Annotated in this window: 210 protein-coding genes, 2 tRNA genes and 3 pseudogenes (2 of these 215 cut by a window edge); 97 read left to right on the top strand and 118 right to left on the bottom strand. The window is 63.6% G+C overall.

All coding sequences use genetic code 11. From position 1 onward, the window contains the following. From N5P29_RS06880 to N5P29_RS06850, 7 genes are all read left to right on the top strand, one after another. Positions 1-765 carry the 3' portion of an acetoacetate decarboxylase family protein gene (locus tag N5P29_RS06880; protein WP_262277876.1) on the top strand. 207 nt of this gene lie to the left of the window's left edge, so 765 of the gene's 972 nt are visible here — the last part of the coding sequence; its start codon lies off the left edge, out of view; it ends in the stop codon at positions 763-765. Further along, positions 762-1,244 (top strand): hypothetical protein, encoded by a 483-nt coding sequence (locus tag N5P29_RS06875; protein ID WP_262277875.1) that lies wholly within the window; start codon positions 762-764, stop codon positions 1,242-1,244. Before N5P29_RS06880 ends, N5P29_RS06875 begins: the two co-directional genes overlap by 4 nt. Further along, positions 1,241-1,645: a hypothetical protein gene (locus N5P29_RS06870; protein ID WP_262277874.1), complete on the top strand. Its 405-nt coding sequence runs from the start codon at positions 1,241-1,243 to the stop codon at positions 1,643-1,645. The genes N5P29_RS06875 and N5P29_RS06870 overlap by 4 nt, the downstream gene beginning before the upstream one ends. Continuing rightward, positions 1,642-2,985: a patatin-like phospholipase family protein gene (locus tag N5P29_RS06865; RefSeq protein ID WP_262277873.1), complete on the top strand. Its 1,344-nt coding sequence runs from the start codon at positions 1,642-1,644 to the stop codon at positions 2,983-2,985. The genes N5P29_RS06870 and N5P29_RS06865 overlap by 4 nt, the downstream gene beginning before the upstream one ends. A 160-nt stretch (positions 2,986-3,145) precedes the next feature. Beyond that, positions 3,146-4,012, top strand: a complete 867-nt coding sequence (locus N5P29_RS06860; RefSeq protein ID WP_262277872.1) for an FAD-dependent oxidoreductase — start codon at positions 3,146-3,148, stop codon at positions 4,010-4,012. Between the two features lie 137 nt (positions 4,013-4,149). Next, entirely contained in the window at positions 4,150-4,842 is a 693-nt protein-coding gene (deoC, locus tag N5P29_RS06855; protein WP_262277871.1) for a deoxyribose-phosphate aldolase, read from the top strand. A 53-nt stretch (positions 4,843-4,895) separates the two neighbouring features. Next, positions 4,896-5,123, top strand: a complete 228-nt coding sequence (locus N5P29_RS06850; RefSeq protein ID WP_262277870.1) for a hypothetical protein — start codon at positions 4,896-4,898, stop codon at positions 5,121-5,123. 76 nt (positions 5,124-5,199) lie between these two features. Here the strand turns inward: N5P29_RS06850 and N5P29_RS06845 are convergent, their stop codons facing one another. Further along, complete coding sequence (locus N5P29_RS06845) at positions 5,200-5,994, bottom strand: metal-dependent hydrolase (protein ID WP_262277869.1); 795 nt, start codon at positions 5,992-5,994, stop codon at positions 5,200-5,202. Positions 5,995-5,998: 4 nt separating this feature from the next. Beyond that, positions 5,999-9,631: a transcription-repair coupling factor gene (mfd, locus tag N5P29_RS06840; protein WP_262277868.1), complete on the bottom strand. Its 3,633-nt coding sequence runs from the start codon at positions 9,629-9,631 to the stop codon at positions 5,999-6,001. 108 nt (positions 9,632-9,739) lie between these two features. On the opposite strand from mfd, the gene N5P29_RS06835 reads away from it, so the two are divergent. From N5P29_RS06835 to nhaA, 5 genes are all read left to right on the top strand, one after another. After that, complete coding sequence (locus tag N5P29_RS06835) at positions 9,740-11,269, top strand: SDR family oxidoreductase (RefSeq protein ID WP_262277867.1); 1,530 nt, start codon at positions 9,740-9,742, stop codon at positions 11,267-11,269. 47 nt (positions 11,270-11,316) lie between these two features. Then, complete coding sequence (locus N5P29_RS06830) at positions 11,317-11,814, top strand: DUF2505 domain-containing protein (protein ID WP_262277866.1); 498 nt, start codon at positions 11,317-11,319, stop codon at positions 11,812-11,814. Position 11,815: 1 nt separating this feature from the next. Next, complete coding sequence (locus N5P29_RS06825) at positions 11,816-12,037, top strand: SCO4848 family membrane protein (RefSeq protein ID WP_262277865.1); 222 nt, start codon at positions 11,816-11,818, stop codon at positions 12,035-12,037. A 152-nt stretch (positions 12,038-12,189) separates the two neighbouring features. Beyond that, positions 12,190-13,476, top strand: coding sequence for a DDE-type integrase/transposase/recombinase (locus N5P29_RS06820; protein ID WP_262277864.1), 1,287 nt, complete (start codon positions 12,190-12,192; stop codon positions 13,474-13,476). Positions 13,477-13,648: 172 nt separating this feature from the next. Beyond that, entirely contained in the window at positions 13,649-14,938 is a 1,290-nt protein-coding gene (nhaA, locus tag N5P29_RS06815) for a Na+/H+ antiporter NhaA (protein ID WP_262277863.1), read from the top strand. Here nhaA and sufU read toward each other — a convergent pair. The 10 genes from sufU to N5P29_RS06765 all read right to left on the bottom strand — a co-directional run bounded on the left by sufU (position 14,935) and on the right by N5P29_RS06765 (position 29,658). Further along, positions 14,935-15,405 carry a Fe-S cluster assembly sulfur transfer protein SufU gene (gene sufU / locus N5P29_RS06810; RefSeq protein WP_262277862.1) on the bottom strand — a complete coding sequence of 157 codons (471 nt, stop codon included), beginning with the start codon at positions 15,403-15,405 and terminating at the stop codon, positions 14,935-14,937. The two genes, nhaA and sufU, sit on opposite strands and share 4 nt — an antisense overlap. A 37-nt stretch (positions 15,406-15,442) precedes the next feature. Beyond that, on the bottom strand, positions 15,443-16,768 hold the full coding sequence (locus N5P29_RS06805) for an aminotransferase class V-fold PLP-dependent enzyme (protein WP_262277861.1): 1,326 nt from the start codon (positions 16,766-16,768) through the stop codon (positions 15,443-15,445). Positions 16,769-16,848: 80 nt separating this feature from the next. Further along, positions 16,849-19,338: an AAA family ATPase gene (locus N5P29_RS06800; RefSeq protein ID WP_262277860.1), complete on the bottom strand. Its 2,490-nt coding sequence runs from the start codon at positions 19,336-19,338 to the stop codon at positions 16,849-16,851. A 469-nt stretch (positions 19,339-19,807) separates the two neighbouring features. Then, on the bottom strand, positions 19,808-22,465 hold the full coding sequence (locus N5P29_RS06795) for an AAA family ATPase (RefSeq protein ID WP_262277859.1): 2,658 nt from the start codon (positions 22,463-22,465) through the stop codon (positions 19,808-19,810). A 41-nt stretch (positions 22,466-22,506) separates the two neighbouring features. Beyond that, positions 22,507-25,239, bottom strand: coding sequence for a helix-turn-helix transcriptional regulator (locus tag N5P29_RS06790; RefSeq protein WP_262277858.1), 2,733 nt, complete (start codon positions 25,237-25,239; stop codon positions 22,507-22,509). A 142-nt stretch (positions 25,240-25,381) separates the two neighbouring features. Further along, on the bottom strand, positions 25,382-25,966 hold the full coding sequence (pth, locus tag N5P29_RS06785) for an aminoacyl-tRNA hydrolase (protein ID WP_262277857.1): 585 nt from the start codon (positions 25,964-25,966) through the stop codon (positions 25,382-25,384). A 120-nt stretch (positions 25,967-26,086) separates the two neighbouring features. After that, entirely contained in the window at positions 26,087-26,665 is a 579-nt protein-coding gene (locus N5P29_RS06780; protein WP_262277856.1) for a 50S ribosomal protein L25/general stress protein Ctc, read from the bottom strand. A 321-nt stretch (positions 26,666-26,986) separates the two neighbouring features. After that, positions 26,987-27,967 (bottom strand): ribose-phosphate diphosphokinase, encoded by a 981-nt coding sequence (locus N5P29_RS06775; protein ID WP_011774071.1) that lies wholly within the window; start codon positions 27,965-27,967, stop codon positions 26,987-26,989. Next, positions 27,964-29,463: a bifunctional UDP-N-acetylglucosamine diphosphorylase/glucosamine-1-phosphate N-acetyltransferase GlmU gene (gene glmU, locus N5P29_RS06770; protein WP_262277855.1), complete on the bottom strand. Its 1,500-nt coding sequence runs from the start codon at positions 29,461-29,463 to the stop codon at positions 27,964-27,966. The genes N5P29_RS06775 and glmU overlap by 4 nt, the downstream gene beginning before the upstream one ends. A 123-nt stretch (positions 29,464-29,586) precedes the next feature. After that, positions 29,587-29,658, bottom strand: a tRNA-Gln gene (locus N5P29_RS06765). 275 nt (positions 29,659-29,933) lie between these two features. Between N5P29_RS06765 and N5P29_RS06760 the strand changes: the two genes are divergently transcribed. Beyond that, on the top strand, positions 29,934-30,533 hold the full coding sequence (locus N5P29_RS06760; protein ID WP_144662034.1) for a TetR/AcrR family transcriptional regulator: 600 nt from the start codon (positions 29,934-29,936) through the stop codon (positions 30,531-30,533). A gap of 94 nt (positions 30,534-30,627) precedes the next feature. Then, positions 30,628-31,029 (top strand): VOC family protein, encoded by a 402-nt coding sequence (locus N5P29_RS06755; protein ID WP_262277854.1) that lies wholly within the window; start codon positions 30,628-30,630, stop codon positions 31,027-31,029. Between the two features lie 60 nt (positions 31,030-31,089). Here N5P29_RS06755 and N5P29_RS06750 read toward each other — a convergent pair whose 3' ends face one another. The 5 genes from N5P29_RS06750 to N5P29_RS06730 form a co-directional block, all read right to left on the bottom strand. Next, complete coding sequence (locus N5P29_RS06750; protein WP_262277853.1) at positions 31,090-32,925, bottom strand: ABC-F family ATP-binding cassette domain-containing protein; 1,836 nt, start codon at positions 32,923-32,925, stop codon at positions 31,090-31,092. A gap of 54 nt (positions 32,926-32,979) precedes the next feature. Continuing rightward, positions 32,980-33,972 (bottom strand): 4-(cytidine 5'-diphospho)-2-C-methyl-D-erythritol kinase, encoded by a 993-nt coding sequence (locus tag N5P29_RS06745; protein ID WP_262277852.1) that lies wholly within the window; start codon positions 33,970-33,972, stop codon positions 32,980-32,982. Then, on the bottom strand, positions 33,969-34,850 hold the full coding sequence (rsmA, locus tag N5P29_RS06740) for a 16S rRNA (adenine(1518)-N(6)/adenine(1519)-N(6))-dimethyltransferase RsmA (protein WP_262277851.1): 882 nt from the start codon (positions 34,848-34,850) through the stop codon (positions 33,969-33,971). Before rsmA ends, N5P29_RS06745 begins: the two co-directional genes overlap by 4 nt. A 26-nt stretch (positions 34,851-34,876) precedes the next feature. Beyond that, the gene (locus N5P29_RS06735) at positions 34,877-36,037 is read right to left on the bottom strand and encodes a resuscitation-promoting factor (RefSeq protein WP_262277850.1); all 1,161 of its coding nucleotides are present in this window, start codon (positions 36,035-36,037) and stop codon (positions 34,877-34,879) included. Between the two features lie 291 nt (positions 36,038-36,328). Continuing rightward, the gene (locus N5P29_RS06730) at positions 36,329-37,225 is read right to left on the bottom strand and encodes a TatD family hydrolase (protein WP_262277849.1); all 897 of its coding nucleotides are present in this window, start codon (positions 37,223-37,225) and stop codon (positions 36,329-36,331) included. A 164-nt stretch (positions 37,226-37,389) separates the two neighbouring features. Between N5P29_RS06730 and N5P29_RS06725 the strand changes: the two genes are divergently transcribed. Genes N5P29_RS06725 through N5P29_RS06715 form a run of 3 tightly spaced genes read left to right on the top strand, consistent with a single transcriptional unit; the run spans position 37,390 to position 42,460 of the window. Beyond that, the gene (locus tag N5P29_RS06725) at positions 37,390-38,487 is read left to right on the top strand and encodes an AAA family ATPase (RefSeq protein WP_262278525.1); all 1,098 of its coding nucleotides are present in this window, start codon (positions 37,390-37,392) and stop codon (positions 38,485-38,487) included. 11 nt (positions 38,488-38,498) lie between these two features. After that, a complete protein-coding gene (locus tag N5P29_RS06720) occupies positions 38,499-39,965 on the top strand; it encodes a DUF58 domain-containing protein (RefSeq protein WP_262277848.1) in 1,467 nt (488 codons plus the stop codon). After that, positions 39,962-42,460 (top strand): transglutaminase TgpA family protein, encoded by a 2,499-nt coding sequence (locus N5P29_RS06715; protein WP_262277847.1) that lies wholly within the window; start codon positions 39,962-39,964, stop codon positions 42,458-42,460. The genes N5P29_RS06720 and N5P29_RS06715 overlap by 4 nt, the downstream gene beginning before the upstream one ends. A 129-nt stretch (positions 42,461-42,589) precedes the next feature. Here the strand turns inward: N5P29_RS06715 and N5P29_RS06710 are convergent, their stop codons facing one another. Beyond that, positions 42,590-44,071, bottom strand: a complete 1,482-nt coding sequence (locus N5P29_RS06710) for an NAD-dependent succinate-semialdehyde dehydrogenase (protein WP_262277846.1) — start codon at positions 44,069-44,071, stop codon at positions 42,590-42,592. 159 nt (positions 44,072-44,230) lie between these two features. Next, positions 44,231-45,121, bottom strand: a complete 891-nt coding sequence (gene rsmI / locus N5P29_RS06705; protein WP_410007915.1) for a 16S rRNA (cytidine(1402)-2'-O)-methyltransferase — start codon at positions 45,119-45,121, stop codon at positions 44,231-44,233. 250 nt (positions 45,122-45,371) lie between these two features. Here rsmI and N5P29_RS06700 point away from each other — a divergent pair, with 250 nt between their 5' ends. From N5P29_RS06700 to N5P29_RS06690, 3 genes are read left to right on the top strand one after another with little or no spacing between them, the layout of a single operon-like run. After that, positions 45,372-47,039: a dolichyl-phosphate-mannose--protein mannosyltransferase gene (locus tag N5P29_RS06700; protein ID WP_410007914.1), complete on the top strand. Its 1,668-nt coding sequence runs from the start codon at positions 45,372-45,374 to the stop codon at positions 47,037-47,039. Positions 47,040-47,049: 10 nt separating this feature from the next. Further along, complete coding sequence (locus tag N5P29_RS06695) at positions 47,050-48,882, top strand: AMP-dependent synthetase/ligase (RefSeq protein WP_262277844.1); 1,833 nt, start codon at positions 47,050-47,052, stop codon at positions 48,880-48,882. Between the two features lie 6 nt (positions 48,883-48,888). After that, positions 48,889-49,371, top strand: a complete 483-nt coding sequence (locus N5P29_RS06690) for a hypothetical protein (protein ID WP_262277843.1) — start codon at positions 48,889-48,891, stop codon at positions 49,369-49,371. A gap of 3 nt (positions 49,372-49,374) precedes the next feature. On the opposite strand, the gene N5P29_RS06685 is transcribed toward N5P29_RS06690, so the two are convergent. From N5P29_RS06685 to N5P29_RS06670, 4 genes are all read right to left on the bottom strand, one after another. Then, positions 49,375-51,933 (bottom strand): DUF4132 domain-containing protein, encoded by a 2,559-nt coding sequence (locus N5P29_RS06685; RefSeq protein WP_262277842.1) that lies wholly within the window; start codon positions 51,931-51,933, stop codon positions 49,375-49,377. 5 nt (positions 51,934-51,938) lie between these two features. After that, the gene (locus N5P29_RS06680) at positions 51,939-52,298 is read right to left on the bottom strand and encodes a hypothetical protein (RefSeq protein ID WP_262277841.1); all 360 of its coding nucleotides are present in this window, start codon (positions 52,296-52,298) and stop codon (positions 51,939-51,941) included. A 189-nt stretch (positions 52,299-52,487) separates the two neighbouring features. After that, a complete protein-coding gene (locus tag N5P29_RS06675; protein WP_262277840.1) occupies positions 52,488-53,606 on the bottom strand; it encodes a TIGR01906 family membrane protein in 1,119 nt (372 codons plus the stop codon). 137 nt (positions 53,607-53,743) lie between these two features. Further along, a complete protein-coding gene (locus tag N5P29_RS06670; RefSeq protein WP_262277839.1) occupies positions 53,744-54,739 on the bottom strand; it encodes a stage II sporulation protein M in 996 nt (331 codons plus the stop codon). Between the two features lie 126 nt (positions 54,740-54,865). Between N5P29_RS06670 and N5P29_RS06665 the strand changes: the two genes are divergently transcribed. Beyond that, positions 54,866-55,672 (top strand): RDD family protein, encoded by an 807-nt coding sequence (locus N5P29_RS06665; protein ID WP_262277838.1) that lies wholly within the window; start codon positions 54,866-54,868, stop codon positions 55,670-55,672. On the opposite strand, the gene N5P29_RS06660 is transcribed toward N5P29_RS06665, so the two are convergent. The 5 genes from N5P29_RS06660 to N5P29_RS06640 form a co-directional block, all read right to left on the bottom strand. Beyond that, the gene (locus tag N5P29_RS06660) at positions 55,669-56,544 is read right to left on the bottom strand and encodes a pentapeptide repeat-containing protein (RefSeq protein WP_262277837.1); all 876 of its coding nucleotides are present in this window, start codon (positions 56,542-56,544) and stop codon (positions 55,669-55,671) included. The genes N5P29_RS06665 and N5P29_RS06660 overlap by 4 nt on opposite strands. A 204-nt stretch (positions 56,545-56,748) precedes the next feature. Then, positions 56,749-57,981 (bottom strand): L,D-transpeptidase, encoded by a 1,233-nt coding sequence (locus N5P29_RS06655; protein WP_410007901.1) that lies wholly within the window; start codon positions 57,979-57,981, stop codon positions 56,749-56,751. A 105-nt stretch (positions 57,982-58,086) separates the two neighbouring features. After that, the gene (ahcY, locus tag N5P29_RS06650) at positions 58,087-59,565 is read right to left on the bottom strand and encodes an adenosylhomocysteinase (protein WP_262277835.1); all 1,479 of its coding nucleotides are present in this window, start codon (positions 59,563-59,565) and stop codon (positions 58,087-58,089) included. Between the two features lie 71 nt (positions 59,566-59,636). After that, a complete protein-coding gene (locus N5P29_RS06645; RefSeq protein WP_262277834.1) occupies positions 59,637-59,855 on the bottom strand; it encodes a Trm112 family protein in 219 nt (72 codons plus the stop codon). Between the two features lie 158 nt (positions 59,856-60,013). Continuing rightward, positions 60,014-60,391, bottom strand: a complete 378-nt coding sequence (locus tag N5P29_RS06640) for a DUF3499 domain-containing protein (protein ID WP_262278523.1) — start codon at positions 60,389-60,391, stop codon at positions 60,014-60,016. 141 nt (positions 60,392-60,532) lie between these two features. On the opposite strand from N5P29_RS06640, the gene N5P29_RS06635 reads away from it, so the two are divergent. Continuing rightward, positions 60,533-61,051, top strand: coding sequence for a metallopeptidase family protein (locus N5P29_RS06635; protein ID WP_262277833.1), 519 nt, complete (start codon positions 60,533-60,535; stop codon positions 61,049-61,051). A 7-nt stretch (positions 61,052-61,058) separates the two neighbouring features. On the opposite strand, the gene N5P29_RS06630 is transcribed toward N5P29_RS06635, so the two are convergent. From N5P29_RS06630 to N5P29_RS06620, 3 genes are read right to left on the bottom strand one after another with little or no spacing between them, the layout of a single operon-like run. Further along, positions 61,059-62,759 (bottom strand): DUF5719 family protein, encoded by a 1,701-nt coding sequence (locus N5P29_RS06630; RefSeq protein WP_262277832.1) that lies wholly within the window; start codon positions 62,757-62,759, stop codon positions 61,059-61,061. After that, entirely contained in the window at positions 62,752-66,123 is a 3,372-nt protein-coding gene (locus N5P29_RS06625; RefSeq protein WP_262277831.1) for a glycosyltransferase, read from the bottom strand. Before N5P29_RS06625 ends, N5P29_RS06630 begins: the two co-directional genes overlap by 8 nt. Before the next feature lie 11 nt (positions 66,124-66,134). Then, positions 66,135-66,680, bottom strand: coding sequence for a WhiB family transcriptional regulator (locus N5P29_RS06620; RefSeq protein WP_144661921.1), 546 nt, complete (start codon positions 66,678-66,680; stop codon positions 66,135-66,137). 375 nt (positions 66,681-67,055) lie between these two features. On the opposite strand from N5P29_RS06620, the gene N5P29_RS06615 reads away from it, so the two are divergent. Then, complete coding sequence (locus N5P29_RS06615) at positions 67,056-67,751, top strand: TIGR03089 family protein (protein WP_262277830.1); 696 nt, start codon at positions 67,056-67,058, stop codon at positions 67,749-67,751. Between the two features lie 35 nt (positions 67,752-67,786). Here N5P29_RS06615 and N5P29_RS06610 read toward each other — a convergent pair whose 3' ends face one another. Then, positions 67,787-68,353 (bottom strand): GtrA family protein, encoded by a 567-nt coding sequence (locus N5P29_RS06610; protein ID WP_262277829.1) that lies wholly within the window; start codon positions 68,351-68,353, stop codon positions 67,787-67,789. Positions 68,354-68,580: 227 nt separating this feature from the next. Between N5P29_RS06610 and N5P29_RS06605 the strand changes: the two genes are divergently transcribed. The 5 genes from N5P29_RS06605 to N5P29_RS06585 are packed head-to-tail and all read left to right on the top strand — an operon-like array spanning position 68,581 to position 74,170. Beyond that, positions 68,581-69,720 carry a 5-(carboxyamino)imidazole ribonucleotide synthase gene (locus N5P29_RS06605; protein ID WP_262278522.1) on the top strand — a complete coding sequence of 380 codons (1,140 nt, stop codon included), beginning with the start codon at positions 68,581-68,583 and terminating at the stop codon, positions 69,718-69,720. After that, a complete protein-coding gene (gene purE, locus N5P29_RS06600) occupies positions 69,717-70,280 on the top strand; it encodes a 5-(carboxyamino)imidazole ribonucleotide mutase (protein ID WP_262277828.1) in 564 nt (187 codons plus the stop codon). The genes N5P29_RS06605 and purE overlap by 4 nt, the downstream gene beginning before the upstream one ends. 11 nt (positions 70,281-70,291) lie before the next feature. Next, positions 70,292-71,941, top strand: coding sequence for an LCP family protein (locus N5P29_RS06595; RefSeq protein WP_262277827.1), 1,650 nt, complete (start codon positions 70,292-70,294; stop codon positions 71,939-71,941). A 39-nt stretch (positions 71,942-71,980) separates the two neighbouring features. Then, positions 71,981-73,231, top strand: coding sequence for a mannose-6-phosphate isomerase, class I (manA, locus tag N5P29_RS06590; protein ID WP_262277826.1), 1,251 nt, complete (start codon positions 71,981-71,983; stop codon positions 73,229-73,231). Positions 73,232-73,234: 3 nt separating this feature from the next. After that, positions 73,235-74,170, top strand: coding sequence for a lipid II:glycine glycyltransferase FemX (locus tag N5P29_RS06585; protein ID WP_262277825.1), 936 nt, complete (start codon positions 73,235-73,237; stop codon positions 74,168-74,170). 372 nt (positions 74,171-74,542) lie between these two features. Here N5P29_RS06585 and glpX read toward each other — a convergent pair whose 3' ends face one another. Beyond that, positions 74,543-75,565 carry a class II fructose-bisphosphatase gene (glpX, locus tag N5P29_RS06580; protein WP_186313628.1) on the bottom strand — a complete coding sequence of 341 codons (1,023 nt, stop codon included), beginning with the start codon at positions 75,563-75,565 and terminating at the stop codon, positions 74,543-74,545. Between the two features lie 201 nt (positions 75,566-75,766). Here glpX and N5P29_RS06575 point away from each other — a divergent pair, with 201 nt between their 5' ends. The 5 genes from N5P29_RS06575 to N5P29_RS06555 all read left to right on the top strand — a co-directional run bounded on the left by N5P29_RS06575 (position 75,767) and on the right by N5P29_RS06555 (position 81,075). Next, entirely contained in the window at positions 75,767-76,474 is a 708-nt protein-coding gene (locus N5P29_RS06575; RefSeq protein WP_262277824.1) for a DUF4245 domain-containing protein, read from the top strand. 9 nt (positions 76,475-76,483) lie between these two features. Next, entirely contained in the window at positions 76,484-77,098 is a 615-nt protein-coding gene (locus tag N5P29_RS06570; RefSeq protein ID WP_144661913.1) for a carbonic anhydrase, read from the top strand. 86 nt (positions 77,099-77,184) lie between these two features. Continuing rightward, the gene (locus N5P29_RS06565; protein WP_144661912.1) at positions 77,185-78,612 is read left to right on the top strand and encodes a class II fumarate hydratase; all 1,428 of its coding nucleotides are present in this window, start codon (positions 77,185-77,187) and stop codon (positions 78,610-78,612) included. Between the two features lie 184 nt (positions 78,613-78,796). After that, positions 78,797-79,483, top strand: a complete 687-nt coding sequence (locus tag N5P29_RS06560; RefSeq protein WP_262277823.1) for a TetR/AcrR family transcriptional regulator — start codon at positions 78,797-78,799, stop codon at positions 79,481-79,483. After that, positions 79,480-81,075 (top strand): MDR family MFS transporter, encoded by a 1,596-nt coding sequence (locus tag N5P29_RS06555; protein WP_262277822.1) that lies wholly within the window; start codon positions 79,480-79,482, stop codon positions 81,073-81,075. The genes N5P29_RS06560 and N5P29_RS06555 overlap by 4 nt, the downstream gene beginning before the upstream one ends. Before the next feature lie 19 nt (positions 81,076-81,094). Here N5P29_RS06555 and N5P29_RS06550 read toward each other — a convergent pair whose 3' ends face one another. Beyond that, entirely contained in the window at positions 81,095-81,568 is a 474-nt protein-coding gene (locus N5P29_RS06550) for an NUDIX hydrolase (RefSeq protein WP_262277821.1), read from the bottom strand. Between the two features lie 65 nt (positions 81,569-81,633). Next, on the bottom strand, positions 81,634-82,185 hold the full coding sequence (locus N5P29_RS06545; RefSeq protein WP_262277820.1) for a prepilin peptidase: 552 nt from the start codon (positions 82,183-82,185) through the stop codon (positions 81,634-81,636). Between the two features lie 61 nt (positions 82,186-82,246). On the opposite strand from N5P29_RS06545, the gene N5P29_RS06540 reads away from it, so the two are divergent. Then, positions 82,247-83,008 (top strand): hypothetical protein, encoded by a 762-nt coding sequence (locus N5P29_RS06540; RefSeq protein ID WP_262277819.1) that lies wholly within the window; start codon positions 82,247-82,249, stop codon positions 83,006-83,008. 33 nt (positions 83,009-83,041) lie between these two features. Further along, positions 83,042-83,686, top strand: a complete 645-nt coding sequence (locus tag N5P29_RS06535) for a GNAT family N-acetyltransferase (protein WP_262277818.1) — start codon at positions 83,042-83,044, stop codon at positions 83,684-83,686. A 57-nt stretch (positions 83,687-83,743) separates the two neighbouring features. Here the strand turns inward: N5P29_RS06535 and N5P29_RS06530 are convergent, their stop codons facing one another. Next, positions 83,744-85,138, bottom strand: coding sequence for an RNA 5'-3' helicase PhoH2 (locus tag N5P29_RS06530; RefSeq protein WP_262277817.1), 1,395 nt, complete (start codon positions 85,136-85,138; stop codon positions 83,744-83,746). A 237-nt stretch (positions 85,139-85,375) separates the two neighbouring features. Next, the gene (locus tag N5P29_RS06525; protein ID WP_262277816.1) at positions 85,376-86,179 is read right to left on the bottom strand and encodes an isoprenyl transferase; all 804 of its coding nucleotides are present in this window, start codon (positions 86,177-86,179) and stop codon (positions 85,376-85,378) included. 107 nt (positions 86,180-86,286) lie between these two features. On the opposite strand from N5P29_RS06525, the gene trhA reads away from it, so the two are divergent. Further along, positions 86,287-86,928: a PAQR family membrane homeostasis protein TrhA gene (gene trhA / locus N5P29_RS06520; RefSeq protein ID WP_262277815.1), complete on the top strand. Its 642-nt coding sequence runs from the start codon at positions 86,287-86,289 to the stop codon at positions 86,926-86,928. A gap of 37 nt (positions 86,929-86,965) precedes the next feature. Here trhA and N5P29_RS06515 read toward each other — a convergent pair whose 3' ends face one another. Together N5P29_RS06515 and mca are read right to left on the bottom strand one after the other, a co-directional pair. After that, positions 86,966-87,271 carry a hypothetical protein gene (locus N5P29_RS06515; RefSeq protein ID WP_262277814.1) on the bottom strand — a complete coding sequence of 102 codons (306 nt, stop codon included), beginning with the start codon at positions 87,269-87,271 and terminating at the stop codon, positions 86,966-86,968. A gap of 106 nt (positions 87,272-87,377) precedes the next feature. Continuing rightward, positions 87,378-88,283 (bottom strand): mycothiol conjugate amidase Mca, encoded by a 906-nt coding sequence (gene mca / locus N5P29_RS06510; RefSeq protein ID WP_262277813.1) that lies wholly within the window; start codon positions 88,281-88,283, stop codon positions 87,378-87,380. Positions 88,284-88,370: 87 nt separating this feature from the next. Between mca and N5P29_RS06505 the strand changes: the two genes are divergently transcribed. After that, positions 88,371-88,829, top strand: coding sequence for a DUF4307 domain-containing protein (locus tag N5P29_RS06505; protein WP_262277812.1), 459 nt, complete (start codon positions 88,371-88,373; stop codon positions 88,827-88,829). Between the two features lie 152 nt (positions 88,830-88,981). Next, on the top strand, positions 88,982-89,476 hold the full coding sequence (greA, locus tag N5P29_RS06500) for a transcription elongation factor GreA (RefSeq protein ID WP_144661899.1): 495 nt from the start codon (positions 88,982-88,984) through the stop codon (positions 89,474-89,476). Positions 89,477-89,620: 144 nt separating this feature from the next. On the opposite strand, the gene N5P29_RS06495 is transcribed toward greA, so the two are convergent. From N5P29_RS06495 to N5P29_RS06480, 4 genes are read right to left on the bottom strand one after another with little or no spacing between them, the layout of a single operon-like run. Next, positions 89,621-90,244: a rhomboid family intramembrane serine protease gene (locus N5P29_RS06495; protein ID WP_262277811.1), complete on the bottom strand. Its 624-nt coding sequence runs from the start codon at positions 90,242-90,244 to the stop codon at positions 89,621-89,623. Between the two features lie 14 nt (positions 90,245-90,258). After that, entirely contained in the window at positions 90,259-91,497 is a 1,239-nt protein-coding gene (ilvA, locus tag N5P29_RS06490) for a threonine ammonia-lyase (protein ID WP_262277810.1), read from the bottom strand. 3 nt (positions 91,498-91,500) lie between these two features. Continuing rightward, positions 91,501-92,781 (bottom strand): AI-2E family transporter, encoded by a 1,281-nt coding sequence (locus N5P29_RS06485; protein ID WP_262277809.1) that lies wholly within the window; start codon positions 92,779-92,781, stop codon positions 91,501-91,503. Positions 92,782-92,841: 60 nt separating this feature from the next. Beyond that, the gene (locus tag N5P29_RS06480; RefSeq protein ID WP_262277808.1) at positions 92,842-93,792 is read right to left on the bottom strand and encodes an aldose 1-epimerase family protein; all 951 of its coding nucleotides are present in this window, start codon (positions 93,790-93,792) and stop codon (positions 92,842-92,844) included. A gap of 122 nt (positions 93,793-93,914) precedes the next feature. Between N5P29_RS06480 and galT the strand changes: the two genes are divergently transcribed. The 3 genes from galT to N5P29_RS06465 are packed head-to-tail and all read left to right on the top strand — an operon-like array spanning position 93,915 to position 97,512. Then, positions 93,915-95,063, top strand: coding sequence for a galactose-1-phosphate uridylyltransferase (gene galT, locus N5P29_RS06475; RefSeq protein ID WP_262277807.1), 1,149 nt, complete (start codon positions 93,915-93,917; stop codon positions 95,061-95,063). Next, positions 95,060-96,220, top strand: coding sequence for a galactokinase (gene galK / locus N5P29_RS06470; RefSeq protein WP_262277806.1), 1,161 nt, complete (start codon positions 95,060-95,062; stop codon positions 96,218-96,220). The genes galT and galK overlap by 4 nt, the downstream gene beginning before the upstream one ends. Before the next feature lie 53 nt (positions 96,221-96,273). Further along, the gene (locus N5P29_RS06465) at positions 96,274-97,512 is read left to right on the top strand and encodes an acetyl-CoA C-acetyltransferase (protein WP_262277805.1); all 1,239 of its coding nucleotides are present in this window, start codon (positions 96,274-96,276) and stop codon (positions 97,510-97,512) included. A 59-nt stretch (positions 97,513-97,571) separates the two neighbouring features. Here N5P29_RS06465 and N5P29_RS06460 read toward each other — a convergent pair whose 3' ends face one another. Then, a complete protein-coding gene (locus tag N5P29_RS06460; protein WP_262277804.1) occupies positions 97,572-98,480 on the bottom strand; it encodes a Bax inhibitor-1/YccA family protein in 909 nt (302 codons plus the stop codon). A gap of 477 nt (positions 98,481-98,957) precedes the next feature. Between N5P29_RS06460 and N5P29_RS06455 the strand changes: the two genes are divergently transcribed. Genes N5P29_RS06455 through N5P29_RS06440 form a run of 4 tightly spaced genes read left to right on the top strand, consistent with a single transcriptional unit; the run spans position 98,958 to position 103,011 of the window. Then, positions 98,958-100,235: a branched-chain amino acid ABC transporter permease gene (locus N5P29_RS06455; protein ID WP_262277803.1), complete on the top strand. Its 1,278-nt coding sequence runs from the start codon at positions 98,958-98,960 to the stop codon at positions 100,233-100,235. A 9-nt stretch (positions 100,236-100,244) separates the two neighbouring features. After that, positions 100,245-101,213: a branched-chain amino acid ABC transporter permease gene (locus tag N5P29_RS06450; RefSeq protein ID WP_262277802.1), complete on the top strand. Its 969-nt coding sequence runs from the start codon at positions 100,245-100,247 to the stop codon at positions 101,211-101,213. Next, the gene (locus N5P29_RS06445; RefSeq protein ID WP_262277801.1) at positions 101,210-102,244 is read left to right on the top strand and encodes an ABC transporter ATP-binding protein; all 1,035 of its coding nucleotides are present in this window, start codon (positions 101,210-101,212) and stop codon (positions 102,242-102,244) included. Before N5P29_RS06450 ends, N5P29_RS06445 begins: the two co-directional genes overlap by 4 nt. After that, positions 102,241-103,011, top strand: coding sequence for an ABC transporter ATP-binding protein (locus tag N5P29_RS06440; protein ID WP_262277800.1), 771 nt, complete (start codon positions 102,241-102,243; stop codon positions 103,009-103,011). The genes N5P29_RS06445 and N5P29_RS06440 overlap by 4 nt, the downstream gene beginning before the upstream one ends. 385 nt (positions 103,012-103,396) lie before the next feature. On the opposite strand, the gene N5P29_RS06435 is transcribed toward N5P29_RS06440, so the two are convergent. The 24 genes from N5P29_RS06435 to N5P29_RS06320 form a co-directional block, all read right to left on the bottom strand. Next, positions 103,397-104,764: an ABC transporter substrate-binding protein gene (locus N5P29_RS06435; protein ID WP_262277799.1), complete on the bottom strand. Its 1,368-nt coding sequence runs from the start codon at positions 104,762-104,764 to the stop codon at positions 103,397-103,399. A gap of 220 nt (positions 104,765-104,984) precedes the next feature. Then, positions 104,985-105,058: transfer RNA gene (locus N5P29_RS06430), tRNA-Leu, on the bottom strand. Between the two features lie 21 nt (positions 105,059-105,079). Then, the gene (locus N5P29_RS06425; protein ID WP_315973381.1) at positions 105,080-105,658 is read right to left on the bottom strand and encodes a GNAT family N-acetyltransferase; all 579 of its coding nucleotides are present in this window, start codon (positions 105,656-105,658) and stop codon (positions 105,080-105,082) included. A gap of 108 nt (positions 105,659-105,766) precedes the next feature. Continuing rightward, positions 105,767-107,215: an NAD(P)/FAD-dependent oxidoreductase gene (locus tag N5P29_RS06420; RefSeq protein WP_262277798.1), complete on the bottom strand. Its 1,449-nt coding sequence runs from the start codon at positions 107,213-107,215 to the stop codon at positions 105,767-105,769. A 38-nt stretch (positions 107,216-107,253) separates the two neighbouring features. Then, positions 107,254-108,645 carry a S8 family serine peptidase gene (locus N5P29_RS06415; RefSeq protein WP_262277797.1) on the bottom strand — a complete coding sequence of 464 codons (1,392 nt, stop codon included), beginning with the start codon at positions 108,643-108,645 and terminating at the stop codon, positions 107,254-107,256. Further along, the gene (locus tag N5P29_RS06410) at positions 108,642-109,598 is read right to left on the bottom strand and encodes a Ppx/GppA phosphatase family protein (protein ID WP_262277796.1); all 957 of its coding nucleotides are present in this window, start codon (positions 109,596-109,598) and stop codon (positions 108,642-108,644) included. The genes N5P29_RS06415 and N5P29_RS06410 overlap by 4 nt, the downstream gene beginning before the upstream one ends. After that, positions 109,595-110,269: a DUF501 domain-containing protein gene (locus N5P29_RS06405; protein ID WP_262277795.1), complete on the bottom strand. Its 675-nt coding sequence runs from the start codon at positions 110,267-110,269 to the stop codon at positions 109,595-109,597. Before N5P29_RS06405 ends, N5P29_RS06410 begins: the two co-directional genes overlap by 4 nt. Positions 110,270-110,337: 68 nt before the next feature. Beyond that, a complete protein-coding gene (locus N5P29_RS06400; RefSeq protein ID WP_262277794.1) occupies positions 110,338-111,060 on the bottom strand; it encodes an FtsB family cell division protein in 723 nt (240 codons plus the stop codon). A gap of 131 nt (positions 111,061-111,191) precedes the next feature. Beyond that, positions 111,192-112,472, bottom strand: coding sequence for a phosphopyruvate hydratase (gene eno, locus N5P29_RS06395; RefSeq protein WP_142939905.1), 1,281 nt, complete (start codon positions 112,470-112,472; stop codon positions 111,192-111,194). 116 nt (positions 112,473-112,588) lie between these two features. Next, a complete protein-coding gene (locus N5P29_RS06390; protein WP_262277793.1) occupies positions 112,589-113,266 on the bottom strand; it encodes a MazG nucleotide pyrophosphohydrolase domain-containing protein in 678 nt (225 codons plus the stop codon). Next, positions 113,244-114,386: an adenosine deaminase gene (locus N5P29_RS06385; RefSeq protein WP_262277792.1), complete on the bottom strand. Its 1,143-nt coding sequence runs from the start codon at positions 114,384-114,386 to the stop codon at positions 113,244-113,246. The genes N5P29_RS06390 and N5P29_RS06385 overlap by 23 nt, the downstream gene beginning before the upstream one ends. Positions 114,387-114,414: 28 nt before the next feature. Next, the gene (locus N5P29_RS06380) at positions 114,415-115,098 is read right to left on the bottom strand and encodes a DedA family protein (RefSeq protein ID WP_262278521.1); all 684 of its coding nucleotides are present in this window, start codon (positions 115,096-115,098) and stop codon (positions 114,415-114,417) included. 192 nt (positions 115,099-115,290) lie between these two features. Next, positions 115,291-115,941, bottom strand: a complete 651-nt coding sequence (locus tag N5P29_RS06375) for a DedA family protein (RefSeq protein WP_262277791.1) — start codon at positions 115,939-115,941, stop codon at positions 115,291-115,293. An 86-nt stretch (positions 115,942-116,027) separates the two neighbouring features. Continuing rightward, a complete protein-coding gene (locus N5P29_RS06370) occupies positions 116,028-117,338 on the bottom strand; it encodes a thymidine phosphorylase (protein ID WP_262277790.1) in 1,311 nt (436 codons plus the stop codon). After that, on the bottom strand, positions 117,325-117,738 hold the full coding sequence (locus N5P29_RS06365; RefSeq protein WP_262277789.1) for a cytidine deaminase: 414 nt from the start codon (positions 117,736-117,738) through the stop codon (positions 117,325-117,327). The genes N5P29_RS06370 and N5P29_RS06365 overlap by 14 nt, the downstream gene beginning before the upstream one ends. A gap of 2 nt (positions 117,739-117,740) precedes the next feature. Then, on the bottom strand, positions 117,741-119,030 hold the full coding sequence (locus N5P29_RS06360) for an ABC transporter permease (RefSeq protein ID WP_262277788.1): 1,290 nt from the start codon (positions 119,028-119,030) through the stop codon (positions 117,741-117,743). Next, positions 119,027-120,376, bottom strand: coding sequence for an ABC transporter permease (locus tag N5P29_RS06355; protein ID WP_262277787.1), 1,350 nt, complete (start codon positions 120,374-120,376; stop codon positions 119,027-119,029). Before N5P29_RS06355 ends, N5P29_RS06360 begins: the two co-directional genes overlap by 4 nt. Further along, the gene (locus N5P29_RS06350) at positions 120,366-121,886 is read right to left on the bottom strand and encodes an ABC transporter ATP-binding protein (protein WP_262277786.1); all 1,521 of its coding nucleotides are present in this window, start codon (positions 121,884-121,886) and stop codon (positions 120,366-120,368) included. Before N5P29_RS06350 ends, N5P29_RS06355 begins: the two co-directional genes overlap by 11 nt. Before the next feature lie 133 nt (positions 121,887-122,019). After that, the gene (locus tag N5P29_RS06345) at positions 122,020-123,087 is read right to left on the bottom strand and encodes a BMP family lipoprotein (protein WP_262278520.1); all 1,068 of its coding nucleotides are present in this window, start codon (positions 123,085-123,087) and stop codon (positions 122,020-122,022) included. A gap of 287 nt (positions 123,088-123,374) precedes the next feature. Further along, the gene (locus tag N5P29_RS06340) at positions 123,375-124,397 is read right to left on the bottom strand and encodes an NADP-dependent oxidoreductase (protein WP_262277785.1); all 1,023 of its coding nucleotides are present in this window, start codon (positions 124,395-124,397) and stop codon (positions 123,375-123,377) included. After that, the gene (locus N5P29_RS06335; protein WP_262277784.1) at positions 124,394-124,825 is read right to left on the bottom strand and encodes an organic hydroperoxide resistance protein; all 432 of its coding nucleotides are present in this window, start codon (positions 124,823-124,825) and stop codon (positions 124,394-124,396) included. Before N5P29_RS06335 ends, N5P29_RS06340 begins: the two co-directional genes overlap by 4 nt. Before the next feature lie 42 nt (positions 124,826-124,867). Next, on the bottom strand, positions 124,868-125,302 hold the full coding sequence (locus N5P29_RS06330) for a MarR family winged helix-turn-helix transcriptional regulator (protein WP_262277783.1): 435 nt from the start codon (positions 125,300-125,302) through the stop codon (positions 124,868-124,870). Between the two features lie 121 nt (positions 125,303-125,423). After that, complete coding sequence (locus tag N5P29_RS06325; RefSeq protein WP_262277782.1) at positions 125,424-126,629, bottom strand: amidohydrolase; 1,206 nt, start codon at positions 126,627-126,629, stop codon at positions 125,424-125,426. Positions 126,630-126,737: 108 nt separating this feature from the next. After that, a complete protein-coding gene (locus tag N5P29_RS06320; protein ID WP_410007913.1) occupies positions 126,738-127,835 on the bottom strand; it encodes a mannose-1-phosphate guanylyltransferase in 1,098 nt (365 codons plus the stop codon). A 334-nt stretch (positions 127,836-128,169) separates the two neighbouring features. Between N5P29_RS06320 and sdhC the strand changes: the two genes are divergently transcribed. The 5 genes from sdhC to N5P29_RS06295 all read left to right on the top strand — a co-directional run bounded on the left by sdhC (position 128,170) and on the right by N5P29_RS06295 (position 132,543). Then, entirely contained in the window at positions 128,170-128,505 is a 336-nt protein-coding gene (gene sdhC, locus N5P29_RS06315) for a succinate dehydrogenase, cytochrome b556 subunit (protein ID WP_262278519.1), read from the top strand. Positions 128,506-128,508: 3 nt separating this feature from the next. Next, complete coding sequence (locus N5P29_RS06310) at positions 128,509-128,970, top strand: succinate dehydrogenase hydrophobic membrane anchor subunit (protein ID WP_262277780.1); 462 nt, start codon at positions 128,509-128,511, stop codon at positions 128,968-128,970. 100 nt (positions 128,971-129,070) lie between these two features. Beyond that, positions 129,071-130,870: a succinate dehydrogenase flavoprotein subunit gene (gene sdhA / locus N5P29_RS06305; protein ID WP_262277779.1), complete on the top strand. Its 1,800-nt coding sequence runs from the start codon at positions 129,071-129,073 to the stop codon at positions 130,868-130,870. After that, positions 130,870-131,652 (top strand): succinate dehydrogenase iron-sulfur subunit, encoded by a 783-nt coding sequence (locus N5P29_RS06300; RefSeq protein ID WP_144662357.1) that lies wholly within the window; start codon positions 130,870-130,872, stop codon positions 131,650-131,652. The genes sdhA and N5P29_RS06300 overlap by 1 nt, the downstream gene beginning before the upstream one ends. 114 nt (positions 131,653-131,766) lie before the next feature. Further along, positions 131,767-132,543, top strand: coding sequence for an alpha/beta hydrolase (locus N5P29_RS06295; RefSeq protein ID WP_262277778.1), 777 nt, complete (start codon positions 131,767-131,769; stop codon positions 132,541-132,543). An 81-nt stretch (positions 132,544-132,624) separates the two neighbouring features. Here N5P29_RS06295 and N5P29_RS06290 read toward each other — a convergent pair whose 3' ends face one another. Next, positions 132,625-133,926 (bottom strand): ABC transporter substrate-binding protein, encoded by a 1,302-nt coding sequence (locus tag N5P29_RS06290; RefSeq protein WP_262277777.1) that lies wholly within the window; start codon positions 133,924-133,926, stop codon positions 132,625-132,627. A gap of 67 nt (positions 133,927-133,993) precedes the next feature. Here N5P29_RS06290 and N5P29_RS06285 point away from each other — a divergent pair. Together N5P29_RS06285 and N5P29_RS06280 are read left to right on the top strand one after the other, a co-directional pair. Continuing rightward, positions 133,994-134,797 (top strand): annotated as a pseudogene (locus tag N5P29_RS06285) (glycoside hydrolase family 43 protein); the annotation flags it as partial. Positions 134,798-134,950: 153 nt separating this feature from the next. Then, positions 134,951-137,131 carry a hypothetical protein gene (locus N5P29_RS06280; RefSeq protein WP_262278518.1) on the top strand — a complete coding sequence of 727 codons (2,181 nt, stop codon included), beginning with the start codon at positions 134,951-134,953 and terminating at the stop codon, positions 137,129-137,131. Between the two features lie 77 nt (positions 137,132-137,208). Here N5P29_RS06280 and N5P29_RS06275 read toward each other — a convergent pair whose 3' ends face one another. From N5P29_RS06275 to N5P29_RS06235, 9 genes are all read right to left on the bottom strand, one after another. Next, on the bottom strand, positions 137,209-137,361 hold the full coding sequence (locus N5P29_RS06275; protein ID WP_262277776.1) for a hypothetical protein: 153 nt from the start codon (positions 137,359-137,361) through the stop codon (positions 137,209-137,211). 33 nt (positions 137,362-137,394) lie between these two features. Then, complete coding sequence (locus N5P29_RS06270) at positions 137,395-138,480, bottom strand: YihY/virulence factor BrkB family protein (RefSeq protein ID WP_262277775.1); 1,086 nt, start codon at positions 138,478-138,480, stop codon at positions 137,395-137,397. Beyond that, positions 138,407-139,084 (bottom strand): 2'-5' RNA ligase family protein, encoded by a 678-nt coding sequence (locus tag N5P29_RS06265; RefSeq protein ID WP_262277774.1) that lies wholly within the window; start codon positions 139,082-139,084, stop codon positions 138,407-138,409. The genes N5P29_RS06270 and N5P29_RS06265 overlap by 74 nt, the downstream gene beginning before the upstream one ends. A gap of 4 nt (positions 139,085-139,088) precedes the next feature. Continuing rightward, complete coding sequence (gene trpS, locus N5P29_RS06260) at positions 139,089-140,180, bottom strand: tryptophan--tRNA ligase (RefSeq protein ID WP_262277773.1); 1,092 nt, start codon at positions 140,178-140,180, stop codon at positions 139,089-139,091. Between the two features lie 11 nt (positions 140,181-140,191). After that, on the bottom strand, positions 140,192-141,034 hold the full coding sequence (locus tag N5P29_RS06255; protein WP_262277772.1) for an exodeoxyribonuclease III: 843 nt from the start codon (positions 141,032-141,034) through the stop codon (positions 140,192-140,194). Positions 141,035-141,044: 10 nt separating this feature from the next. Beyond that, on the bottom strand, positions 141,045-141,611 hold the full coding sequence (locus tag N5P29_RS06250) for a hypothetical protein (RefSeq protein ID WP_262277771.1): 567 nt from the start codon (positions 141,609-141,611) through the stop codon (positions 141,045-141,047). A 125-nt stretch (positions 141,612-141,736) separates the two neighbouring features. After that, positions 141,737-142,570, bottom strand: coding sequence for an ABC transporter permease (locus tag N5P29_RS06245; RefSeq protein ID WP_262277770.1), 834 nt, complete (start codon positions 142,568-142,570; stop codon positions 141,737-141,739). Then, complete coding sequence (locus N5P29_RS06240; RefSeq protein WP_262277769.1) at positions 142,567-143,421, bottom strand: ABC transporter permease; 855 nt, start codon at positions 143,419-143,421, stop codon at positions 142,567-142,569. Before N5P29_RS06240 ends, N5P29_RS06245 begins: the two co-directional genes overlap by 4 nt. Beyond that, positions 143,414-144,343, bottom strand: coding sequence for an ABC transporter ATP-binding protein (locus N5P29_RS06235; protein ID WP_262278517.1), 930 nt, complete (start codon positions 144,341-144,343; stop codon positions 143,414-143,416). Before N5P29_RS06235 ends, N5P29_RS06240 begins: the two co-directional genes overlap by 8 nt. Before the next feature lie 238 nt (positions 144,344-144,581). Between N5P29_RS06235 and aqpZ the strand changes: the two genes are divergently transcribed. Then, positions 144,582-145,361 carry an aquaporin Z gene (gene aqpZ / locus N5P29_RS06230; RefSeq protein ID WP_262277768.1) on the top strand — a complete coding sequence of 260 codons (780 nt, stop codon included), beginning with the start codon at positions 144,582-144,584 and terminating at the stop codon, positions 145,359-145,361. 10 nt (positions 145,362-145,371) lie between these two features. On the opposite strand, the gene N5P29_RS06225 is transcribed toward aqpZ, so the two are convergent. From N5P29_RS06225 to glyA, 5 genes are all read right to left on the bottom strand, one after another. Next, a complete protein-coding gene (locus tag N5P29_RS06225) occupies positions 145,372-145,692 on the bottom strand; it encodes an SHOCT domain-containing protein (protein WP_262277767.1) in 321 nt (106 codons plus the stop codon). A 139-nt stretch (positions 145,693-145,831) separates the two neighbouring features. Further along, on the bottom strand, positions 145,832-146,497 hold the full coding sequence (locus tag N5P29_RS06220; RefSeq protein ID WP_262277766.1) for a response regulator transcription factor: 666 nt from the start codon (positions 146,495-146,497) through the stop codon (positions 145,832-145,834). Continuing rightward, the gene (locus tag N5P29_RS06215) at positions 146,494-147,687 is read right to left on the bottom strand and encodes a sensor histidine kinase (protein ID WP_262277765.1); all 1,194 of its coding nucleotides are present in this window, start codon (positions 147,685-147,687) and stop codon (positions 146,494-146,496) included. The genes N5P29_RS06220 and N5P29_RS06215 overlap by 4 nt, the downstream gene beginning before the upstream one ends. A 99-nt stretch (positions 147,688-147,786) precedes the next feature. Next, positions 147,787-148,680, bottom strand: coding sequence for a bifunctional methylenetetrahydrofolate dehydrogenase/methenyltetrahydrofolate cyclohydrolase (locus tag N5P29_RS06210; RefSeq protein WP_262277764.1), 894 nt, complete (start codon positions 148,678-148,680; stop codon positions 147,787-147,789). Between the two features lie 131 nt (positions 148,681-148,811). Then, on the bottom strand, positions 148,812-150,107 hold the full coding sequence (gene glyA, locus N5P29_RS06205) for a serine hydroxymethyltransferase (RefSeq protein WP_262277763.1): 1,296 nt from the start codon (positions 150,105-150,107) through the stop codon (positions 148,812-148,814). Positions 150,108-150,344: 237 nt separating this feature from the next. On the opposite strand from glyA, the gene purU reads away from it, so the two are divergent. Together purU and N5P29_RS06195 are read left to right on the top strand one after the other, a co-directional pair. Next, positions 150,345-151,196, top strand: coding sequence for a formyltetrahydrofolate deformylase (purU, locus tag N5P29_RS06200; RefSeq protein WP_262277762.1), 852 nt, complete (start codon positions 150,345-150,347; stop codon positions 151,194-151,196). An 89-nt stretch (positions 151,197-151,285) separates the two neighbouring features. Beyond that, positions 151,286-151,807: a gamma carbonic anhydrase family protein gene (locus N5P29_RS06195; RefSeq protein WP_262277761.1), complete on the top strand. Its 522-nt coding sequence runs from the start codon at positions 151,286-151,288 to the stop codon at positions 151,805-151,807. Positions 151,808-151,878: 71 nt separating this feature from the next. Here the strand turns inward: N5P29_RS06195 and N5P29_RS06190 are convergent, their stop codons facing one another. Both N5P29_RS06190 and N5P29_RS06185 read right to left on the bottom strand, forming a co-directional pair. Continuing rightward, on the bottom strand, positions 151,879-153,585 hold the full coding sequence (locus N5P29_RS06190; RefSeq protein ID WP_262277760.1) for a flavin monoamine oxidase family protein: 1,707 nt from the start codon (positions 153,583-153,585) through the stop codon (positions 151,879-151,881). Next, complete coding sequence (locus N5P29_RS06185; RefSeq protein ID WP_410007898.1) at positions 153,582-155,096, bottom strand: amino acid permease; 1,515 nt, start codon at positions 155,094-155,096, stop codon at positions 153,582-153,584. Before N5P29_RS06185 ends, N5P29_RS06190 begins: the two co-directional genes overlap by 4 nt. 110 nt (positions 155,097-155,206) lie before the next feature. On the opposite strand from N5P29_RS06185, the gene alr reads away from it, so the two are divergent. The 3 genes from alr (at position 155,207) to N5P29_RS06170 (ending at position 158,463) form a co-directional block, all read left to right on the top strand. Further along, positions 155,207-156,439, top strand: a complete 1,233-nt coding sequence (alr, locus tag N5P29_RS06180) for an alanine racemase (protein ID WP_262277759.1) — start codon at positions 155,207-155,209, stop codon at positions 156,437-156,439. Then, complete coding sequence (locus N5P29_RS06175; protein WP_262277758.1) at positions 156,429-158,036, top strand: PucR family transcriptional regulator; 1,608 nt, start codon at positions 156,429-156,431, stop codon at positions 158,034-158,036. The genes alr and N5P29_RS06175 overlap by 11 nt, the downstream gene beginning before the upstream one ends. A 94-nt stretch (positions 158,037-158,130) precedes the next feature. Further along, entirely contained in the window at positions 158,131-158,463 is a 333-nt protein-coding gene (locus tag N5P29_RS06170) for a hypothetical protein (RefSeq protein WP_262277757.1), read from the top strand. Here N5P29_RS06170 and N5P29_RS06165 read toward each other — a convergent pair. Next, positions 158,460-159,305: a carbon-nitrogen hydrolase family protein gene (locus tag N5P29_RS06165; protein ID WP_262277756.1), complete on the bottom strand. Its 846-nt coding sequence runs from the start codon at positions 159,303-159,305 to the stop codon at positions 158,460-158,462. The genes N5P29_RS06170 and N5P29_RS06165 overlap by 4 nt on opposite strands. Positions 159,306-159,609: 304 nt before the next feature. On the opposite strand from N5P29_RS06165, the gene N5P29_RS06160 reads away from it, so the two are divergent. The 6 genes from N5P29_RS06160 to N5P29_RS06135 all read left to right on the top strand — a co-directional run bounded on the left by N5P29_RS06160 (position 159,610) and on the right by N5P29_RS06135 (position 167,299). After that, a complete protein-coding gene (locus N5P29_RS06160; protein WP_144662380.1) occupies positions 159,610-160,800 on the top strand; it encodes an ROK family transcriptional regulator in 1,191 nt (396 codons plus the stop codon). Positions 160,801-160,930: 130 nt separating this feature from the next. Beyond that, positions 160,931-162,487 (top strand): multiple monosaccharide ABC transporter ATP-binding protein, encoded by a 1,557-nt coding sequence (gene mmsA, locus N5P29_RS06155; protein ID WP_262277755.1) that lies wholly within the window; start codon positions 160,931-160,933, stop codon positions 162,485-162,487. Between the two features lie 45 nt (positions 162,488-162,532). Then, entirely contained in the window at positions 162,533-163,804 is a 1,272-nt protein-coding gene (gene mmsB, locus N5P29_RS06150; protein ID WP_262277754.1) for a multiple monosaccharide ABC transporter permease, read from the top strand. Between the two features lie 70 nt (positions 163,805-163,874). Next, positions 163,875-164,975: a substrate-binding domain-containing protein gene (locus N5P29_RS06145; protein WP_262277753.1), complete on the top strand. Its 1,101-nt coding sequence runs from the start codon at positions 163,875-163,877 to the stop codon at positions 164,973-164,975. A gap of 180 nt (positions 164,976-165,155) precedes the next feature. Next, positions 165,156-166,604 (top strand): ABC transporter permease, encoded by a 1,449-nt coding sequence (locus N5P29_RS06140; RefSeq protein WP_262277752.1) that lies wholly within the window; start codon positions 165,156-165,158, stop codon positions 166,602-166,604. Positions 166,605-166,606: 2 nt separating this feature from the next. Then, on the top strand, positions 166,607-167,299 hold the full coding sequence (locus tag N5P29_RS06135; RefSeq protein ID WP_262277751.1) for an ABC transporter ATP-binding protein: 693 nt from the start codon (positions 166,607-166,609) through the stop codon (positions 167,297-167,299). On the opposite strand, the gene N5P29_RS06130 is transcribed toward N5P29_RS06135, so the two are convergent. From N5P29_RS06130 to N5P29_RS06120, 3 genes are read right to left on the bottom strand one after another with little or no spacing between them, the layout of a single operon-like run. Continuing rightward, entirely contained in the window at positions 167,277-168,458 is a 1,182-nt protein-coding gene (locus tag N5P29_RS06130) for an ABC transporter permease (protein ID WP_262277750.1), read from the bottom strand. The two genes, N5P29_RS06135 and N5P29_RS06130, sit on opposite strands and share 23 nt — an antisense overlap. Then, a complete protein-coding gene (locus N5P29_RS06125; RefSeq protein WP_262277749.1) occupies positions 168,455-169,219 on the bottom strand; it encodes an ABC transporter ATP-binding protein in 765 nt (254 codons plus the stop codon). The genes N5P29_RS06130 and N5P29_RS06125 overlap by 4 nt, the downstream gene beginning before the upstream one ends. 2 nt (positions 169,220-169,221) lie before the next feature. Continuing rightward, positions 169,222-170,322: an efflux RND transporter periplasmic adaptor subunit gene (locus N5P29_RS06120; RefSeq protein ID WP_262277748.1), complete on the bottom strand. Its 1,101-nt coding sequence runs from the start codon at positions 170,320-170,322 to the stop codon at positions 169,222-169,224. Positions 170,323-170,735: 413 nt separating this feature from the next. Here N5P29_RS06120 and N5P29_RS06115 point away from each other — a divergent pair, with 413 nt between their 5' ends. Together N5P29_RS06115 and N5P29_RS06110 are read left to right on the top strand one after the other, a co-directional pair. Continuing rightward, on the top strand, positions 170,736-171,242 hold the full coding sequence (locus N5P29_RS06115) for a hypothetical protein (protein ID WP_262277747.1): 507 nt from the start codon (positions 170,736-170,738) through the stop codon (positions 171,240-171,242). Positions 171,243-171,255: 13 nt separating this feature from the next. Then, entirely contained in the window at positions 171,256-172,326 is a 1,071-nt protein-coding gene (locus N5P29_RS06110; protein ID WP_262277746.1) for a Gfo/Idh/MocA family protein, read from the top strand. A 21-nt stretch (positions 172,327-172,347) separates the two neighbouring features. On the opposite strand, the gene N5P29_RS06105 is transcribed toward N5P29_RS06110, so the two are convergent. After that, on the bottom strand, positions 172,348-172,782 hold the full coding sequence (locus N5P29_RS06105) for a DoxX family protein (protein WP_262277745.1): 435 nt from the start codon (positions 172,780-172,782) through the stop codon (positions 172,348-172,350). 132 nt (positions 172,783-172,914) lie between these two features. Between N5P29_RS06105 and N5P29_RS06100 the strand changes: the two genes are divergently transcribed. From N5P29_RS06100 to N5P29_RS06085, 4 genes are all read left to right on the top strand, one after another. After that, positions 172,915-173,202, top strand: a complete 288-nt coding sequence (locus N5P29_RS06100; RefSeq protein ID WP_262277744.1) for a PhnD/SsuA/transferrin family substrate-binding protein — start codon at positions 172,915-172,917, stop codon at positions 173,200-173,202. Further along, entirely contained in the window at positions 173,202-173,957 is a 756-nt protein-coding gene (locus N5P29_RS06095) for a phosphonate ABC transporter ATP-binding protein (RefSeq protein WP_262277743.1), read from the top strand. Before N5P29_RS06100 ends, N5P29_RS06095 begins: the two co-directional genes overlap by 1 nt. Further along, positions 173,954-174,808 (top strand): phosphonate ABC transporter, permease protein PhnE, encoded by an 855-nt coding sequence (gene phnE / locus N5P29_RS06090; RefSeq protein ID WP_262277742.1) that lies wholly within the window; start codon positions 173,954-173,956, stop codon positions 174,806-174,808. Before N5P29_RS06095 ends, phnE begins: the two co-directional genes overlap by 4 nt. Before the next feature lie 140 nt (positions 174,809-174,948). Beyond that, complete coding sequence (locus tag N5P29_RS06085) at positions 174,949-176,058, top strand: FAD-dependent oxidoreductase (RefSeq protein WP_262278515.1); 1,110 nt, start codon at positions 174,949-174,951, stop codon at positions 176,056-176,058. A 123-nt stretch (positions 176,059-176,181) separates the two neighbouring features. Here the strand turns inward: N5P29_RS06085 and N5P29_RS06080 are convergent, their stop codons facing one another. Then, positions 176,182-178,401: an NADP-dependent isocitrate dehydrogenase gene (locus N5P29_RS06080; protein WP_262277741.1), complete on the bottom strand. Its 2,220-nt coding sequence runs from the start codon at positions 178,399-178,401 to the stop codon at positions 176,182-176,184. Positions 178,402-178,719: 318 nt separating this feature from the next. Between N5P29_RS06080 and N5P29_RS06075 the strand changes: the two genes are divergently transcribed. Continuing rightward, positions 178,720-179,721: a trypsin-like serine peptidase gene (locus N5P29_RS06075; RefSeq protein WP_262277740.1), complete on the top strand. Its 1,002-nt coding sequence runs from the start codon at positions 178,720-178,722 to the stop codon at positions 179,719-179,721. A 108-nt stretch (positions 179,722-179,829) separates the two neighbouring features. Here N5P29_RS06075 and purH read toward each other — a convergent pair whose 3' ends face one another. After that, positions 179,830-181,500, bottom strand: a complete 1,671-nt coding sequence (gene purH / locus N5P29_RS06070; RefSeq protein WP_262277739.1) for a bifunctional phosphoribosylaminoimidazolecarboxamide formyltransferase/IMP cyclohydrolase — start codon at positions 181,498-181,500, stop codon at positions 179,830-179,832. 219 nt (positions 181,501-181,719) lie between these two features. Beyond that, complete coding sequence (locus N5P29_RS06065) at positions 181,720-182,649, bottom strand: endonuclease domain-containing protein (RefSeq protein ID WP_262277738.1); 930 nt, start codon at positions 182,647-182,649, stop codon at positions 181,720-181,722. A gap of 236 nt (positions 182,650-182,885) precedes the next feature. On the opposite strand from N5P29_RS06065, the gene N5P29_RS06060 reads away from it, so the two are divergent. The 3 genes from N5P29_RS06060 to N5P29_RS06050 are packed head-to-tail and all read left to right on the top strand — an operon-like array spanning position 182,886 to position 186,148. Further along, a complete protein-coding gene (locus tag N5P29_RS06060; protein ID WP_262277737.1) occupies positions 182,886-183,830 on the top strand; it encodes an N-acetylglucosamine kinase in 945 nt (314 codons plus the stop codon). Next, the gene (gene murQ / locus N5P29_RS06055; RefSeq protein WP_262277736.1) at positions 183,805-184,755 is read left to right on the top strand and encodes an N-acetylmuramic acid 6-phosphate etherase; all 951 of its coding nucleotides are present in this window, start codon (positions 183,805-183,807) and stop codon (positions 184,753-184,755) included. Before N5P29_RS06060 ends, murQ begins: the two co-directional genes overlap by 26 nt. 40 nt (positions 184,756-184,795) lie before the next feature. After that, a complete protein-coding gene (locus N5P29_RS06050; protein ID WP_262277735.1) occupies positions 184,796-186,148 on the top strand; it encodes an MFS transporter in 1,353 nt (450 codons plus the stop codon). Positions 186,149-186,205: 57 nt separating this feature from the next. On the opposite strand, the gene N5P29_RS06045 is transcribed toward N5P29_RS06050, so the two are convergent. Continuing rightward, positions 186,206-187,141, bottom strand: a complete 936-nt coding sequence (locus N5P29_RS06045; RefSeq protein ID WP_262277734.1) for a putative endonuclease domain-containing protein — start codon at positions 187,139-187,141, stop codon at positions 186,206-186,208. 120 nt (positions 187,142-187,261) lie between these two features. Beyond that, positions 187,262-187,837 (bottom strand): phosphoribosylglycinamide formyltransferase, encoded by a 576-nt coding sequence (gene purN / locus N5P29_RS06040; RefSeq protein WP_262277733.1) that lies wholly within the window; start codon positions 187,835-187,837, stop codon positions 187,262-187,264. Positions 187,838-187,848: 11 nt separating this feature from the next. Between purN and N5P29_RS06035 the strand changes: the two genes are divergently transcribed. Next, positions 187,849-188,298 carry a hypothetical protein gene (locus tag N5P29_RS06035; protein WP_262277732.1) on the top strand — a complete coding sequence of 150 codons (450 nt, stop codon included), beginning with the start codon at positions 187,849-187,851 and terminating at the stop codon, positions 188,296-188,298. Positions 188,299-188,322: 24 nt separating this feature from the next. Here the strand turns inward: N5P29_RS06035 and N5P29_RS06030 are convergent, their stop codons facing one another. The 4 genes from N5P29_RS06030 to N5P29_RS06015 form a co-directional block, all read right to left on the bottom strand. Next, complete coding sequence (locus tag N5P29_RS06030) at positions 188,323-189,654, bottom strand: cell division protein PerM (RefSeq protein ID WP_262278514.1); 1,332 nt, start codon at positions 189,652-189,654, stop codon at positions 188,323-188,325. Between the two features lie 298 nt (positions 189,655-189,952). Continuing rightward, positions 189,953-190,327 (bottom strand): hypothetical protein, encoded by a 375-nt coding sequence (locus N5P29_RS06025; protein WP_262277731.1) that lies wholly within the window; start codon positions 190,325-190,327, stop codon positions 189,953-189,955. Beyond that, on the bottom strand, positions 190,324-190,719 hold the full coding sequence (locus N5P29_RS06020) for a J domain-containing protein (protein WP_262277730.1): 396 nt from the start codon (positions 190,717-190,719) through the stop codon (positions 190,324-190,326). Before N5P29_RS06020 ends, N5P29_RS06025 begins: the two co-directional genes overlap by 4 nt. 226 nt (positions 190,720-190,945) lie before the next feature. Beyond that, on the bottom strand, positions 190,946-191,368 hold the full coding sequence (locus tag N5P29_RS06015) for an Hsp20/alpha crystallin family protein (RefSeq protein WP_262277729.1): 423 nt from the start codon (positions 191,366-191,368) through the stop codon (positions 190,946-190,948). 142 nt (positions 191,369-191,510) lie between these two features. On the opposite strand from N5P29_RS06015, the gene N5P29_RS06010 reads away from it, so the two are divergent. Further along, positions 191,511-191,942, top strand: coding sequence for a MerR family transcriptional regulator (locus N5P29_RS06010; protein WP_262277728.1), 432 nt, complete (start codon positions 191,511-191,513; stop codon positions 191,940-191,942). Between the two features lie 81 nt (positions 191,943-192,023). On the opposite strand, the gene N5P29_RS06005 is transcribed toward N5P29_RS06010, so the two are convergent. Further along, entirely contained in the window at positions 192,024-192,662 is a 639-nt protein-coding gene (locus tag N5P29_RS06005) for an excalibur calcium-binding domain-containing protein (protein WP_262277727.1), read from the bottom strand. Positions 192,663-192,893: 231 nt separating this feature from the next. Between N5P29_RS06005 and N5P29_RS06000 the strand changes: the two genes are divergently transcribed. Next, positions 192,894-194,063: a glycosyltransferase family 4 protein gene (locus N5P29_RS06000; protein ID WP_262277726.1), complete on the top strand. Its 1,170-nt coding sequence runs from the start codon at positions 192,894-192,896 to the stop codon at positions 194,061-194,063. Next, positions 194,060-195,433 (top strand): UDP-glucose dehydrogenase family protein, encoded by a 1,374-nt coding sequence (locus N5P29_RS05995; RefSeq protein WP_262277725.1) that lies wholly within the window; start codon positions 194,060-194,062, stop codon positions 195,431-195,433. The genes N5P29_RS06000 and N5P29_RS05995 overlap by 4 nt, the downstream gene beginning before the upstream one ends. Before the next feature lie 4 nt (positions 195,434-195,437). Here N5P29_RS05995 and N5P29_RS05990 read toward each other — a convergent pair whose 3' ends face one another. Further along, positions 195,438-196,124: a nucleoside/nucleotide kinase family protein gene (locus N5P29_RS05990; RefSeq protein WP_262277724.1), complete on the bottom strand. Its 687-nt coding sequence runs from the start codon at positions 196,122-196,124 to the stop codon at positions 195,438-195,440. A gap of 271 nt (positions 196,125-196,395) precedes the next feature. On the opposite strand from N5P29_RS05990, the gene N5P29_RS05985 reads away from it, so the two are divergent. Together N5P29_RS05985 and N5P29_RS05980 are read left to right on the top strand one after the other, a co-directional pair. Continuing rightward, positions 196,396-196,983, top strand: coding sequence for a hypothetical protein (locus N5P29_RS05985; protein WP_315973379.1), 588 nt, complete (start codon positions 196,396-196,398; stop codon positions 196,981-196,983). 60 nt (positions 196,984-197,043) lie between these two features. Beyond that, positions 197,044-197,484 (top strand): hypothetical protein, encoded by a 441-nt coding sequence (locus tag N5P29_RS05980; protein ID WP_262277722.1) that lies wholly within the window; start codon positions 197,044-197,046, stop codon positions 197,482-197,484. 238 nt (positions 197,485-197,722) lie between these two features. Here the strand turns inward: N5P29_RS05980 and N5P29_RS05975 are convergent, their stop codons facing one another. The 4 genes from N5P29_RS05975 to N5P29_RS05960 all read right to left on the bottom strand — a co-directional run bounded on the left by N5P29_RS05975 (position 197,723) and on the right by N5P29_RS05960 (position 202,964). After that, positions 197,723-198,985 carry an APC family permease gene (locus N5P29_RS05975; RefSeq protein ID WP_262277721.1) on the bottom strand — a complete coding sequence of 421 codons (1,263 nt, stop codon included), beginning with the start codon at positions 198,983-198,985 and terminating at the stop codon, positions 197,723-197,725. Between the two features lie 74 nt (positions 198,986-199,059). Continuing rightward, on the bottom strand, positions 199,060-201,618 hold the full coding sequence (locus N5P29_RS05970) for a LuxR family transcriptional regulator (protein ID WP_262277720.1): 2,559 nt from the start codon (positions 201,616-201,618) through the stop codon (positions 199,060-199,062). A gap of 389 nt (positions 201,619-202,007) precedes the next feature. Next, a complete protein-coding gene (locus N5P29_RS05965; protein ID WP_011773907.1) occupies positions 202,008-202,211 on the bottom strand; it encodes a transcription antiterminator/RNA stability regulator CspE in 204 nt (67 codons plus the stop codon). A gap of 243 nt (positions 202,212-202,454) precedes the next feature. Next, positions 202,455-202,964: a hypothetical protein gene (locus tag N5P29_RS05960; RefSeq protein ID WP_262277719.1), complete on the bottom strand. Its 510-nt coding sequence runs from the start codon at positions 202,962-202,964 to the stop codon at positions 202,455-202,457. Between the two features lie 204 nt (positions 202,965-203,168). On the opposite strand from N5P29_RS05960, the gene N5P29_RS05955 reads away from it, so the two are divergent. Both N5P29_RS05955 and N5P29_RS05950 read left to right on the top strand, forming a co-directional pair. Beyond that, a complete protein-coding gene (locus N5P29_RS05955) occupies positions 203,169-203,492 on the top strand; it encodes a hypothetical protein (protein ID WP_262277718.1) in 324 nt (107 codons plus the stop codon). 50 nt (positions 203,493-203,542) lie between these two features. Next, positions 203,543-204,780: pseudogene (locus tag N5P29_RS05950) on the top strand (flavin-containing monooxygenase). Positions 204,781-204,785: 5 nt separating this feature from the next. Here the strand turns inward: N5P29_RS05950 and N5P29_RS05945 are convergent. From N5P29_RS05945 to N5P29_RS05930, 3 genes are all read right to left on the bottom strand, one after another. Continuing rightward, positions 204,786-205,406, bottom strand: coding sequence for a dihydrofolate reductase family protein (locus N5P29_RS05945; protein ID WP_262277717.1), 621 nt, complete (start codon positions 205,404-205,406; stop codon positions 204,786-204,788). Positions 205,407-206,204: 798 nt separating this feature from the next. Then, positions 206,205-206,405, bottom strand: a complete 201-nt coding sequence (locus N5P29_RS05935) for a hypothetical protein (protein WP_262277715.1) — start codon at positions 206,403-206,405, stop codon at positions 206,205-206,207. Positions 206,406-206,472: 67 nt separating this feature from the next. Next, positions 206,473-207,864 carry an APC family permease gene (locus N5P29_RS05930; RefSeq protein WP_262277714.1) on the bottom strand — a complete coding sequence of 464 codons (1,392 nt, stop codon included), beginning with the start codon at positions 207,862-207,864 and terminating at the stop codon, positions 206,473-206,475. A 203-nt stretch (positions 207,865-208,067) separates the two neighbouring features. Here N5P29_RS05930 and N5P29_RS05925 point away from each other — a divergent pair, with 203 nt between their 5' ends. Both N5P29_RS05925 and N5P29_RS05920 read left to right on the top strand, forming a co-directional pair. Beyond that, a complete protein-coding gene (locus N5P29_RS05925; protein WP_262277713.1) occupies positions 208,068-208,217 on the top strand; it encodes a hypothetical protein in 150 nt (49 codons plus the stop codon). A gap of 210 nt (positions 208,218-208,427) precedes the next feature. Continuing rightward, a complete protein-coding gene (locus N5P29_RS05920) occupies positions 208,428-209,630 on the top strand; it encodes a YDG/SRA domain-containing protein (protein WP_262277712.1) in 1,203 nt (400 codons plus the stop codon). Positions 209,631-210,095: 465 nt separating this feature from the next. On the opposite strand, the gene N5P29_RS05915 is transcribed toward N5P29_RS05920, so the two are convergent. The 3 genes from N5P29_RS05915 to N5P29_RS05905 all read right to left on the bottom strand — a co-directional run bounded on the left by N5P29_RS05915 (position 210,096) and on the right by N5P29_RS05905 (position 214,277). After that, positions 210,096-211,217 (bottom strand): TM2 domain-containing protein, encoded by a 1,122-nt coding sequence (locus tag N5P29_RS05915; protein WP_262277711.1) that lies wholly within the window; start codon positions 211,215-211,217, stop codon positions 210,096-210,098. A 798-nt stretch (positions 211,218-212,015) separates the two neighbouring features. Then, the gene (locus N5P29_RS05910) at positions 212,016-213,167 is read right to left on the bottom strand and encodes a serine hydrolase domain-containing protein (protein WP_262277710.1); all 1,152 of its coding nucleotides are present in this window, start codon (positions 213,165-213,167) and stop codon (positions 212,016-212,018) included. A 210-nt stretch (positions 213,168-213,377) separates the two neighbouring features. Beyond that, positions 213,378-214,277: an EamA family transporter gene (locus N5P29_RS05905; protein ID WP_262277709.1), complete on the bottom strand. Its 900-nt coding sequence runs from the start codon at positions 214,275-214,277 to the stop codon at positions 213,378-213,380. A gap of 87 nt (positions 214,278-214,364) precedes the next feature. Between N5P29_RS05905 and N5P29_RS05900 the strand changes: the two genes are divergently transcribed. The 11 genes and pseudogenes from N5P29_RS05900 (at position 214,365) to N5P29_RS05850 (ending at position 223,008) form a co-directional block, all read left to right on the top strand. After that, positions 214,365-214,868 carry a MarR family winged helix-turn-helix transcriptional regulator gene (locus N5P29_RS05900; protein WP_262277708.1) on the top strand — a complete coding sequence of 168 codons (504 nt, stop codon included), beginning with the start codon at positions 214,365-214,367 and terminating at the stop codon, positions 214,866-214,868. A 31-nt stretch (positions 214,869-214,899) separates the two neighbouring features. Next, positions 214,900-215,088 (top strand): hypothetical protein, encoded by a 189-nt coding sequence (locus tag N5P29_RS05895; RefSeq protein WP_262277707.1) that lies wholly within the window; start codon positions 214,900-214,902, stop codon positions 215,086-215,088. Positions 215,089-215,603: 515 nt separating this feature from the next. Then, a complete protein-coding gene (locus tag N5P29_RS05890) occupies positions 215,604-216,611 on the top strand; it encodes a DUF2599 domain-containing protein (protein WP_262277706.1) in 1,008 nt (335 codons plus the stop codon). Positions 216,612-217,121: 510 nt separating this feature from the next. Continuing rightward, positions 217,122-217,352: pseudogene (locus N5P29_RS05885) on the top strand (helix-turn-helix domain-containing protein); the annotation flags it as partial. A 269-nt stretch (positions 217,353-217,621) separates the two neighbouring features. Then, positions 217,622-219,136: a purine-cytosine permease family protein gene (locus N5P29_RS05880; RefSeq protein ID WP_262277705.1), complete on the top strand. Its 1,515-nt coding sequence runs from the start codon at positions 217,622-217,624 to the stop codon at positions 219,134-219,136. Continuing rightward, a complete protein-coding gene (locus tag N5P29_RS05875) occupies positions 219,129-219,734 on the top strand; it encodes a TetR/AcrR family transcriptional regulator (protein ID WP_262277704.1) in 606 nt (201 codons plus the stop codon). Before N5P29_RS05880 ends, N5P29_RS05875 begins: the two co-directional genes overlap by 8 nt. An 84-nt stretch (positions 219,735-219,818) precedes the next feature. Next, on the top strand, positions 219,819-220,808 hold the full coding sequence (locus tag N5P29_RS05870; protein WP_262277703.1) for a nitrilase-related carbon-nitrogen hydrolase: 990 nt from the start codon (positions 219,819-219,821) through the stop codon (positions 220,806-220,808). Beyond that, a complete protein-coding gene (locus N5P29_RS05865; protein ID WP_262277702.1) occupies positions 220,805-221,824 on the top strand; it encodes an agmatine deiminase family protein in 1,020 nt (339 codons plus the stop codon). Before N5P29_RS05870 ends, N5P29_RS05865 begins: the two co-directional genes overlap by 4 nt. A 104-nt stretch (positions 221,825-221,928) precedes the next feature. Beyond that, positions 221,929-222,261 (top strand): ArsR/SmtB family transcription factor, encoded by a 333-nt coding sequence (locus N5P29_RS05860; protein WP_262277701.1) that lies wholly within the window; start codon positions 221,929-221,931, stop codon positions 222,259-222,261. After that, positions 222,254-222,661 carry an SRPBCC family protein gene (locus N5P29_RS05855; RefSeq protein WP_262277700.1) on the top strand — a complete coding sequence of 136 codons (408 nt, stop codon included), beginning with the start codon at positions 222,254-222,256 and terminating at the stop codon, positions 222,659-222,661. Before N5P29_RS05860 ends, N5P29_RS05855 begins: the two co-directional genes overlap by 8 nt. 107 nt (positions 222,662-222,768) lie before the next feature. Continuing rightward, positions 222,769-223,008, top strand: a complete 240-nt coding sequence (locus tag N5P29_RS05850) for a PLD nuclease N-terminal domain-containing protein (protein WP_262277699.1) — start codon at positions 222,769-222,771, stop codon at positions 223,006-223,008. Between the two features lie 89 nt (positions 223,009-223,097). Here N5P29_RS05850 and N5P29_RS05845 read toward each other — a convergent pair whose 3' ends face one another. The 5 genes from N5P29_RS05845 to pnuC all read right to left on the bottom strand — a co-directional run bounded on the left by N5P29_RS05845 (position 223,098) and on the right by pnuC (position 226,451). Next, positions 223,098-223,403, bottom strand: a complete 306-nt coding sequence (locus tag N5P29_RS05845) for a winged helix-turn-helix domain-containing protein (protein WP_262277698.1) — start codon at positions 223,401-223,403, stop codon at positions 223,098-223,100. Beyond that, on the bottom strand, positions 223,400-223,843 hold the full coding sequence (locus tag N5P29_RS05840) for a hypothetical protein (protein ID WP_262277697.1): 444 nt from the start codon (positions 223,841-223,843) through the stop codon (positions 223,400-223,402). The genes N5P29_RS05845 and N5P29_RS05840 overlap by 4 nt, the downstream gene beginning before the upstream one ends. A gap of 96 nt (positions 223,844-223,939) precedes the next feature. Further along, the gene (locus tag N5P29_RS05835; RefSeq protein WP_262278513.1) at positions 223,940-224,593 is read right to left on the bottom strand and encodes an NUDIX hydrolase; all 654 of its coding nucleotides are present in this window, start codon (positions 224,591-224,593) and stop codon (positions 223,940-223,942) included. A gap of 68 nt (positions 224,594-224,661) precedes the next feature. Beyond that, positions 224,662-225,777 (bottom strand): AAA family ATPase, encoded by a 1,116-nt coding sequence (locus tag N5P29_RS05830; protein WP_262277696.1) that lies wholly within the window; start codon positions 225,775-225,777, stop codon positions 224,662-224,664. Further along, complete coding sequence (gene pnuC, locus N5P29_RS05825; RefSeq protein WP_262277695.1) at positions 225,774-226,451, bottom strand: nicotinamide riboside transporter PnuC; 678 nt, start codon at positions 226,449-226,451, stop codon at positions 225,774-225,776. The genes N5P29_RS05830 and pnuC overlap by 4 nt, the downstream gene beginning before the upstream one ends. A 204-nt stretch (positions 226,452-226,655) precedes the next feature. On the opposite strand from pnuC, the gene N5P29_RS05820 reads away from it, so the two are divergent. Next, positions 226,656-227,843, top strand: a complete 1,188-nt coding sequence (locus N5P29_RS05820) for a TerC family protein (protein ID WP_262277694.1) — start codon at positions 226,656-226,658, stop codon at positions 227,841-227,843. 56 nt (positions 227,844-227,899) lie between these two features. On the opposite strand, the gene N5P29_RS05815 is transcribed toward N5P29_RS05820, so the two are convergent. Both N5P29_RS05815 and N5P29_RS05810 read right to left on the bottom strand, forming a co-directional pair. After that, positions 227,900-229,264, bottom strand: a complete 1,365-nt coding sequence (locus N5P29_RS05815) for an MFS transporter (protein ID WP_262277693.1) — start codon at positions 229,262-229,264, stop codon at positions 227,900-227,902. A 74-nt stretch (positions 229,265-229,338) separates the two neighbouring features. Further along, positions 229,339-230,076, bottom strand: coding sequence for an ANTAR domain-containing response regulator (locus N5P29_RS05810; RefSeq protein WP_262277692.1), 738 nt, complete (start codon positions 230,074-230,076; stop codon positions 229,339-229,341). Positions 230,077-230,356: 280 nt separating this feature from the next. On the opposite strand from N5P29_RS05810, the gene N5P29_RS05805 reads away from it, so the two are divergent. Further along, positions 230,357-230,686: the 5' portion of a hypothetical protein gene (locus tag N5P29_RS05805; RefSeq protein ID WP_262277691.1), read on the top strand. Its footprint extends 87 nt past the window's final position; 330 of the gene's 417 nt are visible here — the first part of the coding sequence; the start codon lies at positions 230,357-230,359; its stop codon lies beyond the right edge, outside the window.

Genomic DNA, 230,686 nt, shown 5'->3' with positions numbered 1-230,686 from the left:
CTGCGGCCGTTCAGCCTGGGCGGCAAGGGCCTGCTGGTGGTAACCGTGGTCAACTACAAGTCCACCGACATCGGCAAGTACATCGAATACTCGCTGGCCATTGCCATCACCCACGGCAGCAGGCCGGCCCCGCCCCTCCTGCCGCTGCTGTTCCAGAAAACCTTCAAGCTGGGACAGTTCGTGGTGGACCTGCCCGTCAGCACGGAAATCTCCGTCAAAGGCGGCAAGGGAATCTGGGGCATGCCCAAATACCAGGCCAACCTGGACTTCGTGGTCACCGACTCCACCGTGTCCGCACAGTATGACCAGGACGGCCAACTGGGCTGCTACATCGAGATCGATCGTCCCGAGCCCCTGGGACTGCCACTGAAACTGGCAGCATCCAACTACTGTGCGTTCCGCAACATGTTGTGGAAATCCGACATCTACTTCGAGGCCACAGGAGACATCGCCTTCGGGGCACAAGCCAAGGCGCGCCTCATCCTTGGTGACGCGCCCGGCGTCGAGCCTTTGAAAAAACTGCAGGTGGAGAACAAACCGGTCTTCACCGCCTGGCTGCCGCAGGCCCACGGCGTCCTGGATGACCACTACGAAGCATGGTTCCTCACTGCCCCCACCCAGCTGGAGGCAGTAGCGCTTCGCGGTGGCGACATGCTGGACAGTGTCACCGACCTCGGGCAAGGGCAGGAATGGTTGGCTCCCCCGGACCGGAGCCGGGTGCCCGGGGCCGTTCCGGCCTTGGAACCAGGGGCAGACACGCCATGAACGGGCTCCTCCTGCTCAATGCCCTCGATTTCCTCTTCGGCGCCACGATGTACGTCGGCACCATGTGGGTCCTCAAGTTCTTCCTCTACCCCACCTGGCGTTCACTGGCCCGGGACAACGTGGACATGCACTTCGGCATCCCCACCCGGGCCGCCACCAGGTTCTTCACCATCGTGGTGCCCATCATGTTCATCTCCGGAGGCATCCTGGTGTGGTCCGAATGGGGTACCGTCCGGGTCATCTTCGCCATTATCTGCCTGGTGGGCATCATTACGCTCACCGTCGTGGGACAGGGACTCATCATCCCCATCAACGTGAGGATCCGGGGCGGCGACTTCGCCGACGACACCGAACTCCGGTCCCTGCTCCAACGGTGGATGCTGCTCAACGACATCCGCTTCTATGTCTCCACCCTGACCTGGGCGTCGATGGTGTGGCTCCTTGTTGACCGCGGCCGCCTGCTGGAGTCCTTCACATGACTTATCCCCTCCGTGCGGTCCTCACAGCCATCGCCGGCATCACTGTCCTCAGTGGTGCGGTCCAAGTGCCCTTCGGCGGTCCCATCCTCCGCTTGTTGGGCGCAGAAGACACCGCCACCAGCCGCCAACTCTTCGGAACAGTGGGCATGTTCATGGTGATCGTGGGCGGACTCCTCCTCCACAGTCTGCTCAGCGGCACACCCTCCCCTGTAGTAGTCCTCTGGTCCGCGCTCCAGAAGGCCGGAGCTTTCGGGGCGGTGGGCATCGGGGTACTGAACGGAGTCTTCGCCCCCATCGCGCTGGGGGTCGCCTTCTTCGACCTCGCGACGGCGGTACTCCTGTTCATCTACTGGCGCAGGATCCGTGTCCCGGCAGTTGCCCCGGGGCTGGCCGGGCGATGAAACGCTCCCTGGTCCTGGCCGGCGGCGGAATGCGCGTCGCCTGGCAGGCCGGCGTGGTCAAAGCGCTCGCCGAGGAAGGAATTGAATTCCAGCACATCGACGGCACCTCCGGCGGCATCCTTACCGCCGGGATGATGCTCTCCGGCGTTTCCCCGGAGGAGATGTGCAGCCGGTGGTCCGCCGTGGATGTCAAGGACTTCAGTTCCGCCCTGCCCTTCGGTGACTACGTCAAAGGACCCTGGGCCCTCCCCGCCCTGGGTGACGCAGACGGCATCCTCGACAGGATCTTCCCCGCTCTGGGCATCGACACGGAAACGATCCGCACCCGCGCCACGGGACCGGGCGCCGTCGAAGGTTCCTTCAACGTGGTGGAGTTCACCTCGAAGCAGTGCCATGCCATCGACGCTGCCAGCATCGACGCCGAACTCATGGCGGCTGGAATGTCCTTGCCCATCTTCCTCAAGCCACTGCATCGCGACGGGAAAATCTGGACCGATGCCGTATGGGTCAGGGACGCGAACGTGGGAGAGGCTTTACGTCGGGGTGCAGGGGAAGTCTGGCTGATCTGGTGCATCGGCAATTCCCCGTACTGGGGCGACGGGCCGCTGGAGCAGTACGTGCACATGATCGAGATGAGTGCCATGGGTGCCCTCCTGGCCGACTTTGACGCTGCGGCCGCCGCGGGCCGTGAGTTCGTGCTGCATGTGATCCGGCCTGAGCATCCCTTGCCGCTGGATCCCGAGTTCTACCTGGGGCGGATCGACGCCGACACGTTGATCGGCATGGGCTATCGCGATGCCCGGGCGTACCTCGATGCCAGGTCCCCCGACGGCCTTGCAAAAGATGCCCGCTGCACCGCGATGACCGAACCTGCGCCGGGTGTCCGTTTCAACGACGTCTTGCATGGCGAACTGGACGGCCAACCGCTGAGGTTCCGGGCCGCCGTCGTCATGCCTTCGCAGCCCGCGGACACACCACCGCAGCTGAGCGGCTACCTGGACCACCCGCAATCCGGCCGTAGCTTCCTGGCCGACGGCCGGGTTGAAGTGAGCGGTGACGACATCACGTACCGCGCCAGGGTCCGGGTGGACGGCCGGTGGCAGGACATTGCCGTCACCCGGAACCTCCACGACGACCCCGGCCCCGATGCCTGGTCGGACATCCGCAATGCCCGGCTTGACCTGGGCGGACGTGTGGTGGAGCTCGCCATGGGTCTGGGAGATGTAGCGGGTCTGCTTGCTTCCGTGGAACCCGTCGGCGCCCATGGAGTGACTGAGCGCGCACAAGCCGTGGCCCGCTTCACCAGCAACGGATTCCGGGAGCTTTTGCGGCGGTACTGAGACCCTGCGCACAGGGATGTGACGCACGTTATTACCGGCCGGTAAACAGCACGCTACGAACGCGCCAAAGATGGCAACAGCGGTGAAACACCCGCGAAAAACCGGCCGCCTACGCTGATGATCAACAGCACCAAACAGGTCATCAGCGAAAGGGCCCACCATGTCCTCCACTTCCCTTCACATCGTCATCGCCGGAGCCGGCCCAGCAGCCCAGGCACTGGTACGGCGGCTGGCGGGCAGGACCGACAACCGTCAACAACCCTTCGCCGGGACCATCACCGTGCTCAGCAACCGCGATGACTGCCCGGACGCCCTCCTGGAACTGGCAGAACTGCCCCAGGTTTCCGTACGCTTCGGCCAGGCCGCGAGTTTCATCGACGCCGACTCCAAAGTGGTCACCACCGTGGACGGCATGGAGTTCACCTACGACCAATTGGTCATCGCCACAGGATCGGCCCCGGCCCTCCCACCGGCGGATGGTGCCGACTCGGTGCTGAGCTACTCCACCATCGACGACGCCGCCTTCATCGGGGAAGCCGTCAAGGACGTCACCCGCTCCGTCGGCCGCCGTCCCCTGGGGATTCTCGTCGGCAATGGTCCAGCAGCGGGCCAGGCCGAAGCAGTGCTGCGGGCACGCGGCATCCGTCCCGTCCGGACCACCCTCCGCCCCACGGCAGTGGTCGCCGCCGATTCGGCGGGTTCCGGGCAGGCACAGTCCGCCGCGGGCATCGTCTTCGAGGACGGCAGCAGCATGAAGGGTGACCTCGTGGTGCTGGCAGAGGAACGCACCGCACGCAACGACCTCGCTGAAAGTGCCGGGCTCGAAATAGCGTTCGACGGCGGAATCGCCGTGGGGCGCGACCTCGCCACCTCGGTCCCTGGCATATGGGCGATCGGCGATGCCGCGTCCTGCGACGGCCTGCGCCTGGGCCTGCTCCTCTCCGCCGAGTCCTCGGCAATGCTGTGCGCCTCGGGCATGCTCCTGGGCTCGGCGGGAAGCGGGATCCAGACCGCAATGGCTGCCTGATTGCCGTCTGCCCTGGCCAGCCTGAGCACCCCGGGAAGGCCAGGGCAGACCCGCAGCGGTGTGGCAAGATGGTCCTTTGACGGGCAGTGACAACCCTGCGGCCACCGGGCCGGCCACGCCCTGCACGGAAGGATCCCATGAGCAACGAAGCCGTCGCCCCTGCAAACATTGCGTCCTACATCGACCACACACTTTTGAAGCCGGAGGCCAGCGAGGCCGACATCCTCAAGGTGTGCGCGGAGGCCGTTGAGTACAAGTTCAAGTCCGTTTGCGTGAACCCTGTGTGGGTCAAGACCGTCGCCAAAGCACTCCGGGGTTCGGGAGTGCTGACGTGTTCGGTGATCGGCTTCCCGCTTGGGGCAACGCCGACCGACGTCAAGAGCTTCGAGGCCCGCGGCGCCGTGCTCGACGGCGCCAACGAGATCGACATGGTGATCAATATGGCCTCGGCCCGTGCCAATGACAAGGGCGCTTTGGTTGATGACATCCGCGCCGTGGCAGAAACCGTGCACGCCGGCGAAGCCATCCTGAAAGTCATCATTGAGACCTCCATGCTCACGGACGAACAAAAAGTCATCGCCTGCGAAGCAGCCGTTGAGGCCGGCGCAGACTTCGTCAAGACCTCCACCGGATTCAACGGTGGCGGTGCCACTGTCGAAGATGTTGCCTTGATGCGCAAGACCGTAGGCCCGGAGCTCGGCGTCAAAGCCTCCGGCGGCGTGCGGTCCCTGGCCGACGCACAGGCTATGATTGCTGCTGGTGCAACACGTATCGGAGCGAGTTCCGGAATTGCCATCGTCAAGGGTGAACAGGGTTCATCTGCCTACTGAGGCTTCCGCAACTGCCAGAGATTTTTGAGCCCTGCGGGGCCGAGGAGGAATGAATGTCCAAGAACGCCACAAGTGCCCCCATTGAAAAAGAGAACAATCTCGGCACGAGCATTGTCCTGTTCCTGGTCATGATCGTGCTCTTCCTGGGCGCCATCTACTCGCTCTCGTTCCTGAGTCTTGACAACCCGTGGCCGATGGCCGTGTGCCTGGGCCTCTTCGCCCTGGCCTTCTGGATCCCCCAGACCATCCTCGGCCGCTCGGACTCCGCCGGCGAAAACTAAAGCCTGAAAGCAACGCGGGGTCACTTACGGCCCATAATCCCCTCGGGATGGGCCGTAAGTGACCCCGCGTTGCTCTTTAAAGCGCCAACGCCGCCAGGAACGCCGGCCAGTGCAGTTGAGCCAGCGTCCAGGCCGCGGCCCCCATGCCCACCATCGCGTAGCCACTGACCGGAATCAGCACCAGCCATTCGCGTCGGGATCCGGCACGGCCCAGCAGTGGCAGGGAAAAGGCCCCGTTCGCCCGCCAGATCCCACTCACCAGCGACTTCCGCAGGAACTTCGGCGGTTTGATGACGATCGGCCACAACAAGGGCACGCCGCCCACTGTGATCATGTCCCCCACGATATGAACCACCACGCCCGTGAGCATGGACAACGGAAGCCACCCCCACTGGTCCGGGGCGAACCAGGTCACCAAGCCGGCCATGGCCAGGGCAAAGAGCCAGTTGGTGATCCACCCCGACTTTGGGAACAGATTCAGCGCCTTGGCAGCCAGGTTGATCATGAACATACACAGCAGGCCCGCGCCAATGGAGAGCTTGCCCACCGGTGTCATCATCTGGAACTGCGCTGCCATCGCGGCAAGCACCACGAACGCCGAGGCCCCCAGCAGCGAATGAGTACCCTGCCGGTGTCCGCCGCTGGCCTTTTCAATCCCCACGGCGATCACATTGGACAGGGGCGGCAGCGAGTTCGCGATGGTGCTGTGCCGGTGGTCCCAGTCGCACACGAGCGCAGTTCCCGCCGTCGCCATCGCTCCGATGAGGATGCCGGTGGCATCCAAGGGGTACCAGCCCAGGGCGTACGGGCCGGTCGAGGCAATAGCTATCCACGCCGCGGCTCCCGACGCGGCGTGGTGTCCTCCCATCATTCGCTTAGCCTGCCTTTACAGGCACATCGGCGAAAATCGCTTCAATGACGTTGTTGGCCCATTGCAGGATTTCGGCATCCTGGAGATCGCGTCCGCCGATCCTGGCGGTCTTGGGCTTGGGAATCAGCACGGCGTCCAGGGCAGGCTTGACCTGCGAGCCCGGGTACATGCGGTTCAGGCGCATGGTTTTGGATTCGGGCAGTTGCGCCGGCGAGAAGCGGATGAAGTTGCCTTGGAGCGCGACGTCGGACAGGCCGGCTTCGCGGGCACCGACCCGGAAGCGGGCCACGGCAATGAGGTTCTGGGCAGGGAGCGGCGGCTCACCGTAGCGGTCCACGAGTTCTGCGAGGACTTCGTCGATCGCCTCGTAGGTGATGGCGGCGGCGAGCTTGCGGTAGGCCTCCAGGCGCAGCCTCTCCCCCGGCACGTAGTCGTGCGGAAGATGGGCGTTGACGGGCAGCTCGATCTTCATCTCGGCAGCCTTCTCCTCCGCCTCACCGCGGTACTCGGCCACAGCCTCGCCCACCAGCCGGATGTAAAGGTCGAAGCCGACGCCTTGGATATGGCCTGACTGCTCTCCGCCCAGCAGGTTGCCCGCGCCACGGATTTCAAGGTCCTTCATGGCCAGCTGCATGCCCGCACCGAGCTCATTGTGCGCTGCCACTGCCTTGAGGCGCTCCAAAGCCACCTCGCCCAGGGGCTTTTCCGAGGGGTAAAGGAAGTAGGCGTAGGCACGTTCGCGGCCACGGCCAACACGGCCACGGAGCTGGTGCAACTGCGAGAGGCCGTACTTGTCTGCTCCGTCCACGATCAAAGTGTTGGCATTGGAAATGTCCAGGCCGGTCTCAATGATGGTGGTGCAGACCAGGACGTCGAAGCGCTTCTCCCAGAAGTCCACAATGATCTTCTCCAGGCGGCTCTCGGACATCTGCCCGTGCGCCACCTCCACCCGCGCTTCAGGGACAAGCTCCCGGATCTGGGCAGCGATGCGCTCGATCGAGGACACGCGGTTGTGGACGAAGAACACCTGGCCCTCGCGCATGAGCTCGCGGCGGATCGCTGCCGAGGTCTGCTTGTTGGTGAAGGGGCCCACGTACGTCAGCACAGGGTGTCGTTCTTCAGGTGGTGTGGCCAGCGTTGAGGTTTCCCGGATGCCGGTGAGCGACATTTCCAGGGTTCGCGGGATCGGCGTGGCGCTCATGGCCAGGACGTCGACGTTGGTGCGCATCTTCTTGAGCGCTTCCTTGTGTTCGACGCCGAAGCGCTGTTCCTCGTCCACAATGACCAGGCCAAGGTCCTTGAACTCAAAGTCCTTGGACAATAGCCGGTGCGTTCCGATCACGACGTCCACGGCGCCACTCTTGACGCCTTCGGCAGTCTCCTTGGCCTCCTTGGACGTCTGGAAACGGGACAGCGGCTTCACGCGCAGCGGGAACCCGGAGAAACGTTCGGTGAAGGTTTCGTAGTGCTGCTGGGCCAACAGCGTGGTGGGCACAAGAACGGCTACCTGCTTGCCATCCTGGACTGCCTTGAACGCAGCCCGGACAGCGATCTCGGTCTTGCCGTAGCCCACATCGCCGGAGACCAGCCGGTCCATGGGGATCTCGCGTTCCATGTCGGCTTTGACCTCGTTGATGGTGGTCAGCTGATCGGGCGTCTCCACGTACGGGAAGGCTTCCTCCAGCTCGCGCTGCCAGGGGGTGTCCGGGGCGAAGGCGTGCCCGCGGGATGCCATGCGGGCCGAGTACAGACGGATCAACTCGCCGGCGATTTCCTTGACGGCTTTGCGGGCCTTGGACTTGGTGCTGGCCCAGTCCGCGCCGCCCATCTTACTCAAAGCGGGTGTGTCCCCACCGACGTAGCGGGTCACTTGGTCCAACTGGTCCGTGGGCACGAAGAGACGGTCTCCCGGGGCGCCGCGCTTGGACGGTGCATACTCGAGCACCAGGTACTCGCGCAGTCCGGCATCGGACGACGACGTCCCGGTCACCTTGCGCTGGATGAGCTCCACGAACCTGCCGATGCCGTGCTGCTCGTGAACCACGAAGTCCCCGGCGTGCAGCTGCAACGGATCAACGGCGTTGCGCCGCTTGGAGGGCATACGCCGCATGTCCTTCGTGGAACTGGCCGAGGCCCGTCCCAGGAGGTCCGCCTCCGTCAACAGCCCCAGTTTGAGTCCGTCCAGGACAAAGCCACGGCCGACGGCGGCAGTGGTCACCTCGATGATGCCCGGTTGGGGTTCCTCATCCAGGGACTCAACGCGGGAACACGGAATCTCTGCGTCGTGGAACAGCTCGGCCAGCCGCTGGGCGGGACCGGGGCCATCGGTCACCACTACCACGCGCCAATGATCGCGGACGCGGGAGCCGATGAACTCGAGCATTTCAGCGACGTCGCCCTGGTAGCCGCGGGGTTCGCGGGCACGCATGTTGAGGACGTCAATGTCCAGGACAAGGTCCTCGTCCGAGGCAAGGGAGGTGATGGACCACCACGAAACGCCGTGTTCCAGCGCAGCGGAGCGGGTATCCGTCAGCGAGCGGAAACTGGCGGCATGCAGGTCTGTTGAAGCCTGGGACGACAGATCCAGTGGCGCCGCACCGCCGTCAGACGCTGTTGACCAGGCCGCTTCCAGAAACTCTTCATTGGTGGCCGCGAGGTCGTGCGCACGGGTGCGTACCTTCTCGGGCTCGATGACAACCGAGAGCGATCCGGCAGGGAGCTGGTCCACGAACGGGACCATGGCATCAACCAGCACGGGGGCCAGGGATTCCATGCCCTCAACAGCGATGCCACCGGCGATCTTCTCCAGCATGTCTGCTGCGGCGGGCATGTCGGCCTTCAGCTTGGCGGCGCGGGACATCACGGAGGGGGTGATGAGGATTTCCCGGCACGGAGGGGCGTGCAGTTCCGTGGGGTGGTGGATCCCTGGAGCGGTCAGGGAACGCTGGTCGGCTACGGCGAACCAGCGCATCTGATCCACCTCGTCGCCAAAGAACTCCACACGGATGGGGTGGTCCTCGGTGGGCGGGAAGACGTCAAGGATGCCACCGCGGACGGCGAATTCACCACGATGGGTCACCATGTCCACGCGGGCGTAGGCGGCATCGGACAGGGCGCGCACGACCTCGCTGAAGGACCGCTCCTGCCCCACCTGCAACGTCACCGGCACCAGATCGCCCAAGCCGTCCACAATGGGCTGGACCACGGCGCGAACGGGAGCCACCACAACGCGCAACGGGGCCGCCGTCGAGGTTTCCGGGTGGGTCAGGCGGCGCAGCACGGAAAGCCGCCGGCCCACGGTGTCGGAGCGCGGCGAAAGCCGTTCGTGCGGGAGGGTTTCCCAGCTCGGGAAAGCATCAACGGAGTCCGCGGGGAGATAGGAGCACAGGGCGGCTGTGAGGTCCTCGGCTTCCCTGCCCGTCGCGGTGACAGCGAGGACCACCGGCGCGCCGCCACCATCGGCAGCGGCATCGGCCAGGGCATCTGCCATTTCGGCGATCAGGACGGCCCGCATGCCGGTCGGGGCGCTGATCTGGTAGTCGGTGTTCCGGTCGCTGAAGGGCCGCTGCGCCTCTGTACGAACGCGCGCAAAAGTCTTGTCCTCCGCCAGTGCGCGGCGCAGACCGTTGAGGCTCATGGCAGAAACTCCTAGGGTGGGTCCAAGGGCAGGCAACACAAATGCCCGGAAATTCAGAAGAATGCCGGGTCATTCCAGCCTACCTCCACCCCAGCCCCAGGAGTTCCTTTGCAGCCTTCGCAAGCTTCGCATTCCAACACCCCGCACGACACCAAGACGGTGCTGGTGACCGGCGCCACAGGTTATATCGGTGGCCGGCTGGTCCCGCGCCTCCTTGAAGCCGGTCATCGCGTGAAAGTCCTGGTCCGTACGCCCCAAAAGATCGCCGACGTGCCGTGGCATGACGACGTCGAGATCATTGAAAACAGCCTGTCCGACGCCGACGGCCTCACCGAGGCGCTCCAGGGCGTGGACGTCCTGTACTACCTGGTTCATTCCATGGCCTCAGGCAGTGGCTTCGAATCCAAGGAAGAAGCCATGGCCCGCTTGGTCGCCAAGGCAGCGACGGAGGCCGGCGTCGACAGGATCGTCTACCTCGGCGGACTGCACCCGGAGAACACGCAACTTTCCACGCACATGCGCTCCCGCGAGACCGTGGGCAAGGTGTTCCTGGAGTCGGCAGTGGACTCGATTGTGTTCCAGGCCGGAGTGGTGATCGGTTCGGGCTCAGCGTCCTTCGAGATGATCCGGCACCTGGCGGACACGCTCCCGGTCATGCCCGCGCCGAGCTGGGTTAATAACCGGATCGAAGCCATCGCGGTAAGGGACGTGCTGCATTATCTGGTGGCTGCTGCAACCCTTCCCGCAGGCCTCAACAGGAGCTTCGACATCGGTTCCCGGGACGTCCTTAAGTACAAGGAGATGATGAACGAATACGCGCTCGAACGCGGGCTCCCCCGACGGCTGGTCATCGCTCTTCCCGTCCCCGCACCCAAGCTGGCTGGCTTGTGGGTCGCTCTGGTCACGCCCATCCCGTTGTCCATGTCCCTGCCGCTGGTTCAGTCACTGCAGCATGACGCCGTGTCGCGGGAGCACGACGTCGACCGTTACATCAAGCAGCCCGACGGCGGCCTGACCCCCTACCGCCGCGCCGTCGCCCTGGCGCTGGGCAAGGAACGGGACGGCCAGGTGGAGACGACCTGGGCCAATGCGGGCATCGACGCCGATCCCCTGCCCAGTGACCCCGACTGGGCCGGCTACAAAGTGTTCCTGGACGAGAGGACCTTCCACAGCGAAGCCAAGCCGGAACACGTGTGGGCCATCATCGAGGGCATCGGCGGCAAGAACGGCTGGTACTCGATGCCCTTGGCCTGGAAGGTGCGCGGTTGGCTGGACAAGCTGCAGGGCGGAGCGGGACTCTTGCGGGGCCGCCGCCACCCGAAGACGCTGAACACGGGCGAGGTTGTGGACTGGTGGCGGGTCGAAGCCATCGACCGAGGCCACTTGCTGCGGCTGCGGGCCGAAATGCGCGCTCCCGGCGGCGCCTGGCTGGAGTTGGCTGTGGAGCCCGACGGCGACGGGAGCCTCTATAAGCAACGCGCCATTTTCTTCCCGCGAGGCTTGGCTGGCCGGCTCTACTGGTTGGGCGTGTACCCGTTCCACGGGTTCATCTTTCCCTCGATGGCCCGCAACATCTCAGCGGCTGCAACAGAGCTCCAGGACGAAGCGCGTTCCAGTGAGTCCGCCCGGACCCCGTAGGATGTTGGGAGCTAAAAAGCTTCACCACCACCATCCACGGAGGACCCATGGCCCTGAGTGCATCCACCACCCTGCCCCACAGCGTTGACCGCGTAGCGGCCGTCTTTGTCGACGAGGATTTCCTGCGCCACACGAGCGAATACGTGGGCGGCTCATTGGAATCGTTCGCCGTCGACGGCGATACCGCCGGTGCCTTCACCACCACCACGGTCCGCACGCTGCCCACCACCCGCCTGCCGGAGATCGCCCGCAAGTTCGTTGGCGAAACCCTGAAGGTAACGCAGACCGAGGAGTGGGAAGCCCCCTCTGCCGACGGTTCACGCGCCAGCAAGATCGCCCTGAAGATCGCCGGCGCCCCGCTGGATGTCACCGCCGTCCAGCGCCTCGTCGCTGAGGGCGGCAGCACCCGCATCGAGCTCGAAGGCAACGTGACGTCTTCGGTTCCGTTCCTGGGCGGAAAGATCGCGGACGCTGCCGAGCCCATGGTGGGCAAGGCCCTGGGCATCCAGTCGCAGCAGGCCCAGGCCTGGCTCGAAAGCCACTAGCATGCAGATTCCCGCGATCCTTGCGGTCATCCTGATCGGGGCCGGCATCTGGTCGCTGGCCGTGTGGCCGCAGTTCCTCAAGCGCGTCATGAAGGACCCCCGGGCCCGCGACGCCGCAGGCAGGGCCACCAAGTTCCTGACGGTCCACGTCGTTCTGGTTACCATCTCCATGGTGCTGGGACTCGCGACGGCGGTCATTGGAATCGCGGGCCTCGTCGCCTGAGTTTCACCCAACTGCGGGACAGTAAACGCATTAATGAGCCCTCATTGGAGCTGTGGAGTCTCATGACTTAATGGACAGTTCTGTCTCATGACTTCGTAGACACTCTGTCTCAGGACATCGTGGACATTTGTCGGGCGGGTTTGCTGCTGTCCATGAGTAAATCCCAGCCCGACATCAAGATCCGGCATGCTGTGGCAACGTGGTCCGAGGATTCGCCCAGGGGCGCGGTTACAGCGTTCTGCAGGAAGCACAATGTCTCCCGGGCCTGGTTTTACCGGGTCCGGGCGGCCGCTTCGGAGGTCGGGCCAGTGAAAGCGCTGGAGAAGAAACCCACGGTCCCGAAGACCATGCCCACTGTCACGGAGCCGGCCATGATCGAGCTGCTGCTCGATACTCGAGCAGACCTCCAGGACAGGGGCCTCGATCACGGCCCGCTCTCCGTCATCGCCAAGCTCTCCAGGATGGGTCTGAAGCCGCCGTCGCGAGCCACCGTGGCCAGGATCTTTGTCCGGGCCGGAATGGTCGTGCCCGAGCCTCGGAAGAAGCCACGGAGCGCGTACAAACGCTTCGTCTATCCGCAACCGAACGCGTGCTGGCAGATCGACTCGACCGAGTGGCAGCTCGCCGGCGGTAAGAAAGTGGCGATCTTCCAACTCATAGATGACCATTCGCGTCTGGCCCTGGCGTCCTTGGTCGCGACCGGGGAAACCAGTGCTGCCGCTATCGCCGTCGTCACGCAGGCGATCGACCGCCACGGAACGCCACAGAGATTCCTCTCTGACAACGGCACGGCACTGAATCCCACCCGTCGCGGGCGCTCCGGGGCTCTGGTGGAGTTCCTCAAAGCCCTGGGTGTCGAACCGATCACGGGCAAACCCTACAAACCCACCACCCAAGGCAAGAACGAACGCTTCCATCAGACCTTGCACCGATACCTGCACCGGCAGCCACCGGCGTCCACCATGACCGCACTTCAGGCCCAAGTGGACGCCTTCGACCTGTATTACAACAACGAACGCGAACATCAGGGCCTGCCAGCAGGAATGACACCAATCGAAGCATGGAACGCCACACCCAAAACACCCCCACCGCTCACCCCTGCACCCGTTTCACCCTGCCGGGAACGGCAGAGCGCGCAACGAACAGTGAACCGAAACGGATCCGTGACGATCCTCGGAACCCATTTCAAGCTAGGCAAAGAACACATCGGCACCATCGTGCACGTCCTCTACGACGACGCCGACATCATGTTCTTCGGAGCACAAGGCACCGAGATCATCACTCACCCCCGGCCACCGCAAGGAACCCGGTACGTCGGCAACGGTAAACCCTCGGGAGTCGCCGCCGACCCCCGAGGCGCCCGCAAGAAAAGAACCACCTACCCACAACTCAAACCCCGGAACCCCACACACCAGGACGAACTGTCTACACAGTCATGAGACACCAACTGTCTACGAAGTCCTGAGACATGAAGTGTCTACAAGGTCCTGAGACATGACAAGCCCTCATTGGAGCGTTTACTGTCCCCTAGTTGGGTAGGATGGACAGTGGTGTGCCGGGAAGTCTGGTCGGCGGAGTCTTAGTGATACCCCGAACCAGGCAAGGAACCCCATGGCCCAGCACTCACCACCCGTCTTCTCCCGCTCCAGCTACCCCGAGTACCGCCGGATCCTCTCGATCCTCCGCACCGAAACCGTTGGCGGCGCGCTCCTTCTGGCAGCCACAGTCGTTGCCCTCATCTGGGCCAACTCCCCCGCGGCAGCCGGCTACTTCGCCCTCCGCGACCTCAAGCTCGGTTACGAACCCTGGCACCTTGAGCTCAGCCTCGGCCACTGGGCATCCGACGGCCTGCTCGCAGTCTTCTTCTTCCTGGCCGGCCTGGAACTCAAGCGCGAATTCGTGGCCGGGGAGCTCCGCAAACCTGCCCGGGCAGTAGTCCCGGTGGCGGCCGCGATCGGCGGAGTCGCAGTCCCGGCGCTGATCTTCGTCCTGTTCAACCTCGGATCACCTGAAACCCTCAAGGGTTGGGCCATCCCCACGGCCACGGACATTGCCTTCGCCCTGGCAGTACTGGCGGTCATCAACACGCACCTGCCCGCTGCACTCCGGACGTTCCTGCTCACACTCGCCGTGGTGGATGACCTCATCGCGATCGGCATCATCGCCTTTTTCTATTCCACCGGACTCCAGCCGATCATGTTGCTGGCCGCCGCCGTACCGCTCGCCCTGTTCACGTTCCTGGTGCAAAAGCGGATCCGCAGCTGGTATCTCCTGGTGCCGCTGGCCTTGGCAACCTGGGGGTTCGTCCACGCCTCCGGCATCCACGCCACGGTGGCGGGCGTCCTGCTCGGTTTTGCCGTGCCGGTCTTCGCGAGCGGGAAGAAAGGCGAACCGGCCGAGGGTTTGGCCGAGCACTTCGAACACCGGCTCCGCCCCTTCTCAGCGGGGTTCGCTGTGCCTGTCTTCGCGTTCTTCTCAGCCGGCGTGGCCTTGGGCGGCCTGCAAGGAATGGGCGCGGCGCTCACGGACCCCGTGGCCCTGGGCATTGTTGCAGCCCTTGTGGTGGGCAAGGCTGTCGGTGTCTTCGGAACGACGTTCCTGGTCACCAAGACCACCCGCGCGAGCCTGGATTCGAGCATCGCCTGGATCGACCTTTTCGGCCTCGCCCTCCTGGCAGGCATCGGTTTCACGGTATCGCTGCTGATTGGCGAGCTGAGCTTCGGCGCCGGCTCGGCCCACAACGACCACGCCAAAGTGGCCATCCTGGCAGGTTCCCTGATTTCGGCGCTGCTGGCCGCCGTCGTACTTAGGGCCCGCAACCGGCGGTACCGGCAGGTGCAGTCCGATGAAGAACGGGACGACGACGGCGACGGCGTGCCTGACGTCTTCTCGCGCGCCTAGGCCTGGGGTACTTGGCTTGTGGTCGCCTGGTTGAGTGCGTCCTCAGCGGCGACCCAGGAGATCATGGCGCACTTGACGCGGGCCGCGTAACGGGCAACCCCCTCAAAGGCAGCGGCATCGCCCAGGATCTCCGGATCAGCCTGTACCTTCCCGCGTGAACGCAGGACCTCGCGGAAGTTCTCGATCACGGAGTGCAGTTCCGTAACGGACATGCCCTCCCCCAGCTCGCTCAGCACGGAAGCCGAAGCCATGGAGATGGAACAGCCCGCACCATCCCAGCTGATTTGTTTCACGGTCCCGTCGGCGACGGCCAACCGCAGGGTTACCTCGTCCCCGCAGACCGGGTTCAACTGGTGCGATTGGCCGGTAGCGGCTCCTGACGGTGCCTCAGTTCCGGCGAGGCCGCTGCCGTGCCGCTGCTTGGAGTGGTCAAGGATGATCTGCTGGTACAGCTGGTCAAGACTCATGGTGCCGACGCCCGTTTCTTCAAAAAAGTCGTTGTGGTCAGGCCTGGAAGTAGGCCCGTACTCCGGAGACGGCATCGAGGAAGGCATCGACGTCGTCCGTGGTGTTGTAAAGGTAGGTGCTCGCCCGGGTGGTGGCCGTCAGGCCGAGGCGGCGGTGGAGCGGCTGGGCGCAGTGGTGGCCGACCCGGACCGCGATGCCGCGGTCGTCAAGGAACTGCCCGACGTCGTGCGCGTGGACACCGGCGACGTCGAACGCTGCCAAGCCGATCCGCTCAGCACCTGACGCCGGACCAACAACACGGATGCCCTCAATGCTTTCAAGGCCCTTGACCAGGCGCTGGCCCAACGTCGCTTCCCAGGCGTGGATGCGGTCGATTCCGGTTTCGGACAAGTAGTTCACGGCGGTTGCGAGCGCCACGGCCTGGGAGATGCGCTGTGTTCCGGCCTCGAAGCGCTGGGGCGCGGGCAGGTACTCGGCGCGTTCCATGGTGACTGTGGTGATCATGGAACCACCGGTCAGGAACGGCGGCAGGACATCAAGAAGCTCCTGCTTGCCGTAGAGCACGCCGACGCCGGTAGGGGCAAGCATCTTGTGGCCGGAGAACACCGCAAAGTCGACATCGAGTTTCTTCACGTCAACGGCCATGTGGGGAACCGACTGGCAGGCATCCAGCACCACCAGCGCGCCTACGCGGCGTGCCATGGCGACGAGTTCGGCCACGGGATTGATGGTGCCCAGGACGTTCGAAGCCTGCGTGAAGGCTACAAGCCGGGTCCGGCTCCCAATGATCTCCGCTGCGGCATCGAGGCGCAGGGCACCGTCGTCGGTGATGGGGATGTACTTCAGCGTGGCACCGGTGCGGAACGCGAGCTCCTGCCACGGAATGAGGTTGGCGTGGTGTTCCATTTCGGTGACCACGATCTCGTCGCCGGGCCCGATGGCCAGGTCCTTCAAGCCGGAGTTGCCGCGGCCCTGCGCTGCCCACAAGGCTGCGTTGGACATGGCGTAGCTGATGAGGTTCAGGCCCTCGGTGGCGTTGGAGGTCCACACGGTTTCTTCATACCGGGCGCCGATGAAGTCCGCCACGGTCTGCCGGGCGTCCTCGAACGCCTCGGTCGCTTCGACGGCCAGGTGGTGCGCTCCGCGGTGCACGGCAGCGTTGCGTTGTTCGTAGAATTCCTGCTCGGCTTCGATGACGCTGAGCGGATTTTGCGAGGTGGCGCCGGAGTCGAGGTAGATCAGGGGCTTTCCGTTGACCAGCTGATCCAGCACCGGGAAGTCGTTCCGGATCCGCAACACCTCCGCGTTGTCCATGGCATGCACGGACTGTTGCAACGAGACGGGAGTTGATACGGCAGTCAAGGGGCGCTCCTTGGAAAATCCTTCAGGGACTCCCCATTATCCCACGCAGGGCACGATCGGGCGGTGTGCCGTTCAGCACGTCAGGCTCCTGGCCGCCCAGGGAGCCATCCCAGCGGCTGCACAGTCCCGCCGTCCAGGACGCTGCGAAGCCGCTCAGCCAGGGCGTCCGACCTGCGGGCGGCCGCTGTGCGAGAGCGGGCCCGGTACCCCAAGGCTGCCTTGGCGTAGCAAAGGGCGGCGTGGGCGAACTGCCGGTCGGCGGACAGCGAGCGCCCCGCCGCTTCCAATGCCCTCGGCGAAGCCTCCAGCAAGGCCCCGGCAAAAACCCGCAGGGCCGCCCCACCAGCACCCTCGACGGCGGTAGTTGCCGCTGCCAGGCGGCTCAGCACGGCATCGTCCACGACGGCGGTGCTGCTTGCGTTGAGCGCCAGGAGGGAGAGAGCCTCGGCTTCGAGCAACACCTTGCCCTGGCCATGGAACTGCCCCGCCAGCGCCGGTAGATGCGTCGCTGTGCCTGAGGCAACGTCCCGTGCTGCGGCGATGTAGAGGGTACTGAGCCAAGGCAGCAGGCCGTCGGTAGTCGGGTCGGCGGAAGCCCTGTTACCTTGGCGGATACTTCGTTTGGCCCTGGCCAAAGCCGCTCCAGGGTTGCCGCACACCGCTTCGCAGTAGGCCAGCAGGGCTTGGGCCACGGAGCGCACCGGCGGCAGGCCGGCGTCGGACAGTTCCGCCAGTACCGCCTCCAGGGTGACGCGCGCGGCCTCTGCGAAGCCTTGATTGAGCTGGACATAAGCCCGCGCTACTTCCGCGCACTCGGCCACGTGCCTCGGTACGTCGTAGGACGGATAGTCCAGGAGCGGACCCATGGCGTTCCAGCCAAGGTTGTAGCGCAAGCAGATTACGTGCCTGAGAAGCACACCGGCGCGGAACGTCTCCATGGACGGATCGTTGCCCACGGCGTCCATGGCCTGGGTGGAGCTCACCAGCGCCTGGGACGCCGCACCGGACAGGAGCAGCCGTTCGGCATCGCGTACATGCCGCGCGATCCGCGCGGCGGGGTCGTCCGCGCCGTCCCCTGCAGGCGCATCACCACGCACCGCACCCAGCAGCTCCAATGCCATCAGCCGATGACCGGCGTCGAGCTTCACCGCGTCTGTTCCTGCCACCGCCAAGCGCCGGAGGACCGGCGTGGCTTCGGCAATCCGGCCTTCGGCAATCAAAGCCCTCGCCCTGATCATTCCGGCTTGTTCCACGTGGTCCTGCCCCTTGACCGCAGCTGCCGCTTTGAGCACCAGTTCAGCGGAGGAGGGGCGGTCCGCGACCGGCGCGGCGGCCAGGAGAAGCTCATCGGCGAGGTCGAGCCCGCAGTCCAGGGTCCAGGTCATCCACCGCAGCATGCTCGGCGCTGTCTCGCGGGTGAGGCCGGGTTCCCCGATTTGTTGGTGGAGGGCAAGGCTACGGGACCGTGGCACAGCCAGCCTGGTAGCTTCACCCCACAACCATGAGCCCATGCGGACCATTGGACGCCAGCCAGGCATCAGCTTGATGTGACGCTCCGCCAGCAGGTTCTCCACGGCCTTCTGTCCGCAGTGGCGTTCCAGGGTCTCGAAGGCCACGGGCGCTGCCAGGGCGACCAGCTCCAGGGCGAGCCGCTCCTCGGCAGGGCGGACTTCGTTGTCGCCCTGGACGTGCTCCACAACGCGCGGCCAGTGGCAGTGCGCGCGCGTGTCAATCGTCCAATAGCCGTCCCGGCGCACCAGGAGCCCGGCGCTCCGTGCGTCCTCCACGGCGAGGCACAGGACAGCCACATTGAAACCACTCATCGCCGCAAGCAGGCTGCTGGCCCGTTGCTGGACATTCCCGTCTAGAAGGCCCACGCACACCGCATGCGCTTCCCTGAGAGTGAACGGCGGCAGGAGGTACTGCTCCATGAAGCCGTCTTCCCAAAGTTGATAGAGGTCCTGGGGCAATGGGCGACGGCTGTCAGCGGTGGCTACGAGTTTGGCACCGAATCCGGGAATGAGCTGCAGCAGAACCCCCAAGGACGCGGGGTCGACGTAGTGGATGTCGTCCACCAGGAGAACCAGCTGGGGTTTGGAGGATAGCTCGTGCCGTTTGCCGCGGCGGCGCAAGGCCGGCGCCACGTAGTGGTAGCTGGCCGGCCCCAGCGTGTTGGTGAGGGCACGAAGGACGTCGAGTCCGGGCAACGGGCCGTCACTTATCGCCGCAGCGGGGCCGGGTGCCGATAAGTAGCTGGTCGCCGCAGTGGCGCTCATTCCGGTTCCCGGCACTGTGGCGCCGGGAACCCCCTGGGCCAAGACCCCGTACTGGGTGGCATCAAGGCTGCCGGCGAAGGTGCGGACATCCATGGTTTGGGGGAGACCGGCCTTGAGCGAGAGCAGCAAGTGGCTTTTCCCGGACCCCCTTTCCCCTGCAACGACGATGCCGCTGGTGGAGGGGGAACGTACCGTGGAAAGAACCAGCTCCAACAATCGGGCCCTGTCGGGAAGCTGCGGGGATCCCAGCCTGGCTGTGACGGTATCTTCGACCAGCCAAGGGTCCGGCAGCATGCACACTCCAATTGCAGCAGTCCCATGTCCGGGAAGTTTGTGTTTGCGCGATTCGCGGTTTCCCTGGCCTAGAAGCCGGCGGCGGCTGGGGGGAGAGTCTCGGTCTCAGAAGACTCTGTCGCCGCCGGCTTCGTTCAGGGCCGGACCACCTTCCGGTGGCCGGGGCATCGGCTGAAGAGACCACCGATGCGATTGATGCGACTTTTGGAATCCCGGTGATGCTTGGGGCTGAACCGTTCTTCCAAGATCAATATTGCCGGGGGCGCAAAAGGCAAACACCAGTAATCGGTACTCGATTACTTGGAGGCTTTTTACCGCCCGATACTGTGTTGTACTCAGTACCCGCAGGAGGCACTACTTGGTTCCGACACGAAACACATAGCAATTACTCCAGTGATTGGTTAAATCCGGTTGGATTCAGGCGCAAGGATGCCAGAGGGCGTTTCGGGGTACTCAAACCGGCACAGCGTCAGCGACGGACAGCGGCGCCAAGATCTTCACGACGACGGATACCCAGCTTCGCGTAGCTGCGGTACAAATGCCCCTCGACGGTTCGGACCGAAACCATCAGCTTCTCCGCTATTTGGCGGTCGGTGAGGCCCGAAACAGCCAGCGCGACGATGTCTTGCTCTCGGCGGGTCAATGGTACCGAGTGGTCGGAGTCAGTGTGCGGATCGCGGACCACGGAGTCGCCCATGCTCGCTTCGCTCACGTCCCGCATGACGGCCGCCTGGCGGGCTTCGGGGCGTTTGCCTTCCGCGTCGAAAGTCGCAGCCGCTTTGTCGAACGCAGCCGCTGCCGGGCCCGGCATCCCTGCCGCCGACATCAAGTTTCCCGCGTTCACGAAGCCTTGTCCGGCGCCGCTGAGTTGGGCTGCGGCCAACGAATGCCATCCAGCCGCCCAGGCCCCTGTCATCAGGGAGGCGGTTTCTTCGATGGACTCGGTGGCCCTGGCGTCGCCGAGCTCCGTCCTCAAGACGAGGTTTTGCAGGAGCAAGCCCGGCAACGCGTGCAGGCCCCCGGCTTCAGGCAGCTCCCGCAGTTTCTGCAGTCCGGATCCCTTGCTGAGCAGCTCATTGCCGGCCAGTGCGAAAAGCCCGGCGAGGGCCTCAACGTAACTGTTGCCCCTGCCGGGGACCTCTTCGCTTGCCAATCGCTGCGCGAGCTGTGTGTTGCCGGATTTGGCTGCCGCATAGAGCGCCAAGGCGTGCCCGAGGCTCCTGAGCAGCTGGGGGTCCTTCACCCGGAGGGCCTCCACTGCCGGAGTCAGCATTGCCATGGCCTGGTCCGTGCGGCCCTGACGCAACAGGGCCAGGGCCTTTAGTGTCTGGATGTCTCCACCGAAGGTGATCAGCCCCATGGTCGAGCTGGCGGCGTACCGGTCAAGGGCGGCATCGGCTGCACCCCAGTCCCCTGCTTCCAGGGCCGCCAGGGCATAGCGGACCAGGACAAAGTCGGCGAAGTACAGCAGATTCCCGCCATGTTCGTCCAGCAGGACCAGGGCTTCGCGGCCTGCTTCAAGCGCCTGCCCCGGTTGACCTTCAACAGTGAGGAGCTCGCACTGCATGGCCAGCAGGAAGATCCGGTTCATGGCACTGTCGGGTTCATCCGTCCCCAGCTCTTCAGCAAAGGAATCCAGGCCATCGCGCAGTTCGCTGTAGCGGCCCTCATGGGCCAGCGCGGCCAACTCCAACGTCCAGGCGTGCCGTTTGACCTGCATGGCCGCGGCGTCAGAGGGCCCAGACCCATCGGTCAGCGATTTGGCTGCCGTCCGGGCACCGGAGGCGATATCCGATGCCGAATCGCCTCGCGCCGAGCGGGCGGCCGCCCATAGAAGGCCCGCACCTGTCGGTCCCAGCGGATCGGCATCAAGGAACCCGTTGCCCTCCTCCAGCAGGCGCACGGCACTGTTGTAGTCGCCGTCGTTATAGCTGACCATCGCCATCACCGCGCGGGCGCGCGGGCGCAGCGCCTCGGAGCGGACCTTGCCCGCCGCTGCAAGCGCCAACGGGTTCTGGAGGAGCTTGACGGCCAGGAACGCCGCCCGCAGCAGCAGTTGGTCATCGACGTCGGCACCGCAGTCCAGCGCCCAGCTCACCGTCCGGAGCAGACCCTCAGCGGTGGTGGATTCGGAGGCAAGGTGCTGGACCATCCGTTGCCGGATCTGGAGGCTGCGGGCGGGTGAGACGATCTGGCGCAGCGCCTCACTGTACATGGGATGCCACATTTTCAGCGGACTGCCGGCACCGTTCGTGGGGACGACCAACCTGTTGTCCATCAAGGAACGAACGGTGTCCCTGCCCACCTCCGCGTCCAGCAAAGCGGCAGGGACGGGTTCGGACAAAGCTATGACAAACATCGCCTCCCGCTCGGCCTCGCTGGTCCGCAGGACCCTGTTTCTGACAACTTCGGCCAGGTTTTCACCGCTTCCGGAAGGCTCACCTGTCAGGAGCCAGACCCCGTTGCGCCGTACCAGGATCCCGTCGGTCCGTGAGTCGTCAAGCAGGCAACGCAGCAGGAGCGGGTTGCCTTCGGAGAGGGCGTGCAGCACGTCTGCCGCACTTGGCATGACGGTCCCACCCAACGTCTTTTCCACCAGTTCGGTAGATGTGCCCTTGTCCAGGGGATGAAGCTCCAGACGCTCGGCAAGACCGTCGTACCAGAGTTGAAGCAACGCTGACGGCAGACCGGGCCTGGGCCTGCTGGTGGCCACCAGGCGCGCCCACCCGGCGGTGACCAGTTCGGCAAGGATCTGGGTGCTGCCTTCGTCGAGGTCGTGCGCGTCATCGACCACGAGCAAGAGGCGCGCACCTTCGCCGCCGCGCCGCTTCTCGAACTGCGACCAGAATTCGCGGAGGATCGCTACCGGAGATGTGGCCTGCTCCACGGGTAAATCCAGCAAGTAGGGTGCCAGGACTCCAAAGGGCACGGCAGAGAGTGCAGGGCTCCCGTGGATCCGCATCACCACCATTTCCGAGGCCAGGCCGGCTGCAAGCTCGTCAGCAAAGGCAGTCTTGCCAATGCCGGCGTCCGCCACAACAAGTACGGCCCCGGCGCCTTCCTGACGCAATATCTCCAAGGCCAGTTCAAGATCGGTGTCCCGGCCTACAAGGTACTCAGCCTGCATGGGCAGCCTGCACGCAGAATGTGGATGCCGCCCGCCCTAACTCATAGGAGCCCATTAAGCTCGCCCCGAGACGACACACCGAGCTTGGTGAACACTTGGTACAAATGGCCTTCTACAGTCCGCACAGACACCCCAATATCCATCGCGATTTCGCGGTTGCTGACACCCTTTCCCGCGAGTTTAGCAATCTGGCGCTCCCGCTCGGTCAATACCGGCGCGTCGGAGCGCGGCTGGATGGGAAGCGCGGACACGGAATGCTCCAGGCGTTCCAACCTCAGCTGGGCCGTCCGGGCTGTCGTGGTCTCGCCGGCATCCCGGGCAAAGTCCAAAGCCATGGCCACGCAACGCGCCTCCACCACAAGCAGATCAAGGGACGCGGCGGCATCGGCGGCTTCCAACAAGCTGCGGGAACTCTTGTTCAAGGAGCCACGCGCGAGGTCCCCGGAGATCTTGGCCAGCGGTCCCTGGCGGCGGCCGGCAATGTCCTCAAGCAGCCGGTACTCCTCATCAGTGCCTTCCACGGTGGCCCCGAAAAGGCAGATACCCGCCGTCGTGAAGCGCTGCTCCTCGATGTCGTCGTGCACGCGCTCAAGCAACCGCTCCTTCACATCGGGGTCACCCATCCACCTGCCTGCCATCTCGGCGCAGAACACCGCCACCGATTCGGAGAAGTACATTCCCGTTCCCCTGCAGGTCCTGTACAGGTCCAGGTAGCGGCCGGCCTCGACGAAATTGCCAAGCTGGGCGTACGCGAAGGCGGTGGCGGCGTAGGCCACTTTGTTCATGTTCATGGCGGGCCGGAGCTCCAACTGGGCAACGGCGGAGCGCAGGGGTTCGATGGCACTGGCGGGCTTGCCTGCGTAGGCATACGCCAGGCCGACGCCGAGCTCAGTGAGCGCACCCCGGTACTGGAGGCGGGAGGGCCTTGAAGGGGTACGCCTCATCAACTCAATGCACTTGCGCCACTGGCCCGACAACAAAAGAACCAGGAACGCATGCCGCGCGAAAGCTTCCTCCAACTGCGCCGGCCTGTCCGAATCCGCCAAATGCCGCGAGACGCTGCGGGCAAGCTGCTGGGCCTCCATCTCGCGGCCCAGGATGCAGCGGGCCTCAATCAGGAAGAAGGATGAGCGGAGCCAATGCTCACGGTCCTCCGCGAAATCCTTGGCCAGCTCCTTTTCGAGGTCCTCAACCATGGACGCGTACTCGCCCATGAAGGTCTTGTACTCGTAGTTGCACAACTGCAGCCGGTTCCGGGCCTTGGTCATCGTTGTCGAAGGATAGCCGGAGGCCATGGTCTCCAGCCTCTCGAAGGCCTCGGCAAGGACGCCGGGGACCAAGGCTGACCGGCCGTCGATCCAGGTCATGGCCTGGCATTGGGCGGCCGTGACCTCCGCGAACTCCAGCGGATCCAGTCCGGCGATGTGTTCCTCGGATATCTCGTCCAACGCCTGGGCGGCATGCAGCGGCAGGTCAAGCATGAGGTAGGCAGCGGCTTTGAGCCGCTGCCCGCGCACCCATTCGGCGTCCCCGGGGTTCAACGAGACGGTGCATTGGATGGCGAAGTTGGGATCATAGTCGTCGAAGGCAGCCAGTCCGGCGGCAAGAGCCAACGCCGGCGACGGCTGCGGCTCATCCTGGCAGGCGTGCATCCAGGCGGCGTAGCTCAACAGGTCCTGCGGTGCCAGACTGCTGGGTTCAGGCTCTTCGGAACCGTGCAGCATGACCCGGAGTTCCTTCATGCGGCGCGTACTGAGCCAACTGCGGACCACTTCGCCTACATAGGAGTCCCGGAGGCGCACCCAATGCTCTGCCTCCCGCTCCACCGTGAGCAGGCCGGATTCCTCCATCTCCACCAGGACCTGTGTCCCGAAGATGGCTGCGAGTTTTACCAACGTGGCGCGCTGCGCGCATGCCAGGACTTCCACCACCGTCCTGCTGGCCTGCGGTTCGCGCGCCAGTCTGGACCGGACGAAGTCCTCCACCACCGTGGCGCCCTCGAGGGTGATCCGGTCACGGAGGGTCCACACGGAGTCGTTAAGGACCAGGTTGCCCCTGTGGCGCTGCTCCTCCAGGAGCGCATGCAACAGCATGGGGTTTCCCCCAACGGCCGCATGCAGCGAACCCGCCAGGGTTGTTGAGACATAGTGGCCCAGGACTGAGCCCAGCACCTGCTTGGTCTGTTCCTCGCTGAGCGTGTTCAGGTGTACCTCGCCCAGTTCACCGTCCAGGACCATCCGGTGGAAATCTGCCGGAAGATCACTGGCGCGCTGGACTGTAGCCACCACCTTGGCGGTACCCGTGGCCATCAGGTTAAGCAGAACGCCGGTGCTCATGGGATCCATGCCTCCAGCGTTGTCCAGGATGAAGACGGTTTCCCGCCCAGCAGCTTCGGCCCTGATCAGGCTGGTTACGGCATGGAGGATGCCAGTGGGAGAACCGACAGCCTCCGAGGGCAAACGGGCCAACAGGAAACCGAGGCACCCGTAAGGGGTTTGGCCATTCGCTACCGTGTTGCGGAGCTGCAGGCTGTGGACCTTGGGCCCGAGGGACGACACCACGGCCCGTGCCATGCCGGATTTGCCGATCCCCCGCTCACCCGTGAGGATCACTCCATAAGACTCCGGCGAGTCAAGACATTTGACGGCCTTGGACAGATCATGGCTCCGCGCCAGCAGTGACCAGGTCTGGCGGTCACTTGGTCCGCCCACGAGATCGGGAGCCGCAGCCCTCGCTGCGCCTCCACCGCTCCTGTTTAGCAACTCCGCCGACATCTGCATCCTTAGCTAACACAATCGCGATAGTCCCCCACCGCTCATCTGCGTACCATGCACACTACCTTCGGGCGCCGACAGTGTGTAGGCCTAAAGCTGCCCCAAGCCGTCAGTCTTTGATCAGGCTTTACTCAAGGTTTGCTCAAGCTTTTGCGGGGTGGTGCTTCTGTTGGGCCGCGAGCAGGCCTTCGCCAATCAGCAATTCGACGGCGTCTGCGGCTTCGTCCAGGAGGAATGGAAGTTCCTTCTTCTCTGCTGTGGCGAAGTCCCGCAACACAAAATCAGCGGTATCCATTCGTCCCGGGGGCCTTCCCACGCCTACCCGGACCCGCAAATAGTCCTTGGTTGCCAACGCTTTGGAGATGTCGCGGAGGCCGTTGTGGCCACCCTCTCCACCACCGATTTTTAGCTTGACTGTGTTAAAAGGGATGTCGATCTCATCATGGACGGCAATCACATGATCGGCGGCAATGTCGAAGAACTTGCACAGCCCTGCCACGGGACCGCCGGAGACGTTCATGTAGGTCATCGGTTTGGCGAGCACCACGCGCGGGCCACCAAGACCGAGGCGGCCTTCCACTACCTGGGCACGCGTCCTGTGGGCCTTGAATTTCCCACCCATGCGGGAGGCCAGTTCATCCAGCACCATCTGGCCCACATTGTGCCTGTTGTTGCTGTACTCACTGCCAGGGTTGCCGAGGCCGACAATCAGCCAGGTGTCAGTCATGCTCTCATCCTAGGAAACGTTGTGCGACGCAGCGCCGACAGGGGCGCCATGGAAAAGGAAAGTGGCCGGACCCCACGGGACCCGGCCACTTCAAAGGCATCAGCCTCAAGCAGTCAGTGACTACTCTGCAGCTGCTTCCCCGGACTCCTCGGCTTCTTCAGCTGCGGCTTCCTCGGCAACGCGGACAACCAGGGTCTCGGCGTCGGCGAGCAGGGTGGAACCCTTCGGCAGGACGAGGTCCGAAGCGTGGACGTTCTCGCCGGCCTTGCGGCCTTCAATGTCAACCTCGACGGCGGTGGGAACGTGGGTTGCCTCGGCCTCCAGGGAGATGGTGGTGGCTTCGAGGGACGCGACAGCACCCGGAGCAACTTCGCCGGTCACGTGGATGGCAACGTCAACGGTGACCTTCTCGCCGGCCTTGACGGTCTGGAGGTCAACGTGCTCGATGATCTGCTTTACGGGATCGCGCTGGATGTCCTTGACCAGCGTCAGGTGCTGCTCGCCGTCGACGTCGATTGCCAGGAGGGCGTTCGAAACGCGGACAGCCAGCGTGGTGGCCTTGGCGGGCAGGTTGACGTGCAGCGGCTCTGCGCCGTGGCCGTAGATGACAGCCGGGATCTGGCCGGCCATGCGTGCACGGCGGGCGTAGCCCTTGCCGAATTCGGTGCGCAGTTCTGCGGTGAGCTTCTGCTCAGACATGTGTACTCCTTGATTACTGTGGCGCCCAGTGGGTAACCGGGCTGGTCTATCAGCAAGGGCGGAGGTCTGGAGACCTTCGACGCCCGGCTGAGGACGGCCGCGTTGCAGCCATTCCGCCTGTGTTGAAGGAGATGCAGACCCAGTCGATAACGGAGACCCGCAACCCTGTCCACGAAACGCGGACCGGATGTGCTCTCCCTCGCCAAGGTATCCCCAAGAGTCTAGCAGCGCTGCCTGTATTCGGCGAAAACGAGTGCAAAAACGGGCCACCCACGCGCCCGAAGGCGGCGGATGGCCCGTTTCAACTCAGCTCAGATGGAGTCAGGCCTTGCCGTCGAACAGGCTGGTGACCGAACCGTCGTCGAACACTTCGCGGATGGCGCGCGCAATCAAAGGCGCGATCGACAACACGGTGAGCGACGGGAAGCGCTTCTCCGCCGGGATCGGCAGGGTGTTGGTGACAACGACTTCGCGGGCGCCGGAGTCAGCGAGGCGCTGCGCTGCGGGGTCGGAGAAGACAGCGTGGGTGCAGGCGATGATGACGTCCTTGGCACCGGCGTTTTTCAGGACCTGAACCGCGCCGGAGATGGTTCCACCGGTGTCGATCATGTCGTCGATCAGCACGCAGGTACGGCCTTCGACCTGGCCCACAACGGTCTTGGAGACCGCCTGGTTAGGCACCGTGAGGTCGCGGCTTTTGTGCACGAACGCGAGCGGGGCGCCACCCAGGCGTTCGGCCCACTGCTCGGCAACGCGGACACGTCCGGTATCAGGGGAAACCACCGTGATGTTGTCTGCTTCAACCTTGGTGCGGATGTAGTCAGCCAGCAGCGGGATGGCCATCAGGTGGTCGACGGGACCGTCGAAGAAGCCCTGGATCTGCGAGGTGTGCAGGTCGACGGACATGATGCGGTCGGCGCCAGCGGTCTTGTAGAGGTCGGCAACCAGGCGGGCGGAGATGGGCTCTCGGCCGCGGCCCTTCTTGTCCTGGCGGGAGTACGGGTAGAACGGGGAAACGACCGTGATCCTCTTGGCAGAGGCGCGCTTGAGGGAATCGATCATGATCAACTGCTCCATGAGCCAGTTGTTCAGCGGTGCCGGGTGGGCCTGGATGACGAAGGCATCAGTGCCTCGCACGCTCTCGGCCGAACGGACGTAGATCTCACCGTTGGCGAAGTCGTAGGCGTCGATGGGCAGGAGCTCGGTCTCCAGCTCCTTCGCGATTTCCTGCGCCAGCTCCGGATGCGCCCTTCCGGCGGCGAGAATCAGTTTCTTCTCGCCGTGTGCGGTAATTTCGCTCATGCCTGATTGCCTTCTTCTGTGGTTGCCGGGGATTGTGGGGACGTGGAGGTGGAGGTCAGCCCTTGCGCTGCCTCGGCCAGCTTGGCGGAGCCGCTGCCCGGACGGTTGGCGATGACCCAACCTTCGGCGTTGCGCTGGGCCGCGAGGCTGACGGCAAGGGCTCCGGCGGGAACGTCCTTGCGGATTACCGCCCCGGCGCCGCTGTAGGCGCCGTCGCCGACGGTGACGGGCGCCACGAAGACCGTGTTCGAACCTGTGCGGACGCCCGAGCCGATCACCGTGCGGTGCTTCTTCTCGCCGTCGTAATTTGCAGTGATGTTGCCGCAACCGATGTTGGTGTCTTCGCCGATTTCGGCGTCACCGGCGTAGCCCAGGTGGGAAAGCTTCGAGCCCCGGCCGATGGTCACATTCTTGGTCTCGTAGAACGCGCCGATCTTGCCCGTCTCCCCCAGGACCGTGCCAGGGCGGAGATAGGTGAACGGACCTACGGTCGCCTTCGCACCGATCGTTGAACCGGATCCGTGGGTGCGGATCACCTTCGCGCCTTCGCCGACGTTTACGTCGGTGAGGGTCGTGTCAGGTCCGACGACGGCGTCGCGCGCCACCGTGGTGGAGCCGTGCAGTTGCGTATTCGGCAGGAGGCGGACGTCCTCATCGAGGGTGACGGTGGAATCGATCCAGGTGGTGGCGGGATCCACCACAGTCACGCCGGCGCGCATCCAGGCCTCAATGATGCGGCGGTTGTGCTCGGCGCCCAGCGCCGAAAGCTGGATGCGGTCGTTGGCGCCCTCAACCTGCCAGCGGTCTTCTGTCACAACGGCGGCAACCCGGCCTCCGGCATCGCGGGCCAATCCGAGGACATCGGTGAGGTACATCTCGCCCTGCGCGTTGTCGGTAGTAACGCTTCCGAGTGCCTTGCGCAGGACAGCGGCGTCGAAGGCGTAGATACCGGAATTGACTTCGCGGATGCTGCGCTCGGCCTCGCTTGCGTCCTTGTGTTCGCGGATGCCGGTCACAGTGCCGTCTTCGGCGCGGAGGATACGGCCGTAGCCGGTGGCATCGTCGAGGACCGCGGTCAGGACTGTGACGGCGTTGGCTTCGGACTCGTGGGTCGCGACCAGTTCTGCCAGCAACTCACCGGTCAGGAGGGGAACATCGCCGTACGTGACCACGACTGTGCCGGTCAGGGTGGCTTCGGCGTCGAGCGCGTTAAGAGCCACTTCCACCGCGCGTCCGGTGCCGGGGATCTCGTCCTGGTCGACGATCAGGGCTTCGGGGTCCATTGCCGAAACATGCTCGGCCACCCGGTCGCGCTCGTGGCGCACAACCAGCGCGAGCTTTGCGGGGTTGATGGCGCGGGCTGCGAGCAGAGCGTGGCCAACCATTGAACGGCCGCCGATTTCGTGGAGGATCTTGGGAGTGCGCGACTTCATGCGCGTTCCGGCGCCTGCGGCCAAGACGATCACCGCTGCGGGACCGTTGGTTTCGGGGCTCACGTACTGGCTCTCCTTGCTCTGTATGTCCCGGGTAACCCGGCTTCGGATTGCTGCCATCCATCAATGGACCCAGGCACCGTTAGAGCCGTCACAGGTACAGAGAAGGAGCGCGTTTTCCGACCGTTCCGCCCATAGGATTCGAACCTATACTCCACGGCTCCAAAGGCCGGGGTGCTGCCGTTACACCAGAGCGGACCGTGCATGGCTCTCCTTCGGACCAGCGGCCCGGAGGATCTCCCGGGGCACCGGGTTCCACACACAAGAAACTAGTTTGCCATGACCATTGCGTGCTTCGCGACTTGGCTCCCCGGCGAACGCTTCGCGACGCACCATCGCAAGCTGCCTTCACCCGCTCGACATGGCATCTGCGGCATGATGGTCAGGTGAGCAAGCGCACTGAACTTTCCCGGCCCGAGGGCACGTCCGCCCCATTGGACCACGCTTCCAACGGCCAGCCGGCACGGGTCAGAATGACCGGCCAGCAGCGAAAGTCACAGTTGATCGGCATCGGACGGGCACTGTTCTCAGCACGCGGCCTTGATGGCACCACCATCGAGGAAATCGCGGCATCGGCCGGTGTATCCAAGCCGGTGATCTATGAACACTTCGGCTCCAAGGAAGGCCTGTACCGGCAGGTCGTGGAGACCGAGTTCCGGATCCTGCTGGACTCCATCACCGAGGCCCTCAGCACCGAAGCCAAGCCCCGCGTTCTGGTGGAGCGCGCGGCCCTGGCCCTGCTTGGCTACATCGAGGACCGCACTGACGGCTTCCGGATCCTCATGCGTGACGCCCCGCCTTCGCAGCCCGAAGGCGCGTTCTCCACCCTGCTTTCCCACGTCACCGCCCGCGTGGAGCACCTGCTCTCGGACGAGTTCGCGCGGCGCGGTTTCAGCGCGGCCGACGGTGCCATGTACGCCCAGATGCTGGTCGGAATGGTTGCCATGACCGGCCAGTGGTGGCTCGACAGCCGCGAGCCCGACAAGCGCGCTGTAGCTGCACACTTGGTCAACCTAGCCTGGAACGGACTGACCGGCCTGCAGAAGGAACCGGAGCTGCGTTCGGAGGGCTGACCCTCACTCACAACCCAGACCCTTCACCCCAACCCTCACTCACAACCCACACCCTGGAGCGGGTGCGGTCCAAGGGCATGAGTAGGATGTGCGCATGACAGCACCCCAGCTCTACCTCAGCTTTCCTGGCACGGCGCGCGAGGCCCTCAGCTTTTACGCGGACGTCTTTGGAGGCGAACTATCGTTGCACTCCTACGCGGATTTCGGGCGCGACGACGGGCCTTCGGATGCCGTCGCACACGGCGTTCTCGACGGCGTCGTGGCGTTGATGGGTTCCGACGCCGCCAACGGGGAAAAGTCGGTCCATATGGAAGGGGCCATGCTCTCCCTCCTCGGCGCCGCGGAACCTCCGCTCCTGCACGAGTGGTTCGACAAGCTCGCCGACGGCGGCCGGATCGTTGACCTGTTGGCGCCCAAACCGTGGGGCGCATCGGACGGACAGGTCATCGACCGATACGGCCTGCATTGGCTGATCGGCTACGAACGCGGGGCGTAAACCCGGGGGACGTGAGCGAGCATCCACACCAACCCCGGGGGATGTGAGCGAGCGTTGGGACTACTCGCCCAGGACCTCTGCGGCCTCAAGCCACTCCAGTTCGAGACCCTCTTTCTCGTCGAGCAACTCACGAAGCTTGACGTTGAGCTCACCCAGGGCGTCGAAATCACCGGACTCGGACTTCGCTGCCATCTGCGCGTGGAGCTTCTCCTCCTGCTGCGCCAGCTTCCCGAGTTGCCGGTCGATCCTGTTGAGGTCCTTCCGGGCTTCGCGCTTCTCTGCTTCGCTGGCCCCGGATTGCGCCGCGGCGCCGCTGCTTGCGGATCCGCTGGCTGCCGTCGGAGCCGTGGAGCCGCCGAGGACTTGTCCGGAGGCCAGTGCTGCCTCGCGCAGCTCAAGATACTGATCCACGCCGCCCGGGAGTCCGCGGAGCTTCCCGTCGCCCAACAACGCCATCTGGTTGTCGGTAACCCGCTCCAGGAGGTACCGGTCGTGGCTGACCACAACCAGGGTCCCGGGCCAGCCGTCCAGGACATCCTCGACGGCGGCAAGGGTGTCGGTGTCGAGGTCGTTGGTCGGCTCGTCGAGCATGAGGACATTCGGCTCCCCCACCAGCAGGCGAAGCAGCTGGAGCCGTCGTCGTTCGCCACCGGAGAGGTCCGGGACCGGCGTCCACTGCTTCTCCTTGGTGAAACCGAGTTGCTCAACCAGCTGGCCGGCCGTGAATTCCTTGCCGCCAACACTGAAGGACCGTTTCTCGCGCTCAATCACTTCGATGACCCGAAGGTCCGAAACTTCGTCGAGCTCCTTCACGTCCTGCGTCAGGACAGCAGTAACCACCGTCTTGCCGCGCTTGACCTTGCCCGACGTCGGTTGGATCTCCCCGTTGAGCAGTTTGAGCAGGGTAGACTTGCCTGCGCCGTTGACGCCAACCAGTCCGAGGCGCTCCCCCGGCGCCAGGCGCAGGGTGATGTTGTCGAAGAGCTTTTGCCTCGACTCACCGCCCTGGAAATCCAGGGTCACATTTTCAAGGTCCAGAACGTCCTTGCCCAAACGTGCGGTCGCCATCTTGCTCAGGGCCACCGAATCCCGCGGCTCGGGTACGTCCGCAATGAGGTCGTTGGCAGCTTCGATACGGAATTTCGGCTTTGCCGTTCGGGCGGGCGCGCCGCGCCGCAGCCAGGCAAGTTCCTTCTTGACGAGCTGCTGGCGCTTGTTTTCGACGACGGCGGCCATGCGGTCACGCTCGGCACGGGCCAGGACGTAGGCGGCGTAACCGCCGTCGAACATGTCCACCATGGCGTCGTGGACTTCCCAGGTGTAGTTGCAGACTTCATCAAGGAACCAGCGGTCGTGGGTGACCACCAGGAAGGCGCCTTGGTTGGCCCGCCAGCGCGACTTGAGGTGGCGCGCCAGCCAGGCCACGCCTTCGACGTCGAGGTGGTTGGTGGGCTCGTCCAGCATGATGACGTCGTGGTCTTCGATGAGGAGCTTCGCCAGGGCCACCCGCCGCTTTTGCCCGCCCGACAACGAGTGCACGTTGGCGTGCCAGTCGACATCGCCCACCAGTCCGCCCATGACCTCGCGGATCTTGGGATTGGCGGCCCATTCGTGGTCCGCGCGGTCCCCGACGATGGCGGCACCGACGGTGAGGTCGCCGTCGAGTACGTCCGCCTGGTCGAGGTAGCCCACGGTGACGTCACCGCGTTTGGTGACCCGGCCTGAATCCGGGGTTGAGCGCATGGCAAGCAGCCGCATGAGGGTGGATTTTCCGTCGCCGTTGCGGCCCACCATGCCGATCCGGTCGCCATCCTCCAAACCGAGGGTGACGCCGTCGAGGACAGTGCGGGTCGCGAACGAAACGGTGAGGTTTTCGCCGCCGAGCAGGTGGGCCAATGGGTACTACTTTCTACTGCTGGAATGCGGAGGTACAGGGTAACAACAGGGGTATTAGAGGAGCGTATCGGAGATGATCCGCGCCCCGGGAACGGGTCCGTGGACCGCGACGGCGGTGTGGCCGCGATGGGTCAGCTCCTCGGCGAGGACGCTGGCTGAGACGGAGTCCCGCGCGAGCAGCGCGATCGTGGGCCCTGAGCCTGAGACCATGCCGGCCAGGGCACCGCGTGCTTCGCCCAAACCGATAGTGTCCCTAAGTTGTGGGGCCAGGGTGATCGAAGCCCTTTGGAGGTCATTGATGAGGACGCGGCTGAGGGTCTCGGGATCCCCGTTGCGCAGGGCCTGGAGGATCGTCGGATCCACGTCCACCGGCTCGGGAATATCCACGCCTTCGGAGTCCCGGAGCCCGTCCAGGGTGCGGAACACGTCCGGGGTGGACAATCCGTAGTCAGCGAACACCAGTACCCAGTCCATCTGCGCCTTAGCCAGGGCGGGCGAGAGTTTGTCGCCGACGCCAAGTCCGACGGCGGTGCCTCCCAGGAGCGAGAACGGCACGTCCGCTCCCAGCTCGGCCGCCAGGTGCGCGAGTTCCTCGCGCGAGAGCCCGCTGTCCCACAACGCGTCGCACGCGAGCAGTGTTGCAGCAGCATCGGCCGAACCGCCACCCATGCCGCCGGCGACAGGAACCCGTTTGGTGATCTCCAGGTGCACGCCCGTGGGTTTTTCGGAGACCTCGGCCATGATCGCCGCAGCTTTGTACGCGAGGTTCCGTTCGTCCAGCGGGATGTCCACACCGTCCAGGTCCAGCGTGCTGTCCGGGCTGATGCTGACGGTGATTCCCGGCGTTTCGGTGCTGGTGGCAGCTACTTCCTCGTACAAGGAAACTGCCAGGTAGACACTGGCCACGGAGTGGTAGCCGTCGGCCCGCAGCGGTCCAACGCTCAAGGACACGTTGACCTTGCCGGGGGCTTTGACGCGCACCGTCCGGGCATGGAACCGGTCCCCCGCGAAGGGCAGGATGCCGGGCTTTCGGGTTCCCGGATTCATGCGCCCACGGGGTGGCGGGCTTCGGCGATCCTGACATAGGCGGAGATGTCCAGGACCTCGCCGCGTGCAGTGGGGTCGACGCCGGCAGCCACAAGGCAACGTTCAGCCTCGGCGGCACTTCCTGCCCACCCCGCCAGGGCCGCACGCAGGGTCTTCCTGCGCTGGGCGAAGGCGGCATCAATGACCGCAAAGACCTGTTCGCGGGTGGCGTGCGTTGCGGGCGGTTCGTGCCGGGTGAAGGCGACGAGTCCGGAATGGATTTTCGGTGCCGGCCAGAACACGTTCATACCGATGACACCGGCCTTGCGCATGTGCCCGTACCAAGCCGCCTTGACCGACGGAACGCCGTAGATCTTGGACCCCGGGGTGGCCGCGAGCCTGTCTGCGACCTCATCCTGGACCATGACAAGTCCATGCTGGAGGCTTGTGAAATGCTGCAGGAGATGCAGGACCACGGGCACGGCCACGTTGTACGGAAGGTTTGCCACCAACGCTGTGGGCGCAACCGGAAGTTCGGTTACCTTCATGGCGTCGGAGAGCACCAGGTGGAAGTTGTCCTGGGCTTCGGGCCGCCAGGCGCGGACCGTCTCGGGCAGCTTTTCAGCCAGAACGGGGTCGATCTCCACCGCCACAACAGTCTTTGCGGCATCCAGGAGTCCCAGTGTCAGGGAACCCAGCCCGGGTCCTACCTCAAGGACCGTCTCGCCGGCGTCAATGCCCGCCGCCGAGACGATCCTCCGGATGGTGTTGCCATCGATCACAAAGTTCTGCCCCAGTGTTTTGGTGGGGCGTACACCGATTTCTTCGGCGAGCCGTCGGATGTCTGTGGCGCCCAGCAAAGGCGCGACGGCGGCGGGTTCGGAATTCGGTTCAGTCACCTAGGTATCGTATCGCCTGTCCGGGGTCACGCTGCGTGGGCGCAGCCCCAGTCGCTGAGTCCGTTCTTGGCGTACAGGCGGTTGGCGATTTCGATCTGCTGGGCCTTGGTGGCGAGGTTGGCCGTGGGAGCATAGGCGCCACCGCCGTTGGCAAGCCAGGTGGGACCGGAGAACTGGAGACCACCGTAGTAGCCGTTGCCGGTGTTGATGGCCCAGTTTCCGCCGGACTCGCACTGGGCGATCCTGTCCCACATGGCTTCGTTGGGGGCACCGGTGGGTCCGCTGGCCACGGGGGCTGCAGCAGCAGCGGCTGCCGGAGCTGCGGCGGGACGGGCCTTGGTGCCGACGGCGATCTTTTCGGCGACGGGCGGGGTGGCTACGTTGCTGGAGACCAGCGTGCGGGACGCTTCGCGGCCATCGACGAGAACCAGCTTGAACGTCTTTACCAGGGAACCGGCGACGCCTGCCTGCGTTACCTTTTCTTCGCCCTTGAAAAGATCGGCGCTTTCAGTTTTGACGCTGTCGAAGGGCACTTCTTCAGTGGCCTCTGCGGTCTTGCTGGTGTCTACTCGGGAAACCTTGATCACCATGTCCTGGATGACCGGGGCGTTACCCGGCTGGGACAGGCGGTCGTTGGCGCCGACGGTGATGCCGGCGTCCTTCAACACGCTGGCGACGTCGGCCGCCGTCGTGGTGGTGCTGGTGCTCTTGCCGTCAGCTACCACGCTGATGGTCTTGGGGGTCGAGATCGAGACGAAGGACCCCGTGACTTCCAGGGCGGCTTCCTTCGGCTGGGAGACCTGCGAGGAACTTGCCACGCCCAGTTCACTGACCAGTCCGGCGACGTCGGAGGCGGTGGTGTTGACCGTCTTGCGGGCACCGTCCAACTCGATGGACACGGCTTTTGCGAGGTTGATGTTCACCACGGAGCCATTGTCTACCCGTGCGTCCAGTGCCGGCGACACGCGGTCTGCGTCCTTCAACTCGACCTTGGCTGCCCTGACTACTTCGTCAACAGTGCCGCCGAAGGTCTGGATGGAGCTCACTTTTCCGTCAACGTTGAGGGTGACTGTCTTGTTGTTGCCGACGAAGGCAACCACACCGACCACCAGCGCTGTAACTACCAGCAACTGGGCACCGACTTTAAGGAAGCTGAACTTGCCATCCGTAGTGAAGAACTTGATCACGATTGCCCATAACTCTCAGACCATCCGGGCACGGGGAAAAGCACAGAAATAATGCCAGCCGCAAAACCGAGGGGCCAGGCAAAACTGCCTGGTCCCGCTCTTGCTGCCGGCATCTGCGCCGCCAAAACCATTCAACTGATGGGCCCGGAATCAACCGGGCCAGTTGTCCGAAGGCCTTCCCCGACCCCGGCTACTTGTTTAACACAGTAACCGATCTGTTATAAACGGGCCAAGACTTCTGCATACCCGGTATCCACAAGCGGGTCGCTTCTGCAGGACAAAAAGGCCCGATCAGGCCCAGGAACCGTAGGCTTCCAGCGTGTTTTCGGCCAAGCGCGAACAGAGCTCCGCCAAGTCATTTTCTGTCACTTCCGCCATGGAGCGGACGGTGTAAGGAACCATGTAGCTCGCGTTGGGGCGTCCTCGATATGGGTGTGGGGTGAGGAACGGGGAGTCGGTCTCCACCAGGATCCGGCTCGGTTCGGCGATGGCCAAAGCTGAGCGCAGGTTTCCGGCATTCTTGAACGTCATGGTACCCGCGAACGACATGTACCAGCCGTTGTCGTTGCAGATCCGGGCCAGTTCCTCATCACCGGAGAAGCAGTGGAACACCACACGTTCCGGGGCTCCTTCTTCCCGGAGTACCTGGACCACGTCGTCGTGGGCATCGCGGTCGTGGATCTGCAAGGTCAGCCCCAGCCGCTTGGCGATGTCGATGTGTCGCCGGAATGAGTAGCGCTGATGGGTCAGCCCTTCCCCGTGGGTGCGGAAAAAATCCAGGCCCGTCTCACCGATCGCGCGGACCCGGGGGTGGGCTGCGAGGTCCTCGATCTCCGAGAGCGCCGACTCCAACTCACCACGGCCCGCGTACACGGGCGCATCGTTGGGGTGGATTGCCACAGCCCCCAGCAGGCGGGGGTCCGCCTCGACGGCCTGGACGGTGAAACGCGAGGACTCCAGGTCGCAACCAACCTGGACGGCTCCTTGCACGCCCACGGCCTCGGCCGAGTCCATCGCGTCCCGGACCGACACCTCAAGCAGACCCTGCCTGAAGTCCAAGTGCGTGTGGTTGTCCATCACCGGCACCGGCAAGGGCTCCGGGGCGGGCGGGTACTCCCGCCGGGGATCCGGCTTTTCTTCGGCGTCCTGTGACGCACGGTACGGGACGGGAGCAAGGGAATCGCACATGCTCCCACCTTAATCGGACTGCGGTCCCCCTGTTGCGCCCGATAAATTCCAGTTGGCACATAAATTCCGGAAGCACTATGTCAGGGACGGCCAAAGTCTGGGTAGTCTGGAACGGACAAGCGGCCAGCACCGGCGGTGCCGCGGCCAAGGCTGAAGGGCAATCCATGGAGTCCAAGCGACAAGTCACCGTTGAATCTTCGCCCCTCCAGGACGGGGCGTACAGTTCGCTGCCCCGGGACAGCCGGGAAGGCGCAGGATTGAACGGGCACCGGCCGCAGGTCATGGATAAGGACAGGTTCCACGATGCCAGCGAGCGCATCCTGGGTTCGATCAACAAAGTCATTGACGGAAAAGCCGATGCAGCCAAGCTGGCGCTGACGGTCCTGCTGGCGCAGGGCCATTTGTTGCTGGAGGATGTGCCGGGGGTCGGGAAGACCCTGCTGGCCAAGACGCTGGCCCGGACTGTGGACTGCACGGTGTCCCGCATCCAGTTCACCCCCGACCTTCTGCCTTCGGATGTCACGGGCGTTTCGATCTACAACCAGTCATCCAGGCAGTTTGAATTCCGTCCGGGAGCCGTATTTGCGAACATCGTCATCGGCGATGAAATCAACCGCGCGTCGGCCAAAACCCAGTCTGCCCTGCTGGAATGCATGGAAGAGCACCAGGTGACTGTAGATGGCCATTCCTATCAGCTGGGCTCCCCGTTCATGGTGGTGGCCACTCAGAATCCGATCGAGATGGAGGGCACCTACCCGCTGCCTGAGGCCCAGCGCGACCGCTTCATGGCCAGGATCTCGATGGGCTATCCGGACAAGGACGCTGAAATCGAGATGCTCGAGACCCATCAGGCTGCCTCTCCCCTGGTCAAGGTGACACCGGTGGTCACGGCCGGTGATGTCGCCGCCATGATTGCTACGGTCCAGCAGGTCCACGTGTCCACCGCCATCAAGGAATACACGGTGGCCATCGGGAGGGCCACCCGCGACAGCGCCCGCCTTCGTCTCGGCGCCAGTCCCCGGTCGCTCCTGCAACTGTTGCGTGCTGCAAAGGCCACAGCTGCCTTGGATGGCCGCGATTTTGTCCTTCCGGATGACGTGGTGGATGTTGCGGAGTCCGTGCTCGCCCACCGGATCATCCTGGACCGGAAGGCGGCCAGTTCCGGCGACACTCCCCAAACCGTCCTGCGCGGAATCCTGGCATCCCTTCCGGTTGCCCAGGAACCGCCGGGCGCGTGGCGCAGGGACCGCCACGCCGTTTAGGAGGCATCGCGATGGCACTCATGGACCGGCTTCCCAAGCACCTGTTCACTACGCGGGGCTGGGGCCTTTTGGCCGCGGGCGCGATTTCCCTGGGCTCCGCCTATGTCATGGGCCGGCGTGATTTGCTCTCCCTGGCTGTCCTGCTGCTCCTGCTCCCCTTGGTTGCCCTTGCCGGTGTCCGGGTGCTTAAACCCAAGTTCCAGGTGTACCGGGAGTTCAATCCCTCCACTGTGGAAACCTCCAGCACCACCACTGTCCGCCTTGCGGTTGCGCGGACGAACTATTCCACCGGGCACGTCATCATGGAGGAGCAGTTACCGCCCCGTTTTGGCGAGCCTCCCGCTTTCCGTTTCCCGGCCCGCTCCGCTTCGGGCGGTACCAGCCGCTACGAATACCATCTTCGCTCGGGTAAACGCGGACAGTTCCGGATCGGTCCGGTGACCGCCGAGTTCAGCGATCCGTTCGGCCTTTCCTTAAGGCGCCATGCCATCGACGACGGCGACCTCCTCACCGTGACGCCGGCCGCCGTCGAACTTCCGGTCACCGGCCTGGCCGGTGCCCGCGGCAACGACGGCGTGACGGCGACGCGCATCCGCGCCAACCCCAGCGATGACGACATCATGACCCGTGAATACCGTCACGGGGACCCCATGCGCCGGGTGCACTGGGCGGCCACGGCACGTCACGGACAGCTCATGGTCCGCCAGGAGGAGTCCGTGACCACTCCCGAGGCCACCCTCATCCTGGATCAGCGCTTTTCAGCGTTCGCCACTGGCGCGGGGTCTGTCTTCGGTGCCCATGATGAAGACTCGGACCTGGTGACGAGCCCTGATTTTGAATGGATCGTGACGGCGGCAATGTCCGTGGCTGCGCATCTGTCGGAGAGGAACTATTCCTTGCGGGTCCTTGATGCCTTCGGCGCTCCGGCTTTCCTTCGTTCCCGCTCAGCGCCGGATCCGGACGCTGAGGAGTTCTCCGGTGCAGGTGGCCTGCAGGCCATTGCGGAGGGCTTGGCGGCCATTGAGCTCAGCGGTCCCAGGCACGCCCGCGCGGAGCATCACCGGGCTGACCACTCCGGTTCCGATCACCGCAGGGCCGGTCACCTCGAAGCCCGGACGGGCCAGGCGTTCACCGAGGCTCCGGACTCGGTCTTCGATGACCGACTCATGGACAAGCTGGCGGCACACCGTTTGCGTGGACCGCTCCTGGCCTTGCTGGGCACCCTGTCGCCCGCAGAGGCCAGGGCGCTGGCTCCCGCAGCAGCGTACGGAGCCAACGCCTTCGCCCTGGTCATCGGCGACCCGTCGCGAAGCAATGAGGACACCCTGGAGATCCTGCGGCGCGCCGGCTGGAGGGTCGCCCCCGTGACAGCCAAGTCCCAGTTGGCCTCCGCCTGGTCCGCGTTCGATGAAGGCGGGATCGTCGCGGCCGCCGGTGCTGCCATGGACGTCCGGCGTGGAGCGGCGGTGCCGCGATGACAACAACATCCCACCGCGGCAGCCCGCCGTCCAGTCCTGCCGGCGGAATGCCTGGCCGTGACCGAGCTGCCGCACCCCGGCCGCGCCGCGCCGGCCCCGGTGCCTACCCCTGGATCATGGCCGGTTCCATCGCCATGGCAGTCCTGGGTGCCTCTCTGTCGCTCAATGGCGTCTTCAGGGGCTGGGCCTGGTTCATGCCGTTGATCACCACGGTGGTGGTGGTCTCCGTGACCCTGGCGGCCCTCCGGTCCCTCCGCGCGCAGCCGTTGCTGGCCACTCTCGGGTCCTTTGTATCGTTGGCGGCCATTCTCAGCTTCACGTTCTGCCGCCAGGAGAGCCTGGCCGGTTTCATCCCCACGCCGGCAACTTTCACCGCCGTCGGGCGCCATATCAAGCGGGCCGCGGAGACCGTAGTCTCCGAGAGTGCGCCGGTCGCGCCAAACGCCGGGATCGTTTTCGTCATGTGCGCCTGCCTTGGACTGCTGGTCATCCTCATCGACGCGTTGGCGGTGCCTCTTTCGATGCCAGCCGCCAGCGGCATCGGGATCCTGGCCATCATGGTGGTTCCGGCAACCATCAAACCCCAAAGCGTGGGGATTGCCGGGTTCCTCGGCGCAGCGGTGGGCTATCTGCTGATTCTCGGATGCAGCCACTGGTTCGCCCCTGATGCCCGCCTGCAGTCGGGAACGGGCCGGGGCCCCGGACAATTCAGGCGCTCGTTGGTCACCGGTGGGCTGGCGCTTGCCCTGACGATGGTGGTGCCCCTTGCCATCCCCGGATTCGAAACGGGCACCTTCCCCCAGGGTTCGCGGCTGAGTCCCTGGGGCACCGCCAACGGGCTCAACCCGATGATCACCTTGGGCAACAGCCTTCGAAGCCCGACAGGATCCGGCCGGATCACCTACGCAACAAGCGCCACGACGCCTCTGTATCTGAGGTCCGTCACGATCGACAACTTCGACGGCGAAACCTGGGCACCCAATGACCGTATGGCCGAGCGCCGTCCCGGGGCGGACAGGATTGAGACCGGTTACGCGGTCCAGGGCCAGGTGGTCAACGCCGTGACGTCGGTCAATGCCGGCCTGTTCACCAGTCCCTACCTCCCCGCCCCCTTCGCCCCGGCCTCGGTTAACGGCCTCAACGGACGGTGGACCTGGGATCCGAACACGCTGAGCATCATGAGCACCGAGACCACAACGCGCGCCCAACGCTACGTGGTCTTCTCCGCCGCGCCGAAGGTCACCGCGGCAGCCCTGTCCCAAGCCACGTCGCCGCCGCGGTCCATCTCCGAGGACTTCCTCAGGATCCCCGCCAACCTGCCCGACATCGTGCGGCAAACAGCGGATTCGGTCACGACGCCGGCAGGAAACAACAATTACGCCAAAGCGCTGGCCATACAGAAGTACCTGCGGTCGGGCGCGTTCACCTATTCCTTGCAGGCCCCAGTACAAAATGGCTACGACGGAAACGGCCTCTCTGTCCTGGCCGATTTCCTGGCGGTCAAGAGCGGCTATTGCGTCCACTTCTCCTCAGCCATGGCGGTCATGGCACGGGCAGAAGGCATTCCAAGCCGCATCGCAGTTGGCTACGCGCCCGGACGCTTGACCGGTGAATCTGTTGCTTTGGTGGGGCAGGGCTCGTTCCCCGAGTACGAGGTTGACGCCCGGGACGCACACGCCTGGCCGGAACTCTATTTCGAAGGCCTCGGCTGGGTCCCGTTTGAACCTACCCCGTCCCGTGGCGTTGTCCCTGAATACGCCGCGGAAAGCTCCGTCCCCGGCAACCTCAGCACCAATACCGACGAGAAGGAACCCCTGACCACCCCCGCCCCGGTGGCTACGGCCCCGCTCCCCGTCCCCGAGGCTGGGGCGCCGGCAGCCGGCCCGCGCAACGTCAACCCACTCCCTGTGATCGGTGCCGTCACGGCCGGTGTGGTGCTCCTGCTCGGCTTCCTGGGCTCCCCCAGGCTCAGCAGGACCGTTCTCAGGCGTCGGCGGCTGAACAGCAAACCCCGGGATTACACAGGTGAACTGCCGCCAGGGTACAAGGACCCCGGACCGGACTTGGCGTGGGCCGAGCTGCAGGACCTTGCCACCGACTACGGCATATCCTCGACGCCCAGCGAGACACCACGGCACTTCTCCGCGAGGCTCCGTTCCAGTGCGGCCCTGGGAGAGTCGGGAGGACTCGACGACGCCGCGCACACGGCAGTCGCGTCCCTTACCGCGGACTTCGAACGGCTGCGCTATGGCCGGCTAACGGTGGCGGCCCCGCCTGCGTCGCCCCGCATCGCCGTCGTACGTGAGTCGTTACGGAACAATGCCCGCTGGTTGGTGCGCTTCCGCGCGGACTGGCTGCCGCCGTCGATGATGCGCCGCTGGCGGCGGTCGCTTGGCGCGCCGTTCCGGGCATTGCGCAGCTTGGGCAAAGCCGTGTGGTGGGTGGCCGTCCGCGGATGGCGCTCTGTACGTGGGGTCCTTCCCCAGCGTCGCTGAGGCCGTGGTACCCGCGACGCCCATCAGCGCCAACGGCAAAGGGCACGGCCTGGAACTTGTGGTTCCGGGCCGTGCCCTTTGGTGTCAACCGTTCTTGTTGCGAGAGCGGCGGACGGGATCCTGCGCAGCCTAGTCGGCGTACGGGTCCGCGATACCTACGTACTGGGTGTAGAGGTACTCTTCGATGCCTTCGGAGCCGCCTTCGCGGCCGAGGCCCGACTGCTTGACGCCACCGAACGGGGCAGCAGCGTTGGAGATGACACCCGCGTTCAGGCCCAGCATGCCGGTCTCCAGCTTCTCGCTGATGCGAAGGCCGCGGTTCAGGTCCTTGGTGAACACGTAGGCCACCAGGCCGTACTCGGTGTTGTTGGCCAGACGGACGGCGTCCTCTTCGGAAGAGAAGGTGATGATCGGGGCTACCGGTCCAAAGATCTCTTCCTTGAGGATGCGGGCGTCCTCGGCAACGTTCTTCAGCACGGTGGGCTTGTAGAAGTAACCGGGACCGTCGACGGCGGCACCACCGGTGACTGCCTCGGCGCCACCTTCGACGGCCTCGCTGACCAGGGCGTGAACGCCGTCGCGCGCCTTGCCGTCGATCAACGGGCCGACCTTGGACTCGGGCTCGGTGCCGCGGGCGGTGGTGAGCGAACCGATCTTGGCGGCAAACTTCTCGGCGAAAGCGTCTGCAATGGACTCGTGCACAATGAAGCGGTTGGCAGCCGTGCAGGCCTCGCCCATGTTGCGCATCTTGGCTGCGAGGGCGCCCTCAACGGCCTTGTCCAGGTCGGCGTCTTCGAAAACAACGAACGGTGCGTTGCCGCCCAGTTCCATGGATGTACGCAGGACCTTGTCCGCAGCTTCACGGATGAGGGCCTGGCCCACCGGGGTGGAGCCGGTGAAGGAGATCTTGCGGAGGCGGTCGTCCTTGATCAACGGGCCCGTAACAGCGCCGGCCGTCGAGGTCTGGATAACGTTCAGGACACCGGCGGGAAGACCGGCTTCCTGCATGACCTGTGCGAAGAGCAGGCTGGTCAGCGGGGTGAGGTTGGCAGGCTTGAGGACCATGGTGCAACCGGCGGCGACAGCCGGAGCAACCTTGCGGGTTGCCATGGCCAGCGGGAAGTTCCAGGGGGTGATCAGCAGGCAAGGGCCAACCGGCTTCTTCTGAACGAGCAGGCGGTTCTTGCCGTCAGGGGCTGCGGAGTAGCGGCCGGACACGCGCACAGCTTCTTCGGAGAACCAGCGAAGGAACTCAGCACCGTAGGTCACTTCGCCGCGGGCTTCGGCCAGCGGCTTGCCCATCTCCAGGGTCATGAGAAGCGCGAAGTCCTCGGCACGTTCAGTGACGAGCTCGAAGGCGCGGCGCAGGATTTCACCGCGTTCGCGCGGGGCCGTACGGGCCCAGTCGGCCTGTGCAGCAGCGGCGGCGTCGAGGGCGGCGGCACCGTCCTCCGCACCGGCGTCGGAGATGCTGAGCAGGACCTTGCCCGTGGCGGGGTCCTCAACATCAAAGGTTTTACCCGAACCAGCCGGGCGCCACTGACCGTTGATCAGCAGGCCGGTGGGAACGGAAGCCAGCAGTTCGCTTTCGCGTTCAACCGTGACAGTCATGGCGACTCCTTCGTCTTGGGTGCTTTGGAGATATGCACCACGGGGGTTCCTTGCCGGAAGTGGCTTGAATTACTGCCACGGTACTGCCCCGCCGGAAGGAGTGTCTACGCCTTCACGCACTGCCATACGGATGCCATTTTGTGCAGCTGCACAGCTTTGTCAGCGGGCTGCGAGCACCGCTGAGTACAGCTCCCGCTTGCTCACCCGCGCGTCCTCGGCCACGGCTGCCACAGCTTCCTTCAGGCGGATGCCCTGCGCCACCAGTTCATTCACGGCCCCAACGTGGTCCTCGGGTTTGCCGGGCTCCTGTTCAGGCGCACCAGCCACCACCACGGCGATCTCACCACGGACCTCATTGTTTTCTGCCCACTCCAGAAGCTCACGCAGCGTGCCGCGGATGACTTCCTCGTAGGTCTTGGTGAGCTCCCGGCATACGGCCACGCGGCGGTCGGGGCCGAAGCGCTCGTGCAGTGCACGCAGCATGACTTCAAGCCTGTGTGGAGCTTCGAAGAAGACCATGGTGCGGCGTTCATCTGCCAGAGCGGCCAGGCGGGAATTCCGGTCTCCGGACTTCCGCGGCAGGAAGCCTTCAAAGCAGAAACGGTCGGTCGGCAGGCCCGAGAGGGCAAGCGCGGTCAGGACAGCGGACGGCCCGGGGACCGCGGTGACGGTCAAACCGGCTTCCACAGCCCCCTCCACCAGACGAAAACCCGGGTCCGAGACGGCCGGCATGCCGGCGTCGCTGACCATGAGAATGGTCTTTCCGGCGCGCACGTGCTCCAGCAGCTCAGCGGTCTTGGTGGCTTCATTGTGTTCGTGGTAGCTGATGACCCGACCGGAAACCTCCACCCCAAGGGCCTGAACCAGGCGGTGCAGGCGGCGGGTATCCTCCGCCGCGATGATGTCCGAGGTTCCCAGCAGCTCGATCAGCCTGGTGGACGCGTCACCGACGTTGCCTATGGGCGTCGCAGCCAGCACGATCCGGCCAACTCCCGGGGTTGTTCCGCCGGGAACCGCATGCTCCCCCGGCTCAAGGGATTCATCGTCCAACGGGGTTTCAACGGGGGTGCTTCGCTCTTCGTCCACCTGCCAAGCCTACTGCCCACGCCGGGCGGAACGGCAGTTCAGCTTGGCGCCAAGAATCGACAGGTAGCATGGGCGGGTGAACCAGTCACCCGTTTCTGAAACCGCTTCCGGTGGCTCTGCATCGTCGGACCTGCCAGACGATGCGAGCCAACGCCCATCGAGGAACACCGACTTAAAGCCGGTAAGGAAACTGATTGCTTGGCAGCCTCCCGGAATACTACACCACAGCCCGAGGAAGTCCGCAGCTGGTCGCGGACTCGAAGGGCACGGTTGGATTGAACGGCCTTCTGAGGCATTCAGCGTCGAAGCGTTGAAGCAGCGCCTCCTCGGCGGTATCCAGAGCTGGCGCGATTACCCGGCATCGTTGAGGCTGTGGTTCTGGCTGATTCCCACGATCAGCGCGGTCCTTGCTGGCATCCTCCGGTTTTTCCGGCTTGACGTCCCGCACAGCCTGGTTTTCGACGAAACGTACTACGTCAAGGATGCATACTCCTATCTGGTAAGCGGCTATGAGCGTAGCTGGCCGGCCAATGCCAACGACTCCTTCAACGCCGGCAACCCCGACATCCTGCTGAACACCCCCGAGTACGTTGTCCACCCCCCGGTCGGGAAGTGGATGATCGCCTTCGGTATGTGGCTTTTCGGCGCCGACAACCCTTTCGGCTGGCGGTTTGGAGCAGCCCTCACCGGCACGCTCACGGTCTTCCTGGTTTCGCTCATTGCACTGAAGCTGTTCCGCTCCCACACTCTTGGGGCCGTTGCGGGTCTGCTGCTCGCCGTTGACGGGCACCATCTGGTCCTTTCACGCACCTCGCTGCTTGATATCTTCCTCGCATTCTGGCTCTTCGCCGCTTTTGGCGCCCTTCTGATGGACCGCGACGACGGCCGCCGTCGCCTGGCTTCCCGGCTCGCCGCGCAAGCGGCTGCTTCGCCCGGCGGCCGCCCGCTGGGAAGCCAACTGGTGGCCGGTCCCTGGTTGGGAATGCGGTGGTGGCGCCTTGTGGCCGGTATCTGCCTCGGGCTCGCCGTGGGCACTAAATGGTCGGCGTTGTTCTTCGTCGCGGCATTTGGCATCATGACCGTTCTGTGGGATCTGAACGCCCGCAGGATCGCAGGCATCAAGAACTGGTTCAGTGCCGGTGTCATCAAAGACGGCATCCCGGCTTTCTTCACTCTTATTCCGGTCGCTGTGGTCACCTATACCGCAACCTGGACAGGCTGGTTCCTTTCGAAGGACGCCTATTACCGTCAGTGGGCCGTCACCAACCCGGCGCCCGGATGGGACTGGTTGCCCGATTCAGTGCGATCCCTGGCCCACTATCACCTGGAGGCGTACAAGTTCCACCAGGGGCTCAGCGCGGAGCATCCCTACCAATCCAGTCCATGGACCTGGCTGGTCATGGGCCGCCCCACGTCGTTCTATTACCAGTCGCCCAAGCAAGGAACCGCGGGCTGCCTCGTGGAGACATGTTCCTCGGCGATCCTCCCGGTGGGAAATCCCGTGGTCTGGTGGGGCGGAACCATCGCCCTGGTCATTCTGCTGTTCTGGTGGGCGGGACGCCGCGATTGGCGCGCGGGAGCAATCCTCGCAGGGGTCGCCGCCGGATATCTGCCGTGGTTCATGTACCCCGAACGCACCATGTTCATCTTCTATGCGGTCTCGTTCGAACCGTTCCTGGTGCTTGCCCTGACCTACGTTCTGGGCTTGGTGCTCGGACGCAGCACCGATCCGCCGTGGCGCAGACGCTCCGGACTGTATGTGGTGGCCGGTGTCGTGGTCCTGGCTGTCCTCGCTACGGCGTTCTTCTACCCCGTGCTGACAGCGGAGGTCATCAGCTACCAGGAATGGCGTATGAGAATGTGGATGCCATCGTGGATCTAGGAGGAAAGCAGTGAGGGAAGCAAGCACGGAGCTCCTGGTCGAGGCCGACGAGGACAGCAATGTGACGGATCTCCTTCTGGAGCGGTGCGCCAAGGATCCGTTCGGCATCCTGTACGCACACAACACAGCCAATGGCTGGCTCAACGTTTCAGCTGCACGGTTCCTTGCCGACGTCACCGCGTTGGCCAAGGGCCTCATCGCCGGTGGACTCAACCCGGGTGACCCTGTGGCGGTCTTGTCCCATTCGAGCTTCGAATGGACACTGGTCGACTTCGCAATATGGATGGCCGGCGGCGTTACGGTGCCGATCTACGAGACCTCGTCCGCAAGCCAGATCGAGTGGATCCTCGCCGACTCCGGGGCCCGCCGGGTCTTCGTGGAGGACGCCGCAAAAGCCCAACTGGTTCATTCCGTAGTGGATAAGTCCAGGCTCCTCGGCGACGATCCGATTGCCATCATCCGGATGGAGCACGACGGCGACGCTCCCAACCTCACCAGCGCGTCCGCCGTCGGGATCGGTGTCATGGATGCAGAACTGGAGCGTCAGCGCAGCGCAGCAAAGCTGGCCGATGTCGCCTCCATCGTCTACACCTCCGGAACCACTGGCAAGCCCAAGGGTTGCGAAATCACGCACGGAAATTTTGTGCTGGTGGCCCGCAACGTTATTCCGTTCCTGCCGGAGCTTTTGATGCAGCCGGGAGCCAGGACGTTGATGTTCCTGCCGCTGGCCCACGTCCTGGCCCGGGCAGTCCAGGTGGTTTGCCTCACTGCCGGCATCACCCTGGGCCACAGCGCCGGAGCCAACGGGCTGATGGCAGACCTCGGATCCTTCAAGCCAACGTTCCTGCTGGCCGTCCCGAGGATTTTCGAAAAGGTTTATGCAGGCGCCAGCCATAGGGCCGCGATGTCCGGTAAAGGTGCCCTTTTCGCGGCGGCCTCCGCAACCGCCGTCGAATATTCGACGGCGGTCGACCTCGCCTCGCGCGGGAAGGGCCAGGGCCCGGGTTGGTTGCTGAGGACCAAGCGCAGCGCCTTCAACAAGCTCCTCTATCCCAAGGTAAGGGAGATTTTCGGCGGCAACGTAGGCTACACCGTCTCGGGCGCCAGCCCACTGAGCCTGCGGGACAACCACTTCTTCCACGGCGCCGGTGTCCCCATTTTGGAGGGCTATGGCCTCACTGAAACCACTGCGCCCTGTACCGTCAACACGCCCAGCATGTCGCGCATCGGCACCGTGGGTATCCCCTTGCCGGGTACCACCATTCGCGTTGCCGAGGATGGTGAGGTGCTGGTCAAAGGCATCGGCGTGTTCAAGGGTTACCACGGCAATGACGAAGCCACTGAGGCCGCCTTCATGGACGGCTTTTTCCGTACCGGAGATCTGGGTGAGCTCGACTCTGACGGCTTCCTGACCATCACCGGCCGCAAGAAGGATCTCCTCGTGACGGCCGGCGGCAAGAACGTGGCCCCCGCTCCTTTGGAAGAGAAGCTGCGCGAACACCCGCTGGTGGGCCAGGCAGTGGCGGTGGGAGACGGACGCCCCTTCGTGGCCGCCTTGATCAGCCTGGACCCCGAAGGCCTCGCGGATTGGTGCACCGAGAACAAATACAGTGCCCTCAGCCTTGAAGAAGCAGCCCACGACGAGCGTGTGAGGGCGGCCGTGCAGTCTGCTGTGGACGAAGCGAACAAGCTCGTATCGGAGGCTGAGTCCATCAAAAAGTTCGCCTTCATCACGGCTGAGCTAAGCGTCGAGTCCGGACACCTCACACCGTCCCTGAAGCTCAAGCGCGCGGCAGTGGTGGCGGACTTCGGACCGAGCGTGGAGAAGCTCTACGCGAAGTAGGAGCGCATGTCAGATCGATCAGTAATGCCGGCCCCGCTGCTTTACTACTCCCGGGTGCGGGCAACACTGTTGCCCCGCTACATCGGGCTGGCGATCATGGCCTTCGGCGTGCTCTTCATAGCTCTCGCATTGGCTCAGCGCCGGATCGACTTCCTGTTGGTCCCCTTGGTGATGCTGCCGACCGGGGCATTTGTCGGCTTCATGACGGTCGCGGTGAGAGCCGATCAACAAAATGTGGTCATAGACTATTGCGGCATTTTCAAACGCAAACTGCCCCGGGACCAAATCGCCATGGTCACCACCGACAACGCCGCCGGCATCAACGGCTACGGGCTTCGGTACATGGGACCCGGCATGGTGGGATACCTGGTCGGCGGCCCCGAGATCGGCATCACGATGAAAAACGGCAAGACCGTCATCGCCAGCACAGACCGCCCCGAACTACTCATCAGCATCCTTAGGGCCCGGACTGCCCGTGAAACTGGCTGAGGCTCATCGGCTGCCCTGGATCTGGCTAAGGATGGAGGGATCCTTGATCTTGTGGTCATTACTGAGCATGAAGGCTTTGGACAAAATCGTAGCCAGCCGTCCCGCCTTTTCCTCGAAGGGAAGGAAGATGCGTCCTGCTCGTGAACCGGGCGCTTGAACAATGCAAAGGTAGGAGTCGTCCGGTTCCATCAGGATGTTTCCTGACCCGAGGTGGATCTTATAGCTACGAAGCGTGCCTCGGACGAGGAGATGGCGATCAGTCAACTCACAATTCTCTGCAAGGATTGTGCGGGGAAGGATGTTGGCAAGGTATTCGCGTCGCGTCTGGGCGGATTCCGTGAGAGGCGCTGTATGTGAAGCGCTCCAGTAAATCTGGACAGAGCTGTTGGGGTGGTCCGCCCATTCCAGGTCCGGCCCGATTGCGGCCACTGCGGTAACCAAATCAACACCACGCATTGCTTCGCTGAAAACGGCCCGTGGCACCTCACCGAGTTCAACTGGCTCCCAGGTATCCCGGGCTACGTTCCGTTCGAACCATACCCTGTTGGTTGTGCACAGAGATGCCAGGTCGTCCTGGACTTCGAGGAGTTCGATGCTGAAACCCGCCCTGAGCCGCTCGTCAAGGAACTCTACGTAGAGTTGGCTGTCTTGGCCGCCGTCCCAAGAGCCCAACTGCGTGCCGTGCCAACCACGGTCTTTCAGGAGCGCCTGCGCCCTGGGATAGTCAAGGATATGAGCCGCGAACCGGTTGGAATACAGCTTGGTCTCCCGCTCGGCGTCCGTGAGCAGATACAGCTCGCGGTACACCTGCCTGAAGGGTTGCCTGAGCTGGTGCTCCATCTGGTGCAGGCGCCAAGCCCGCACTTCCTCCGCACCGCGCTCCCAAGGCTTCCACAACACGACGACGGCGTCGCTGGTGATTTCACGGACTTCACCGTCCATTCCCGCCAGTTCCCAGCCCGCATCCCCCTCAATACGCCTAGGGTAACCGGAAAATCCTCCTTCGTTGGATGCCAGGGTCCACAGCAGCTGCCGCGCGATGGTTCCGACCACTGGGTGTTCCAAGTACCGGGTCCGGAAGTCGGCCCCGGTCCACGCCCTGTCTGAAGCCATTAGGCCCTCCAGCCGCCGACGCTGGCTGCCGAGGCTCCTTTTTGCTTCGCTCACGGCTAGTTTTACTTCAGCAAGCACCGGCGTGTTATTGAACTCAGACGGCATTGACACGCGTCTGGCGTCCACATCGACCCAAACCAGCTCCACAGCCGCGGCACCGGTTGAGTTCGTCAGGGCAACCCTTGCCGTGTAGCTGCCCGCGGCAAATTCCTTGATGCCCTGGGCATCGAACCCGAGATCCGGAACAGCCGTTTCCAGGAGTTCGGAGGGGGCGATGCCCCGTTCAGAGGAGAGCTGGTCGATGACGCTGACAAGGCGCTTATGCAGATTCTTGTTCTTAACAACATCGCGGATCCTTGCCAGGGCACCAACCACTTCAGTGGTGGCGTCCGGGTGGCTCCTGGCGATCTCCAACAGCGCCTCAACACCCGCGTTGGCTCCTGTTGTTGAACGGCAGACTCCGTTCTTGCCATTGTGTCCGGCTCCGAGGTAGGCGCTGGCATCACGGATGAGGCTTATCTGTTCCGGGGCATCCGGTTGGAAAGCCAGCAGCCACAAAGAAGCGCGAACCACCGATCCCGAGTATGGGGTGAGACAGGAGAACTCACCGAAGTCCGATGTCGGGTTTCGCTCCGCTGTAATGCCAAGCAGTCGCTGAGCGGCCAACAGCGCCACAGGCTGCTCGGCCACGTACTTCGCTGCCGCGCGCTTCCACTTGGCAGTGGGCTTGGGACCGGTCAGTTCGCTCATGAAAAGTAGCAGGCGTGCGGACTGGTACTCGGGCAAAACGGCTTGGAGCGTCTCGCCGACCCGCGGCCCAAAGTCGTCGTGATCGGTTACGTACTGCAGCGGTATGCGGCCGGTCCCGGGGTCGTCATCGAGCAGCAATTCATTGAACTTCCGCACTTCGGGGTGCAGGCCCGGCCCATCCCGGAAATCCATGAGAAGGATGGCTTCCACTCGGCGGGTCGCAGCGGGAATGCTCCTGCGTTCAGAGGAATCAAGTGCCATCACCGGCTCGTGAAATGCCTGCCGCCACGACGGAAAAATGTATTGCGAGTAGGGCACGTGGGAGAGCATCCAGTCGAGTTCTTCGAAATCCCACTCCAACGGAGCCAGCGCCGACAACGCGTAAAGCCCCTGCTCTACCAGTGGCGGCATTCGAACCCGTCCACCGGGGTTATCGGGCTGCTCATGGCGCCACTCGACGATTCCATACTTGCGCTCGTGTATGTATTTGAAGGTCAGGGCGAACGCTCCCTTCCGCCCCTCGGGGTCGAGTTCCTCGAGATGACGGGCAAACTGCTGACGGTAACCGTTAAGGGCTTCCCCGCCAGCAGCCCATTCGGAATGCGCAGGCTCGAAAAATTCCAACAGCCGGTGCCGTTGCTCATCGGCAAGCCGGGCCAGCTTCTGCGGGAACGCCTTGGGTGGTGCTGTTTCAGTCATTCCGCTCATCCCCCGACCAGTGGTACAAGCTTGATGAAAGTTGCTTCCGTAGCTTTGCTGACGTCTATCTGGTCCGTAAGGCTGCAAAGCTGTCGATCGTCCACCAGCACGAAGAAGGCGTTCCGTTCGAAGCCCTTTACCGCGGCACCGGCCTGCTTCTCCCAGCTTTCGGGGCCAGGTCCTTTGACAGTCCTTTGGGTCCCTTGGGCATTGAACTCGCGTTCGGTGGCGGACACGGCCACCACAGTGGTGCGGCTACCGGCAAGGGCATTGTGGCGGGCGACCTCCTCGCGCACACGCCAGCGGATCAATTCCTCTACCGTGATGACATCAGGCAACCCGGACAGTTCTTGCGCGGCTGACACCCCGGTTCCAGGCAGTTGTTCATCGCATACCCTCAACACGGCCATATGGTCCTCCCCTATCGACTGGACGTTTCCCGCAGCATATACGGCGAGGCCGACATTCAGGGTCGCAAGTCGAACTGGCAATAAAAAACGGACACGGAGCCGAAATGCTTCCGGCTTCGTGTCCGTTCCCGGACAGGCGTAGGGTCAGCCGCGATCCCCCGCAACAGCGGGGTCGGAAGCCCCGTCGCTTGCCTCGTCCTGATCCTCGGCGTCGCGTTCTGCCTCGCGGGGCACCAGGCCACGTCGCCGCTTGGTCGGCCATGTGAAGATGAAGGTCAGTGTCGCCGCGATGAACACCAAGGCACCGATGACGATGCCCGCATCAACCCAGAACTGTCCCGGGAAGAGCCTGATGAGGGTGTCCTCCAAGGAGAAAGTCCATGTGCCGTTGGCGAAGAAGATCCGGTGGAATTCGGTGAAGAACTGCTGCCAGCTCAGAACCGCCAGGACGGCGAGGCCGATGATGATGACCAGGGTGACGATGGAGCCGGCGAACAGCCCGCGACGGATTCCGCCGTTGCTCCGTTTCCGCAAGTAGATGATGGCAATGATGCTGAGGATGATGAGCAGGAGCCCGGCGCCGAAGGAGGACAGAATCACCGTTTTGACGTCCGCCATATGCGCCACTTCGCTGTCCTTGAAGAGCTTGGCGCCGTCCTGGTTGACCAGGCCACCGAGGTACCGGGGACCGGCCCAGTTGCTGAGGTAGTCCACGGCGTACGAGCCGTAGGTCATGCGGTCATCAGTGTTGAAGCCGTAGCCATCGCCGGGGAAACCCGGACGGTTGTACTCCACCCACAGGAACAGGGGGCTGGTCACTGCCCTCACGGCCAGCACCAGCAGGATGACGGGGTAGAAAACCGCCAACAGTACCTGGAAGACGCGGGGACCAACCGGCTTCACCTTGGCGGCTTGCTCGCGTTCAGCATTGCGCCGAGCCACTTCGTCTTCCGGCGGACGGACCTGAAGGGCCGACGTCGGCAACGGTTCAGAATAGTGCGAGGGCTGCTTGCCCGAGGATGCATCCGCGAGCGTGTCAGCGAACAGCGGCGGCTCGGCAGGGGCGTCGGCTGCTTCTGCTGCCTTGCGGTCAGCGCGGCTCTCCGGCTGCCCGGCGCCGGCTGCGGCGGTAGACGTCGTCGCAGCGGCCGCCGGGGAGGCACCACTGGACGTCTTTGGCTTCATCCAGTCGAAGGCCGGCTCATCGGGGTCCTCGTGGACGTCCGTGTCCGGTTCTTGTGGTTTTGGGCTCTTGTCGCTCACAGGGTTCACTTCCGTAGGCATCCACCGGCGAATGCGTGCTGCCGGCTCTCTTGTCTGCATTCGAGCCTACCGCCCGGGTTTGCGCCGACACGAGGAACCAAGCCGCCTAACGCCAGATTGAAACGCAACTGTAAGGTCTATGCGGCGATGCTTCGGTAGCCGCCGTCGTTGGCGTCCAGGTCACCGGTCTCCCCCGCCCGTACAGCCCGGGCGCCAAGAAGCAACGTATAGGTCCAGTATCCGGCCAGGACCATGGAACCGATAGTGATTTTGGCCCAGACAGGCAACTGGCTGGGCGTCACGAAACCTTCCACAATGCCGGAAACCAAGAGAACCAGGACCAAACCCAGGGCAATCGTGATCAAAGACCGTCCCTCATCGGCCACAGCCTGCATCCGCGTCCTGGGGCCGGGGCGGACCATGGCCCAGAATATTCTGAGCCCGGCTGCGCATGCGATGAACACAGCCGTAAGTTCCATGAGCCCGTGAGGGAGGATGTAGCTGAAGAACACGTCCGTTTTCCCGGATGCAATGAAAACTCCACCGGCGATACCCACGGCCTGTGCATTCATGAAAAGAATGTAGGGCACCCAGAAGCCGGTGATCCCGAAGGCTACGGCCTGGGCTGAAATCCACGCGTTGTTGGTCCACACGGCCCCCGCGAAGGATGCCGCCGGGTTCTCGGAGTAGTAGTCGATGAAGTCTTCCTCGACGTACCTGCGCACTCTCTCATCGCTGCCAAAAGCCGCCCTCAGGGCATCCGGCGAAGTGCCGATCCAGAAAGCGTAGGCTGCTCCAACAACTATGAAAGCCAGTCCGCACCACAGGGTTAGCCAGCGGATGCGGTAGAAAGCGGCCGGGAGGGAGATGACGAAGAAGCGGGCCAGGTCCTCCATGAAATTCGAGCGCGCACCCGTGAACCTGGTGCGGGCTTGGGCAAGGGCTGCTGACAACGACGACGACAAACCGGTTTCGGGAGCCACCGAACGGATCAGGGACAGGTGCCCGGAAACCGTTTGGTACAAGCGCAGGAGCTCATCCGCTTCCCCTCCCGTCAGCCGGCGCTTATGCGCCAGGAAGTGAAGCCGCGACCATTTGTCCCCATGTACGGCCGAGAAGGCATCGATGTCCACGGCACCACCCTAGCGCCTGGAGCCAGGGTCCATGCCTCAGAGCAGCGTCATTTCGCCCGGCACGCCGCTAGACTCGTTGTGCAGGCGCCACTGGGCGCTGCAAGTTCGGGAAGCGTGGGGGCTGGCTTGAGTTCGATCATCACAGGCGAGGCAGTGGTCCTGGAACTGCGTTCAGCATCTTTTGCAGCCCGCGGACTGGGTCTTCTCCTCGATGTCATCTCCCAGGTCCTCCTCGCGATACTGCTGATCATCCTCGTCCTGTCGGCGTCCTCTGACCTTGACGATTCCGCTATCCAGGCGCTGGTCTTGTGCAGCATCGTCTTCTCGGCAGTGGTGGTGCCGGTCACTGTGGAAACCCTCACCCGTGGACGCTCCTTGGGAAAGCTCGCCACGGGGCTGCGGATCGTGCGCGACGACGGCGGATCCATCCGCTTCCGGCACGCCCTGATCCGTGGGCTGCTTGGTTTCCTGGAGATCTACATGACCTTCGGTGGCCTGGCCATTGGGGTGGCATTGTTCAACGAGAAGTCCAAGCGGCTGGGCGACATCGTTGCCGGGACGTATTCACTCCGCCTGCGCGTACCCTCGAAGCCCCGGATCATGCCCGTCGCAGCGCCATACCTGCAAGGATGGGTTGCCATGGCCGACATCGGCCGGGTACCTGACTCCACCGCCCGCCGAGCCGGAACGTTCGTCCAGCAGGCGTACCTCATGGCACCGGCATCACGACTGTCCATGGCAACATCCCTGGCAACGGAACTGGCACGCTACGTTGCACCGCCTCCGCCACAGGGCACCATCCCCGAGGACTACATTGGTGCAGTCCTCGGAGAGCGGCGAAACCGGGAACTTGCGCGCCTCCGTCAGGCCGAGCAGAGGAACGCTGTGGTGGGCGCACGGTTGCGCAAGCTCCCGTTCACCTACGAACCCTAATTCGGCGCAGAGTCAGGGTTCGGCCCAGAGTCACTGTCCGGCACAGAATCGCCCCAGTGATCCGGCCTGTGGAGCCGGGGAGGCAGAAGCGTCCGTGAGTTGCCTTCAGCTGCGTTGATCTGCGGCTGCGTCAGGTAGAGCGCTGCGGAAAGGTCAGCGCCCGACAACTCCGCTCCGCGAAGATCCGCCCCCAGCAAGTCCGCTGCCGACAGGTCACTGCCGGTCAGCTTGGCCCCTATCAGGTAGGAACCGCGCAGGTCCACACCGCAAAGGCTGAGGTTCGCCAGCCGGGCGCCCATCAGGTCGGCACCTGGCTGCAGGCCGCCGTCGGGCACGTGCCGTTCGTCCGCTCCGTAGGAAGCGCGCAGCTCCTCGCTGACCTCCATGAGGAGGTTCCGCACCTGCCCATGGAGGGTTTCGACGTCGGCCTCCAGGACCGTGGTGGCGTCACCACGGGCGGTGTCCGCCACGTGCTGGGCAAGGCTGGCTGCCGCCGTGGCGAGATCGGGATCGAAGGTCCGCTGCCGGGCTTCGTCCAGGTACCAGAGCATTTCGTGGAGCTGCTTGACGATTTTGAACACGGCAAACATTCCGGGCGCGGAAGCGGGGCGTTCCCGCCAACTGGTCCCGCCGAAGGTGTGCTGGGAAACCAGCTGCCCGGCGCCGAAACAATCAAAAACCGTGCAGCCCGTGAACCCACGGGGCCGCAGCCGCTGATGGATGGTGCAGGAGAAGTCCACACCCAGGCTTGGGCACGGCGAAGCGGCAGGCTTGTCGATGGCGAAATCCGCAGAGCGGGTGAATCCCAGCGCAGTGCAGCACAGCGCGAAGCAGTTGCCGCAGTCGGGGCGAAGGTTTGGTTCAGTGGTCATGTGGTGCTCCAGGTGATGAAGTGGGTCCGATGGAAGGAGCTGGGGAACCCGTCAGCGGGTTCCCCTAAGGGACGCCTGTCATCACGATGGAGGGCAGCACAAAACCGGAGGCCAACAGCTGGTCGGCACGGAAAATCCGGGTCAAAGAGAAGTCCGGGTCAAAGAGCGCAAGAAATAATCACTGCGCCGATCCTAACAGCTGGATTACCGCTGGGCGTAGCTGGCCCAGGGAATGTTCCAGTCGCCGAAACCTTCCAGGGGTTCAACAGCCGGTGCTCCGGTGTTCAGGATTTGCACAACGTCGCCAGTCTTCATGTTGTTGAAGAACCACGCCGCGTCATCCGGCAGCAAACCTACGCAGCCGTGTGAGACGTTCACCCGGCCGATTGCTCCCCACGCTGCCTCCAGCGCCTGGTGGACGTAGACTCCGGACCACGTCAGGCGGTTGGCATAGTCCACCACCATCGGCGGGTAGTAGCCCTTGTCTCCGGGCTTGAGGCCGATGCTGCCGGCGTTGAAGTTGGATTTGCGTTCCTGCTCGAGGATGACCGCGTAGCCGGTGGGCGACAACCAGTCCTCACCGCCGAGGGACACGGGTGCCGTGTGGACCAGTTGACCGTCGGAGTAAACGTTCATGGTCTTGGTGGTGTCGTCCACCACTGCTATCCGCTGCGGCCCGGTGGTGAAAGTGGACACGACGTCCCCGTTGCCGATCATGTTGTTGCCGAAATCGACACCCAGCAGCTTCATATCCACGGTCACCGTGGTACCGGAGGCCCAGAATGCCTCCGGGCGGATGCGCACCTTCTTGTCCGAGTACCAATGCCACGCCACGGGTTGGCCGGAGGAGACAGTGATGGCCACACGCTTCTCCATGGCAGCTTTGTCCACAATGGGCTCACTGAAGTTGATTTCGATGGGCTGGCCGGACCCCGCCGTGGTGCCATTCCGGGGGTAGATGGACGCGTCTGCCTCATACGCGGCCGACACCGTGGTGAAGGTCTGTGACTTGGTGGTTTCCTTCCCGGCGGTGTCCACCACCGTGTAGGAATAGTTGTACTTGGTCTTGAACTTCAGCACTTCCTGGGTGGTCCAGGTGGTGCCATCCGGGCTGATCTTGCCAACCACCGGCGCACCGCCGTCAACAGGAGTCAACACGACATTTTTGACCTTGCCGTTGACTGCCTTGAGCTGGGGGCCCACCACCGGGTTCCACTCCACCGCGCCGTCCAGCGGGGTGATCCCTACCTCGACGGGTTTGGCCTCCACGGTCGGGGTGGGAGACGGGGCGGTGGCGGTGTCCTGCGAGGATCCGGGCAGCAGTCCAGGCACGGTGGCCACGCCAATTCCGCCCACGGCAATGGCCGCGCAGATCCCAATGATGGCAAGGACCTTGCCTGTTTTCCGTTTGGCGACTTCCGTCATGTTTCCCGTCATCCTGTCCCCCGGCAAGCCATACTGAATACCCAATTCTAGTCGAAAGGCCGGTCACGCTGATCGCGTGACCGGCCTTTCTCCATCGATTGTGGATTACCGGAGCCCTTAGTAGCGGTAGTGCTCCGGCTTGTAGGGGCCGGCTACATCGAGGTCCAGGTACTCGGCCTGTTCTTTGCTCAGTTCGGTCAATTCAACACCGAGGGCGTCCAGGTGAAGGCGTGCAACCTTCTCATCCAGGATCTTGGGCAGAACGTAAACCTGCTTCCCGTACTCCCGCTCTCCGGCAGGCTGGTCCTTCTTGGTCCAGAGCTCGATCTGCGCGATCGTCTGGTTCGCGAACGAGTTGCTCATGACGAAAGACGGGTGGCCCGTGGCGTTGCCAAGGTTCAGCAGGCGGCCCTCGGAGAGGACGATGATGGAGCGCTCGTTGTCCGTCCCGGAGTCAAAGACCCACTCGTGGACCTGCGGCTTGATCTCAACCTTCTTGACTCCTTCGACCTTGGCCAGGCCGGCGATGTCGATCTCGTTGTCGAAGTGGCCGATGTTGCCCACGATCGCCTTGTTCTTCATGCCGAGCATGTGTTCGGCCAGGATGACGTCCTTGTTGCCCGTGGTGGTGATGAAGATGTCACCTTGTGCCAGCACGGTCTCCAGCTTGGCAACCTGGTAGCCGTCCATGGCGGCCTGGAGAGCACAGATGGGGTCGATCTCGGTAACGATGACGCGCGAACCCTGGCCACGCAGCGCTTCCGCCGCACCCTTGCCGACGTCGCCATAGCCACAGACGACGGCGACCTTGCCGCCCATGAGGACATCGGTGGCCCTGTTGATGCCATCCGGAAGGGAGTGGCGGATGCCGTACTTGTTGTCGAACTTGCTCTTGGTGACGGAGTCGTTGACGTTGATCGCCGGGAAGAGGAGCTTGCCCTGCTCAGCCAACTGGTACAGGCGGTGGACACCGGTGGTGGTTTCTTCGGTGACGCCCTGGATGCGGCCCGCGATGCGGGTCCACTTCTGCGGGTCCGCCGTCAAGGTGCGGCGCAGGAGGTCGAGGATGATCGCATATTCCTCGGGGTCCTCTTCCGTTGCCGCCGGGACAGCGCCCGCCGCCTCGAACTCCACGCCCTTGTGCAGCAGCAGCGTGGCGTCGCCGCCGTCGTCGAGAATCATGTTGGGGCCCAACTCCGGGTCGGTGTCGGCGCCCGGCCAGGTGAGAATCTGCTCGGCAGTCCACCAGTATTCTTCCAGGGTTTCACCCTTCCAGGCGAAGACCGGAACACCCTGGGGGTCCTCCGGCGTTCCCTTACCAACCACGATCGCGGCGGCGGCTTCGTCCTGGGTGGAGAAGATGTTGCACGAAGCCCAACGGACTTCGGCGCCAAGTGCGGTGAGGGTCTCGATGAGCACGGCGGTCTGGACCGTCATGTGCAGCGAACCGGCGATCCGCGCGCCCTTGAGCGGCTGGGAAGCACCGAACTCGGCGCGAAGCGACATCAGGCCGGGCATCTCGTGCTCGGCAAGCCGGATCTGGTGGCGGCCTGCCTCGGCGAGCGAGATATCAGCCACTTTGTAGTCGAAAGTCATGGAAGTCCTTAGGTGCCGTGCGGGTGTGAAAACGTGGGTTCTGAAGCGATGCCCGGTAAGAAAACGGGCTGCTAGGCCTTGGACTCGTGCTGGCCCGGGCCGGCCGCGCCGGAAGCAGCCAGAAGTTCCGGAGGCAGCAAAAGCGGAATCCCGTCCTCGATCGAGTAGCGGAGCTTGACCCCGTCCGCGGCTTCAGCTGTCGAAACCAGCTCCTCGCCCTCCTGGACCAGCGGTGAACCCGTCACGGGGCAACGCAGGATGGACAACAGTTCAGGACTGACCTTTGGCATGAATGATGCTCCCTGGGTGGCGCCGGCCTGGCGCCGCTGGCGGATTTATCTGCAGCTTCCAGACTACCGCGCGGGACCGCAGGCTTTGGATCACGGCGACGGTTTGGGTCACGACGGCGGTACAGGCCGCCGTCGTCCGCTCCAAGGGCGGTGGAGCCTTAGGACGGCTCGCGGAGAATGCGGAGGTGGCCCCGCCGTGTGCCCTCGGCACTGGCCGGGGCTTCGATGTGGGGGTGGCTTTGGCGGGCAGGGGTCTCCGGGGCCGCGGATGCTGCCTCGCGGACAGCGTTCGCCAGCGCCAGGAGATCGTCCGGGCCAGGTTGCGGGGGCGTCGTGGGCATCGCCAAACGCAGCACTTCCCAGCCGCGTGGGACGGTGAGGCTGTCGGCGTGCTGTGTGCAGAGGTCGTACGCGTGCGGCTCCGCATACGTGGCAAGCGGCCCGAGGACAGCTGTTGAGTCCGCGTACACGTACGTCAAAGTGGCCACCGCGGACTGGCGGCAGGCTGATCTCGAACACTGACGAATAGCACCCACAACATCCCAGATTAGCGCCACTTGGTTCCTGTGGCGCGCATTGAGGCCCCGTGGCTGCCAATGATCGCGTGGTTTCGGCGACTTCGGCGCGGTGCGGACAATGATGTCGCGCTGGCCGTTACCCGGGACTAAAGTCGATATATGCAGTCACAGCCACATGTTCCCGGATTTACCGTCCGGTGGACTGACGCCGATGGCGATCAGACAGAGGGACACGCCGGACCGGGCGTGCGGGGATTCCGGCAGCGCCGGCGCAACCGCCATGGCAGGGGGCTGCGCGGTGAGCTGATGCTTCCCAACCTTCCAGGTTTCCGCACGCGTTCCGAGCGGTTCGACGACATGGTGCTCGACTCCGCCGAACGTCTCCAGGACATGTGGGGCAAACAGCTGGACGGTGTCCTTTTCGCCGTCGATGAGATCCCGCCAAATTTGGAACAACTGGTCGCCTCTGGCAACCCGGCTCCCATGGGTGCCTATACTCCCGGTGGTCGCGGCGAACCGCCCATGATCACGGTCTTCCGCCGGGTGGTGGAGCAAGGCACCACCACCCGTGACGAACTGCAGGACCTGGTCCACGACGTCGTGGTGGAATACACGGCGGAAATGCTGGGGGTACCGCCGGAGACGCTGGACCCCGTGTACCGTCGCCGCTACCAGTAACCGCCGGTTAGTAGCCCACCGTGACGGGAACCTTCTCGAGTCCGGCCGCAGCATCCTGGATCGCCACCACGGACACGTCATTCCGGCCCTGTTTTCCAAGGAGCATCGCGCCGTAGACGGGATCGCCGGCGGCGGAAACCACGTAGCCCGCAATCACCGTGTCCCCTGACTTTGCCGGGAGCTCGATCACCGATGTGGTGCCACCGGCAAGGTCCAGGTCAACGGCCTTGCCTACCTTGCCGTCGGCCGTGACAGGAGCGTAGTTGACCGTGGCGCGACCCTCGGGCACTCCAAAGCTCAGGGAGCGTACCCCATCACGTGGAACGGCCACCAGGTGCTGGCTACCCAGCCGCGCCGATGCCGGTGACCACGCAAAATCCGTGGCGTCTTCAGCCTTCGCGCCACGGGTAACCCTGGTCGATGCCACAAACGAAACGTCTGAGCTGGCACGGACTGTGTAACTGCCGGCCGGAACGCCATCAAGATTCATCGTGGCTACGGAACCACCCTTGACCGTGACCACTCCCCCGTTGGGAAGCTTCCGCTCGCCATTGGCGCCGTACAGGCTGACCTGCACCACTGCGTCCGTTGAACCGGGAACAGCGATCTGGAGGGCCGGCACTGCGTCTGAGAACCCGGGCTTTGCGGAGAGGGCTTTGATCCCATCGGCGTCCTGGATGTCGACGCCGGACATCACCTGGACGTTCGAAGGCCCGTCGCCCGGGGAAAGGTACTCGACTCCCCCGGGAGCGAGCCCACGCAGCACACTTTGCTGAATGATTCCCGCCACCGGACCGCCCGTGCTGCGTACGTGGACAGCCAGCTGCGATTCTCCGGGGGCCAGCCCTGCAAGGTTCAAGGACCGGGTGGTTCCGGGAGCTACCAGCAGTCCCCTGGCGCCCGGGGCCTGGATCTGGCCTTCGTAGCCGAAGAGGTCAAGGTTCACCGTGGCCGGGGTTTCCGAGGGGTTACTCAGGTTGAGCACCGCGGTGCGGCCAACGGATGTGTTCGCCCCCTGCAACCACGAATCATTGCTCGGCGGCTGGCACTGCGCAGACGCCAGGCCACGGAGGTCGCCGTCCGTGGCCGAATAGCTGAGGTTGGCGGCCATGGACGCCTGCTCGTTTCCAAGGGGCGCTGCTTCCACCACAGATGGCGAGGTCACGGGACTGATGGACGCCACGCCCGCTGCAAGAACCGGTGGCCCCGCCGTCGGCGTAGGTGTGCTCGTGGGAGTCTTGGCGATCTCTGCCACTGCCCCGCCACCCAGGGCGGTGACCTTGCTGCCCGGAACAGTTCCAGCGGGGTTGCTCAGGACCACAGCATTGAGGGCACTTGAGGCCGTGGTCGAGACGGGACTGAAATCGGCGTCCGTACCGACCACCGTCCCGCTGACCAGCCGCGCCGGTTCGGGGCAGACTCCGAGGGCCCGGCCGGCCGGAACGTCAGCCTGACGGATGTCGGTGCCGGTACCGCCGGAAGGGCCGGGAACCATGGACGTGGCAGCCACAGCGCCTCCGCCGGCAGCCAGGATGACCACAGCCGAGAGCACCCCGGTAACCATGCCCGAGTTGGACCGCCGCGGACCCTTAGCGCGGGAGGACTTTTCGCTGCGGGAGGGCTTCTCGCTGCGGGAGGAGTCCTCGGCCGGATTCGCCTCAGCCGCCGGTTTGGCTTCGTCGGCCTTGTTTTTCTGGTCCTCAGACACTGCTGTACTCCTTACGGAGGGATACTTCGTCCCTCGACATGCCCGTGCGGGAACGGCGGGCCGGCATGGGAATCGCCAGCAGGACTGTCAATGCGATGACCACCACCTGCAGGATCCCCAGCCACACAGCCCACGGGTTCGCGTAGCGGATTTCCAGCTCGCCGCCACCGGCCGGCAGGTCAAATGCCTGCGACCACCCGGACGTTGTCGCCGTCAACGGCTTGCCGTCCAACACAGCCGACCAGCCGGGATCAGCGCGTTCGGCCAGGACCACTTTCCTGCCGTCATCTCCGGCTGGAACGCTGGCCTTTGCCGAAACGTCGTCAGAAGGCAGCGTCCCCACTGTGGCGCCTTGGCCATTGACGATGCGGACACGATGCGCCGCATCAGCTGCACTGGCAGCTGCTTGGCCGCGGGGGGCGACCCGCCACAGCCAGCCCGCATCCGTTTGACCCACGGCAACCAGCCCCGGGACGGCGTCGATCCTGCTCGCGGTCAGTTGGTCGGCGTTGTCCGCGGCCTTGAGCACTACGAAACCCGCAGCGAGTTGTTCGAGATCGGGACGGGGATCCACGCCCGTGCTGGCCACAATCGTAGCCACGGCCCTCCGCAAGGATGCGGTAGCTGCGTCATCGCTCGTAAGTTCCTCACGACCCGGTGCACCAATGATGGTCCTGGCCGAAGCGATCGTGGACAGGCTGTCCAGCGTTGTTCCGGCTCCGCGCATGAGTGAGGACGTGAATGCGCCTTGCTCTCCGCTGGTGATCACCAGGGTTCGCGTACGTTCTGGCCCTTGGCCACGATCGACGGCGGTAGCGGGCAGCGTGCCGGACTCCGTGGGCCACACTTGGCGGTGGGCGCCCAGGGACGAAGCCGACTGCGGGGTTTTGGAAGCCGGGGAGCCCGTGGAGGTCGAAGGTTGGAGGACGTTCTGCGCAGCCCAGGCTCCCATTCCCGCCAAAGGCCCGGCAACAAGCAGGATCACCACGACGGCCGAAGCAGCGCGTCGCAGCGGAAGCTTCCGGCGGGCAGCATCAGAGGTTCTGCGGCTCGCAGTGAAGATCTTCTCAGCGCCAAGCAAGGCAGCACCGAGCAACAGCATCCCGGAGGCAGACACGGACGGGCCGGTGAAGGGCCCAACGATGACGTTGTTGTTGACGCCCGTGGCCACGTGCCCGACGAGCCAGCCGCTTCCCAAGGTGGCCAGGGCAGCCAACCAGAAAACCCGCGCCAGGGCTGTGCGCTTACCGGGCAGGAACAACGCCGCCACGGCGAGCAGCACCACGGGCACACCAATGAGCAATGCCAGGATCAACGCCCATGGCACAGGGCCGGAACCGAACAGCGAAAGTCCCGTCAGGCCGCCGTCGATCTTGAATGCCGCCGGCTGGCCGAGCAACTGCTGCCACAACGGGGCCGCATCAAAACCGAGGGGAAGCCCGGGATCGGCCAGCAGGGAGCGGGGCCTGTCGAGTACGGAAAGGCCGTAGGGAAGGAACAACGCAAGAGTGGGCAGCAACGACCACCACATGGTTTTGCCGCGCTTCCCCAGGACCACGGCAGCCAGGATGACTGCGACGACGACAGGGCCCAGCAACGATGGTGCCGAAGCCGTGACAACAGCCATAGCCAAACCTGCGGCCGCTGCTGCCGTCCACGAGGGTGTCCCGTTAATGCCGGGTTTGCTGCGGACCGGAGCGGGCTTGGGACCGGACATTGCGTGTGCCTGGGCTGCCGCTGAATGCGGTGCCTTCGATTGTCCGATGGCCGAACCCGAGGCCCGCACCAACGCGAGCAGCAGCAGCGGCATCATCAGGTGGGCCACCAAAGCGCCGATGCGGCCTTCATTGATGGAAATCAGGAGGGTCGGAGCGCCTGCCCACACCAGGGCTGCGACGGTCCGGAACCTGCGTTTGGTGGTCAATGCGCCCGATGCAAACCAGGCGCCAACTGCGGACAACGGCATCGCGAGGATCAGGAGCCACGCCATGGCCGCGTTACCGTCCCCGCCGCCCAGGAGGGACAGGATCCACAAGACGTAGCCGAACGGATCACCATGGCCCGGCAGGCCGGCACCAAGGGAAATCCACCAGGTGGATGCATTGGCCCAGATCTCCGCCGGGGATTGCGAGAGCGGCAGGAGCCCACCCCCGGTAACAGGACCGGAACGAAGGAGCCCCAGCAAACCAACGACAGCTGCAGCGAGGGCGATGCATGCTGCGGCAACAGCGCCAGTCCCTACCCAGCCCCGCTCGTTCGTGGCCAGTGCTGTGAAGTCATCTGCGGCATCTCCGCTGGGCTCGGGAGCCAGGAGGTCGCTGGAGGGCTGGGAGTCCTCGCCGGGGCGAATGGCTTCAAGCAGGGATCGCCGGTGGGCCCGGACCTCACGCGTCGGAGTCTGGAGGCCGCGCACTACGGAACGATGGACCCTCCGCGTCCTTGCAGCGACCCGGCGCCCCCGGGCAATCGCAACAGGACGGACCAACGCTGCAATGGTGGCCGTGAACTGCGAGAAGCCGTACCCCGGCTCCTTCACCAGGATGCTCAGGACCAGCCGGACGACAGCTCCGAAGAAGGCACCAACAGCCTGGAAAGGCAGCTTCCACCAAGGCGTGTGCTTGAGCCGAAGGTGGATCTGGGCTTTTCGGGCTGCCGAAGACGTGCCCAGGCCCTGGGGGCGGTGCTCCACATGGAACATCCGGGCAGAGGGCACGACAACCACGCGGTTGCCGGCCAGCCAATTCCGCCAGCAGAAATCGACGTCGTCGCCGCTGCCGGGCAGCGCGGGATCGAAGCCGTCCAACTGCTCCCAGACATCCCGGCGGATCAGCATTCCGGCCGAGTTGACGGCGAACGTGTCCGACCGGGCGTCGTACTGCCCTTGGTCCACTTCATCGGCATCGATCAGGGTGAGGCGCTCGGCCCAGCGGCTCGTTGAAAGCCCAACATCCACGAGGTGGCGTTCGTTGGCCCAACCCAGCTGCTTGCAACCGGCAACGGTCACCGACGGCGCGCGCTCCACGGCGTGGAGCAGCTCTGCCAGCGCATCCGGAGCCGGGGCGGCGTCATCGTGCAGGAGCCAGATCCACTCCACCGCCTGGCCGTCGCCGGACCTGGTTCCTGCAGGGGCAAGCTCCTGCAGGCCCGACCGGACAGCGGCGCCGAAGCCGGACTTCGCTTGGTGGAAGGTGGAGACATTGCCTTCGCCGAAGGCAGCACGGAGCAGGCCCAGGGAGTTATCCGTGGACCCCGTATCAATGCCAATGGCGGCATCTGCCGAACGCGTCTGGTCCGACAATGCCGCCAATGTCCTGGGCAGGTAGTTACCGCCGTCGTGGGAAACTACGACGGCGGTAACGTGCACTTCCTTGAGAATTAGACCGCTCGCTTCCTTAGCCGACGGCGCTCCCGCTCGGAAAGCCCGCCCCAAATACCGAACCGCTCGTCATTGGCCAGAGCGTATTCCAAGCACTGTGAGCGCACGTTGCAGGCTCCACAGACTTTTTTGGCATCCCTGGTGGATCCACCCTTCTCGGGGAAGAACGCTTCGGGATCGGTCTGCGCACACAGCGCGTCCGTCTGCCAGCCAAGCTCGCCTTCGTCGTCGAATTCCCCCTGGCCGGGGAGACCGATCCAGACGGGCTGCCCGGGCGTCTCAAGCGGACGGCGCAGCTCCATGGGAGGATCGTCGAGGTCATCTTCCGGGCCAGACGGCAGGTCACCGATCAACGCCTCATGTGCGGCGAGGAGGGCCGTCGCCTGGTCCTCCAAAGACTGCTGCACATTCTGGTTGTAACGGTCTGCCGCTTCCGGATCCGCAGGGTCCACGTACCAGTCACCCGGCACTTCCCGCGAACGGTATTTCACCGACGCATGTTCTGCGACGACTGCATCTTCCTGGATACGCAACGCTTGCCCCATGGCGTCCCTCCTGAGTTTGCAGCTGCTGCTTGGATGTATTTCCGACCCCCGGTGGTGTTCGGGATGTCTGTGCAGCGGCGTTGATTACTAATTACACGCGTGTAACTACAGTCAGTCAAGCCGCGACGGGATAATAATCAAGAAGCTGTGGAAAAGTGGGATGCGCCACGCCCAAGATCCTGCGCCTTGCCCCAATCGAAACCAGCGGGAAACGGGACCGCTGAATCGCTTGTGTGAACATTCGTTGAATTTCCGCGGAATCGGCAAAGGCACGACGGACACCACCAGCGACTGGACAAACCCGCCTGTAGCGCAAATCACATCCGACGCCTTGTTGCCGGTAGTGGCGCGGAACCGCCGTGGCAGGATTGACCCATGAGCATTCCGGCAGTGAACTTGATGACCACCCTCCGGTCCGGGCACTCAACATCGCCCCGACTCACCTGGTACGGCCCCGACTCCGAGCGGGTGGAACTGTCCGGGCGCGTTTTGGACAACTGGGTGGCAAAAACAAGCAACCTGCTCCAGGACGAACTCGACGCCGAACCCGGCATGGCCATCCGCCTGGACCTGCCGGCCCACTGGAAGTCTTTTGTATGGGCTCTCGCCGCCTGGCAGCTGGGAATGGAGGTCGTGCTGGACGACACCTCCGCGGACCTTCTGGTCACCGACAAGCCCGACGACGGCGCCGGGGCCGGCTTCGATGCCGTGGTCGCCGTTCCGCTCGCGGCACTTGCGATGCGCTGGCCCGGTGAGCTGCCATCCGGCGTCGTGGATTATGCGGCGGAAGTCCGCTCCCATGGCGATGTCTTCATGGCCCATAACGAACCCGGGGCTGACAGCTCCGCCGTGCGGGGTTCTGCCGGGCACCGGCATTCGGAACTCCTGGAGGGATTCGCTGCCACGCAGCAGCCGTCAGTCCGCCTCCTGGTGCGCACCAAGGACGGACTGGAATCATGCCTCGCCTCGGCTTTGGGTGCCTGGAAAGAGGATGGTTCCGTAGTGCTTGTCCATGACGATGTGGAGGTCACCGACCACCTTCTGGACAACGAGCGTGTCAGCCGCCCGTAAGTTCGTCCGCGTGTGGCCTCAGGAACACGGACCCGTCAGGGATTCTTGATGGTGGGGAGCTCGCCCGTTGCCGGGTTGCCCGCTCCCGCTTCCGCGCCGGCTTTGGCCTTGGGGTGGATATCCAGAAGTTCGTGGTCGTGCGAAAATTCCGGTTCCTGATCCAGTTCCTTGTTGAAGACCAGGAAGCGGTAGGCAAAGAACCGGACTACCGTGGCCACAAGAATGCCCACTACACCGGCCGCAAAAAGCAGGTTCTTGTCCGTGATGTTCAACCAGTAGTTGGCAATGAACGTGAAGCCCGTCGAGATTCCGATGCCGATGCCATTGATAATGACGAACATCACGAACTCGCGCACGACGTTGTCCTGCCTGCGATGCCGGAAAGTCCAGAACCTGTTGGCGATCCACGAGAAGATTGTTGCCACCACGGCACCAACAAAACGCGCTTTGGACGGGCTGTCCGTCATCGGGCCGTGCATCAGGTAGTACGTGAGGCCGTTGTCGATAACGAACGCAACACCACCAACAGCGCCGAACTTGGCCACTTCGCGCCAGAAGAGCGAAGCAAGTCCGCGGATGCGATCTGCAAGTGTGGTGATCATGACCCTCCATGGCCGTTGAAAGTGGGCCGATGGGCCTTGACCATTTTAGCGCCGATTTCCACGTACTGCCCGGGAGTACGCTGTGAGAACGCCAATAGAGGGTAAAGAACCGGGGATAAAAGCGCCCAAATGAGCCACAGAATCAGTGATCCTGCCGCTGGTTCGGTAGGCTGAACCTTGTGACTTTTCCAGTAATTGGCGTTGTTGGCGGCGGCCAACTCGCACGAATGATGGCTCCGCCCGCTACCGCATTGGGCTTCGAACTGCGCGTTTTGGCCGAAGGCGAGGACGTTTCGGCGGTTGCCGCCGTGGCTACCGCCCCCATTGGCGACTACAAGGACCTGAACGCTCTCCTGGAGTTTTCCAAAGGCCTGGACGTTCTGACGTTCGATCACGAACACGTCCCCACGGGGCACCTGCGAGCCCTGCTGGATGCCGGCGTGAACGTTCAGCCCGGTCCCGATGCCTTGGTCAACGCCCAGGACAAGCTCGTGATGCGGGCCGCCATCGACCGGCTGGGCCTGCCCAACCCGGAATGGTCTGCCGTGCACACCGTGGACGAGCTCGTTGCCTTCGGGGACAGGATCGGCTGGCCAGTAGTGCTGAAAACGCCACGCGGCGGCTACGACGGCAAGGGCGTCAGGATTGTCGACTCCGCCGCCGAGGCCTTGGAGACCGAGGACTGGTTCCAGGCCATGAGTCCCCTGCTGGCCGAAGCGAAGGTGGACTTCAGCCGCGAGCTCTCCGCCCTGGTGGCTCGCACTCCCAGCGGTGAGTCCCGCGCCTGGCCCGTGGTGCACACCATCCAGGTTGACGGCGTCTGCGACGAAGTCATTGCCCCGGCCCAGAATATTGCCGTGGAAGTCGCTGCCGCTGCCGAGGAAGCCGCGCTCCGCATCGCCAACGAGCTTGGAGTCACGGGCGTGATGGCCGCGGAGTTGTTCGAAACTCCGGGCGTCGGCGCTGGATTCCTGATCAACGAGCTGGCCATGCGTCCGCACAACACCGGCCACTGGACCCAGGACGGATCCATCACCAGCCAGTTCGAACAGCACTTGCGTGCAGTTCTCGACCTGCCGCTGGGGGCTACCGATGCACTGGCTCCTGTAGTTGTCATGAAGAACTTCCTCGGCGGAGAAAACCAGGATCTCTTCAATGCCTTCCCCTTGGCTTTGGCGTACGAACCGGCCGCCAAGGTGCACTCCTACGGCAAATCCGTTCGCCCGGGCCGCAAGATCGGTCACGTCAACCTCGTCGGCAGCTCCGTGGCCGACGTCGACTCCGTACGTGAGCGCGCAACCACAGTGGCCAACATCATCCGTGACGGCCGTACGCCGCAACAGACCCCCCTCGAGGAGACCGTATGACGACCACACCGCAGGCCCCGCTGGTAGGACTCGTCATGGGCTCGGACTCCGACTGGCCCGTCATGGAGGCAGCGGCGGACGCCCTGGCCGAGTTCGGCATTCCTTTCGAAGCCGACGTGGTCTCCGCCCACCGCATGCCCACCGAAATGATCAGCTACGGCCAGACCGCCCACGAGCGCGGCCTTCGCGTCATCATTGCCGGTGCCGGCGGCGCTGCCCACCTCCCGGGCATGCTGGCATCAGTAACGCCGCTTCCCGTTATCGGTGTTCCCGTTCCGCTCAAGACACTGGACGGGATGGACTCCCTGCTGTCGATCGTGCAGATGCCGGCCGGCGTTCCGGTAGCCACCGTGTCCATCGCCGGTGCCCGCAACGCAGGGCTCCTGGCCGTACGCATGCTCGCATCCGGCACCGACGAACTGGCCGAAAAGCTCCGGGGCGAGCTGCTCACCTTCGCCCAGGAACTGAACGATGTAGCCAGCAAGAAGGGCGAGAACCTTCGCCGCAAAGTAGAAGAAGTCTTCTCCCCGGCCAACGCTTCAGCCCGGAGCACCCGCTAGGAAGGCAGCGGATGACTACCATGCACAAGTCCCCGAATCAGCCCGGTTCCGCCCTGACTGATCCAGTCCGCTACCCATCCGGCGCCAGCGCACCGGTGCGGACCAAACGCGCCTTCGTGCTGGTCCTCCTCACCCTCTTTGTTCCCGGCAGCGCCCAGATCGTCGCAGGCGACCGCAAGCTCGGCCGGCTGGCCCTGCGCGTGACGCTCACGGTATGGGCGCTGGCGCTGGTGACCATCGTCATTGCGGTGGCCAACCGGACACTGCTGTTGAGCATCGTGACCCACCCGGTCGGGTCGCTGTTCATCATTGTGGTCCTGGTGGCTCTCGCCCTGGGATGGGCGTACCTGTTCCTCAACACCCTCCGGATCATCAGGCCAACGCTCCTGGCTCCCGGGATGCGTCCCATCATCGCGGTCGTGGTGGCAGTTTCCACCATCCTCGCAAGCGGATCGCTGGGATACATCGCCTACGTCCTGAACGTGAGCCGCAACGCGATCGGCAGCATCTTCGAAGCCGGCCCTGCGATCGACCCCGTGGACGGCAGGTACAACTTCCTGATGATGGGCGGCGACGCCGGAGATGACCGTACCGGGCGACGTCCGGACAGCCTGTCCGTCATCAGCGTCGACGCGAAAACCGGCGAGAGCGCCATCATCTCCGTCCCCCGCAACCTCCAGAACGCGCAGTTCAGCGAGGGCTCCCCCATGCGGAAGATCTACCCGGACGGCTACAACTGCGGCGACGAATGCCTCATCAATGCCGTCAACACCGAGGTCACCAACAAGTACAAGGAACTTTACCCGGGCGTCCAGGACCCCGGCGCACAAGCCACCCTGGAGGCTGTCTCCGGCACGCTGGGCATCACAGTCCAGGCGTACGTCCTGGTGGACATGGACGGCTTCGCCAAACTTATCGATGCCATGGGCGGCATCCGCATCAAGGCCGGCGGCTGGGTACCGATCAGCGGCCCGGTCACTGACGAGGCCAACGGCATCCACGGCATGCCGGACGGCTGGATTCCGGCCGGGGACCAGCACCTGGATGGCTTTCACGCCCTTTGGTACGGACGTTCCCGGGAATTCGTGGACGACTACGCCCGGATTGCGCGGCAGCAGTGCGTGCAGCAGGCCATGCTCAAGCAGTTGGACCCTGCCACCCTCCTGACCAAGTTCGAGGACATCGCCAATGCCGGAACCAAGGTGGTTGATTCCAATATTTCGTCCAACCAGCTGGGCAGCTTCGTGGATCTCGCACTGAAGTCCAAGAACCAGCCGGTCAAACGCCTCACCATCGGCCCACCGGATTTCGACGCTTCCTTCTCCACGGTTCCCGACTTCGACGTGATCCACTCCAAAGTCCAGGAAGTGCTGGCATCCTCGAGCAACAGCCCCAAGGCCAGTGACGCCGTCGTGCCTTCCGGCGGGCGCGGTGCTGCCGCGGGAGCCTCAGCTGCCGGCCCGGTAGTAGCCGCCGGAGCTGTCAGCCCCCTGGCACCTGCAAGCCAGGTGCCGTCGCCGTCGGCCGACTTCACTCCCGTGACCACCACCCCGGACGGCACACCGATCACCATCGAATTGTTGAACGGCCTCAAGGCCCAAGGCGATGAACAAGGCATCCGCGACCTCGTGGCCACCAACGGCCAGTGCGCACCCCTGTAAGTTCCACCCACGTTCAGCGCAACGATAAGGACTTTCTTCGTGTACCAGATTGAGAATGTTTTGCGGCCCTACGCGTGGGGTTCGACGACGGCGATCGCCGAACTGCTCGGACGGCCGGCCTCAGGCGGTCCCGAGGCCGAAATGTGGATCGGAGCCCATCCGGACTCCCCCTCCACAGCCATTCACCCCAACGGCGTCACCCAGCCCCTGGATGCCCTGATCGCCTCCGATCCCCAGCGCACCCTGGGCTCGGAAAGCCTCGCAGAGTTCGGCCCCCGCCTGCCGTTCCTCACCAAGCTCCTGGCAGCAGAACAACCGCTGTCCCTGCAGGTCCACCCCAGCCTGGAGCAGGCACGGGAAGGATTTGCGCGCGAGAATGCCGCCGGAATCGCCCCTGACGCCGCGGATCGCAACTACCGGGATGACAACCACAAGCCGGAGATGATTTTTGCCCTCACGCCGTTCAAGGCGCTGTGCGGCTTCCGCGCCCCGGCAGATTCCCGCGCCATCTTCGAGCACCTGGCCCACGTCCTGGACTCCGCCGCTGTCGACGTTCCGCAGGTGATCACCGACGTCGCCTCCGACCTCGCGCAAACCGATCCAACGGCGGCACTGAAGGCCGCCTTCAGCCGCCTGATCCAAGGTGGCAGCGAGGTCTCCGATGCCATCGACGAGGTTGTCGCCGTCCTGGCAGCAGGAGCGCCCCTGGAGCCCCACCGCCAGGCACTGACGGCGATGCTCGACATCAACGAAGCCTTCCCCGGCGACCCTGGCGTGCTCATTTCCCTGCTCCTGAACCACCTGTCCCTGGAGCCCGGAGAGGTTGTCTACCTCCCGGCGGGCAACGTCCATGCCTACCTGCACGGGCTGGGCGTCGAAGTCATGGCGTCCTCGGACAACGTCCTTCGCGGCGGCCTCACGCCCAAGCATGTGGACGTTCCGGAGCTCCTGAAGACCGTCCGCTTCGAAGCCCTCGGCGTTCCGCGCGTGGAAGCCAGCGGGACGGAATTCGGACAGGAACTGTACCGTCCGCCCTTCAAGGAGTTCCAGCTGCAGCGCATCGAACTCGCCCCCGATGCCGCACCGGTGCCGTTGGCCCAGACCGGACCGGCCGTCGTCGTGGTTGTGTCCGGTTCCGTGCTGCTCGACTCGCCCAAGAGCGATCTCCAGCTTGGTCGCGGCTCCGCCGCTTTCATCCCCGACATCGAGGCTCCCGTCAACGTCCACCCTGTCCAAGGTGCCACCGGGACCAGCATCGCCTTTGCCGTGACCACGGGCTTGGGGAACTAAGGCATGGAATTCTTTCTTCAAACGCCCGCGTGGGCGGCAGTCCAGCGTTCCCTGGGGCGCCGCGTGCACGAACAATCAGGCCCGGGCTGGAGCTTCCTCGCCATCGAGGAAAAGAACCCGGCCGGCAAAGTCATCTACGCCCCTTACGGGCCGGTGGCAGATTCGGTTGAGGCCTTCGACGCCGCCACGGCAGCCCTGGTGGCTTTGGCAAAGGCAGAGCACGCAGTGTTCGTCCGCATGGAACCCGCTGCGGCAGGTTTCACGGCGGCCGACGCCGGTCCTCTCCTTCGCGCCCGCGGCCTGCGGCCCGCGCCGGTCAACCAGCAGCCGGAGCTCAGCTGGGTGGTGGACCTGGAAGGGGATTTCAAGGATGTGCTTGCCGGCATGAAGCCGACCAACCGCAACCTGTACCGGAATATCCACAAAAAGGGCGTGACGTTCCGGGCTTCCCAGGACCCGTCGGACATCTCGATCCTGCTGCACTTCCTGCACCTGACCGCCGCACGGAATGGCTTCAAGCCGCAAAGCGACGAGTACCTGACCCAGGTGGCGGCGTCGTTGTTGCCTTCAGGTGCCGGAACCCTGTTCATCGCCGAGTTGGAGGGTGAGCCCATCGCGGCCGCCTTCGCCTACGATTCGGCAGACACCCGGGTCTACGCCCACGCCGCCCTGGATGACACGCACCGAAAGCTCAGTGCCGGCATCCCGCTCCTGGTCACGCTCATGGCCGACGCCAAGGAGAAGGGCCTCAAGCACGTGGACCTCTGGGGTGTGGCACCCGAGGACCAGCCCGACCACAAGTGGGCCGGCTTCACGGCCTTCAAGAAGTCCTTTGGTGGCCGCGAAGTCTCGTACCCCGGCACCTGGGACCTCCCTGTCAACAAACTCCGTTACGGCGCCTACCAGCTTGCCCGGAAGGTCCGCGACAAGCTCCGCTAGGGGCGGCGGTATTGGTGGAGTGGCGTGCCTCTGCGACCCACTTTGGGCCCGCCCGGAAGGGGACACGCCGGTGGTTACGGCGTGTCCGGCGGCCCACGGCGGCAAAACAGGTAGCGACGGCACACGCATCGGCACGCTCCGGAAAGCCCGACGTCGGGCACTCACCCATGTGCCGCGTGTCCGGCTGCCCACGTCGGCAAAGTAGGTTGTGGCGGCACGCCCATAAACCTCTCCCCACCCAAAAATGCGCGAAGCCGAAGCCGGGCGGGCACAAAGAAGGACGGCGGGTATCGCGAAAGCGGCATCAGATCGACGAGGTACGAGGAGATAGCCGCCGAGCGATGCCCGCCGTCCTTCAGTTGCCAGGTGAGGTTAGGCCTTGCGCGCGTACGTCTCCCACTTGGATGCGTGGTGCTCAGCATCAACGAAGCGCACTGTGCCCGACTTCGAACGCATCACGATGGACTGCGTCAGGACACGGTCCTTCTGGTAGCGGACGCCGCGCAGGAGGTCGCCGTCGGTAATGCCGGTGGCTGCGAAGTAGCAGTTGTCCGAGGTAACGAGGTCGTTGGTGGACAGGACACGGTCGAGGTCGTGTCCGGCGTCGATCGCCTTCTGCTTCTCTTCGTCCGACGTCGGCCAAAGGCGGCCCTGGATAACGCCGCCGAGGGACTTGATGGCGCACGCTGCAACGATGCCTTCAGGCGTGCCGCCGATGCCCATGAGGGCGTCGACGCCGGTGCCCGAGCGTGCAGCTGCGATGGCGCCTGCGACGTCGCCGTCCATGATGAACTTGGTGCGTGCCCCGGCTTCGCGGATCTCTTCGACCAGCGGACGGTGGCGGTCACGGTCAAGGATCATGACGTTGAGCTGGTTGACCTTGACGCCCTTGGCTTTGGCGATCAGGTGCAGGTTCTGCTTGACGGGCAGGCGAAGGTCCACCATGTCGGCAGCTTCGGGACCCGTGACGAGCTTCTCCATGTAGAAGACAGCCGAGGGGTCGAACATTGAGCCGCGCTCGGCAACTGCAAGCACTGCCAGGGCGTTGTTGATGCCCAGCGCGGTGAGGCGGGTTCCATCGATGGGGTCGACTGCAACGTCACACTCGGGACCAGTGCCGTCGCCAACCTGTTCGCCGTTGAACAGCATGGGGGCTTCGTCCTTTTCGCCTTCACCAATCACCACGACGCCGTTGAAGTGGACGGTGTGAAGGAACGAACGCATGGCGTCGACGGCGGCGCCGTCGGCTTTGTTCTTGTCGCCGAAGCCTACCCAGTGGCCACCGGCAATAGCCGCGGCTTCGGTGACTCGGACGAGTTCAAGCGCAAGGTTGCGGTCGGGTTCGTCGATGCCGACGGCGAGCGACGGCGAAATCGTGGAATACTGCTGGGTCATTGGTGCAGGAGACACTTGAACCTCTTCTTCGAGTGACGATTCACGGGACCGGACAAGGTTGCACAAAGGCAACCCGGGGTTCCTCTACCAACGATCATAGTCGCCACGTCCACTGAGGGTGGTTGAATGACCACCGGCCGCAATACCGGTGGTGAGGTTGCCCGATGTGTGTTCCCTGCCCCAATAAGGGATCATTGAGGGGTGAGTGAAACGCAGGACAAGTCCGCTGCCGTTAACCAACCTGAAGCCGCGGCGGCCGACCCCATCAATGCCCAGGAAGCCCCCTTCAAGCCCGTGATTGCGGCGAAAGCTGCCAAACGGGCCAACGCCTCCGTCATTGGCATGGTCATCGCCCTTCTGGTCTGCGTACTGGCTTTCCTGCCCATCGTATTGATGAATCCCGCACCCAAGGGTGAGGGCTTCAGGCCCGCCATTGACGTGGCTTCCATCGCCAAAAACGCCGAAGGTGTGGCGGGATTCACACCCGTGACGCCGGATACGGGCGACACATTCCGCCCGAATTACGCCCGCTGGGAGTCGGGAAGCGGAACGGGCGTCCCCACCTGGGAGGTTGGTTTCCTCACTCCAAAGGAAGCCTTCATCGGCCTCACCCAGACCAATAAAGCCAATCCCACCTGGACCCTGCAACAGACCGGCAACCTCCCGGTGACCGGTACCCGCAATGCCGGTGGGCAGGATTGGGAACTGCGCGACTCCGGCAAGGAAAAGCGCAGCATGGTCCTTGAGTACAAGGGCACCACCATCATCCTGAGCGGCACGGCAAGCCTTGAGGAATTCGCGACGCTGGCCGCCGCCGTCGTGAAGTCCGCAGACCAGGCGACGGCGACCGTGTCACCATCGGCTCAAAGCAGCGCAACAGTTTCACAGCCCGCAACGCCTGCACCGTAAAGTAATAAGGTGCCTACTAAACTGACTCCAGCCCTGGCCTGGCAACGCCTCCGCGAGGGCAATGAACGATTTGTTTCCGGCGAATCCCGGCATCCGAACCAGGATGCTTCCCGCCGCTCGTCCCTGCTTGAGGGCCAGAACCCCTTTGCCGTGATCTTCGGCTGTGCGGATTCACGGCTTGCGGCAGAGATCATCTTCGACCTCGGCCTGGGTGATGCCTTCGTGGTGCGCACGGCCGGTCAGGTGATCGATGACGCCGTCCTGGGTTCGCTCGAGTACAGCATCAGCGAACTCAAGGTTCCCCTGATCGCCATCCTCGGCCACGACAGCTGCGGCGCCGTGACAGCCACGAAGGGCGCAGTGGAAACCGGTGAAATGCCCCCGGGCTTCATCCGCGACCTCGTTGAGCGCATCACCCCCTCGGTCCTCACCGCCAAGCGCAACGGCCAGGAGGACGTCAACGACATGGTGGTGGAGCACGTCAAGCAGACCGCTGAACGGCTCGCGGACAGCTCACGTGTGATTTCCGACGCCATTGAGGATGGGCGCGTGGCCGTCATCGGCCTCTCCTACAAACTCGGCGAGGGCCAAGCTGCCCTTGTTTCCGCGATCGGCGAGCTCTAGGAAGACGTGCCCCGGCCACCTGGCCGGGGCACGTAGCACTCCCCTGCGGGTTTTTGTGAGGCGTCCAATCGCCATAAGCTAGCCCCATGACTTCCACCACTGAGTTCCGTATTGAACATGACACGATGGGCGAAGTTCGCGTCCCCGTGAACGCCCTGTACCGCGCCCAGACGCAGCGTGCTGTGGAGAACTTCCCCATCTCCGGCAAGACGCTTGAGCGCACCCACATTGAAGCCCTTGCCCGGGTGAAGAAGGCAGCCGCATTGGCGAACGCTGAGCTGGGGGTGCTCGATGGCGAGCTCGCCGAGGCCATCGCCGCAGCAGCCGATGAGGTTGCAACCGGCAAGTACGACGGCGACTTCCCGATTGACGTCTTCCAGACCGGCTCGGGCACGTCCTCCAACATGAACACCAACGAGGTCATCGCCGAGTTGGCCTCCCGCGCCCTCTCCGCTGCCGGCAGCGACAAGGTGGTCCACCCCAACGACCACGTCAACGCTTCGCAGTCCTCCAACGACGTCTTCCCGACGTCCGTCCACGTTGCCGCCACCTCGGCCCTGATCAACGACCTGATCCCGGCCCTTGAGTACCTGGCAGCTTCCCTGGACCGCAAGGCCGTGGAGTTCAAGGACGTCGTCAAGTCCGGCCGTACGCACCTCATGGATGCCACGCCGGTCACCCTTGGCCAGGAATTCGGCGGCTACGCAGCACAGGTGCGCTACGGCATTGAGCGCATCAACGCAGCCCTCCCCCGCGTTGCCGAAGTTCCCCTTGGTGGCACCGCCGTCGGAACCGGCATCAACACCCCGGCCGGCTTCCCGGAGCGCGTCATCGAACTCCTCGCAGCCGACACTGGCCTGCCGCTGACCGAAGCCCGCGACCACTTCGAGGCCCAGGCCAACCGCGACGGCCTCATCGAAGGGTCCAGCCAGCTGCGCAACATCGCGATCTCCTTCATGAAGATCAACAACGACCTCCGCTGGATGGGTTCTGGCCCCAACACCGGCCTCGGCGAAATCGCCATCCCCGACCTGCAGCCGGGGTCCTCGATCATGCCCGGCAAGGTCAACCCGGTCATCTGCGAAGCGTCCATCATGGTCTGCGCACAGGTTATCGGCAACGACACCGCCATCGCCTGGTCCGGCACCAACGGCGCCTTCGAGCTCAACGTCGGCATTCCCGTCATGGCCGCCAACCTGCTCGAGTCCATCCGCCTGCTGGCCAACACCAGCCGCGTCATGGCCGACAAGATGATTGACGGCATCACCGCCAACGTGGAGCGCGCCCGCTTCCTGGCCGAGGCTTCTCCGTCCATCGTGACGCCGCTGAACAAGTACATCGGCTACGAAAACGCTGCCAAGATCGCCAAGATCGCCGTCAAGGAAGGCCTGACCATCCGCCAGGCCACCGAGAAGCTCGGCTTCGTCGGTGAAGGCGAAGGCAAGGTTTCCGAGGCTGACCTCGACAAGGCCCTCGACGTCACCACCATGACGTCCCCGGCCCACAAGGCCTAACTGCCGGAGCAAGACCCAAAGCACGACGACGGCCGGCACCTTTCCCACGGAAGGTGCCGGCCGTCGTCGTGCCCGGAGTTTTTGTACACCTAACGCCCTTAAGAAGCCTCTTTAGGGTCATTAGGTGTACAAAAACTCCAGAAGGATTTTGCACTTTGAGGTCTAGGGTGCAAAACTTTACTTTGTGAGCAATAGTGCAAATATCGACGGCGGCCTCCGCGAGCGCAAGCGGGCCGCGACGCGGACGGCGATCACCGCCGTCGCGCGTTCCTTTACGGCCGCCCGTGGCCTGAACGGTTTCACCGTCGAGGAAGTCTGCGAAGAAGCAGGGATCTCGCGCCGGACCTTCTTCAACTACTTCCACACCAAGGAAGACGCCGTGATCGGTTCGTTCTCGGATGAACTTCCCGAGGACGTGCTGGAGGCGTTCAACGAGAACCCGTCCCGCACACCCGGCAGCATCTCGGGCACCCTCCTGGCAGCACTGCACGTCCTTACGGTGACCTTGATGGAGCGTTCGTCCATCAGCCGCACGGAAGTCCGGCAGTTCATTGCCGCCGTTACGGCCGAACCTCAACTCCTCGCACGGCTCACAGTCGAAGGGGAGGCCCGGGAACGGCAATTCGCCGCACTGGTGGCCGCCCGCGAAGGCCTGGATCCCGAACACCCCGAGGTCATGACAGCAACAGTGCTGTTCGGTGCGGTTTCCAAGAAGACGGCCCAGCAGTTCTTCTCAGAGGACAACACGCGCAGTTACCGCGGGATCCTCGAACAAAACCTCAATGCCGCGCGGAAACTCTTTGCCCAGCCGCTGGCCACGAACCACCAACTGGGCAACAACCCCCTTGAAACCCCGAAGGACCCCGCATGAGTACACTCCCGAAGGCAGCAGAACCACTGCTGCTGACCCAGAAACGTATCTGGATCATCTTCTCGGCGCTGATCGCAGGCATGCTCCTGTCCAGCCTCGACCAAACAATCGTCTCCACGGCGATGCCCACCATCGTGGGCAAACTCGGCGGCGTGGAACACCAGGCCTGGATCACCACGGCCTACCTCCTGGCCACCACCATCGTGATGCCGATCTACGGGAAGTTCGGTGACATCCTCGGGCGCCGCAACCTGTTCCTGGTTGCCATCGCGCTGTTTACGCTCGCGTCCGTGGGCTGTGCTTTCGCCACTGATTTCTGGGGCTTCGTGATTTTCCGTGCCATCCAGGGCCTGGGCGGCGGTGGCCTCATGATCCTCTCGCAAGCCATCATCGCTGACATCGTTCCGGCGAAGGAGCGCGGCAAGTACATGGGCCCCCTGGGCGCCATCTTCGGTCTCTCGGCCGTAGCCGGTCCCCTGCTGGGTGGCTTCTTCGTTGACCACCTCACCTGGGAATGGGCGTTCTACATCAACATCCCCATTGGCATCGCTGCATTCATCACGGCGTGGTTCACCCTGACCCTGCCGAACAAGAAGGCCGAAAAGAAGATCGACATTCTGGGCGTCATCTTCCTCTCCGCAGCCACCACCTGCCTGATCTTCTTCACGGACTTCGGCGGCAAGAAGGACGAAGGCTGGGATTCTCCCCTGACGTGGGCCTTTGGCGCAGGCATGGTCCTCGCCGCTTTCGCCTTCGTCATGGCTGAGCGCCGTGCCGAGGACCCCATCATTCCGCTGAGCCTGTTCAAGAACCCCATTTTCATCAACGCCACAGCCATCGGCTTCACGCTGGGCCTGGGCATGTTCGCAGCCATCGCGTTCGTTCCCACGTTCCTGCAGATGTCCTCCGGGACCTCCGCCGCCGAATCAGGCCTCCTGATGCTCCCGATGATGGTAGGCCTTATGGGCACCTCGATCTTCTCCGGTATCCGGATCTCCAAGACGGGCAAGTACAAGCTGTACCCGATCATGGGCGCTGCCCTGACCATCCTGGCCATGCTCTGGCTGACCACATTGACCGCCGAGACGCCGATCTGGATGATCTGCGTGCAGCTGTTCATCTTTGGTGCCGGGCTGGGCCTGATCATGCAGGTGATCGTGTTGGTGGTGCAGAATTCCGTACCGGCTGACCAGATCGGCACGGCAACGAGCACCAACAACTACTTCCGCGAAGTAGGTGCCTCCCTGGGCGTCGCTGTCTTTGGCTCCATCTTCACCAACCGCCTGGCCGAATCGCTCACCAAAGCCTTCACGGGCGCAGGGGCATCGGCCGAGCAAGCATCCCAGTCCACCAGCACCCTGGACCCGCAGGCACTGGCACAACTGCCGGAGCAGTTGCGGGACGCGATCGTGAACGCCTATGCCGACTCCCTAGCGCCGGTGTTCTGGTACTTGGTTCCATTCATCGCCATTGCACTGATCCTGGCGATCACGTTGAAGCAGATTCCACTCTCCGATACTGCGGGCATGGTGGCCCGTGGCGAAGCCATCGGCGGTGCCGAAGCCGAAGAGCTCGAAGCGGCCCGCCGCTAGGCAGGTTGCTGAGCCCGCGCTACTCAGTCTGGTACGCCACGGGGCCCTCGGGCTCCGTGGCAAGCCGGATGGCTTCAAGGTTCCCGGCGCTCATGTCGGGAAGTTCGTCCAGAGCAAACCATCCCACCGCAAGGGACTCGTCGTCGTTGACCCTGGCGTCTCCGGAGACATACCTGCAGCGGAAGATGATGTCCAGGAAGTCGCAGACGTCACCATTGGGGAAGGTCACCGGACCAACAACGCCGACGCCGACGATCCGCTCTGTCTCTGCCACCACCGCTGTTTCCTCGAAGATTTCGCGCACCAGCCCCGGTGCCGGATGCTCCCCCGGCTCCAGCATTCCCGTAATGAGGGCCCAGTGCCCGTTGTCGGCCCGTTGGCCCAGCAGCACCCTGCCTTCGTCGTCTAAGACCACACCCCGGACGGCCGGGAGCCACAGAGGGTCATGCCCAATCTTCTCCCGCAGTTTCAACACGAAATCCGGTGCACCCATGGGTCAGCGTTCCTCACAAGAATTCTCGATCCTGCCGCTGTTGCAGCCTTGCTGACAGGCTAGTCTCATGCGGGCAGCAGCACCATTGCGGCGGCCGCACCGGCGAGCATGAAGGGGCCGAACGGGATCGCCGAGCGAAGTGTCCCCCGACGCGTAGCCAGGACTACCAGGCTCCACAGCCCGCCCAGGAGGAACGCCGCAAAGGTGCCCGCGAAGACATGGCTCCAACCGAGGTAACCAAGGTAAAGCCCCAGCACTCCGGCCAGCTTCACATCCCCAAAGCCCATCCCGGGCGGATGGATGAACCGCAGGACAAAGTAGAAAAACCACAGAACCGCGCCGCCGGCCAGTGCTGCCAGGCCCGGCACTCCGAACAGTGCCGCCGTGGCCGGGTGCCCCACTCCCGCATCCGGGACGGCTTTCGACACAGCAGCGGCCAGCAACAACACTCCCGCCACGCCGTAGGACGGGAGCACGATCCGGTTCGGCAGCAGGTGGCTTCGGATGTCTATGACGGTGAGCCTGACCGCCATCACCACGAAATATAGGCACGCAGCCGCCAACAGCCAGAACGCCAAAGGGCTGTCTGACCAGAGTTCGGATAGTCGCCGGATCACCCTCGGATGCTACCCCGATTTGCCCGTCCAGCCCGCTTGAACGTCTGGGTAAACTGTGGATATGGGGCGCTACAGTGCAGATGTACAGGGCTTTGACTTGTCCTCCACATTCCGGAATCTATGCCGCTCTTCGCCATGGAAATGGACAACCCTGCGGTTTGAGTACCTTGAGCGGCCTGGAACCGGAGCCGACATTGTCAGAGCCTGGCTTCGTCGCCCCGGAGCCCTCCGCCTCGAGACATGCGATGGGCAGTTGCTGCACAGCACCACCGGTATCAACGACTCCCGGGATGACATGTACGTCAGCGCCACACGCCGCTCCTGGCTGCTTCCCGCGCACCTGGTGACCCCTGTTTACGACGACGCCGGGCTGGTCCGACGTCGTCCCGAGGCTCTCTACGGAGAACCTTCCTTCGGTAACGGTCGCCTCGCCGCAGCATTGGATCCCGTTGAGCTGGCAGGAAATTCTCCCGTTCCCCTCGAGTTCCCCGACACCAACCGCGTCTTTTTCGAAGAGCCCCGCACAGTGGATCACGAAGGCCGTCCGGCCTTGGAAACCATCGTGACTCCAAGCAGGACCCATGTACCGTCAGATCCCGCCCAACCCCTGGTTCACCCCGGAAGGACATTGATCAGGATCGACGCCGGAACGGGGGTATGCGTTGCCAGCCAAAGCCTGGACGGCGATACGTCCGGTGTGGGCCATTGGCTGAAGATCCTGGGGGTGGACGAGTACATGCTGGACGACCTGTTCCTGGCCGAGTCGATGAACCTGACGGATGTCCGCCGCCACATTCCCTGGGACATAGGGCCGGCCGCCTGAGGGCTCTCCGGCTTTTCGGGTTAGGCTACGGCGATGACATCGCTGGCAGACATATGGCCCCCGTTCGGACTCACCCTCACCACCCCGCGGTTGACTGTCCGTCCGATTCTCGACGACGACATCCCCGCCGCCGTGGACGCGGCCAGGTCCGGCATCCACGAACCCGGCAAGAGCCCCTTCAGCATGCCTTGGGCCGAGATGCCGGCGGACGAGCTGGCCCCCAACATGGCCCAGTGGTACTGGCGCTGCCGCGGCAACTTCACAAAGGACGATTGGACCCTCCTCCTCGCGGTCTGGAACGATGACGAATTCCTGGGCGTCCAGGACCTTGGGGCCAAGAACTTCAAGACCCTCAGGACCGTCAGTACCGGCTCCTGGCTCAAGCAGTCCGCGCAGGGCCAGGGCTTCGGCAAGGAGATGCGTGCCGCCGTCGTGAGCTTTGCGTTCGACTATCTGGACGCCGAAGTGGCCGAATCCGACGCAGCCGTCTGGAACGGGAAATCGCTGGGTGTCTCCACAAGCCTTGGCTATGAACCCAACGGCGTCTTCCGCGATGGCTGGGGCGACAAGGTGGAGGAAGTCCAAAGGGTCCGTCTCACCCCTGCCACCTTCAAACGCCCCGACTGGACCCTCCAGGTACAGGGCCACGAAGGACTGAAAGCCTACCTGGGGCTTTGACGCCGAAGGGCCGTGGTCCGGCGAACCGGACCACGGCCACGAGCGGGCAACAACAGCTTAGATTTCCGCCCCTTCCAGAAGCTCCGTCACGAGGGCCGCGATCGGCGACCGTTCGGAGCGGGTCAGCGTGATGTGACCGAAGAGCGGATGTCCCTTGAGGGTCTCCACCACTGCAGCCACGCCATCGTGCCGCCCCACCCGGAGGTTGTCGCGCTGGGCGACATCGTGGGTGAGGACGATCTTGGAGTTCTGGCCGATGCGGCTCATCACTGTGAGGAGGACGTTCTTCTCCAGCGACTGTGCCTCATCCACGATGACGAAAGCGTCATGCAGCGAACGCCCGCGGATGTGGGTCAACGGAAGGACCTCAAGCATGCCGCGGTCCATGACTTCTTCCACGACTTCCTGGCTGACCAGGGCGCCGAGGGTGTCGAACACGGCCTGCGCCCACGGGTTCATCTTTTCCGACTCGGATCCCGGCAGGTACCCCAGTTCCTGGCCGCCCACAGCGTAGAGCGGCCGGAAGACCACCACCTTGCGGTGCTCCCGGCGTTCCAGCACAGCTTCCAGGCCCGCACAGAGGGCAAGGGCAGACTTTCCGGTGCCTGCCCGTCCGCCGATGGACACGATGCCCACCGAAGGATCCATCAGCATGTCGATGGCCAGCCGTTGCTCGGCTGAGCGGCCGTGGAGACCGAAGACGTCCCGATCGCCCTTGACCAGACGGACCTGCTTGTCCGCCCCAACGCGGCCCAAAGCGGAGCCCCGGTTGGAGAGAAGGACCAGCCCGGTGTTGACGGGAAGTTCGGCCGCCGCCGGTATGAAGACCGGCTCGTGCCCGTAGAGCGTGGTGATTTCGTCGTCGTTGGCTTCAATCTCAGCCATGCCGGTCCACCCGGAGTCCTTGACGAGTTCATTGCGGTACTCGTCTGCTTGCAGACCCATGGCCGAGGCCTTGACCCGCATAGGGAGGTCCTTGGACACCACTGTGACGTTGTGGCCCTCGTTGGCCAGGTTCTTGGCCACAGCCAGGATCCTGCTGTCGTTGTCGCCCCCGCGGAAACCGGCAGGGAGGACGTCCGGGGAGATGTGGTTCATCTCGACCCTGAGGAGTCCGCCGTCTTTGCCCAGCGGAATGGCCCGGTCCAGTCCCCCATGTTCGATCCGGAGGTCGTCCAGGAGACGCAAGGCTTTCCGGGCGAAATAGCCCAATTCGGGATCGTGGCGTTTTCCTTCGAGCTCGCTGATTACCACGATGGGAACGATGACCTCGTGCTCGGCGAACCGCAACAATGCGTGGGGATCGGAAAGCAGGACGGAGGTATCGATCACATAGCTGCGGCCCGTGGCGGACGTTGCCGCCCGCGCTTTTTGTGGGACCCGCTTGGCGCGAGAGGTAGCTGCACTTTCCCCGTCGGAAACCATTGCGGGCAGTTGCTCAGAAATAGCCACATCGACTCCAGCCCCGGGCGGTCGCCCGGCCTAATGGTGAAGCGGCTCGGCCGGAAGGCCGGGCGTGGCCTCCCATGTAACTGGTGCGATGTTCCGCTCCATATACTGGCCTCCCCGATCAGCGGGCGGTTTTGCCTGCTGATGGGATTAACGTAATCCCCGACACATTCATTTCCGCAATCCGTTCCCGGCAAGTCGCGTGTCGGGCTCGTTAATTTTCGGTGAACCGGCGCGTGATCAGGTTCCGAAGCGGCGTTGCCGGCCCGCGTAATCCCTCAGGGCCCGCAGGAAATCGACCTTGCGGAAAGCGGGCCACAGCGCTTCGCAAAAATAGAACTCGCTGTAGGCGCTTTGCCACATCAGGAAGCCGGAGAGCCGCTGCTCACCTGACGTGCGGATGACGAGGTCCGGGTCCGGCTGGCCGCGGGTGTAAAGGAAGCGGGAGATATCGTCCACCGAAAGTTCATCTGCGACTTCTGCCATGGTCCGCCCCTTTGAGGCGGCGTCGTGCAGAAGTTCCCTGACGGCGTCGACGATTTCGCGGCGGCCACCATAGCCGACGGCGACGTTGACGTGGATCTTTTCATGCACCGGCGTCCGGGACGTGAGTTTATTCAGCCGCTCGGCGAGGTAGTCCGGCAGCAGTTCCGGCGCGCCCATGGCATGAACGGACACGTCCTCGTCCTCGTCCAGGCGGTCCATGGTGTTGGCGATGATGCCCATGAGCAGGTCCAGCTCTTCACCGGACCGGTTCATGTTGTCGGTGGAGAGCATGTAGAGCGTGACGACCTTGACGCCCAATTCCTGGCACCAGCCCAGGAACTCATGGATTTTGTCGGCCCCGGCCTGGTGGCCCTGGCTGGTCGGGGCATTGAACTGGCGCGCCCAACGGCGGTTGCCGTCCACCATCACGCCGATGTGGCGTGGGATCTGGTCCTGCTGAAGGGAACGCAGGAGTTTGCGCTCATAGAAGCCATAGAGGAAACCGGGCAGCTCCACCGGACACTCACCTGACTTCCTTGCTTGTACGACGACGCACATCCAAGGCTACCTTCCCAACGTGGTGAGCCGCTGCAGCAGGCAGTCAAAAACCGCTCCGCCCTTGTTACCCCCAAGTAACCTACCGGAACGTAGGTTATCCTTGAAGCATGGCCGAGCTCCTCGAAACCAAGCCCCTCTGGCGCGGGTGGATCCACACGGTTGCCGCCCCGTTCGCCCTTGCAGCAGGGATCGTCCTGGTGACAGTTGCCCCGACCCCGGACCGCAAAATCACCTCAGCCATCTACGCGCTGACCGGCTTCCTGCTGTTCGGCGTTTCCGCCGTGTACCACCGTGGAAACTGGTCCCCCAAGGTCCGCGTGCTGCTCAAGCGCCTGGACCACACCAACATCATGCTGGTGATCGCCGGCAGCTATACACCGCTGGCCTGGTCATTGCTGGCACGCCCTGAAGCCATCACGCTGCTCTGGCTGGTGTGGTCCGGAGCGATCGTCGGCGTACTGTTCCGCGTGCTGTGGACCCACGCCCCGCGCTGGCTCTACGTGCCGGTGTACATCGCCCTCGGGTGCGGCGCATTGTTCTACCTGCCGCAGTTCTTCGCCGCGAACGCTGCCGCCGCGATCCTGATTTGTGTCGGCGGTGCCCTGTACATTGCCGGCGCCGTGTTCTACGCCCTCAAAAGGCCGAACTTCAGCGTGCAGCATTTTGGCTTCCACGAGCTGTTCCACGCGTTTACGGTCTTCGCCTTCGCGGCACACTTCATCGCCATCATGATGGCGGTACTGAGCTAGTCACGGGCACCCGGCCCAGGACTGTCCCGCGCCGCCTTCAGCGAGCCTGGCCGCCGTCGTCGTTCCCGTCGGCGGGGCCGCGTCCTCCAGCCGGGTTACCGTCCTCGGAAGATCCACCGGCCTCGGCCGCCAGGCGGGCTTCCTCCACCTGTGCGCGGTAGCGGACGCGCCGGATCCTGCGGACCATGTCCACGATCAGGAACGTCGTGAGGATCACGATGAAGGCCGTGAGGACAAAGCCCCAAGTGCCCGGCGTCACCTGATCCTCGGACAGGCCAGGCCGCAGCGTGCCCGTGGGATCGGGCGACGGAGAGACGGTCAGGGCGAGAATCAAGTGGTGCACGGTCAAACCTTCTATGGGAACTGGTGCGGGCCGGCCGGCGAAGCGCGACCGGGATGCTGGTGGGTCATCCGGCAATTTCTACGAACGATAGAAACTACCGATGCTCCTATCTTATCCCTGCGAACAGGTCCTTTTCCGGCAGTTCGGAGCTCACCCGGGACTTGATCAGGGTGTAGTCCTCCCACGGCCAGACGGTCCGCTGCAGCTCCGGGGAAACGGCGAAGAAGAAGCCCAAGGGGTCGATCTGGGTCCGGTGCGCGCGCAGGGCGTCGTCCCGGACCTCGAAGAAGTCGCCGCAGTCAATCTGGGTAGTGGTCTCATGACCACCTGTGGGCGGTGTGTGCCCCTCGGCGTCGGCCTCCAACCACGCCGCCAACCGCTCAGCGTAAGGAGACTGCAGGCCTGCCTCTTCGAGGGCGAAGTGCAGGGCACGGAAACGTGCAGGGCTGAAGGCGCGGTCGTAATAGAGCTTGTGAGGTGTCCATGCCTCGCCCATGCCCGGATACCGTTCAGGATCGCCTGCCGCCTCGAACGCTTCAACGGCCACCTTGTGGGCCATGATGTGGTCCGGGTGCGGGTATCCGCCGTTTTCGTCATAGCTGAGGATGACGTGGGGCTTGAATTGACGGACCAGGCGCACCAGCGGCGCCGTAGCCCGCTCAAGCGGCTGCAGCGCGAAGCATCCCGGCGGAAGCGGCGGAAGGGGATCGCCCTCGGGCAGTCCGGAGTCCACGAAACCGAGCCAGCGCTGCTGGATGCCCAGGACGGCCGCCGCGTTGGCCATCTCCAGGCGGCGCGCGCCTGCCATGTCACGCTTGGGATGCGGGGCATCCTCCATCGCGGGGTTCTGGATGTCTCCGCGTGATCCATCCGTGCACGTGGCGACCATGACTTCCACGCCGGCCGAAGCGTACATCGCCATGGTTGCTGCACCCTTGCTGGACTCGTCGTCCGGATGGGCGTGAACGGCGAGCAGCCGCAGCTGCTGGTCGGAACTGCTGGACGCACTCACGTGACGGCTCCTCTTTCATGGATCTGGTCTCAGGGTGTGGCTCGTGGGGCGGCAGGGAGCCACACGGTTCGGCACTAAACTGGATGGGTGACTTCAGAGGACCCTTCGGCCACCCACGTACCGGCAAGCACCAGCCTAGCCAATCGCTACGGCGGTCAAAAGCGCGCCATGACACGCAAAACCATGCGGAACATCGTCATTGCCGCATTGGTGGTTGCCATCGGGCTGGCCGCCTATGTCGCGACCGGGTCCGCGCAGGCTCCAGTTACGTTCAAGGACATTGGCTACAGCACGGTGGATGACACCCAGGCCGAAGTGGACTACCAAGTCACCAAATCCCCCGGCGCCACCGCAAAGTGTGCCATCAAGGCCTTGGACTCCAAGTTCGCCGTGGTGGGCTGGGAAGTGGTGGAAATCGGCGCAAACCAGCCCGAGAACACCCCGGATGGCGGGCGGACCACCATCCAGCGGACAACCCTGCGGACCGAGTCGCCCGCTGTCTCCGGCGTCGTGGACAACTGCTGGATTGTGGACAGCGGGAAATAACAACTGTGTGACCCACGGCTCAACGGGTTTGGGTTCGTCCAGAGGATTTACTACAATGGATGAAACCTTCACCCCGTTAAGTTGGTTACTGAGTTGTACGAGTGGCCAGCGAGGCGGGGTCTTTTGCATTGTCAGATCCAGAGGAGAAATCCGTGTCTACCACCAACAGCGCCACTGCGGCTTGGCTTACCCAGGAAGCTTTCGACCGCTTGAAGGCTGAGCTGGACCACCTTTCCGGCGCTGGCCGGGCGGAAATCGTCCAGAAGATCGAAGCTGCCCGCCAGGAAGGCGACCTCAAGGAAAACGGCGGTTACCACGCAGCCAAGGAAGAGCAGGGCAAGATCGAAGCCCGCATCCGCCAGCTGACCGTCCTCCTTCGCGACGCCCACGTAGGCGAGGCGCCGGCAGACGACGGAATCGTCGAACCCGGCATGCTGGTTGTTGCCCGCATTGCCGGCGACGAAGAGACCTTCCTGCTGGGCTCCCGTGAAATTGCCGGAGACTCCGATCTGGACGTCTTCAGCGAGAAGTCGCCCCTCGGTGCAGCCATCATCGGCCACAAGGAAGGCGACAGCCTCAGCTACGTCGCTCCTAACGGCAAGGAAATCGCGGTGGAAATCGTCTCCGCCAAGCCGTACTCCGGCTAACGCTTACACAGCGCCATAAAACGACGACGCCGGCCCCCTCCTTCGCGGAGGGGGCCGGCGTTTTACGTTGCCCGGCTACCCAACTGGGGGACAGCAAACGTCGCTATGAGGGCTCAGTGGAGCATCTGCTGTCCCCTGGTTGGGTCAGCGGGCGGGGATGGCGGTTGCCGGCTTGGGGCGGAGCAGTATCGCAGCAATGATGCCGCCCACCGCTCCGCCGAGATGCGCCTGCCAGGAAATGTAGCCCATCACCGTAGGCAGAACGCCGAACAGGATGCTGCCGTAGGCCATGAACAGCACCACGGAGAGCAGGATCTGCCACCAGCTCCTGTTGAAGAAGCCCCGGACCAGCAGGAACGCGAAGAAACCAAACACCAGGCCGGAGGCTCCCACGGTTACCCCTCCCCCGCCGATGAGCCACACGGTCAGTCCGGAGCCCAGCCAACTGAAAGCCAGAGCCGTGATGAAGACACGGATCCCGGACAGGAACACCAGGAAGCCGAAAATGATCAACGGCAACGTGTTGGAATTCAGGTGGTTGAAGTTAGCGTGCAGCAACGGAAAGGTCAGGATATCCAGGAAGCCATCCATGGAACGGGGTCGCAGCCCGAAGGTTGCATTAAGGGCATGCCGCATCAGCGTGTTCAGGATTTCGATGACATAGAGCAGGATCACGAAACCGCCCATGAAGAGCAGCCCGCCCTTCGCCCGCCCCGCCAGCGACTCCTCGGCGTCGGCCTTTGATCCCTCAGGTGTTCCCAGCACCATGGGCGCCCCTCCCGTCAGTGCACCACGATCGGCTGGAAGCCCTCAGCCCGCAGCGCGCCGAGGACCTGCTCACCGTGCTCGTGGCCCTTCGTTTCCAGGTTGATGGTGATGGAGACATCGCCCATGCTGATGGAACCGCCCAGGCGCGTGTGGTCCAGACCGGTGACGTTGGCGTCGTTCTCGGCGATGATGCGGGCGATGGTGGCCAGCGAGCCGGGCCGGTCATCGAGCATCATGCGTACCGTCATGAACCGGCCTGCGGCCGACAAACCGCGCTGGATGACTTTGAGCATCAGCATAGGATCGATGTTGCCGCCGGAAAGCACGACGGCGGTGTTCCCCGGGTTTTCGATCTTGCCGTCCATGAGGGCGGCTACTCCGACGGCACCGGCGGGTTCAACTACCATCTTGGCCCGTTCCAGCAGGAAGATCAGGGCGCGGGCCAACGAGTCTTCGCTGACGGTCACGACGTCGTCCACGAGTTCGCGGATGATGCTGAACGGCAACTGGCCCGGCCGTCCGACGGCGATACCGTCGGCCATGGTGGAAACCTTCTTGAGCGGCACCAATGCATCGGCAGCCAGTGAGGGCGGGTACGCTGCGGCATTTTCTGCCTGTACGCCAATAACCCTGATCTCGCGGCCCAGTTCCTTGGCACGGGCCTTGATGGCTACTGCGACACCGGCCAGCAGCCCACCACCGCCGACGCCCATGAGGATGGTGTCGACGTTGGGGACCTGGTCCAGGATCTCCAGTCCGATAGTGCCTTGGCCGGCTACGACGTCAACGTTGTCGAAGGGGTGCACAAAGACAGCCCCGGTTTCGTTGGCGTAGCGCTGCGCTTCGGCAAGGGCCTCATCCACGTTATGGCCGTGGAGGATGACCTCAGCTCCGTGGCTGCGCGTTGCGGCCAGCTTCGGGAGGGCTACGCCCAAGGGCATGTAGATCCTGGCGTTGATGCCCAGGCTCTTGGCAGCCACTGCCACACCCTGGGCGTGGTTTCCTGCCGAGGCCGCTACGACGCCGCGCTTCTTTTCTTCGGCTGTCAGCCGTGCCATGCGCACATAGGCGCCACGGACCTTGAAGGAGCCGGCGCGCTGCAGGTTCTCACACTTGAAGAAGACGTTCCCGCCAACAAGGTGGCCCAGCGCCCGGGACGACTCCACCGGAGTCTTGGTAATAATGCCCCCGAGCAGCTCCTGCGCCTTGAGGACATCGTCCAGAGTGACGGGCAGGGTATCGAGGGTATTCACTGACTATTCTCCTTTATTGGTGTCGGCCACAGTTCGCTCAACAGAGCTGCTGCCTGAGGCCTTGGTCTTGCCGGTACCGTCCTTTGCAGGGCGGGATTCGGGCCGGGGAAGGTGCACATCCTTGAAGTTGGCGTCATTGTCCTTGCCAGCGTGGCCTGCTGCCGTTTGGAGTTCGACGCCGCCCAACCCTTCATCATGTTCCCACGTCCGGCCTGCAATGTAGCGAACGGCCGTGTTTACTACGGCGAGCAGCGGAACAGCGAACAGGGCACCCGGGATGCCTGCCAGATAGGAGCCGGCCGCCACCGTGAGGATCACAGCAACCGGGTGGAGGGCCACGGCCTTGCCCATGACCAGCGGCTGCAGGATGTGGCTTTCAAGCTGCTGGACCAGCAGGACGATGGCCAGCATAATGAGGGCGTTGATGGGCCCGTTGGCGACGAGGGCCAGCAGGACGGCGATGGCACCGGTGACCAGCGCACCCACCACGGGGATGAACGAGCCGATGAAAACGAGGACCGCCAGCGGCAAAGCCAAGGGGACCTGGATGATCGCCGCACCCACGCCGATCCCGACTGCATCCACGAAAGCGACGAACATCTGGATCCGGACGTAACTGACCATGGAGGTCCAGCCCCGCCGGCCGGCGCCGTCTGTGGCACGCCGGGCAGCCTTGGGCAGCAAGCGCACCAGGAAGGCCCAGATCCGGCTTCCTTCCAGCAGGAAGAAGATCAGGATGAACAACGCCAGCACAAGGCCCGCAGCGAAGTGGCCGGCGGTGCTGCCGAAGGACAGGGCGCCACTGAGGATGCTGCTGCTGTTGTTCTGGAGAGCGTTGGCGCCGTCGGCGATGTATTTGTCGATCTGGTCCGCCGTCAGGTGCAGGGGTCCGTCCGCGAGCCAGGCCTGGACTTGCTGGACTCCTGTGAGGGCTTCCTGCCAGAGCTCGCCGAAGCCGGAGACAAGCTGCCTGCCGACCAGGGCCAGGGCGCCGGCAATCACGCCGATGAAGCCAAGTACTGTGATGGCAACCGCGGCCCCATTGGGTACCTTGCGGTTGCGCAGCCAGGCCACCACCGGGTAGAGCAGTCCTGCCAGCAGGGCAGCGACCATCACCGGAATAATGAGGAAACTGACTTTGCCCAGCAGCCACACAAGGGCACCGATCATGAGCAGAATCAGTCCTGCACGCCAGGACCAGGCGGCAGCGATGCGCACCCCGTACGGGATGTCCTCGGCGATTTGGCGGTCAGAACGGGGCTTGGCGTCCGGCGTAGGCGTCATGAAACCATAATTCCGCAGCCCGCGCCGTATGGGAAACCGACCCGCAGGCGGGGCCTGGGGCTAGAGGGACGCGGCGATGCCCCAGTTCATGGTGAAAGTACCGCCGGGCGCCAACCACCGGAGGCCGTCCCCGCTGTTGAATGCGTTCGCGGGCCCTGTCATGGGTTCGATCGCCACCGCCTTTGATCGTCCAGGGAACGTGTCCGTGATGAATACGTGTACGTACTGGCAGTTCCCGTCCTGCTCCAGGCTGACACTGCGGCCGTCAGGACCGGCAAGCGTATGGCGGGCCACGCCGCCGTCGAACGCCAGATCCGTTAGCGCGACGTCTACGAGCGCCGGACCTACCGCGGTACCGGACGAGAAGTCGAAGGGGCCATCCGCCGGGGCAGTGCTGCGAGGGATCAACCGCTCATCGGCCACCAGCCGGGTGCGCGCCTTGACCGTGAGGACCAGGTCTTCCGGGGCGGTGTCGCCGAGCCTGAGGTAAGGGTGGGCACCCAGGACGAAGGGCGCAGGGCTCTGCGACTGGTTGACCAGCGTCTGCGAAACGCGGAGGTCCAGGGCGTCGTCGAGTTCGTAGCGCACCCTGTGCTGGACCAGGAACGGATACCCGTGCTGCGGAAAGACCGTGGCCTCAAGGGTTACGGAGAACTCGGATTCGTCCACAAGCACATAGCCGGTATTGCGCAGCAGGCCGTGGCTGGCGTTGTTCCGGGAAACCTCGGTGATATCCAGCTGCTGCTTCTTGCCATCGAGGTACCAAATCCCGTCTTCAACGCGGTTGGCCCAAGGTGCAAGGGTGATGCCGGTGGCGCCGGGAGAAATTTCGTCGTCGCCGTATGTCTCCGTCAGCTGGACGCCGCCGCGTGAGTACAGCCGAAGTCCGGCAGCGAGTTCAGTGACCACGGCGACGGCGTCCCCGCGGCGCAGTTCGAACTGCCGGCCAGTGGCGAATCGGCGCGGCTCGGGTTGGTGGGCACTGTCGGCTGGCAACGAGGAGGCAGGCATGGCATTACGGTACTGCATTCTCCGATCGCCGCAGCAACGGGATCCGGCACCAGCCTTCAATCCGAAATGTTAGCTTTTGTTAGAAACTATGCGTTATTGGTCACTTATGGAATGATGGATCCATGAGTCGCATCACCACCACCCGCCTTGCGGACAGCCGCGAGCTGATCTACTTCGACGATCCCGGAACCCCGGAGAGGACGCTGGACTCGCTGGTGGACCACCGTGTGCTTCCGGGCCGCGGTGAGCCGGGCGAGGTCAGGTACGACGCCCTGTCCGGAGACTGGGTGGCCATCGCCGCCCACCGGCAAAGCCGAACGCACCTCCCCCCGGCTGATCAGTGCCCCATCTGCCCCACCACACCCGCGAACCCTTCCGAGATTCCGGCCGCGGACTACGACGTCGTGGTATTTGAGAACCGTTTCCCCTCGCTGGGGCCGGCTTTGGGCGACATTCCCGCAGCGCCCGCGCCCGGACAGAACGGCCACGGCATCACCGGCAAGGCTTTTGGCCGCTGCGAGGTAGTTGCCTTCACGCCGCAGCACACGGGCTCCTTCGCGGAGCTGGGCGAAACCCGCGCACGCACCGTGATCGAAGCGTGGGCCCAGCGGACCGGTGCGCTGAGCGCGCTGCCCGGCATCAAACAAGTATTCCCCTTTGAAAACCGCGGCGCCGACATCGGCGTTACGTTGCACCACCCGCACGGCCAGATTTACGCCTACCCCTACGTGACACCGCGCGCGGCCCAGCTCGGCGCCGTGGCCAGGAAGTATTACGACGACGTCGACGCGAAAGAAACGCTCGCGGCATCGCTGCTCAGGGCCGAACGCAACGACGGCAGCCGCATGGTGCTCGAGGCCGAGCACTTCAGCGCCTATGTCCCTTTCGCTGCCCGCTGGCCACTGGAAATCCACTTGGTCCCCCACCGCAGCGTGCCTGACCTCGCTGCCCTGACAGGGGAGGAACGCGACGAGCTCTCGCATGTCTACCTGGACCTGCTGAAGCGGCTCGACTCCCTCTACCCCACGCCCACGCCCTATATCTCCGCGTGGCACCAGGCGCCCCTGGACCCCGTTCTCCGGCCCGCGGGCCAGCTGCACCTGCAGTTGACCTCGCCCCGGCGCGCAGTGGATAAGCTCAAGTACCTTGCAGGATCTGAGGCAGCCATGGGCGCCTTCATCAACGACACCACACCGGAAGCTGTGGCGGAGCTGCTGCGCAGCGTTGCCGCACCGTCCACGGACAACACCATGGAAGGCAGCCGAGCATGACCACCACCGCGAACGTCACTGCCCTCAGTGACCGCTTCCGGGAAACCTTTGGCGCAGCGCCCGACGGCGTGTGGCAGGCACCGGGACGGGTCAACCTGATCGGCGAACACACGGATTACAACGAGGGCTTCGTGCTCCCCTTCGCCATCGACAGGACAGCGAGGGTGGCATTGCGCGTCCGCAACGATTCCACTGTGCGCATGTTGTCCACTTTCGGCGGGCACGGCATGGTGGAGGCCGATTTGGAGGGCCTGGAACCCGGCTCGGGCGACGGCTGGTCCCGCTATCCGCTGGGAGTAGCGTGGGCCCTGCAGGAACGTGGCATCACCGTCCCCGGCTTCGACCTCCTGCTGGACTCCGACGTCCCCCTGGGCGCGGGGTTATCGTCCTCCCACGCAATCGAGTGCGCTGTCATCTCAGCCCTCAACGAGCTCACCGGCGCGGACTTTGGGGCCGAGGACCTCGTCCTGGCCACCCAGCAAGCGGAAAACATCTTCGTGGGTGCGCCTACGGGAATCATGGATCAATCGGCCTCGTTGCGCGGCGCCAAGGGACACGCTGTCTTCCTCGATTGCCGGGACCAGCATGTTGAACTGGTCCCTTTCGACGCCGAGGCCTCGGATTTGGTCCTGCTGGTCATCGACACCAAAGTCTCCCACTCACATGCCGACGGCGGTTACGCCTCCAGGCGCGCGTCCTGTGAGTTGGGTGCCGAGATCCTTGGCGTCAAAGCACTGCGCGACGTCGGCGTCGAGCGCCTGGAGGAAGCTTCCGGGCTGCTGGATGAGACCACACTGAAACGGGTCCGCCACGTTGTGACGGAAAACGATCGCGTGCTCCAGACAGTGGAAGTCCTCGGGGCGCAGGGCCCGGCAAGCATCGGGCCGCTGCTGGATGCCAGCCACGTTTCCATGCGGGACGACTTCGAGATCTCCTGCCCGGAGCTTGATCTCGCAGTGGATACCGCCAAGGCAAACGGCAGTATCGGCGCACGGATGACCGGCGGCGGATTCGGTGGCTCGGCCATTGCACTGACTCCGGTGGGCCTGGAGCAGCAGGTGAGGGACGCCGTCGTGCGTTCCTTCGCGGAGGCGGGCTTCACCGCACCGGACATCTTCACCGTGACCCCTGCCGCCGGTGCGCTTCGGCTTTCCTGAGCGGAATGTTTTACGCCCGGCCCGGGAAAGGACACCGGGCGTAAGCTGGGGCCATGACTGAGGCCGTCATTGTTTCCACTGCCAGAAGCCCCATAGGCCGCGCCTTCAAAGGCTCCCTCAAGGACGAGCGCCCCGACGACCTCGCCACGGCCATGGTGGAGGCCGCCCTGGCCAGGATCCCGGGCTTCGACCCCGGAGCCGAGGACGGGCGGGGATTGGACGACATCCTCCTTGGTTGCGCCGAACCAAGCGGCGAGGCAGGATCCAACATGGCCCGCGTGGTGGCGGTCCTGGCCGGGCTGGACAGGGTGCCCGGGGCGACCATCAACCGCTTCTGTGCGTCGAGCCTCCAGACCCTGAGGATGGCCTTCCACGCCATCAAGTCCGGAGAAGCGCACGCGATCGTCTCTGCAGGGGTGGAGAGCGTCTCCCGTTACCGGAACTGGGTGGGCGCGGGCGAAACCGACACCGCCAACCACAACCCCGCCTTCGAGGCCGCTGCCCAGCGCACTGCCTCCCGGGCTGCCTCCAACATTCCGTGGACCGATCCACGGCTTGGCGGCCGTTTGCCGGACATCTACATCTCCATGGGCCAGACGGCGGAGAACGTCGCCACCAGCCACGGCATCAGCCGCGCCGAGCAGGACCAGTGGGGCGTGCTGAGCCAGAACCGGGCCGAGGCAGACATCGCGTCCGGTTTCTACGCACGCGATATCACTCCCTACACCCGCAAGGACGGGGTGGTGGTGGACCGCGACGATTCACCCAGGGCGGGGGTGACCCTGGAAGCGGTGTCCGCGCTGCAGCCCGTCTTCCGCCCAGGGGGTACCGTCACCGCCGGCAATGCCTGTCCCCTCAACGATGGCGCAGCCGCCGTAGTGGTCATGAGCGACACCCGGGCCCGCGAGCTCGGCCTGGAACCCTTGGCGCGCGTGGTCTCGACTGGAGTCAGTGCACTCTCTCCTGAGCTAATGGGCATGGGCTCGGTGGAATCCACCCGTCGCGCCCTCGCCCTGGCCGGACTGACCATGGACGACATCGACCTCGTGGAGCTCAACGAGGCCTTTGCCGTTCAGGTAATCGCCAGCGCCCGCGAACTGGGAATCGATCCCGACAAGCTCAACGTCCACGGCGGAGCCATCGCACTGGGGCACCCCTTTGGCATGACCGGTGCACGGATGACCAGCACCCTGCTCAACGGCTTGGCGGAGCGCGACGGGACCTTGGGATTGGCTACGCTCTGCGTCGGCGGCGGCCAGGGCATGGCGGTGGTATTTGAACGCCTGAGGTAGTTCCACAAAAAATGCCCCCGAATCGCTTCGGGGGCATTCTTCGTTTGGATCGTTGGTGACTAGTCGTCGCCCCGCAAAATCGCCAGCAGGCGGATGATTTCCACGTACAGCCACACCAGGGTCACCGTGAGGCCGAATGCGGCAACCCAGGAGTAACGCTCCGGGGCGCCTGCACGCACGCCTTCTTCGATGCTGGTGAAGTCCATGATCAGCGAGAAAGCCGCGAGGCCGATGGCCAGGATGCCGATGAAGACACCCAGCGGGATCCCTGCGATCGTGATGCTGGTACGGAGGCCGAAGGGTTCCTGGACGGCGCCGGTCCACATCATGACGAGGTTGATCAATGCGAAGACGGCGTAGCCGATGGTTGCGATCATAAAGAACCGCATGAGCTTGGGCGTTGCCCGCACCTTGCCGCTCTTGAACAGCACCAGCGTGACGCCGAAGACGGCAAGTGTACCGATGACGGCCTGCAGGCCGACGCCGGGGTACATGCCATCGAGAATGCGGGTCAGGCCGCCGAGGAAGAGGCCTTCCAGTCCCGCATACGCCAGGATCAGTGCCGGCGACGGCTGCTTCTTGAACGTGTTGACCAGCGCCAGGACGAAGCCGCCCAGTGCGCCGACAATCATCAGCAGGCTGGACAGGCCCGGCGCAACAAGGAGCGTCACGCCGGCGCCGACCACGACCGCCACCAGGCAGGCGACGGTTTTCATGATGACGTCGTCGTAAGTCATCCGGCCGGTGTCAGCGGGGCCTGCCGCCGGCTGGTTGTACATCTGCTGCAGTTGCTCGTTGGTCATGCTCTGCTGCTGGGCAGACCATGCGGCCTGGCCGTCCATGACCTGACCGGGGGCACGGCCAGCGGGGTTGAATTGCTGGCCGTACGGATTGTGCGGTACAGGCGGGGCCTGCTTTGCTCCACGGAAATTCTTTCCGTTGAAGACTGGGTTGCCGCCAAGTGCCATTACGGGTGTCCTCCTGAGAAAGGGCTAAGTGATAATTCACGGTACCAATTACCACGCTCGCGCGGCAGGGAAAGTTCCCTTGTTCACCGAGACGAAACTCAACCGTGACCCCTGCGCGGAATTCGCTGGGTACCGGGCTGCCCGTCGGGAAACTTTAGGCACACTGGCGTACAACAAATGTTTCGTTAAGGGTTCCTACATTAATAGTTGCCTATAGCTTCACAGTTGTTATCTGATCGCGATCTTTGCACCCCCGAACTGGGCATTCATTCATCTCCGCGAGCGGTAACATAGGCCACACATGGGTGACTTGGATCACAATTGAGGCAGCTAGGCAAGTACTGTTCACAAGCCCCATGACCCGTTCGCACCGGCTGCAATGGCGCAGCCGGGACCACCCCCACTGTGGAGGTTTCCATTTTGAGAAGCACACTGCGCGACCCGTCCATCAGACGGTCCAAGGGACTGCAGAGAGCAATGGGGGCGCTGTTTGCATCCCTCCTTGCTGTACTGCTGATCGCCGCTCCCGCGGCGGAGGCAACCACCCCCTCGCCTTCGCCATCCGCCACCAATTTCCAGAACAGCATCAGCGGCTTCCTCCGCGACGATGCCCGCGCCCCGATATCCGGCGTCAAGATCAAGGCCTCCGGCAACGGATTCGAAGGTGAAGCCACCTCCGGATCCAACGGCGCATGGAGCATCGGGGTCCCTGTCCAAGGCACCTACAAGGTGGAGCTTGATACTTCAACGCTGCCTGAAGGCATCAAGCTCGCTGACGGCCAGGAGAATCCGCGGAACGTGACGTTCAGCCAGACGTCCAACCTGTCAGTCATCTTCGCCTTCGGCAAAGGCATTGTGGTCCAACAACAGGACTTCGGGCAGAACCTCCTGAACCGCCTGGTTGCGGGTTTGAGCTTCGGCCTCCTCCTCGCCCTGGCTGCCGTGGGACTCTCCCTGATCTTCGGAACCACAGGCCTGACCAACTTCGCCCACGGTGAGATGGTCACCCTGGGCGCCGTACTCGTTTTCATGTTCAACGGTTTCGGATTCCCCTTCTGGCTGGCAATCCTGCTGGCCCTGGTCGGTGGCGGTCTCTTCGGATACGTCCAGGACGCCGGACTCTGGCGGCCCCTGCGGCGGCGCGGCTCCGGCCTGGTCCCCATGATGATCGTCAGCATCGGCCTTGCCTTGGCCATCCGGTACGTCATCCAGTTCTTCTTCGGCGGCGCAACACAACAGCTGCCCGGTGCCCAGAGCGCAGAGATCCAGATCGGCCCTGTCTCGATCTCGCCCAACAACCTGTGGTCACTGATCATCAGCGCCGTGGTGATCGCCCTGATCGGCTTCATCCTGCTGAAGACCCGCCTGGGCAAGGCAACCCGCGCGGTGGCCGACAACCCTGCTCTGGCTGCAGCCTCGGGTATCGACGTCGACTCGGTCATCCGCATCGTGTGGATTGTCGGCGGCGTCCTGGCTTCGCTCGGCGGCATCCTCTGGGCCTACTACCGCCCCGGCGTGACCTTCGACATGGGCTCCCAGATCCTGTTGCTGATCTTCGCCGGCGTGACGCTTGGTGGCTTGGGCACGGTGTTCGGTGCCCTGATCGGTTCGATCGTCGTAGGCATCTTCGTGGAACTGACGACAGTTTTCGGCCTTCCTGCCGACCTCAAGTACGTTGGCGCCCTCTTCATCATGATCGTTGTCCTTTTGTTCCGACCGCAGGGTATCCTCGGCCGGCGTGAGCGTGTGGGTTAGGAGCGGGCCATGGACTTCGGATTCATTCTTTCCAGCGCCCTTGGCGAACTTTTCAGTCCGACGACGGCGGCCTACGCGCTTGCCGCTTTGGGCCTTGCCGTTCACTTCGGCTACTCGGGCCTCCTGAACTTCGGCCAGGCAGGCTTCATGGCGGTGGGGGCCTACGGCTTCGCCATCTCCACCCTGACATTCAAGGCACCGTTCTTCATTGGTTTGCTGATCGCGATCCTTTGCTCGGTGATTTTCGCCTTCATCCTGGGTATTCCGACCCTCCGGCTGCGTGCCGATTACCTCGCCATCGTGACCATCGCTGCGGCAGAGATCGTCCGGTACGTTGTCACCACCAACCAGCTGACCAGCGTCACCGGTTCGGCAAACGGCCTGGCAGCTTTCGAGGGTGACTTCTACGCCATGAACCCCTTCCCCGAGGGCTCGTACATGGGCATGAACAACAGGGACTTCTTTATCCGCGTTGTCGGTTGGGCCCTGGTGGTCGTGTGCTGCCTGCTGGTCTGGCTTCTGATGCGCAGCCCGTGGGGACGTGTGCTCAAGGGCATCCGGGAGGACGAAAACGCCGTGCGCTCCCTCGGCAAGAACGTGTACTCCTACAAGATGCAGGCACTTGTCATCGGTGGTGTCCTCGGTGCCTTGGCCGGCATGATCTTCACGCTCCCCCGCGGCGCCGTCCAGCCGTCCAACTACGGCACGGAACTGACGTTCTTCCTCTGGACCTGCCTCCTGCTCGGCGGCATGGCCACGGTACTGGGGCCGGTCATCGGGGCAATGATCTTCTGGGTCGTGCTCTCGCTGACCCAGAGCCTGCTCTATGGCCTCATCGAATCGGGAGTCATCACCTGGCTGACCACAGTCCAGGCCGGCCAGCTGCGCTACATCCTGGTGGGCGTGGCCCTGATGCTCCTGATGATCTTCCGCCCGCAGGGCGTGTTCGGCAATAAGAAGGAGCTTGCTTTCGCATGAGTGAGACCAACGAACGTAATACCGAAAATATCGACTACATGACTGATATGCGCCCCATCGCCGTCGGGGAAAACACCCCTGGCTGCAAGAAGCGCGATCCGATCGTGGTGGCAGAAGATGTGACGCGTTCCTTTGGCGGCATCAACGCCGTCGACGTCGAATATCTTGAAATCCCCCGCCATAAGATCACTGCGCTGATCGGGCCCAACGGTGCAGGCAAGACCACTCTGTTCAACCTGCTGACGGGATTCGATACCCCCAACACCGGAAAGTGGCAGTTCGAAGGGAACAGCCTGGCTGGCGTGTCCTCCTACAAAGTGGCACGCATGGGCATGGTCCGGACTTTCCAGCTGACCAAGGTGATGGGCAAGCTGACGGTCATGGAAAACATGCGGCTCGGCGCTGCCAACCAGCCTGGCGAACGGCTCTCCAAGGCCCTGTTCAAAGGCATCTGGGGCGGCCGCGAAAAAGAGATCACCGACCAAGCAAACATCCTGCTGGAGAAATTCAAGCTCGACGCCAAGAAGGACGACTACGCAGCGTCTCTCTCGGGTGGCCAGCGGAAGCTCCTGGAGATGGCACGGTCCTTGATGGTCAAACCCAAGCTCGTCATGCTCGATGAGCCGATGGCAGGCGTCAACCCTGCCCTGACGCAGTCGCTGCTGGACCACATCAAGAACCTCAAGGCCGAAGGCATGACCGTGCTGTTCGTTGAGCACGACATGAACATGGTCCGCCACATCGCTGACTGGGTGGTGGTCATGGCCGAAGGCAAGGTTGTCGCCGAAGGACCTCCCGGCGAAGTCATGAAGAACCCTGCCGTCATCGACGCCTACCTTGGCGCCCACCACGATGTCGACCTCGGCGATGCCGAAGGCATCAAGGAACTCGAGGCAGAACTTGAGGCGGACGACGAGTCGGTCGTCGGAACCGAGGATGCCGGCATCCTGTCGGACATCCCCGAATCCACGACGATCGCTCCCACCACCGAACCCACTACCGCCGACCACAGGAAAGAGGAGGGCAAATGAGCAGCACCAGTGCAATGCCGGTTCCGGCCTCCGCCCCCACAGACGAGGCCGTGGTCAAAGTCACCAACCTCGTCGCAGGGTACATCCCTGGCGTCAACATCCTGAACGGCTGCAGCATCGAAGCCCGCAAGGGCGAGCTCATCGGCATCATTGGGCCCAACGGCGCCGGCAAGTCGACACTGCTCAAAGCCATGTTCGGCCTGGTCAAGGTCCACTCGGGCACCGTTGTGGTGCGCGGACAGGACCTCACAGGGCTGAAGGCGAACAAGCTGGTCACCCAGGGTGTGGGCTTCGTGCCGCAAACCAACAACGTGTTCGCCACGTTGACCATCGAAGAGAACCTTCAAATGGGGATGTTCCAGCGGCCCAAGGTGTTCGCCGAACGCTTTGATTTCGTTGCCAGCCTGTTCCCGGAACTGGCCAAGCGGCGTGCGCAACGGGCAGGTTCCCTCTCCGGTGGCGAACGCCAGATGGTGGCCATGGGCAGGGCACTCATGATGGATCCAGCGGTGCTGCTCCTGGACGAGCCCTCCGCCGGCCTCTCCCCCGTCAAGCAGGACGAGACGTTCCTCCGGGTCCACGAAATCAACCGCGCCGGTGTTTCGGTGATCATGGTGGAACAAAACGCACGCCGTTGCCTCCAGATCTGCGACCGCGGCTATGTCCTTGACCAGGGCAAGGACGCGTACACGGGCACTGGCCGCGAACTGATGAAGGACCCCAAGGTCATCCAGCTCTACCTCGGCACATTGGCCGACGAGGTCTAGCAACCGCACCAGCCGAAGGGCGGGTCCGGGTCAGGTTCCTGATCCCGGGCCCGCCCTTTTGCATGTCAGGGCTCCCCCGGGCCGCCACGACCCACTTTGAGCGCACCCACCCACTGACACGCCGCGAAACCCCGCGCGCCGGGCAATGTGGTGGGCCCAAAGTGGGTCGCAGCCGCACCTCCCGCACCACCAACAAAACCGACGACGGCGGCACTCCCCCAAGCACCGCCGTCGAACCTCCCGCCCACTCCACAAGCAACGCGGGGTCACTTATGGCCCATGTTTAGCCTTCGAAGGGGCCATAAGTGACCCCGCGTTGCCTTAAACGGAACAGGTCCCCTTCCGGTGGAAGGGGACCTGTTCGGCCTAGTGGAGAGCGGGCGGCTTAGAGCTTGCCGAACTCTTCACGGACGGGCTTGTAAGTGTTGTCGTCCTGGTATTCGTAGATACCGATGTAGGCCTCGGTGGGGTCACCGGCGTCGGAGAACGTGACAGGACCGGACTGGCCGTCGTAGTCGATGTCCTTGCCCTGGCGGAGGAGCGTCACGCAAGCGGCGTAGCTGTTGCACTTCTCGCCACCTTCAGAGACTTCCTTCAGCTTGGCTGCGATGTCCGTGCCCTTGGTGCTCTTGGCGGCCTCGGCTGCCAGCGCAATCAGGTTCACGGCGTCGTAGGACTCACCCGCGTAGCTGTAGTCCTTCAGGGCCGGGTCGATGGCCAGGAGCTTCTTCTTGAAGTCGTCCTTGGCGAAGGTACCCGGGATGGTTCCCTGGGCCCCCTTCAGCGTGCCCTTCTGGAAGTCCTTGCTGTAGTCGGAGGTGTTGCCGTCCACCATGAACAGCTGCGTGGGCTTGATGCCCTTGCCGGTGATCAGCGGGACGATGCTCTTGGCCTGGTCAAAGGTGATCAGTGCGATGGCGTCCGGCTTGGCGGCCAGGACCTTGTCCACCTGGCTGCTGAACTGGGAGTCACCCTCGTTGAACAGTTCCTCGGCTACGACCTTGCCACCGGCTGCTTCGAAGGCTTCCTTCACGTTCTTCTGGAGGCCGGTTCCGTAAGCGTCGTTCAATACGATCATGCCAACGGTCTGGGCGCCACAGGTAGCCATGTAGTTGCCGAGCACCTTGCCCTGCAGGACATCGGACGGTGCAGTACGCCAGTACAGTCCCTTGTCGTCCCAGGTGGTGAAGTCAGGCGACGTGTTCGCGGGCGAGAACTGGATGACGCCGGCACCGGTGATCTGGTTGATGACCGTCTTGGAAACACCCGAGGACGCTGCACCGATGATGGCGCTGACGCCCTGTCCGAGCAGTGCCGTGGTGGACTGCGTGGCGATGTCGGTCTTGGTGTCACCGGAGTCGCGGTGGACCACGGACACAGGAGCGCCCAGGACACCGCCGGCGTCGTTGACTTCCTTGATGCCGAGGTTCACGCCGGCAATTTCCGGTGGGCCAAGGAACGCCAGCGACCCCGTTGTCGGCAGGAGCGATCCAATCTTCAGCGGCGTGGACGTCGTGGTGGTCGAAGGAGGTACAGGTCCAGAGTTGGTGGCGGCCTGGCTGTTGCCGGCACCCGCCCCCGCGCTGGGAGCCGGGCAGGAAATCCCCGCCGCGGCTGCGGAACTGGAGCCGGAGCCTGAGCCGGTCTGGCTCGGCGTAGAGGACCCACCACAAGCTGTGGCGAGAAGAGCCACCCCAATGCCAAGCGCTGTTAGCTTGGCGGCCCGGGGCGCCGCTTGGGAAAGATCAAACATTCGTTGTCTCCTCGATCGAAAGGTGCGAACTGCCTTTGATGCGATTACTCAGGTGTTCCTGATTAGGACTCAAACTAGTGCAATTGATCCGGGAACATAAGTGATTCAGGTCACATCCCTATAACACTCGTTGCCTGTGGGGAATCTACGAGCCTGCTGGGAAGATTCTCCGAGAAGAAAACGAAAAAAGGAAGGGGAGCAGACGCTCCCCTTCCCGCAGTGCCCCAGGTGGGACTCGAACCCACAACACGCAGATTTTAAGTCTGATGCCTCTGCCAATTGGGCTACTGGGGCGCCCGGACCATGGTATCCCAGCTACAGCCTTCCGAAGGGCGCCGCGAAGCGGAAGGTGCCGCGGACGCCGTCGTGCCAGCCTGGAAGTGCCAGTACCTGGAAGTGGTCACCCCAGCCGGCTTCCGGCGGCCGAACGCCCAAGGAGACGGCCGGAACGTACCCAAAGCGCGGGTAATAGCCAGGGCTGCCCAGCAAGGCGATGCCCGGCTCGCCGGCGGCCGCGGCGCGCTCAGCGGTTTCCTGCAAGAGCGCCGACCCGATCCCCCGCCGCTGCACTGCGGGAGCCACACCGATCGGACCGAGCCCAAGGAAGGGCTCATCCCCCACCCAGCCGCGGGTACTGATGACGTGGCCCACGATGCCCCCGTCGATCTCCGCCACAATGCTGAGCTCGGGGATGTATTCCCCGCACTCGAACAGCTCCCGCAGCAAGCCAACCTCAACCGGGGTGCCTTCCACCGCTTGGCCGGTGACCGGCGAGATGGAGAAGGCCTGTGCTGTCAGCTCAAGGATTTCCGCCCGGTCCTGGTGTTGCTCGCTCCGGAGCACGATTCCCCTGCCCGGCTGCAGCAGGGCGTCAATGTCGGTTTCGCCAGCCATGGCTACAGTCTAGGGGCCGTCGGAACCCGCTGCGGCGTCGTCGTCATTCGCGGTTAAACGCCGACGGCGGCCACTCCCCTTATGGGAGCAGCCGCCGTCGGGCGTGAACTACTTGGCGTCAGCGGTGACCGGAGTCTTGGCCTCGGCGGGCTTCTCGGCGGCCGGTGCCGGTGCAGCGGCCGGCTTGGGAGCCGGGGTTGCTGCGGCAACGAAAGCACCGCGCGGGTTATCGAGGTCGATCAGCTGCGTGGTGTCGCGGCCGGCGAAGAAGGACAGGATCCATCCGAACACTACGCGGAACTTGCGCTCAACCGTGGGCATCGCCATGCCGTGGTAACCACGGTGTGCGAGCCAGGCGAGGCCGCCCTTGAGGCCGATACGGCCCAGCAGGTTGATGTTGGCAACGCCCTTCCATTCGCCGAAGCCGGCAACAGCACCGAGGTTCTTGTGCTTGTAGTCGTGCAGCGGCTTGTCCCAGCGGGAAGCCCAGAGGTTCTTGGCGAGCTTCTTGGCCTGGCGAAGTGCGTGCTGGGCGTTCGGGACGCAGGTGCCATCCGGCAGGCCCTTGCCCGTGAGGTCCGGAACAGCGGCGATGTCGCCGGCGGCCCAGGCGTTCTCGATGATGCCCTCGTCGCCTGCGATGCGCAGGTCCGGGAGGACGCGGACACGGCCGCGCGGCTCCAGCGGGAAGTCGGTGGAGCGGATCATCGGGTTGGCCTGCACACCGGCAGCCCAAACGAGGGTGTCGGCTTCAACTTCACCGGCGGAGGTCTTGTCCGGCAGGTTGATCAGCTTGAGGTTGTCCTCGGCACTGTCCAGGGAGGTGTTGAGGAGGACTTCGATACCGCGGCTGCGGAGGTGCTCCACAACCCACTCGGCCTGCGAAGCAGTGACCTCGGGCATGATGCGGCCCATGGCTTCGACCAGGATGAAGCGGACTTCCTCCTGGCGGATGCGCGGGTTGTTACGGACCGCAGCGCGGGCGAGGTCTTCCATTTCGGTGAGGCACTCGATGCCGGCAAAGCCGCCACCAACCACCACGAAGGTCAGTGCCTTGGCGCGCTCTGCGGGGTCGGTCATGGTGGAAGCGGCTTCGATGCGCTCCAGGACCTTGTTGCGCAGTGCAACGGCTTCCTCGATGGTCTTCAGGCCGATGCCCTTGTCCGCGAGGCCCTTGATGGGGAAGGTACGGGTGATGGCACCAGCTGCGATGACGACGTCGAAGTACGGAATCTCGAACGGCTCGCCACCATCGGAGGGAGCCACCACTGCAGTGCGGTTGGCGTGGTCGATGCCAGTGACGCGGCCCTGGATGAGCTCAGTCTGCTTCAGGTGCTGGCGGTGGGAGACGACGGCGTGGCGTGCCTCGATGTTGCCACCGGCCACCTCAGGGAGGAACGGCTGGTAAGTCATGTAGGGCAGCGGATCGACGACGGTGACGATGCCACCTGCATTCGCGATCTTCTTCTGCAGTTTGAGTGCTACGTACAGGCCGACGTAGCCGCCGCCGACGACGAGAACCCGGGGACGGTCGATGAGCTCTGGGGTGGTTGCCATGAGTCCAGAGTACAACACTTTGTGAAAATCTTCACTAACTACGTTTTGGAGGGCGGATCCACAACTTCCAGCGTTCCCGTCTCTGCCTCTTCGGGGACGGCGGGAGGATTCCTCGAAACCCGCCGCAGCTGGATGGCGGCCCCGGTCACCAAGGCGATGAAAAGGGCACCGAATCCAAGCACGACGGCGGCCGGCAAGGCCTCGTCGACTGTCGCCGGCGTCTTCGCTGCCGGGACTGTGGGATCGGCCAACGTTGGCGGGGCGCTGGTCGGACTGGCCACCGGAGCCCGCGAGGGTTCACTGAGGACCCCGCGGCGGTGAACACGGATCCAGTCTGCGATGGAGCCCAAGGGGTTGCTGCTGGTGGCGGGGACATCGCCTTTGAGGGCGGCCTCGGCGTCGAGGATCCCGTAGCCGTAAATCGGGTCCTTACCAGGAGCTCCCGCGTCCTTGGCTGTACTGACAATCCTGTTGATGACCTGGCTGGCACTCATCTCCGGCCACTTGGACCGGATGAGGGCCGCCACGCCGGACACTATCGGCGCGGCCCCGGACGTTCCTGCCCACTCGGCGTAGCCGCCTCCCGGGATACCTCCAACGAGGTTCTCGGCCGGAGCTGCAACCCCGATGCTGATGCCCTGGGACGATGAATCGATGCTTGCACGGCCTTCGCCGTCCAGGCCGGCCACGGTGAGGACGCCGGGGATGGTTGCCGGGGCGCCAACCTGGATATTGCCACCTACCCTGTTCCCGGCAGCGGCAACAATCACCACGTCCTTCTGCTCTGCATAGAGGAAAGCTGCATCCCAGCTCTGCGGCCAGTCCGGCGAAGTACTGCCGAGGGAAATGTTGATGACCTTCGCGCCGTTGTCAACGGCCCAGCGAACGGCATCGGGAATCTGTTCCTGGTCGGTCTTGCCGCCAGGGTTGGGCGAGCCAAGCCAGGTGGAGACCGAGAGGATCTCCGCCTCCGGCGCCACGCCAACGATTCCGTCCGGTCCTCCTGCCGGAGGCGTGGTGGGCACAGGGGCCGGAGTGGCCGAGGCAGAAGCCGACGGCGGCGGCGTCGGGGTCGTGTGGCCGCGGCCGGCCAACATGGTGGCCACCAGTGTTCCGTGCTCGGTCTTGGCTCCAATGCTCTTCTGCCCGTTGGGCGCCCCGGCTCCGGAGACATCAGTCCCGCCAACTACGGCGCCTTTGAGGTCGGGGTGGTTTCCATCGACGCCACTGTCGATGACCGCCACCTTGACCCCTGCGCCCTTTGAGACCTGCCAGGCGTTGGCGACACCGGAATCTTTGATCCAGAACTCTTTGTCCCGCCAGGCATCCGCAGCAGCGGCTGGCGCCGTCACAAGGGCGCCAAGCAGCGCGCCGCCAGCCATCACGGCGGCAAGCAACGCGGAGATGGTGCGCCGTTGTGGCACCGTCATACGGCGTCCCGGATGCTGAGCGCGATGCCGTCCAGGATGTCGTGCTCACTGGACACGGCTGTCCGGATGCTGCCATCGCTGACTTCGGCCAGGCGCGCCAGGATACGACGCCACACCAAAGCACCTGCGCCTATGACGTCCACACGGCCGGGGTGCATGTAGGGAAGGGCAGAACGTTCTGCCCGCGTCATCTCAAGCAGGTTGGTGCACGCATCGCTGATGGTGGCCAGGTCCAGGGAAGCACCGTGGATCCGCTCGGGCTGATAGGCGCTCAGGCCCAACGCGTGGGCAGTGATGGTGGTGATGGAACCCGCCACGCCGACAACCGCCGTCGCGCGCGCCAGCGGGACAGTTTCCGCGGCGAGGTCAAGGGCGGCATCGACGTCGGCCTCTGCCGCGGCGACCTGCGCGGCAGTTGGCGGATCATTGCGAAGGTGGCGCTCCGTGAGCCGCACGCAGCCGATGTCCACCGAACGCGCCGCGATGACTCCTGCCGAATCGCCCAGGACAAACTCGGTGCTCCCGCCGCCAAGATCCACCACCAGGACGGCCTTCTCCCCCATCGCGGGCAGTGCGCTGCTGGCCCCGGCGAAGGACAGCGCGGCTTCCTCGTCGCCGCTGATGACTTCGGGCTCCACACCCAGAAGGTCGCGGATGCCGTCCACGAAGACCTGGCGGTTGCGGGCATCACGGGTTGCGGAGGTGGCTGCGAAACGGACCCGCTCCGCGCCATGCTCTTTGATCAGTGCTGCATAGTCACCGGCGGCCGCGAACGTCCGTTCCAAGGCCTCCGGAGCCAGCTCGCCTGTGGCGTCCACGCCCTGGCCAAGCCGAACCACGCGCATTTCACGCACGACGTCGATAAGCGGCCCGGGTGCCCCGCTCTCCGTCGCGTCGGCGATGAGCAGGCGGATGGAGTTGGTGCCGCAATCGATGGCGGCCACACGGCTCATACTGTTCCCTCGTCGGCCGCGGATTTGGACTTCCGCACCGGCGCGGGACGGCCCACGATGTCCGGAAGGCCTTGCGGTCCATGGCGGCTCAAGTCCCTCGAGGGTGCCTCACCAGCGGTATCCCAGGCTCCGTCGCAATAGCAGCGGTCCTTGGTCCACCACTCGGCAATGGCCTCCAGCGCTTCGTCTCCGAGCGGGTTCACGCCGGGACCGGCTGCCAGCGAGTGGCCCACCAGGACATGCAGGCACTTCACGCGGGTGGGCATGCCACCGGCGGAGATCCCATCAATTTCAGGAACAGCACCCGTGCCGGAACGGTCCGCGATCTCATTGCGGGCCTGCAGGTAGGCCTCGTGGGCACCCTTGTAGGCGCCAGCCAGTTCATCGTCGCCGGCCAGGCGATCGTTCATCTCATTCATGAGCCCGCCCGCTTCAAGCCGCGACACCGCGGAGGTGATAACGGGGTGGGTCAGGTAGAAGGTGGTGGGGAACGGAGTACCGTTGCTGAGCCGGGGCGCGGTTGCCGCCACCAACGGGTTGCCGCAGACACAGCGTGCGGGGATCTCCACGACGTCGCGGACGGGCCTGCCGAGCTGGCGGCTGAGGACCTCGAGATCGTGTGCTGATGGCTGGCGGGATTCCTGCGGCACGGCTGCCGTGTTCTCTTCCACTTGCGCTGCCAACCTTCCTGCCCTTTTTGCCGTGTCCCATGCGGACACGACGGCGGTGGGCGCCGCGTCTAGTCAGTTGCCGATCGTCTGATGGACTCCCAGAGAGCATCCACCCACGGCAGATTCTCCGGGTTTGCAGTCGATCCGGAGCCGGTGCGGCCACCTGGCGTGCCGGCGGCATCTTCCCCGCCAAACACCCAGTAACCTGTTTCACCCGGCATAACCATGTTAATGCGGTCGCGGGCCTGCTGTTTCACATAGTTGGGATCCTGCCACCGGGAGATCTGCTTGTTCAGCTCCGTCTGCTCGGCTTTCCGGCTTGCAATCTCGGCTTCCAGTGCCGAGATTTCGGAGCGCTTCTCCAGGAAAATCTTCACTGTGGGCGCCAGGAGGACCGTGATGGCGATCATCACCACGGCCAAGGCCAGCATCCTGCCGGAAAAGGCCTTCGCAGGTACGGGATCAAGGTGTTCGGATCCTCGGTCCGCCCTGTCCTTGGAGGGCGCCTTGCCTGTTCGCTTCTGCGCATTACCCTTGCTGCCGCTCTTTGGCTTTGCGGAAGCGGGGGCCGACTTGGCCGCAGGTGCCTTGGTGCCTGTCGCCGTCGTCGACGATTTAGTGGTCGTTGACGATTTATCAGTGGTGCGTGCCGCACCCAAGGTGATGACATCGGCGTCGTCCGAAGCCTGGGCGGCGGGACGGCCGGAAGCGGAAGCACCGGCTGGGCGTGCTGCGCCTGCCGGGCGGCCAAGGGCGTCGGCCCTGGGTACTTTTGGTCGACGGGTGGCCATGACACTCCTGTAATGCCCGGCGCTTGCCTGGCGGGGTTGCAGCGCTTGCTTTCGAACCTGGCCAGCCTTAAACAGAACCGGTGGCCATGGTCTTTCCACCATAGCCACCGGTCAGCTGTTTTCGCTGAAGGCTAGCCCTTGAAACGCGGGAACGCGCTGCGGCCGGCGTAGCGTGCGGCGTCGTCGAGTTCTTCTTCGATGCGCAGCAGCTGGTTGTACTTGGCAACGCGCTCGGAGCGGGCCGGGGCACCGGTCTTGATCTGACCGGCGTTGGTGGCAACGGCGATGTCGGCAATCGTGGTGTCCTCGGTTTCGCCGGAGCGGTGCGAGGTGATGGTGGTGTAGCCCGAACGCTGGGCCAGGGAAACGGCGTCCAGGGTTTCGGTCAGGGAGCCGATCTGGTTGACCTTGACCAGCAGGGAGTTTGCCGTTGCGGCGTCGATGCCCTGCTGCAGGCGGACCGGGTTGGTGACGAAGAGGTCATCGCCCACCAGCTGGACCTTGTCACCGATGGTGTCGGTGAGGGTCTTCCAGCCTTCCCAGTCGTTCTCGTCCAGCGGGTCCTCGATGGAAACCAGCGGGTAGTCGGCGACGAGTTCGGCGTAGTAGGCGCTCATCTCGGTGGCCGAAAGTGCCTTGCCTTCGAACTGGTAAGCGCCGTCCTTGTAGAACTCGGAGGAGGCAACGTCCAGTGCAAGGGCAATGTCCGTGCCCGGGGTGTAGCCGGCGTTCTTGATGGCCTCGGTGATGAGGTCCAGGGCAGCGCGGTTGGACGGCAGGTTGGGGGCGAAGCCACCTTCGTCGCCGAGGCCCGTGGACAGGCCCTTTTCCTGGAGGACGGCCTTGAGGTTGTGGTAGACCTCAACGCCCCAGCGCAGGCCCTCGGAGAAGGTCTCGGCGCCGATCGGGGCGATCATGAATTCCTGGATGTCGACATCGGAGTCGGCGTGCGAGCCACCGTTGAGGATGTTCATCAGCGGAACAGGCAGGACGTGGGCGTTCGGGCCGCCCAGGTACTTGTAGAGCGGCAGGTCGGCCGAAGCTGCGGCAGCGTTGGCCACGGCCAGGGAGACACCCAGGATGGCGTTGGCGCCCAGCTTGCCCTTGTTCGGGGTGCCGTCGAGGTCGATCATGGCCTGGTCGATGCTGCGCTGGTCAGTGGCGTCGAAGCCAATGAGTGCCGGGGAGATCTCGTCGATGACGGCGTCGACGGCCTTCTGGACACCCTTGCCGAGGTAACGGCCCTTGTCGCCGTCGCGGAGTTCGACAGCTTCGTGCTCGCCGGTGGAAGCACCGGAGGGAACTGCTGCGCGGCCGATCTGGCCGTCGGAGAGCAGAACCTCAACTTCTACGGTCGGGTTTCCGCGGGAATCAAGGATCTCGCGTGCGTGGATGGCATCGATAAGCGCCATGGATGTGCTCCTTATGGGCAAATTACAGGAATGAGGAGGGAAATTCTCAACGTCCTCGTCGCTACTAGCGTAGTCCAGAGTGGCTCAGGTTACGGAACGAATTCCAACCTTTCACGTCATGAAGGCCGGCCTGTGCTGTTCTGAAACGATCGAACAGCGGCCCGGAGGGCGCGCTCGGCGTCGAATCCCTTCTCCCGGGCTCCGGCGACGATCCCCAGCAGCAACCCACCGAGCGCCTCTTCCGAGTCCGGGATTCCAGGAATTACGACGGCGGCCGTGGCACCTTGGGTGCCGAGGCCAGCCCGCTCCGCCCGGTCCAGGGACTTCTGCGCCGCCGCCAACGCCGGGAGGTGCGGAGGTATGCCCTCGAAAGGATCCTCGCGTTCGGGCTTCTCGGCCCGTTTGGCTGCGTCCCACTTGACGATGATTTCCTCGACGCTTGCCGGGAAAGTCTCCTGCAGGGAACCGTCAGCTTTGAAGACGTGCCCGTTGCGCCGGACCATCTTCGCGTTGATGCCCCGTGCCACTGCTTCGAAGTCGAAACTGCCGCGCTCCTCGGCGAGCCGGGCATGAAGCACTACCTGAAGCAGCACATCACCCAGCTCGCCGCGGAGCTCATCGTCAACAGCGCCGGCCTCGATCGAGTCCACCACTTCATAGGCTTCCTCGATCAGATACTCAACCAGCGACTCGTGCGTGAGCGCGCCCATCCAGGGGCAGTGCTCACGCAGGGCCGCAATAGTCCCCAGCAGCGCGTCGAGGCCGGACTTGTTAGCCGAGGTTGGCGTAGGCATCGTTGATGTACTCAACCAAAGCTTCACGCTCGTCCAGCGGCAGGAAGGCTGCCTCGGCTGCGTTGAGGGTCAGTTCCAACAGGTCATCAAGGTCGTAGTCGAAGGTCTCCACCAGAAGTTCGAACTCATCCGTGAGGGTGACCCCGCTCATCAGGCGGTTATCGGTGTTGATGGTCACGTTGAAGCCCAGCTGGAAGAGCATGTCCACAGGGTGGCTTTCAATGCCCTCGCCGAAACCGGAAACGGCGCCGGTCTGCAGGTTCGAGGACGGGCAGATCTCCAGGGCGATTCCGCGGTCACGGACCCAGCCGGCAATGTTGCCGATGGTCACCAGGCCAACGGTGTCCTCGCCGTCGTCGTCCGCGTGGTCCTCAAACTCGACCGAAATGTCCTCGGCAATCCGAACGCCGTGACCCAGGCGCAGGGCCCTGCCGTCAACCAGCGCGGACTGGATGCTCTCCAGGCCTGCGGCTTCGCCTGCATGGACCGTGGCCGGGAAGTTGTTCTCGGCGAGATAGGTGAAGGCGTCCTTGAAGCGGGAGGGCAGGAAGCCGTCCTCGGCGCCGGCGATATCGAAGCCAACGGCGCCGTTGGTCCGGTGGCGGACCGCGAGTTCGGCGATTTCCTGGCCCCGGTCAGCGTGGCGCATGGCGGTGATGAGCTGGCCCACCTGGATCTGCTGGCCGCGCTCCTCGGCGGCGTCTACGCCGGCTTCCAGGCCTGCCTGGACGGCCTCCACCACGTCATCGAGGGTCAGGCCCTTCTGGAGGTGCTGCTCCGGCGCCCAACGGACTTCGCCGTACACGACGCCGTCTTCGGCAAGGTCCTCAACAAATTCCTTGGCAACACGGAAGAGGCCTTCCTTGGTCTGCATCACCGCGATGGTGTGGTCGAACGTTTCAAGGTAACGGACCAGCGAACCGGAATCAGCGGAGTCGCGGAACCACTGGCCCAAGGCTACGGGGTCGGTGGAGGGCAGCGTGTGGCCAACAGCCTCGGCCAGTTCAATGATGGTGGCCGGGCGGAGGCCTCCATCCAGGTGGTCATGAAGGGAGACCTTGGGCAGGCTCTTCAGATCGAAGTCGAGGGCAGGGGCAGCGTCAAGTATGGGCTCAGTCACGTACTAAGACTAGGGGGACGGCGGGACCTTAGCCAGCGGGCTTGGAACGGTCGACGCCGACCACGGCCTTGTGGGAGTTTTCCACCGAAGGTGCCTCGGCGGCTGCGGCGGCTTCCCTGGAGTGGTCCCTTTTCTCCAGGTATTTGTGCCACCAGCGCAGTGTGTGGTCCACGATGATGCCCAGCACCACGGCGAAGGCGACGGCGATACCAACACCCAGGAGCGGGTTGTGGTGCACCCATTGACCGGCAAGCAGGCCGATGCCGATGGAGTAGGCCACCCAGGTGACGCAGGCGAAGGCATCCAGCCAGAAGAAGGTCCGGTGCCGGAATCCGGTCTGCCCGGCGACGTAGTTCACGGCTACGCGACCCCAGGGAATGTAGCGGGCCGTAAAGATGAGCACAGCACCGCGCTTGTCGAGCTCGTACTGGGCCCAAGCGAACATTTTTTGGACCTTGGGGCGGCGCATCCACTTCCAGCGGGTCAGGCCGATCTTGCGGCCGAGCATGTACGCCATGTTGTCGCCGGCCATGGCTCCCACCAGCGCGGTGGCGCCCAGGATCCAAAGATTCGGCTCTCCGCTGTGAAGGGACAGCGCCGAGAGCCCAACAATGGCCGTTTCGCTGGGGAGGATGGTGGCAAATCCGTCAATGAAGAAGAAGACAAGAAGTACGGGATATATCCAGGGCTGCCCGGCTGCATGCTCGAGCATTTGGTTCAAAAACTCCACGCGGCGGTAGCTCCTAGATGAATATGACTTGACAGTGTGATCGAAGTCGCTCTTAGTGTCCCATGGCCGGGACGTCGTTCGCTACGCCCCAGCCGTGGAATCACACGCTTAACGCTATCGGCCGGGCCTTGCCTGGTCGTCAACCGGCGGACTGATCTTGGGAGGCTGTCCACGTCATACCGTGGGTGGAGGCGGGGCATCCTGTTCGGGGATGTTCTTGCCGTCCAAGGGCGCGGCACCGCGGACCTTGCTGATGATGCGGTCAATGATGACGCCAAGGATCACTGCCACCACAATCGCGATGACAGCCCCCAGCAGATGGTTGTGCTCGAACCAGACGCCAAAGAAGTAGCCCAGGACCACGGAGTAGCTGGCCCACAGAATCGCCGAAAGCGCAGTCAGAGCCACAAAGCGGCGATGGTTGAAGTGCGTGGCCCCGGCTGTCAGGTTGACGGCCACCCTGCCGATGGGAATGAACCTGGCCACCATGATGAGGGAGGCCGCGCGGCGGCGCAGCTCCTTGCCTGCCCAGCGGAAGGCACCCTGCATCCGTTGCCTGCGCATCCAGCGCCATCGCTGCGTTCCGATCCGGCTGCCGATGATGTAGGCGATGTTGTCCCCGGCGAAAGCCCCAAGGGCGGCCATGAAGGCGAGCAGCCAGATATTCGGCACTCCGCTGCTGCCGGATACCGCGCTGAGGCCCACCACCACGGACTCGCTGGGAATGGGGGGAAAGAAACCGTCAATCAGGCAGCACGCCAACACCAGGAACAGCACCCACGGCTGTCCCGCCGCGGCCAGGATGAAATCGTTGATGCCCTGCACGGTTTCCTTAAGGTAGGCGGCTCCCCCACAGGCGCCGGATGACAAATGTTCCGGGCCATCCGTTGGATGACCCGGAACAACAAAGCCTAGGCGATTCGGCTGATAATCAGCTGACTGCCCGGGCGCGACCCCTCAGGGGCGATGACCACCGCGTCGCGGAGTGCTTCCTTGGCCCGGTCGAACTTTTCCGGGGTGTCCGTAAGGAGCGTCATCAGCGGCTCCCCTGCCCGCACCAAAGCACCCGGCTTGGCATGCATGCGGACGCCCGCCCCGGCCTGGACCTTGTCCTCCTTGCGGGCCCGGCCGGCTCCAAGACGCCAGGCGGCGACACCTACGGACAGCGCGTCCAGTTCGACCAGGACACCGTCCGCCGGAGCATAAACCACCTCGGACTCCCTGGCCACCGGCAACGCCGCCCGGGGATCGCCGCCTTGGGCCTCGATCATCCGGTTCCAGACGTCCATCGCGCGGCCGTCCTTGAGCGCGTCCGCCGGATCGGCGTCGTGGATACCGGCACCGGCCAGCATCTCCTCGGCAAGGCGGACGGTCAGTTCGACGACGTCTTCCGGACCGCCGCCGGCGAGGACCTCCACCGACTCCTCCACTTCGATCGCGTTGCCTGCGGTGAGTCCCAACGGCGTAGACATGTCGGTGAGCAAGGCCACGGTGTGTACTCCTGCGTCCTTGCCCAAGGCCACCATCGTCTCGGCAAGCTCGCGGGCCTTCGCTTCGTCCTTCATGAAGGCGCCGGAGCCCACTTTGACATCCAGCACCAACGAGCCCGTGCCTTCTGCGATCTTCTTGCTCATGATCGAGGACGCGATCAGCGGAATGGCCTCCACTGTCCCGGTGACATCCCGCAAGGCGTAGAGCTTCTTGTCCGCGGGAGCCAGTCCCGATCCGGCAGCACAGATCACAGCGCCTACGTCCTGGAGCTGGGCCATGATCTCGTCGTTGCTGAGGTTGGCCCGCCACCCGGGAATCGCTTCGAGCTTGTCCAGGGTTCCGCCTGTGTGGCCAAGGCCCCGGCCGGACAACTGCGGCACAGCGACGCCGAAAACGGCCACCAGCGGTGCCAGCGGCAGGGTGATCTTGTCCCCTACCCCACCGGTGGAGTGCTTGTCGCTGGTAGCCTTCCGGCCGCCGTCGGGCGTTGTCAGGGACGAGAAGTCCATCCGCTCGCCCGAGGCGATCATCGCCGAGGTCCAGCGCGAGATCTCCTGGCGGTCCATGCCGTTGAGCAGGATGGCCATATTCAAGGCCGCCATCTGTTCCTCTGCGATGACACCGCGCGTGTAGGCGTCGATGGTCCAGTCGATCTGTTCGGGGGTGAGCGTGCCCTTGTCACGTTTGATCGTGATGATCTGGACAGCGTCGAAAGCTTCAGTGCTGGTCAAGGGTCTCCTCCAGGTGTTCAGGACCAAAGGCGTCAGGAAGCACCTGGTCCATGGTTTTGATTCCTTGGGTGGTCATGAGCTGCATTCCGGGTGCCCGGAATTCGTAGAGCAACTGGCGGCAGCGCCCGCAGGGCATGAGGACATTGCCCTGGCCGTCCACGCAATAGAACGCGGCGATCCTGCCTCCGCCGCTCATGTGGAGCTGGCCCACCAAAGCGCATTCGGCGCAGAGAGTCAGTCCGTAGCTGGCATTCTCCACATTGCAGCCGCTGACGATCCTGCCGTCCTCGGTGAGGGCCGCAGCCCCCACCGGGAACTTCGAATAGGGAGCATAAGCATTGGCCATGGCTTGGACGGCTGCGGCTTCCAGGGCCTGCCAGTCGACCTCGTTCGCTGACATTGTCAACCCTTCACGTACGGTATGCCGCTTGCGGCCGGTGGCCGCGACTTACCCACCAGACCGGCGACGGCGAAGATGGTCACCAGGTAAGGCAGCATGGCCATGAACTGGCTGGGTACAGGCGTTCCGATGATGCCCAGGATTGACTGCAGGTTGTAGGCAAAACCGAAGAGCAGCGACGCCAGGAACGCTCCGATCGGATTCCATCGACCGAAGATCAGGGCCGCCAGCGCAATGAAGCCGCGGCCGCCGGAGATGTCCTTGGTGAAGGAGTCAATGGTGACCAGGGTGAACACCGCGCCGCCGATACCGGCAATTGCACCGCCCAGGGTGACGTTCCAGAAACGCGTTGCATTGACGTTGATGCCCAGGGTGTCAGCAGCCTGCGGGTGCTCGCCGACAGCGCGGACACGCAGGCCCCAGCGGGTCTTGAACAGGCCGAACCACACCACGGCCACGGCGATGTACATGAGGTAGCCGGCGATGGACTGCTCGAACAGGATGGGCCCAATGATGGGGATGTCCGAAAGCAGCGGGATGGGCAGGATGTCCAGGCGGCCGGGAGTGTTGAACTGTTCCTTGTTTGGGACCATGAGGGTGCCGTACAGGAAGCCCGTCAGCCCGGAGACCAGGACGTTGAGGACGACACCGACGATGATCTGGTTCACGAGGTACTTGATGCTGAACACCGCGAGGACCATGGAGACGACCGCACCGGCAGCGGCCGCAGCGAGCAGGCCGATGTACGGGCTTCCGGTCATGGTGGCCACGAGGGCTGCCGTGAACGCGCCGCCCAGAAGCTGGCCTTCGATGGCGATGTTGACCACGCCGACGCGCTCACACAGCACACCCGAAAGCGAGCCGAAGACCAAGGGAACCGCGAGGGTCACCGAGCCGGCCACCAAGCCGGCCAGCGAAATGGACGGCTGACGGGCGCCGGCCACGATCCACACCAGCAAGGCGAAAACGAACACCACCGCGAATGCAATGGGAAGCCACTTCGGTGACCTCTCCCCCTGCGTCCACAGGTAGATCGAGTAGGCGGCCATGGCCAGCAACAGGATTCCGAGCACGATGCCGCCCGCTTGGCCGGGAATCATCAGCGCCGGGACGGCGACGGCGTCGCCGGTGTCGCTGATCTTCATCTCCGCGGTCTTGTCGGAGCCGAGGAAACCGAAGAAGACCAGTGCAATGAGAGCCAGGACGCCCAGTGAAACGGGTACTTTCAGCGAGGGTCGGAACGCCGGAAGGGCCGTGGACCCCGACCTGGGGGCAGTGGTTGTCGCGCTCATTTGGCACCTCCGGTGGCATTGGCAAGGGCAGCTTCCGGGGCCGCCTTCGGTGTCTTGTCCTTCTTCTTTTTCTTGCCTTCCAACCGGAAGATCGACCGGATCAGTGGCGGAGCAGCGATGAACAGGACGATCAGGGACTGGACCACCAGCACGATGTCGATGGGTGTTCCGGTTTGGATCTGCATCTGCACGGCACCGGCGCGGAAGGCACCGAACAACAGTCCCGCGAAGAACGTTCCCCACGGCGTGCTGCGGCCGAGCAAGGCAACAGTGATGGAGTCGAAGCCGATCTGTGCAGCAACACCGCCGGTCAGCACCTTTTCGGTGCCGGCGACCTGCGCGACGCCACCGAAGGCGGCGAGGGCACCGGCCAGTGCCATCACGAGGATGGTGGCCCGGGGTACCTTGACGCCGGCCGTACGGGCAGCGACCGGGTTGGCGCCAACGGCACGGAATTCAAAGCCGATGGTGGACCGGTTCAACATCCACCACACGCCGTAGGTCAGCGCGATGGCTACCAGGAAGCCCAGGTGGAGCCGGGACCCAGGAATGAATACCGGGTAGGTGGCGGATTCGTCCAGTCGCGGCGAGATGGGGCTGTTGTCCCCGGGCCGCCGGAATGCCGCGGTGTTCAGGAGGAAGTCCAGCAGGAACAGGGCCACGTAGTTCAGCATGATGGTCACGATGACTTCGTGCGCGCCGGTCCGGGCTTTGAGGATACCGACGATCGCGCCCCAAGCGGCGCCGCCGAGGACACCCATGACGATCACCAGGAGCAGGTGCAGGCCGAACGGCAGGTGCCAGGTGAAACCCACGTAAGCGGCAAGGGTGGCGCTGATGATGATCTGGCCCTGCGCGCCGATGTTGAAAAGGCCCGCACGGAAGGCCAGGGCAACGCCCAGGCCGGCACAGATCAGGGGCGTGGCAACGGTCATCGTCTCAAGGAGGGGCTTGAAGCCCTGCCGGGGGCTGAAGACCGAGCCCTGGAAGAGAGCCACGTAGCTGTCCGTCATGGCAGACCACAGTGCGGTCAGGAAGTCGCTCGGACGGGCGAAGAGGTAGCCCGCGGTCTTGGCAACCTGGGCATCGGTGCTGGCAATCAGCAGGCCGCCGAGGAACAGCGCCACAATGACGGCCAAAACCGACACGAAGCCATTGCCCATGACGATGCGCCGCATCAGGTTGCCCTGGTGGTGTCCCGGATCCCCGCTCTGGGAAGAAACCGGGACAATGGACGGCTCAAGGGTTCCTCCGGCCGTATCCAGGGCGACGTCTGCTGCCCGTACTTCGGCAGTGGACTCTTCAGGGGTTTGGTCCTTGGTGGACCCGTCGCTGCTAGTGGTCATCGGAGCCTCCTTCCGGGCCGACGCCGGCCATCATCAAGCCGAGCGTGTCACGGGGTGTTCCCGCCGGGACGATTCCCACGAGTTTGCCCTTGTAGAGCACGGCGATCCTGTCTGCGAGTTCGATGACTTCATCAAGCTCGGTGGAAACGATCATCACCGGCGTTCCGACATCCCGCTCGGCCACAATGCGCTTGTGCAGGAACTCGATGGAGCCTACGTCCACGCCGCGGGTCGGCTGGCTTGCGATGAACAACCGGAGCGGCCGGGAGAGTTCCCGGGCCATGACCACCTTTTGCTGGTTGCCGCCGGACAGTGTTCCCGCAGCCGAACCGGCCGAGGGTGTCCGGATGTCGAATTCCTCGATCTTGGCTTTGGCATGTTCGGCCACTTTGGCGGGCTTCATGCTGATGCCGCTGGCAAAAGGAGCCTGGTCGTAGAGGTCAAGAACCAGGTTCTCGGCCACCGAGAAAGGCCCCACCAAGCCGTCAACAGTCCGGTCTTCGGGAACAAAGCCGACGCCCGAACGCAGGACGTCCTTGACGGGCAGGCCCAGGAGTTGCTTCCCGTCCAGGACCACCGAGCCTGTCACGTGTTCCTGGACTCCGAGGATGGCTTCGGTCAGTTCGGTTTGGCCGTTGCCCTGGACCCCTGCGATCGCCAGGATCTCTCCCTGCGCGATGTCGAAGCTGATCCCGTCCACCACATTGGTGCCGTTGGCGGCGCGGACCGTGAGGTTTTCGACGACGAACGTGGTTTCCTTGGGCTGGGCGGCGGCCTTGTTCAGGCTCAGGCTGACCGGGCGGCCCACCATCATGGAGGCGAGCTCAGTGGGAGACGCCGTGGGAGGGGCGTCGCCCACCACTTTGCCGCGGCGGACCACTGTGATCACGTCGGAGACGGCTTTAACTTCGCGCAGTTTGTGCGAGATGAAGACGATGGACGTCCCACCGGCCTTGAGCTGGCGCATGATGTCCAGCAATTCGTCGGTTTCCTGCGGGGTGAGCACGGCTGTGGGCTCGTCCAGGATGAGGACCTTGGCTTCACGGACCAGGGCCTTGATGATTTCCACGCGCTGTTGGACGCCCACCGGGAGGTCTTCCACCAGGGCATCGGGATCGACGTCGAAGCCGTACTTGTCGGAAATTTCCCGAATCTTTTTCCGGGTCTCATCGATGCTGAGGACGCCGCCGAACGACGTCGGTTCGGCACCGAGCGCTACGTTTTCGGCCACCGTGAAAACAGGGACCAGCATGAAGTGCTGGTGCACCATGCCGATACCGGCCGCCATGGCGTCACCGGGGCCACGGAAGTTTACCGGCTTGTCGTCCACCAGGATCTGGCCGGCGGTGGGCTCATACAGCCCGTAAAGCACATTCATGAGCGTTGATTTGCCGGCGCCGTTTTCGCCCAGGAGGCAATGGATCTGGCCGGATTCGACCACGAGGTCGATGTCTTGGTTGGCATAGAAGGTCCCGAACGCTTTCGAGATCCCCTTCAATTCGAGTTTCACAACTCCCACCGTTCTTTGAGTCCGAGGGACGGCTGAACAGCTCCAAAGCCACGAGCTTTGGGATCAGCCTAGTCAGGGCAAAAACGCGCCGCCAGTACCGGGGCACGGTACTGGCGGCGCGTCCAGGAATTGCTTACTTCTTGGGGCTTGCCTTCGATTCGACAACCAGCTTGCCGGAGACAATGTCCGCCTTGATGGCGTCGAGTTCGGACTTGGTTTCGGAAGAAACAGCGGAATCGAGGTCGTGGAACGGGGCGATGGCCACGCCGTCGTTGGCGAGTGTGCCAACGTACGCTTCGTTGCTGAACTTGCCGTCCTTGTCGTCCTTCACCACGGTTTCAACGGCCTCGCCCATCTGCTTCACCACGGAGGTCAGCATGAGGTCCTTGTACTCGGGAGCGGTCAGGTAGCCGTCGGAGTCAACCCAGATGAGCTTGACGTCCTTGCCGGCAGCCTTGGCTTCCTTGAGGGCTGCGCCTGCACCCTTGCCGACCGGACCTGCCACGGGCATGACGATGTCCGCGCCCTGGTCCAGGAGGTTGATGGTGACCTGCTTGCCGGTGTCCTGCTTCTCGAAGTCACCGGTGAAGGAGCCGTCCTGGGTGTTCTTGTCCCAGCCAACAACCTGGACGTTCTTGCCCTTGGCCTTGTTGTAGGCCTGGACGCCGTCGTAGAAGCCGTCCATGAAGATCGTCACGGTCGGGATCTTGATGCCGCCGAAGGTGCCCACCTTGCCGGTCTTGGACGTTGCTGCTGCGGCGTAGCCCGCGAGGTAGGCAGCCTGGGCGGTGTCGTAGACGACGGGCTTGACGTTGGCGACAGGGGTGTCGTACGCGAAGTCGATGATGGCGAAGTGCTTGTCGGTGTTCTTCTCGGCGGCAGCCTTGGTGGCATCGCCCAGGAGGAAGCCCACAGTGATGGTCAGGTTGCAGCCGGCGGAAACCATGCCGTTGAGGTTGGTTTCGAAGTCGCTGTTGGCCTTGGACTCGGCCGACTTGGTCTGGATGCCAAGGTCCTTCTCAGTCTTCTTCAGGCCTTCATACGAGGACTGGTTGAACGACTGGTCGTCGAATCCGCCGGAGTCGGAAACGATGCATCCGAGGAAATCGCTCTTGGTAGCGGCGCCGGATCCGGCGTCGGGGGCCTGGCCACAGCCGGTCAGCAGGAGCGCTGCTGCGCCGACGGTTGCAACACCGGCCATTGAACCGCGCTTCAGGGTGGCACGCAGTGGTTTCTTCAATTTTCCTCCAGGAAGAAAGTGATTGGCGCTACGACGGATGGTCAATGAGTGTCCGTTTCCAAAAACTTCGGGGCAGAAATTCTGTTTTCACTGAGGCTTCGCAGCACTGCGCCGAGGCGCACTAATATGAACAACCCTAGTGGCCTGGAACACACCCGAGTAGCACAAAGCCGCCCTCCCGGACAGATTGTTGACTTTTTGTTACCAAGCAGTAGCCGGGTGCGCAAGTCACACCCGGCTACCGTCACCTACAGCCGGACGAGCATCTTTCCGGTGTTGGCACCGTCCAGCAGATCAATGAAGGCCTGCGGGGCGTTTTCCAGTCCGTCAACGATCGTCTCGTCGTAGCTGATGGTGCCGTCGGCAAGCCAACCGGCCATCTTTTGGGCAAACTCGGCGGTGTGCTGGCGCTGGCCGCCGACGAGGAAGCCGCGAAGGGTCAGCTGCTTGCCGATCGCGACGGCCAGGTTACGGGGCGCGGCCGGCGGTTCGGTGGAGTTGTACTGGGCGATGGCGCCACACATCGCCACCCGGCCACCGACGGTGAGGGTGGCCAGCGCGGCCTCAAGGTGTTCCCCGCCGACGTTGTCGAAGTACACGTCGATGCCGCGCTCCCCCGCAGCTTCCTGGAGCTGGTCGAGGACTGGACCGTCGTTGTAGTTGAACGCGGCATCAAAGCCGAGTTCCAGAAGCCGGTCGACTTTCTCCGCCGAACCCGCGCTGCCGATGACTTTGGAGGCACCCATGGCCCTGGCGATCTGGCCCACCATGGAACCGACCGCGCCGGCCGCACCGGAGACGAAGACGACGTCGCCTTCCTTGAACTCGGCCACCTTCAGCAGGCCGGCGTAGGCGGTCAGGCCGGTCATGCCCAGCGCACCAAGGAAAGCAGAGGTCGGGGCAAGCCCGCCCGGCACAGGCGTGGTCGCCGCGGCGTCCACCACCGCGTGTTCACGCCAGCCCAGTTGATGCACGACGACGTCACCCACCTTGTGCGCGTCAGAACGGGACGCGATCACCTCACCTACGGCGCCGCCGTCGAGCGCTGCATCCAGGCGGAACGGCGCCGAGTACGACTTGACGTCGTTCATGCGGCCGCGCATGTAGGGATCCACGGACATGAACTGGTTCTTCACCAGAATCTGGCCTTCAGCGAGCTCGGGCAGCGCGGCCTGCGCCAAGCGGAAGTTCTCCGGGGCGGGACGGCCTACCGGACGTGAAGCGAGCTGGATCTCGCGGGTTTCCACCGGCGTGCTGGCGGCGGCGCTCATGCTGCGAACTCCACGAGCTTGAGGTCCACGGCCATGTTGCCGCGGGTGGCGTTGGAGTAGGGGCAGATCTGGTGCGCCTTGGCCATCAAGGCTTCGGCGGTTTCGCGGTCCAGGGCAGGCAGGGCGATCTCCAGCTCAGCGGCAAGGCCGTAGCCTTCGCTGTCGGTCAATGCACCGAAGTGGATCTTGGCGGCTACAGCGGAGTCGCTGACATCCGCGCGTTCCTTCCGGCCGACAAGCCTCAGTGCGGAGTGGAAGCACGCAGCGTAACCGGCGGCGAAAAGCTGCTCGGGGTTGGTTCCCTGGCCGTTGCCACCCAGTTCCACGGGGCTGGCCAGGGCCACATCCAGTTTGCCGTCCTTGGTGCGGGCGTTGCCGTCGCGGCCTTCACCGGAGGCAAGTGCCTCGGCTGTGTAGAGAGTCTTCAAGGTGTTTCCGTTTCTCTTCGGGAATTCGATGGCGGGAAAATTTCAGAGTGAGCTGTTCAGCGCTGCCGTGAGCTTGCCGAGGGTCGCGTGCAGCTGCTGGATCTCGGCGGCGTCGAGACCTGCGGCGTCGGCCAGGCGCTGCGGCACTGCCTGGGCCCTGGCGCTGAGGGCCGTTCCGGCGTCGGTCAGCACGACGTCCACGCGACGTTCGTCGTCGGCGGAGCGCTTCCGCTCGACGAGCCCCAGGCCTTCGAGGCGCTTGAGCAGGGGTGACAACGTACCGGAATCGAGGCCCAGTTCAGCGCCAAGCTCACGGACACTTCGCGGCTCCTGCTCCCACAACACCAGCATCACCAGGTACTGCGGGTAAGTCAGCCCAAGGTCGTCCAGCACGGGGCGGTAGACCGCCGTCGCGGCCTTGGATGCTGAGTACAGCGCGAAGCAGACCTGGTGGCGGAGGCGGGGTGCATCACTCATGAATAAAACGATAGTGCACAATTCAATTGTGCACAACTCATTCCAGCGCATCCTACCCAACTGAGGGACAGCACATGCTCCACTGAGCACTCACTAGAGCATGTGCTGTCCCTCAGTTGGGTTACTGTTCGAGATCCCGGATTGTACGGAGGGCGGCACCCGTGAGGACCCGGATGGCGTACCCCAGAGCACGCTCGTCCACGATGAAGTCTCCGCGGTGCAGGTCATATTCTTCGCCGCCCGGAGTGTGGGTGCCCAGGCGCATCATGGCACCGGGGAGATCCGCCAGGAACCACGCGAAATCCTCCCCGCCCATGGACTGGGGAGTCAGGACTACTGCGTTCTCCCCCAGCTCAGCCCGGGCGGATGCCTCGATGAGCGCGGTCTCGTGCTCCGAGTTCACTACCGGGGGGACGCCACGGGTGTGCTCCAGGTGCACGTCCACCCCGTATGGTGCGGCGACCTGCTTCACGACGTCGTCCAGCAGCTCCCCCGCACCATGCCAGGCGTCACGGTCCAGGCAGCGCATGGTGCCGGCCATGTATCCCGAACCCGGAATGGCATTCGGTGCCGAACCTGCCGAAATCTGGCCCCACACCACGGAAACGCCACTGCGGACATCCACCCTGCGGGAAAGCACTGCAGGTACATTGACGGCGATCTGCGCCAGCGCGAAGACCAGGTCCTCGGTCAGATGAGGACGGGACGTGTGCCCACCGCGTCCGGAAAGTTCGATCTTGATGGTGTCGGAGGCAGAGGTAATGGCGCCGATGCGGGTACCGATCTGGCCGACGTTGATGCGCGGATCGCAGTGCAGGGCAAGGATGCGCGGAACACCCTCCAACACACCCTGTTCGATGCAGGACAATGCTCCGCCCGGCATGGTTTCCTCAGCGGGCTGGAAAATGATCCGGACAGTCCCGCCCAGCGGATTGTTCTTATGCATCCGCTGGAGCACCAAGGCGATGCCCAGCATGGTGGTGGTGTGGATGTCGTGGCCGCAGGCGTGGGTGACACCATGGTTCTTGGAGGCGAACGGCAGTCCGCTTTCCTCGATGATCGGCAAGGCGTCAATATCACCACGAAGGGCTGTCGCGATGGGGCCCTCCCCCACGTCAACCGTCAAGCCGGTGCCTTCGAGCCGGCGCGGATTCAGCCCGGCCGCTTCGAGCCGTTCCACGAGCTTGTCCGTGGTCCGGAACTCCTTGAAGGACAGCTCCGGATGCGCATGGAGGTCGCGCCGGAATTCGATGAGTCCTGGCAACAGTTCATCAACCCAGGGGCCAACGACAGGAGTGGGCTCAGTTTCAGTCGTGTAATTGCGCACGTCACAACTCTAGCCATCCACGGCACTGGAAGAACGAAAGCCACCTCTTGGTTACGCCGCGTTCAGACGCAGGACAACCAAAGAGGTGGCTCACGGTATAAGACGGCGCTACAGGACGTCCGTGTCGCCGCTGGCCTTCAGGGCGTCAACAGTGCCCTTCACCAATTGGGCGTGCTCCTTGGTGGTGACCAGCAGCGCATCCGGGGTATCGACGATCACGACGTCCTTGATACCGATGAGGGCAATGACGCGCTTGGTATCGGAAACCACCACGCCGCTGGCATTCTCCGCGAACACGCGTGCGCCCTCGCCGAGAACCGTCACTTCATCGACGTCGCCGGCGTTGTTCAGGCGACCGATCGCGGCAAAGTCACCGACGTCGTCCCAGCGGAAGGTGCCAGGCACGACGGCGACATCGCCGGCTGCCGCTGCGGGCTCGGCGACGGCGTAGTCAATGGCAATCTTGGGCAGGGTGGGCCAAACCCGGGCCGTTACTTCGGCACGCTGCGGAGTGTCCCATGCCGCGGCAATCTCCTGGAGACCTGCGAAGAGCTCGGGCTGGTTGGCTTCGAGGTGCCTGAGCATCAGCGCCACGGGAGCGACGAACATGCCGGCGTTCCACACGTAATCGCCTGCCTCGACGTACTTGTCGGCAACTTCCTGGCTGGGCTTCTCAACGAACTCCGCAACGGCCAGGGCATTCGGTGCACCGTCAATGTTGAGCGCGGCGCCGGAGCGGATGTAGCCGAAACCCGTGGATGGGTGCGTGGGCTTGATGCCGATGGTGACGATCTTGCCCTTGGCTGCGGTGTAGATCGCTTCCCGGACCGTCTCCTGGAAGAGGTCGTCGGGGCTGATCACCTGATCTGCGGCGAAGGAGCCCATGATGGTGTCAGGATCGCGGCGGTAAAGGATGGCCGCAGCGAGGCCGATGGCGGCGCCGGAATCCTTGGGCTCACTCTCAAGGACGAGCTCGTCGTCGCCCACTTCGGGGAGCTGGCGGCAGACTGCCGCGCGGTGGGCCTCGCCGGTTACTACTAGCACGCGTTCGCCGGCCAGCGGCTCCAAGCGGTCGTAGGTAGCCCTCAACAAGGTGCTGCCCGACCCGGTGAGGTCGTGCAGGAACTTAGGCGCGGCGGCACGCGAGAGTGGCCACAGCCGGGTCCCCACACCGCCCGCCGGAATGACCGCATGGAAGCGGTTCATGGGCGATTCCGGGTATTTCGCGTCTTCTGTACTCACCGCAACACTTTATCCGACGCAACCGGGAAGCTCCGCAGAACGCCACGGATGTGGCGTTCGTCTCAGACGGTACCCAAAATCGCCTGAATCCGGGCAGGAAACATGGAATTAACAAGCAGAGAAGCCGGGCCTAAATTGAATATGCTGTGAGCGAAGCCTAGATTTAGGCGTGAGCTACGAGTGCTCTCGCAGCAGGCGTTCCCCCCGCATGGATCCCATGCCAGCGCCGCTGTGTTGCAGGAAGGTTTAATCAGTGCCGACAAAACCAGCTGGCACCTTGTACCGCGGCCGTGAAGGCATGTGGTCCTGGGTTGGACACCGTATTACCGGTGTAGTGATCTTTTTCTTCTTGTTGGTCCATGTGCTGGACACCTCATTGGTGCGCGTGTCCCCTGAGGCCTACACGGCCGTCATTGGTGCTTACAAGAACCCCCTCATGGCCCTGGGTGAAACGGGCCTGGTCGCTGCGATCATCTACCACGCCTTCAACGGCCTGCGTGTGATCGCGATCGACTTCTGGAAGAAGGGCGCGAAGTACCAGCGCCAGATGCTGTGGGTCGTGCTTGCACTGTGGCTGGTCACGTTCGCCGGCTTCGCTATCCGCCACCTTTCCCTCGCGCTGGGAGGCCACTAAGCCATGACAACCATCGAATCCCCCCGCACCGGGAAGATCGCCCCGAAGTACAACCGCAATGGCTCCAGCCGCGGCAACTTCGAGATGATCGCCTGGCTCTTCATGCGCCTGTCCGGCATCGTGCTGGTGGTGCTGATCTTCGGCCACCTCTTCGTGAACCTCCTGGTGGGCGAAGGCATCCATGCCATCGACTTCGGTTTTGTCGCCGGCAAGTGGGCCGATCCCTTCTGGCAGTTCTGGGACCTGGCCATGCTGTGGCTTGCCATGCTGCACGGCACCAACGGCGTCCGCACCATCATCAACGACTACGCCGAGAAGGATTCCACGCGCTTCTGGCTCAAGATGGTCCTCTACGCGGCAACGCTGGTCATCATCATCCTCGGCACCCTGGTGATCTTCACGTTCAACCCGTGCCCCGTCGTCGACGGCGTCCAGCTTCCCGGCGGATTCTGCCCGGCACCGTAGCGGCCCGTGCCGCATCGGCGTGGCCGGCTTGCCGGTCCGCCTGAAGTAGCGGAGCAGCCTCCGCCGACCATCTGAATTTTTGAAAGAGAGAGCATCTGGTATGCAGGTCCATAAGTACGACGTCGTCATTGTCGGTGCAGGTGGCGCCGGCATGCGCGCCGCGATCGAGTCCGGTCAGCGCGCACGCACAGCGGTACTGACCAAGCTCTACCCCACCCGCTCGCACACCGGTGCGGCCCAGGGTGGCATGTGTGCAGCACTGGCCAACGTCGAGGAAGACAACTGGGAATGGCACACCTTTGACACCATCAAGGGTGGCGACTACCTGGTTGACCAGGACGCAGCCGAGGTCATGGCGAAGGAAGCCATCGACGCCGTGCTTGACCTGGAAAAGATGGGTCTGCCGTTCAACCGCACCCCCGAGGGCCGGATCGACCAGCGACGCTTCGGTGGCCACACCCGTGACCACGGCAAGGCTCCTGTCCGCCGCGCCTGCTATGCAGCAGACCGTACGGGTCACATGATCCTCCAGACCCTGTACCAAAACTGCGTCAAGCACAACGTTGAGTTCTACAACGAGTACTACGTCCTTGACCTGCTGATCGTCGAGGAAGACGCAGTACGCGAGGACGGTACGCCGTACAAGCAGAAGCGTGTTGCCGGCGTCGTCTCCTACGACCTCGCTTCGGGCGAACTGCACGTCTTCCAGGCCAAGTCCGTCGTCTTCGCCTCCGGCGGCGCCGGCAAGGTCTTCAAGACCACCTCCAACGCCCACACCCTGACCGGTGACGGCATGGGCATCGCCTTCCGCCGCGGCATCCCCCTTGAGGACATGGAGTTCTTCCAATTCCACCCGACAGGCCTCGCCGGCCTGGGCATCCTCCTTACCGAGGGTGCGCGTGGTGAAGGTGCCATCCTGCGTAACTCCGAGGGTGAGCGCTTCATGGAGCGCTACGCCCCCACCATCAAGGACCTCGCACCCCGTGACATCGTGGCCCGCGCCATGGCGAACGAAGTGCGTGAGGGACGCGGTTGTGGCCCGAACAAGGACTACGTCCTTCTGGACCTCACCCACCTTGAGCCTGCACACATCGAGGCCAAGCTTCCGGACATCACGGAGTTCGCCCGCACCTATCTTGGCGTGGAACCGTTCACCGATCCCGTCCCGGTGTTCCCGACCGCTCACTACGCCATGGGCGGCATCCCCACCAACATCACCACCGAAGTGCTCCAGGACAACGACACGATCGTTCCCGGACTGTACGCAGCCGGTGAAGTTGCCTGCGTGTCCGTGCACGGATCGAACCGCCTGGGCACCAACTCGCTCCTGGACATCAACGTCTTCGGCAAGCGTGCCGGCATCGCTGCTGCTGAGTACTCCAAGACCGCCGACTTCGTCGAGCTGCCCGAGGACCCCGAGGCAATGACCCGCGGCATCCTTGATGGTCTGCTCAGCGGCAACGGCACCGAGCGCGTCGCGCAGATCCGCAAGGAACTGCAGGACACCATGGATGCCAACATGCAGGTGTTCCGCACCAAGGAGTCCCTGGAGCAGGTTCTCCGCGACATTGCATCCTTTGAAGAGCGGTACAAGCACGTTACCGTCCAGGACAAGGGCAAGCGCTTCAACCTGGACCTCCTGGAAGCTGTGGAGCTGGGCTTCCTGCTGGACATGGCCAAGGTCATGACCGTCGGTGCGCTGCACCGTGAAGAGTCCCGCGGTGGCCACTATCGCGAGGACTTCCCGGACCGCGACGACGAGAAGTTCATGAAGCACTCCATGGCTTACCTGGACAACTCCGTCACTGCCGCCTCCTCGGCGGAATCCGTTGCGGGCATCCGTCTGGAGACGAAGCCCGTGATCTTCACCCGTTACGAGCCGATGGAGCGTAAGTACTAATGACGACCGAAATGGCAGAGCCCGCATCCAAGATCGAGCTCCCGGCGAGTGTTGCCGGCGACGGTGAAATTCCCACGTTCCACATCACGCTCCGCGTGCGCCGCTATGATCCCGAGATCTCGGAAGAAGCCCGCTGGGACGACTACAAGCTGACCATGTACGGCACGGACCGTGTTCTGGACGCCCTGCACAAGGTCAAGTGGGAGATCGACGGCACGGTTTCGTTCCGCCGCTCCTGCGCCCACGGTGTTTGTGGCTCCGATGCCATGCGCATCAACGGCCGCAACCGCCTCGCCTGCAAGACGCTGCTGAAGGACCTGGATACGTCCAAGCCCATCACCGTCGAGCCGATCAAGGGCCTCCCCGTGGAGAAGGACCTGATCGTGGACATGGAACCGTTCTTCCAGTCCTTCCGCGAAGTGATGCCGTTCCTGATCAACAAGGGCCACGAGCCCACCAAGGAACGCCTGCAGTCCGTCGAGGACCGTGAGCGCTTTGACGACACCACCAAGTGCATCCTGTGCGCAGCCTGCACCTCGTCCTGCCCGGTCTTCTGGACCGACGGCCAGTACTTCGGCCCGGCAGCAATCGTCAACGCACACCGCTTCATTTTCGATTCCCGTGATGACGCCGGCGACATGCGCCTTGAGATCCTCAACGACAAGGAAGGCGTGTGGCGCTGCCGCACCACCTTCAACTGCTCGGAAGCATGCCCCCGTGGCATCCAGGTGACCAAGGCAATCGCCGAGGTCAAGCAAGCCATCCTGGCCCGCAAGATCTAGTCAGCCGTTCCCTCAAGAACAGCACGACGACGGCGCCGCTCACCTGCGCAGGTGAGGGGCGCCGTCGTCGTTAATCAACTGCCGCAACCCACATCGCAACGCAAGGAGACCAGCGTGTCACGCTCTGAGAAGATCAGCTTCACAGGAAGCACCGGCGATACGCTGGCCGGAATTGTGGACGTACCCGAAGGTCCCGTGCGGGGCTGGGGCGTCTACTCTCACGGACTGACGCTGGGCAAGGACAGCCCTGCGGCGTCGCGTATTTGCAAAGGACTGGCTGAGCAGGGTGTTGGCATGCTCCGGTTCGACAACCTGGGCCTCGGCGGGTCCGAAGGCGAATGGTCTGCCGGGTCCTTCAGCGTCAAGGTGGCCGACACGATCCTGGCGGCAGACTTCATGCGGCTCACAGGCCGGGAGATCTCTTTGCTGGTAGGACACTCATTCGGCGGGGCGGCTGTGCTGGCCGCTGCCCGTGACATTCCGGGGCTGAACGCCGTGGTGACTGTTGGCGCGCCGTATGAGCCCAAGCATGTAGAGCACATGTTCGACGCCGAAATCGAGTCCATCCTGCGTGACGGAAGTGCCGTGGTGGACCTGGGCGGACGTCCCATGGAGATCCGCCGGCACTTCGTGGAGGACGTGGAGCGGGCTGACCTGCGCGACTGCATCCGGACGCTCCACAAGCCCCTCATGGTGATGCACTCCCCCACCGACAACACCGTGGGCATCGACAACGCGAGTGAAATCTTCCGCACTGCCCGGCATCCCCGGAGCTTTATCTCCCTTGAAGGCAGCGAGCATCTCCTCACGGGGAAGGGCCAGGCGGCGCGAGTGGCGCGCATCATCGGTGCCTGGGCCGACCCGTATCTGGAGATCCGCAACGCCACCTGACGGCCCTGCGCACCCAAGTAAGGGACAGCAAACGTTCCACTGAGGCCTCAGTAGAGCATGTGCTGTCCCCTAGTTGGGTAGTTACTTGCCGATGGCGGCCTTGCTTTCGCTGAGCCACTGCTCGGCAGCCTTCTCCGGGGTCAGCCGCTTGAACAGGACATCGGTGTTGATGCGGGCCGTGATCTCGGAAACGGCAGTGGAGCCGGTAGGTCCGATGTACGTTGGGGCGAAGTCCATCTTGCCGATCTGGTCAATGTAGGCGGCCTCAACCTTGCCCTGGGGCGTCAGGAGGTCCTGCACAGCCGTGCGCATGCCGGGATTGCTGGGCACGCCACGGTCGCTCTGGATGATCTTGGCCGCGGCCTCGTTGTTCACCAGGAAACTCACCAGTTTGGCGGCGGCATCAGTGTGCTTGCTGCGAGCGGAAATGGTGTAGAACTGTGAGGACTGGAGCCAGATGCCTGGAGTGGGCGTCTCACCGGGGAGCTTGAGCAATTTCAGGTCAGCCCCCGATGCCTTGCTGAGCGCAGAGAGGGAGTTGCTCCAGGTAAGCATCATGCCGGCTTGGCCCATGCCCATGAGCGTCTGCTCCGTGCCGGCATTGAGCTTCTCGACAGTCTCGGAGGCGCTGGGGGCCGCACCGGATTCGCTGAGCTTCAACGAGAAGTCGAAGTAGTCCTGCACAGTGTCCTTGTCCAGACCCAGCTGGCCGTCCTGGGTGTACAGCGACTTGCCGCGCTGGCGGGCGAAGGCATCCAGGGAGTCATGGGTTAGAACCGTCGCCGTGCCGTAGGTCCCCTTGGGGCTCTTCGCCGTGATGTCCGCGGCCACCTTGGCGAAGTCATCCCACGACCACTTGCTGTCATCCGGCAGGGCAACTCCTGCCGTCTGGAAGACAGCGGGGTTCACCACGATCGCCAGAGCGTTGGCTCCGGTGGAGACACCATATTGTTTGCCCTTCACCTGGCCGTTTTCCACGGCACCCTGATCCAGCTTTGACAGGTCCAGGGAGCCCTGCACCTTGGAGAGGTCCAGAAGTGCGCCGCGGTTGGCGTACTCGGCAGGGTAGGCGCCACCCATGGTGATGACATCCGGGGCATCGTTGGCGGCCACTTGGGTGGCCAGTTTGTCGAAGTAGCCACCGATGTCGCCGTACTCGGGCTTGACCTTGATGTTGGGGTTGGCGGCTTCGAACTCCTTGATGGCTTTGTTGGTCAGCTCGGCACGCGAGGCGTTTCCCCACCATGAGAAGCGGATTTCCACTGGCCCGTCTTCAGCTTGGTTGGAGGAAGGACTGGAACATGCGGCGGTGAGCCCAAGCATGCCTACGGCAGTAAGGAATGCCAGGGATTTGCGAATATTTCGGAGAGATTTACGCGTCATTGGGTAAGCTTCTTTCAGCCTCGAGAAAACGGTTCCTGAAACGTATCAAAAGGGTGTATATTCGTCAATGGTTCAGATTATGAACTATTCATTCCGCGAGGAGTCCGCCGTGCCCCAACGCTTGGAACAGATCCACATCCGGGACCCCTATGTCCTGACGCTGCCCGCCTCCGAGGAGTACTTGCTCTTTGGCAGTACTGACGAAAACATCTGGTCCGGTCCGGCCACGGGCTTCGACTGCTACAGGAGCAATGACCTCCTGGCATGGGAGGGGCCGTTCCCGGCGTTCCGTCCCGCTCCCGGTTTCTGGAGCAAGGAACAATACTGGGCGCCCGAAGTCCACCAGTACCGCGGCCGCTATTACATGTTCGCGACCTTCACCGCCCCCGGCCACTCCCGTGGAACCCAGATACTCTCTGCCGTGGAGCCCGAAGGTCCGTATGAGCCCTGGAGCGACGGCCCTGTCACTCCCTCCGAATGGGAGTGCCTTGACGGAACGCTGCACGTCGACCAGGACGGGGCGCCGTGGCTGGTGTTCTGCCACGAGTGGAAGCAGATCGACGACGGCGCGGTGGTTGCCCAACGACTCAGCCACGATCTCCGGCGCGCAGAAGGCGAACCACATGTCCTGTTCACGGCTTCCGAGGCCCCCTGGTCCCGCCCCTTGAACAGACCGTCCCACAGCGGGGCACCCCTACACGTCACCGATGGCCCGTTCCTGCACAGGCTCTCCAGCGGCAAGCTGATCATGCTCTGGTCCAGCTTCGGTGAGGAGGGCTACGCCATGGGTATTGCCCGCAGCCAGTCGGGGACCGTACTGGGGCCATGGACTCAGGAACCCGAGGCATTGTGGAGCAAGGACGGTGGGCACGGCATGATCGCCCGGAAGCTCGACGGTAGCCTGTTCCTCACCTTGCACCAGCCCAATAAAAGTCCTGACGAGCGCGCTGCGTTCTTCCCCCTGCGCGAACTCGAGGACACGGTGGTACTATCGCCTGCTTCCGGACCCATTGGCCGGCGTCACATCGACCGGGAGGCCCTCGTCAGCCGGCACAACGTGCGCCAGCACTCGTTGGATCCGCGAAGCCCGGTATCCGTGGGCAACGGTGAATTTGCCTTCACGATGGACCTCACGGGCCTGCAGACTTTCCCCGGACTCTACCCCGTAGGAGCCCGCGACGAACTCCCGCCCGGAACACTCCTGGGGACGCAGGCGCAGTGGGCCTGGCATTCGGTTCCGCCCGCCGAGCCCTACACACTGGACGACTCCACCGTGCTCTACGATTCCCCTCGTGGTCCCGTCCCGTACGTGGACATGGTGGGCGAGATCGTTAACGACCGCGAGACGGATACCTCCGCCGCCGAGACGTGGCTGAGGGCCAACCCGCATCGACTGGACCTCGGCCGGATCGGTTTCCGGCTGATCGAGGACGGTCAGGAATGCCCCCTGACACCGTCAGATGTCACGGCAACTGAACAGACCCTGGACCTATGGACCGGCACGGTGACCAGCCGCTTCATGCTGGCAGGTCACCCCGTCAAGGTCACGACGGCGTGCCATCCCGACGTCGACGAACTCGGCTTGCGTGTGGAATCGCCGGCGTTGGGGCACGGACTGCTGATCGGCATCGACTTTCCGTACGGGTCCGAAGCCTGGCATGACGCCGCCGACTGGACCAAGCCCGAGGCCCACTCCACGAAGCTGGACCTGCCGGCCCAAGCCCCCACCACGAACGCCACACAATGGGTTGTGCACCGCGAACTGGATGACTCCCGGTATGACGTCGTTGTCACTGGGAACGGCTTGGACCTTGAGCAGGCGGGCGAGCACTCCGTGCGGATCACCGCCAAGCGGGACGTCCTGGACCTCTCCATCGAATTTGTTTCAGCCGGCGACGATGATTGCATCCCGCGTGGCAGCAAAGAAAGCCAAGCAACCACTGTGGCGAGCCAGCAGGCGAAGCCAGGGGCCGGCGTCGTGCGTTCACCGGAACTGGAGGCCGGCAGCGGCGTCGCGGCAGCCTCGGCAGCCTGGTGGCCCCGGTTCTGGTACTCCGGGGGCGCGATCGAGCTTGACGCGAGCAGTGATCCCCGGGCCAAAGAGCTGGAACGCAGGATTGTCTTGTCGCAATACCTTACAGCGATCAACTGTTCGGGCTCGCTGCCGCCTCAGGAGACGGGGCTGGTGTGCAACTCCTGGCGTGGCCGCTTCCACCTGGAAATGCACTGGTGGCACGCGGCCCATTTCGCGCAATGGAACCGGGTGGAGCTCCTGCTACCGTCCCTGCGCTGGTACTCAACGATCTTGGACGCGGCGCGGCAGACCGCCAGGCAGCAAGGTTTTGAGGGTGTGCGCTGGCCCAAACAGGTGGGACCGGACGGTCGGGAGAGCCCGAGCACCATCGGCACCTTCCTCATCTGGCAACAACCGCATCCCATTTACCTGGCCGAGCTGGTGTACCGGGCCCATCCCACGCGCGAGGTGCTGGAGGAGTTCGCGGAGATCGTGTTCGAGTCGGCGGCTTTCATGGCCAGTTTCGCCCATCCCACGCCGAGGGGGTTCGAGTTGGGGCCGCCCCTGATTCCGGCGCAGGAGAGTTATGGCCCCATCAGGTCCACGGTCACGAACCCCACGTTTGAGCTGGCGTACTGGCAATGGGCACTCCAAACAGCGGCCACTTGGCGGGAACGGCTGGGACTGGAGCCTATGCCTGCCTGGTCCGATGTAGCCGAGGGGATGGTCCCACCGCGGGTGGTGGACGGCGTGTATGCCGCCATCGATGTGGAGCCCTTCACCATCCGCACGGACCACCCGTCCATGCTGTGCGCACTGGGAGTCCTCCCGGAGACCGCGCTGATCGACCCGGACGTCATGCGCGCTACGTTGAAGGACGTCCTGGCGGACTGGGACTGGGGCAGCACCTGGGGTTGGGATTACCCCGTCATGGCCATGACCGCCGCACGCCTGGGCGACCCCGAGGCCGCTGTGGACGCGCTCCTGCTGGAAGCCGGAAAGAACACGGTGCTTCCCAACGGTCACAACCGCCAAACCGACTCTTTGCCGCTGTACCTGCCTGGCAACGGTGGGCTCCTTGCCGCGGCGGCCCTGATGGCTGCGGGCTGGGACAACGGACCGGATCGTCACGCCCCGGGATTTCCCGCCGACTGGACGGTGGCGTGGGAAGGACTGGTGCGGTCCCCCTAGTTTCCAAGCAACGCGGGGTCACTCATGGCCCATCCAAGGGTGGATCATGGGCCATAAGTGACCCCGCGTTGCACTTGTTAACGGCGGCGCGGGCCAACTGCTGCGCCCACGAGTGCGCCGAGACCGACCCCCAAGAGGATCCCCAAAAAGGGTGAGTTGAAGATCAACTGCCCTACGATCAGCCCCACGGCAGCACCCAGGAGGCAGGAAATCCACAGCTGATTGTTCATTCTGCCTCCAGTTGATCAGGTACGCGGCACTACTCAGGTACGCGGCACTACACGACGCGAACCGAGGACCTTCTTCCGCGGGTTCTCCCCCGATTCCATATCCGCCTCACGAACAGCCGACCACGATGCCGAGACCAAGTACACCTGGCTCACCAGGTTGAACCAGATGAGCAGGCCTATGATGATGGCGAACGACGCCAGAACGGGGTTGTTGCCGGAACGGGCAAGAAGTTCAGTACTGAAAAACTGCAGAACGGTGGTTCCTACACCTGCCAGCACTACTCCTTCAAGGAACGCGCGCCGGGTCAACGAAAGGCCACCGGCGACGCGGAACAGCACTGCCGCCGTCGCGCAGTTCAGCAAAAGCGGAACCGCAATTTTGATGACCGCGGCGATCGGGGCGGCAACGTTCTCGTCAAGGTGAAGCAACTGGAAGAACCAATCCGCCGCTGTTCCAAAGACCAGGGAGGCACCGGCACTGACCACGAGGATGACGCCGAGGAGCAACAGGGTGCCGGCGTCGATGAGCTTCTGGACAATGGCGTTGCGCACCAAGGGGCCCTCGTTCATGACGCCCCGCAAGCCTTCCCTGACGCTCGCGATCCAGCCGAGGGAGGTGAAGATGGTGACGGCAGCAGCGATGACCGCAGTCCAGCCCAAGCCTGAGGGATTGAGCAGCGATTGCGGATCCACCAGGCCTTCGCCGCCATTGACCTGCAGCAGTCCGGGCGCTGCGGAGGCAACGCTTCGAATGACCGCGTCCTCCAGAACCGGGTTCCCGCCCAGGACGATGCCGGCAATGGCGAAGCCCGTGGTGAGAAGACCTGTTACGGAGAAGAACATGTTGAAGCCGATGCCGGCACTCAACAGGGGCCCATGCTGGCGCGTGTAGTGCTGGAACGAGCGCATGGCCCGGTTGGTGTTCAGCCGCGCCATGAAAAGCGCGAAGAAAGCACCGGCCTTCTTCAGCGGCCCTTCCCCGGCGCGCTTGGCATGACCCCAATCCTGCCGCTTCCGGAGCAGCTCGAGCTTGAGTTTCGCCAGTTCAGTTGGCAGTGGAGGAGCGTCTGCCTCCGCGGCCTGGATCCGCTTGCTGTTCTTCGTCAGTATCGCCGCCAAAGTCGAGCTCTTCCCGTAGCTGCCAAATTCCGTTGGTGTCGTGCTCGTAAAGTCCCATGCTAACCACAGGGAAGGTGGCTCGGTAATCTCTGAGGACCGTTTCGGCCTCATCAAGATTTTCCTGGGCGACGTCGTGCGCCACGGTCACGTGCGGATGGTAGGGAAAAGGAAGTGTCCGTTCGAGGGGACCGCTCTGGAGTTTCTCGTGCAATTGCACGCATTCCTCAAAGCCCTCTTCGACATTTACGAACACCACGGGCGAGACGGGCCGAAAGGATCCCGTGCCGGAGATCGTGATGTGGAAAGGCTCCTGGTTGCGGGCTACTTCCCTCACGTGTTCACGGGTAGCCGCCCAGTCCTGGGTGGGAGTGGTGGTGATCAACGTGATATGGGCAGGAATGACCTCAGCCATGGGGTCCCCGAAGGAAGCCCGCCATTCCTGGAGCTCACGGGCTATCTCCGGCGGGAAGCCGAGGATAACTCCCACGCACATGGCGTCACCGGCGCCGCAATCAGCGCCGGCGACAGCAGGCTGGCGGGAGTCGTCAGGACCCACACCGTTGCGGGTGTCGGTCTTGACGTTGAGCTGGCCAGCGGCGCACATGGACTTAGAGGGCTCCCTGGTTACCGAGGTCCCCGCGGTAGGGCAGGAACCCAACCTTGGAGTAGACGTCAGCGAGTGTGGCAGAGGCGATTTCCCGTGCCTTGTCCGCGCCGTGTGCCAGGAGACGGTCCAATTCCGCGGGATCGGCCAGGAGTTCGTTGGCACGCTCACGGATGGGTGCCAGATGCCCGGAGACGAGCTCGGCCAGGTCCACCTTCAGGTGTCCGTACATCCTGCCCTGGTAATCGGCCACGATCTTCTCCACCGGAGTACCACTGATGGCCGAGTAGATGGTCAGCAGGTTGGACACGCCTGGCTTGTTCTCACGGTCGTAGCGGATCTCGGTTTCGGTGTCCGTGACGGCTGACTTGATGCGCTTGGCCACGGTCTTGGGGTCGTCCAGCAGGTTGATGAGACCGGCCGGTGATTCCGCGGACTTGGACATCTTGGCTGTGGGGTTCTGGAGGTCGTAGATCTTGGCCGATTCCTTCTGGATAAAGGCCTCAGGTACCTGGAAGGTCTCCCCGAACCGGCTGTTGAAGCGGTTGGCCAGGTCCCGGCTCAGCTCCACATGCTGCCGCTGGTCCTCGCCCACCGGTACACCGTGCGGCTGGTAAAGGAGAATGTCCGCGGCCTGCAGAATCGGGTAAGTGAACAGGCCAACACTGGCATGGTCCGACCCCTGCTTCTGGGCCTTGTCCTTGAACTGGGTCATGCGGGCGGCCTCGCCCATGCCGGTGATGCAGTTCAGAACCCACGCCAACTGGGCATGCTCCGGCACCTGGGACTGGACGAACAAGGTGCACTTTTCCACGTCAACGCCGCCGGCGATGTACTGGGCAGCAGTGATCCGGGTGCGACGGGCGAGTTCCGCGGGATCCTGCGGAACAGTGATGGCGTGCAGGTCGGGGATGAAGAAGACCGCGTCGTACTCGTCCTGCATACGGACCCAGTTGACCAAGGCGCCGAGGTAGTTGCCCAGGTGCAGCGAATCAGCGGAGGGCTGCATGCCCGAGAGCACCCTGTGCTTGGCGCCAACTGCCAGTTTGGTGGACGTGCCGGCAGCCGTGGCGGTTTCAGTGGTGGAGCTTGTCATGGAGGAATACCTTAGGGAACTTGGAGCCGGTAGTCGACTACCAGCGGTGCGTGGTCGGAGAAGCGGGTGTCCCACGAAGGCGCCCGGTCGACCACAGCGGAGAAAGCAGCTGCAGCGAGGTCCGGGGTGGCCAGGTGGTAGTCGATGCGCCAGCCTGTGTCAGTGTCAAAGGCCTTACCGCGCTGGGACCACCAGGTGTAGGGGCCGGCGACATTTCCTGCCAGGCCCCTGTGGACATCCCTCCATCCGATTTCTTCGCCGAGGAAGCGGTCAAAATAGGCCCGCTCCTCAGGGAGGGAGCCGGCACGCTTGACGTTGCCCTTCCAGTTCTTGATATCGAGTTCCGTGTGCCCGACGTTGAGGTCGCCAACCACCAAAGCGTGGTCGCTGTGCTTGGCGAGCTCCGGAAGCCGGGTGATCATGGCATCGAGGAAGCGGAACTTGTCATCCTGCTTCGGCGTGCCGACTTCGCCGGAGTGCACATAGGCGCTGACCACCGAAAGCGTGGAGGAATCCCCCGCCGCGTTCTTGACGTTGAAGTCGGCTTCAACCCAGCGTCCTGAGGTATCGAAGTAGGAATCACCGATCCCCACGCGGGTTGCCGTGGGTTCCTCACGGGAAGCAATGGCAACGCCTGCGCGGCCCTTTGCTTCAGCTTCGGTGTGGAGGATGTGCCAGCCTTCGCCGATCAGCTTCCGGACGATATCGTCAGGAGCGCGGACTTCCTGCAGGCAGAGAATGTCGACCTCGCGCGGCTCCAGCCATTCCGCCATGCCGTTCTTATAGGCAGCCCTGAGGCCATTGACGTTGACTGATGCGATGCGAAGGAAGTCCTTCTTCAATGCCGTACTCACCCGCTCTACTCTAGTCGATGATGGTGCCGGCAACGGGCTCGTCGGAGCCGCCGGAAGACTTGATCATATCCCTGGCGTTGGTGGCCGTAATCGCGATGGTTTCCAGTGCGCGGTTGATGGTGTCCTCGTTCGCAGCAGCACCCTTGGCCCGCTCCTCATCGACCACCCGGACCTGGACCTGGACGATCTTGAAGGAGTGGTCCAGCTTGAGGTCCCGGACTTCGTCCGCCTGGCTCCGTTCTGCGACCACGCGGGTGCCGCCGTTGTCAGCAATGTTCGACGACGGCGCGCGGCCGGCTGCTGCGTTGAACGCATTTTGCGCTTCGGTCAGCTTTGCCCCTGCCCGCTGGGCTGCCCGCCGGATACTCAGGACCACGAAGGTGGCCAGGGCAAGCCAACCGAAGGCCACCACAGCCACGACCCAACCGACGACGTCGTTCTGGTTGGCCGCGAAGATGACAGCTACCAGGAAGGCGATGATGACGACAGTCATCCCCAGGCCGCCAATGCGGAAGCCCTTGAACATGCCTTTGCCGGCGGGAGACGTGGACGGGTGCGGGTCACCGAGAGATTGCATATCCCCATTCTCTCAAACGCACAATGGTGCCCCGGACGCTTCCACGGACGGCGAACACGCGAGTTTTTGTACAGCTAATGCCCTTAAGAGGCCCTGATAAGAGCGTTATCTGTACAAAAACTCCATCATTTGAGGAAGAGTCGGCGCAGCCTTCCTGTGGTGAGCATGATTCCCAACGCGATCATCACCAGGTAATAGCCCACGTGGATGGCGGTCGCGGGCGTGAAGACACCCACACTGATCTGCCGCAGAAGCTCCACTCCGTGCCACAGGGGCATGGCCTGGATGAACCACTGGATCGGCTGCGGGTACACGCTCAGCGGGTAGAAAGTGGCACTGAACAGGAACATGGGCAGCAGGAAGAAGTTGATCCAGTCCATCTGCTGGAAAGTCTTCATGAAGCTGGTGATGCCCATGCCGAAGCTCGCGAAACCAAACGCGATCAGCACCGACGCCGGGATCACCAGAATGGCCCACCAACTGGTGAGCAGCCCCATCACTCCCATGACCGCCGTGAAGCCTGTGGCGTACAGCAGTCCGCGCAGCAGCGCCAGGAAGATCTCCCCGATGGCTACGTCCAGCGGGCCCAGCGAGGTGTAGAGCATCCCTTGGTACAGCTTGGCGAAGTTCATCTTGAAGAAGACGTTCCATGTGGAGTCGTAAATGGCCCCATTCATGGCCGAAACCGCCAAGAGCGCGGGGGCAATGTAGGCGGCGTAGCTGATTTCCGCGCCTCCCGGACCTTGGACGGTGCCCACGATCGAGCCCATTCCCACGCCCATGGCCAGCAGGAAGAGCACCGGCTCGAAGAACCCGGACACCAGCACCAACCAGGTGCTCGATTTTGCCGCCATCAGGCCGCGCCCCACCACGGCCCTGGCGTTGCGGGAGTACAGGGAACCAAACTTCCGTTCCCGGGCAAGATCGGTGGCGCTGTGCCCGCCTGTCAGGACGCTCATGAACCCATCCTTTTGACGAATTGGCGGCGGACCAGCACCCAGCCCACTACTGCGGCCGCCACCAGGAATACCGCATGCGTGATGGTCAGCAACGGGTTCTCGTCCAGCCCGTAGGTAAACACCCTGCCCAGCTCGGTGCCATGCCAGACCGGAGAGATCCACCCGATCCAGCGCACAGCCAACGGCAAAGTGTCCAGCGGAAAGAACGTCCCCGAGAACAGGAACAGCGGCATCACAATGAAGCGCTGCACCAAGGCGAATTGCCCTTTGTCCTGGGTGATGCTCGCGGCGTAGGCCATCAGCGGCAACCCAAAGGACAGTGCAGCCACAGTAGCCACCAGCGCAGAGACCCAGCCCCAAGGGCTCGGTGACGCACCAAACATGGCCACCACCGCGAAGTAGACCAACGATTGCAGCAGGAACCTCAGTGTGCTGGCCATGATGTGCCCGCTGGCGATCTGCCGCGGGGTCAATGGCGAGGCATGCGGCCCGTAAAACACCCGGCGCCACTTGAACCCGTCCGTAATGGGGTAGGAGAACTCTCCCGACGCCGTCATCACCGCTGCGGAGACCAGCAGCGCCGGCGCCACGAACTCCAGGTAACTCACCCCGCCGAAGGCAGCCACACTGTTGGCGTCCACCAAACTGGCCAGGCCAACTCCCATGGCGAACAGATACGCCACGGGCTGCCCCACGCTGTACAGGATCACGGACCAGCCGTAATTGCGCATGACCCGGAGGACTTGCTCGGCGTAGAAGAAGGAACCCCAACGGCGCGCCCTGGCCGCCGAGACGGCAGGTGGGTGGGCCCGCAACGGGGGCACCGCCGTCGTGCTTGGTTTGTCAGTCAACGAGGCTCCTGCCCGTCAGCCGGAGGAACACGTCCTCCAGCGAGGACCGGCGCACCAGCGAGGTCAGCGGCCGCAGCCCCCGGGCGGTGACCTGCTCCAGTGCGGCCTCGCCATCGTGCGCGTAGATCAGCACGCGGTCGGGGAGCGTCTCGAGACGCTCGCCGATGCCTTGAAGTTCGACGCCGATGGTCGCGTTCCGCTCGGAACCGAACCTGAGCTCAAGTACTTCGCGCGACGAATGCTCGCGGATCAATGCAGCCGGCGAGCCTTCGGCCATGATCCGGCCCTTGTCCACCACGATGAGCCGGTCGCAAAGCTGCTCGGCCTCGTCCATGTAGTGCGTAGTGAGGATGAGCGTGACCCCGCTTTCCTTGAGCCTGAACAGCCGGTCCCAGAGAATGTGGCGCGCTTGCGGGTCCAGGCCGGTGGTGGGCTCGTCCAGGAGCAGGATGCGGGGTTCATTGATGAGCGAGCGGGCGATGGTGAGCCGTCGCTTCATGCCGCCGGAGAGCGCATCAACCTTTGAGGTGGCTTTGTCCGTCAGCTGGGCGAATTCCAGGAGTTCATCGGCCTTGGGCCGCAGGTAGCTCAGGGGCAGCCCGAAGTACCGGCCATAGACAATGAGGTTCTCGCGGACCTTGAGCTCTTCGTCCAGGTTGTCCTGCTGTGGAACGACGCCCAGATGCGCGCGGACCTCGGGGCCATGCGTCTCGGGGTCCAGGCCCATGATGTTCAGCGAGCCGGACGTGCGTTGGGAGACGCCGCCGATCATTTTCATGGTGGTCGATTTCCCGGCGCCGTTGGGCCCCAGCAGGCCGAAAGACTCCCCCGCCGGGACGTCGAAGGAGATGTTGTCGACAGCGGTGAGCTCACCGTAGGTCTTGGTGAGGTTGCGTGCGCTGATGACTGAAGGTGAGTTCATGTCGAAGCTGGCTTGTGGTGATTCCGGCGAGGCAGAGCGGATTGCTTCATTGTGCACCCTCAGCAGACTAGTAGCGCCGGAGAAGATGTGAAAGATCTATTCCGCAAATTTATTGAATTTAGTCGTCCCCGCGAGCGCCGCGTGTTCCGGAAAAGATGGGCTGAACCGCGTCACGAACCTGCGTTCCGGCAGACCGTCCATATATGGAGCGAATCGCCTCCGCGATGAAAGGACGAGAATGGCCAGCCGAAATACCCGAACCACCCCGCGTCCCACGGATCGTGACACTGGCCCGACGTTGACTTCCAAGCTGGGAGCCGAGGCCCTTGGTACTTTCGTCCTGGTCTTTGGTGGCGTGGGCACCGCCCTGTTCGCAGCGAACTTCCCGGATACAGCGAACGCGTTGGGCGTGGGGTTTCTCGGCGTATCACTGGCGTTCGGTCTGACCGTCGTTGCAGGCGCCTACGCGTTTGGCCACGTCTCCGGTGGACATTTCAACCCGGCTGTCACCATCGGGCTGGCCGTTGCCGGGCGGTTTCCCGCCAAGGACATCGCAGCATATATCGTGGCCCAGGTTGTGGGCGGCGCGGCAGCCTCCAGCGTGCTGGCTGCCATCGCGGCAGGGGGTCCCAACGGCTTCTTCACTTCCGCCCGGGCCAGCGGCTTCGCCTCCAATGGTTTCGGTGATCACTCCCCCGGAGGCTTTGGCCTCGTCTCGGCCCTGGTCATCGAGTTTGTGCTGACGGCGGTCTTCGTCCTGGTCATCCTCGGCGTCACGAACCGGCGTGCTGCGCCAGGGTTCGCTGCACTTGCCATTGGCCTCAGCCTCACGCTGATCCATCTGGTCAGCATCCCCGTGACCAACACTTCAGTGAACCCGGCCCGTTCCATCGCAACGGCCCTCTACGGCGATGGCTGGGCGCTCGGGCAGCTTTGGGTCTTCATAGTCGCTCCCATCGCCGGCGCCGTCGCAGCAGCGGCGCTCTACCGTCGTGTCTTTGAAGGGACAACGAACTGATTCCGGACCTTCAGGACGACGGCTGCGAGCGCAGTACCTCCAGGCGCTGCCGGAACTCGGTTTCGTCAATCTCCCCGCGGGCGTACCGTTCCCGGAGCACGCCTTCGGCGCCCTGCGTTGCCGCCCACTGATGGTTGCGCCGCCAGGTTCTGCGGGCGGTGAAGATGACCAGGCCGATCACGATGATCCAAAACAACGGAAACAACAGGAAGAACGGCCACGCGACACCGTCTCCCCAAGGACCATGGGCGGCGACGACGGCCGGGAGCTGGGCAAGGGAGCTTCCCAGTGTGGTGGTTTCCCCAACGGTGGACGTCAGTGCTGTGAACATGTCAGTGATCCAAACTCTCTGCGCCGGATGCGGCGTGAACCGTCTTTCGGCTCTGGTTCCAGTCTGTCCAGCAGCGGACCGAAAGGCGTCCGACGTCGGGAGTCACCTTGCGGTACCCGCCTACTCCGGAGGGAGTGGGTCAGCTGCTCCAGCCTGGCTTCACCAGCCCGGACTCGTACGCCAGCACCACCAGTTGGGAGCGGTCCCTGACCATCAGCTTGGTCATGATGCGGGATACGTGGGTTTTGGCGGTCAGGGGCGTGATGAAAAGCCGTTCCGCGATCTCCGCGTTGTTCAGCCCCTCCCCTACCAGCGCCAGCACTTCCCTTTCGCGGTCAGTGACCTGGTCCAGCGGGACGACCTTCCCTGCGGCGCGGCTCTGTGAGGCGAGCTGTGCCATGATGCGCCGGGTCACGGAAGGCGAGAGCAGGGCGTCGCCGTCGTGGACCACCCGGACTGCCCGGATGAGTTCCGCCGGTTCGGTGTCCTTGACCAGGAACCCTGCCGCGCCCGCTCGGACGGCCTCGGCAATGTACTCGTCCAGTTCGAAGGTGGTGAGGATGATGACCCGCGTTCCCACCAGGGCGGGGTCGCCGAGGATCCTCCGGGTGGCGGTCAGGCCGTCTTCGTCAGGCATCCGGATGTCCATGAGGATGACGTCGGGCCTGTCCCGGTTCGCGAGGCGGACGGCATCGCGCCCGGTGCCCGATTCCCCCACAACCTCCATGTCCGGTTCGGCGTCCAGGAGCGCACGAAAGCCTGCCCTGATGAGGGTTTGGTCGTCGGCCAGGAGGATGCGGATCATGGGCGGGTCCCTTCGGTCTGTAGCGGCAGGCTCGCTTCGATGCGCAGGCCGGGATGCAGTTCAATCAAAGTCAGCGATCCCCCCAACGCGGCCACCCTCTCCCGCATCCCCGTGAGCCCGTTGCCGGGTAGCGCGCCACCCATGCCACCGCCGTCGTCCCCAATGGTCACCGTAAGCGCACCGGCAGCTTGGGCGAGACGCACGACGGCGGATCGGGCACCTGAGTGCCGCCCGACGTTGGTGAGGGCTTCCTGGACGATCCGGTACGCAGCTTCCTGCTGTGCGGGACCTACGAGCCGGGGTTCGGAGTTGTCATCCAGGGCGACCACCAGACCGCCGACCTCCGCGTTTTTCACGAGTTCCGGGATGCGGGCCAGAGTGGGCCGGGCAGCTGGTGCGAGTGGGATGTCTTCACGCAATACGCCCAGGAGCTGGCGGACTTCGGTGAGTGATTCCTTGCTGGCGGCCTTGATGGCTTCGAGGGCGGGCCTGAGCTTTTCGGGATCGTCGGCGCCAACATGCAAGGCCACCGACGCCTGCACGTTGATCATTGAGAGGGAGTGCGCCACGACGTCGTGGATGTCCCGGGCCAGGGTGAGCCTGTACTCGTCACGTTCGGCTTTCTGTGCGTCCAGACGCCGGCGCCGGTATTCGGCGAACCGTTCGCTACGGCGTCGTATCCCCTGCCCGATCAGCACCAGGATCGCTGCCCATGCCACACCGGCTGAGGCGCGCACCGGCCAGCTTTCGTCCCCTGCCAGGAAGGCCACTGCGATGACAGCGGCAGCGGCGATCCCCGCCCCGGTCCAGGCTTGCCAGCGAAGGCCCGCAGCCGCCGTCATGATGATGGCCAGCGCCAAGGACAGGACGATGGGCCCCCAGGCGTAACCCAGTGCCAGATAGGCACCGGTAGCGAGAAGCGCGACCGGGAGCATCGCCCGGGGCTCACGCTTCCGGAAGGCCAGCCCGGCCGGACCGGCGAGCAGCAGCAGGACCGCGAACGCGTCCAAGGGCCGAGGCGCGGCCTGATGGCCGGCCGAGAAAAGCGTTCCCACAATCTGGATCACAGCCACAGTGATAACGATGAAGCTTGTGGGCGGACCCGCGAAGCGGCGGCCTTGGAAGCGGCCTGGGCCGGGGAATTGCTGTGGCCCCGGACGCCGCCTGGGCTCAGGGGAAAGGGGCTGCATACACAGAGCCTAGCTTCGGTGGTGCTTTTAGTCGTCGGATTAACGGAGCAGGGCGCCTACTCCGTGGGGAGTAGGCGCCCTGCCGGGGTTTGGCGAAAGCTACGCGAGGCCGGCCTGGCGCTCGGCGCTCTCCACGACGTTGGCGAGCAGCATCGCGCGGGTCATCGGACCCACGCCGCCCGGGTTCGGGGACAGCCAGGCGGCGACGTCGGCAGCAGCCGGGTCAACGTCTCCGGTGACCACAGCCTTGCCGTTGCCGTCGTCAACGCGGCTGACGCCGACGTCGAGCACAATGGCACCCGGCTTGAGGTCCCCGGCCTTGATCATGTGCGGCACGCCGGCAGCGGCGATAACGACGTCGGCCTGCTTCAGTTCCGCGGGCAGGTCCACGGTTCCGGTGTGGGCCAGGATGACCGTGGCGTTGACTTCCTTGCGGGTCAGCAGCAACCCGATCGGGCGGCCGATGGTGACGCCACGGCCGACCACGAGGACGCGCTTGCCCTTGAGGTCGATGTTGTGGCGGCGAAGCAGCTCTACGCAGCCCTTGGGCGTGCAGGGCAGCGGGGACTTCATTTCGCCGTTCACGTTGGCCACCAGGCGGCCAAGGTTCATGGGATGCAGGCCATCGGCGTCCTTGTCAGGGTCCATGGCCTCGAGAATGACGTCCTGGTCGATGTGCTTGGGCAGCGGGAGCTGGACGATGTAGCCGGTGCACTCCGGGTTCTCGTTGAGTTCCTGGACAACTTTGAGCAGGTCTTCCTGGGTGATGTCCTCAGGCAGGTCACGGCGGATGGACTGGATGCCGACCTCGGCGCAGTCCTTGTGCTTGCCGCCGACGTACCAGGTGCTGCCGGGGTCTGAACCCACCAGGATGGTACCCAGGCCCGGGACGATGCCTTTGCCGGCCAGGACGGAAACGCGTTCGGTCAGTTCTGCCTTGATGGCTGCGGCGGTGGCCTTGCCGTCAAGGATCTGTGCGGTGGACTGTGTCATTCCATCTGCTCTTTCTGGTGGGTGACCTGTTGGCTCATGCCAACGGGATCCACCGCCGTAGGTGTGGCGGCGGATCCCGTCGGCACCGGTTCAGTGACCGGGTAGTGCTTATTCAGCCCTGGGAAGGCTGTTTACCACTGCTCGTGCTGCGGGTACAGCGGGAAATCGGCGGCCAGCTTGTCGACGCGGGCCTGGAGGCTTTCGACGTCGGTGGCGGAGCCGGACTTCAGTGCGGTGGCGATGATCTCGGCAACCTCGGTGAACTCGGTGGCGCCGAACCCGCGGGTAGCCAGGGCAGGCGTACCGATACGCAGGCCGGAGGTGACCATCGGCGGGCGGGGATCGAACGGAACAGCATTGCGGTTCACGGTGATGCCCACCGAGTGCAGGAGGTCTTCGGCCTGCTGGCCGTCCAGCTGCGAGTTGCGCAGGTCAACCAGGACCAAGTGGACATCGGTGCCGCCGGTGAGGACCGAGACGCCGGCGTCGGCGACGTCGGACTGGTTCAGGCGGTCGGCGATGATCTTGGCACCTTCAAGGACGCGCTGCTGGCGCTCCTTGAACTCTTCGCTGCCGGCGATCTTGAAGGCAACAGCCTTGGCCGCGATGACGTGCATGAGCGGGCCGCCCTGCTGGCCCGGGAAGACGTTGGAATTGATCTTCTTGCCGTACTGCTCCTTGGCCAGGATGACGCCGGAACGCGGGCCTGCGAGGGTCTTGTGCACGGTGGAGGTGACGACGTCGGAGTGCGGCACCGGGCTCGGGTGCAGGCCTGCTGCGACCAGGCCGGCGAAGTGGGCCATGTCAGTCCAGAGCAGGGCGCCAACCTCGTCCGCGATGGAGCGGAAGGCGGCGAAGTCGAGGTGGCGGGGGTACGCGGACCAGCCGGCGATGATGACCTGCGGCTTCTCGGCGATGGCCTGCTCGCGGAGCTTGTCCATGTCGATACGGAAGTTGTCTTCTTCGACCTGGTAGGCAGCCACGTTGTAGAGCTTGCCGGAGAAGTTCAGCTTCATGCCGTGGGTCAGGTGGCCACCGTGGGCCAGGGACAGACCGAGGATCTTGTCGCCCGGGGTGATCATGGCGGACAGTGCTGCGGCATTTGCCTGTGCACCGGAGTGCGGCTGGACGTTGGCGTACTCGGCGCCGAACAGTTCCTTGACGCGGTCGATGGCAAGCTGCTCAGCGACGTCGACGTATTCACAACCGCCGTAGTAGCGCTTGCCCGGGTAACCCTCTGCGTACTTGTTGGTCAGGACGGAGCCCTGGGCTTCCATCACGGCGCGGGGGGCGAAGTTTTCGGAGGCAATCATTTCCAGGGTGCCGCGCTGGCGGCCGAGCTCCTGGTCGAGGACTGCGGCGATCTCGGGGTCGAGTTCGGCGAGCGACTGGTTGCTGACAGTCGCTGAAGTAGTGGTGTTAGTCACGGAGATCTCCTGGCTAGGCAACGGGTGGTGCTACAGGTCAGGCTACCGGCAGCAGCATTCCCGCGTCCCCTTGATGACAGGAGGCATCGGTCACGTGCGTGCGACGGTAAGACATGACCCTCGGCCCAGGCGTACGATCCGTGGTCTTCGTAATTGCCGCTCCCTGGTGGTAGTCCACCCAACGCCAGTTGCGACCCGTTAACAGTACAACAAGGCAGCACCGGTAGGCTTGTCCGTGTGACTGACTCCACCGCTTTTGTTGTGACCCTTTCCTGCCCCGACCGCCCCGGCATCGTCCACGCTGTTGCCGGCGCCCTCCTTGGCGCGGGGTGCAACATCGCCGATTCGCAACAGTACGGAAGCCCCACTACAGGCAACTTCTTCATGCGCGTGGAGGCAACGACGTCGAGCACCCAGGCGGAGCTGACGGCGGCGCTGCGGCCTGTCGCCGAAACCTTCGGCATGACCTGGCAGATCAACCCCGTGGGCGAAAAGGTGCGCACGATCATCCTGTGTTCCAAGGATGCCCACTGCCTCAACGATCTGCTGTTCCAGCAGCGCGCCGGTACCCTGCCCATCGACGTTCCGGCCATTGTGTCCAACCACCGCGATCTGGAGCCCTTGGCCGAGTTCTACGGCATCCCGTTCCACCACATCCCTGTCACTCCTGAGACCAAGCCGCAGGCCGAGGCTGAACTCCTGAAACTCATTGCCGAGCATGATGTTGAGCTCACCGTATTGGCCCGCTACATGCAGGTTCTCTCCAACGATCTCTGCACGGAGTTGAACGGCAAGGCCATCAACATCCATCACTCGTTCCTCCCCTCCTTCAAGGGGGCCAAGCCGTACCACCAGGCGCACGCCCGGGGCGTGAAGATCATCGGTGCCACTGCACACTATGTGACAGCGGACCTGGACGAGGGCCCGATCATCGAGCAGGAAGTCATCCGGGTGGACCACGCCCGCACGGCTGCCCAGTTCGTCCAGATGGGCCGCGACGTGGAGGGCCGCACCCTGGCACAGGCTGTCCAGTGGCACGCCGAACACCGGGTGCTCCTGGATGGCACCCGTACCGTGGTGTTCAACTAACCCCTGCACCCAACTAGGTAACAGCAAACGTCCCACTGACCCTTCACAGCGACGTTTGCTGTTACTTGGTTGGGAATATGCTGGGGCACATGGCTCCCTCTTACACGTTCGCCGGGGACACCCCGGCCATCCATGAAACCGCCTTCGTGGCGCCTACGGCATCAATCATTGGAAAGGCCACACTGGCCCAGGACTCCAGCGCCTTTTACGGCGTCTCCGTCCGGGCCGACACCGCCGCCATCAAGGTTGGTGCGGGATCCAATCTCCAGGACAACGTAGTCCTGCACGCGGATCCTGGCTTCCCCTGCACCGTTGGTGAGCGCGTCTCCGTGGGGCACAGCGCAGTAGTCCATGGTTGCACTGTGGAGGACGACTGCCTGATCGGCATGAGCGCAACCATTCTCAACGGCGCAGTGATCGGAACGGGCTCGCTCATCGCTGCAGGAGCCGTGGTCCTGGAGGGCACGGTCATCCCCCCGCGATCGCTTGTAGCCGGTGTACCGGCAAAGGTCCGGCGTGAGCTCACGGACGAGGAATTTGAGGGCGTGAAGCACAACGCCGCCCACTATAAGGAACTGGCCGCCGCGCACCGGGAGATGCACGCCTCTTAAATGCCGACTGCGAGGCCCGCTCTTCGCACTACCCAAGGGATTTAGTGCGCAAAGCGGGCCTCGCAACTGGATTAGTCCAGCGAGATCGGGCCGAGCTCGTCCAGAAGGTCACCCGGACCGGGGTTCCCCGCAGCCGAGGATCCACCCAGGTGGTTCACCACGCCCCACACCGCGTTCAGGCCCGTGGTCACAGCGCCCTCGGCCCATCCTGCAGTGAAGGACACGTCGTCGCCGGCCAGGAAAATGCCCCGCTGGTCCTGGGGCAGCTTGTCCTGCTTGAAGTGCGTGAACAGCCGCTGCTGGTAACGGTAATGCCCGGGCAGGTTCGCCTTGAAGGCACCCATGAAGTTCGGATCCGCTTCCCAGGAGACTGTGATGGGCTGGCCCACAATGTGGCTGGCGATGTCCACACCCGGGTAGATCTGCTCCAGCGAGTGCAGCATCAGCTTCACCCGCTCCTCCGCGGTGAGCGCGAGCCACTTCAGGGCATCGTCGTTCCAGGTGTACGACAGGAGGATGACAGCGGGCTTGTCGGGGCCGTCGTCGAGCAAGTATGTTGCCCGGTTGAGGCGGTCGGTGAGCGTCATGGACAGCACTTCGCGCCCGGTCTCCGGGTCGATGTCCTTCCAGAACGGGCGGTCAACCATCACGAAGGTCTTGGACGACTGCATGTAGTGCGAGCGCTCGATCGCGGTCCACATCTCGGCTGGGAAGAGCGCTTCCTCGGTGTGGATGCGGGTGGACAGCAGCCAGGACTGGCAGGTGGTCACCACGGCCTGGTAGCTGGCTTCGCGTCCCCAGTTTTCCCGCACCACGAGGTCCCCGTTGGCGGCACGGCGGATGTTGTCCACGGCTCCGCGCGGCGAACCGAAGTGCAACGACGCCAGCGAGGTGCCTTCCGGCCAGTGCTTGAGGCCCGACGGCGCGTGGTTCCACAGTGCCTCAGGGAGCCTTTGCGCTCCACCGACGATGGAGCGGTGCTGGTCGTCGGCGTCGGTGTACACGACGCGCAGGATCTCGAGGATGGAGTTGGGGAAGTCCGTGTCCCAGCCACCCGTGCCGAAACCTACCTGGCCGAAAGCCTCGCGGTGGGCGAACCCGGCTTCCTTGAAGGACTTGCTGGCGGCGATGAAGCCATAGAAGGTCTGCTCGTCCAGCTCGGGAAGGATCGCGTTCCACAGTTCCTTGATGCGCTTGGTGTCGCGGGCTTTGATGGCTTCCTGCATCTGGGTGAAGGCGGCACCGTCGTTGATTGCGGCTTTCCAGGCGTCGGCGACCTCGCGGAAGAACTCTGGCAACTCATCGGCAGTTGTGGCGTAGTGCTTCTTGCCGGCGAGTTCGATCACGGTGCTGGACGTTGCCGGCGCCATGGGGTTGGGGAAATCGTTGGTGTCCAGGCCCAGCAGGTCCACGTAGTGGTAGAACGCCTTGCCGGACACCGGGAAGCGCATGCCGCCGAGATCGGCCACGACGCCGGGAGCAGAGGGGAAACTGGCCGTGCGGAGGCGGCCGCCGATCTGGTCGGCTTCGTAAATGACCGGCTTGAGGCCGAGCTTCATGAGTTCGTAGGCAGCTACGAGTCCGGAGAGCCCGGCACCGATGACGGCCACTTCCGTGCCGTACTTCTCCTCCGGGATGGCCCCGAGTCCGGCCGGGTTGGCCAGGTAGTGGTCGTAGCTGAAGGGGAAGTCCGGGTTCAGCATGGTGATGGGGGCTTCCGTGGAGCCCTTCGCGGGAGCGGCCGCGTCTGCGAGTGGGAGTTCGGTAGCGATGGTCATGGCTTTGCTGCTTTCACAGGTTCCGGGCCCATGGCCCTGGTTGTCAGTTCACGGTAGTCCTGCTCGCTGAGCGCGGCTACCTTGGAGTTCCGGCGTCCATAGCCGAAGTAGATGGCGATGCCCACCACCATCCAGACACCGAAGGTGATCCAGGTGTCGGCACCAAGGTTGAGCATCAGGTAGGCACACATAAGGGCGCCCAGGATCGGCGTGATCGGATACAGCGGGACGCGGAAGCTGCGCTCAAGGTCCGGGCGGTTCCGCCGAAGATAGATCACCGCGATGTTTACCAACGCGAAGGCAAACAGGGTGCCGATGCTGGTGGCGTCCGCGAGCGCACCCAGCGGCACCAAGCCGGCGGTGAGGGCGACGGCGGTACCAATGATGAGCGTTCCGGCCACCGGGGTGCCGGTTCGGTGGGATACGCGGCCGAAGATTTTGGGCACCATGCCATCGCGGGACATGGACATCATGATGCGGGTTTGCCCGTAGAGAACCGTCAAGACAATGCTGGCGATCGCCAGCACAGCTCCGACGGAGAAGACCAGGGCGATCCAGGGCTGGCCCGTGATCTCATGCAGGATCTGCACCAGGGCCGCTTCGGTACCGTCGAACCATCCCCAAGGACGGGCACCGATTGCCGCCACTGAGACCAGGACGTAGATGCTGGTGACGATCACCATGGAGAGCATGATGGCCCGGGGCAGGTCGCGCTTGGGGTTCTTGGCCTCTTCACCGGCGGTGGAGGCGGCGTCGAATCCGATGTAGGAGAAGAACACGCTTGAGGCGGCGGCCGAAACACCGGCGGCCCCCATGGGCAGGAGAGGCTCGAAGTTGCCTGCGTTGAACGCCGTGAAGGCCACTGCGCAGAAGAAGACCAGGATGCCAACCTTGATGATGACGATCGCGGTATTGATCCATGCGCTCTCACGGGCTCCCCGGACCAGGAGGATCATGGCGAAGACCACGATCACCACAGCAGGTACGTTGACCAGGCCCCCGTCCCCCGGCGGCTGTGACAACGCGTCGGGAAGGAATTGCCCGAACGCAGCCAGGGTCTCGTTGACGTATTGTCCGGCCCCGACAGCAACGGCTGCTACGGAGACCGCGTATTCGAGGACGAGGCACCATCCACAGATCCACGCCATTCCTTCGCCCATGGTGGCGTAGGAGTAGGAGTAACTGGAGCCGGCTACGGGGACAAGCCCGGCCATTTCGGCGTAGGAGACAGCGGACAGGAGCGCCGCCAGCCCGGCAATGACAAAGGAGATCCAGATCGCCGGACCCGCCAGTGGAACGGATTCGCCGAGGATGACGAGGATGCCGGTGCCCAGGGTGGCGCCGACGCTGATCATGGTCAGTTGCAGCACGCCGAAGCTGCGGACCAGCGGCGTGCCGCCTTCGCCGCTGCCGGACTCGCTGACCATTTGCCCAATGGGCTTACGACGCAACAGCTGGGCTCCCAGGCCCAGCTTGGCAGCACTCACCGCCGCAGTGTTTTCGGTGTTCACAGGCACAGTCACCCTTGACGTCCCTTCCAAGTAGTTTCGATTTCCCCTCCACAAGACTGGCATGTGAGCCACCTCTCACCACGGTGCAAAATGACCTATAGTGTTCAACCATGAGACGTAATGCACACTATCAAGAGCCCGCCACGGCGGTCCTCTCCGGGCAGGTCACCGTTGATCTGTCTGCTATTTCAGACAATGTCAAAGCCCTGAAAAAGCGCACTGAAGCGCCGTTTTTCATGGCCGTCGTCAAGGGCAACGCCTACGGGCATGGCTTGGTGGAAGTTGCCCGTACGGCGGCAGAAGCCGGGGCCGACTGGCTGGGGACCGCCCAGCTCACGGAAGCAATCGCCCTCCGCAAGGCGGGGATCACCCTGCCCATACTTTCCTGGCTCTATCTGGCATCCCAGACAAGCGCCACCATTCTTGAAGCACTGGAAAACGACATCGACGTCTCCCTCGGCAGCGTCGGCCAACTGGAGGTACTGGCAGGCATCGCGTCCCGCCTGGGCCGTCCCGCCGTCGTGCATCTCGAACTGGACAGCGGCCTGAGCCGCGGCGGCGCACGCAAGGAAGACTGGCCGGAGCTCGTGGCGCAGGCACGGCAAGCGGAGCTCGACGGCACCCTGCGCGTCCGGGGCCTTTGGACCCACTTGGCCTGGGCCGATGTCCCCGCCCACCCGGGCAACGCGGCCGCTGTGGCTGAGTTCGAGGACGCCGTCCGTGAGGCCCGTGAGGCCGGGCTGACCCCGGAACTCAGGCACGTTTCGAGCTCCGCGAACATCCTGGACCGGCCTGAATTCCACTTCGACATGGTCCGCGCCGGGCTGGCAATCTATGGCCTCGCTCCCGCTGACCACCTGGACCCCGCCGATTTCGGGCTGCGCCCAGCACTGAGCGTCACGGCACCGCTGGTGATGGTCAAAAAAGTCCCCGCAGGCACAGGCGTGAGTTACGAACACCAGGCCATCACCTACGAACCCCGGTACCTCGGACTCATCCCGTTGGGCTACGCCGACGGCATTCCCAAGGGCATCAGCGGCCGTTCCGTAGTGAACATCGCCGGCCGCAGTGTCCCCGTGATCGGCAAAGTCTGCATGGACCAGTTCATGGTGGATCTCGGACCGGACGCCTCCGGCATTGCCGTCGGTGACACCGCTGTGCTTTTCGGCGATCCCTCCACAGGGGCCGCGAGCGCCGACGACTGGGGCGCCGCCATCGGCAGCCACGGCGACGAAATCATCAACCGGATAGCGCCACGCCTCCCCCGCGCCTATTCCACCAGTGCTTACGAATGCCCCGACTACCAGGAGCCGGCTTCCGCCGGGCAGGGCAATGTCGCCTGAGCCCGCCACCGCCCGCCTCAGTTTCGTCACGCTCGAACAGTTCGTTGAGCAGCTGCCGCCGGAGTTGACCATGCTTCACGACGGCGGCAGCGGCGCGTCGTTGCTGAGGTGGGTGGAACCCAGTGAGCTGGAAGACCCCACGCCCTACCTGCCGGAGGGCGAGTTCCTCCTCACCGCCGGGCTGCCTTTCCTTGGGAAGGGTGGCTCGGCGGCGAAGGTGGACGCCTACGTCCGGCGCCTGGTGGCTGCGAAAGTTGCCGCTCTCGGCTTCGGTATCAGGCCCTATTTCGACGCCGTTCCCGCCGCGCTGATCGAAGCGTGCCGCACGCACAACCTCACCTTGTTCGAGGTCCCGGAATCGGTGCCTTTCGCGGCCATCGGGCTGGAATTCTCGCAGCTGCTGGAATCGGACAACGCCCGCGTTTTCCGGCAGCTCGCCGAAACCAACCGTCAGCTCATGCGCGCGGTCCTCTCCCCCAGGCCCGAACACGAACTGCTGGCCGCCCTCGTCCAACGCGTGCCGGTGTGGGCACTGCTGGTGGGGGCTGACGGGCGGGTCCGGGCGCGTGGGCACAACGCCGGCGGCAGCACCGGCGTCGAACACTCCTTGCTGGCACCGATGCTCGAGCGGTTGCTGTCCGGCAGCGGTCCACGCGTGGAGATGGACGGGTTCGAACAACCGGGTTCAGCGCTGGTGTTCGGGCACCCGCTCCGCAGCACCAAAGACGCCAACCTCGGTGCGTTGATCCTGGGTTCGGACGCTCCCCTCTCTCCTGCGCAGAACAATGTGGTCCAGGCCGCCGTGGGGTTGTTGGAATTGTTGGTCCGGCAGCGGACCAGCGGCTCCCTTGCCCCCAGCCAGCTGGCCACGGCGATGTTGCTGCATCCCGAGTCGCTGGTGTCCGGCGGAACGAAACACGTCAATGGCCTGAAGGATCTGCTGGCCCAGAGCCTGTCGTCCACCCGGTCCGCCCAGATGCGCGTGATTCAGGGGATCCGCGTGGAGGGGGCGGCGGACGATGGCCCCGTGCGCGAGGTCCTGCAGTGGCGCCGGCTGTTCGATACCAAGCTTGTGGAGATCACCGAGTACGGCTTCGCGGCCATCACCCGCCTGAAGGTGGACGATTCCCTGTTAGCCGATGTCGAAAAGCTCGGCTGGCGCCTGGTGATCGGCGAGCCCACGGAACTTCATGGCCTCTCGGCGGCCTACCAGCGTGCAAGCTCACTGCGAAGCCGCGTGGCCTCCACTGGTGTCAGCACCCGGGTGGATGAAGTGACCTGGTCCGTCACCGGATTGTTGGGCCGCGAGGCAGGGACCATGCTCGCCGAGCGTCTGCTGGCACCGTTGCTGGCCCTGGAACCGGACCGGAGGGATCCGCTCTTATGCGTCCTGCGGGGTTGGCTGAGCGAAAACGGCAGCTGGGACGGCTCCGCGAAGCTCCTTGGCCTGCACCGCAACAGCGTCCGGCGGCAGATCGGCGTTCTGGGCGAACTCCTGGACATGGACCTCAACCAGGCGCAGGTCCGGGCCGAGCTGTGGATCGCGCTGCAGTACGTGGACGAGTTGGTCGGGACTGATCCTGTGGGCACCACCTAGATGAAGCCCAATCCGTCTGTGCAAGCCGCTTCCACCACTCATCTTTCCCGTTTTCGCCACCTAATTTGGCTGCATGGCGTCTAGGGAGAGCCTCGTGAATCGTACGCTTCAGGAACACCACCCGCGTACGACCCACAAGGAGCAACAAGTGTCCAAGCTGCCCACAGTCACCCCCAAACTACGGGTGTGGATCGCCGCCGCGTTCGGAGTGGCCCTGCTCCTTTGGTTCGCAACGGGCGCGCTCTCCGGCCATGGAATCGTCAAAGCAGCTCATCTTGACCTGCAGAACACCGCTGACGGGGGTTTCCGGTTCGGACTCGACATCGCAAACGGTGCCATCCTCGGCCTGTTGCTGACCATCGGGTTCATCGTCTCCCTGGCCAACCTCATCCGCGTCCACCGCAAGCGGATCCAGAGCGGAGCCTAGCGGTCCCATTCGTTGTACAGTTCCGGCCTGCGCTCGCGCAGGTACGGGACTTCCTCACGGGCGGCCTTGACCATTTCCGTGCCGACCTCGGCGAACAGCAATGCTGCACCCTCCCCCGCGGCAGCCAGCAAGGAACCGTCAGGAGCGGCCACCACGCTGCCACCCAGGAAGTTGTACACGTCCTCATGCCCTGAGTGGTTGGCGTAGGCCACATTCAGCTGGCTCTCCAGGGCGCGGGCGCGGATCAGCACCTGCGGCACGTTGTCGAACCCTGCCGACAGCGCTGTCGGAACAAGCAGGAGTTCGGCGCCGCGGGTGGCTGCGGCACGCACCGCTTCAGGGAACTCGACGTCGTAGCAGATCAGCATCGACGTGCGGATTCCGTTGAAATCCACGACGGCGGGAGGTTCTTCAGCGCCGACGAACGCCTTGTGCTCTTCGGGACCGAAGAGGTGGACCTTGGCATAATTGAGGACCTCGTTGCCGCCGGCGTCCAGCAAAGTAGCCGTGATGTGCCATGCGTCGTCAGCCTGAGGCGGCTGCGCGGCGTCGTCGTCCTGCTCCTGAATCTGCGCCTGCGCCAGCGCCGGGAGACTGTAGACCAAGCCGATCCTGTGGGTGCGGGCAATGGTGGCGAGGCGTTCCCGGATCGACGGGAGTGTTGCGGCGTCCAACTCCGCGTGCAGGCGCAATGGCGCATATCCGACAGGGAACAGCTCCGGAGTGAGGAGCAGGCCGGCCCCCGCGTTGGAGGCACGCTTGGCTGCGTCCTCAATAGTGCGCAGATTGGCGTCCACGTCCAAAACGGAAGCGTTCGCCTGCAGGATTGCGAGCAGCATCATTACCACCTTGTTTCGCCTGATCCCCGCCGTTCACGCGCAGGGACATCTTCTTGCCTCAAGCCTAGGCCCGGCTTTGACGCGTGCCGCGGGGCAATTGGACCCGCAGGCCCCGTACGTGGGACTCATTGCACGCCTTCCCTTCTTGCGCGGCCCGCTCTGCGTCGTAAAAGTTGGCGATAGGGCGCATTAGGGGCCTCGGAAGGGGTACATAGCGGGCACGTTTGCGTTGGAGTATCTCGGTGAAGGTTGACTCGCTGTGTTCACTTCTTGACTACAACATGTTTTCTGGGGCAATCTTCTTGTCATGCCCGCTACGCAGCGCTCAACGAAGAGCCACCCAAGAAAACCCGGCTCGCAGTCCGCGCTCCGCCACCTTAATCAGCAACGCATCATCGAGTGCTTGCTGAGCGGGCCCTCGACGCAGGCAGAGCTGTCGCGGCAGACCGGGCTCTCCACCGCCACGATCTCCAACATCGTCAAAATCATGCAGGACGCCGGCCTTGTCTCCACTGAGCCGACCACAAGTTCCGGCCGCCGGGCAACCAACGTCAGGCTGAACAGCAACGGGGCGGTCGCCGTCGGAATCGACTTCGGGCGCCGCCACCTCCGGGTGGTCCTGGCATCGCTGGGCTATCACGTCATTGCCGAGGATTACATCGAATTGCCGCTGGGTCACCAGGCAGAGGAAGGCATCGCCGCCGCAGTCCGGCTGCTCGAAAAACTGCTCCGTGAAAACGGCATCGACCGCACGGCGGTAGTAGGCGCGGGCGCCGGCATTCCCGGCCCCATCGACCGGAGATCGGGCACCGTGGCACAGGGCGCCATCCTGCCCGAGTGGGTAGGCATCGACATCCTCCACCGCTTGGAAGAGGCCCTCAACTGCCCCGTCTTTGTTGATAACGACGCCAATCTGGGCGCCTTGTCCGAAGTGACCTGGGGTCCGCACAGCGGGGTCTCCAACCTGATGTTCCTCAAGATCGGTTCGGGTATCGGCGCCGGGCTTATCCTCAACGGATTCCCGTACTACGGCAACGTGGGCATCACGGGAGAAATCGGGCACGCGACCATCCACGAACACGGCCTGGTGTGCCGCTGCGGCAACAGGGGTTGCCTCGAAACGATAGCGTCCACCACCACCATGATCGAGTTGCTAGGGCGTGGTCAGGACACCTTGTTGACGCCGCTGGATATCGTCCGCAATTGCCTCGCCGGAGACTCGGCGACCCAACGCGTTGTCGACGACGCCGGCCTGGCAGTCGGGCGGGCACTGGGCAATGTCTCGAACCTGATCAACCCCGAAGTGATCGTCGTTGGAGGCCCGCTGGCGGGGCTCGGGGACCTCCTGCTGGACCCCATCCGCAGGGGCCTTGTGCGCCACGCCGTGCCGGTCGTCGGCGAGACGACACACCTGGCGATGTCGTCCCTCGGAGCCCGCGCGGAAGCCCTCGGAGCGGCCGCGCTGGTGTTCCAGCACGCCGGTATTACCGGTAGGTAACGAAATCGTTAGCTGGATCATGCGTTCAAGTCTTGACGACAAGATAGGTGATCCAGTTTACTTTTTCATCAGACAGCTCCGCCGTTTGCGGGGCCGACAACGAAGTCATGCATTGGAGGCGTAAGGGCTGATGACATCCCTCGACACGCAAGGCGAGCCCATCCTGTTGGAGATGCGCTCCATCACCAAGGAATTCCCTGGAGTGAAAGCCTTGTCGAATGTAAGCCTGCGCGTTATGGCCGGCGAGATCCACGCGATTTGTGGCGAGAACGGTGCAGGCAAATCCACGCTGATGAAGGTCCTGTCCGGGGTTTACCCCTACGGCAGCTACACCGGCGACATCGTGTACCAGGCCGAGACGCAGCAGTTCAAGGACATCCGGGCCAGTGAAGCAGCCGGCATCGTGATCATCCACCAGGAGCTGGCGCTGATCCCGGAACTTTCCATCATGGAAAACATCTTCCTGGGCAACGAACCCACAAAGTGGGGCGTCATTGACTGGGCAGAGGCCCGCAAGCGTTCCCTCGAACTCCTGGCACGCGTAGGCCTGCGGGAAGACCCGGATACCCCCATCAAGGAAATCGGCGTCGGAAAGCAGCAGCTGGTGGAAATTGCCAAGGCGCTGAACAAGTCCGTGAAGCTGCTGATCCTGGACGAGCCCACGGCGGCCCTGAACGAATCGGACTCCCAGCACCTGCTGGACCTGATCCTCGGCCTCAAGGGCCGCGGCATCACCTCCATCATCATTTCCCACAAGCTCAACGAGATCGAGCAGATCGCGGACGAGATCACCATCATCCGCGACGGCAAGTCGATTGAAACCCTGAACGTCAAGCGCGACGGCGTGGACGAAGACCGCATCATCAAGGGCATGGTCGGCCGGACGCTCGAGTCCCGCTTCCCGGACCACGAACCGAAGATCGGCGAGGTCTTCTTCGAGGTCAAGGACTGGACCGTGGGCCACCCGCAGATCCAGGACCGCCTCATCTGCAAGGGCTCCAACTTCTTTGTGCGCCGCGGCGAAATCGTTGGTTTCGCGGGCCTCATGGGCGCCGGCCGCACGGAACTGGCACGCTCGGTGTTCGGCCACTCCTACGGCCGTTTCATCAAGGGCCAGATCTACAAGGACGGCAAGCCGATCCAGATCCGCAGCGTCCGCGCCGCCATCGACGCCGGACTCGGCTACGTGACCGAAGACCGGAAATCGCTCGGGCTGAACCTGCTGGATGACATCAAGACGACCACCGTCGCTGCCAACCTTCGCGCCATCAGCAACTACTCCGTAGTGGATGACCGCAAGGAGTTCAGCGTCGCGGAGGAATACCGGAAGTCGCTCCGGACCAAGACCCCATCGGTTGAGGAAGGCGTAGCCAAACTCTCCGGCGGCAACCAGCAGAAGGTGGTCCTGGCCAAGTGGATGTTCACCGACCCGGACCTGCTGATCCTGGATGAACCCACACGTGGCATTGACGTCGGCGCCAAGTATGAGATCTACGGCATCATCCAGAGGCTGGCGAACCAAGGCAAGGGAGTGATTGTCATTTCCTCGGAGCTTCCAGAACTCCTGGGCCTGTCCGACCGCATCTACACCATCTTCGAAGGCGCCATCACCGGTGTCCTCGACAAGAACGAAGCAAGCCAGGAAAGCCTCATGAAGCTGATGACTTCCTCCCGCAAAGCAGCTTGACCCTTTGGCCCAGCCCCGCCCCTTCCTGACACAAGGACCAAAACAATGAACGCGCTCAAGAAGCTATTTGGTGGCAATACCCGCCAGTTCGGCATGATCTTCGCCCTGGTGGCACTTATCGTCTTCTTCCAGATCTTCACGGACGGCCGCACGTTGACCCCCGGCAACGTGATCAACCTCTTCAACGGCAACTCCTACATCCTCATCCTGGCCATCGGCATGGTCCTGGTGATCATCGCCGGCCACATCGACCTGTCCGTGGGTTCCGTCGCAGCATTCGTGGGCGTTTTCGTGGCCCTTGCAATGCGGGACTGGGGACTCCCCTGGTGGGCCGGCGTGATTTTCGGCCTGCTCTTGGGTGCTGTGATCGGCGCCTGGCAAGGGTTCTGGGTGGCCTACGTGGGCATCCCCGCGTTCATCGTGACACTGGCGGGCATGCTCCTGTTCCGCGGTTTCAACCAGTTCGTCGGCAAGTCCAACACCATCCCCGTTTCCAAGGACTTCCAGTTCCTCGGCTCCGGTTACCTGCCTGAAATCGGACCAAACACCGGATTCAACAACCTCACGTTGCTCCTTGGCATCGTTGCCGCCGCGTTCGTCATCATCATGTCCCTCCGTGCCCGCGCTGCCAACAAAGCCCTCGGCGCCGACGTTCCCGAACTCTGGGTCGAGGTCACCAAGCTGGTCCTGATCTGCGGCGCCATCCTTTACGCCACGTACCTGTTTGCCACCGGCCGCCCCGGTACCTCCTTCCCCATTCCGGGCCTGATCCTGGCTGTCCTGGTTCTCATCTACGGTTTCATCGCAGACAAGACCGTCCTGGGCCGCCACGTTTACGCCGTGGGTGGCAACCGCCACGCGGCCGAGCTGTCCGGTGTCCAGTCCAAGAAGGTCAACTTCATGGTCATGATGAACATGTCCGTCCTGGCGGGCCTGGCCGGCATGATCTTCGTTGGCCGTTCCACGGCGTCGGGCCCGTTCGACGGCGTCGGCTGGGAACTGGACGCCATCGCAGCCGTCTTCATCGGTGGCGCAGCCGTCACCGGTGGTGTTGGTACCGTGATCGGCTCGATCGTCGGTGGCCTGGTCATGGCCGTCCTCAACAACGGACTCCAGCTGCTGGGCGTTGGCGCCGACCTTACCCAGATCATCAAGGGCCTGGTGCTGCTGGCAGCCGTCGCCTTCGATGTCTACAACAAGTCCCAGGGCAAGCGTTCCATCACCGGTCTGTTGCTGAAGAACTTCCAGCGCAACAACAACGAGCTCAAGCCGGACGAAGTCACCTCCACCAAAGAGGTCATTTCCAAGGAAGCCTGAGCTTTCCGCCACAAACTTCTCCACGCAGAAGACTCGCTCCACCCCACCCACACAGAAAGTGAACCAAGATATGCGAATGTTTGGTAAAGCAGGAAAGGCAGCAGCAGTCGCTGCCATCGCGGCACTGGCGCTGACGGCCTGCGGCCGCACGGACAGCGGCTCAAGCAGCAGCAGCACAGGAGGCGGGGAAGCGTTCCCCAAGGACTCGCTGATCGGCGTCGCCCTTCCGCAGAAGACCAGTGAAAACTGGGTCCTGGCGGAGAAGTTGTTCAACGATGGCCTCACCGGAGCCGGCTTCAAGGCCGACGTCCAGTTCGCCAACGGCGGCGTGTCCGAGCAGCAGAACCAGATCAGCGCGATGGTCACCAAGGGTGCCAAGGTCATCATTGTGGGAGCCATCGACGGCGCCCAGCTGGGTACGCAGCTCCAGCAGGCCAAGGACTCGGGCGCGACAGTCATCGCCTACGACCGTCTTCTCCTGAACACGGACAACGTGGACTACTACGTGGCCTACGACAACTTCAAGGTTGGTGTCCTCCAGGGCCAGGCCCTGCTGGACGGAATGAAGGCCAAGAAGGCGTCCGGCCCGTACAACGTCGAGCTCTTTGCCGGCTCCCCTGACGATGCCAATGCCAAGGTCTTCTTCAACGGCGCCATGAGCGTCCTGAAGCCGAAGATCGACGACGGTACCCTCAAGGTTGTCTCCGGCCAGACCTCGTTCGAGCAGGCTGTAACGCAGGGCTGGAAGCCTGAAAACGCCCAGAAGCGTATGGACTCACTGCTTTCGGGCAGCTACGGCACCGCGGCCCTGGACGGCGTCCTGTCCCCGAACGACACCCTGGCTCGTGCAATCCTGACCTCCGTCCGGAGTGCAGGCAAGCCGCTCCCCGTCGTCACCGGCCAGGACTCCGAGGTTGAGTCCGTCAAGTCGATCATGGCTGGCGAGCAGTACTCCACCATCAACAAGGACACCCGCAAGCTCGTTGAGCACGCCATCACCATGGTGAAGGACCTCCAGGCAGGCAAGCAGCTGGAGATCAACGACAAGGACTCCTACAACAACGGCGTGAAGACCGTTCCGGCCTTCCTCCTCCCGCCGCAGATCGTGACCAAGGAGAACGTCAAGACGGCATACGTCGACGATCCGGTACTTGGCCCGATCACCAAGTAACACCTCTCTACGGGAAGCCCCGGTCCGCCAACAGGCGGGCCGGGGCTTTTGCTGTCTTCGGGCAACCTTTCACAGCCCACGCATAGCTTCGGCTGGTGTGCCGCACAGCAGCGCTGAGCAATGTTGGAGCTGCAGCCCGCGACCAGTGGGCCCACAAACCTGCAGGTCAAAAGGAGAAACGTGAGCGTCCTTGCCCGAAGCGTAGGCAATGCCTTCCGCAACAAAATCAGAACAGCGGCGGTGGTTGCCGTCCTCGCTGTAGCGATCGGCCTCGCCTTGGCCATGCTCGTGGCCAACCAGGCCGTGGGTGCAAAGGTGCAGGAGCTCAACGCTTCGGTTGGCACCACCTTGACCGTGAACCCCGCTGGCGGGCAGGGCTTCGAAGGCGGCGGCGAACCGCTCACGACGGCGCAAGCCCAGACGGCTGCGTCCGTCGCCAATGTCACTTCGGTAGTTGGAACGAAGGCGCTGCGCCTGCAAACCACCACCACCGGCTCAACGGGCACCTCCAGCCAGCAAGCCGGACAGGGGGGCGGCTTCGGTCCCGGCGGCCAGCAGGCATCGGTCAGCACCAGCCTCACAGCTGCCATCGACGCCGGTACCTTGGGCAACCGGAACAACGCCAGCGGATCCACAGGAAACACCGGAAACACAGCACAGCCCGCGCGTGCCCTTCCCATCACGGCCACCGGCATCGGAGCGGAGGTGGACAGTACCGGCAAGGCCTTGAACATCACCAGCGGCAGTGGGCTGGGCGACTACACCGCGGCCTCCGACAAGGCCCTGGTGGGTACGTCTTTGGCCGAAAAGAACGGCCTGAGCGCAGGGTCCACTTTCACGATCAAGGATAAGAGTTACACGGTCGCGGGCATCTTCGACGCCGGAACCGCGTTCGGCAACAACGCCGTCTACGTGACACTCCCCGAAGCCCAGACGCTGGCCGCCACGCCGGATGAACTCTCCACGATGATCGTCACGGTCAACAGCATGGAGAACGTGGACAGCACCAAGACCGCGGTCCAGAATGCCCTCGGCGCGGACAAGGCAGATGTCACGCAAGGACAGCGGAACCTGGAAACCGCCGTGAGCTCCCTGGACAGTGTCAAGAACATCTCACTGGTCGCTTTCATCGCGGCCCTCGCTACGGCCGGAATCATCATCCTGCTGATCATGGTCATGCTGGTCCGCGAGCGTCGTCGTGAAATCGGCGTACTCAAAGCCATCGGCGCCCCCAACCGCACCATCGGCCTGCAGTTTGTGCTCGAATCCCTGGTTCTCGTTGCCATGGGCAGCGTGGTGGGCGCGGTCATCGCGTCCTTCGCCAGCGGCGGCATCGCTTCGGCGTTGATCAGTTCGAATACCAGCACGACGGCGGCACCCACCCAGCGGGCGGGCGGCCTCGCCGGTGCCGTGCCCAATGGCGCGGTCCCAGGGGGCGGCGGTTTCGGTGGACGGGGCGGCGCGTTCGGCGGCGCTTCCCAACTGCTCACCTCCGTTACCGCCAGTGTCTCCCCCGGCGTCCTTGCGGCGGGCATCGCAGCCGTGTTCGCCGTCGCCATTATCGGTGCCTTGGTTCCGGCACTGCTGACCGCCCGTATCCGCCCCATCGAAGTACTCCGAGGAGAATAGCCGTGATTGAAGTCAAGGACCTGGTCCGTCAGTTCAAGTCCGGTGACCGGACCATCAAGCCGGTCAACGGTGTGAGCGTCGAACTGGAAAGAGGCTCGCTGGCATCGATCGTGGGCAAGAGCGGCAGCGGCAAGAGCACACTGTTGTCCCTCCTGGGTGCGCTGGACAAGCCCACCTCAGGGGACGTCGTCGTCAATGGCGTCAGCCTTGCAGGGCTGCCCGACAGCAAACTGACGGAGTACCGGCGTCGGGACATCGGGTTCGTGTTCCAACAGTTCAACTTGATCCCCAACCTCAGTGCCCTGGACAACGTGATGCTTCCCATGGAGTTCGCCGGGATCCGCAAGGCGTCCAGGCTGAAGCGCGCCAAGGAGTTGCTGGAACAGGTGCAGCTGGATCCGGAGAAACACTCGCGCCGGACCAACCGGCTCTCCGGCGGAGAGCAGCAGCGTGTGGCGATCGCGCGGGCGCTGGCGAACGAACCCAAACTGATCCTGGCGGACGAGCCGACCGGCAACCTTGATGAGCAGACCGGTGAGCACATCATCGAACTTCTAAGCTCGCTGAGCCGTGACCATAACACCACCATCCTGGTGGTCACGCACGATCGCAGCCTCGCGCAGAAAACGGAACGCTGCTTCCGCCTTCAACAGGGCAGGCTGACCGAGGAGGTCAGAAGCGGATCGCGTCGATGACCTTGACGCGCACCGCCACGAGCGCGGGAATGGCTCCGGCGAGTGCGCCCACAAGGACCGCCGCTCCAAAGCCCAATAGCGCGGCATCGATGGGGAACGGCGGGTACTCCGTCAGGCCTGGGGCCACCTTCGATTGAATCCATGGGTTCTTCACCACGGCGATCGCCGCCATGACGCCCACGAGCCCTGCTACCGCGGTGGCCACCACGGACTCCATCATGACCCCCACGAAGATTCGGCCCGAAGTGGCGCCAAAGCTGCGGCGGATGCCGATCTCGCGAACCCGGTAACGCACTGTGACCATGGAGATGTTGAGCATTCCCACGGCTCCCAAAAGAAGCACCAGCCCGGCTACGCCGCCGACGATCCACTGTGCAGGCCCCAGCGGATCACCATAGGCCGCGTAGTCAACGCGTTGGGCCTGGGCGTAATATCCCGGGAATTGGCCCTGCAGGTCTGCAGTGATCGCGGACTGCAGGGCGCCTGCCTGTTCCTCCCCCACCCAGAGTTTGAACTCGGACATGTCCGGTTTCATCCCGGTCATGACTGCGCCCTCTGTGAGGATGAAGGCCGCGGGTGGGGTGTCAGGCCAGGTGTCAGGTACGACGCCGATGATCACCGCCGTCGCCGGAAGATCACCGGGGATGCGAACTGTGGGATTGGTAGCGAGGTTTGGCCTGCCGGCCCGGTTGTAAAAGGCTTCCGAGACCACGATGGCGGGAGCCAGCCTTTGGTCGTCGTCGGCGTCGAACCATTTACCTTGGGTGAGCGGCACGCGGTGGATGATGCCGTAGCCCGAGTCAACGATGGTCATGTTCACGGCTGTCACGCCGCGGGGAAACTGGAAGCCCGCCTGGGTGCGGCCCACGTGGGTGGAGGTGGTGATTCCGTAGCGCTGCTGGATTCCTTCGTAGACCTTGTCCAGTTCCTGCGCATCAGGAGAGGACGGACCGTTGACGCTCAATGTCAAGGTTGCCACCCGGCCGCCGTCGCGCTCGGATTGCACCTTCATGCCTTCGCGGGCGAGGTTGCCGATGCCGACCACCGACGTCAGCGCCGCCACGGACAGGGCCACCCCCAGCAGCGCCAAGAGGATGCGGACTTTGTTGATGCGAAGTTCCTGCCACGCTTCCACCAGCGTTGATATGAAGCCTGTCATGCGTGGGCTCCTGATTCTGCGAGTGGTCCTGCGAGTGGTCCTGCGAGCGCTTCTGCGAGCGCCAGCGGAGTCAGCACGCCGGAGTCGAGCCGGTAGCAGGCACGGGCAAGTGCGGCGACGTTGGTGTCGTGGGTGATGGTCACCAAGGCGGCAGCCGTTTCCGTGGCGACAGTGTCCAGCAATGCCATGACCGCCTGGCCGGTCTCCACGTCCAGCGCACCGGTTGGCTCATCGGCCAGGATGAGCCTCGGCCGGCGAACCAGCGCACGGGCGATGGCAACGCGCTGCTGTTCACCGCCTGAGAGCATGTTGGGCATCGTGTTCGCCCGGGCCGACAACCCGACCCGGTCCAGCATGTCCATAGCGAGTTCGCGGCGGCGCCGGAACTCCCTGCCCTGGGCATAGAAGAGCGGAGTAATGACGTTGTCCACGGCGCTGCGACCCGGCAGCAGGTTGAACTGTTGGAAGACAAAACCCACCGTGGAGCCCCGCAGCCGGGCCCGGGCGTTGCTGCTGAGCCGTTGCGATGGGTGGCCCATGAAGTCGAGCTCGCCGGAAGTCGGGACATCCAACAGGCCGAGGAGGTTGAGCAGCGTTGATTTGCCGCAGCCGGAGCGACCCACGATCGCCGTATGGTCCCCGCTGAACACCTCGAGGTCGATGCCGCGAAGAATGTGCAACTGTTGATCATCCGGCAGCATGACGGACCGGGTGACCGATCGAAGGCTGACCAGGGTTTCCTTGGTAGCAGTAGCGTCCATGCTTAGCCCGCCGGAATGTAGGTGCCTTGTCCGGGCCCCATCATGGGCTCCGGGGCAGCGGGGGCGCCGGGAACGAACTCGAGGACTTGTTCGCCCTCGGTAAGCCCCGACGTCACTTCAACCACGTTGCCATCGTTCAAACCCAGCTGCACGGTGCGCTGCTCCGGAGCACCGGCGCCTGCCTTACTGGCAACCCACACAATGCCGTCCTTGACGCTGCCCTTGACGGAGGTGAGGGGAACCGTCACCACATCAGGCGCGACACCGGCGCTCACCGTCATGGTGGCACCCAGGCCGGCGAAGACCTGCTGGTTGGCCGGAACTGCACAGCTGATGGTCCCCGTCGGGTTGCCGCCGCCGTCCGGCTGGGTCGCCGAACCTCCACCGGGTCCGGCAATCGCCCCTCCGACTGCCATACCGGCACCCCCGCCCGTGGAGGCCAAACCGCCCGAGGAGGCTCCGCCGTCGTTGGACGCATTGTTCTTGAGCGTCACTTGGGCACACTGGAACGGAGCCGGTCCGCCCACCAGGGCGATCTCGGCGGGACCGGGCTTGCCCAGGAGGCGATACTGTTGGGCGGCGGAAACCGGGCCGGCCACTGTGTACGTACCGGGATCGATTCTTCCTACGGATTCCCCCACGCTGACCTGCTGGTCCACGAGCGTGGTGAGCTGCTGCAGTGTGCCGGCACGTGGGGCGAGGATGTTGAAGTAGTCGTACACGGGTTTGGCGGCAGTTGCGGGACCGTCCTGGGAAGGCGGCTGGGCGGCGGCGACGGCGCGCTCCGCCTTGACCTGGAATAGCGCGTCTCCCTTGGCGACGGTGGCGCCTTGGTCAACGAAAACCTGCACCACTTTCCCCGCCGATGTGCTGCGGACGGCTTCGGCCGGGTCACTTTGGACGGTGCCCTTGATCTGGACGGTGTTGGTGACGGTGGTCTTGGTCGCCGGAACCGTGGGAATATCCACCTGGGCCAGCGGTGCGGGCTCCGAAGCCGCCGATTTCAAACCATCCACAAAGGCGATCTTGACCAAAGCCACGGCGATTATCGCGAAAACCAACAACCAGGCAACCGGCAAAATCACACGCCGAAAAATACCCATCCCTGCTCCATTTCGGTAACTCCCCACAGAACCTCTGCGAGGGATGATTGCCCCCAGCCTAAACGAGGTTGGTATCGGCGCCGGGCATTCGCGGGACGGACAGAGTACTTACTGTGTCGGGTGTTTGAACTACCCACGAGAAAATGGCAGACTGAACATGTACACGCCCCAGTGACTATTCGGCAGCAATGCCGGACTCCTGGGGCAATTTTTGTTTAAGGCATCGAGGGACTGTGGACGTTGGCGCGATCAGCACTCTGGAGCACCTCGTCAGTGCCCCGCGCTTCGAGACGTACCTGGGTCACTATCGTGGCAACCACCACCTGGCATCCCGCTTGTATGCATGGAACATCGAGATTTCCGCAGCCTTTTGGGGACCTCTCAGCATATTGGAAGTAGCGCTAAGGAACGCCATGCACGACGCTCTGGCGAAGGGTCGTGTGGAAGCGTGGTGGGAACTCCCGAGTACCCGCCTATTGGATAGCCATAGGGCGATCCTCGAGGACACCATCGGAAAGCTCGGCCGTAAGATCACGTCGCCGACACCCGGCCAAATAGTCGCTGCCCTCCCTTTTGGGTTCTGGACGCGGCTCCTGGACAAAGGCATTCCGCGAGACCCGCTACTGAGCTACGAAACGGCTTTTTGGCAGCCGCGACTAATAAAAGCCTTTCCTGAAGGCGTCAATCTTAAACGAAAAGTTCTCTTTGCGGACCTCACGCAGATTCGGGAGATGCGCAATCGGATCGCTCATCACGAGCCAATCTTCAAAATGCCCTTGGAATCAATCCGCACAGATATCTATCGCATCGCCGGCTATGTCCACGCAGACGCAGCGGCAATCCTGGACGGATGCAGCCGTGTCACCGCCGTGCTGGACCGTAAACAAGACGCGATCGTGCACGGGCGCAACAGCTTCTGAGAGGATGAGACTCATGACACTTCCAATCGCCGTGCCGTGGCTTTCCTCCCAAACCAACCAGGATCCCCGCGCAGCTACGGGCCGGCGCTTGAAGTGGGGCGTCGTGTCCACAGGCAACATCGCCAACAGCGTTTCCAAGGACCTGTCCCTGCTGGAAGATGCCGAACTCTACGCCGTCAGCTCCCGGACCCAGGCTGCCGCGGACGCCTTCGCCCATGCGCTCGGCTTCACGAAAGCCTACGGGGACGACGCCGGTGTTCCCGGCTACCAGCGTCTGTTCGACGATCCCGCCGTAGACGTGGTCTACGTGGCGACACCCCACGCCCAGCACTTTCAGATAGCGTCGGCGGCATTGCGCGCCGGGAAGCACGTCCTGTGCGAGAAGGCACTGACCATCAACGCCCGTGAAGCCAGTGAGCTGGCGGAGATCGCGCGTGAGCAGAATGTGTTCTTCATGGAAGCCGTGTGGAGTCGGTTCCTGCCCAGCATGCAACGGGCTTTTGAGATCGCCGCCTCCGGGGAGCTCGGAGAAATCCAGTGGGTCAGCGCGGATCTCGGCTTCCCGGCACCGTACGATCCCGCGGCGCGCATCTGGGCCCTGAACGACGGTGGAGGAGCACTCTTGGACATCACCGTGTATCCCCTGCTGTGGGCTTTGGGGACGCTCGGTTTTCCGCAGTCGGTCACAGCAATAGGTTCGTTGAACGAGGACGGCGTGGACACCCAGAACGCCCTGACCCTCGGCTACGACACGGGAGCGCAGGCGCAGCTGACGTCGTCCCTGATGGCGCACGGGCCGAGGACCGCCACAGTTGCCGGCGGACTTGGCTTCCTGCAGACAGTGGGATCGGTGAACAACCCGCGCGAACTGCTCATCCGCGTTGGTTGGGACGAGCCACGGACCGAGCGCTTCGACGTCGTCGGCACCGGCTACAGCTACGAACTGCGGGAGGTGACCCGTTGTATCCAACAAAGCCTCACCGAGAGTCCCGTGATGCCGCTGGAAGACTCGGTAAACGTCATGCGCCTCTTCGACGGCGTTCGCTCACAGTTGGGTATCCGGTACCCCAACGACGCCCGCTGATTTAACCCGGGTGGGCTAACCTCACCGGCGGATCGGCTGTCTGGCCAGTTTGCGGTCGAGCGAAAATGCGCCGGACCCGAGGAAGACAAACGCCACGGACACGGCGAAGTAGATGATGAGGAGCTCCGCCGTCACGCCCGCCTTGTCCGTGAGCAGTGGCTTGCCCGCTTCGGTCACGAACCAGATTCCAGCGAACATGATCGCGGCAAGGAACCCGGCAACACGAGTCAGCGCGCCGAGGACCAGGAGCAATCCAAGGCCCACTTCCCCGGCAATGACCAGCCAAGCCACGATCTCCGGCTTCTGCACGCCCATGGCAGCAACGGAGGCTGCGAATGCGGCGTGGCCTGCCATGAGCTTCTGGAATCCGTGGACCATGAGGAGGGCGCCGAACACCACCCGCAGGATCGTGATGCCGCGGGCAGAGGACGAGGGCGATGGGTGAAGGAATTTCACGGGTTCCAATCTTCCATGTCCGGCGTCCGCAGCCAAACGGGCGGCCCCACTCCTGCGTGCCTACCCAACTGAGTCGCAGATCAGGCCGTTTTCAGCGCTGGGAACGGCCTGATCTGCGACCTAGTTGGGTGAGTGGAGCAGCGCGGCGCAGCAGGCACCTTCAAACAAGACGACTTCCGCCAGGTCTGGACCTCGACCCCCATCCCGAACGACCCCATCACCGTCCGGGGCAATGCTGCTCCGGAGTTCAAAAAGGCCATCAAAGAGGCGTTCCTTTCGCTCTCGCCGGAGGATGTCGCCAAAGTAGGCGAGTTCCTGGATGTCACTCCTCCGGGCCCGCTTCTGGAGGTCACCAAGGACAACTACCAGCCGCTGTTCGATCTCGCTGAGACGATGCACCTGACTGAGAAGGACCTGTAATGCTTCTCTCCGTCCACGGCCTGCGGAAATCCTTCGCCGGCCGGACGGTCCTGGATGGCGTGGACTTCTCGGTGTCCGCCGGCGAACTCGTCGCGTTCCTCGGTGCCAACGGCTCCGGCAAGTCCACCACCCTGCGCTGCGTCATGGGCATCACCTCCCCGGATGCCGGGACCATCGGCATCGATGGTGCGGCACTGGAATCCCTGCAAGGCCGTGAGCTGCAGCAGGCCCGGCAACGGATGGCCATGATCTTCCAGAAGATTCATCTCGTCCCCCGGCGCACCGCCCTGGACAACCTTTGCGCCGGCGCGCTGGCGCGCATCCCCACTTCGCGTTCGCTGACACCCTTCCTGTTCCCGGCAGACGTCCAGCAGGAAGCCTTGGATTGCCTGGAACGTGTCGGCCTCGCGGACCGCGCTTTCGACCGCGTCGGGCGCCTCTCCGGCGGACAGCATCAGCGCGTTGCCGTAGCCCGGGCACTCTGCCAGCGGGCCGACGTCGTACTCGCGGACGAACCGGTCTCCGCACTGGATCCGCACGCGGCTGAACAGGTCATGGGCCTGCTGCGCGAACTCGCCCACTCGGAGAACCTGGCCGTGGCGGCGGTCTTGCACCAACCCGACCTTGCCCTGCGTTACGCGGACCGGTCCATTGGGCTGCTTCACGGATCCATGAGCTTTGACCTTCCCTCCACAGAGGTCACCGCCGAGCACCTGACCTCGTTGTACGCCCCTGACAGGAACATTGCAGCATGACACCCCGGGCATTGACCCCCGCCGTTGAGCGGAGGGACTCCACCGGCAAAACCCGAGTGGCACTGATCCGCCCGAAGAAGCCGCTGCGATGGATCACGACGGCGGCAGTGGCGGCCGCCGTCGTCGGACTTCACGCTGTGGCCATCCAGGGAACGGGCTTCAAACCTGAGCTCCTGGTGGACGGTTGGAAGGGCATGGCGGCGTTCATCGGTGACGCCTTTCCGCCGGACCTGAGCTGGGATCGGACGCTGAAACCGGGGCTTGAAGCGACGCTGGTGACTTTGTGGATTGGCCTGCTCGGTACCACGCTGTCTGTGCCGTCCGCGTTGCTGCTGGCCGCGTTGGCCGCCCGGAACACCAGCCCGCATCCGCTTGTGTACCAAGCCGCGCGGTCGGTGCTGTCCTTTTTCAGGGCCGTGCCGGACATCGTGTTCGCGCTGATCTTCGTCACTGCCGTGGGGCTTGGCCCGTTCGCCGGTGTCCTCGCCCTGATCTGCCACAACACCGGTGTCATGGGGAAGTTGTGGGCTGAGTCCATGGAGGAGATCGACGCCGGGCCGCAGGAGGCGCTCCGGACTGCGGGCGCCAACCGGATCCAGCAGGTATTCAACGCCACGCTGCCGATGGTGATCCCCCAATTCGTGGGTCTGCTGCTGTACAGGTTCGACGTCAACGTGCGCTCGTCATTGGTGCTGGGCTTGGTGGGCGCCGGCGGCATCGGGCTCCTGATCAACCAGTCCATCAAGTCGTTCCGCTTCGATTCCATGCTGACGCACATCCTGATCGTGCTGGTGCTGATTGTCGTGGTGGACCAGTTCTCCGCATGGGTGCGCCGGCGCCTGGCCGCCTGACCACCTGTTGACCCAACTAGGGGACAGATAACGTCGCTCTGAGCCCCCATTGGAGCAGGTGCTGTCCCGTAGTTGGGTGAGTGGGGGCAGAATAAGAGGTGGCTCTGGTCGGAGCTGCGGACTTTGTGGATGGAGCGGGCATGCGGGTGGACGTTGTTGTTGTGGGTGGCGGAGCGATGGGGTCAGCGGCGGCATGGCAGTTGTCCCGCGCCGGCAAATCCGTAGTCCTGCTGGAACAGTTCGAAGCAGGCCACCACATCGGCGCTTCCCACGGCGCCACCCGTAACTTCAACACCGCCTACGCCGAAGCCGACTATCTGGACCTCCTGGCCGAGTCCAAGATCCTCTGGGACGAACTCGCGGCCGAATACGGCGCACCCCTGCTGGACCTGGTGGGGCTCGCGAACCATGGCAACGTCCCCAAGCTGGAACTGGTCCGGGACGCCCACCAGGAACGGGGCATCGAGAGCTACTTCCTCTCCGCTTCCGAGGCCGCCGACCGCTGGCAGGGAATGAACTTCGCCACGGATGTCCTCTTCGTGCCGGGCTCAGGCAGGATCCGTTCGGCTGATGCGTTGGTGGCGCTCCGCAAATCAGCTGAGTCCCGCGGCGCTGTCTTCAAGTACTCGACGCCGGTCCGGGACATCCGCGTCGACGGCCCCGACTCAGTGGTGGTGGTGACCGAAGAGACCGAATACACGGCACACCGCGTGGTGGTCACCGCTGGGGCCTGGACCCCGAAGGTCCTCGATGGTCTGGCCAAGCTCCCCGCCCTCGTGGTCACTCAAGAGCAGCCCGCCCACTTCACGCCCACAGACAACACACTGGTCTGGCCCAGCTTCAACCACAATCCCGACCCCGACCCGAACAACGAACTTTACGAATACTGGTTCAGCCCCGTCTACGGAATGCTCACTCCCGGCGAGGGCGTCAAGGCCGGCTGGCATGGAGTCGGACCTGTCATGGACCCAGACGAGCGCACGTTTGAGCCCATCCCCCAGCAGCTCGAAGCCTTGGTGCGGTACGCAGAGGAGTGGCTGCCCGGCGTCGACCCTTCCACTGCGGTTCCCATCAGCTGCACCTACACCACTACACCCAACGAGGACTTCGTACTGGACCGTTTCGGTCCTTTGGTGGTGGGCGCGGGTTTCTCGGGACACGGGTTCAAGTTCACCCCGGCCATCGGACGGGTACTGAAGGACATCGTCGACGGCGGGGTGGCACCAGAGCGGTTCCGCGCCGACCGCTAGCGAGTTTTTGTACAGCTAACGCCCTTAAGAAGGGCTTTTAACGGCGTTAGCTGTACAAAAACTCCAAAGGGGGGACGGAAAAGACCCCGCAAGCGTGATACTTGCGGGGTCTTTTCGCGGTGACTACTTCAGGGTGGAGAGCACCTTGTTGAAGGTAGCCGACGGGCGCATGATCTCAGCGGCCTTGGCCGCGTCCGGACGGTAGTAACCGCCAAGGTCGACGCCGGAGCCCTGGACGGCGGCAAGCTCGCCGACGATTGCCTCTTCGTTGGAGGTCAAGGCTTCCGCGATCGGTGCGAAGGCTTCTGCCAACTCCGCGTCGGAGGACTGCTTGGCCAGCTCCTGGGCCCAGTACGTGGCCAGGTAGAAGTGGCTGCCGCGGTTGTCCAGCTCGCCGACGCTGCGGCGCGGGGACTTGTTTTCCAGCAGGAACGTACCGGTGGCGCGGTCCAGCGTGTCGGCAAGAACCTGTGCACGTGCGTTGCCCGTGCTGGTTGCCAGGTGCTCGAAGCTCACGGCCAGTGCCAGGAACTCGCCCAGGCTGTCCCAGCGGAGGTGGTTTTCCTTGACCAGCTGCTGGACGTGCTTGGGAGCAGATCCGCCGGCACCGGTCTCGAACAGGCCGCCACCGTTGATCAGCGGAACGATGGAGAGCATCTTGGCGCTGGTGCCGAGCTCGAGGATCGGGAACAGGTCCGTGAGGTAGTCGCGCAGGACGTTACCGGTGACGGAGATGGTGTCCTGGCCCTTGCGGATACGCTCCAGGGTGTAGGCCGTAGCCTCGACCGGGGAGAGGATCTTGATCTCGAGGCCCTCGGTCTCGTGGTCCTTGAGGTACTCGTTGACCTTGGCGATGAGGTTGGCATCGTGTGCGCGGCCCTCGTCCAGCCAGAAGACAGCCGGGGTCTGGGAAGCGCGGGCACGGGTAACAGCCAGCTTGACCCAGTCGCGGACCGGGATGTCCTTGGTCTGGCAGGCGCGCCAGATGTCACCGGGGAAGACCTGGTGTTCGGTGAGGACGTTGCCCTTGCTGTCCACGAGCTGGACGGTGCCGGCTGCCTGGATCTCGAAGGTCTTGTCGTGGCTGCCGTATTCTTCGGCTGCCTGTGCCATGAGGCCCACGTTGGGGACGGTGCCCATGGTGGTGGGATCGAACGCACCGTTTGCACGGCAGTCATCCAGCACAACCTGGTACACGCCTGCGTAGGAGCTGTCCGGGATGACTGCCAGGGTGTCGGCTTCCTTGCCGTCCGGACCCCACATGTGGCCGGAGGAGCGGATCATTGCCGGCATGGAGGCGTCAACGATGATGTCCGAGGGAACGTGCAGGCTGGTGATGCCCTTGTCGGAATCAACCATGGCCAGCGCCGGACCGTCTTCGAGGCCCTTGGTGATGGCTGCCTTGACGCCTTCGCGGACGTCCTCGGGCAGGTCTTCCAGGCCGCTGAGGATGGCTGCGAGGCCATTGTTCGGGCTGATCCCTGCGGCTGCGAGCTGCCTGCCGTAGGTGTCGAACAGCTCGGAGAAGTAGGCCTTGACCACGTGGCCGAAGATGATGGGGTCCGAGACCTTCATCATGGTGGCTTTCAGGTGCGCGGAGAAGAGGATGCCTTCTTCCTTGGCGCGGGCAACCTGGGCCTTGAGGAATTCATCCAGGGCGTCGGCGCGCAGGACGGTGGCGTCAACAACTTCGCCGGCCAGGACAGGGAAGTCCTTCTTGAGGACCTTGGTGGTGCCGTCTTCGCGGACCAGCTGGATGCTCAGGGCGTCGTCGGCTTCGATGACAACGGACTTCTCGTTGGAGCGGAAGTCGTTCTGGCCCATGGTGGCAACGTTGGTCTTGGAGTCAGCGGACCAGGCACCCATGGAGTGCGGGTTCTGGCGGGCGTAGTTCTTGACCGACAGCGGAGCGCGGCGGTCGGAGTTGCCTTCGCGCAGCACCGGGTTCACAGCGGAGCCCTTGATCTTGTCGTAGCGCGAGCGGATGTCCGTCTCGGTGTCCGAGGAGGGGTTGTCCGGGTAGTCCGGGAGGGCGTAGCCCTGGGCCTGGAGCTCGGCGATGGCGGCCTTGAGCTGCGGAACTGAGGCGCTGATGTTGGGCAGCTTGATGATGTTGGCTTCCGGCCGCTTTGCCAGTTCGCCAAGCTCGGCAAGGGCGTTGCCCGTGCGCTGCTCTTCGGTCAGGAAGTCGCCGAAGACCGCGATGATGCGGCCAGCCAATGAAATATCACGGGTCTCAACCTCTACCCCTGCGGTGGAGGCGTACGCTTCCACGATCGGCAGGAATGAGTAGGTTGCCAGCATCGGCGCTTCGTCTGTGTGGGTATAGATAATCTTGGCCATTGGCGGGGTTCTCCCTGAAAGTCTGCATATTTCAACACTCCTAACTTACCCGAGTAGACCGTTTTGGCGGCTCTTCGTGTCCGGGATCACGTGTTCGTTACCCGGTTCCGGTGGTTGACGCCCGACGGCGGCCCGCCCACCGCCGCCGACTGCCGGCGTCGCGCGCTTCTCCTGTCAGCATGACAAGCAAGTGACAGCAAATTATCACAAAGCCTGAAACATCTCTTTACAAACTTGTCACACGACCGGTAGCTTCGATTCCGTCAGTCGGCGGTCGCCATCACTGGCCGCCTCGCTCCCTCGATAGGTAGGAACAACGTGACAAAAACCAAGACCCTGGCCACAAGCCTGCTGAGTCTGTCCGCTGCCGCAATCCTGGCGCTGGTTGGAACCACCAGCGCCAACGCAGCACCGTCGAAAGACGCGGACACGTCCGGCGCGGCGGTCAGCAGCCATGCAGTGTCCGACGCCGGCGCTGCAGATTACTGGACGCCGGAACGGATGAAGAATGCCAAGTCCGGCGACATCCTCGGCGCCAAAGCCCTGGAACGCGGCCGGCTCCTGAACCCCGGCAAAGCCCCGGTCACCGAAGCCCCGGGCGCCATCAGCAGCATCGCCGGGCAACCCGCGGCCACAGACTCCACCACCATCGACCGCAAGGTCAACCAGAGCGAAACCCCGGTCAAGCACATCGGCAAGATCTTCTTCACCCTGGGCGGCTCCAACTACGTCTGCTCCGGCAACTCCGTGACAGCGGCCAACAAGAGCACAGTGTCCACCGCCGGCCACTGCGTCAATGAAGGTCCGGGGGCCTACGCAACCAACTTCGTCTTCGTGCCCGCCTACCTCAACGGCGCTGCACCCTACGGGAAGTGGACGGCAAAGGCGCTGTACTCCCCCAGCCAGTGGGCCTCCAACGGCAACATGCAGTACGACACCGCCTTCGCCGTCATGAACACCCTCAACGGCCAGAAGCTCGCCGACGTCGTGGGCTCCTCCGGCGTCCAGTTCAACGCCGCCCGCGGCCTGAGCTACAAGTCCTTCGGCTACCCGGCAGCCTCACCCTTCAACGGCGAATCGCTGAAGAGCTGCTCCGGCACCGCCACCAACGATCCTTACAACCCGCAGTTCAACTCCCAGGGCATCCCCTGCAACATGACCGGTGGTTCCTCGGGCGGTCCGTGGTTCATCGGCAACAGCTCCACCGGCTACCAGAATTCGGTCAACTCCTACGGCTACGGCAGCAACTCCACCACCATGTACGGGCCCTACTGGGGCACCGTGATCCAGTCCACCTACAACACCGCGGCGGCTTCGTAACTTATTTGGCAAGTCCCTGTTAAGTACGACGGCGGCCGTCCCCTTTTGGGGCGGCCGCCGTTGCGTTGGGCTGCTTCAAAGTGCGCGCTCCATCAGAGCGCCCGGTTCCTAGTGGAAGAAGTGGCGTGCACCCGTGAAGTACATCGTGATGCCTGCAGCGTTTGCCGCGGCGATGACTTCCTCGTCGCGGACCGAACCACCGGGCTGGACCACGGCGCGGACACCGGCGTCGATCAGGATCTGCAGGCCGTCAGCGAACGGGAAGAACGCATCCGAGGCTGCCACGGCACCGCGTGCACGCTCAGGTGCGTTGGCACCGCTGGCGTTGGAGGCACCGCCAGCGCCGTCGACGTCGGACTCCACCTGGACGCCCAGCGTATTGGCGCGCTCGACCGCCAGCTTGCAGGAGTCGAGGCGGTTGACCTGGCCCATGCCGATGCCCACTGCTGCGCCGTTGTCGGCCAGGAGGATCGCGTTGGACTTCGCTGCGCGGCAGGCGGTCCAGGCGAAGGCGAGGTCTGCGAGGGTCTTCTCGTCAGCAGCTTCGCCGGCGGCGAGCGTCCAGTTGGCGGGGTTGTCGCCGTCGGCGTCCACCTTGTCGCTCATCTGGACCAGGACGCCACCGGAAACCTGGCGCATCTCGGACGGGTAGCGGCCGTAGCCCTCGGGCAGGGCGAGGAGGCGGATGTTCTTCTTCTTGGAGAGGATCTCAACGGCTTCCGGCTCGAAGTCCGGGGCGATGACAACCTCGGTGAAGATGTCGGCAACGGTCCGGGCCATGCCTGCGGTGACGGTGCGGTTGGCTGCGATGACGCCACCGAACGCAGAGACGGGGTCGCAGGCGTGTGCCTTGGCGTGGGCGTCGGCGATCGGATCGGCAGCGTCGGCCGAACCGACAGCAACACCGCACGGGTTGGCGTGCTTGATGATGGCGACGGCGGGCTCAGTGAAGTCGAAGGCCGCGCGGAGGGCGGCATCGGCGTCGACGAAGTTGTTGTAGCTCATGGCCTTGCCGTGGAGCTGGTCGGCCTGGGCGATGCCGGCCGGAGCTGCCTTGTCCACGTAGAGCGCGGCCTGCTGGTGCGGGTTTTCGCCGTAGCGGAGGACCTCGGAGCGCTCCAGGGCCAGGCCGGCGTAGGCGGGCCAGTCGATGACGCCGTCGCCGTCTTCGTCCAGGAACTGGCTGGCGGTCCAGCTTGCCACGGCGTTGTCGTAGCTGGCGGTGTGGGCGAAGGCCTTCGCAGCCAGGCGACGACGGGTGTTCAGGTCAAAGCCGCCGTGGGCCGCGGCGTCAACAACAGCGCCGTAGAAGTTCGGGTCCGTGACAATGGCGACGGCGGCGTGGTTCTTCGCGGCGGAGCGCACCATGGCGGGGCCTCCGATATCGATCTGCTCGACGACGTCGTCCTGCGCAGCGCCGGACTTCACGGTCTCCACGAAGGGGTAGAGGTTGACCACCACGAGGTCGAACGTTTCGATCTCCATGCCGGCCAGAGTTTCCATGTGGGCCGGGACGCGACGGTCGGCGAGGATGCCGCCGTGCACGCGCGGGTGCAGGGTCTTGACGCGGCCATCGAGCATTTCCGGGGAGCCGGTGACTTCTTCGACTTCCTTGACCGGGATGCCTGCGGCGGCGATCTTCTTGGCGGTGGAGCCGGTGGAAACGATGGCGACGCCGGCTGCGTGCAGGCCCTTCGCGAGCTCCTCCAGTCCCGTCTTGTCGTAAACCGAGATCAGTGCACGGCGGATGGGAACACGGTCAAGCTGCGTCAAGCTCACAAAAGTCTCCGTCTTAGTTCGCGTAGATGTCGCGGGTGGTGTCGCGTTTGATGGGGATACGGAGAGTTTATCGTGTTTCGGTGTGCGGCTGGTTTTGCGTCTTTGCACCCTCCGTTGCGAGGCCCGCTTTGCGTTTCATTCCTTGCGCTTGCCACGCAAACCAGGCCCCACAAATCCACCCCCACCCTTGCGAGGCCCGCTCTGCTCAAGCAACCCGACTTACGAAGGCAGGCGCCGCCACCCGCGGGACAGCAAAGCGTCCTGGATCTTCTTTTCGGCATGGCCCCAGCCGCCCTTCATCTGGACGTCTGAGAATCGGAGCACGGTCCAGCCCAACGCCCGCAGCCGGTCGTCACGCTCAATGTCCTTGCCCCATTGGACCGGGTCTGATCGGTGGTGATCGCCTTCGTATTCGAGGGCGATCTTGTACTCCTTGTATTGCAGGTCAGGAGTCGAAATGTAGTTTCCTTGATCATCGAAGACGGGCCGCGTTACGGCAGGCTCCGGGAAACCGGCGTCGAGAATCTTTAGGCGCAAGCGTGACTCCCGGGGCGAGTCGACACCGGCTCGAAGCAGAGGAAGGATAGCCCGCGCCATCCGTATGCCTTTGACCTTTGGACGGCGATCAATGACTTCTTGAATGGCTTCAATCGAGGTGAGCGGTTCCTTACGCTTAAGCAGTGCATCCCCGGCCGCTACGAGAGATGACCTCCCAAGATGTCGCGCCAGGTCCACCCAAGTCCATTCGGGCGAGGTGAGTTGGACTCCATTGACCAACCGGACATCCCTGGCCAGGAGCGGCGCCCGATGTCCGACGACGCCGCGGCGCTTCACCCGACCGATCTCGTGCCTGCGAGTGACGTGGATCGGCCCTGTTACCCCCTCGTCTTCCAGGTACATCGGTAGCGGGATTGACCACAACAGAGCTGCCGTGATGTGGCTGACTGCGCATCTCGGAGTGACAGCCGTGTGCAGCCGAGCCACCATGGCAAGATCGCGCTCGTCTGCCTTGGCCAGTCGAAGGCCACGACTGGGGGTTACGAGCCCGCTGGCTTGGAGCCGCCACCGAGGCACACCAGCGGCATAGGCCTCAGCGACCAGGAAGCCACGGGGGTCAACGTTTACCGGCAAAGGGTTGGGTTTCCGCATTGAACAATGCTCGCCGGAAACGATGGTCCGCATTCAGTTATCCACAGAAATCGCGCCCATGAGGGGGTGAGACTTCTCCTCCACAGACGTTGCGAGGCCCGCTTTGCGCGGCAAACCCACGCCTAAGCACGCAGAGCAGGCCCCACAACGAGAGAGCCGCGCGTTGTGAGGCCCGCTCTGCGCGGCAAGCCCACGCCTAACCACGCAGGGCAGGCCGCGCAACATAGGGTTGCTTCATGGAATCCCCCAAAGAGGTCGTTCTTGTCGCCGATGTAGGGAAGAGCCGCTGTCGCGTGGAACTGCGCCGCGGCGACGAACTCCTGGGCGCCGCCGACCAGCACGGCTTCCCCGGCGTCCACGTCGAGAACGGGCCCACCCAAGCGTTCGATCTCCTCCTTGAGACGGTCAGCCTGCTCCCGCCCGGGCTCCCGGTCAGCACCCTCACGGGAATCGGTGCGGCCGTGGCAGGCGTGGAAGCATCAGCCGAAAAGTCCCGCGAGCTTGCCACGATGCTTTCGAAGAGGTTCGGTGTCCCGGCGGCTGTCCTCTCCGATGCCACGGCCGCGCAGCTCGGTGCTCTCCAAGGCGCGCCCGGAACTACGTTGATAGTGGGAACAGGCGCCGTCGCGTTCCGTTTTGACCAGGCCGGCATGCTGCACCGCGCCGATGGTTGGGGACCGTACCTTGGCGATCAAGGCAGCGGCCGGTGGATCGGCCAACGCGGTTTGCAGGCCGTCCTCGAAGCGCACGACGGCGGCCCCTCCACATCGTTGTCGGCTGCGGCCGGGGCTCTGGTGGAGTCGCCGGAGCAGCTGCCGGGATGGCTGGCGGAACAGGAAAACCCGTACAGGGCGATGGCCCGGTTCGCGCCCTTGGTTCTGCAGGCAGCGGAGGCCGGTGACGCCGTCGCACATGGGATCATCGGCGAGGCCTGCCGCATCCTGACCCGCACGGTCCAGCTTGCCTGCGGCGAGGACCCTTCCCCGCGGGTTGCGCTGCTGGGCGGGGTTGTCAGTTCAGAGTTCTTCGCCGGGCTCTTGCGGAAGTCCCTGGCTTCGGCTGGGATTGAGGTGGTGGCCCCGCTCGGCGACGGCTTGGATGGCGCTGCCCTCGCTGCGACGCGCCGCGGGCTCATCCAGGAAAGGTACATCCACCGTGACGGAACAAACTGGCCCGACTGACGCAGACAAACTCGCGGACCTCCGTACGGAACTCGCCGGACTCCAGACCGAAGCCGCGGCCGAGAACCTCAAGGACCTGGACATCCTGGGCACCGAGGAACTTGTCTCCGCCATGCTTGCCCACAGTGCAGGAGTACACGCGGCCGTTGAAGCGGCCAGCGACGCCATCGTGAAAACGGTCGACGCCGTTGCGGAGCGGCTCCAGCGCGGGGGCCGCCTTTTGTACGTGGGAGCCGGGACGGCCGGACGTCTGGGTGTGCTCGACGCGAGCGAGTGCCCGCCGACCTTCGGCACCCCGCCGGGACTCGTCGTCGGACTTATCGCGGGCGGCACGCAGGCGATCCAGAAGCCCGTTGAATATGCCGAGGACAACGCAACCGCCGGTGCGCGGGACCTGCACGATATCAACGTGACGGAAGCGGACGCCGTCGTGGGTATTACCGCCTCCGGAAGGACGCCATATGTGATCGGCGCGCTGGAGGAAGCACGGAAGAAGGGCGCGTTTACGGCGTCGCTGGCGTGCAACAGGGGCTCGGCCGTGAGCCATCTGGCGGATGTGGCGATCGAGGTGGTGGTGGGCCCGGAGTTCATCGCAGGCTCAACCAGGCTGAATTCGGGGACTGCGCAGAAACTTGTCCTCAACATGATCAGCACGCTGGTGATGGTGAAATTGGGCAAGACCTACGGCAACCTCATGGTTGATCTGCGGGCTACCAACGAGAAACTGTTGGCCCGCTCCCAGCGCACCGTGCAGCATGCGACTGGTGTCTCCGCCGAGGAAGCCGCTGCGGCGCTGGACTCGGTGGGCGGATCGGTGAAGGCAGCTATTTTGGTGGTTCTCACGGGTATCGACGCCGCCCAGGCCAAGGGTGCACTCGAAGAAGCCGGCGGTTTCCTGCGGCGGGCCATCGAGAACCAGAAGTAACGTTGCCCCGCAGCGCATAAAGTTGCATGCAGGAGGCCCAATGAATACATACACTGCCGTGCCCAGCGGCGAACAAGTAGTGCAGGAACTGCCATGGCGTTGGAAGGTCCAAGGGAGGATTTTCCTGATCGGCGGACTCGGGTTCATGTTCGATGCCTGGGATGTCACGTTGAACGGCATCCTCATCCCGCTGTTGTCCAAACATTGGTCGCTGCAGCCCGCTGACGCAGCGTGGATCGGCACGTCAAACCTGATCGGCATGGCCGTGGGCGCGTTCGCGTGGGGCACCATCGCGGACACCATCGGGCGTAAGAAGGCCTTCACCGCCACCCTCCTGATCTTCAGCATCTTCACTGTCCTGGGTGCGTTCGCCCCGGACATCGTGTGGTTCTGCCTCTTCCGTTTCATGGCCGGCTTCGGTTTGGGCGGCTGCATTCCCGTGGACTATGCCTTGGTGGGTGAGTTCACGCCCCGGAAGCAACGTGGCAAGGTGCTGACGGCCATGGACGGTTGGTGGCCCGTCGGTGCAGCTTTGTGCGGCTTTGTTTCGGCTGGGCTCGTGGCGTTGTACGGGGATTGGCGGCTCACCATGCTGGTCATGGTGATCCCGGCGCTCCTCGTTTTCTGGGTTCGGCGTTCAGTGCCCGAGTCCCCCTTGTTCCTGATACGGGCGGGTCGCCGGGCCGAGGCTGCCGCCGTGATTGACGGACTGGTTGAAGCAACCGGGGCCTCTCCGCGCGCCTACAGCCTCCCCGATCCGCAAGCTGCTCCGCGCTTGTCCCCTGGCAGCGCCTGGGCCCAGCTCCGCAACATCTGGACGTTCAACTGGAAGATCACCACAGCCGCCTGGGCCCTCTTCTTCTCCGTGCTCCTGGTCTACTACCTGTCCCTCACCTGGATGCCGCGCATTCTTATCGGCGCAGGGTTCGAGGAGTACAAGGCGTTCGTCACGACGGCGGGCATGGCCGCCGTCGGCCTTTTGGGCGTGGTGGTCGCAGCGGTCCTGGTGGAGCGCGTGGGACGCAAGTGGATCCTGGCCATTACCGGTCCGTTGTCCGCGGCGACGCTGGTGATCGTGGCCCTGGTGGTTGATGTGCCTTCCGCGGCCGTGTTTTGGCTGCTGACGTTCGGCTTCGTGGTGCAGGTGGCCATCCCCGTCCTGTATGCCTACGTGTCCGAGCTATACCCGACCGAGCTCCGTGGCTCTGGCTTCGGTTGGGCGTCGACGTTCTCCCGCATTGGCGCAGGCTTTGGACCGCTGGTGTTTGCCTCGTTCTTCTGGCCGGAGTTCGGGCTGGCGACGTCCTTTGCCCTGGCGGGCGGGCTGGTGCTGCTTTCCGTGCTCTGGATGGCCTTCTTCGCCCCGGAGACCAAGCAGCGCGAACTCTCGTAGCCCAACTAGGGGATAGCAAACGTTCTACTGACTGCTCAGAGGAACGTTTGCTGTCCCCTACTTGGGTGACCAGCCGCGCTGCTCAAGCGCCCGGCTGACCTTGCGTACGGCAGTGACTGCGTCCGTGGACATGTGGCGCTTTGCGATGCGGACAAGGATCCACCCTGCACGGGCGAAGTCTTCCTCTTTCTGGATGTCCCGGACGATTTGCCCGGGCTCGGAGTGACCCTCACCTTCGTAGTCGACTGCGACTCGCCACTGGCGGTAACCCAGGTCAGGTTGACGTACGACGCCGGGACTCAGTTCGGTGCGCACGTTGACTTCCGGCGTGGGCAGCCCAGCCCGGGCCAGTGCCAGCCTAAGTCGCGTTTCCGGGGCCGAGTCGGCACCAACGCGGGCTTGCTCCAAAGCCAATCGGGCTTTGCGGATTCCGGGTGTTCCCCAATGGCGGTCAAGCATCTCCTCAAGCTCGGCAAGCGTGCAATACGGCTCTGTACGGTTCTCAAACTCAGGCCTGGGGATTCGAAGCAAGTGATCCGCCACGACGGTGATCTCATCGATGTCCATCTTCCGCGAGCAATCCAGCCAGGTTCGCGCGCGGCTGGTGATGTACAGGCCGTTCAGCATGGTGATCTCGTCCTCGAAGAACTGTCCCTTGTGTGCGATGACGCCCCTCCTACGCGGTCTTCCCATTGTGTCGGGCCGCGAAATGTGGATGCCCGGTAGGTTGCTCCCGGGCAGGAAACCAGGGAACTCCCAAAGCAGGAAAGCCGTTGCATGCGACGCGGCGGAAAACGGTGTCACCAGTGTCAGCGGCCGGGCACGTTCAGCAAGATCCAGCTCCGTGCCTGTTCGAGGCATGCGGATCTGCCGGCTCGGTGAGGCAAGGTCCCGGTAACGGAGCCGCCCAATCGATACACCGGCGTCGAGCGCTTCCTGTCTGGTGAACGGTTTGGAGGCCAGGGTGGTCGGCAGCGGCCGTGGGATCTTCATGGACCCATGCTGGCAAAATCAGCGGGCGCCCGTTCAGTTATCCACAGGCCAGCAGCACGAACGTAAAACTAGGGGACAGATCCGGGCCCAATGAAGCGTCAGTGGAACGTTTGCTGTCCCCTAGTTGGGTGCGGGGGCGGCGGCGAGGTCGGCCAGGGTCTGGACCAGCAGGCGGCGCTCCACTACCTTGATGCGCTCGTGCAAGCTCTCCTCGGTGTCCTCCGGAAGCACAGTGACAGCTTCCTGGGCAATGATGGGTCCCGTGTCCACGCCCGCGTCGGCCCAGTGGACCGTGCAGCCGGTGACCTTCACGCCGTAGGCCATGGCGTCGCGGACACCGTGCGCACCGGGGAACGAGGGAAGCAGCGCCGGGTGCGTGTTGACGTACTTGCCGCCGAAGGCATCGATGAAGTCGGCGCTCACGATCCTCATGAACCCGGAGGAAACCACAACATCGGGCTCGTAGGAGAGCACCTTGTCGCGCAGGGCGGCATCCCACTCAGCGCGGGTCTCGAAGGAGTTGAAGTTGACCACGAACGTCTCGATACCGGCTTCGTCGGAGCGCTCCACACCATAGGTGTCGGGTCGGTCGGCGCCCACAGCGGCGATCTCGACATCCAGCTCACCCGACTTCACGGCGTCGATGACTGCCTGAAGATTGGAACCGGTACCGGAGACGAGGACAACGATGCGCATTGCACTAGCTTATGGGCGGCTCGCGTAGGCTGGAAAACATGAATCCCGACGTCGGTTCCGCGCCGAGCCAACAGCCCCGCTCCGAGGCTGAAAAGTCCGCCCTCGGTGTGACCCAGATCCTGTTCCGCGCCTTCCTTTTCTCGGCTGTGGGAGCGTTCTTCGTGTTCTCGCTGAACGTGAACTACGTATGGTTGAGCGGCATCCTGACGCTGGCGGCTTTGGTGCTGGGCATCGTGGTACTGGTACGGACCATCAAGTACAAGCACCCCCGGCTGATTCTCTTCGGCACCATCTCGGGGCTGGTGGTGACTGCCATCATGTGCCTGCTGGTTCTGACGTCAGCGCTCTTTTTCCGGCAGGTGAGCACCTACCAGGATTGCGCCCGCGCAGCTTTGACCGAGTCGGCAAAGACGCAGTGCCTCATGCAGCTCGAGAAGTCCATGCCGGGCTCGCTCAGGTAGCCCAAGCGTCCCAATCCTGACCGCTCAGGCGTGCTCGTCGTCGTACGCGTTTTCTTCCAGGTTCGCCTCGCGCAGCTTCTGGCTGCGTTCCAGCCACGGCCCCACTGCGTAGCCAATTACGACGCCGATCCCCACTTCCGCGGCCAGCCAGACTGCCGTCCACAGCGGGTGGGGCCCGATCTCCGTGAGCCGCCCAATGCCGGCGGAACCGCGTCCGATCCAAGCCAACGCCCCACCGAGCAAGCCCGCAACGGCGCCAATGAATGCCCCCAGGAACAGGGTGGAAACGGTGGCGGTGAACCAGCGGGCTTTGATCTTGATGGAGAGCCACTCGTCGAAGTGGTTTTCGCCTTCGCGCAGGAACCACCAGCCGGCCAGGATCCCGGCGACAACCGGCAAAGCCAGTGCCATCGCCCCAAATTCGAGCTGGCCTGCAGGGAGGCTGCCCAGGATGGGGACGGCCGGAAGCGGTCCCACCGCGGTGCCCAGCGGACCAGCTGTGGAGCCGATGCCAAGCGAGAATCCCGCCCCCGAAGACCACGCCAATGCGAAGATGACCAGGTTCGGCAGGAAGCCGAGTTGGGCAATGGTCAGCACGGCGCCGCCCAGAGCCCCGGCTTTAAGGCCTTCGTAAACAGCGATGATGTCGGTCCAGTGCCACACAATGGTCGCCGCCAGCAGCACGGCCGACAGGCACACGGCGGCCATCGCCGCCACGAATCCGGCCTTCAGCACCGAGCCGACATAGGAGCCAGCCCACCGGGAATGCTGGCTGGTTTTGGCGAGCCAAGCGACGGCGTCCACGCCGATCAGCCGGCTCCACGAGCCCGCTTCCCGCCGGGCTCCAACCACCATGCCCAGGCCAAACGAGATCAGGGGTATGGCCATGGCCAACCACAGGTTGATGACAACTTCGGTAGTGCGGCACACGAATCCCGTGGCAGCTCCGAATGCGGCGTAGACAAGGAAGGCGCCGAAAAACGCCTGCCACAGTTGGTCGGTGTAGGAAGCACGGGCCAGACGACGGCCTGCCCGCCACGCCAACAGGAACGGGATGAGCGTCAAGCCCAAGGGAATCAGGGAAAGCAGCCCTGATCCAGGCTGGGCGGCGGGGCCGATGTTCACATGAGCGAGCTCCAACGGAACACCGTGAATGAGCAACCAGGCCTGGCCTCCCATCCGCGCCAGGGAGTCCACATTCCGGTTCTGGAAACCATCGGTCGCCCACACGCCGACCAGCGGAAGCACCACCACGATGGCCGAAATGAACGCCGCCTGCGCCGCTTCCAAACCGCCCTGCAGCCAAAGGGGCATAGGGAGGCCACGGTTTCCGGTCTGATCAGCGCGCAGTTTCATCGTGATCCATCGTGCCACGGCCAGCTCTCCAAGCCCGTCAGGCGCCCCTGAAATACCGCGAATTCAAGCGCTTTTTCGTGTTGGCCGCCGTAAGATGGGAGGTGTTCTCCCGGGGCAGGCGAGCGCCCCCCGCTGATGTTGAAGGCCCGGAAAATCGAAGCCGGGAACTAGGAGCGGCCAATGGATAGGTGTCATAACTTCTAACAGAAAGTCGTACTAGCAGCTGGTGCAGCCGCCTTAGGATTTTTCCCAGGCTGCACCAGCCTTCTTTTGTACAGGGCTGCTGCCGGGACCCCATTCACTGGGGCCCGTAGATGAACTCCTTGGCATGGTTGACGGCCTTCTTGAACGCGTCGTTCCGGAGCGTCACCTGTTCCTGGTTGGCTCCCCCTCGCGGTTCGATGAACGTGGTTGGACCGGGGCGCAGCATCCAGATGTCGCCCGCCGGCGGGAGGTAGAACACCCCGAAGGAGCGGTGCTCGGGGTCATCGGTCCAGATGGGGACGACGGCGATCGCGGCCCCCGTGTCCGGGTTGATCCACTGGGCCCGTGGCAGGGGTTGTTCGTGGACTTCGGGGTCCAGGAACGGCGCTGTCCCTCTCCCCCAGCGTTGTTCGAACCGTTCGTAGAACGCGGGAATGATGTGGTCGTCATAGGGACGCCAAGCACTCATGGATTGCTCCTTGGTGTTCTCAGGTTTCTGGACGAAGGTTCCCAACGGGGTGGCCCGAAGGACAACGGTGACTGGCCGCCGTCGTTCCGTCCCGGCTGCTGCGCACGCTTGTGCACCCGGACGTTCACGGGTGTGCCGCCGGTGCCGAATCCGTTCCGCCGGGCCCGGTCGTATGCCGCCCGCTTTCCTGGGTCCGACAAGACGACGTACGCCTGCATGATGGCGTGCAGTTCCTGGAGGTCGCCCGCCGAGGTGGTGTCGCCGTCGTCGATCTTTGGCCGCGTGTCCGGGTGGTGGATCCGAAGCAGCGCGCGATAGGCGCGGGCGATGTCGCGGGCCGTGGCGTCGGGCGCGACGTGGAGGGTGCCGTAGTGGTCAGGTTGGGTGTTCACTGCTGTGTCCGGTTCATGCTGCGGATCAGGAGATGGCCCCCGGCCTGGGCCGGGGGCCATCCATCGGGAGACGACGGGCGGGGACCGCTTTCATGTGCGCTAAAAAACGCTGTGACGTGGCACGAAGCCTGCGCCCAACTATTCCGATGCGGCCGCCTCCGTTGTTCCCGGTCACTGCCCTGCCGGTCGGCCACCCCCGGGTGAGCGTCCGGCAGGACGGGGTGGGTCAGGCGTTGATTTCCTGCTTTTGCCCGCTGGATGTGATCTCGATGCGCCGCGGCTTGGCCTTCTCGGCGACGGGGATGCGGAGTGTGAGCACACCGGCGTCGTAGTTGGCTTGGACGTTTTCGGTATCCAGGGTGTCACCCAGGATCAGCTGCCGGCTGAAGACGCCCTGTGGGCGTTCGGCGGCGATCATCTCGGTGTTCTCGCCCGCGGGCGACTTGCGTTCGGCCTTTACGGTGAGGACGTTGCGTTCGACGTCCAACTCCACTGAATCAGGGCTTACACCTGGCAGATCGAAGGCAACAACGAATTGTCCGTCCTCCTGCCATGCATCCATCGGCATTCCGGCCGGGCGTGCTGTTGTGCCAAAAACCTGTTGGGCGAGCCTGTCGAATTCGCGGAACGGGTCAGTGCGCATCAGCATTTGGTTCTCACTCCTTTGGATCTCGATGCTGATTCTGTTGTTGCTACCAGCCTCCAGATCTATGGTGGTTGGTATAGATTTTTTATAGCACTGGTGAGAGAGTGGTGCAAGTAGGTTTTTGGAAGATTTTCGGAGGTTTTTGATGGCAGGTTCGGATCGCTCGGCGGCCGCCGCGGAGCACGACGGCGGCTTGGTCGCCTCCGCTTCGGGCGCGGGTTCCGATGACGGGCGGGGAGTTTACGCGATCTCGGTTGCCGCGGAATTGGTGGGCACAGGCCAGCAGAACATCCGGCAATACGAGCGCAAGGGCCTGCTCACTCCCGAAAGGACCGACGGCGGCACGCGCCGCTACAGCGAAAACGACCTCGCGACGCTGCGTCGGATCGGGGTGCTGCTTGATGAAGGGCTGAACCTGGCCGGAGTGAAACGTGTACTGGAGCTGGAGGAGGCGAATCGGGGGCTCACCGAGGACAACCGCGGGCTGAGTGAGCACAATGAGGAGCTGAGGGCGGACAACCGGGGGCTGCGGAAGGATTTGAAGGCGGCGCGGGGTGGGGCGGGCGTCGACGGGTAGCTCTCATCACCGTGGAGTCCGCCCGCATGGCAATGGCCACCCCGAAGTGGAGTGGCCATTGCGAATTGCTGCTATTGAGCTTTACTTGTCGCAGCCCCAGCCGTCGCCATCCCTATCGAGATGCCGTCCATACCCTGGTTGGCTGATGTGGATCGGAGCTGCACCTGCGGCTCGAACGGCTGCGCAGTTGGCGTAGTAGACAGCCGCGGGCGGTGGCACAACGGGAGGCGCCTCCACCACGGGCGGCGCCACAGGTGGGGCTACAACTGGTGGTGCTTCCACTACGGGCGGCGCCACGACTGGTGGCGACTCCACCACGGGAGCAACGGGTGCCACCAACGGAACCGGCGCCTGCGTTGGCGTCGGAGTGGGTGTAGGCGTGGGCGTCTCATCAGTGAGATGTTTGACCCCTAGCTTTATCGTCGATCCCTCTGTCACCTTGGACTTGCCAACGGGATCTTCGCTGACCACCTGCCAGTTCTTTTTGACGATGATTGATTTGTCGTCCTTTACATCTTTGGCTTCGACTTTGAGGCCGAGATCCTTGAGCTGATCCGTGGCTTTGTCGAGCGTTAGTCCGACGACATCCGGAACTTCGACAGTGTGCTCAGCTACGCCAGATGCGGCTGGCGTCGCAGTTGGCTGGCTTGAGGCCTGTTTGGTGGCGCAACCGGACAGCATAAGGCCGGTGAGCACCACAAGTGCGAGTGTTTTCTTCAAGATTCCCCCTGCTTGGAGCGAGACCGGGGCATTCGGAAAGGGCGGATTTGCCAGATACTTCCCGAGGACTCGCTTGAAAATCAAGATACCAGCGCAAGCCATGCAACTATTTTTCCGGCAAAGTATTACGAAGCTGCGCAAGTTCACCCAACCCACCTGTTAACCCACTCTTCCCCCACCGGCCACCCCCGCGCACCCAGTAAGCCAACCGCCGCGACCACCGTGGAAGGCGTGAGGATCGCAATCGTCGCCGAATCATTCCTGCCACTGATGAATGGGGTAACCCACTCGATACTGCGGGTGCTGGAGCATCTGCAAGAGCGTGGGGACGAGGTGATGGTGATCGCGCCGTCGACGTCGGACACTGATGTTTCGAGCGTCGAGAAGGGTGCGTATGTGCACCGACTTCCCTCGGTGCCGCTGGCCGGATACACGAATGTGCGGGTTGCGTTGGGTGGTGTGAATCGGGTCAAGCGAATCCTTGCCGATTTCGCCCCCGACGTCGTTCATCTCGCCTCACCGTTCGTCCTCGGCTGGCGCGCGGTGCAGGCCGCCCACCAGCTGGGCATCCCGACCGTCGCGATCTACCAAACCGAGGTTCCCGGCTACGCGGGCCGCTACGGTGTGCCTTTCCTGGAGAACTGGGCCTGGAACCGAGTGGACAACATCCACCTCCTGGCCACCCGCACCTTGGTGCCGTCCACCTTCGCGCTGAACCAGTTGCGCGGACGCGGCATCCTGCGCGTTGACATGTGGCGGCGCGGTGTGGATACCGCCCGCTTCAATCCCGCGAAACGTTCGACGGCGTGGCGGAGCTCGGTGGCGCCCGAGGGTCAGCGCATCATCGGCTACGTCGGCCGGCTCGCCGTCGAGAAGCAGGTTGAGGACCTCGCGGTGCTGGCGGATGTGCCGAACACCAAGCTGGTGATCGTTGGTGACGGCCCGCAGCGCGAAGCACTCCAGTCCGCACTTCCCAACGCCCATTTCGCCGGCTTCCTGGGCGGCGATGCCCTCGCGGAAGCTGTGGCCGGCTTCGATCTTTTCGTCCATCCCGGTGAGTTTGAGACCTTCTGCCAAACCATCCAGGAAGCCATGGCGTCTGGCGTTCCGGTGGTGGCCACTGGCCGTGGCGGGCCCTTGGATCTGGTGGAAAACTCGCGCACCGGCTGGCTGTACGAGCCCGGCAACCTCACCCAACTGCGTGACTACGTCCAGGACCTGATGGGCGACGACGCCAAGCGCCGCGCGTTCGCAACGGCAGCAACCGCTTCGGTTCAGGGCCGGACGTGGCCGGTGCTCAGCGCGGAGTTGGTCCGCCACTACAACGAAGTCATCTCCGGCACTCCCACACGCGAGGCCGGCCCTTCAGAACTCACCTCCAGCAAAGGACCGTCCTCATGAAGATTTCCGTGATCGGCTGCGGCTACCTCGGCGCAGTCCACGCAGCCACGCTCGCTTCCATGGGCCACACCGTGGTGGGGATCGACGTCGATTCCTCCAAGGTGGAGCAGCTCAACAAGGCGCTGGCGCCCTTCCACGAACCTGGTCTCGACGAGCTCCTCAAGGACGGACGCACTACCGGCCGCCTGTCGTTCACCACGGACTTCGCCGAGGCAGCGGATGCCCAGGTGCACTTCCTTTGCGTGGGCACCCCGCAGTCCAAAACTTCCGACACCGCGGACCTTTCCTACCTGATGGGCGCTACGAAGAGCCTCCTGCCGCATCTGGCGAAGGGGGCCGCCGTCGTCGGTAAATCAACGGTGCCGGTAGGCACGGTGGAGACGCTCCGCGCGGTGCTGGCCCGACGCCCGGACGTGCTGCTCGGTTGGAACCCGGAGTTCCTGCGTCAGGGCACCGCCGTGAAGGACTCGCTGGTGCCCGACCGGCTGGTGTACGGGGTGCCCGGCGGCAAGGGCGCCGCTGCAGGTGCACCTGTTACTGCCGTGCTGGATGCTGTGTACGAGCCCCTGATTGCGGCCGGAATCCCGCGGCTGGTCTGCAATTTTGCGACGGCGGAACTGATCAAATCTGCGTCGAACGCGTTTCTGGCCACCAAAGTCAGCTTCATCAACGCGATGGCGGAGCTGTGCGACGCGTCGGATGCGGACGTCAGCGAACTCAGCGAGGCGATGGGCCTGGACCCGCGCATCGGCAACCGGTACCTGCATGCGGGGCTGGGCTTTGGCGGCGGTTGCCTGCCCAAGGACATCCGGTCGTTCCGGGCGCAGGCGCGTGAACTGGATGTTCCGTCCGTGGATAAGTGGATGGCGTTGGTGGATTCAGTGAACCTGGATCAGCGTTCACGGACCGTGGAAATCGCACGCGACATGTGCCGCGGCTTCCTGTCGGGCCGCACAGTCACCATCCTCGGCGCTTCGTTCAAGCCGGACACCGACGACATCCGCGACTCCCCCGCCCTGGACGTCGCCCAGCAACTCGCCGATGCCGGCGCCCACGTGACCGTCACGGACCCCAAAGCCATCAACAACGCCTGGATCCGCTACCCGCAGATCCGCTTCGAAGCCTCAACCAAGCGTGCCCTTGAGGGCGCGGAGCTGGTGCTGTTGCTGACGGAGTGGGACGAATACGTCTCCCTCTCGCCTTCGGTTGCGGGATCACTCGTACGACGCCGGATGGTGCTGGACGCTCGAAACGTTCTGGACGCGGATGCCTGGCGGAGTGCGGGGTGGACTGTCCGCGGATTGGGAACCAGTGCTGAGGCCGACAGTCCGGTGAAGCCTGCCGACAGGAAGAAGCACGCGCGGGCGTAGCTGGTCAGCTGTGACGCTTGGCGGCTTCCTCCGGTGACAGCAACGTGGGCTGCCCGGGATGGGTGTTGTCGATGACCCTCGTGGCGCGGGTCCAGGGGCGTGCCTGCTCGAAGTAGAGCCGTTGCCCGCCGACGTAGCGCCGCATTGACGGGTGTTCGGGGTCGGGATTGCCGCCGTCCCGGATGGACATGCGCCGCGCAGTTTCGGTGAACGGGACATCCAAAAAGATGGAGTAGTCCCAGATACCGAGCAGCTCGTCGCGATGGAGGAACATTCCCTCCACAAGGACAATCGCGTTATCCGGAGCCTCCGCCAGCTCGGGGTGGAGCCGTGTGTTGTGCTTCAGATCCGTGGCCGCAGGGCGATACAGGCCGTCACCTCCAGGGCGAAGCGGCGTCAGGACATACTCCTCCAGGGCTGCGTAATCGTACGTGTCCAGCCAGAAACCCTCCGGAGACGTCCTCCCCCGGCGGTGACGGACTTCTTGGAGATTGAGGAAGTCGTCCACGTGGATTGTCAGGACGGGCCGGCCCCTAATGGCAGCAGCGAGCCCCTCGGCGAAGGTCGTTTTCCCGCTGCCATCCACGCCGTCAATGCCGACGAACTGGCGCTGAGAGCCGAGGGCCTGGAGCTCCTCTGCAAGCAGCCCTAAGAGCCCTGGCTTCGTCGTCGTTTCAGTCTCCCCAGGCATCCATCCATGGTGTCACAGGACGATCAAAACCATCTGGCACGTAATATGCGATTTTTTCTATCCAGCCTTTCCTGTGGGTGTTAGGGTCACAGCACGCGCCATCGCATCGGCGCACGAAAAAGGGGGCACTACTTTGACTACGCAAATTTCGCGCGCCAAAAAACGGCCTGGAGCGGCTCGGGCAACTCGCTCCAAAGCCATTGGCATCGCGGCCATCGGATCACTTTTCATCGCACTAACGGCTTGCGCGCCGATTGGAGCTGCCAGCTCAGTGAGCAGCTCCAGCGGATCGCCGTCCACTACCTCGTCATCCACACCCACGCCGACGCCGAGCAAAATCACCGGCACACCTTGCACCACAGAGAAGAAGACCCAGGTCCTGGCAGGCCAGAGCTACGTTTGTGCCGTGGACCAGGCCGGCAAATTGGTGTGGATGGACTCAGCTACAGCACAGGCGCTGAACGACCAACGTGCGGCAGCAACGAAGGCGGCCGCGGATAAGGCCGCGGCCGACAAGGCAGCAGCGGACCAAGCCGCATCCGCCAAAGCAGCGGCTGACAAGGCTGCCGCAGATCAGGCTGCGGCTGCCAAAGCCGCTGCAGACAAAGCAGCAGCCGACCAAGCCGCTGCGAATGCAGCCAAGACCGCGCCAAAGGCGGCTCCGGTTGCACCGGCAGCGCCCGCCCAAAGCGGATGCGATCCGAACTATGCCGGCGCCTGCGTGCCGATTGACTCGGACGTCGACTGTGCAGGCGGCAAGGGCAACGGTCCCTCATATGTCCGCGGGCCCGTGACGGTCATCGGTTCGGACATCTACGGCCTGGACAACGACCACGACGGGATCGGCTGCGAGAAGTAGGCTCCCGAAAATAGCGTCATACATCCGCCGTTCGTAGCACTACCTCTATATCCGGGGGTAGTGCCAACGAACGACGAGGACTTGCTTGTGATCACGCACTTCTACCCAGCCGCCCTACGTATCCTGACCTGCGTTGTTGCGGTTTGTTCAGCGGTAGCGGCCACGCTGCTCGGTACTGCACCGCCTCCCGAGGGGCTGAAGGTCCTCGATCCCGCAGACCTGCGGACGACGGCGGTGATACTCACCATGGCGTTGGGCGTCGTCGCACCGGTAGCCATGATGATCGTGGATCCCCTCAAGTGCCTGCTGCTTAAGGCCTGCGTGTTCACGGCCTCGGCGATGGGAAACGCCCTGATGCTGAGCCCCCTGCTGGTGGTGCCCTTTCAGGAAACCCCCACCGCTATGGCTGTTGTGTGCTCAATCGCTGTCACCCTGGCCAGCATCGTCACGTTTATGGAATCCATCGAGCGACGGAATGCCCGACGCCGGGCCAACACCTAGACGGCGCACAGTCACCACTCATTTTTGGGGCTTTCGCTGCTTTTTCCGCCGCCAGGACCACCTAATTTCCGACTTGGAACACCTAGACGCCAGAACCAGGCCATAGTCTTCTTTTGTGCCTCCGGAGCGGGAATCCCGGTGTCCGGCGGGATACCCCACCCGCTCCAGGCGATGGCGGCACTACGGCACGGCTCCACCTGACTACCCCTGGATGGAGTCGTGCCCAGCCCGCTGGGCCTCACGAATCCTGCCGGCTCCGGCGCAGCCTCAGGAAACGGTACAAGATTCCGACGGCGAACATCACGACGCCGACCCCCACTGAAAGTGGCGGCAAGGTAACCACCAGGCCCACGCAGGCCACGGCGCCAGCCACCTGCAGTGCCTTCGGGTAGCGACGATCCTCAGCGGGCTGCGTGAACGCAGCAATGTTTGCCACCAGGTAGTACAGCAGGACGCCGAACGAAGAGAAGCCAATGGCGCCCCGCAGATCGGCCACCGCCACGACGCCACAGATCAACACACAGATGGCGATCTCGGCGCGATGCGGCACGTTGTATTTGGGGTGCACGGCCGAGAGCCACGACGGAAGGTCCTGTTCCCGGGCCATCGCCAGGCTCGTGCGGCCAAGGCCGGCGACCAGCGCCAGCAACGCTCCCAAGGAAGCCACCGCGGCCCCAATCCGGACCACGGGAGCCGCCCAGGCCATGGAGCCAGCACCTACCGCATCGGCCAATGGTGTCGGCGTCCCGGCCACACCCTCCGGCCCCAGAACCCCAAGCAAGGTGATCGCGATGACGGCATAGATCACGATGGTGATTCCCAGAGCGATGGTAATTGCTTTGGGAATGGTCCGCCGGGGCTCACGCACTTCTTCGCCCATTGTCGCGATCCGCGCGTACCCGGCGAACGCGAAGAACAGCAGGCCCGCCGATTGCAGTACGCCATACCAGCCGTGTGCCAACAATCCCTCCCCCACAATTCCCCCAAAGTCGGGGCCCGAACCACCCCACACCGCAGCCACTGCCATCGCCAACGCCAGCAGCACGGCGATGACCAGCACACGCGTCAGGCCTGCGGTTCGGGTTACGCCGTGATAGTTCACCGCGGTCAAAAGCACGACGGCGGCAATCGCCACCGGGCGTTCCCACCCTTGCGGAGCGGCATAAGCGGCGAACGTCATCGCCATGGCCGCAGCACTGGCCGCTTTGCCGATGACGAAGCCCCAACCGGCAAGGAAGCCCCACCAGGGTCCGAGCCGCTCCCGACCATAGACGTACGTACCTCCGGAAGTGGGGTACGCCGCAGCGAGTTGAGCGGAAGAGGTGGCGTTGCAGAACGCCACGAAGGCAGCCACGACGAGTCCGATCAACAGCCCCGATCCTGCCGCAGCCGCTGCGGGTGTGAAGGCCGCAAAGACGCCGGCGCCGATCATTGATCCCAAGCCGATGAGGGAGGCGTCGAACGTGCCGAGCCTGCGGGCCAAAGCCGGGTGGTTGCTCACTGAAACCCTTCAAGAACCGGCACGGATCAGGCACCGGGAACCGATGTTAGGAAGTGGTTTCAGCCTATCCCGGCTCACTGTGGCGGAAGTAAATTCCCGACGAGCATGAAGAGTCCATTGCGGGATGTCGCCCTGGTCTTGCGGAGTGCGTTCGAGATGTGGTTTTCCACGGTCCGGGCACTGATGCCCAGGTGTTCGGCGATCTCCACGTTGGTTCGATACCCCGCGAGCACCGCCACTTCGATTTCCCGCTCCGTGAGTGGGGTGGTCCTGAAGGAGCTGAAGGCGATCTGTTCACTGGCTGTTGGAAACCGGACGGCGAACATGGATGATGCTTGGGCCAGGGCATCAGCGGCAGTGGCGTTTCCTTCGGTCACGTGCCTTTTGAGGGCGCCCCGGAGCAGCATGCCCACTTGGTAGGTGTCGATGTCCGGTTCATAGTGCTTCAGGAGGAGTCCCAGGAGGTTGTGGTCGCCTTCCACTACCGCGGTGGCGATGGCAATGAGTTGGTCGTGAACGGTGATGGCGCTTTCGCGGAGGATCTTTTGGAGAAGGTCCAGCACCGGCCTTCCAGGGTTCAGGCAAGTGCAGAGAAGCGCGGTCATCGCCGCCTCGAGCACGTAACCGCTCTTGAGCTGGCGCCGGATAAGTTTGGTGGCCTTGCGCTCAAACGTTGAAGGTTGGTCGCTGTTGTTTGCCACCAGCTCGTAGATACCTTTTCCGATACCCGGCAAGGGACCGAGGTCCGGCACATCAGTTCTGGCCTGAGCAGCGATGGACAGGACGGGCGGTGTCGCGCTTGTGGTGTGTCGCAGTCCTGCGAGCCGGAGCATGGCTTCATACAGTGCCTCCACCACGAACCCTGGCCTGCCCATCGCGAACACACCGCTCATGAGGTATTCGGCTTCCTCGAAGAGCCCGCGGTAGAGCAGCCCATGGGCGGCCACGTAGCTGCTGGTGATCACCCCGAACTGATCCAGGTTCTTTCGCGCTTCCGTCCGCCAATCCAAGGCGAAGACCAGGGACTCATCTATACGCCCGGCTGCAAAGAGAGCGAAGCCATGAATGAAGGGGCGCAGCTGCTGGAAGATGTCATCCTCGCCCGGGCCCTTCACCGCTTCTAGTGCTGCAGAGGGTTGGAACCGGTAGAGGGCCATGAGGCCCTGGACGAGGCTCCCCATTTCGGGAGCTTTCTCGCCGTTCACAGACTGCGACTTGCCCATGTCCTCCCTTACGGGGCCGTTGGAGGCCGAGATGAAGAGAATGGACGCCTCGACGTCGTCGTTGCATTCCGGGTGCTTCGCAGCAAACTCGCGGAGGATTTCGACGGCGCGCTCCGGCCCCTGCCCCGTCTGCAGGGCGAGCATGGCCTTGGTGATGGACAGGAACAGGAGATCTCCCGGGTCAGCTCCTTTCTCGACGGTTTCCATGCACACCCGCAGGGCACGTGCGGTGTTGACCGGTGCGCCCCAGTAGATCCTGAGCAGCGACACGGCGTTGGTAACGGACTTGTTCGCCTCCCATCGCTCAAAGCGGGATTGCTCGCGGGATGCGTTGTGTTCGTGGAAATGGCGGGCGGTGACGGCGTCGTCGTCGCCCTTCTCCAGCCGCAGGGTGGACAAGGCGCGGGATACGCAGTCAGCCGGAGTCACGCCCTCCGGGGCGGTCTGCGGTGGTGCTTCCAGTACTCCCGCCACCTTGCTGCGCAGGAGGTGACGGTCCCTCAGCATCTTCTGCCCGCGGAAGTAATCGGCGACCACCGGCGGACTGATGGCGGCGTTGGAGCCATTTTGGTGGTCGTCCAGAACGGTGAGGAAGCCCTTCCGTTCGAGGTTCTCCAGGACATCGGGCTGGATGACCTTATGCAGGACGTCGATCCGGGCCGTACCGAGGATCGCCATGATGTGAAGAGCCGTGAACTCGGCCGAGGTGAGCTCGGCAAGGAGCGCTTCCAGGGTTCCCATCAGGTGCTCGTTCCACAGGGTGTCGGATGTCATCCGCCATTGCTTGTCCTCCAGCACAAGGAGGTCGCTGAGCAGGGCCGTCTCCACGATCCTGACCACCAGACGCGGGTTTCCCGCAGATTTGGTGAGGACGCGCGCCGTCGTCTCTGCGTCAGCTGGCGACCCGAGGACTTGCGCGATCAGGGTGTGAACTTGCTCGTAGTGCAGCGGGTCCAGCTGAAGGTGTGCCTCGGGCCTGCTGTTGAGGACTGCCAACTGGCCCTTTGAGAAGGACCAGGTTTCAGGTGCCGTCGCCACCATGGGGCAATCGGACCTTCGGCGAACTGCTTCAAGTACGGCCAAGGACTCGTTGTCCACCAGATGGAGGTCGTCCACCACCAGGAGGTGCTTTCCTGCCATACCCAGTTGGCCGGCAAACACGTCAGCAAGGTCCAGAACGCCGCTGCGGCCCGGACGCATTTCCAGCCCGAGGCCCTTGATGGCCGCGAAGGGGATGTTGCGGTGCGTGCGGAGGCCACTGATGAAATGAACGGCCACGCCGGTCTTCTCCACATTGGCCACGACGTTGCGCACCACAGTGGTCTTTCCACTGCCAGGCGCGCCGACAATCCGTGCACCAATACCCCGTGCAATAAAGTCCAGGATTCGCTGAACCTCTGAATCGAACACTCTTCGTGACCTTCTGTTTCTGTGGATGCCCGGCATGCGGCTCACCTCGCAGGTTAGATCTGGATTGCGCGACTAGGTGTCAAAACGGCCTTGCACAGGCCGATTTGGGCGTTTCTAGGTGGTGATTTGGGCAAATCTAGGTGTTCGCGGTCGGCGTCTAGGTGGTGGGGCGGTGTGGGAATCAGGTGATCCATGGTTTGCTCCCTCAGCTCTGTGGGTGGAATACCGTCCACGCTATGGAGGGCCGAACCAGAATTACATGGGTGTAATTCGCTATGTGGATATGTATTCGAATCCATTTTTGGAGCTAGTACATATCTTCCCTCCTGAGGGCGACAAAAAAGCAGGGCCGGTCGGTGACCGGCCCTGCTTCTTGCGTTATCCGAAGACTAGATAGCCTGGATGTTTACTGCCTGGGGACCCTTGGGGCCCTGCTCGACGTCGAAGGAAACCTTCTGGTTCTCTTCGAGGGAGCGGTAACCCGAGGAGTTGATCGCAGAGTAGTGAGCGAAAACGTCCTGGCTGCCATCTTCAGGAGAGATGAAGCCGAAGCCCTTTTCGGAGTTGAACCATTTCACGGTACCTGTAGCCATTTTTTCAGTCCTTACTGAAGGTGGAGATTCTCCCGACTTTCGGGTCTCCGGTGTGGGGTGTTCTCCACCGTTACTTCAGAAGGTCGCGATCCGGAGGGATCGCGGGACTGCCTGAACTACCAAATGCCAAACACAACAACACCGTCAAGTCTACAGGGATTCGAGCGTATGGCTAGTGCAGGGAAATGTTTTATCCATCGGATTTGCTCGCGGGCCGGAACCGAGGGCTCGACGGCCGACGTCCTACGCACAAACCTGGCCATCCCCAGCCCGCTCCAACTTTCCGTCCAAGCCGCGCACCCACTCCAGGCCGTCGCTGTCCATGAAGGTCACCGTGCCCATGTAGTCGATGTTCCCCGGAAGCGGTTCGCAGACGTGGTTGGTGTCGATGAACTCGGGCCAGCGTTCCTGATGGCTAAAGAAGTAGCGGCCGGGAGGAAGGATCTTGGCAGTTGCCCTGATCGGCTGGATCGGACGACCCTTCCGGGTGACGCCTTCAGCCCGCTCCAAGGTGAACCTGAAGATCGGCGCGTCACTGGAATTGACCAGTTCGATCCCCCACTGCTCCTTCCCCTGGAACATCTTCTTGACCGGCCAGAAGGTGATCCGTCCCGCTTGGCGACGTGCCGCCGTCGTGATTGCCCGTTCGTCGCGTTCGGCTTCCAAGCGGCGCATCCGCTGGGCTTCTTCGACCGCTTGCCTGGAGTGACGGGTTGCCTTCGCCACGAAGAACAACGCCACAGACGTAGCCAATGCCCCAATGATTTCTGCAATATCAACCCAAAAAATCCACGCCTCGCCTCTCCTGTTTCTGCGTCCACGTGCCCTCGCTCTGATCGAGGGCACCTCTATTGAGTGATGCGAGGCGGCAGGACATGACGGCATTTCGCGTCACGACCCGGACCCGCCCCGCACTCCTCCAACAGGAACACCGCGAGCGCCAGGGGGCCAGTCACATTGAGTACCACCGAAATCCCGCAGGGCGCAGAGCCGTCCGTGCCCGCCCTCAGGAGTTTCGGTTCCGGTCACGTGCTGAGGGACTTCGACCTGAAGGTGATCATGCAGATCTCCGGCTGCGAGAGGGGTGCACGGCGCCTGCTGCGCGGCGAACCGTTGTCGGCGGCCGACGTCGGGCCTCTCACCATGGCGAACCACGCCGCCCGCCACATGGGCTACTTGCCGTTGTTTGAGCTCGGCGGCAAGGCGCCGTCGATCGCTCTTGGAGTGGAGGCTGTGCTCCGCGAACTGCTTGAAAAACAGGGGCGCGGCCAGCAGATTTAGGGTCCACGTTCCCCTGTTCGCGTGCAGCCCTCAGGCGTAAAGTCCACCTCATGGGACGCATCCCGGACACGGTGGTTATCGGTGCAGGTCAAGCCGGCCTCACCACGAGTTACTGGCTGTCGCAGCTGGGCGTGGAGCATCAGGTTTTGGAGCGTCGGGAGACCTTGGGCGGGGCGTTTCAGGATCGCTGGGACGGCTTCTATATGAATACGCCCAACCTTTCGCTGGACCTGCCCGGGATGCCGTTCGACGGCGGCGACCGGGACGCGTTTATCCCCCGCGACGCTGCCGTGGACCTTTTCAGGCGGTATGCCGAGCTGATTGCCGCGCCCGTTCATACCGGTGTCGATGTGACTCGCTTGTCAGCGGCGCCAGAGGGCGGGTTCGTTTTGGAGACGTCGCAGGGGAGCTTGCGGGCGGGGAAGGTAGTTCTGGCGACGGGGGCTTACCAGGTGCCCAAGGTCCCAGCCGCCAAGCTGCCAACCGGCGTGACCCAGTTGCACACGCACGACTACCGCAATCCTGAGCAGTTGCCCGACGGCGCGGTGTTGATCGTGGGGACCGGGCAATCGGGCGGGCAGATCGCCGAGGAGCTCCACGACGCCGGCCGCGACGTCCACCTCGCCATCTCCGTAGTCCCCGAAGCACCGCGCCGATACCGCGGCCAGGACCTCATCTACTGGATGCTCGAAACCGGCAAACACGGCCCCGACCGCGGCATCCACGCCCTCACCCGCGAAGCCCTGCCCTCCCCGCGTTGCGGTTCGCCCCCAACCCCCTGCTCTCCGGCACCGACGGCGGCCACAGCATCCACCTCCGCGAACTCGGCCGCCGCGGCATGCACCTGCACGGTCACCTTGAAGCAGCCGACGACGGCGCCATCACCTTCAGCGACGACCTCCCCGAACGCCTCGCTGCAGTCGAGTCCGCGTTCGGACAGCGGACGGGTAAGGCGATTGATGCGTACATTGCGGCGGCGGGGATCGATGCACCCTCTCAGGCGGCCGTGGAGGCGGTTGATTGGCTACCTGCGGAGCCTTCGCAGGTGAGCCTGGCCGAGGCGGGCATTACGTCCGTGTTGTGGGCTTCCGGTTACCAACTCGATTTTGGGTTTGTGGACCTGCCGTTGGTGGACGAGTGGGGCTATCCGAAGCACTCACGGGGAGTGACGGGGTTTCCCGGGCTGTATGTGATTGGGCTGCCTTGGTTGACCCGGCACTACTCGTCGATTGTTGGGGGCGTGGGACTGGACGCGGAGTATGTGGCGGGGCGGGTTGCTGGGGACTGACGGCCCTACGCCTGATCGATCTCCGCCATGTTGCCCACTGCCGGAGTCCCCTCAACCAGCGCGTAGCGTTGCATCACTGCGCCCTTCGGAGAGGCCACCACTGGTTCGATCAGCCGTAGGTTTGTTGGCACCACCCCATCGGCGAACACCTTCTTCCCGGTGCCGAGAAGGATTGGGTAGACCCACAAGTTGAGCTGGTCGAACAATCGCTCCGCGAAAAGGGTTTGGACGAAGTCGAGGCTTCCGATGACGTGAATGTTCTGATGCTTCTCCCGTAGCTCCCGCAGCTCGGCTATCGTGTCCGCGCCGAGCAACGTGGAGCCCTCCCACTCAAGCTGTCGCGACTGGCGCGAGGCCACGTACTTCGGAAGGCGGTTGAACAGATCCGCGATTCCACCGCCCTGGTGCGGCCAGTACGCGGCGAAGATGTCGTAGGTCCGCCGTCCAAGGAGCAGCGCGTCCATCCCCTCCATACCGGAATCGATCTGCTCGCCAACAACCTCGTCAATCAGCGGGGCTTGCCAACCACCAAAGGCGAAGTCATCGGTGGGGTCTTCCTCCGGGCCTCCAGGCGCCTGCGCGACGCCGTCGAGCGTGGTGAACAGGTCAATGTGGATCAGTCCCATGTCGGGTTCCTTCCCTGCTGCCCGTCGTCACCCCGGCGACAGGATCAAGTCGAGGGTTCCACACGAGGGGCGCCCAATCAATGGGTTGCCGGAGAGGAACGACGGCGGCACAACAGTCGGCGCGTCACGAACCTCGGGTCGTGGTCACCTATGACGTGGAGGGAATAGCTGGATTCGGACGCGACAGTAAGCCCCGGAATAGCGGACAGACGAGAGATGGGAGGGCACGCTTGAGATCGCATGTTCCGTTTTATGGCTCTTTTGCAAGCCATAACTGGAAGGTTCTTGGATACCCGTCTCAGGAAGTAGCCCGATTCTGGGACACGCGTTCATGCGGCGTTGCGTGCTTGCGCATGGCGTATGGCTACCTCGCCCCGAGCGACAAATTGTTGCCGGCCGACCTGACCGAGGAACTCCTCCGAATAGGCGCGTACTCGGAAGCTGCCGGCTGGAGTCATCTGGGCTTGGCCCGGCATGCCCGAACTCGCGGGTTCACGGCCCAACTTCTGAACATTCCGCGGCCTGACGACCTGTGGATGGCAGCGACGGCCCCTGGCCTTCTGATTGTCTCGATTGCTAGTTCCTTTGACGACGAAGGCTCCGCTGGACACCTCGCTGTGGTTGCCGGCTTCTCGGAGTCCGGTGACGTAATTGTGCATCGGCCATCCAGCCAAGATCCGAAAGAGGGCCGGAGTGTGCACGTGGATCCCGACACATTTTGGACGCACTTCTCAGGCAGAGGCATTCACATCGGCCGCAACCCTCCCTCGTAGCGACGAACGCTGGAGGGTTGGTGGCCTAAGCCCCGCCTCGCATTTTCTCCGCGGCCTGGCGCCGCTCAAGAAGCCCCCAACCAACAATCGTTACGACAGCAATGACCACCAGGAGCGCGGTACTCCAGAACCCGTCGATCACTTTGGTGAATTGCAGAGTCAGAACAGCTATCAGCAGGACTGAAGTTGCAATATTCAGCACGCGGATCTTGCGCGTAGTAGTCATTTTCACAATCGTTCCCCCTACGATGTCGTCCAAGAAGCCTAACGTCATCAGCGGGAAGCAACGACTCTTAGGCTTCCTTCAAGTCCAGCTGAGGTGCCGGCCCGCGGAACCCACGAGTCAGGTAGGCGAGCCACACCAAGCCGACGGCAGCCCAGGCGAGACCGAAGCCGATCGACAACCCGCTCAAACTCGTCCACAACCAAACCGTCAGCGCGAACCCAATAGCGGGCAGCACCAGGTTGTGAACGACTCCCCTGGCTCCGCGGGCCTTCTCATCAATGAAGTAGTGCTTGATCACCGCGAGGTTCACCACGGAGAACGCAACCAGGGCGCCGAAGCTGATCAGCGATGAGATGGTCAGAAGGTCCAAAACGAAGGCCAGAAGGGAAACGGCCGAGGTCAGAAGGATCGGCAGTACGGGAGTGCGGAATCGTTCGTGCAAGCGACCCAAGGCTGCGGGGAAGACCCCGCTTCGACCCATCGAGTGAATGATGCGCGACACCGATGCCTGGGACGTAAGAGCTGACCCGAGGCTGCCTGCGATGTATGCGGCGGTGAAGAAAGCGACCAAGAGATTCCCACCGGCTGCGCCAATCACTTCAATCGCGGCAGCATCGACGTCGTTAAAGGTGCTGACCGGGAGAACGAGGTGGCTGATGTACGCGAGCCCAAGGAAGATCACGCCAGCGAAGACCGTGGTGATCATGATGGCACGGGGAAGGTTTCGCTTCGGGTCCTTGGTCTCTTCGGCGAACGTGGACACGGCGTCGAAGCCCAGGTAGGAGAGGCAGAGGATGGCAGAACCGGCGAAGATCGGCGAGAGGCCGTCGGCGCCATCGACGCCGGTGAAGGGCGCCAACAAGTCGACGGTGCCCGCGCCTGTGATGGACGAGAGTCCCAGGGCGACGAACAGCACTATGAACAGCCCTTGCAGTCCGACGACAACGAAGTTTGCCTTGGCGATCGCCGTAATGCCAAGGATGTTTAGAACTGTCACCGCCGCGATGGAGACGATCATGAACACCCAGGCGGGGATGGCAGGGAACGCAGCTTCCATGTAGATGCCGATGAGCAGGTAATTGATCATCGGGAGCAACAGATAGTCGAGCAGGAGCGACCAGCCGGCCATGAAGCCCAGCCCGGCTCCGAAGGATCGGGTTGCGTATGTGTACGCGGATCCCCCGAATGGGAATGCTTGCGACATCCGGCCATAGGAGCGGGCGGTGAACAGCATGACTACCAACGTGACTGCGTAGGCCGCGGAAAGGCGGCCTCCGGTCAGCTCGACGACGATGCCGTACGTGCTGAAGATCGTCAGCGGGACCATGTAAACCAAGCCCAACAGGACCAGCGACGGAACCCCTAGGACGCGGCGCCAACCCTGGGCGGTCGGCTGGTCGGATGTCGGCCCCACAGGCTTCTCGCCTGCTGGTGTGTCTGTGTTGAATGTCGGGGTCATATGGGGTCCTCGGTCGTGATGCTGACGTGTGCTTGGAAGCTGCGACGTTGCAGAACTTCGTAGCAGCGACCGGATCTACGGGGTGGCGTAGATCCTAAAGTGCTGGGGGTGGCTTGCGAGTTCTGGGTGAAGGTCGCGGGCCATGCAAGTAGAAATGAATAACGTTCATTTAGTTTGACGGTGAGCCGGATCACAGTCAATATGTGACGATCCGCGTGGACGCGCCGTCGAACTTGGCCAACGCGACGGCGACAATCCAGAGCGCCATCGTGCACGAAGAGCGCACGACAGCGCTACCCATCAACGCCCGTGGCCCGGAGCCCCATGGACACTTGAGCCTGGGTATGCCCTAATCTCGCTCGTTGCAGCGCACTTCCGTCCCTTGAGACACAGCTCCCCAATATATGTGTCAGTTAGATGCCGCCCGTGACGCGAACCCTCGTATATTTTTGACAATAGATCGTCGGCGCCCGCGCCAGTACTCAGACGATCTGCCGCTTCGTGTTCTCGGGCCGTAGTAGGCAATAAAAGGGACAACAACATTGGGGCTACTTGTGGGGGCATTGACGGAGCTGACCGATCCATCAGCAATTTCAAGCACAGTCGATGAGTTCAGAACTCTGGGACGGGATGCTTTCCTCGCCAAGCACGGACATCGACCATCTTTGCGGTACTTCGCTGAAGTCGACGGCATCCTGATCGACTCAAAACCGCTCTTGGCAGTTGCCTACGGAATTCAGCATCCCACCAGAGGCCCTCTATCCGTCCGGCTATTCTCGGGCGGAGAAGAGACTCGAAGGGCACTGAAACGCTTCGGCATAGAGCTTGTCTCCAAAGCCACGGACGCGCCCCCACGCGCATATGGGGAGATCCCGGATTGTCCGCCGGGAACAGCCTTCAAGGATCGGCGAGAGGCCCACGAGGCCGGCGTTCACAGGACTACACAGGCAGGTATCGCTGGTCAGGCCGGTGGCACCCAATCCATTTGCCTTTCCGATGGATACTCTGATGACGAGGTTCAGGGCGACCTGATCACTTACACCGGCTTTGGTGGTCGGGACCCCAACACTGGCCGGCACATAGCCGATCAAAAGCTGGAAATGGGCAACCTTGGTCTCGTCGAAAATTACAAACTTGGCAGGCCTGTTCGGGTCCTGGTGAAAGAATCCGTGCTCACGCGCAGGAAGTCCCACAACGAGTACATCTACCTGGGGCTGTTCACCGTCACGAGCTGGGGCTGGGGTACGCGGGACGGGTGGAAAGTAATCATCTACCAGCTTCGAGCGGTTGCTGGCGAAAGTCTCATCCCCTCCGAGATTGCCATGTCACTCGTCCGAGGAGAAGATGTGGCGCCGGCTCGCCGCAGCGCGCACGTCAATCAGATAATTCGGGACTACGGCGTAGCTGAGTCAGTGAAACGCCTATACGACAACACCTGCCAGATCTGCAGAACTAGACTTGTCACAGCTGCAGGACCATATTCCCAGGGCGCACACATCCGCCCATTGGGTATCCCCCACAATGGGCCCGATACTTTGGAAAACATCCTATGCCTCTGCCCAAATTGTCATGCTCTCTTTGACGGACATGCCCTAACGGTTCGGCCAGACGGCACGGTCATGAATCTTGGGAGCGCGGCAGGAAAGCTAGAGGTGGCGGAGTCCCACGGGCTGAACTTCGAACATCTTGCCTATCAAGAGCAGTTTTCGACGGCAAAATCGGTACACATCGCCACAGTAAGCCGAGACCTGGGCCGACGGGTCTAGCCCTAGCTGGCACCTTATGGTGAGTTCACAGCTGAAAAGTGCATTTCAATGTTGCTGTTCGCGCCGATCAATCGTACCGGTCAGCCCCCAAGCCTGCCGAGTGTAACCAGCAAGCAGCCCAAGGAACTGAAGTGGATCCGTAGGCACGACTACCGCATCCGCAGCCGCTGCCCGAATGCGGCTTCCTAGTTGCCGGCATCACATCATCAATCCAGTGAGCGGACAATGCACTGCCGAGCGTGTAGTCACTTCGGATGGTCTCGGTGACGTCCCTGCAGGGACGTCACCGGATAGACGGCAACTGAGACAAGCGTGGTTGGCTCAGATCCAACGCCAGGGCGATGAACGACAGAACATTCGCGGCGTTCCGGCCTACAACCCAAGGATCGCCGATTTCCCACATAGAGACACGGCTGACAGCCACCCCAAAGGATGCTGCCAGCCGTGTCACGATCAGTTGCTGGCCTAACCCGGTGTAATCGTCCAGTCACCGCTCGACGTCACCTGCACAAACCCCGGCCCCGTCAGCTTCACGGTGCCCGTGTACGAGCCAATTGTGTTCACGGCCAGCTCAGAGCGGCCGCCGCCGTACCCCTTCACAACAAAATTCCTCTCACCGACGTAAGTGATTGCCGCCTTTGTCGACTTTCCGCCAAGGTAGACCACTTGATCACCATGGCCAGTGACGGCGCCATTTGTGGTGGGAATGGTTGTGATGTCTGCAACCGTGAGCGACCACGTACCTTGCGCGTTGATCGTGAACTCCGAAGTAGTTGAGCCAGTGGAGGTGTCAACAATATGAGTCCCTACATAGGAACCAATCGTGTTCACCAAGAGGCTGTCCCGACCGTTGGTTTTCAACACGGTATTGCTGCTGCACGGGTCGCATGTGAATGTCACGATTGCGGGAGCTCCGGAGAGGGAAGCCGCTACCACGTCATCTCCAACGCCGCTGAACGTCTGGGTTGCCACCTTGGGGGCCGCGGGAGCTGGCGGCTGCGTGGTCTTGGCAGCGGACGGAGTGGAGGAAGGTTTGGGCACAGCCGAAGACGCTGCCGAGGACTGCGCCGTCGGTTCCGCCTTGGCCGACGACGGGCTGGCCGGAATAGGAGCTGCTGCTGGCGCCGTGGAGCCAGCGCGCGTCGCATTAAAGGCAATGCTGACCACTATGAATGCGGCTGTCACAATGAGGGCGACAACCTTGTGCTTGTCGTACCCCTCAAGCGGCCTGCGATATTTGTCCGTCTGCTTGTTGGAAAGGACGAGGATGAGGTCAACAAGCGCCCAAACTCCCAAGCCTCCAAACGTCAAAAGCTTCGCGATACCGGTGCCGACCTTACCCAGGTAAAACCGATCCACCCCGAAAACACCAACCAGCAATGAAAGAATCCATGTTGTAAGGAATGACTTCTGTGGTGAGTGGGAAGGGAACTGCGGGGGCTGCGGCTGTGGGACTTGATAGCCGTGTTGCGCCGGCGCCGGCAAGTATCCTGGAGACGGCGGATTCTGGTATTGACCGGGGCCGGGCGGCGGCGAGTAACCCTCGGGCGGGTTTGGCGGCCTGTATCCTTCTGGATTTTGACTCATGAGTGGTCCTCTCGGTACCTGTTTCTGGGCACAGAAAATCAATGCGAATGGGTTTGATGCGAGTGAAACGCCTTAGGTGGTCTGCAATAAACGTGCTGAATGATCACTACGGCGCGTCGATTAGTACCCCCGTACTGCTCCCCAAAGACGCCGAGCCCTGCGCTCGGTAATGGGATACTACATGCCTTCGGAATATTGGCAAGTACGATGCTGGTTTGTGTCATCAAGTCGTACTAAGCGACCTTAGTGTCACACTAGAAAAGAACCAATTAATCAAGACTTGAGACCTATTTGCGTCCCGTCGGAGTTGAGTGGGAAAACTTGGAGAGTCTGTCTTTGTTCTTGCTGTGTCCTGTTTGGCATTTGCATGATAGGCAGGCTGACCTGCAGCCGCATCCAGAATCACAAAGGCTGTGATGGTGACAGACAGCCACCCTGACGGCGACGCCGGCGCCCGCTCCAGTCGTAACGCCCGCAGCCGCCATGCCAACGACGGCCGCAACGGCCATCATTCCGGCGAATGTGGCCTGAACGAACGCCGAGGCGCTCGATGATGAGTTGGAAGCACTCGGCTTTAGGAAAGTCGTCAGCAGCGCGGATACCCTACAGACTGCTGCCTTGCTAAACAACCATTCACCGGCGAACCCAAAGACTGCAGAAGCGGCCACCTGCGTTCCTGGTAAGGACCGAAATTCGGCGCTCAACACATGCGAACCTGAGGTGTGGTTACCGAAGAAGTCCTTGCCGCCGTTCTCGGCAACGCAATGCCAGACCCAATAAAAGGTGTCCCGTCACCCCCTACCCACACAACCGGTCCTGCACCTCCATAAGCGCCGACAGTATCTGGCTGCTCATCAGGTCACGCTCGTACAGGGTGCCGGGGTTCTGTCGCGGCGACGGCTCCGGCGCGGGGGAAACAGTCATGGTTGCTTCGTAGCGGCCGTCGTCGGAACTGAGTGCGATGGTCCGGAAGTCGAGGAAACCGCCCTTGGCGAAGAACCTCGGCGCGCCACTGCAGTCCGGGGACCACTTGTACACCCCCAGCGCGAAGGAGCCGATGACAGCCTTCTTCATCTCCGCCAAAGCGCCAGCGGAGATCAGCCGGCCACCGAACAGAGCAGCCATAAAGTCATTGATGTCGGACATCGTCGAGACCACGCCTGGCATTGGGGAACCGAGCCGTTCCAGTGCGGTGCCGCCGGAGACGCGCTTTCCCTCAATGCTGACGTAGCCCTTGAGCAAGTCAGGCGCGTCCGCTACCTCCTCGTCGATGGTGGTGTGGGTCAGCCCCAAGGGGTCGATGATGTCATCGCGAAGTATCTGCGGGTACGTCTTCCCACGGAACCTTTCCAGTATCAGTCCCAGCGCCAGGTTGTTCGAGTCGGAGTACTGGAACAACCCGACAGTCCGCGATTCCCAAGGCAACGTGCCGGCCAGCCTCAAAGCTTCAAGCGCAGTCAGCTCCTGATTGGAGGCAACAAAGTCATCCAGGCCCCGGAACATCACGTCTCCGTAGGATGGCATTCCCGAAGTGTCGGAGAGCAATTGCCGCAAAGTAATCGAGACAGGAGGCTTGAGACCAACCCCGAGACCCTCCAACAGCCCGTTGACGGGGTCATCAAGGTCGATCAATCCATCGTCAACGAGTTTCAGCACAGAGACCGCCGTCATGGTCTTGGTGACACTGGAAACCGGGACCCGATCCTGCGGCCCGGCTGGCTGCCTGGTGTCCAGGTCGCGAACTCCGTAGGCCTTCGACCATTCGCCGCCCGGCCAACGCACCTGCGCGAGGACAGCCACAGCGTCCTGGGCCATGAAGGCCTGCATCGCGTACTCCAGCGAGGCGATGGCCTCGGCGTCACCGAACGACGGCGACGAGGTTGAGGGCGACGGCGACGGGCCCGGCGATGTGCAACCCGCCAGAACCGAGGCAACCAGAAATGCAGTCAACCGAATCAGCCAGCCCCGGCGGCTCATCGACACACCAACCTTGACGAATCTCAGACCTCGGAGCCAGCACCGACCCCGGCTTGCGACGAGCCGATGAGCGCTGGTTCCTGGATACGGCTCATGGCCGCCACAACGCAGCTCCGCACGCACAAGTAGTGCTGCAGATACGTTGATCGTCCTCCCACGCCACCCGCGCGACAAGTATCAGCGTCAGCTCAGCACTTCCGCCTTCACCGGCTGCCGCCGACCCGCACCAGCCGCGGCCCGCTGCACCAGATACACCGAGGCCAGCACCAACAACGCGCCCACCAATTGCCAGCCGGACAACGCCTCCCCCAGGAACACGTACCCCAGCACCGTCGCGACCAGCGGGCTCAGGAATCCCAGGAACGAGACCACCATCGTCGGCAGCCTTTGAATCCCCCGGAACCACACTGCGTAAGCCACCAAGGCACCAATGACGCTGAGGTAAGCAAAGCCCGCAACGTTAGGCAAGGTGACCGACGTCGGAAGTCCTTCAACCAGCAGCGTCACCGGCAGGAGCATCGCCCCGCCCATCGCCAACTGGAGGCCCGTAAACCCAAGCAGCCCCACGCCGTCGGGCCTTCCCCAGCGTTTGGTGAGAACGATGCCGGCCGCCATGCTCAGCGCGCCCGCCATCCCGGCGAGAACGCCGATGACCGTCAGCGTCGCGTCTGACCGCAGGACCAGCAAGCCGACACCGGCGGCACCAACGCCACACGCCACGATGTGGGCAACGCGGATCCGCTCCCCAAGCAGGGGCACTCCCAGGAGCAGCACGAACAGCGGCTGAATCGACCCGACCAACGCCGCCACCCCACCAGGCAGTTGGTAGGCGGTGAAGAACAGGAGGAAGAAGAACAGGCCGATGTTGAGGGCGCCCAGGGCTGCAGCCTTGAACCACCAACTCCCCCGCGGCCAGGTACGGGTTACGAGCATCAGGACGATGCCCGCCGGCAAGGCCCGCACGGTTGCTGCCAGGAGCGGCCGTTCGGCGGGGAGGAACTGCGTGGTCACCAGATAGGTAGAGCCCCAGACCATCGGCGCAAGAGCGGTGATGAACAGGTCGCGAGGCGACGTTTTAGCCATTGTTCACTTCCATACATTTCGATATCGAACTATTTGATGTATGACAATGTAGGTGTTGTACTGTTTGAGGTCAAGCATGGGAGGGCAATGGAACGCGACGCGGTAGACACGATTCTTGATCAATGGAACAGGGAGCGGCCCGATCTGGACGTCAGTTCCATGGGCGTCCTTGGCAGGCTGAGCAGGGCAAGTCGCCTCGCATCGCTCGATATCCAGAAGTTCATGAACCAGTTCGGCCTGGAACCTTGGGAGTTCGATGTCCTCGCAACCCTGCGGCGCTCCGCAGCTGAGGCTCCCCTGACCCCTGGCCGGCTCGCCAGCCTGACCATGATCGGTTCCGCAGCCATGACCAACCGCGTCGACCGCCTGGTAAACCGCGGCCTGATTCACCGCGAAACCAACCCCGAGAACCGTCGCCAACTACTGGTCAGCCTCACGCCTGAGGGACTCGCCCTGGTCGACGAGGTAGTCGAGCACCACGTGGAGAACCAGCAGAAAATGCTCGACGGCCTCTCCAAAACCGAACGCGAACAGCTGGCGAACCTCCTGCGGAAGTTCCTCCTGGCAAACAACGACGGCGAACCCTCCTGAGGCGCCAGCCTCACCCATGCAAGGATGAGGCGTGGACACTTCCCTCCTCGTGAGGCACCGCGCTGGCCGGACGATCTTCGGATCCTTCACGTTCGAAACCGAAAGCGGAGTCGCGAAAAGCTACTTCACACCCAGCGAGGTCCGGAAGCTGGAGCGCGAGTCGAAACCGGACGAAGGCGGAATTGATTTCGGATTCGCGTCCGGCTTCGGGCCAAGCTGAGCAGTGCAGTGGGCAGAAGCCAGCAACGAGAACCTTCAAGCACTGCGACGTGCCAAAAGCGACATTACGTGCATCGCACGGCAAGACCACCGTCGGGTAATGAGCAGCCAAGCACTCGCGGTTGTTTCCGTAACTAAAGCCCTATGCTGCATTTGAGCGTGTTGTGGCAACGCCACCTACAAGCCCCTGATGGACCACCTACTTTTTGACTTTCGGTACCTAGTCCGTTTCCAGGGGCCTTGTGTTTGCGGGACAACCAACACCTAGACGAATTTTCTAACCACCTAGTTACCCATTTGACGTGCTTGGCTTCGGTCTTATGAAGCCAATTGGTGTGGGGACTCATGGATATGCAAATGAATCCGCCGCAACAAGACCTCGGCGGGTTGGTACGCCAGCTCGTGGGCGCTGTCGCCTCAACAGGTGCTGGTGGCTTCGGCGGGCCTCAATTGGGGCCCGCAGGATCGGCTGAAAAGCCACGAGTGGAAGCACTCTGAAACGATATTGGGGATCAAATGAAGTCTAGGTCATTATCTTCCTTGCTGGCTGCCGCGACGGTATCTATATCTATTCTGGGTCCAACTAATGTTGCCCTTGCTAAGGACGCGCTTGAACCACCATCCCATTCATCGGCCACAACGGAGCTTCCAAGCAATCCACTGTCCGCGCTCCAGACTTTGACGGCAGGTTCATCCTCAGCCTCAACTGAGGTCCTCTCTGATGTCGCAAGTGTTCCGACGAATGACGTCGGTGCCCATGCAATTGATGCGACAGTCAACGACATCCGCGTCGTCATTCCGACTGATCCGGTCGAACCGGTATCGGTTGAGTCTGCCACTGGGACCAGCATCAAAGTTTCATTGCCCTTCGCCGGTGAAGCGGCCAGTGCGAAGGAAGTTCTGAGCGGAGTCGTTGCTTACGACAATGACAATGGGTCTACAACTGTGCCTGTGGTGAAGAACGATGGTTCGGTTCAGATCATGACAGTCATCAATAACTCCGAAGCGCCGTCCGCTTACACCTACCGCATTGGGCTACCCCCAGGTTCATCACTCGCCAGCGAGAGCGACGGGAGCGTTTCAGTTCTCGCCCCTGATGGATCCCGCATCGGAGCCTTCGCGCCAGCATGGGCCAAGGACGCCCATGGCGCGGATGTGAGCACACACTACGAGGTTACTGGTACGACTCTGGTACAGGTTGTTGATCACTCCTCGGCCAATATCGCCTACCCCGTTACAGCTGACCCCTACTTGGGCATAGACCTCATTTCCTCGGCCTACTGGTCCGGTCGCACTTTCGTTGTGACACCCACGTGGTGGGCGCGTGCTAACGGAAACAGCCCGCTTATGCACCAAGCTCTTCTTTCCGAGTTTTGCAGCAAGTACGGCAGTGCGTGCAACACTCAGATGTGGTGGCAACTTGCCTGCCACGCTCAGTTCGCACCGTTCAAGGCGACTTGGAATCTTGACTCATGGCTGTGGCGGGACTCCTATTACGCGTACATCGCGAACTTGTGTAATTAGATGATCCGTACAGTTACACTAGGGGACGTGAGATGACATTGAATGCTCCATCACACCGCAAGAGACCGATTGTTCCGGTAGCAATAATTGCGCTTGGCTGCGCACTATTTATTAGCTGGATAATTGCCATGCACGTCGCGGGAACAATAGTTGACGAACAGAAAATCGACCCCAGTAGAACTCCAGTTCCGCTGATCTGGTTCGGTGCTATCGTCGGCCCGCTGATCGCGCTTTACGGATACCGGCTCCTTAGGAAAGCGAAGGGCTAGAACCCCAGCAATGCATCCGGGCGTGGGTCCAGGAACTTGGCAGCCCTCCGGTAAGCGAGCGTCACGTCACCTGGCGGGCTATTCGGGCGGAGCTGTCCGGGCGAACCGCAATACGCCCGGACGGCTAGCTGTAGTGTCCCGGCAGGTTGGTGACACGGGGCTGGGAGTAACGCAATCAAGAGGACCTCCAGGTGTTGTGTGGTGCTTGTCGAGAGCAAAACACAATGTCCAGGAGGTCCTCGTGTCCCACCCTAACGCGATCCTTGCCTCTGCCGGTCGGCTGAAACTGGCCCGGTGCGTGGTGGATGCCCGCTTGCCGTTGCGCCGCGCCGCCGAACGATTCAATGTCTCCGTGCCGACTGCGGCCCGCTGGGCGGGACGTTTCGTCGAGTCCGGGGAGGCCGGCATGCTCGATCGTCCCAGCCGACCACTGAGCTGCCCGCACGGCAGTTCTGATCAAGGCCGCCGGCAAAGAAGGCCCCACCATGCGCCCACACCACCGTTGGACCAAGCCCGAGCGCCCCCGAATCAAAGGCCGCCCGATACCAGCGGAGCCGAACCGGCCCCTCCGGTCCCGCCGCCAACGACTCGTCAAAACCGGCATCGACAACTCCGCTCAACAACTCCCCCATAGCTTCCGACCTTAGCCTCCCACCACGCCTAACCGTCTTGACTGAAAATTCAGTCAGGATTACAGTAGTCACCATCGCATCGAGTGATGCAGCTCACGAAAGGCTTGCAATGATCAGCACGCGCATTCGCAAAGACGCGGATTCCGCCGGTGCAGCATCCGCGCACAAGGACCGCTTTGGCCGCATCGAGTCGGCCGGCATCGAGTACATTCCCGACGACCAACGCACCTCCCGCCCCCGAAATCTCTTCACGGTGTTCTTCGGCGGCAACTTCGCTTTTTCCGTCATCGTTTTCGGCTGGCTTCCCATCACCTTCGGTCTGGACTTTGTCGGAGCAGCGACGGCCAGCCTCACCGGGCTCGTCGTGGGCACGGTTCTCATCGCCCCCATGGCCCTGCTGGGACCACGGACCGGCACCAACAACACCGTTTCGAGCGCCGCGCACTTCGGTACACGCGGACGCTTAATAGGTTCCGGACTCACGCTGCTGTTTGCCCTCGCCTATGCCGCCATCGCGGTCTGGACGTCCGGTGACGCCCTGGTCGCCGCCGCCGAACGACTGTTGGGAATACCCATCGACGGCACCACCCTGGCAATCGGCTACGCAGTGATCTCCCTGGAGATCGTCCTCGTAGCCCTCTTCGGCCACGGCACAGTCGTAGCCATGCAGAAATTCGTGGCGCCCGTCGTCGGCATTCTGCTGCTCATCGGCGTCGTCGCTTTTGCTCCTACGTTCAGCCCCACGAACGTGCACGCGGACTACCTCCTGGGCGACTTCTGGCCCACCTGGATCCTGTCCGCCGTCATTTCCGTGGGAGGGCCGTTGTCCTATGCCCCAACGCTGGGCGACTACAGCCGGCGGATCTCCCGCAAGGACCACTCGGACCGTTCCGTCGTCGCCGCAACCTGCCTCGGCGTCTTCCTTGGCCTGTTTGTCACAGCGCTGTTCGGCGCTTTCACAGCGTCGGCCATCCCCGAGCTCGGCGGTTCCTACGTCGCGGACCTGGTGAGGTCAGCCCCGGCTTGGTACCTGCTGCCGATCCTCATCATCGCGTTGGCCGGCGGCCTCGGCCAGGGTGTGCTCAACCTCTACGCCAGCGGCCTGGACCTCGAAGCCCTCTTCCCCCGCCTCCGCCGCATCCACACCACCCTCATCACGTCGGTCATCGCCGTCGGACTGCTCTACCTGGGGGTGTTCGTCTTCAACGCGGTGGACTCCATCACCGCCATGACGCTGGTGCTCAACGGATTCGCCGGGCCGTGGGTGGCCATCAACGTCCTGGGCTTCCTGCTGGTCCGTCGCGGCAAGTACCACGCCAAAGATCTGCAGCTTTTCCGCGCCAACGGCCCGCGTGGGCGGTACTGGTTCAGCAACGGCTGGAACCTGCGCGCCGTCATTCCGTGGGCCGTCGGATCAGTGTTCGGCGTGCTCGCGACCGATACGTCCCTGTACACCGGGCCGCTCTCGCAGCTCGCCGGAGGCATCGACCTCAGCTTCATCGGGTCCACGCTGATAGGCGGCGCCGGCTATCTGATCGCCGAGTGGATCTGGCCGGAAGCTGCCCGCAACACCGAGTCCGCACAGGCAGGAGGTGAGCACGTATTACTGTCAAACCATGAGTGAAAAATTAGTCAGGATCCTCAACGCCGCCACAACGTGCATCGCCCGGAGCGGCGTGCGGGGAATGCGGGTCAACGATGTCGCTGCAGAGGCCGGAGTTTCACCGGGCTTGCTGTACTACCACTTCACTGACCGCGCCGGCCTGCTTGCCGCAACGCTGGAACACATCAACAAGCAGGTCAGCAAGGACGACCCCTCCTCCCCCAACACCGTGGATCCTTCCCGCCACGTCCGGCACCTCCTCCTCGACGAAATCAAGGACGACGCCGACGTCCGCAGGAACTCGGTGGCCTGGAACGAGCTCAGGGCCTGCACGATCTTTGAACAGGAACTGGCCGAGCCGCTGTCCCGGACCACTACGGAGTGGAACCGGGAGATCGCACAGGCTCTCGCCGCTGCCAACGAAGGCACCAGCGAGGAAGAAGCCGCAGTGACCGCGGAGATCCTCACCAGCCTGGTCGAGGGCATCTCCGGCCGCTGGCTCAACGGATTCATCACCACCGAGCACGCCCGGTCGCTACTGACCACCGCAATTGACTCACTCACCGCAGCACGCCCCGCGAGTCCCCAGCAAACCGCAACACAGGGGCTGGGCAAATGAACTTCCCACACATCAAACGACGCGATTCCGCCGGAATCGAACCATCATGCAAGGACCCCTAGGGTCCCGTTAGGACGCACCACCATGGACATCATCGTCAACACCGAACCGCCCGTATCCTTCGCCCGGGGCCAGGAAACCACCCGCAAGCCGCTCCGCGTGGCCCTGGTCCAGCACCACTGGCGGGAAGACCCCGCCGAACTCACCTCGGTGCTCACCCAGGCGATCGGCCAAGCGTCCGACGCCGGTGCTGCCGCAATCTTCCTGCCGGAACTCACCCTCTCGAAATACCCGGCAAACGTCAGAGCCGACAAGAACCCCGGCCGCAATGCCGAAGACCTGCTCACCGGCCCCACCTTCGAGTTCGCCGCCAACGCGGCCCGCACCCATGGCGTCACCGTCCACGCATCCCTCTACGAGCGTGCAGACGCAAGCGACGGACTCGGCTTCAACACGGCCATCCTCGTCTCACCCCAAGGCGAACTGTTGGCAAGGACCCGCAAGACCCACATCCCTGTCAGCGCGGGCTACTACGAGGACACCTATTTCCGGGCCGGTCCTGCCGAAGATGCCTACCCGGTGTACCGTCCAGCGGAACTGGACCATGCCGCCGTCGGACTCCCTACCTGCTGGGACGAATGGTTCCCGGAGGTCGCGCGGCTGTATTCACTGGGCGGTGCTGAGATCCTGGTCTACCCCACGGCGATCGGCTCGGAGCCTACCTTCCCTGAGTTCGACCACCAGCCGCTGTGGCAGCACGTCATCACCGGCCACGGCATCACGAACGGCACGTTCATGGTGGTCCCCAACCGGACCGGCGACGAGGGCGACATCACCTTCTACGGCTCCTCGTTCATCTCCGATCCCTACGGCCGCGTCCTGGTCCAGGCGCCGCGGGACCGGGAGGCCGTTGTGGTGGCCGACCTCGACCTGGACCAGCGGAAGGACTGGCTGGACCTGTTCCCGTTCCTGACCACGCGTCGTCCCGACACGTACGCGGAGCTCACCCGTGATGTCGACTTCGAACACCCGCACGGCGCCACGTCCGCCGCCCAGACCGTGGGCCTGCCATGAAGTGGATGATGCCGAGCGAGACGGCCCGCCAGGAACGGGTCTGGATGGCGTTCCCGCCAGAGCGTTCTTCGATAGGAAATACTGCGGAGGAAACCCACGAGGCCCGTACGGCTTGGGCCGCCGTGGCTCACGCCGTGCTGGAATTCGAGCCCGTCACCATGGTGGTAGACCCGCCGGATGTGGAGATCGCGCGGAGTTACCTCTCGCCGAAGATCGATCTGGTGGAAGCACCCCTCGATGATGCGTGGATGCGGGACATCGGGCCCACGTTCGTGATGGGCGACGACGGCAGGCTTGGCGGTGTGGACTGGGTCTTCAACGGGTGGGGCCAGCAGGACTGGGCCAGCTGGGACAAGGACTCGCACGTCGGTGAGAAGGTAGTGCGCCAGGCTGGGGCCGAGTTGGTTCAGAGCCCGTTGGTCAACGAGGGCGGCGGGATCCAGGTGGACGGCCTGGGAACGGTGTTGGTCACCGAGACCGTGCAGCTGGACAAGTTCCGGAACCCTGAGCTGAGCAAGGCCGACGTCGAAGCCGAGCTGGCCCGAACCATCGGCGCTACGCACGTCATTTGGTTGCCACGTGGATTGACCCGTGACGCGCAGGATCTGGGAACGCGCGGGCACGTGGATATCGTCGCTGCCATCCCGTCACCCGGCGTCCTGCTGGTCCACTCCCAGCGCAACCCTGCCCACCCGGACTTCCAGGTCACGGCGGACATCATCGCGATGCTCGCCCGGACCCGGGACGCGCAGGGACGTGCGTGGGACATCGTGGAAGTACCCGCCCCAGAGACGCTGCGCGACGAGCTCGATTGGGTGGACTACAGCTACATCAACCATCTTGTGGTCAACGGTGGCGTGATCGCCTGCAGCTTCAATGACCCCGCGGACGCTGAAGCCCGGCGGATCCTCGAGCAGGCCTATCCGGGACGCAAGGTGGTCACAGTGGACTCCCGCGCGATCTTCGCCCGGGGCGGCGGGATCCACTGCATCACGCAGCATCAACCGGCCATCTGATCTAGTCGAGGCAGCCCGCCGTCGTGCATTAAAAGCACGACGGCGGGCTGCTGGCGTTTGCGGACCGCTTGTCATTTCGGAAATTTCCGACATATCATCTTCACGTGCCCTCCGACGTCTTCGGCGCCCTCGCGAACCCTTCGCGGCGGACCATCCTCGACACCCTCCTCGCCGGTCCCCTGACCGCGGGCGAACTGACGGGTCGACTGGAGCTCAGCCGCTCATCGGCGTCGGAACACCTGACCGTCCTCAAAGAGGCGGGGCTGATCCGCGAGGAACGGCAAGGCCGGCACAGGATCTACCACCTCCACCCGCAAGGACTGCGCGAAGTCAGCGGCTGGCTGCAGCGTTACGAGCGTTACTGGAATCAGCGGCTTGATGCCCTGGCCGATCTGCTGGACGACGAATCTACTGAACAGGAAAACACCCATGACTGAAAACGCCATCCGCCTCGAACGCACCTTCCCCCACCCCAAAGAATCAGTGTGGGCCGCCCTCACGACGCCGGAGCTCCTGGCCCGTTGGTGGGCACCTGGGGACATCGCGCCCGTCGTGGGGCACCGGTTCACCATGGACATGGGCGCCTGGGGCCAGCAGCCGTGCGAAGTCACCGCCGTCGAACCGGGCGAGTCGATCACGTTCGTCTTCGCCGAAGGCACCTTGGATACGACCATCACCTGGACGCTGGAAACGGTCGACGCCGGGACAACACTTCACTTCGAACACGCCGGCTTCAACCTGGACTCACCCATGGGACGGCAGGCCATCGAGGGCATGGGCAACGGCTGGCCGGGCTTGCTGGGGCGCATCGAGCAGGTGCTGGTGAGTGTGGGCTGATTGCGGGGGCGGCGGTTCCCTGCGACTGGCTCATATGTGCGGGCGCTGCTCGGCACCTAGACCGGCTGCTACATTGCAGGGAAACCGCATGTTCAAGGGGGAACGGCATGGAAGCTTTGCAATGGATACCAGCGATCTTGGCGGGAGCCGCGGCACTCTTTGTCATGGGATCGATCATTTGGGGGTTATTCGACGTTCTTGGTGACAAACGCCTTGACCAAGCAACGCGAACTGTGTGGGCGCTACTGATCTTCGCCCTGCCGCTCATTGGCATCTTGGCATGGCTTTACACCAAACCCCGGATCGCCGGCGGCAGTGACCACGTCCGCCCGAAAAAAACCCTTTAGGTGCACTTAGCCGCCGGGCGCTTACCCGCCGGGCGCCTGGCCCCCGCAAGCCGCGCCCCGCCGTCGTACGCCTCCCGGCGAGCCAACCGTCAGCTGCCCGCGATCTCCCGCAGCGTCTGCAAGTGCGCCGCCCACACCTCACGCCCGGAGGCAGTGAGGCTGGCCGAGGTCCGCGGCATCTTGCCCGCGAAGCTCTTCTTGATTTTCACGTACCCGGCCTTCTCCAGGATGGCCAGCTGCTTGCTCAATACGGAGTCGCTCACCTGGATGGCATCGCGGATGTCCTTGAAGTCCATCGACTCCGCCCCCGCCAAGGCAGCCATAATGGAGAACCGGACGGGTGAGTGGACGAGTTCGTTGAGCTTGTGGCGCGGGTGCTCCGCCGGGGTCGTCATGCGCGCAACTCACGGAAGGCGGCAGCCAGGCCGATGCCGGCCAAAGCAATCGCCGCAGGTATGTAGAACCAGAGATTGCCGTCGCGGAAGACAGACGCGCCCACGACGAGCGCCACCACGTACAGGGCAAAGTACGCCAAGAGGGACGTGAGGAAGCGTTTGCTGAACCCAGCCTTGGTCGAGCGCTGGAACATGGGCCAAATGCTGGCGGTCACGGCAGCCCAGGCGCCCACGGAGCAAGCCAGCAACGCGGCGCCATAGCCGGTGACCAGCACGATGTGCATGCCGATCATGAGCAAGGAACCCAGGATCGCGAGGCTGGTAAAGGTCACCGCGACCGGCCAAGCGGCGGCATTGGTGGACGTGGCGCTGATGGCCTCCGCCCGGGCCAGGAGTTCGCGGGCTTCGGCGGCGGATGGGCCGCTGATGTTTTCTGTCATTGTTCCCCCAAGAAGTTGGTCTTGTGCATTGAGCCTAAGAAAGTACTTTCCACAATGTCAAGTACTTTCCAACCGTCAACCGAAACGTGATTCACGTCAAGGGCGTGCCAGCGGAGGGTGGATATGCTTGTCCGCTGCGGTGAACAGCCCCGCGGGCGCGCCTCCAGTTGCGGCTCGAACCTTGCGACCGGTGTCATGAAGTTGCGGCATCATCTTGCGCGTGAAATTGCCTGCCGGCAGCGAGGTGTCCCATACGGCGTCGTAAACGGTACGGAGTTGAGTCATCGTAAAAGACTCCGGCAGAAGTCGCGAGGCAATAAGTGTGTACTCCATCTTGCCGCTGAGGCGGTCCAGACCATCGCGAAGGATCGCGGCATGGTCGAACGCCAGATCACCGTTGAGCGTCTCGTGGACCGGACACCATTCGGCGCCGGCGGCATCGGACCCCGCGGCGAGCGACGGAAGCGTTTGCCCATCGGTGGCAAGCAATACCAGATGTGCGATCGAGACGATCCTCATTCGCGGATCCCTGTCAGGCGCACTGTAGCTCGCGAGCTGTTCAACATAGGCTTCCGGCAACGGCAGCACCATGCCCGTCTCTTCGACCAACTCCCGCCAGGCCGCGTGGAGGGCATCCTCATCCGGATGAAGGAAGCCGCCAGGTAGCGCAAGGGCGTCCTTGAAGGGATGCTCACCGCGCCGAACGAGCGCAACATGCAGCGTGCCCTGCGCCACAGCCAACACAACCATGTCCACCGTTACAGCTGTAGCCGGGTAGTCCCCCGGCCTGTAAGACGTCAGGAATGTCCGTTCACTGCTCAAACCACCGCTCCCGTCAGTACTGTCCGCGTGGCCCACGGTGGGGAGGTAAACTCAGACCGCTGCTCCAGTATGAGGTCGATGATCCCGGTGGCTGTAGCCATCCTGCATTCATGGCTGCCGGTGACAAGAACCCAGGAGTGCCCTGCAGATGCCAGGGCATCCTTGAACCACTCGGTCATATCAGCCCGGATGTGCTCACCGTCGCGGAACCCGTCATCCTCAAAGTCAACGCCCTCATGGTCGGTCAGCAGGTAGAGGTCCCGCCGGGGAAGGTTCCCGGCTGCCTCGGCCGCGCCGAAACTGCCGACACCCATGTAACGGCGTTCCCACAACACTGTCGCCAGCGAATCCGTATCCGCAATGACCAGCGGGCACTGGGATGCAGCCGCGTTCTCCAGCTCATTCTGGCGCGTGGCGATATGGCTGAAATCATCAGCGGTCCACACCAAGTCCTCAACGCCTGAATCCGGGTTAAGGCTGCGGAGCTCGTCGAGTTTGTCATACGTCCGCAGGCGGCCATACTCGGGCACGTCCCCGATCGTAGGAAATTGGCTTCGATAGTGCTCCATCAGCGAGCGGGTCAGGGTTGTTGTGCCGGTCGATTCGGCACCCACAACGATGATCCGCGTAGCCAAACCCTGCCGCGCGGGTTCCACAATGTGCGGCCACGCTACGTTGAGGTCATCGCGGCACATGGTCCCGCTGACCGGGTACACGCGCCTTTCGGGGTCGACGACGACGTGCTGCGCCTTGAGTGCGTCGGCGAGCTGGTGGCCGTACATCTCGGAGGTGAAGACGGCGTCAATCTGTCCCACGCCCACGCCCTTCAAGGCCAGCCGCATCAGTTCAACGTGCGCCTTCCAGATCTCCTCCGACTGGTAATCCACCGGGCAATCGTCAGCCTGGAAAAGAACTTGAACGTTCGGGCAGGAGGCGAACTCCAAGGAAAGCCAGCGGGCACGGTCCTCCATGGGCAAGGATTCGAAACGGCTGCCCAGCACAATGACGAACAACCTCTCCGACTCCGCAGCTGCGACTTCGATCAGGTGCCTGTGGCCTGCGTGCGGAGGATAGAACTTTCCGATGACAAGTCCTGTGCCATAGGTGCTCATACCAACACAACCCCTTCAGATGCCTGCTCCTGGGCTTCGAGTCGGCGGACCCGCTTCCAGTCAACCAAGCCGTAAACGCAGAGCGCGAGGAAACCGATGTAAAGAATCGCGGTGAGTGTTAGCCCCTTCACGAAGTACAACGGGATTGAAACAACATCCACGACGATCCAGACGTACCACTGCTGGAGGATCTTCTTGGCCTGGCCCCACGTCGCGACGAGAGACGCCGCCAAGATAAAGGCGTCAGGCCACGGGACAGTTGAATTGGTTTCCACTGCCAGAACAATTCCTACCACCGCCGTTGCAGCTGCCGTGGCTCCAATTGCCCACACAGTCTCCCGGCGGCTGGCGTCACGAATGGGAAGGTCATCCTTCGCTGAAGTGTTGCGGTTGCCCCGCATCCAGTTGAACCAGCCATACGCGCCAACGACGCCGAAAATCACCTGTAGCACCGTGTCGCCATAGAGTCCGGCGCCCAGGAACAGGATCATGAAGGCGAGGTTGTTAACGATGCCAACAGGCCAGCTCCAGAGTTTCTGTCGGGCAACGCCGTATACGCAGGCAGCACCCGTGACGAACCCGATGACTTCAATCCAGCTAACAGGGCTACCGAAGAGGTTCGGAACAGCTGCGGAGTTCATCCAATCGAGCAGGGCATCCATGATCTTTCCCATCGTTATTATCAAGTTGATAATAACGATGCTACCCCAGATTTCAATGGACGCAAGCCGCGCCTTCCAGCATTCTGAACCACCCGACGTCGTACTCCTCCCCGACCGCCGACCCGACAGCAAGTGAGCCCGTCCGGTAAATTTGATTCCACGAGTTTGACCCTCGGTGAGCAACACCACTCGCGCGCCTCACGAAAGCAGGATCATATGACCGTCTCACCCCTCATCTGGGGCATCACCATCGTCGTCATTCTGGCGCTTTTGGCCTTTGACTACTTCTTCCACATCCGCAAAGCCCACGTCCCATCGCTCAAAGAAGCAGCCATCTGGTCCTCCATCTACGTGGGGCTGGCCGTCATCTTCGGCATCCTGGTATTGGTCTTCGGCGGAGCCCAGATGGGCTCCGAGTACTTCGCCGGATACATCACGGAGAAGGCACTCTCGGTCGACAACCTCTTCGTGTTCCTGATCATCATGGCGAGCTTCCGCGTGCCGCGCGAGGATCAGCAGAAAGTCCTCCTGTTCGGCATCGTGTTCTCGCTGATCGCCCGCACCGGCTTCATTTTCCTGGGCGCTGCGCTGATCAACTCGTTCGCCTGGGTGTTCTACATCTTCGGCCTGATCCTGCTGCTCACGGCCGGCAACCTGCTTAAGCCCGGCGACCACGGCGACGATCAAGCCAACAACTTCATCATCCGCCTGGCCAAGAAGTTCTTCCACACCACGGATAAGTACGACGGCGACAAGCTCTTCACCATGGTCAACGGCAAGCGTGCCCTGACTCCCATGCTGCTGGTGATGGTGGCGATCGGTGGCACCGACATTCTGTTCGCACTCGACTCCATCCCCGCGATCTTCGGCCTCACCCAGAACGTATTCATCGTCTTCACGGCCACGGCATTCTCACTGATGGGCCTGCGCCAGCTCTACTTCCTGATCGACGGCCTGCTGGACCGCCTCATCTACCTCTCCTACGGGCTTGCAGCCATCCTCGCGTTCATCGGCGTCAAGCTGATCCTGCACGCCCTTCACGAAAACAACCTGCCGTTCATCAACGACGGCGAGCACGTCAACGTCATCGAAATCACCACCGGCTTCTCCTTGTCGGTGATCATCGGAACCCTCGTCATCACGGTGGCGCTCTCCCTCCTGAGCCCGGCTGGCAAGGCACAGACGGCCATCAACAACGCCCGCCGCCATGCGGTGGACTACCTGGACCTGGACTACACGGCCGACGCCAACGAACGCAAACGCATCTACCGCGCCCTGACTGCCGAGGAAGCACAGATCGTGCAGATGCCCCTGAAGTACCGGAACAAGGCCAAGGACGTGGACAAGATCCGCGAGCAAGTGGCGGAGGCACACCGCCAGCACGAGGCCTTCCTCAACCGCTAACCGCACTATGGAACGGGACCTTGGCACACAGCCAGGGTCCCGTTTCGTTGTCCCCGCTAAGCAGCGGGCTTCCGCCACATCACAGCCAGCACCAGCACCACCGCGCTCAGCCCCAGCATCACAAGGACCATCAGCCCCCAATTGGCCTGGTTCACGCCCGAGCCGTAGAGCACACCGATCAGGACAGTCGCCGTAATGGCCCCGAGGTAGCGGCACGTCTGGAAGATTCCCGCAGCCACTCCCCTCTCCTCTGGCCGGGCGGAAACGTAGAGACCTTGGTTGGAGGCCGTGCTGACCATGCCATACGGAACGCCCATCAACGCGGTGAGGACAAACACCACCGGCACCCAGAGCGACACCGTGAGGAATCCCAACGCACCGGAGGCAAGGGTCAGGATCAACACCCCGGTGATCAACACAGAACGGACGCCGAACCGCTCAATAAACCGCACCGTCAGCGGCGTCACTACAACCGACAACGCCGCAAGGGGCAGCATCAGCAGCCCTACTACACCGGCGTCGTAATGGCCTGCTTCCTGCAGCAACTGCGGTAGTCCGAAGAACGCAAAGTAATACACGCCGCTGAAGACGATGAAGAGCAGGTAGACCAGCAGCAGCGGCCGGTTGCGTCCCAGCAGCCGAAGGTCAAGGAACGGTGGCCGGAACCTCAACTCGCGCCAGGCAAAGAGCGCGCCAATCACCGTAGCGGCACCCAGCAGATACCAGCGGTATCCCGGCAGTACGTTGAGCAGGGCCATCATGGCGAGCATGAGCGAGGTGACGAAGGCAAGAATGCCGGGGATGTCGGAATCCCGTATCAGCGTTCCCAGCGAACCGGTCTCCCGGCCCGAATCGGCAGGTGCCGTTTGCCGGACAACAAACAACGCGAGCAACGCGATGGGCACGTTGATCGCGAACAGCGCCTGCCACCCCACCAGGCTCACCAACAGGCCGCCCACCACGGGACCCACAGCAGCGGCCGAGGTGTTGGCCATCTGGATCCGGCCCAGCGGCCGGGTGGACGGCAAGTTCGCCAGCCGGCTTAGTTCGGTGACCATCACGACGGCGGACGGGTAGGCGGTGGCGGTCCCCACCGCCATGAGGGCACGGGCCACACAGACGAGCGCGAAGTTGGGCAGGAAGGGCGCGATCGCGCAGGTAACCGCGACCAAGGCCATGCCGAACATGAACAACCGGCGGGGCCCGAAACGGTCCGCGAGCCTGCCCATGAGCGGCTGGCCCGCCGCCGATGCCAGGTAGAACGAGGTGATTACCCAGGTGACCGTGGCGACGTCGAGCGCAAAATGCTCCCGAAGGACCACCAATGCCACAGCGATCATGGACGAGTTCAGCGGGTTCAGCGCCGTTCCAAGGCTCAGTGCTGCAATCGCGAGTCCGGGACGGGGTTTGTTGGCGGTCACCCAACCCAGTCTGCTCCATGGTTGCCTCGGGTTACCAAACGGGGGCCACAGGGCGGACTTTGGGGGCTGGGGGTTCACTCCTCGAAGTGCGTGGTGATCTTCCCCGAGGAAACGGCGGCGATGATGGACTTGGCCAAGTGCCGCAGCTTGATGTTCCGGTTGCTGGAAGCAGTCCGGAGGATGGTGAACGCCTCGTCTTGGCTGCAATGGTTCTGGGCCATGATCGCGCCGACCGCCAGGTCAATCACCGTACGCGACTGCATTGCCGCTGCCATGTCGTTCCGGGCGTCGCTGAGTTGGGCGATTTTCAGGGCGAGCCGGAGGGACTTGGATGCGTGCAGGGCAAAGACCTCGGCGCGCTCCACGTCCGTATCGCTGAAAGCCTTGACCTTCTCTGAGTAAAGGTTCAGGGCAGCGCGGGTGTCGCCTTCGACCATCAGCGGCACACTGAGGATCGAGCGCAGGCCCTGGTCTGAGGCAGCCCGGACATATTCGGGCCAGCGGTGCTCGCTCAGAAGGTCCTCAACCAGCACAGGCGTGAGTTTGTCCATGGCCGTAAGACAGGGACCGTCAAAAGTGCTCTGGAGTTGATCCATGACGCGTGCACGCTCGTCGCTGCTGGCAGCGGTTGCCGACTTCTTGCGGCGTAATACGGTAATGCCACTGAAGACGGGGCTCTCCGAGTGGGAGAGACTCTCGGCGGAGAAAGCTGCGAGGTCGCTGAGAAATGCCTCAACGTCTTCGCTACCCAGAACCAGATCCAAAAAGTATCCGTTCTGGAGAGCTTCCTGCTCGGGGAGGGGGTTGACCATGCACGTTCCTACTGACTGAAAAGCGTCCCCAGCAGACAGCAAAGGAGCGAAAAGGGCCGCCCTCTGCAAAACGGTCTGGCAATACCTTATCGCCCAACGATCACCGGTACAAAGTGCATCGCAAGACGACCTGACCTGCGGCAACACCCACACCCACATCCCGTTTTGTCAACCCCGGGAACGTTTACAGACGACACAATAAGTAAGTAGGCTTACTATGCAAGCGCGGCCCACCATACCGCGGCCCAACAATGAACCATTCATGCAAAGGAGTCATCAGATGGGCGTAGAAGACAGCATCCGCAAGGCCACTGAAAATGCCATGGAAGATCTGGCAGGCACTTCCGGTCCCGTGAAAAAGGACAATGTCCCGGAACCCGGCGAGAAGGACGACGACATTCAGGTCTACTCGTCCATCAGCGAAGGCTCCAACGCCATGGATGAGGACCTCCCTCCCAAGGAGGACCGCCCCACCGGGCGACGCCGCTCTGTCGGAGAACCCTACGGCGGACAGGACTCCACCAATCAGGGTGACGACGTCGGCACTCAGCGAGGCAGCCAAGACGCCACCGCGGCATCGGCTGCTTCAGGCGACGTTGCTGGTCCGGCG

The organism is Paenarthrobacter sp. JL.01a (assembly GCF_025452095.1).
Lineage (GTDB): Bacteria > Actinomycetota > Actinomycetes > Actinomycetales > Micrococcaceae > Arthrobacter.
This window is presented reverse-complemented; position numbering and strand designations above follow the sequence as displayed.

Bases quoted from the DNA above. Each gene is read 5' to 3' on its own strand.
- N5P29_RS06875 (WP_262277875.1), top strand. From the start codon at position 762: ATGAACGGGCTCCTCCTGCTCAATGCCCTCGATTTCCTCTTCGGCGCC.
- N5P29_RS06870 (WP_262277874.1), top strand. From the start codon at position 1,241: ATGACTTATCCCCTCCGTGCGGTCCTCACAGCCATCGCCGGCATCACT.
- N5P29_RS06865 (WP_262277873.1), top strand. From the start codon at position 1,642: ATGAAACGCTCCCTGGTCCTGGCCGGCGGCGGAATGCGCGTCGCCTGG.
- N5P29_RS06860 (WP_262277872.1), top strand. From the start codon at position 3,146: ATGTCCTCCACTTCCCTTCACATCGTCATCGCCGGAGCCGGCCCAGCA.
- deoC (WP_262277871.1), top strand. From the start codon at position 4,150: ATGAGCAACGAAGCCGTCGCCCCTGCAAACATTGCGTCCTACATCGAC.
- N5P29_RS06850 (WP_262277870.1), top strand. From the start codon at position 4,896: ATGTCCAAGAACGCCACAAGTGCCCCCATTGAAAAAGAGAACAATCTC.
- N5P29_RS06845 (WP_262277869.1), bottom strand. From the start codon at position 5,994: ATGATGGGAGGACACCACGCCGCGTCGGGAGCCGCGGCGTGGATAGCT.
- mfd (WP_262277868.1), bottom strand. From the start codon at position 9,631: ATGAGCCTCAACGGTCTGCGCCGCGCACTGGCGGAGGACAAGACTTTT.
- N5P29_RS06830 (WP_262277866.1), top strand. From the start codon at position 11,317: ATGGCCCTGAGTGCATCCACCACCCTGCCCCACAGCGTTGACCGCGTA.
- N5P29_RS06825 (WP_262277865.1), top strand. From the start codon at position 11,816: ATGCAGATTCCCGCGATCCTTGCGGTCATCCTGATCGGGGCCGGCATC.
- N5P29_RS06820 (WP_262277864.1), top strand. From the start codon at position 12,190: ATGAGTAAATCCCAGCCCGACATCAAGATCCGGCATGCTGTGGCAACG.
- nhaA (WP_262277863.1), top strand. From the start codon at position 13,649: ATGGCCCAGCACTCACCACCCGTCTTCTCCCGCTCCAGCTACCCCGAG.
- sufU (WP_262277862.1), bottom strand. From the start codon at position 15,405: ATGAGTCTTGACCAGCTGTACCAGCAGATCATCCTTGACCACTCCAAG.
- N5P29_RS06800 (WP_262277860.1), bottom strand. From the start codon at position 19,338: ATGCTGCCGGACCCTTGGCTGGTCGAAGATACCGTCACAGCCAGGCTG.
- N5P29_RS06795 (WP_262277859.1), bottom strand. From the start codon at position 22,465: ATGCAGGCTGAGTACCTTGTAGGCCGGGACACCGATCTTGAACTGGCC.
- N5P29_RS06790 (WP_262277858.1), bottom strand. From the start codon at position 25,239: ATGTCGGCGGAGTTGCTAAACAGGAGCGGTGGAGGCGCAGCGAGGGCT.
- pth (WP_262277857.1), bottom strand. From the start codon at position 25,966: ATGACTGACACCTGGCTGATTGTCGGCCTCGGCAACCCTGGCAGTGAG.
- N5P29_RS06780 (WP_262277856.1), bottom strand. From the start codon at position 26,665: ATGTCTGAGCAGAAGCTCACCGCAGAACTGCGCACCGAATTCGGCAAG.
- N5P29_RS06775 (WP_011774071.1), bottom strand. From the start codon at position 27,967: ATGAGCGAAATTACCGCACACGGCGAGAAGAAACTGATTCTCGCCGCC.
- N5P29_RS06760 (WP_144662034.1), top strand. From the start codon at position 29,934: ATGACCGGCCAGCAGCGAAAGTCACAGTTGATCGGCATCGGACGGGCA.
- N5P29_RS06755 (WP_262277854.1), top strand. From the start codon at position 30,628: ATGACAGCACCCCAGCTCTACCTCAGCTTTCCTGGCACGGCGCGCGAG.
- N5P29_RS06745 (WP_262277852.1), bottom strand. From the start codon at position 33,972: ATGAATCCGGGAACCCGAAAGCCCGGCATCCTGCCCTTCGCGGGGGAC.
- N5P29_RS06730 (WP_262277849.1), bottom strand. From the start codon at position 37,225: ATGTGCGATTCCCTTGCTCCCGTCCCGTACCGTGCGTCACAGGACGCC.
- N5P29_RS06725 (WP_262278525.1), top strand. From the start codon at position 37,390: ATGGAGTCCAAGCGACAAGTCACCGTTGAATCTTCGCCCCTCCAGGAC.
- N5P29_RS06720 (WP_262277848.1), top strand. From the start codon at position 38,499: ATGGCACTCATGGACCGGCTTCCCAAGCACCTGTTCACTACGCGGGGC.
- N5P29_RS06715 (WP_262277847.1), top strand. From the start codon at position 39,962: ATGACAACAACATCCCACCGCGGCAGCCCGCCGTCCAGTCCTGCCGGC.
- N5P29_RS06710 (WP_262277846.1), bottom strand. From the start codon at position 44,071: ATGACTGTCACGGTTGAACGCGAAAGCGAACTGCTGGCTTCCGTTCCC.
- N5P29_RS06690 (WP_262277843.1), top strand. From the start codon at position 48,889: ATGTCAGATCGATCAGTAATGCCGGCCCCGCTGCTTTACTACTCCCGG.
- N5P29_RS06685 (WP_262277842.1), bottom strand. From the start codon at position 51,933: ATGACTGAAACAGCACCACCCAAGGCGTTCCCGCAGAAGCTGGCCCGG.
- N5P29_RS06660 (WP_262277837.1), bottom strand. From the start codon at position 56,544: ATGACCACTGAACCAAACCTTCGCCCCGACTGCGGCAACTGCTTCGCG.
- N5P29_RS06655 (WP_410007901.1), bottom strand. From the start codon at position 57,981: ATGACGGGAAACATGACGGAAGTCGCCAAACGGAAAACAGGCAAGGTC.
- ahcY (WP_262277835.1), bottom strand. From the start codon at position 59,565: ATGACTTTCGACTACAAAGTGGCTGATATCTCGCTCGCCGAGGCAGGC.
- N5P29_RS06645 (WP_262277834.1), bottom strand. From the start codon at position 59,855: ATGCCAAAGGTCAGTCCTGAACTGTTGTCCATCCTGCGTTGCCCCGTG.
- N5P29_RS06635 (WP_262277833.1), top strand. From the start codon at position 60,533: ATGCAGTCACAGCCACATGTTCCCGGATTTACCGTCCGGTGGACTGAC.
- N5P29_RS06620 (WP_144661921.1), bottom strand. From the start codon at position 66,680: ATGGGGCAAGCGTTGCGTATCCAGGAAGATGCAGTCGTCGCAGAACAT.
- N5P29_RS06615 (WP_262277830.1), top strand. From the start codon at position 67,056: ATGAGCATTCCGGCAGTGAACTTGATGACCACCCTCCGGTCCGGGCAC.
- N5P29_RS06610 (WP_262277829.1), bottom strand. From the start codon at position 68,353: ATGATCACCACACTTGCAGATCGCATCCGCGGACTTGCTTCGCTCTTC.
- N5P29_RS06605 (WP_262278522.1), top strand. From the start codon at position 68,581: ATGATGGCTCCGCCCGCTACCGCATTGGGCTTCGAACTGCGCGTTTTG.
- purE (WP_262277828.1), top strand. From the start codon at position 69,717: ATGACGACCACACCGCAGGCCCCGCTGGTAGGACTCGTCATGGGCTCG.
- N5P29_RS06595 (WP_262277827.1), top strand. From the start codon at position 70,292: ATGACTACCATGCACAAGTCCCCGAATCAGCCCGGTTCCGCCCTGACT.
- N5P29_RS06585 (WP_262277825.1), top strand. From the start codon at position 73,235: ATGGAATTCTTTCTTCAAACGCCCGCGTGGGCGGCAGTCCAGCGTTCC.
- glpX (WP_186313628.1), bottom strand. From the start codon at position 75,565: ATGACCCAGCAGTATTCCACGATTTCGCCGTCGCTCGCCGTCGGCATC.
- N5P29_RS06565 (WP_144661912.1), top strand. From the start codon at position 77,185: ATGACTTCCACCACTGAGTTCCGTATTGAACATGACACGATGGGCGAA.
- N5P29_RS06555 (WP_262277822.1), top strand. From the start codon at position 79,480: ATGAGTACACTCCCGAAGGCAGCAGAACCACTGCTGCTGACCCAGAAA.
- N5P29_RS06550 (WP_262277821.1), bottom strand. From the start codon at position 81,568: ATGGGTGCACCGGATTTCGTGTTGAAACTGCGGGAGAAGATTGGGCAT.
- N5P29_RS06540 (WP_262277819.1), top strand. From the start codon at position 82,247: ATGGGGCGCTACAGTGCAGATGTACAGGGCTTTGACTTGTCCTCCACA.
- N5P29_RS06535 (WP_262277818.1), top strand. From the start codon at position 83,042: ATGACATCGCTGGCAGACATATGGCCCCCGTTCGGACTCACCCTCACC.
- N5P29_RS06525 (WP_262277816.1), bottom strand. From the start codon at position 86,179: ATGTGCGTCGTCGTACAAGCAAGGAAGTCAGGTGAGTGTCCGGTGGAG.
- trhA (WP_262277815.1), top strand. From the start codon at position 86,287: ATGGCCGAGCTCCTCGAAACCAAGCCCCTCTGGCGCGGGTGGATCCAC.
- N5P29_RS06495 (WP_262277811.1), bottom strand. From the start codon at position 90,244: ATGGTGCTGGGAACACCTGAGGGATCAAAGGCCGACGCCGAGGAGTCG.
- N5P29_RS06485 (WP_262277809.1), bottom strand. From the start codon at position 92,781: ATGACGCCTACGCCGGACGCCAAGCCCCGTTCTGACCGCCAAATCGCC.
- N5P29_RS06480 (WP_262277808.1), bottom strand. From the start codon at position 93,792: ATGCCTGCCTCCTCGTTGCCAGCCGACAGTGCCCACCAACCCGAGCCG.
- galT (WP_262277807.1), top strand. From the start codon at position 93,915: ATGAGTCGCATCACCACCACCCGCCTTGCGGACAGCCGCGAGCTGATC.
- galK (WP_262277806.1), top strand. From the start codon at position 95,060: ATGACCACCACCGCGAACGTCACTGCCCTCAGTGACCGCTTCCGGGAA.
- N5P29_RS06465 (WP_262277805.1), top strand. From the start codon at position 96,274: ATGACTGAGGCCGTCATTGTTTCCACTGCCAGAAGCCCCATAGGCCGC.
- N5P29_RS06460 (WP_262277804.1), bottom strand. From the start codon at position 98,480: ATGGCACTTGGCGGCAACCCAGTCTTCAACGGAAAGAATTTCCGTGGA.
- N5P29_RS06455 (WP_262277803.1), top strand. From the start codon at position 98,958: ATGGGGGCGCTGTTTGCATCCCTCCTTGCTGTACTGCTGATCGCCGCT.
- N5P29_RS06450 (WP_262277802.1), top strand. From the start codon at position 100,245: ATGGACTTCGGATTCATTCTTTCCAGCGCCCTTGGCGAACTTTTCAGT.
- N5P29_RS06445 (WP_262277801.1), top strand. From the start codon at position 101,210: ATGAGTGAGACCAACGAACGTAATACCGAAAATATCGACTACATGACT.
- N5P29_RS06440 (WP_262277800.1), top strand. From the start codon at position 102,241: ATGAGCAGCACCAGTGCAATGCCGGTTCCGGCCTCCGCCCCCACAGAC.
- N5P29_RS06435 (WP_262277799.1), bottom strand. From the start codon at position 104,764: ATGTTTGATCTTTCCCAAGCGGCGCCCCGGGCCGCCAAGCTAACAGCG.
- N5P29_RS06425 (WP_315973381.1), bottom strand. From the start codon at position 105,658: ATGGCTGGCGAAACCGACATTGACGCCCTGCTGCAGCCGGGCAGGGGA.
- N5P29_RS06420 (WP_262277798.1), bottom strand. From the start codon at position 107,215: ATGGCAACCACCCCAGAGCTCATCGACCGTCCCCGGGTTCTCGTCGTC.
- N5P29_RS06415 (WP_262277797.1), bottom strand. From the start codon at position 108,645: ATGACGGTGCCACAACGGCGCACCATCTCCGCGTTGCTTGCCGCCGTG.
- N5P29_RS06410 (WP_262277796.1), bottom strand. From the start codon at position 109,598: ATGAGCCGTGTGGCCGCCATCGATTGCGGCACCAACTCCATCCGCCTG.
- N5P29_RS06400 (WP_262277794.1), bottom strand. From the start codon at position 111,060: ATGGCCACCCGTCGACCAAAAGTACCCAGGGCCGACGCCCTTGGCCGC.
- eno (WP_142939905.1), bottom strand. From the start codon at position 112,472: ATGGCGCTTATCGATGCCATCCACGCACGCGAGATCCTTGATTCCCGC.
- N5P29_RS06390 (WP_262277793.1), bottom strand. From the start codon at position 113,266: ATGCCTACGCCAACCTCGGCTAACAAGTCCGGCCTCGACGCGCTGCTG.
- N5P29_RS06380 (WP_262278521.1), bottom strand. From the start codon at position 115,098: ATGCTCGAGCATGCAGCCGGGCAGCCCTGGATATATCCCGTACTTCTT.
- N5P29_RS06365 (WP_262277789.1), bottom strand. From the start codon at position 117,738: ATGTCAGCGAACGAGGTCGACTGGCAGGCCCTGGAAGCCGCAGCCGTC.
- N5P29_RS06360 (WP_262277788.1), bottom strand. From the start codon at position 119,030: ATGAGCGCGACAACCACTGCCCCCAGGTCGGGGTCCACGGCCCTTCCG.
- N5P29_RS06355 (WP_262277787.1), bottom strand. From the start codon at position 120,376: ATGACCACTAGCAGCGACGGGTCCACCAAGGACCAAACCCCTGAAGAG.
- N5P29_RS06345 (WP_262278520.1), bottom strand. From the start codon at position 123,087: ATGGCCGGTGTTGCAACCGTCGGCGCAGCAGCGCTCCTGCTGACCGGC.
- N5P29_RS06340 (WP_262277785.1), bottom strand. From the start codon at position 124,397: ATGAGCGCCGCCGCCAGCACGCCGGTGGAAACCCGCGAGATCCAGCTC.
- N5P29_RS06330 (WP_262277783.1), bottom strand. From the start codon at position 125,302: ATGAGTGATGCACCCCGCCTCCGCCACCAGGTCTGCTTCGCGCTGTAC.
- N5P29_RS06320 (WP_410007913.1), bottom strand. From the start codon at position 127,835: ATGAACCGCTTCCATGCGGTCATTCCGGCGGGCGGTGTGGGGACCCGG.
- sdhC (WP_262278519.1), top strand. From the start codon at position 128,170: ATGTGGTCCTGGGTTGGACACCGTATTACCGGTGTAGTGATCTTTTTC.
- N5P29_RS06310 (WP_262277780.1), top strand. From the start codon at position 128,509: ATGACAACCATCGAATCCCCCCGCACCGGGAAGATCGCCCCGAAGTAC.
- sdhA (WP_262277779.1), top strand. From the start codon at position 129,071: ATGCAGGTCCATAAGTACGACGTCGTCATTGTCGGTGCAGGTGGCGCC.
- N5P29_RS06300 (WP_144662357.1), top strand. From the start codon at position 130,870: ATGACGACCGAAATGGCAGAGCCCGCATCCAAGATCGAGCTCCCGGCG.
- N5P29_RS06290 (WP_262277777.1), bottom strand. From the start codon at position 133,926: ATGACGCGTAAATCTCTCCGAAATATTCGCAAATCCCTGGCATTCCTT.
- N5P29_RS06275 (WP_262277776.1), bottom strand. From the start codon at position 137,361: ATGAACAATCAGCTGTGGATTTCCTGCCTCCTGGGTGCTGCCGTGGGG.
- N5P29_RS06265 (WP_262277774.1), bottom strand. From the start codon at position 139,084: ATGTGCGCCGCTGGCCAGCTCAACGTCAAGACCGACACCCGCAACGGT.
- trpS (WP_262277773.1), bottom strand. From the start codon at position 140,180: ATGACAAGCTCCACCACTGAAACCGCCACGGCTGCCGGCACGTCCACC.
- N5P29_RS06250 (WP_262277771.1), bottom strand. From the start codon at position 141,611: ATGCAATCTCTCGGTGACCCGCACCCGTCCACGTCTCCCGCCGGCAAA.
- N5P29_RS06245 (WP_262277770.1), bottom strand. From the start codon at position 142,570: ATGAGCGTCCTGACAGGCGGGCACAGCGCCACCGATCTTGCCCGGGAA.
- N5P29_RS06235 (WP_262278517.1), bottom strand. From the start codon at position 144,343: ATGAACTCACCTTCAGTCATCAGCGCACGCAACCTCACCAAGACCTAC.
- aqpZ (WP_262277768.1), top strand. From the start codon at position 144,582: ATGGCCAGCCGAAATACCCGAACCACCCCGCGTCCCACGGATCGTGAC.
- N5P29_RS06225 (WP_262277767.1), bottom strand. From the start codon at position 145,692: ATGTTCACAGCACTGACGTCCACCGTTGGGGAAACCACCACACTGGGA.
- N5P29_RS06220 (WP_262277766.1), bottom strand. From the start codon at position 146,497: ATGATCCGCATCCTCCTGGCCGACGACCAAACCCTCATCAGGGCAGGC.
- N5P29_RS06215 (WP_262277765.1), bottom strand. From the start codon at position 147,687: ATGCAGCCCCTTTCCCCTGAGCCCAGGCGGCGTCCGGGGCCACAGCAA.
- N5P29_RS06210 (WP_262277764.1), bottom strand. From the start codon at position 148,680: ATGACACAGTCCACCGCACAGATCCTTGACGGCAAGGCCACCGCCGCA.
- N5P29_RS06195 (WP_262277761.1), top strand. From the start codon at position 151,286: ATGGCTCCCTCTTACACGTTCGCCGGGGACACCCCGGCCATCCATGAA.
- N5P29_RS06190 (WP_262277760.1), bottom strand. From the start codon at position 153,585: ATGACCATCGCTACCGAACTCCCACTCGCAGACGCGGCCGCTCCCGCG.
- alr (WP_262277759.1), top strand. From the start codon at position 155,207: ATGAGACGTAATGCACACTATCAAGAGCCCGCCACGGCGGTCCTCTCC.
- N5P29_RS06175 (WP_262277758.1), top strand. From the start codon at position 156,429: ATGTCGCCTGAGCCCGCCACCGCCCGCCTCAGTTTCGTCACGCTCGAA.
- N5P29_RS06165 (WP_262277756.1), bottom strand. From the start codon at position 159,305: ATGATGCTGCTCGCAATCCTGCAGGCGAACGCTTCCGTTTTGGACGTG.
- N5P29_RS06160 (WP_144662380.1), top strand. From the start codon at position 159,610: ATGCCCGCTACGCAGCGCTCAACGAAGAGCCACCCAAGAAAACCCGGC.
- mmsA (WP_262277755.1), top strand. From the start codon at position 160,931: ATGACATCCCTCGACACGCAAGGCGAGCCCATCCTGTTGGAGATGCGC.
- mmsB (WP_262277754.1), top strand. From the start codon at position 162,533: ATGAACGCGCTCAAGAAGCTATTTGGTGGCAATACCCGCCAGTTCGGC.
- N5P29_RS06145 (WP_262277753.1), top strand. From the start codon at position 163,875: ATGCGAATGTTTGGTAAAGCAGGAAAGGCAGCAGCAGTCGCTGCCATC.
- N5P29_RS06130 (WP_262277750.1), bottom strand. From the start codon at position 168,458: ATGACAGGCTTCATATCAACGCTGGTGGAAGCGTGGCAGGAACTTCGC.
- N5P29_RS06125 (WP_262277749.1), bottom strand. From the start codon at position 169,219: ATGGACGCTACTGCTACCAAGGAAACCCTGGTCAGCCTTCGATCGGTC.
- N5P29_RS06120 (WP_262277748.1), bottom strand. From the start codon at position 170,322: ATGGGTATTTTTCGGCGTGTGATTTTGCCGGTTGCCTGGTTGTTGGTT.
- N5P29_RS06115 (WP_262277747.1), top strand. From the start codon at position 170,736: ATGCACGACGCTCTGGCGAAGGGTCGTGTGGAAGCGTGGTGGGAACTC.
- N5P29_RS06110 (WP_262277746.1), top strand. From the start codon at position 171,256: ATGACACTTCCAATCGCCGTGCCGTGGCTTTCCTCCCAAACCAACCAG.
- N5P29_RS06095 (WP_262277743.1), top strand. From the start codon at position 173,202: ATGCTTCTCTCCGTCCACGGCCTGCGGAAATCCTTCGCCGGCCGGACG.
- phnE (WP_262277742.1), top strand. From the start codon at position 173,954: ATGACACCCCGGGCATTGACCCCCGCCGTTGAGCGGAGGGACTCCACC.
- N5P29_RS06085 (WP_262278515.1), top strand. From the start codon at position 174,949: ATGCGGGTGGACGTTGTTGTTGTGGGTGGCGGAGCGATGGGGTCAGCG.
- N5P29_RS06080 (WP_262277741.1), bottom strand. From the start codon at position 178,401: ATGGCCAAGATTATCTATACCCACACAGACGAAGCGCCGATGCTGGCA.
- N5P29_RS06065 (WP_262277738.1), bottom strand. From the start codon at position 182,649: ATGCGGAAACCCAACCCTTTGCCGGTAAACGTTGACCCCCGTGGCTTC.
- N5P29_RS06060 (WP_262277737.1), top strand. From the start codon at position 182,886: ATGGAATCCCCCAAAGAGGTCGTTCTTGTCGCCGATGTAGGGAAGAGC.
- N5P29_RS06050 (WP_262277735.1), top strand. From the start codon at position 184,796: ATGAATACATACACTGCCGTGCCCAGCGGCGAACAAGTAGTGCAGGAA.
- N5P29_RS06045 (WP_262277734.1), bottom strand. From the start codon at position 187,141: ATGAAGATCCCACGGCCGCTGCCGACCACCCTGGCCTCCAAACCGTTC.
- purN (WP_262277733.1), bottom strand. From the start codon at position 187,837: ATGCGCATCGTTGTCCTCGTCTCCGGTACCGGTTCCAATCTTCAGGCA.
- N5P29_RS06035 (WP_262277732.1), top strand. From the start codon at position 187,849: ATGGGCGGCTCGCGTAGGCTGGAAAACATGAATCCCGACGTCGGTTCC.
- N5P29_RS06030 (WP_262278514.1), bottom strand. From the start codon at position 189,654: ATGAAACTGCGCGCTGATCAGACCGGAAACCGTGGCCTCCCTATGCCC.
- N5P29_RS06025 (WP_262277731.1), bottom strand. From the start codon at position 190,327: ATGAGTGCTTGGCGTCCCTATGACGACCACATCATTCCCGCGTTCTAC.
- N5P29_RS06015 (WP_262277729.1), bottom strand. From the start codon at position 191,368: ATGCTGATGCGCACTGACCCGTTCCGCGAATTCGACAGGCTCGCCCAA.
- N5P29_RS06010 (WP_262277728.1), top strand. From the start codon at position 191,511: ATGGCAGGTTCGGATCGCTCGGCGGCCGCCGCGGAGCACGACGGCGGC.
- N5P29_RS05995 (WP_262277725.1), top strand. From the start codon at position 194,060: ATGAAGATTTCCGTGATCGGCTGCGGCTACCTCGGCGCAGTCCACGCA.
- N5P29_RS05990 (WP_262277724.1), bottom strand. From the start codon at position 196,124: ATGCCTGGGGAGACTGAAACGACGACGAAGCCAGGGCTCTTAGGGCTG.
- N5P29_RS05965 (WP_011773907.1), bottom strand. From the start codon at position 202,211: ATGGCTACAGGTACCGTGAAATGGTTCAACTCCGAAAAGGGCTTCGGC.
- N5P29_RS05945 (WP_262277717.1), bottom strand. From the start codon at position 205,406: ATGGGACTGATCCACATTGACCTGTTCACCACGCTCGACGGCGTCGCG.
- N5P29_RS05935 (WP_262277715.1), bottom strand. From the start codon at position 206,405: ATGACTACTACGCGCAAGATCCGCGTGCTGAATATTGCAACTTCAGTC.
- N5P29_RS05930 (WP_262277714.1), bottom strand. From the start codon at position 207,864: ATGACCCCGACATTCAACACAGACACACCAGCAGGCGAGAAGCCTGTG.
- N5P29_RS05915 (WP_262277711.1), bottom strand. From the start codon at position 211,217: ATGAGTCAAAATCCAGAAGGATACAGGCCGCCAAACCCGCCCGAGGGT.
- N5P29_RS05905 (WP_262277709.1), bottom strand. From the start codon at position 214,277: ATGGCTAAAACGTCGCCTCGCGACCTGTTCATCACCGCTCTTGCGCCG.
- N5P29_RS05900 (WP_262277708.1), top strand. From the start codon at position 214,365: ATGGAACGCGACGCGGTAGACACGATTCTTGATCAATGGAACAGGGAG.
- N5P29_RS05890 (WP_262277706.1), top strand. From the start codon at position 215,604: ATGAAGTCTAGGTCATTATCTTCCTTGCTGGCTGCCGCGACGGTATCT.
- N5P29_RS05880 (WP_262277705.1), top strand. From the start codon at position 217,622: ATGATCAGCACGCGCATTCGCAAAGACGCGGATTCCGCCGGTGCAGCA.
- N5P29_RS05875 (WP_262277704.1), top strand. From the start codon at position 219,129: ATGAGTGAAAAATTAGTCAGGATCCTCAACGCCGCCACAACGTGCATC.
- N5P29_RS05870 (WP_262277703.1), top strand. From the start codon at position 219,819: ATGGACATCATCGTCAACACCGAACCGCCCGTATCCTTCGCCCGGGGC.
- N5P29_RS05865 (WP_262277702.1), top strand. From the start codon at position 220,805: ATGAAGTGGATGATGCCGAGCGAGACGGCCCGCCAGGAACGGGTCTGG.
- N5P29_RS05855 (WP_262277700.1), top strand. From the start codon at position 222,254: ATGACTGAAAACGCCATCCGCCTCGAACGCACCTTCCCCCACCCCAAA.
- N5P29_RS05850 (WP_262277699.1), top strand. From the start codon at position 222,769: ATGGAAGCTTTGCAATGGATACCAGCGATCTTGGCGGGAGCCGCGGCA.
- N5P29_RS05845 (WP_262277698.1), bottom strand. From the start codon at position 223,403: ATGACGACCCCGGCGGAGCACCCGCGCCACAAGCTCAACGAACTCGTC.
- N5P29_RS05840 (WP_262277697.1), bottom strand. From the start codon at position 223,843: ATGACAGAAAACATCAGCGGCCCATCCGCCGCCGAAGCCCGCGAACTC.
- N5P29_RS05835 (WP_262278513.1), bottom strand. From the start codon at position 224,593: ATGGTTGTGTTGGCTGTGGCGCAGGGCACGCTGCATGTTGCGCTCGTT.
- N5P29_RS05830 (WP_262277696.1), bottom strand. From the start codon at position 225,777: ATGAGCACCTATGGCACAGGACTTGTCATCGGAAAGTTCTATCCTCCG.
- pnuC (WP_262277695.1), bottom strand. From the start codon at position 226,451: ATGGGAAAGATCATGGATGCCCTGCTCGATTGGATGAACTCCGCAGCT.
- N5P29_RS05820 (WP_262277694.1), top strand. From the start codon at position 226,656: ATGACCGTCTCACCCCTCATCTGGGGCATCACCATCGTCGTCATTCTG.
- N5P29_RS05810 (WP_262277692.1), bottom strand. From the start codon at position 230,076: ATGGTCAACCCCCTCCCCGAGCAGGAAGCTCTCCAGAACGGATACTTT.